Annotated in this window: 191 protein-coding genes, 7 tRNA genes, 1 other RNA gene and 2 pseudogenes (2 of these 201 cut by a window edge); 61 read left to right on the top strand and 140 right to left on the bottom strand. The window is 60.2% G+C overall.

The window, feature by feature from the left end; translation table 11 throughout:
* The 3 genes from P0N66_RS02045 to P0N66_RS02035 form a co-directional block, all read left to right on the top strand.
* Positions 1–388, top strand: partial view of a cell division protein FtsX gene (locus P0N66_RS02045; RefSeq protein WP_275802282.1) — the 3' portion only. Its footprint begins 521 nt before the window's first position; 388 of the gene's 909 nt are visible here — the last part of the coding sequence; its start codon lies off the left edge, out of view; its stop codon occupies positions 386–388.
* A 5-nt stretch (positions 389–393) separates the two neighbouring features.
* On the top strand, positions 394–1,605 hold the full coding sequence (locus tag P0N66_RS02040) for a murein hydrolase activator EnvC family protein (RefSeq protein WP_275802281.1): 1,212 nt from the start codon (positions 394–396) through the stop codon (positions 1,603–1,605).
* A gap of 176 nt (positions 1,606–1,781) precedes the next feature.
* Positions 1,782–3,128, top strand: a complete 1,347-nt coding sequence (locus P0N66_RS02035) for a S41 family peptidase (RefSeq protein ID WP_275802280.1) — start codon at positions 1,782–1,784, stop codon at positions 3,126–3,128.
* Here the strand turns inward: P0N66_RS02035 and P0N66_RS02030 are convergent.
* The 13 genes from P0N66_RS02030 to P0N66_RS01970 all read right to left on the bottom strand — a co-directional run bounded on the left by P0N66_RS02030 (position 3,103) and on the right by P0N66_RS01970 (position 13,531).
* Complete coding sequence (locus tag P0N66_RS02030) at positions 3,103–3,687, bottom strand: FumA C-terminus/TtdB family hydratase beta subunit (protein ID WP_431189984.1); 585 nt, start codon at positions 3,685–3,687, stop codon at positions 3,103–3,105. The genes P0N66_RS02035 and P0N66_RS02030 overlap by 26 nt on opposite strands.
* Positions 3,688–3,813: 126 nt before the next feature.
* Complete coding sequence (locus tag P0N66_RS02025) at positions 3,814–4,650, bottom strand: fumarate hydratase (RefSeq protein WP_431189992.1); 837 nt, start codon at positions 4,648–4,650, stop codon at positions 3,814–3,816.
* Positions 4,650–5,243 carry a PilZ domain-containing protein gene (locus P0N66_RS02020; RefSeq protein WP_275802277.1) on the bottom strand — a complete coding sequence of 198 codons (594 nt, stop codon included), beginning with the start codon at positions 5,241–5,243 and terminating at the stop codon, positions 4,650–4,652. Before P0N66_RS02020 ends, P0N66_RS02025 begins: the two co-directional genes overlap by 1 nt.
* 55 nt (positions 5,244–5,298) lie before the next feature.
* Complete coding sequence (locus P0N66_RS02015; RefSeq protein WP_275802276.1) at positions 5,299–6,054, bottom strand: OmpA family protein; 756 nt, start codon at positions 6,052–6,054, stop codon at positions 5,299–5,301.
* Between the two features lie 6 nt (positions 6,055–6,060).
* The gene (locus P0N66_RS02010; RefSeq protein WP_275802275.1) at positions 6,061–6,825 is read right to left on the bottom strand and encodes a MotA/TolQ/ExbB proton channel family protein; all 765 of its coding nucleotides are present in this window, start codon (positions 6,823–6,825) and stop codon (positions 6,061–6,063) included.
* A 79-nt stretch (positions 6,826–6,904) separates the two neighbouring features.
* Positions 6,905–7,753 carry a 3-methyl-2-oxobutanoate hydroxymethyltransferase gene (gene panB, locus P0N66_RS02005; protein ID WP_275802274.1) on the bottom strand — a complete coding sequence of 283 codons (849 nt, stop codon included), beginning with the start codon at positions 7,751–7,753 and terminating at the stop codon, positions 6,905–6,907.
* Between the two features lie 5 nt (positions 7,754–7,758).
* The gene (gene ruvB, locus P0N66_RS02000) at positions 7,759–8,853 is read right to left on the bottom strand and encodes a Holliday junction branch migration DNA helicase RuvB (protein ID WP_431189991.1); all 1,095 of its coding nucleotides are present in this window, start codon (positions 8,851–8,853) and stop codon (positions 7,759–7,761) included.
* On the bottom strand, positions 8,853–9,497 hold the full coding sequence (gene ruvA, locus P0N66_RS01995) for a Holliday junction branch migration protein RuvA (protein ID WP_275802272.1): 645 nt from the start codon (positions 9,495–9,497) through the stop codon (positions 8,853–8,855). Before ruvA ends, ruvB begins: the two co-directional genes overlap by 1 nt.
* Before the next feature lie 176 nt (positions 9,498–9,673).
* Positions 9,674–10,180: a crossover junction endodeoxyribonuclease RuvC gene (gene ruvC / locus P0N66_RS01990; RefSeq protein ID WP_431189990.1), complete on the bottom strand. Its 507-nt coding sequence runs from the start codon at positions 10,178–10,180 to the stop codon at positions 9,674–9,676.
* Positions 10,177–10,926, bottom strand: coding sequence for a YebC/PmpR family DNA-binding transcriptional regulator (locus P0N66_RS01985; RefSeq protein WP_275802271.1), 750 nt, complete (start codon positions 10,924–10,926; stop codon positions 10,177–10,179). Before P0N66_RS01985 ends, ruvC begins: the two co-directional genes overlap by 4 nt.
* Before the next feature lie 204 nt (positions 10,927–11,130).
* Positions 11,131–11,724, bottom strand: coding sequence for an RlmE family RNA methyltransferase (locus P0N66_RS01980; protein ID WP_275802270.1), 594 nt, complete (start codon positions 11,722–11,724; stop codon positions 11,131–11,133).
* Between the two features lie 111 nt (positions 11,725–11,835).
* Positions 11,836–12,693, bottom strand: a complete 858-nt coding sequence (gene rsmI / locus P0N66_RS01975) for a 16S rRNA (cytidine(1402)-2'-O)-methyltransferase (protein WP_275802269.1) — start codon at positions 12,691–12,693, stop codon at positions 11,836–11,838.
* A complete protein-coding gene (locus P0N66_RS01970; RefSeq protein ID WP_275802268.1) occupies positions 12,686–13,531 on the bottom strand; it encodes a sensor histidine kinase in 846 nt (281 codons plus the stop codon). Before P0N66_RS01970 ends, rsmI begins: the two co-directional genes overlap by 8 nt.
* A gap of 280 nt (positions 13,532–13,811) precedes the next feature.
* On the opposite strand from P0N66_RS01970, the gene P0N66_RS01965 reads away from it, so the two are divergent.
* From P0N66_RS01965 to cmoB, 4 genes are all read left to right on the top strand, one after another.
* Positions 13,812–15,011, top strand: coding sequence for a TraB/GumN family protein (locus P0N66_RS01965; protein WP_275802267.1), 1,200 nt, complete (start codon positions 13,812–13,814; stop codon positions 15,009–15,011).
* Positions 15,012–15,116: 105 nt separating this feature from the next.
* A complete protein-coding gene (gene yhbY, locus P0N66_RS01960; RefSeq protein ID WP_275802266.1) occupies positions 15,117–15,554 on the top strand; it encodes a ribosome assembly RNA-binding protein YhbY in 438 nt (145 codons plus the stop codon).
* A gap of 19 nt (positions 15,555–15,573) precedes the next feature.
* A complete protein-coding gene (cmoA, locus tag P0N66_RS01955) occupies positions 15,574–16,296 on the top strand; it encodes a carboxy-S-adenosyl-L-methionine synthase CmoA (RefSeq protein WP_275802265.1) in 723 nt (240 codons plus the stop codon).
* 81 nt (positions 16,297–16,377) lie between these two features.
* Positions 16,378–17,343, top strand: coding sequence for a tRNA 5-methoxyuridine(34)/uridine 5-oxyacetic acid(34) synthase CmoB (gene cmoB / locus P0N66_RS01950; protein WP_275802264.1), 966 nt, complete (start codon positions 16,378–16,380; stop codon positions 17,341–17,343).
* A 141-nt stretch (positions 17,344–17,484) separates the two neighbouring features.
* Here cmoB and P0N66_RS01945 read toward each other — a convergent pair whose 3' ends face one another.
* Positions 17,485–19,212 carry a Na/Pi cotransporter family protein gene (locus tag P0N66_RS01945; RefSeq protein ID WP_275802263.1) on the bottom strand — a complete coding sequence of 576 codons (1,728 nt, stop codon included), beginning with the start codon at positions 19,210–19,212 and terminating at the stop codon, positions 17,485–17,487.
* 185 nt (positions 19,213–19,397) lie between these two features.
* Complete coding sequence (locus P0N66_RS01940; RefSeq protein WP_275802262.1) at positions 19,398–20,021, bottom strand: nitrite reductase; 624 nt, start codon at positions 20,019–20,021, stop codon at positions 19,398–19,400.
* 367 nt (positions 20,022–20,388) lie between these two features.
* On the opposite strand from P0N66_RS01940, the gene P0N66_RS01935 reads away from it, so the two are divergent.
* Positions 20,389–20,808, top strand: coding sequence for a M41 family metallopeptidase (locus tag P0N66_RS01935; RefSeq protein ID WP_275802261.1), 420 nt, complete (start codon positions 20,389–20,391; stop codon positions 20,806–20,808).
* 6 nt (positions 20,809–20,814) lie between these two features.
* Here P0N66_RS01935 and speA read toward each other — a convergent pair whose 3' ends face one another.
* The gene (gene speA, locus P0N66_RS01930) at positions 20,815–22,746 is read right to left on the bottom strand and encodes a biosynthetic arginine decarboxylase (RefSeq protein WP_275802260.1); all 1,932 of its coding nucleotides are present in this window, start codon (positions 22,744–22,746) and stop codon (positions 20,815–20,817) included.
* Between the two features lie 221 nt (positions 22,747–22,967).
* On the opposite strand from speA, the gene rhlB reads away from it, so the two are divergent.
* Positions 22,968–24,584 (top strand): ATP-dependent RNA helicase RhlB, encoded by a 1,617-nt coding sequence (gene rhlB, locus P0N66_RS01925; RefSeq protein WP_275802259.1) that lies wholly within the window; start codon positions 22,968–22,970, stop codon positions 24,582–24,584.
* A 117-nt stretch (positions 24,585–24,701) separates the two neighbouring features.
* Here rhlB and P0N66_RS01920 read toward each other — a convergent pair whose 3' ends face one another.
* Both P0N66_RS01920 and P0N66_RS01915 read right to left on the bottom strand, forming a co-directional pair.
* On the bottom strand, positions 24,702–25,232 hold the full coding sequence (locus tag P0N66_RS01920) for a hydrogenase maturation protease (RefSeq protein WP_275802258.1): 531 nt from the start codon (positions 25,230–25,232) through the stop codon (positions 24,702–24,704).
* 49 nt (positions 25,233–25,281) lie between these two features.
* Complete coding sequence (locus tag P0N66_RS01915) at positions 25,282–25,920, bottom strand: phosphoesterase (protein ID WP_275802257.1); 639 nt, start codon at positions 25,918–25,920, stop codon at positions 25,282–25,284.
* A 296-nt stretch (positions 25,921–26,216) separates the two neighbouring features.
* Between P0N66_RS01915 and P0N66_RS01910 the strand changes: the two genes are divergently transcribed.
* The 4 genes from P0N66_RS01910 (at position 26,217) to amrS (ending at position 33,718) form a co-directional block, all read left to right on the top strand.
* The gene (locus tag P0N66_RS01910; protein ID WP_275802256.1) at positions 26,217–27,449 is read left to right on the top strand and encodes an exonuclease SbcCD subunit D C-terminal domain-containing protein; all 1,233 of its coding nucleotides are present in this window, start codon (positions 26,217–26,219) and stop codon (positions 27,447–27,449) included.
* A 727-nt stretch (positions 27,450–28,176) separates the two neighbouring features.
* The gene (locus P0N66_RS01905; RefSeq protein WP_275802255.1) at positions 28,177–31,437 is read left to right on the top strand and encodes an AAA family ATPase; all 3,261 of its coding nucleotides are present in this window, start codon (positions 28,177–28,179) and stop codon (positions 31,435–31,437) included.
* Positions 31,438–31,708: 271 nt separating this feature from the next.
* The gene (locus P0N66_RS01900; RefSeq protein ID WP_275802254.1) at positions 31,709–32,584 is read left to right on the top strand and encodes a deoxyribonuclease IV; all 876 of its coding nucleotides are present in this window, start codon (positions 31,709–31,711) and stop codon (positions 32,582–32,584) included.
* A gap of 120 nt (positions 32,585–32,704) precedes the next feature.
* Entirely contained in the window at positions 32,705–33,718 is a 1,014-nt protein-coding gene (amrS, locus tag P0N66_RS01895; RefSeq protein WP_275802253.1) for an AmmeMemoRadiSam system radical SAM enzyme, read from the top strand.
* 139 nt (positions 33,719–33,857) lie between these two features.
* On the opposite strand, the gene P0N66_RS01890 is transcribed toward amrS, so the two are convergent.
* The 12 genes from P0N66_RS01890 to gnd form a co-directional block, all read right to left on the bottom strand.
* Positions 33,858–34,166, bottom strand: coding sequence for a hypothetical protein (locus P0N66_RS01890; protein WP_275802252.1), 309 nt, complete (start codon positions 34,164–34,166; stop codon positions 33,858–33,860).
* 76 nt (positions 34,167–34,242) lie between these two features.
* Complete coding sequence (locus P0N66_RS01885) at positions 34,243–35,007, bottom strand: hypothetical protein (RefSeq protein WP_275802251.1); 765 nt, start codon at positions 35,005–35,007, stop codon at positions 34,243–34,245.
* On the bottom strand, positions 34,983–35,759 hold the full coding sequence (locus P0N66_RS01880; protein WP_275802250.1) for a hypothetical protein: 777 nt from the start codon (positions 35,757–35,759) through the stop codon (positions 34,983–34,985). Before P0N66_RS01880 ends, P0N66_RS01885 begins: the two co-directional genes overlap by 25 nt.
* A 450-nt stretch (positions 35,760–36,209) precedes the next feature.
* Positions 36,210–37,082, bottom strand: a complete 873-nt coding sequence (locus P0N66_RS01875; protein WP_275802249.1) for a hypothetical protein — start codon at positions 37,080–37,082, stop codon at positions 36,210–36,212.
* Positions 37,079–40,198: a transglutaminase domain-containing protein gene (locus P0N66_RS01870; protein ID WP_275802248.1), complete on the bottom strand. Its 3,120-nt coding sequence runs from the start codon at positions 40,196–40,198 to the stop codon at positions 37,079–37,081. The genes P0N66_RS01875 and P0N66_RS01870 overlap by 4 nt, the downstream gene beginning before the upstream one ends.
* A gap of 28 nt (positions 40,199–40,226) precedes the next feature.
* On the bottom strand, positions 40,227–44,432 hold the full coding sequence (locus P0N66_RS01865; protein ID WP_275802247.1) for a hypothetical protein: 4,206 nt from the start codon (positions 44,430–44,432) through the stop codon (positions 40,227–40,229).
* Complete coding sequence (locus P0N66_RS01860; protein WP_275802246.1) at positions 44,429–47,161, bottom strand: carboxypeptidase regulatory-like domain-containing protein; 2,733 nt, start codon at positions 47,159–47,161, stop codon at positions 44,429–44,431. Before P0N66_RS01860 ends, P0N66_RS01865 begins: the two co-directional genes overlap by 4 nt.
* A gap of 269 nt (positions 47,162–47,430) precedes the next feature.
* Positions 47,431–50,412, bottom strand: a complete 2,982-nt coding sequence (locus P0N66_RS01855) for an ATP-binding protein (protein ID WP_275802245.1) — start codon at positions 50,410–50,412, stop codon at positions 47,431–47,433.
* 36 nt (positions 50,413–50,448) lie between these two features.
* Complete coding sequence (locus tag P0N66_RS01850; RefSeq protein WP_275802244.1) at positions 50,449–52,854, bottom strand: nitric oxide reductase activation protein NorD; 2,406 nt, start codon at positions 52,852–52,854, stop codon at positions 50,449–50,451.
* Positions 52,855–52,893: 39 nt separating this feature from the next.
* Positions 52,894–53,706, bottom strand: a complete 813-nt coding sequence (locus tag P0N66_RS01845; protein WP_275802243.1) for a CbbQ/NirQ/NorQ/GpvN family protein — start codon at positions 53,704–53,706, stop codon at positions 52,894–52,896.
* Positions 53,707–53,741: 35 nt separating this feature from the next.
* Complete coding sequence (locus tag P0N66_RS01840; protein WP_275802241.1) at positions 53,742–54,188, bottom strand: hypothetical protein; 447 nt, start codon at positions 54,186–54,188, stop codon at positions 53,742–53,744.
* Positions 54,189–54,209: 21 nt separating this feature from the next.
* Complete coding sequence (gene gnd / locus P0N66_RS01835) at positions 54,210–55,658, bottom strand: decarboxylating NADP(+)-dependent phosphogluconate dehydrogenase (protein ID WP_275802240.1); 1,449 nt, start codon at positions 55,656–55,658, stop codon at positions 54,210–54,212.
* 345 nt (positions 55,659–56,003) lie between these two features.
* Between gnd and P0N66_RS01830 the strand changes: the two genes are divergently transcribed.
* Positions 56,004–58,238 carry an NADP-dependent isocitrate dehydrogenase gene (locus P0N66_RS01830; RefSeq protein WP_275802239.1) on the top strand — a complete coding sequence of 745 codons (2,235 nt, stop codon included), beginning with the start codon at positions 56,004–56,006 and terminating at the stop codon, positions 58,236–58,238.
* Between the two features lie 132 nt (positions 58,239–58,370).
* A complete protein-coding gene (locus P0N66_RS01825; RefSeq protein ID WP_338140536.1) occupies positions 58,371–58,598 on the top strand; it encodes a rubredoxin in 228 nt (75 codons plus the stop codon).
* A gap of 34 nt (positions 58,599–58,632) precedes the next feature.
* On the opposite strand, the pseudogene P0N66_RS01820 reads toward P0N66_RS01825, so the two are convergent.
* The 3 genes and pseudogenes from P0N66_RS01820 to P0N66_RS01810 all read right to left on the bottom strand — a co-directional run bounded on the left by P0N66_RS01820 (position 58,633) and on the right by P0N66_RS01810 (position 61,642).
* Positions 58,633–58,788: pseudogene (locus P0N66_RS01820) on the bottom strand (rubredoxin).
* A gap of 56 nt (positions 58,789–58,844) precedes the next feature.
* Entirely contained in the window at positions 58,845–61,040 is a 2,196-nt protein-coding gene (gene katG, locus P0N66_RS01815) for a catalase/peroxidase HPI (RefSeq protein ID WP_275802238.1), read from the bottom strand.
* A gap of 137 nt (positions 61,041–61,177) precedes the next feature.
* Entirely contained in the window at positions 61,178–61,642 is a 465-nt protein-coding gene (locus P0N66_RS01810) for a Fur family transcriptional regulator (protein ID WP_275802237.1), read from the bottom strand.
* A 155-nt stretch (positions 61,643–61,797) separates the two neighbouring features.
* Between P0N66_RS01810 and P0N66_RS01805 the strand changes: the two genes are divergently transcribed.
* Positions 61,798–65,073: a response regulator gene (locus P0N66_RS01805; RefSeq protein WP_275802236.1), complete on the top strand. Its 3,276-nt coding sequence runs from the start codon at positions 61,798–61,800 to the stop codon at positions 65,071–65,073.
* Positions 65,074–65,217: 144 nt separating this feature from the next.
* On the opposite strand, the gene P0N66_RS01800 is transcribed toward P0N66_RS01805, so the two are convergent.
* The 5 genes from P0N66_RS01800 to P0N66_RS01780 are packed head-to-tail and all read right to left on the bottom strand — an operon-like array spanning position 65,218 to position 71,969.
* Positions 65,218–69,627 (bottom strand): PAS domain S-box protein, encoded by a 4,410-nt coding sequence (locus tag P0N66_RS01800; protein ID WP_275802235.1) that lies wholly within the window; start codon positions 69,625–69,627, stop codon positions 65,218–65,220.
* A gap of 22 nt (positions 69,628–69,649) precedes the next feature.
* On the bottom strand, positions 69,650–70,132 hold the full coding sequence (locus P0N66_RS01795; RefSeq protein ID WP_275802234.1) for a ferritin family protein: 483 nt from the start codon (positions 70,130–70,132) through the stop codon (positions 69,650–69,652).
* A 26-nt stretch (positions 70,133–70,158) separates the two neighbouring features.
* Positions 70,159–70,980, bottom strand: a complete 822-nt coding sequence (locus tag P0N66_RS01790; protein ID WP_275802233.1) for an oxygen-binding di-iron domain-containing protein — start codon at positions 70,978–70,980, stop codon at positions 70,159–70,161.
* Positions 70,981–71,805, bottom strand: a complete 825-nt coding sequence (locus P0N66_RS01785; RefSeq protein ID WP_275802232.1) for an adenylate/guanylate cyclase domain-containing protein — start codon at positions 71,803–71,805, stop codon at positions 70,981–70,983.
* On the bottom strand, positions 71,802–71,969 hold the full coding sequence (locus P0N66_RS01780; protein ID WP_275802231.1) for an AbrB/MazE/SpoVT family DNA-binding domain-containing protein: 168 nt from the start codon (positions 71,967–71,969) through the stop codon (positions 71,802–71,804). Before P0N66_RS01780 ends, P0N66_RS01785 begins: the two co-directional genes overlap by 4 nt.
* Positions 71,970–72,310: 341 nt before the next feature.
* Here P0N66_RS01780 and P0N66_RS01775 point away from each other — a divergent pair, with 341 nt between their 5' ends.
* On the top strand, positions 72,311–73,219 hold the full coding sequence (locus P0N66_RS01775; RefSeq protein WP_275802230.1) for a PleD family two-component system response regulator: 909 nt from the start codon (positions 72,311–72,313) through the stop codon (positions 73,217–73,219).
* Positions 73,220–73,265: 46 nt separating this feature from the next.
* Positions 73,266–75,626 carry an ATP-binding protein gene (locus tag P0N66_RS01770; RefSeq protein ID WP_275802229.1) on the top strand — a complete coding sequence of 787 codons (2,361 nt, stop codon included), beginning with the start codon at positions 73,266–73,268 and terminating at the stop codon, positions 75,624–75,626.
* 256 nt (positions 75,627–75,882) lie between these two features.
* Here P0N66_RS01770 and P0N66_RS12830 read toward each other — a convergent pair.
* From P0N66_RS12830 to P0N66_RS01670, 21 genes and pseudogenes are all read right to left on the bottom strand, one after another.
* Positions 75,883–75,975: pseudogene (locus P0N66_RS12830) on the bottom strand (type II toxin-antitoxin system RelE/ParE family toxin); the annotation flags it as partial.
* A gap of 10 nt (positions 75,976–75,985) precedes the next feature.
* Complete coding sequence (locus P0N66_RS01765) at positions 75,986–76,387, bottom strand: pyridoxamine 5'-phosphate oxidase family protein (RefSeq protein WP_275802228.1); 402 nt, start codon at positions 76,385–76,387, stop codon at positions 75,986–75,988.
* A gap of 100 nt (positions 76,388–76,487) precedes the next feature.
* Positions 76,488–79,001, bottom strand: coding sequence for a hybrid sensor histidine kinase/response regulator (locus P0N66_RS01760; protein WP_275802227.1), 2,514 nt, complete (start codon positions 78,999–79,001; stop codon positions 76,488–76,490).
* 2 nt (positions 79,002–79,003) lie between these two features.
* Positions 79,004–79,888, bottom strand: a complete 885-nt coding sequence (locus P0N66_RS01755) for a phosphate/phosphite/phosphonate ABC transporter substrate-binding protein (protein WP_275802226.1) — start codon at positions 79,886–79,888, stop codon at positions 79,004–79,006.
* Positions 79,889–80,023: 135 nt separating this feature from the next.
* Positions 80,024–81,829: a sensor histidine kinase gene (locus tag P0N66_RS01750; protein WP_275802225.1), complete on the bottom strand. Its 1,806-nt coding sequence runs from the start codon at positions 81,827–81,829 to the stop codon at positions 80,024–80,026.
* Between the two features lie 212 nt (positions 81,830–82,041).
* Positions 82,042–82,118 (bottom strand) — tRNA-Pro (locus P0N66_RS01745).
* 77 nt (positions 82,119–82,195) lie between these two features.
* Positions 82,196–82,627: a MerR family transcriptional regulator gene (locus P0N66_RS01740; RefSeq protein WP_275802224.1), complete on the bottom strand. Its 432-nt coding sequence runs from the start codon at positions 82,625–82,627 to the stop codon at positions 82,196–82,198.
* A 27-nt stretch (positions 82,628–82,654) separates the two neighbouring features.
* Positions 82,655–82,951 carry an integration host factor subunit alpha gene (locus P0N66_RS01735; RefSeq protein ID WP_275802223.1) on the bottom strand — a complete coding sequence of 99 codons (297 nt, stop codon included), beginning with the start codon at positions 82,949–82,951 and terminating at the stop codon, positions 82,655–82,657.
* A gap of 3 nt (positions 82,952–82,954) precedes the next feature.
* Positions 82,955–85,414: a phenylalanine--tRNA ligase subunit beta gene (gene pheT, locus P0N66_RS01730; RefSeq protein WP_275802222.1), complete on the bottom strand. Its 2,460-nt coding sequence runs from the start codon at positions 85,412–85,414 to the stop codon at positions 82,955–82,957.
* 78 nt (positions 85,415–85,492) lie between these two features.
* Positions 85,493–86,500, bottom strand: a complete 1,008-nt coding sequence (gene pheS / locus P0N66_RS01725; protein WP_275802221.1) for a phenylalanine--tRNA ligase subunit alpha — start codon at positions 86,498–86,500, stop codon at positions 85,493–85,495.
* A gap of 41 nt (positions 86,501–86,541) precedes the next feature.
* Entirely contained in the window at positions 86,542–86,892 is a 351-nt protein-coding gene (gene rplT / locus P0N66_RS01720) for a 50S ribosomal protein L20 (RefSeq protein WP_275802220.1), read from the bottom strand.
* 11 nt (positions 86,893–86,903) lie between these two features.
* Entirely contained in the window at positions 86,904–87,101 is a 198-nt protein-coding gene (gene rpmI, locus P0N66_RS01715; protein WP_013163468.1) for a 50S ribosomal protein L35, read from the bottom strand.
* Positions 87,102–87,155: 54 nt separating this feature from the next.
* Complete coding sequence (infC, locus tag P0N66_RS01710) at positions 87,156–87,698, bottom strand: translation initiation factor IF-3 (protein WP_275802288.1); 543 nt, start codon at positions 87,696–87,698, stop codon at positions 87,156–87,158.
* Between the two features lie 288 nt (positions 87,699–87,986).
* Positions 87,987–89,912 carry a threonine--tRNA ligase gene (gene thrS, locus P0N66_RS01705; protein ID WP_275802219.1) on the bottom strand — a complete coding sequence of 642 codons (1,926 nt, stop codon included), beginning with the start codon at positions 89,910–89,912 and terminating at the stop codon, positions 87,987–87,989.
* Between the two features lie 117 nt (positions 89,913–90,029).
* Positions 90,030–90,104: transfer RNA gene (locus P0N66_RS01700), tRNA-Val, on the bottom strand.
* Between the two features lie 118 nt (positions 90,105–90,222).
* Positions 90,223–90,825 (bottom strand): recombination mediator RecR, encoded by a 603-nt coding sequence (gene recR, locus P0N66_RS01695; protein WP_275802218.1) that lies wholly within the window; start codon positions 90,823–90,825, stop codon positions 90,223–90,225.
* 42 nt (positions 90,826–90,867) lie between these two features.
* Positions 90,868–91,176, bottom strand: coding sequence for a YbaB/EbfC family nucleoid-associated protein (locus P0N66_RS01690; RefSeq protein WP_275802217.1), 309 nt, complete (start codon positions 91,174–91,176; stop codon positions 90,868–90,870).
* Between the two features lie 12 nt (positions 91,177–91,188).
* Entirely contained in the window at positions 91,189–93,243 is a 2,055-nt protein-coding gene (gene dnaX / locus P0N66_RS01685) for a DNA polymerase III subunit gamma/tau (protein ID WP_275802216.1), read from the bottom strand.
* Between the two features lie 218 nt (positions 93,244–93,461).
* An RNA gene (ffs, locus tag P0N66_RS01680) (signal recognition particle sRNA small type) lies at positions 93,462–93,560 on the bottom strand.
* Positions 93,561–93,616: 56 nt separating this feature from the next.
* Positions 93,617–93,704, bottom strand: a tRNA-Ser gene (locus P0N66_RS01675).
* 171 nt (positions 93,705–93,875) lie between these two features.
* On the bottom strand, positions 93,876–94,685 hold the full coding sequence (locus P0N66_RS01670; protein ID WP_275802215.1) for a flagellin: 810 nt from the start codon (positions 94,683–94,685) through the stop codon (positions 93,876–93,878).
* 437 nt (positions 94,686–95,122) lie between these two features.
* Between P0N66_RS01670 and P0N66_RS01665 the strand changes: the two genes are divergently transcribed.
* The 11 genes from P0N66_RS01665 to P0N66_RS01620 all read left to right on the top strand — a co-directional run bounded on the left by P0N66_RS01665 (position 95,123) and on the right by P0N66_RS01620 (position 102,317).
* Complete coding sequence (locus tag P0N66_RS01665; protein WP_275802214.1) at positions 95,123–96,355, top strand: tyrosine-type recombinase/integrase; 1,233 nt, start codon at positions 95,123–95,125, stop codon at positions 96,353–96,355.
* On the top strand, positions 96,352–96,870 hold the full coding sequence (locus P0N66_RS01660; protein WP_275802213.1) for a hypothetical protein: 519 nt from the start codon (positions 96,352–96,354) through the stop codon (positions 96,868–96,870). Before P0N66_RS01665 ends, P0N66_RS01660 begins: the two co-directional genes overlap by 4 nt.
* A gap of 100 nt (positions 96,871–96,970) precedes the next feature.
* Complete coding sequence (locus P0N66_RS12825) at positions 96,971–97,171, top strand: helix-turn-helix domain-containing protein (protein ID WP_431189983.1); 201 nt, start codon at positions 96,971–96,973, stop codon at positions 97,169–97,171.
* Positions 97,172–97,268: 97 nt separating this feature from the next.
* Entirely contained in the window at positions 97,269–97,565 is a 297-nt protein-coding gene (locus P0N66_RS01655; RefSeq protein ID WP_275802212.1) for a helix-turn-helix domain-containing protein, read from the top strand.
* Complete coding sequence (locus P0N66_RS01650; protein WP_275802211.1) at positions 97,565–99,742, top strand: AAA family ATPase; 2,178 nt, start codon at positions 97,565–97,567, stop codon at positions 99,740–99,742. The genes P0N66_RS01655 and P0N66_RS01650 overlap by 1 nt, the downstream gene beginning before the upstream one ends.
* 170 nt (positions 99,743–99,912) lie before the next feature.
* Positions 99,913–100,134 carry a hypothetical protein gene (locus P0N66_RS01645; RefSeq protein WP_275802210.1) on the top strand — a complete coding sequence of 74 codons (222 nt, stop codon included), beginning with the start codon at positions 99,913–99,915 and terminating at the stop codon, positions 100,132–100,134.
* Positions 100,127–100,582 carry a DUF5681 domain-containing protein gene (locus P0N66_RS01640; protein ID WP_275802209.1) on the top strand — a complete coding sequence of 152 codons (456 nt, stop codon included), beginning with the start codon at positions 100,127–100,129 and terminating at the stop codon, positions 100,580–100,582. The genes P0N66_RS01645 and P0N66_RS01640 overlap by 8 nt, the downstream gene beginning before the upstream one ends.
* On the top strand, positions 100,579–100,737 hold the full coding sequence (locus tag P0N66_RS01635; RefSeq protein WP_275802208.1) for a hypothetical protein: 159 nt from the start codon (positions 100,579–100,581) through the stop codon (positions 100,735–100,737). The genes P0N66_RS01640 and P0N66_RS01635 overlap by 4 nt, the downstream gene beginning before the upstream one ends.
* The gene (locus P0N66_RS01630) at positions 100,734–101,018 is read left to right on the top strand and encodes a hypothetical protein (protein WP_275802207.1); all 285 of its coding nucleotides are present in this window, start codon (positions 100,734–100,736) and stop codon (positions 101,016–101,018) included. The genes P0N66_RS01635 and P0N66_RS01630 overlap by 4 nt, the downstream gene beginning before the upstream one ends.
* Positions 101,019–101,145: 127 nt before the next feature.
* Positions 101,146–101,787 carry a hypothetical protein gene (locus P0N66_RS01625; RefSeq protein ID WP_275802206.1) on the top strand — a complete coding sequence of 214 codons (642 nt, stop codon included), beginning with the start codon at positions 101,146–101,148 and terminating at the stop codon, positions 101,785–101,787.
* Positions 101,788–101,960: 173 nt separating this feature from the next.
* Positions 101,961–102,317, top strand: a complete 357-nt coding sequence (locus P0N66_RS01620) for a hypothetical protein (protein ID WP_275802205.1) — start codon at positions 101,961–101,963, stop codon at positions 102,315–102,317.
* Between the two features lie 166 nt (positions 102,318–102,483).
* On the opposite strand, the gene P0N66_RS01615 is transcribed toward P0N66_RS01620, so the two are convergent.
* The 3 genes from P0N66_RS01615 to P0N66_RS01605 form a co-directional block, all read right to left on the bottom strand.
* Positions 102,484–102,570: transfer RNA gene (locus tag P0N66_RS01615), tRNA-Leu, on the bottom strand.
* Between the two features lie 124 nt (positions 102,571–102,694).
* Positions 102,695–103,297 (bottom strand): AmmeMemoRadiSam system protein A, encoded by a 603-nt coding sequence (amrA, locus tag P0N66_RS01610; protein ID WP_275802204.1) that lies wholly within the window; start codon positions 103,295–103,297, stop codon positions 102,695–102,697.
* Between the two features lie 114 nt (positions 103,298–103,411).
* Complete coding sequence (locus P0N66_RS01605; protein ID WP_275802203.1) at positions 103,412–103,750, bottom strand: IscA/HesB family protein; 339 nt, start codon at positions 103,748–103,750, stop codon at positions 103,412–103,414.
* A gap of 248 nt (positions 103,751–103,998) precedes the next feature.
* On the opposite strand from P0N66_RS01605, the gene P0N66_RS01600 reads away from it, so the two are divergent.
* Positions 103,999–105,096 (top strand): 6-phosphofructokinase, encoded by a 1,098-nt coding sequence (locus P0N66_RS01600; protein ID WP_275802202.1) that lies wholly within the window; start codon positions 103,999–104,001, stop codon positions 105,094–105,096.
* 3 nt (positions 105,097–105,099) lie between these two features.
* Positions 105,100–108,291 carry an EAL domain-containing protein gene (locus tag P0N66_RS01595; protein WP_275802201.1) on the top strand — a complete coding sequence of 1,064 codons (3,192 nt, stop codon included), beginning with the start codon at positions 105,100–105,102 and terminating at the stop codon, positions 108,289–108,291.
* On the opposite strand, the gene P0N66_RS01590 is transcribed toward P0N66_RS01595, so the two are convergent.
* The 3 genes from P0N66_RS01590 to P0N66_RS01580 form a co-directional block, all read right to left on the bottom strand.
* Positions 108,282–108,569 carry an HNH endonuclease gene (locus P0N66_RS01590; protein ID WP_431189989.1) on the bottom strand — a complete coding sequence of 96 codons (288 nt, stop codon included), beginning with the start codon at positions 108,567–108,569 and terminating at the stop codon, positions 108,282–108,284. The genes P0N66_RS01595 and P0N66_RS01590 overlap by 10 nt on opposite strands.
* Before the next feature lie 16 nt (positions 108,570–108,585).
* Positions 108,586–109,956 (bottom strand): bifunctional folylpolyglutamate synthase/dihydrofolate synthase, encoded by a 1,371-nt coding sequence (locus P0N66_RS01585; RefSeq protein ID WP_275802199.1) that lies wholly within the window; start codon positions 109,954–109,956, stop codon positions 108,586–108,588.
* Positions 109,957–110,022: 66 nt separating this feature from the next.
* Positions 110,023–112,326, bottom strand: a complete 2,304-nt coding sequence (locus P0N66_RS01580) for an ATP-dependent helicase (RefSeq protein ID WP_275802198.1) — start codon at positions 112,324–112,326, stop codon at positions 110,023–110,025.
* A 144-nt stretch (positions 112,327–112,470) separates the two neighbouring features.
* On the opposite strand from P0N66_RS01580, the gene P0N66_RS01575 reads away from it, so the two are divergent.
* Positions 112,471–112,875, top strand: a complete 405-nt coding sequence (locus P0N66_RS01575) for a pancreas/duodenum homeobox protein 1 (protein ID WP_275802197.1) — start codon at positions 112,471–112,473, stop codon at positions 112,873–112,875.
* Here the strand turns inward: P0N66_RS01575 and P0N66_RS01570 are convergent.
* The 36 genes from P0N66_RS01570 to P0N66_RS01395 form a co-directional block, all read right to left on the bottom strand.
* A complete protein-coding gene (locus P0N66_RS01570) occupies positions 112,865–113,647 on the bottom strand; it encodes a histidinol-phosphatase HisJ family protein (RefSeq protein ID WP_275802196.1) in 783 nt (260 codons plus the stop codon). The two genes, P0N66_RS01575 and P0N66_RS01570, sit on opposite strands and share 11 nt — an antisense overlap.
* Positions 113,648–113,801: 154 nt before the next feature.
* Positions 113,802–113,993 carry a hypothetical protein gene (locus P0N66_RS01565; RefSeq protein WP_275802195.1) on the bottom strand — a complete coding sequence of 64 codons (192 nt, stop codon included), beginning with the start codon at positions 113,991–113,993 and terminating at the stop codon, positions 113,802–113,804.
* 154 nt (positions 113,994–114,147) lie between these two features.
* Positions 114,148–116,439: an FtsK/SpoIIIE family DNA translocase gene (locus P0N66_RS01560; RefSeq protein WP_275802194.1), complete on the bottom strand. Its 2,292-nt coding sequence runs from the start codon at positions 116,437–116,439 to the stop codon at positions 114,148–114,150.
* Positions 116,440–116,496: 57 nt separating this feature from the next.
* On the bottom strand, positions 116,497–116,904 hold the full coding sequence (nusB, locus tag P0N66_RS01555) for a transcription antitermination factor NusB (protein ID WP_275802193.1): 408 nt from the start codon (positions 116,902–116,904) through the stop codon (positions 116,497–116,499).
* 6 nt (positions 116,905–116,910) lie between these two features.
* Positions 116,911–117,378, bottom strand: a complete 468-nt coding sequence (gene ribH, locus P0N66_RS01550; protein ID WP_275802192.1) for a 6,7-dimethyl-8-ribityllumazine synthase — start codon at positions 117,376–117,378, stop codon at positions 116,911–116,913.
* Positions 117,379–117,460: 82 nt separating this feature from the next.
* Positions 117,461–118,702 (bottom strand): bifunctional 3,4-dihydroxy-2-butanone-4-phosphate synthase/GTP cyclohydrolase II, encoded by a 1,242-nt coding sequence (locus tag P0N66_RS01545; protein WP_275802191.1) that lies wholly within the window; start codon positions 118,700–118,702, stop codon positions 117,461–117,463.
* A 111-nt stretch (positions 118,703–118,813) separates the two neighbouring features.
* Positions 118,814–119,482 (bottom strand): riboflavin synthase, encoded by a 669-nt coding sequence (locus tag P0N66_RS01540; RefSeq protein WP_275802190.1) that lies wholly within the window; start codon positions 119,480–119,482, stop codon positions 118,814–118,816.
* A gap of 2 nt (positions 119,483–119,484) precedes the next feature.
* Entirely contained in the window at positions 119,485–120,612 is a 1,128-nt protein-coding gene (ribD, locus tag P0N66_RS01535; RefSeq protein ID WP_275802189.1) for a bifunctional diaminohydroxyphosphoribosylaminopyrimidine deaminase/5-amino-6-(5-phosphoribosylamino)uracil reductase RibD, read from the bottom strand.
* Between the two features lie 61 nt (positions 120,613–120,673).
* The gene (gene nrdR / locus P0N66_RS01530) at positions 120,674–121,141 is read right to left on the bottom strand and encodes a transcriptional regulator NrdR (RefSeq protein ID WP_275802188.1); all 468 of its coding nucleotides are present in this window, start codon (positions 121,139–121,141) and stop codon (positions 120,674–120,676) included.
* Positions 121,138–121,608 carry a deoxycytidylate deaminase gene (locus P0N66_RS01525; protein WP_275802187.1) on the bottom strand — a complete coding sequence of 157 codons (471 nt, stop codon included), beginning with the start codon at positions 121,606–121,608 and terminating at the stop codon, positions 121,138–121,140. The genes nrdR and P0N66_RS01525 overlap by 4 nt, the downstream gene beginning before the upstream one ends.
* A gap of 19 nt (positions 121,609–121,627) precedes the next feature.
* Positions 121,628–122,899: a serine hydroxymethyltransferase gene (gene glyA, locus P0N66_RS01520; protein ID WP_275802186.1), complete on the bottom strand. Its 1,272-nt coding sequence runs from the start codon at positions 122,897–122,899 to the stop codon at positions 121,628–121,630.
* A 140-nt stretch (positions 122,900–123,039) separates the two neighbouring features.
* Complete coding sequence (gene rpiB / locus P0N66_RS01515; RefSeq protein WP_275802185.1) at positions 123,040–123,468, bottom strand: ribose 5-phosphate isomerase B; 429 nt, start codon at positions 123,466–123,468, stop codon at positions 123,040–123,042.
* The gene (gene fabF, locus P0N66_RS01510; protein WP_275802184.1) at positions 123,465–124,709 is read right to left on the bottom strand and encodes a beta-ketoacyl-ACP synthase II; all 1,245 of its coding nucleotides are present in this window, start codon (positions 124,707–124,709) and stop codon (positions 123,465–123,467) included. The genes rpiB and fabF overlap by 4 nt, the downstream gene beginning before the upstream one ends.
* 27 nt (positions 124,710–124,736) lie before the next feature.
* Positions 124,737–124,967 carry an acyl carrier protein gene (gene acpP / locus P0N66_RS01505; protein WP_275802183.1) on the bottom strand — a complete coding sequence of 77 codons (231 nt, stop codon included), beginning with the start codon at positions 124,965–124,967 and terminating at the stop codon, positions 124,737–124,739.
* A gap of 125 nt (positions 124,968–125,092) precedes the next feature.
* A complete protein-coding gene (gene fabG / locus P0N66_RS01500; protein WP_275802182.1) occupies positions 125,093–125,839 on the bottom strand; it encodes a 3-oxoacyl-[acyl-carrier-protein] reductase in 747 nt (248 codons plus the stop codon).
* The gene (locus tag P0N66_RS01495) at positions 125,836–127,053 is read right to left on the bottom strand and encodes an electron transfer flavoprotein subunit alpha (protein WP_275802181.1); all 1,218 of its coding nucleotides are present in this window, start codon (positions 127,051–127,053) and stop codon (positions 125,836–125,838) included. Before P0N66_RS01495 ends, fabG begins: the two co-directional genes overlap by 4 nt.
* A 71-nt stretch (positions 127,054–127,124) precedes the next feature.
* Positions 127,125–127,904 carry an electron transfer flavoprotein subunit beta/FixA family protein gene (locus P0N66_RS01490; protein WP_275802180.1) on the bottom strand — a complete coding sequence of 260 codons (780 nt, stop codon included), beginning with the start codon at positions 127,902–127,904 and terminating at the stop codon, positions 127,125–127,127.
* Positions 127,901–129,052 (bottom strand): acyl-CoA dehydrogenase family protein, encoded by a 1,152-nt coding sequence (locus tag P0N66_RS01485; RefSeq protein ID WP_275802179.1) that lies wholly within the window; start codon positions 129,050–129,052, stop codon positions 127,901–127,903. The genes P0N66_RS01490 and P0N66_RS01485 overlap by 4 nt, the downstream gene beginning before the upstream one ends.
* 151 nt (positions 129,053–129,203) lie before the next feature.
* Complete coding sequence (locus tag P0N66_RS01480) at positions 129,204–130,181, bottom strand: beta-ketoacyl-ACP synthase III (RefSeq protein ID WP_275802178.1); 978 nt, start codon at positions 130,179–130,181, stop codon at positions 129,204–129,206.
* Positions 130,181–131,248, bottom strand: a complete 1,068-nt coding sequence (plsX, locus tag P0N66_RS01475; protein WP_275802176.1) for a phosphate acyltransferase PlsX — start codon at positions 131,246–131,248, stop codon at positions 130,181–130,183. Before plsX ends, P0N66_RS01480 begins: the two co-directional genes overlap by 1 nt.
* 10 nt (positions 131,249–131,258) lie before the next feature.
* Entirely contained in the window at positions 131,259–131,441 is a 183-nt protein-coding gene (rpmF, locus tag P0N66_RS01470) for a 50S ribosomal protein L32 (RefSeq protein WP_275802175.1), read from the bottom strand.
* A gap of 61 nt (positions 131,442–131,502) precedes the next feature.
* Entirely contained in the window at positions 131,503–132,024 is a 522-nt protein-coding gene (locus P0N66_RS01465; RefSeq protein ID WP_275802174.1) for a YceD family protein, read from the bottom strand.
* Positions 132,025–132,091: 67 nt separating this feature from the next.
* Positions 132,092–132,595, bottom strand: a complete 504-nt coding sequence (locus tag P0N66_RS01460) for a hypothetical protein (RefSeq protein WP_275802173.1) — start codon at positions 132,593–132,595, stop codon at positions 132,092–132,094.
* Positions 132,583–133,095: a Crp/Fnr family transcriptional regulator gene (locus P0N66_RS01455; protein WP_275802172.1), complete on the bottom strand. Its 513-nt coding sequence runs from the start codon at positions 133,093–133,095 to the stop codon at positions 132,583–132,585. The genes P0N66_RS01460 and P0N66_RS01455 overlap by 13 nt, the downstream gene beginning before the upstream one ends.
* Positions 133,092–133,736 carry an MlaC/ttg2D family ABC transporter substrate-binding protein gene (locus tag P0N66_RS01450; protein ID WP_275802171.1) on the bottom strand — a complete coding sequence of 215 codons (645 nt, stop codon included), beginning with the start codon at positions 133,734–133,736 and terminating at the stop codon, positions 133,092–133,094. Before P0N66_RS01450 ends, P0N66_RS01455 begins: the two co-directional genes overlap by 4 nt.
* Before the next feature lie 24 nt (positions 133,737–133,760).
* Positions 133,761–134,762 (bottom strand): MlaA family lipoprotein, encoded by a 1,002-nt coding sequence (locus tag P0N66_RS01445; RefSeq protein WP_275802170.1) that lies wholly within the window; start codon positions 134,760–134,762, stop codon positions 133,761–133,763.
* A gap of 44 nt (positions 134,763–134,806) precedes the next feature.
* Positions 134,807–135,253, bottom strand: coding sequence for an outer membrane lipid asymmetry maintenance protein MlaD (gene mlaD, locus P0N66_RS01440; RefSeq protein WP_275802169.1), 447 nt, complete (start codon positions 135,251–135,253; stop codon positions 134,807–134,809).
* A complete protein-coding gene (locus P0N66_RS01435) occupies positions 135,234–136,025 on the bottom strand; it encodes an ABC transporter ATP-binding protein (RefSeq protein WP_275802168.1) in 792 nt (263 codons plus the stop codon). Before P0N66_RS01435 ends, mlaD begins: the two co-directional genes overlap by 20 nt.
* Positions 136,022–136,816: an MlaE family ABC transporter permease gene (locus P0N66_RS01430; protein WP_431189988.1), complete on the bottom strand. Its 795-nt coding sequence runs from the start codon at positions 136,814–136,816 to the stop codon at positions 136,022–136,024. Before P0N66_RS01430 ends, P0N66_RS01435 begins: the two co-directional genes overlap by 4 nt.
* Positions 136,817–136,990: 174 nt before the next feature.
* Positions 136,991–137,067, bottom strand: a tRNA-Asp gene (locus tag P0N66_RS01425).
* A gap of 9 nt (positions 137,068–137,076) precedes the next feature.
* Positions 137,077–137,152, bottom strand: a tRNA-Val gene (locus P0N66_RS01420).
* Positions 137,153–137,271: 119 nt separating this feature from the next.
* Complete coding sequence (lon, locus tag P0N66_RS01415) at positions 137,272–139,692, bottom strand: endopeptidase La (RefSeq protein WP_275802166.1); 2,421 nt, start codon at positions 139,690–139,692, stop codon at positions 137,272–137,274.
* Between the two features lie 3 nt (positions 139,693–139,695).
* Positions 139,696–140,955, bottom strand: coding sequence for an ATP-dependent Clp protease ATP-binding subunit ClpX (gene clpX, locus P0N66_RS01410; protein ID WP_275802165.1), 1,260 nt, complete (start codon positions 140,953–140,955; stop codon positions 139,696–139,698).
* Between the two features lie 2 nt (positions 140,956–140,957).
* Positions 140,958–141,560 (bottom strand): ATP-dependent Clp endopeptidase proteolytic subunit ClpP, encoded by a 603-nt coding sequence (clpP, locus tag P0N66_RS01405; RefSeq protein WP_275802164.1) that lies wholly within the window; start codon positions 141,558–141,560, stop codon positions 140,958–140,960.
* The gene (gene tig, locus P0N66_RS01400; protein WP_275802163.1) at positions 141,560–142,900 is read right to left on the bottom strand and encodes a trigger factor; all 1,341 of its coding nucleotides are present in this window, start codon (positions 142,898–142,900) and stop codon (positions 141,560–141,562) included. The genes clpP and tig overlap by 1 nt, the downstream gene beginning before the upstream one ends.
* A gap of 69 nt (positions 142,901–142,969) precedes the next feature.
* Positions 142,970–143,052: transfer RNA gene (locus tag P0N66_RS01395), tRNA-Leu, on the bottom strand.
* Positions 143,053–143,484: 432 nt separating this feature from the next.
* Between P0N66_RS01395 and P0N66_RS01390 the strand changes: the two genes are divergently transcribed.
* From P0N66_RS01390 to recO, 9 genes are all read left to right on the top strand, one after another.
* Positions 143,485–144,567, top strand: a complete 1,083-nt coding sequence (locus tag P0N66_RS01390; protein ID WP_275802162.1) for a uroporphyrinogen decarboxylase/cobalamine-independent methonine synthase family protein — start codon at positions 143,485–143,487, stop codon at positions 144,565–144,567.
* 285 nt (positions 144,568–144,852) lie between these two features.
* A complete protein-coding gene (gene lysS / locus P0N66_RS01385; protein WP_275802161.1) occupies positions 144,853–146,331 on the top strand; it encodes a lysine--tRNA ligase in 1,479 nt (492 codons plus the stop codon).
* Positions 146,332–146,354: 23 nt separating this feature from the next.
* Positions 146,355–147,584, top strand: coding sequence for a lipoprotein-releasing ABC transporter permease subunit (locus tag P0N66_RS01380; RefSeq protein ID WP_275802160.1), 1,230 nt, complete (start codon positions 146,355–146,357; stop codon positions 147,582–147,584).
* Positions 147,585–147,733: 149 nt separating this feature from the next.
* Positions 147,734–148,492: an ABC transporter ATP-binding protein gene (locus P0N66_RS01375; protein ID WP_275802159.1), complete on the top strand. Its 759-nt coding sequence runs from the start codon at positions 147,734–147,736 to the stop codon at positions 148,490–148,492.
* A gap of 296 nt (positions 148,493–148,788) precedes the next feature.
* On the top strand, positions 148,789–151,377 hold the full coding sequence (gene bamA, locus P0N66_RS01370) for an outer membrane protein assembly factor BamA (RefSeq protein WP_275802158.1): 2,589 nt from the start codon (positions 148,789–148,791) through the stop codon (positions 151,375–151,377).
* Positions 151,378–151,383: 6 nt separating this feature from the next.
* Entirely contained in the window at positions 151,384–154,914 is a 3,531-nt protein-coding gene (gene mfd / locus P0N66_RS01365) for a transcription-repair coupling factor (protein WP_275802157.1), read from the top strand.
* A 34-nt stretch (positions 154,915–154,948) separates the two neighbouring features.
* On the top strand, positions 154,949–155,941 hold the full coding sequence (locus P0N66_RS01360) for a peptidylprolyl isomerase (RefSeq protein WP_275802156.1): 993 nt from the start codon (positions 154,949–154,951) through the stop codon (positions 155,939–155,941).
* The gene (locus tag P0N66_RS01355; protein WP_275802155.1) at positions 155,931–156,860 is read left to right on the top strand and encodes a helix-turn-helix domain-containing protein; all 930 of its coding nucleotides are present in this window, start codon (positions 155,931–155,933) and stop codon (positions 156,858–156,860) included. The genes P0N66_RS01360 and P0N66_RS01355 overlap by 11 nt, the downstream gene beginning before the upstream one ends.
* A gap of 63 nt (positions 156,861–156,923) precedes the next feature.
* On the top strand, positions 156,924–157,736 hold the full coding sequence (gene recO / locus P0N66_RS01350) for a DNA repair protein RecO (RefSeq protein ID WP_275802154.1): 813 nt from the start codon (positions 156,924–156,926) through the stop codon (positions 157,734–157,736).
* Positions 157,737–157,769: 33 nt separating this feature from the next.
* Here the strand turns inward: recO and P0N66_RS01345 are convergent, their stop codons facing one another.
* The 6 genes from P0N66_RS01345 to P0N66_RS01320 form a co-directional block, all read right to left on the bottom strand.
* On the bottom strand, positions 157,770–158,342 hold the full coding sequence (locus tag P0N66_RS01345; RefSeq protein ID WP_275802153.1) for a flavodoxin family protein: 573 nt from the start codon (positions 158,340–158,342) through the stop codon (positions 157,770–157,772).
* Positions 158,343–158,477: 135 nt separating this feature from the next.
* Positions 158,478–161,006, bottom strand: coding sequence for a glycogen/starch/alpha-glucan phosphorylase (locus P0N66_RS01340; protein ID WP_275802152.1), 2,529 nt, complete (start codon positions 161,004–161,006; stop codon positions 158,478–158,480).
* A gap of 181 nt (positions 161,007–161,187) precedes the next feature.
* On the bottom strand, positions 161,188–162,726 hold the full coding sequence (locus P0N66_RS01335; protein WP_275802151.1) for a CCA tRNA nucleotidyltransferase: 1,539 nt from the start codon (positions 162,724–162,726) through the stop codon (positions 161,188–161,190).
* Between the two features lie 8 nt (positions 162,727–162,734).
* Positions 162,735–163,730 carry a GTP cyclohydrolase I FolE2 gene (locus tag P0N66_RS01330; protein WP_275802150.1) on the bottom strand — a complete coding sequence of 332 codons (996 nt, stop codon included), beginning with the start codon at positions 163,728–163,730 and terminating at the stop codon, positions 162,735–162,737.
* A gap of 8 nt (positions 163,731–163,738) precedes the next feature.
* A complete protein-coding gene (locus P0N66_RS01325) occupies positions 163,739–164,323 on the bottom strand; it encodes a hypothetical protein (RefSeq protein ID WP_275802149.1) in 585 nt (194 codons plus the stop codon).
* A gap of 70 nt (positions 164,324–164,393) precedes the next feature.
* Positions 164,394–164,618, bottom strand: coding sequence for a hypothetical protein (locus P0N66_RS01320; protein WP_275802148.1), 225 nt, complete (start codon positions 164,616–164,618; stop codon positions 164,394–164,396).
* Between the two features lie 161 nt (positions 164,619–164,779).
* Here P0N66_RS01320 and P0N66_RS01315 point away from each other — a divergent pair, with 161 nt between their 5' ends.
* Positions 164,780–165,700, top strand: a complete 921-nt coding sequence (locus tag P0N66_RS01315) for a hypothetical protein (protein WP_275802147.1) — start codon at positions 164,780–164,782, stop codon at positions 165,698–165,700.
* A 28-nt stretch (positions 165,701–165,728) separates the two neighbouring features.
* Here the strand turns inward: P0N66_RS01315 and P0N66_RS01310 are convergent, their stop codons facing one another.
* Complete coding sequence (locus tag P0N66_RS01310; RefSeq protein ID WP_275802146.1) at positions 165,729–166,136, bottom strand: bacteriohemerythrin; 408 nt, start codon at positions 166,134–166,136, stop codon at positions 165,729–165,731.
* 486 nt (positions 166,137–166,622) lie between these two features.
* Between P0N66_RS01310 and P0N66_RS01305 the strand changes: the two genes are divergently transcribed.
* The 3 genes from P0N66_RS01305 to P0N66_RS01295 all read left to right on the top strand — a co-directional run bounded on the left by P0N66_RS01305 (position 166,623) and on the right by P0N66_RS01295 (position 173,084).
* On the top strand, positions 166,623–170,534 hold the full coding sequence (locus P0N66_RS01305; protein WP_275802145.1) for a DEAD/DEAH box helicase: 3,912 nt from the start codon (positions 166,623–166,625) through the stop codon (positions 170,532–170,534).
* A gap of 74 nt (positions 170,535–170,608) precedes the next feature.
* Positions 170,609–172,243: a sensor histidine kinase gene (locus P0N66_RS01300; RefSeq protein ID WP_275802144.1), complete on the top strand. Its 1,635-nt coding sequence runs from the start codon at positions 170,609–170,611 to the stop codon at positions 172,241–172,243.
* A gap of 139 nt (positions 172,244–172,382) precedes the next feature.
* Positions 172,383–173,084, top strand: a complete 702-nt coding sequence (locus P0N66_RS01295; RefSeq protein WP_275802143.1) for a response regulator transcription factor — start codon at positions 172,383–172,385, stop codon at positions 173,082–173,084.
* 6 nt (positions 173,085–173,090) lie between these two features.
* On the opposite strand, the gene lptC is transcribed toward P0N66_RS01295, so the two are convergent.
* The 4 genes from lptC to pyrG are packed head-to-tail and all read right to left on the bottom strand — an operon-like array spanning position 173,091 to position 176,870.
* Positions 173,091–173,654 carry an LPS export ABC transporter periplasmic protein LptC gene (lptC, locus tag P0N66_RS01290; protein ID WP_275802142.1) on the bottom strand — a complete coding sequence of 188 codons (564 nt, stop codon included), beginning with the start codon at positions 173,652–173,654 and terminating at the stop codon, positions 173,091–173,093.
* A 58-nt stretch (positions 173,655–173,712) separates the two neighbouring features.
* Positions 173,713–174,345, bottom strand: a complete 633-nt coding sequence (locus P0N66_RS01285; RefSeq protein ID WP_275802141.1) for a KdsC family phosphatase — start codon at positions 174,343–174,345, stop codon at positions 173,713–173,715.
* Positions 174,332–175,195 (bottom strand): 3-deoxy-8-phosphooctulonate synthase, encoded by an 864-nt coding sequence (gene kdsA / locus P0N66_RS01280; RefSeq protein ID WP_275802140.1) that lies wholly within the window; start codon positions 175,193–175,195, stop codon positions 174,332–174,334. Before kdsA ends, P0N66_RS01285 begins: the two co-directional genes overlap by 14 nt.
* Positions 175,188–176,870, bottom strand: a complete 1,683-nt coding sequence (gene pyrG, locus P0N66_RS01275; RefSeq protein ID WP_275802139.1) for a CTP synthase — start codon at positions 176,868–176,870, stop codon at positions 175,188–175,190. The genes kdsA and pyrG overlap by 8 nt, the downstream gene beginning before the upstream one ends.
* A 395-nt stretch (positions 176,871–177,265) precedes the next feature.
* Here pyrG and P0N66_RS01270 point away from each other — a divergent pair, with 395 nt between their 5' ends.
* Together P0N66_RS01270 and P0N66_RS01265 are read left to right on the top strand one after the other, a co-directional pair.
* Positions 177,266–178,114 (top strand): septal ring lytic transglycosylase RlpA family protein, encoded by an 849-nt coding sequence (locus tag P0N66_RS01270; protein WP_275802138.1) that lies wholly within the window; start codon positions 177,266–177,268, stop codon positions 178,112–178,114.
* Between the two features lie 233 nt (positions 178,115–178,347).
* Complete coding sequence (locus P0N66_RS01265) at positions 178,348–179,310, top strand: DnaJ C-terminal domain-containing protein (protein WP_275802137.1); 963 nt, start codon at positions 178,348–178,350, stop codon at positions 179,308–179,310.
* A gap of 28 nt (positions 179,311–179,338) precedes the next feature.
* On the opposite strand, the gene P0N66_RS01260 is transcribed toward P0N66_RS01265, so the two are convergent.
* From P0N66_RS01260 to P0N66_RS01210, 11 genes are all read right to left on the bottom strand, one after another.
* Positions 179,339–180,427: a diguanylate cyclase domain-containing protein gene (locus tag P0N66_RS01260; protein ID WP_275802136.1), complete on the bottom strand. Its 1,089-nt coding sequence runs from the start codon at positions 180,425–180,427 to the stop codon at positions 179,339–179,341.
* Positions 180,428–180,530: 103 nt separating this feature from the next.
* The gene (locus P0N66_RS01255) at positions 180,531–181,100 is read right to left on the bottom strand and encodes a chemotaxis protein CheB (RefSeq protein WP_275802135.1); all 570 of its coding nucleotides are present in this window, start codon (positions 181,098–181,100) and stop codon (positions 180,531–180,533) included.
* Positions 181,101–181,187: 87 nt separating this feature from the next.
* The gene (locus P0N66_RS01250) at positions 181,188–182,042 is read right to left on the bottom strand and encodes a CheR family methyltransferase (RefSeq protein ID WP_275802134.1); all 855 of its coding nucleotides are present in this window, start codon (positions 182,040–182,042) and stop codon (positions 181,188–181,190) included.
* Positions 182,039–182,368 carry a response regulator gene (locus P0N66_RS01245; protein WP_275802287.1) on the bottom strand — a complete coding sequence of 110 codons (330 nt, stop codon included), beginning with the start codon at positions 182,366–182,368 and terminating at the stop codon, positions 182,039–182,041. Before P0N66_RS01245 ends, P0N66_RS01250 begins: the two co-directional genes overlap by 4 nt.
* On the bottom strand, positions 182,254–185,883 hold the full coding sequence (locus tag P0N66_RS01240; RefSeq protein WP_275802133.1) for a response regulator: 3,630 nt from the start codon (positions 185,881–185,883) through the stop codon (positions 182,254–182,256). Before P0N66_RS01240 ends, P0N66_RS01245 begins: the two co-directional genes overlap by 115 nt.
* Positions 185,884–186,124: 241 nt before the next feature.
* Entirely contained in the window at positions 186,125–187,009 is an 885-nt protein-coding gene (locus P0N66_RS01235) for a phosphoribosylaminoimidazolesuccinocarboxamide synthase (RefSeq protein WP_275802132.1), read from the bottom strand.
* Between the two features lie 192 nt (positions 187,010–187,201).
* Complete coding sequence (locus P0N66_RS01230) at positions 187,202–188,248, bottom strand: PfkB family carbohydrate kinase (RefSeq protein WP_275802131.1); 1,047 nt, start codon at positions 188,246–188,248, stop codon at positions 187,202–187,204.
* Between the two features lie 68 nt (positions 188,249–188,316).
* Positions 188,317–190,713, bottom strand: coding sequence for a sucrose synthase (locus tag P0N66_RS01225; RefSeq protein ID WP_275802130.1), 2,397 nt, complete (start codon positions 190,711–190,713; stop codon positions 188,317–188,319).
* Positions 190,713–192,929, bottom strand: a complete 2,217-nt coding sequence (locus P0N66_RS01220; protein ID WP_275802129.1) for an HAD-IIB family hydrolase — start codon at positions 192,927–192,929, stop codon at positions 190,713–190,715. Before P0N66_RS01220 ends, P0N66_RS01225 begins: the two co-directional genes overlap by 1 nt.
* A gap of 79 nt (positions 192,930–193,008) precedes the next feature.
* On the bottom strand, positions 193,009–195,069 hold the full coding sequence (gene mutL, locus P0N66_RS01215) for a DNA mismatch repair endonuclease MutL (protein ID WP_275802286.1): 2,061 nt from the start codon (positions 195,067–195,069) through the stop codon (positions 193,009–193,011).
* Positions 195,070–195,079: 10 nt separating this feature from the next.
* Complete coding sequence (locus tag P0N66_RS01210) at positions 195,080–196,456, bottom strand: M23 family metallopeptidase (protein WP_275802128.1); 1,377 nt, start codon at positions 196,454–196,456, stop codon at positions 195,080–195,082.
* A gap of 340 nt (positions 196,457–196,796) precedes the next feature.
* On the opposite strand from P0N66_RS01210, the gene P0N66_RS01205 reads away from it, so the two are divergent.
* The 3 genes from P0N66_RS01205 to tsaE all read left to right on the top strand — a co-directional run bounded on the left by P0N66_RS01205 (position 196,797) and on the right by tsaE (position 198,643).
* Positions 196,797–197,852, top strand: a complete 1,056-nt coding sequence (locus P0N66_RS01205; protein WP_275802127.1) for an NAD(P)/FAD-dependent oxidoreductase — start codon at positions 196,797–196,799, stop codon at positions 197,850–197,852.
* A gap of 63 nt (positions 197,853–197,915) precedes the next feature.
* A complete protein-coding gene (locus P0N66_RS01200) occupies positions 197,916–198,188 on the top strand; it encodes a hypothetical protein (RefSeq protein ID WP_275802126.1) in 273 nt (90 codons plus the stop codon).
* Positions 198,185–198,643: a tRNA (adenosine(37)-N6)-threonylcarbamoyltransferase complex ATPase subunit type 1 TsaE gene (gene tsaE, locus P0N66_RS01195; RefSeq protein WP_275802125.1), complete on the top strand. Its 459-nt coding sequence runs from the start codon at positions 198,185–198,187 to the stop codon at positions 198,641–198,643. Before P0N66_RS01200 ends, tsaE begins: the two co-directional genes overlap by 4 nt.
* Here tsaE and P0N66_RS01190 read toward each other — a convergent pair.
* The 5 genes from P0N66_RS01190 to purD form a co-directional block, all read right to left on the bottom strand.
* On the bottom strand, positions 198,618–200,402 hold the full coding sequence (locus tag P0N66_RS01190; RefSeq protein WP_275802124.1) for an ATP-binding protein: 1,785 nt from the start codon (positions 200,400–200,402) through the stop codon (positions 198,618–198,620). The two genes, tsaE and P0N66_RS01190, sit on opposite strands and share 26 nt — an antisense overlap.
* The gene (locus P0N66_RS01185) at positions 200,395–201,240 is read right to left on the bottom strand and encodes an HDOD domain-containing protein (protein ID WP_275802123.1); all 846 of its coding nucleotides are present in this window, start codon (positions 201,238–201,240) and stop codon (positions 200,395–200,397) included. Before P0N66_RS01185 ends, P0N66_RS01190 begins: the two co-directional genes overlap by 8 nt.
* Before the next feature lie 148 nt (positions 201,241–201,388).
* Complete coding sequence (locus P0N66_RS01180) at positions 201,389–201,718, bottom strand: Hpt domain-containing protein (protein WP_275802122.1); 330 nt, start codon at positions 201,716–201,718, stop codon at positions 201,389–201,391.
* Positions 201,715–202,380, bottom strand: coding sequence for an L-threonylcarbamoyladenylate synthase (locus P0N66_RS01175; protein WP_275802121.1), 666 nt, complete (start codon positions 202,378–202,380; stop codon positions 201,715–201,717). The genes P0N66_RS01180 and P0N66_RS01175 overlap by 4 nt, the downstream gene beginning before the upstream one ends.
* Before the next feature lie 44 nt (positions 202,381–202,424).
* On the bottom strand, positions 202,425–203,705 hold the full coding sequence (purD, locus tag P0N66_RS01170; RefSeq protein ID WP_275802120.1) for a phosphoribosylamine--glycine ligase: 1,281 nt from the start codon (positions 203,703–203,705) through the stop codon (positions 202,425–202,427).
* 437 nt (positions 203,706–204,142) lie between these two features.
* On the opposite strand from purD, the gene P0N66_RS01165 reads away from it, so the two are divergent.
* Complete coding sequence (locus P0N66_RS01165) at positions 204,143–204,745, top strand: TetR/AcrR family transcriptional regulator (RefSeq protein ID WP_275802119.1); 603 nt, start codon at positions 204,143–204,145, stop codon at positions 204,743–204,745.
* Between the two features lie 84 nt (positions 204,746–204,829).
* On the opposite strand, the gene greA is transcribed toward P0N66_RS01165, so the two are convergent.
* The 4 genes from greA to P0N66_RS01145 form a co-directional block, all read right to left on the bottom strand.
* Positions 204,830–205,312: a transcription elongation factor GreA gene (gene greA / locus P0N66_RS01160; protein ID WP_275802118.1), complete on the bottom strand. Its 483-nt coding sequence runs from the start codon at positions 205,310–205,312 to the stop codon at positions 204,830–204,832.
* 272 nt (positions 205,313–205,584) lie between these two features.
* Complete coding sequence (locus tag P0N66_RS01155; RefSeq protein WP_275802117.1) at positions 205,585–209,625, bottom strand: tetratricopeptide repeat protein; 4,041 nt, start codon at positions 209,623–209,625, stop codon at positions 205,585–205,587.
* Positions 209,622–210,926, bottom strand: coding sequence for a DegT/DnrJ/EryC1/StrS family aminotransferase (locus tag P0N66_RS01150; RefSeq protein WP_275802116.1), 1,305 nt, complete (start codon positions 210,924–210,926; stop codon positions 209,622–209,624). Before P0N66_RS01150 ends, P0N66_RS01155 begins: the two co-directional genes overlap by 4 nt.
* A 170-nt stretch (positions 210,927–211,096) precedes the next feature.
* Positions 211,097–212,104 (bottom strand): sigma-70 family RNA polymerase sigma factor, encoded by a 1,008-nt coding sequence (locus P0N66_RS01145; protein WP_275802115.1) that lies wholly within the window; start codon positions 212,102–212,104, stop codon positions 211,097–211,099.
* A gap of 316 nt (positions 212,105–212,420) precedes the next feature.
* On the opposite strand from P0N66_RS01145, the gene lepA reads away from it, so the two are divergent.
* Complete coding sequence (gene lepA, locus P0N66_RS01140) at positions 212,421–214,217, top strand: translation elongation factor 4 (protein WP_275802114.1); 1,797 nt, start codon at positions 212,421–212,423, stop codon at positions 214,215–214,217.
* A 27-nt stretch (positions 214,218–214,244) separates the two neighbouring features.
* On the opposite strand, the gene yihA is transcribed toward lepA, so the two are convergent.
* From yihA to P0N66_RS01120, 4 genes are all read right to left on the bottom strand, one after another.
* A complete protein-coding gene (gene yihA, locus P0N66_RS01135) occupies positions 214,245–214,826 on the bottom strand; it encodes a ribosome biogenesis GTP-binding protein YihA/YsxC (RefSeq protein ID WP_275802113.1) in 582 nt (193 codons plus the stop codon).
* A 77-nt stretch (positions 214,827–214,903) separates the two neighbouring features.
* Positions 214,904–215,776: an ATP phosphoribosyltransferase gene (hisG, locus tag P0N66_RS01130; RefSeq protein WP_275802112.1), complete on the bottom strand. Its 873-nt coding sequence runs from the start codon at positions 215,774–215,776 to the stop codon at positions 214,904–214,906.
* On the bottom strand, positions 215,773–216,153 hold the full coding sequence (hisI, locus tag P0N66_RS01125) for a phosphoribosyl-AMP cyclohydrolase (RefSeq protein WP_275802111.1): 381 nt from the start codon (positions 216,151–216,153) through the stop codon (positions 215,773–215,775). Before hisI ends, hisG begins: the two co-directional genes overlap by 4 nt.
* Positions 216,146–216,364: an RNA polymerase II-associated protein gene (locus P0N66_RS01120; protein WP_275802110.1), complete on the bottom strand. Its 219-nt coding sequence runs from the start codon at positions 216,362–216,364 to the stop codon at positions 216,146–216,148. The genes hisI and P0N66_RS01120 overlap by 8 nt, the downstream gene beginning before the upstream one ends.
* A 208-nt stretch (positions 216,365–216,572) precedes the next feature.
* On the opposite strand from P0N66_RS01120, the gene P0N66_RS01115 reads away from it, so the two are divergent.
* From P0N66_RS01115 to trpA, 9 genes are all read left to right on the top strand, one after another.
* Positions 216,573–217,973 (top strand): hypothetical protein, encoded by a 1,401-nt coding sequence (locus P0N66_RS01115; protein WP_275802109.1) that lies wholly within the window; start codon positions 216,573–216,575, stop codon positions 217,971–217,973.
* Positions 217,974–218,133: 160 nt separating this feature from the next.
* Positions 218,134–218,589, top strand: a complete 456-nt coding sequence (locus P0N66_RS01110) for an FKBP-type peptidyl-prolyl cis-trans isomerase (protein WP_275802108.1) — start codon at positions 218,134–218,136, stop codon at positions 218,587–218,589.
* 79 nt (positions 218,590–218,668) lie between these two features.
* On the top strand, positions 218,669–220,270 hold the full coding sequence (locus P0N66_RS01105; protein WP_275802107.1) for an HIT family protein: 1,602 nt from the start codon (positions 218,669–218,671) through the stop codon (positions 220,268–220,270).
* Between the two features lie 96 nt (positions 220,271–220,366).
* Positions 220,367–221,272, top strand: coding sequence for a phosphate/phosphite/phosphonate ABC transporter substrate-binding protein (gene phnD, locus P0N66_RS01100; RefSeq protein WP_275802106.1), 906 nt, complete (start codon positions 220,367–220,369; stop codon positions 221,270–221,272).
* Positions 221,262–222,551 (top strand): sensor histidine kinase, encoded by a 1,290-nt coding sequence (locus P0N66_RS01095; RefSeq protein WP_275802105.1) that lies wholly within the window; start codon positions 221,262–221,264, stop codon positions 222,549–222,551. Before phnD ends, P0N66_RS01095 begins: the two co-directional genes overlap by 11 nt.
* Positions 222,548–222,994 (top strand): response regulator, encoded by a 447-nt coding sequence (locus P0N66_RS01090; RefSeq protein WP_275802104.1) that lies wholly within the window; start codon positions 222,548–222,550, stop codon positions 222,992–222,994. The genes P0N66_RS01095 and P0N66_RS01090 overlap by 4 nt, the downstream gene beginning before the upstream one ends.
* A 2-nt stretch (positions 222,995–222,996) precedes the next feature.
* On the top strand, positions 222,997–224,559 hold the full coding sequence (locus tag P0N66_RS01085) for a hybrid sensor histidine kinase/response regulator (protein WP_275802103.1): 1,563 nt from the start codon (positions 222,997–222,999) through the stop codon (positions 224,557–224,559).
* A gap of 145 nt (positions 224,560–224,704) precedes the next feature.
* Positions 224,705–225,961, top strand: coding sequence for a tryptophan synthase subunit beta (gene trpB / locus P0N66_RS01080; RefSeq protein WP_275802102.1), 1,257 nt, complete (start codon positions 224,705–224,707; stop codon positions 225,959–225,961).
* Entirely contained in the window at positions 225,958–226,722 is a 765-nt protein-coding gene (gene trpA / locus P0N66_RS01075) for a tryptophan synthase subunit alpha (RefSeq protein ID WP_275802101.1), read from the top strand. The genes trpB and trpA overlap by 4 nt, the downstream gene beginning before the upstream one ends.
* On the opposite strand, the gene P0N66_RS01070 is transcribed toward trpA, so the two are convergent.
* The 4 genes from P0N66_RS01070 to msbA form a co-directional block, all read right to left on the bottom strand.
* Positions 226,719–227,993 (bottom strand): glucose-1-phosphate adenylyltransferase family protein, encoded by a 1,275-nt coding sequence (locus P0N66_RS01070; protein ID WP_275802100.1) that lies wholly within the window; start codon positions 227,991–227,993, stop codon positions 226,719–226,721. The two genes, trpA and P0N66_RS01070, sit on opposite strands and share 4 nt — an antisense overlap.
* A complete protein-coding gene (locus P0N66_RS01065; RefSeq protein WP_275802099.1) occupies positions 227,990–229,255 on the bottom strand; it encodes a glucose-1-phosphate adenylyltransferase family protein in 1,266 nt (421 codons plus the stop codon). The genes P0N66_RS01070 and P0N66_RS01065 overlap by 4 nt, the downstream gene beginning before the upstream one ends.
* 14 nt (positions 229,256–229,269) lie before the next feature.
* Complete coding sequence (locus P0N66_RS01060; protein WP_275802098.1) at positions 229,270–230,316, bottom strand: DHH family phosphoesterase; 1,047 nt, start codon at positions 230,314–230,316, stop codon at positions 229,270–229,272.
* Positions 230,317–230,423: 107 nt separating this feature from the next.
* A protein-coding gene (msbA, locus tag P0N66_RS01055; RefSeq protein ID WP_275802097.1) for a lipid A export permease/ATP-binding protein MsbA crosses the window boundary here: on the bottom strand, positions 230,424–230,686 show its 3' end. It continues 1,459 nt past the right edge of the window; only the last 263 of its 1,722 coding nucleotides appear in the window; its start codon lies beyond the right edge, outside the window; its stop codon occupies positions 230,424–230,426.

The following is a 230,686-nucleotide window of genomic DNA, read 5'->3' as shown; positions in this document are numbered from 1 at the left end:
CCGCCTGCTGCGGATAGTGGTGCTGGTCAGCGCCGCCCTGCTGACCCTTAACATGATTTTCACCGTTTCCCGCACCATCCAGCTCACCTTGGCCGCCCGCCGGGAGGAACTGGAAATCCTTCGCCTGTTGGGCGCCGACCGGGCCTTCGTCGGCACTCCATTTCTGGCTGAGGGGCTGCTGCAAGGCGGGTTGGGTTCCATGTTGGGCCTGGGCTCTCTGTATCTGATCTTTCAATGGACCACCAATCAACTCGCCGGAGCCGGCATCCTCGGTCTTTTCACCCCGGTCTTTCTGCCGACCTGGCTGCTGGGGCTGATCATCGGCGCCAGTGCGCTGCTCTGTCTGTTCAGCAGCCTGGCAGCCATTAATAAATCCCTGCAGGTTTAATTATTATGTTCCTGCTTCGTTTTGTCATTCTGCTGCTGCTTTTGGGCTGGCCGGGGACCGCCATGGCCACGTCCGAAGAGACGGCTGCCGAGGAACAGCGGAAGCTTGAGCTGTTGCGCCACAACCTGGCGGAGCAGGAAACCAGCCTGTCCGATGCCCAGACCAAGGCCGAGAAACTGCTGACTGAACTGGCCAAACTGGACAGGCTGATCGAAAGGCAACAGGCAGAATTGGTCGCCCTCAATCAACAACTGGCCGAACATCGGCTGACCAGGGCGCAAAAGCAGGAACAACTGGAACAGCTCCAGGCCGACCGCGACCAGGCCCGGATCAAGGTGCAGCACCGTCTTACGGCGGCTTACCAAACCGGCGAAGTAGCGATCCTCAACATCCTTTTCAGCGCCGAAAGCCTGCCTGACCTGCTGGAACTACAGGATTATTTTCATTTTTTGCGGGAGCACGATCAGGCTCTCATCACCGGCTACCGCGACCAGATCACCGCCCTGCAGGAGGCCCGGGGGCATCTGGCCAGGCTGGAAGAGGAGTTAATGGCCGACAAGGCCACGATCAATCGCCGGGAGGAGCAACTGCAGGTCACCCGCCAGGAACGACAAGAACTCCTGCACCGGGTGCAAAACCAGAAGCGGCTCCACCAGCAGGCCCAGGAAGAAATCCGCCAGGCCGTCGATCTGTTGGCCATCGCCCTCACCGCCACTCTGGCCGAACAGTCAAAACGGGTGCCGGGGAGCGACGATTCCGCCACCGCCTCCACAAGCCTTCCCACCCACCCCGGGGCGAAGGACTTTGTCAGCCTGCAAGGTATCCTTATCTGGCCAGCGGACGGGGTCGTGATAACCAAATTCGGGCAAAGCATCAGAGGACCGCTGGGTGGTGCCGGTGAAAGCCGCGGCATTACTCTCAAGACCGCCAAAGGGGCGCCGGTAAAAGCCCTGGCGGCCGGCAACGTCGCCCACGTCGGGGAAATGCCCGGCTACGGCAAAATGGTCATCGTCGACCACGGACAACGGTATTTCAGCCTGCTGGCCGGCCTGGCCGAAATCAATACCCGACCGGGAGCAATGGTTCGAGCGGGGCAGATCCTGGGCGCCACCGCCGCGGCAAGCGGGGCGACAACCGAAGAAGGGCGGCTTTATCTTGAAATCCGCCAGGGAGTGCAGACCCTGGATCCCCTGGCGTGGCTGCAGGACAACCGCTGAACAACTTTAAATCCCGACACGGCACCGCCCGACTACCACAAATGACCAAACCGAACCACCAGCAATGGACAATAAATCTTGTCTATCTGGCCGGAAAATGATACCATCGCAGAGATGAAGCAAGTCGTTTGGGACGGCTTGCCGGATTATTTATTTTACCTTGCTGAGATTTGACGATGAAAATTACCCGTAAAATGTTGACCCGCCTGACGCTGCCCGCCCTGGGCGCCGCTTTTTTCGTTTTTCTGGCCTTTTCCCACCTGCCGGACGGCCAGGCGGCGAAATCCCAGGACACGTACCAGCACCTGGAAACTTTCACCAATGTACTGCATATCATTCAACAGAGTTACGTGGAGGAAGTGGATCCCGAGGAGGCCATTGAAGGCGCCATCCGGGGCATGCTAAACTCCCTGGACCCCCATTCATCATTTTTGCGGGCAGACGACTTCAAGGAACTTCAAATGGAAACCAAAGGTTCCTTTTCCGGCATCGGCATTGAAATCAGTATGCGCGACGGCATGCTGACCGTGGTCTCGCCCATCGAAGGCACACCCGCCCACAAAAAAGGCTTGCGGGCCGCCGACCGGATTGTCGGCATCGACGGTGAGTCCACCAAAGGTATTTCCCTGATGGAAGCTGTGAAGAAGTTGCGCGGCCCAGAAGGCACCGAGGTCACCGTCACCATTCACCGAGAAGGATGGTCGGAATTCCGGGATATTACCATTGTCCGCGGTGTTATCCCCATCCACAGCGTCCGGACCGAACTGCTGGAACCGGGCTATGCCCATATCCGGGTAAGCAACTTCCAGGCTAAAACCACCAATGATTTTAGGGATGCGCTGAACGAGTTTCAGCAACAGGAAGAACTCAAAGGGCTGATTCTGGACCTGCGCAACAATCCCGGCGGGCTGCTGGACCAGGCTGTGCAACTCACCGACGTCTTCCTGGATGAAGGGGTGATTGTATCCACCAAAGGCCGGATCCGGGAACAGAACATGGTTTTTGAAGCCCGGAAAACCAGCGGCAGCGAGAGCTACCGTTTTCCCATGGTGGTGCTGGTCAACGAGGGTAGCGCCAGCGCCTCGGAAATCGTGGCCGGGGCCCTGCAGGATCATAAGCGGGCCGTTATTCTCGGTACCTCCACCTTCGGCAAGGGCTCGGTGCAGACCATTATCCCGCTTAACGGCGGAGCCGGGCTGCGCCTGACCACCGCCCGTTACTACACACCCAGCGGAATTTCCATCCAGGCCAAGGGTATTGTCCCCGACATCGAGGTGCACAACGAACCGCCAAGCAACGCCATCGAAGATAACGACCGCCAGCCACCCCATGCAATTTTCCGGGAACGGGACCTGCTTCATCACCTGGACAGCGAACAACGGGAACCGGTCGAACCGATGACCGAAGAGGAAGAGGACAACGGGGAATTGCGTGAGAAGCTGGCCCGTGACCGGCAACTGCAAACGGCCCTGACGCTGCTGAAAGGGCTGCAGGTGTTCAACCAGCAGCGGAGCAGGCCGTAAGCCGGTAAAAATCGTTACCGGCCAGGTCATTGATTACCACCGCCGGGAAACCCTCCACCTCGAAACGGAACATGGCTTCGGCCCCGGCATCGGCAAAGGCCACCAGTTCGCTTTTGCAGATACAATTTGCGAGCAGAGCGCCGGCCCCGCCGATGGTGGCCAGATAAACGGCCCGGTGGGCCAACATGGCCTGCCGCACCTCTGCCGAGCGGGGCCCTTTCCCCATGCTTGCCGTCAGCCCCAGTTCCAGCAACCGAGGGGTGTAGGGATCCATCCGGTAGCTGGTTGTCGGCCCCGCCGCCCCGATGACTCGTCCCGGCGGTGGTGGAGTCGGCCCCACGTAATAAAGTAACTGTCCCCGCAAATCGACCGGTAGCTCCTTGCCCTCGTCCAGCAGGGCGCAAAGGCGGCGATGGGTCTGATCCCGGCCGGTGTAAATCACCCCATTCAAGCTCACCAGTTCCCCGGCCTTAAGCCCGGCCACCACCTCGGGGTTGAACGGCACCTCCACCTGGCGCAACTGCTGCAAAAACCGGGAACCTGGCGACATCTTAGGCATCACAACACCCCACAGCATAAACAAAATTAGCACAGTTTGGCCAGGTAAGCGCTCACCACCCCAGAGAGGCAACCCCACTCACCCGGGCCACAAAAGGATAAACTACGGCCATAATAAGCAGTTTACTCAGAGAGAAATTTCTTTGTGGCGGTGGGCATGACACTGAATATTCACCGCCACCGGCAAACTGGCGATATGGGAGGGAAACAGCTCAAGGTGTACCGCCAGGGCCGTATTGTTGCCCCCCAGGCCGTGCACCCCCGCTCCTTTCTCATTAATCCCGGCCAATATTTCGGCCTCCAGCTCGGCGGCATCCGGTCGGGCATGGGGTTGCCCCAAGGGCCGGCAAAGGGATTTTTTGGCCAGGTAAGCGCTCTTCTCAAAACTTCCCCCGACTCCCACGCCGACAACCACCGGCGGACAGGGGTTGGAACCAGCAGCCACTACCTGCTCCACCACATAACTGATAATACCCGACTTGCCGGCCGACGGCGGCAGCATGGTCAGCGCACTCATATTTTCACTGCCGCATCCTTTGGGCAGCAGCCGCAGGGTCAGGCCGTCGCCGGCCACCGGCTCAAGGTGGATTACCGCCGGGGTGTTGTCGTTGGTATTAATCCGGGTTAGCGGATCGCATACCGAGCTGCGCAGATAACCGTCCCGATAGCCGCGACGCACCCCTTCTTCAATGGCGACCGACAGATCGCCATCCACTCTGGCCTCGCGCCCCAACTCGACAAAAACCACCGCGATTCCCGTATCCTGGCAAACCGGCAGCCGCTCCCGACTGGCAATGTCGGCGTTTTCCAGCAACAGCTCAAGCACATTGCGGGACAACTCCGACGACTCCCGGTCCCGGGCCTGCAGCAAGGCTTCCAAAATATCCGGCTCCAGATCACAGGCCGCCGAAATGGCCAGACGCCGCACCGCCGCCGTAACTTCCTCGCCACTAAAAACTCGCATCATTCATCTTCTCCCTGCCGGCGGCTGCGCAGGGCCATGCTCTGCTGCTTAAAGCTGTGCTGCACCAGTTTGTCGCGATCTTCTTCCATCAGCAGGGCAAACTCGGAGCCTACCCGGTAAATGGTTTTTCCCTGGTGCTCACCTTCGCTATCGCATTTAACCACCCGGACAAAGAAGTAGAGGAAGGTGTAAGCCGGCAACAGGGCCAGATGAACCTCGACGATTTCACCGGGCTGGAAGGCCTCAAAGGCATAAAAGGCCAGCCCCTTGGCGCTGAGATTGACCTTTTGCATCTTGAGGGCGTCAAAAACGCCGCGCTCTCCCTTGACTCTTTTGAGCAGCAGGTTAACCTTGTTGTCCAGATGTTTGAGGAAATCGGCCATATCCGGATCTTTGAGCCGCATGCGATCCAGCGCGGCCTGGGCCCCGACATACATCTGGATATCGGCCAGCCCTTCCTGGGTATAGATCGAGATCCCCTGCCGATAATCCTCGGTAATATCTTCAAATTTCTCCGGTGAGACCTTTTTATAGGCCAGCAGGACCCGATCCGTGGCCCGTACCGCCCCTCTTCGGTTCCGTCCGTTGCTCATAACCGCTCCTGTTCGTAATGGTCAAAGCAATCCAACCTGTCCAGCGCGCGGCAACTCACTGCTGGTCCAAATCGATAAAATCATCAAACCCCTCAAAGACCCGCAAATCCTCGCCGGGCTTGATCCTGAACTCCACCCGCCGATTGGTCGCCCTGCCCTCCGCCGTATCGTTGGGCACCACCGGCCGGCTGTCAGCGTAGGCCTCAGCGGCCAGGCGATCCCGGGGGACGCCATGCCGTTCCACCAGGTATTCCACCACCGCCACCGAACGGGCGGCCGACAGGGCCCAGTTGGAGGAAAACGGCGCCCCGGGCCGCATAGGCACGTTGTCGGTATGCCCTTCCACCACCATAGTGGCCTGACTTGCCACCAAGGTCTCACCCAACTGATCGAGCAACTCCCTGAATTCTTCCCTCAGTTGCGCTTGGCCAAAGGCAAAGGCCACCGAATCCCGGATCCGCACCGTCACTTCCCCGGCTTCATCATCCTCAACCGTAACCAGACCGGCATCTTCCAGCTCCTTGAACAGCTGCTGGATCGGTTCCCGCACCTCAAAAGGCACGGTTTCAAATACCGTGGCAATAATTCTTTCCGCCCGGGGAATATCATGGGCCGGAGTGATCGCCTGCACCCCGAAAGCCCGCTTGATGGAACCGGTAACCTTGAGAAAACTCGGCTCATCCAGAGTCGAAAAAGAGAGAATCAGCACCAGAAAGCACAACAACAAAATGGCGATATCGGCAAAGGTCGCCATCCACAGCGGAGCCCCCGGGGTCGGCGGTTTCTGTCTTCTGGCTTTTTTCTTAGCCATTGCTGCTTACCGGCCGGCCATGGCGTTTTTGCGATCCTTGGGCGGCAGAAAGGTTTCCAGGAATTCCTCCATTACCCGGGGGTTGAGACCCTTGAGGATGCCCAGCACCCCCTCAATGATCAACTGCCGGTTCTGCTCCTCTTCCTGGCTGCGCAGGGCCAGTTTGTCGGCAATGGGAATAAAGAGGAAGTTGGCCAGCACCGCGCCGTAAAGGGTGGTCAACAGGGCCACCGCCATGCCGGGGCCGATGGACGCCGGGTCATCCATCACCGACAGCATCTGCACCAGCCCCACCAGGGTGCCGATCATCCCGAAGGCCGGGGCCGAAGTTCCCATGCCGTTGAATACCTGCTGCCCCACCTGATGGCGGGTGATAGTAAGATCCACCTCTTTTTGCAGCACCTCTTCGATGAAGTCCGCCTCATGCCCATCCACGCAGTACATGATCGCTTTTTTCAAAAAGGGATCGGTGATGGGCTGCTGCTCCAGCACGATCAGGCCGTTTTTACGGGCTACATGGGCCAGGTTGACGATCTCGGCAATCACCTCCTGGGGGTTATTGCCCCGCATGGTGAAAGCATTCATGGCGATCTTGGCGGAATTGATGACATCGGCCATACTGAACCGGATCATGGCCGTGGCCAGGGTGCCGCCGAAAACGATGAGCACCGAGGGCGGGTTAAAAAAAATCCCCGGCGCATCACCCAGCAAAATGGCTCCCATCAACAGTACGGAGCCCAGGACCACCCCTATTAAGGTTGCTAAATCCATTCCTTAAACCTTTTTACAACATGTTTGGCCACGAGAAAATGTGTTCCCCCTCTCCCGGTTACCGAAGAGGAGGCCGAGCTTACGCCTTCTTATCGGCCGGTGCCTCTTTTTCTTCAACCAGAGACCCGAAAGAATGCTCGGCGGCGGGAAATTCTCCGCTATTCACCTCCCGCCGGAAGGCCGCCAGAGCCTGATCGGCCTGATCGGCCAGCAGGGCGTACTGCTTGGCAAACTTGGGGGTAAACCCCCGGAAAAGCCCCAGCAGGTCGTGGCTAACCAGCACCTGACCATCGCAGTACGGTCCAGCCCCGATGCCGATGGTGGGAATTTTCATTTCAGCACTGATCCGTTTGGCCAGCAGAGCCGGGACGCATTCCAGCACCAGCGCCGAGGCTCCGGCCGCCTCCAGGGCCCGGGCATCATGCTCCAGCTTGGCCGCCGACTCGGCGTCCTTGCCCTGGACCTTATAACCGCCCAGTTGACCGGCTGTTTGGGGGGTTAAGCCGATGTGCCCCAGTACCGGAATGCCGGCCCGCACCACGGCCGCCACCAGCGGCGCCACCTCGGCCCCGCCTTCCAGCTTCACCGCCGCGCAGCCGGCTTCCTTGAGGAAACGGCCAGCGTTGATAATGGCATCCCACTCCCCGACCTGATAGGACAGAAAAGGCATATCACCAACCAGCAGAGCCTCCTTTACCCCACGGCGCACCGCCCTGGCATGGTGGATCATCTCGTCCATGGTCACCGGCACGGTGGAGTCATACCCCAGGGCCACCATCCCCAACGAATCCCCCACCAGCACCAGGTCGACCCCGGCCCGGTCGACCAGGGCCCCGAAGGCGGCGTCATGGGCGGTGAGCATGGTAATTTTTTCGCCGGCGGCCTTTTTAGCCGCCAGGTCACAAACGGTTTTAACCGCTGGGCTCATGGCATTTATTCCTTATTTTTTTTGGCCGCCGCCGCTTTCCGGACCGTCAGCGACGGGGCATCGGCAAAAAGTTCCGGAGTTTCGGTGGGCGCCGAACCGCCGGGACGGAAGCTGCGGCCGAAATGTTCATAGGCGGCCCGGGTGGCCATCCGCCCACGGGGGGTCCGGACCAAAAAACCGGCCTGGATCAGAAAAGGCTCGTAAACATCTTCCAGGGTATTTTTTTCCTCGCAGACCATGGTGGCCAGGGTGTCCAGGCCAATGGGGCCGCCCTGAAAACGGTCGATCAGGGCCAACAGGATGCGGCGATCCATTTCGTCAAAACCCAGCAGGTCGACCCCCAACATGCTGAGAGCGGCGTCGGCGATCTGGGCGGTGATCCGACCCCGGCCCTTGACCTCGGCAAAATCCCGCAGGCGGCGCAACAGGCGGTTGGCGATCCGGGGCGTGCCCCGGGAACGGCGACCGATCTCCAAAGCCCCGGCTTCGTCAATGGGTACCCCCAGCAAATTCGCCGATCGCTTGACAATGGCCACCAGTTCCTCGGGGGCATAAAAGTCCAGCCGCAGGGAAAGACCGAAACGATCCCGCAAGGGCGGAGTCAGCAGGCCGGTGCGGGTGGTGGCCCCCACCAGGGTGAAGCGGGGCAAAGACATCTTCACGCTGCGAGCCCCCGGCCCCTGGCCAATCACCAGGTCCAGCTCAAAGTCCTCCATGGCCGGGTAGAGAATCTCTTCCACCACGTGGTTGAGGCGATGAATTTCGTCGATGAACAGCACATCTCCTTCCTGGAGACTGGTGAGGATGGCGGCAAGATCACCGGGCCGCTCGATGACCGGCCCCGAGGTAACCCGGATGCCGGCGGCCATCTCGTTGGCAATCACATAAGCCAGGGTGGTCTTACCCAGCCCGGGAAAACCGTGAAACAGGGTATGATCCAGGGCCTCACTCCGCCCTTTGGCGGCGGCAATGGCAATCGCCAGGTTCTCCTTGACTTGCTCCTGGCCGATATACTGGCTCAGCAGCTTTGGTCGCAGGGCAACCTCGCAGAGATCATCGGTAACCGCATCGGGGCTGACGAGCCGCTCTTCCTGGTTCATCATGCAAGAGACCTCAAAGCCTGCCGCAGCAGCTCTTCCACCGGCAGTTCAAGGGAGGAATCGGAGGCCGCCCGCAAACCTTCCAAAGCGGCCCGGGCCTGGGAAGCCGGGTATCCCAGGTTAACCAGAGCGGAAAAGGCGTCTTGAAAGGACTGTTCGCTGAAATCGAGCCCGGCGGGGGACTCCAACGAGGCGGCCGGTCCGCCGCCGGCCACTCCGGCCACCCCGTCGGCGGCGGGAAAAAACTCCATCCGGTCACCCAGTTCCAGGCACAGGCGTTCGGCGGTTTTTTTGCCCACGCCAGGCAGTTTTTTCAGAAAAACAATATCGTCGCCAATGATGGCGCGGCTCAGGGCGGCGGGTTCGGCGGCGGCCAGAATATTCATGGCCAGCCGCGGCCCTACGCCGGAAACCCCCAGCAGGAGTTGAAACATTCTTTTCTCGCGGCCGTCGGGAAAGCCGTAGAGATTGAAGGAATCCTCCCGAACCACGGTCTGGATATACAGAAAAAGCTCCTCGCCGATGGCCGGCAAGCGCTCATGCCGGGCGGCAGGCAGAAACACCTCATAACCCACGCCACCGACCTCGATGACCAGACTGTCGTGGTCTTTGTGGACCAGTTTTCCCTGCAAGGAAGCAATCACTTTCCGTCGGTCCTGTTCATCTCACTTTTTACCTGTTCTTCAGGCCCGGCAACCCGCTGCCTTAAATGGCGTTAACGTGCAGCATTGCCGCAGGTCGCGGCAGTGTTGAACATCTACTGATGATGAAGTCACAAAAAGTCCGTCCATGGGCGCGATGATGACTTCTTACGAAGTCATCACTGATGCAAGAGCTGCCAACAGTCGGCGCTGCGGTGGTTGGCGCCGCATACCGCCACCGCCAGGGCATCGGCGGCATCTTCCGACGGGCTGGCTGACAAATTCAACAGGGCCCGGACCATCCGCTGCACCTGCTCCTTGGAGGCCCGTCCGTAACCGGCCACCGCCTGCTTGACCATCATCGGTGTGAACTCCGCCAGCGGCAGTCCGTGCTGCATGGCGGCCAGCAGAATCACCCCCCGGGCGTGGCCAAGCTTCAAAGCCGCCTTGGGGTTGCCGGCCACAAACACATCCTCCACCGCCATTTTCCCGGGCCGATGGGTCATGATCACCTCACCCAAGCCCTGGTGGACCCGGTAGATCCGCTCCGCCAGGGAGCCGTAACGCTCCACCCGCAGGACCCCGCAACTGATGAAACGCAGTCGCGGTCCGTCCTGTTCGATGACCCCGTAACCGGTGATCCGGGAGCCGGGGTCCACCCCCAAAATTCGCTCGACCCCACTCAGGAGAGAGCCTCCATCACCGCATCGGGAATGTCGAAGTTGGCATGCACATGCTGGACGTCATCGTTATCTTCCAGGTTGTCCAGCAGCTTCATGAGCTGCCGGGCCGTTTGTTCATCCCCCACCTCCACGGTGTTTTTAGGGACCATGGCAATGGCGGCCTCCACAAAAGCAATTCCCTTGCTCTGCAGTGCCTCGCTGACCGCAGCAAAGTCGTCCGGGTCGGTAAGCACCTGGTAAGTGCCTTCTTCCGTGACCACATCTTCAGCCCCGGCCTCAATGGCGGCCTCCATCAACTCGTCTTCGGAGATCACCTCCCGATCCACCAGGATTTGACCCTTGCGGTCAAACATCCAGGAAACACAGTTGCTCTCACCCAGGTTGCCACCGGCTTTACTGAACATGAAGCGGACATCGGCCACGGTACGCACCCGGTTGTCGGTCATGCATTCCACCATCACCGCCACTCCGCCGGGGCCGTATCCTTCATAGGTGATCTCCTCGTAGGAAACCCCTTCCAGCTCGCCGGAACCCTTCTTGATGGCCCGTTCGATGTTCTCCTTGGGCATGTTTTCCGCTTTGGCGGCCGCCACCGCGGTGCGCAACCGGGGGTTGCCGTCAATGTCGCCACCGCCCAGCCGGGCGGCCACAATAATTTCCTTGATCAGCCTGGTAAAGACCTTGCCCCGCTTGGCGTCCGCCGCCCCTTTGCGGTGCTTGATGTTGGCCCATTTGGAATGTCCTGCCATACTCTCCTCTTCAAGTTACGATGATGTCGCAAAAAGTCCGTCCATGGACTTTTTGCTCCCCGGAAAGCGAAAACGCGGTTTCCGTTTTCCTTACAAATCAATGGTTTACACAGCAAGCTATTGATTTGCGCGCCCATCCATGGGCGCGTTGATGACTTCTTGCGAAGTCATCAGTTATCGCAATCTGCAAATAAAGGGCAAAAATCAGCCCTGATGGTTCATGGCCAGCAAAAAAACTTCCCGGCTTTCGGCCCGGGAGCTTTTGGGTTTGAACACCTTGACCCTGCTGAATGATCGACGGGCGGTGGCCACCAGTTCCTGGAAATCCTCGCCCTCGAAGACCTTGCAGTAAAGATGACCGCCGGGCTGCAACCAGTCTGCCGCCAGTTCCAGCACCGTCTCCGCCAGGCGCAAGGACTGCTGCTGATCGGCCCAGCGATTACCGGTGGTCCGGGGGGCCATGTCGCTGATGAGCACCTGGTAGCGGGGGCAGATGCTTTTGACCTTCTCCTGCACCGACTCTTTGGTGATATCGCCCAGCACAAAATGAAAGGGCGCCCCGCCCCGGGTTTTGATGGGGCCGGCGGTGATATCCACCCCCACCACCAACCCCCGGACCCCGACCACCCGGGCGGCGTACATGGACCAGCTGCCAGGCTGACAGCCCAGATCCAGCACCTTGTCGCCGGGCCGCAGCAGGGAAAACTTCCGCTGGGCCTCCTCCAGCTTGTAAACCGAACGGGCGGGATAACCCTCTTTACGGGCCTTGAGAAAATAAAAATCCTGAACCTGCTTCATTAATAAAACGCCCCGGCCCCAGACAACCCTTCATCTTTAAGGAAAATGTTGCAATTTAGTCGGAAAATGGCCGCTTGACAAGCATAAAGCCGCTCTGCTGAACAGGCCCCACTACCAGAAATCCAGTAGACGGCGATAGACCTTGCTGCGGGGCAGATCCAAGTCAACAGCCAGGCGGCGGGCCGCGTCTTTCAAGGAAAAACCCGCCTGGTCGCGATACCAGGCGGCCAGTTGCGCAAAATCATCACCGGAGGGGCGGTCCATCGCCGGGGCCGACACTGGTTCCGCCCCGGCCAGCAACACGACAAACTCACCCTTGATCACCGGCCGTTCCTGCAGGCGGCCAAGCAGTTGCGCCAGCGAACCAGTCAGCACTTCTTCATGGATCTTGGTCAGTTCCCGGCCCAGCACCACCGGGCGGTCCCCCAGAACGGCCAGGGCATCAGCCAGGCTTTTCAACAGGCGATGGGGCGATTCATAAAAAACAAGGGGATGGGGTTCGGCGACCAGGCTTTGCAGCAGCTTGCGCCGCTCTCCGGCCCGGCCCGGCAAAAAGCCGAGAAACAGATGGCTGGCCCCGGTCTGTCCGGCCACACTCAAAAAAGCCGCCAGGGCCGAAGCGCCGGGCAGCGGCACCACCGGCAGCCCCGCCTCCCGGGCTCGATTAACCAGGCGGGCGCCGGGATCGGCAATTCCCGGCGTGCCGGCATCGGAGACCAGGGCCACCGACTGCCCGGCCAGCATTCGGGTGAGAATCTCTTCGGCCCGCCGGGCCTCATTTTCTCGATAATAGCTGAGGCACGGGGTTTTGAGGGCAAAATGATTGAGCAATTTTCTGGTCCGCCGGGTGTCCTCGGCGGCAATTAGATCCACCTCACCCAACACCCGCAATGCCCGCAGCGTGAGATCCTCGAGATTGCCGATGGGGGTGGCCACAACGTATAACATGCCGGCCGGCGCTTCACTCATCTTTCACCTGCCGCGCAGTGTCCCCGGTAACGGGCAACCGCAGTTGAAAGGTGCCACCGGGACCATCCACACACGCCAACTCACCACCGCACTTCCGGACCAGCTTGCGGGCCAGATACAGCCCCAGGCCCTGATGTTTACTGCGGGTGGTAAAAAAGGGGGCGAAAATCTGTTCACGCTGCTCCGCCGGCACCCCTGGGCCATTGTCCCGGACCACCAGTTCGACCTCATCCCCCACCGCCTGGCTAAACATCACCAGCGTCGCGTCACTCTGTTCACGCACCGCCTCCAGCGCGTTATCCAGCAGGATGTGCACAACCTCATGCATCACCACCGCGTCTCCGGTCACGGCGGGCAACTCCGGGGCCAGTTCCAGTTTGCGCGCCAGTTTATGTTTGTAAAAAGGATCGGCACTTAGAAATTCGTCTTCACACGCCACCACTTCATTGAGGCTCCAGCTCTGCTGCTGTTCATCGGCTTTCAAGGCGGGCAACATCAAGGTCCGGCGCAGAATTTCCGAGCCCTGGCCCAACCTTTCCTTAAACTGGCCCAGCCCTTTTTGCTGTTCCTCCACTACCACCGCCAGTTCCCGCAAGGCCTCGGCGGCCTGTTCCGGAGCACCGGCCTCCTGGGCCCGAGCCAGCAATTCGGCCGCTTTTCCCAGAGCCAGACGCGACATATCGCCATGGAACGAAGCTACCTGTAACACCCCGTTAAGATTATGGATGATCCCCCGGAACAAACGCCCCACCGCCGCATCATACGAGCGGGCCAAATAGGCTTGCTCCCAGCGCTGGAGGAGTTTGGCGCATTCTGAACTATGGGTTGACGCATCCATCGGCGGAGTCTCCTTTTTAAAGATGTGGGGCTGGGCGACGACAACACCGGCAACAGCTCTTTAACCATAGCGGGAAAGCTCCTGCTTGACAAGGAACCTTCAGGTTTCTCGCCCCGTCCGACATCGCGGCACGCCACAGGCGACGGGCGACGGCCTGGTTGCCACCGACTGGCAATTGCACCCGACCAAGCTTTCCTCCGACGAAAATAGATTGCTCAAAAGGCCGATTTTCGGTAAAAGGACATGTCTCCACTTCTTCTACCCAAAGCAGGAAAACCACGTGCCACACCCCCCTACCAACCCCCCCGACAGCCCCCAGCACCAGGACGTGCACCTGGTCACCCTGGCCGGCCGGCAAATTTTCCTCATCGGCACCGCCCATGTTTCCCGGGAGTCAGCCGACCTGGTGCGCCAGGTAATCACCGAGTTACGGCCCGATGCGGTCTGCCTGGAGTTGGACGAAAAACGTTACCAATCCCTGGCTCATCGAAAAAAATGGGAGCTGCTGGACCTCAAGGAGATTATGCGGCGCCGCCAACTGGCCACCCTGCTGATCAACCTCCTGCTGGCCTCCTACCAGAAAAAGCTGGGCGACAAACTGGGGGTGCAGCCCGGCACCGAGTTGATCACCGCCGCCCGCCAGGCCGAAGAGCTGAATATCCCGGTGACCCTCTGTGACCGGGACGTGCGGGTTACCATGCGCCGGGCCTGGCGCGCCACCCCCTGGTATCGCAAGATGATGCTGCTGGCCACCCTGCTGGCCGGGATGTTCGACCGGAGTGAAATCAGCGAGGCCGACCTGCGGGAGTTGCGCAACACCGACCTGCTTTCCGAGCTGATGGCCCAGTTGGGCCGGGACCTGCCGGAACTTAAGGAAGTGCTCATCGATGAGCGCGACACCTTCCTGGCTGAAAAGATCAAGGAAACCCCTGGCGACAAACTGGTGGCGGTGGTGGGCGCCGGCCATGTGGCCGGGCTGAAAAAAGCCCTGAGCCAGGACCGGCGGCACCAGATGGCGACCATCAGCCAGATTCCGCCGGCCGCCAAAGCCTGGAAAGGGCTGGCCTGGGCCGTACCGGCGGTCATTTTGGGTGCCCTGGCCTATATCGCCATCAGCAAGGGCATGGCGGTGGCTGGGCAGAACCTGCTTTACTGGATCCTGGCCAACGGCATTCCCGCCGCCCTGGGGGCGGCCCTGGCCCTGGCCCATCCGCTGACCATCGCCGGCGCCTTTGCCGCCGCCCCGGTGACCAGCCTGACCCCGGTGATCGGGGCCGGTTACGTCACCGCCTTTCTCCAGGCCAATTTCCGCCCCCCCACGGTGGTGGAGTTTGAACGTGTATTGGACGACATGAACAGCCTGGGCGGCTGGTGGCGCAATCGCTTGCTGCGAATCTTTCTGGCCTTTATACTGCCGGCCATCGGCAGTATGATCGGAACCTGGATCGGCGGCTACGAGATCATCTCCAACGTCTTTTAGTAAACGTATATGGCCTGTTAAATCAACAGGTTCTCGAACTTGACGAACGGTTCCCCTTTTTCAATTGATATTTTTTTGCACCCTTATCCCTAGGAGATAAATCAGATGCAAGACAGCGACAAGCTTTACATGCGCGGCCCGGCGGCCCGCGAACTGCGCGCCCAGGGTCATCATCTCCAACCCAAGGTGATGGTCGGCCGGGAAGGTTCGGCGCCGGCAGTGGTTGCGGCCCTGGAGGCGGTGCTTGCCGCCCATGAACTGGTAAAAGTTAAAATACAGGAGGGTTGCCCGGAGGATAAAACCACCGTCGCCCAACAACTGGCCGCCGGCAGCAACAGCCGGATCGTGCAGATCATCGGTCGGACCATCCTGCTGTACCGCCCGCCACCGACCGCCGACCACCAACCGAAAAAACCCCGCTGCGCCGCCGGTAAAGCCGGCGCCTGCCGAAACCGGCCCCGAGCCGGACAGCGCGGCCGTAAACCGGCGACCGGCGCCGGTGCAAAAACCGGCAAAATCCGCTCCCTGGCTAAGCGCCGCTGAACAACTTTCCCGGCACCCCATGCGTAAAGATCAACTTTTCAACCACGGCAAGATCGCCAGCGATTTTCGGTTCACCGCCGAGGTGGCCGAGGTCTTCGACGACATGCTGCTCCGCTCGGTCCCCAATTACGAGCAGGTCATCGAAATGAGCGTCCGACTGCTGGAGCGCTTTCTGGCTCCCGGCGACCGGCTGTATGACCTTGGTTGCTCCACCGGCAACACCTTGCTGCATCTGGCCCGCCGGCTGCAAACCCCCGATTTGCGCCTGATCGGGGTGGACAACTCGGCGGCAATGCTCGACAAGGCCCGGCGCAAGGCGGCGGGTTATGCCCCCGGCGGGGCCATCAAGTTTATCGAGGCGGACATCGAAACCTTTAACTGCCAAAACGCCGGGGCGATCATCCTCAACTACACCATGCAGTTTATCCGTCCCCTGCGGCGGCCGGCCTTTACCGCCGCCCTGTACCGGGCCCTGCGCCCAAGTGGCATCCTGATCCTGAGCGAAAAGATCATCTCCCACGATCCTGAACTGAACCGTCATTTCATTGATTTTTATCTCGAATTCAAGCGGGCTAGGGGCTACTCGGAAATCGAGATCAGCAAGAAGCGGGAAGCCCTGGAAAACGTGCTGATCCCCTTTTCTCTGGCGGAAAACCGCCAAATGCTGGAACAGGCCGGCTTCAAGCGGGTGGAAAGTTTTTTTCAGTGGTTTAATTTCGCTTCCCTGGTGGCGGTCAAGTAACTGAACACCGCGGCGCGGTGTTGTCTTAAACCACTGAATAACCACCTGTTTTTATTTTGTTACGGGAAAAAGAGGCAAGATTTGGCAGATTATCTGGAATTGATGCCCGGGGCCAACAAGAGCGCCGTCCGGCAATGGCGAGCCGAAAACGAGGCCCGGCTGGCCCGGCCCAAAAAAGGTTTTTTGCGCTTTCAGGAGCCATGGCGGCGAACCTGTACCCTGCCGGCGGCGGAGTACTGCGATTTCACCGGCGACACCGTACTGATTGGCCGGCACGGAGAGCTGACCGGTGACCAAGCCAGGGCCCTGCATGAATCCATGCGGGCCTTCATGCCCTGGCGCAAAGGCCCATTTTCCTTGTACGGTCTTGAAATCGACGCCGAATGGCGGAGTTGGCGCAAATGGGACCGCCTCGCCCCGGGCCTGCCGGAGTTGAAAAACAAGGTGGTGGCGGATATCGGCTGCAACAACGGTTACTACATGTTCCGCATGCTGCCCCGCCAACCCGCCGCCGTGGTCGGCTTTGAGCCCATGCTGCAGCACTATTACTGTTGCAAAAGCCTGCAGCACCTGGCAGGGCAAGCCGCCGACCGGCTCTCGATCGAAGCCATGGGGGTGGAGCAGATCGGGTTTTATCCCGGCTCATTTGATGTGATCTTCCTGATGGGCATCATCTATCACCGGCGGGAACCGTTGACCATGCTGGCCCAACTGAAAGAAGCCCTGCGGCCTGGCGGCACATTGATCGTGGAGTCCCAGGCGATTCCCGGCCGCGAAAGCCTGGCCCTGTTCCCGGAGCACACCTACGCCAAGGCCCCGGGCGTGTACTTCGTACCCACCGCCGCCTGCCTGCACAACTGGCTGAACCGCAGCGGCTTCAAGGAGGTGCAACTGATCAGCCAGGTGCCCACCAGCCCCGAGGAGCAGCGCCGCACCGCCTGGATGACCTTCGAATCCTACGCCGACTTCCTGGACCCGGAAAATCCGCAACAAACCATCGAAGGCTACCCTTCCCCCGACCGCGTAATTTTCTCCGCCAAAATTTAAAAACAAAAAACGTAACTATCCAGCTCATTCTGGCACGTAACTGTTCAGCAGTGCCCCAGGTTGCGGTAAGCCAAGTCGGCGTAGCGTACATCAGGTACTCAAGCCGAACTGATCGCCGCAAGGTGCGGTGCCCGCGGCCGTTTACAGGCTGCTGACGGTTTGCATCTTGCCACCGGCCAGGGACTCGTTAACGTTGATAATATGATCGCCGACTTTTTCCAGGCGATTCAGCAGATCAAGATACATCACTCCGATCCGGGGCGAATAGACTCCCTGCTCAAGGCGGCCGTAATGACGGTTACGCAGGCAGTCCCGCAGGTTGTTGATTCCCTGCTCCAACTCGACGGCCTTCTGCATATCCACTCGGGCGGTGACATCCCGCAGGTTCTGGGTCATGAAAACCAGGGCCTCATGCACCGCCCGCAGCATTTCATGGAGTTCATCCATCACGTCCTCGGGCACATCCAGGCCGTCTTCCAGGATCCTTTCATAGGTTCTGGACATCTCGTAATAGATATCACCCATCCGCTCCAGATCGTGCAGCATGTTCTGCATGTGCCTGATCTGGTTAATTGAGGCCAGGGAAAGCGAAGCGTTTTCCTGGATATGCACCAGGTACTCGGCAATTTCCAACTCCAGTTGATCGGTGATTTGCTCCCGTTTTTCAATCTTTTCCAGAAACCCCTTTTGCTTCTCACGGTCCTTGAACAAAAGACCGGTAAAAGACAGATGCATCTTGATGATCAGGGCGGCAAATTGCTGAATTTCCCGCTGGGCCTGCTCCAAAGAGAGCTCCGCCGAAGACATCAGCCCGGTGTGAATATAGCGCAACTGAAAACCTTCCCGCTCGCCGGCTTTCTCGGGCTGAATATACACCACCAGCCGCACCAGCAGGGGCACCAGGCCAAACAACAGCAACACGTTGAGAATGTTGAAGGAGGTGTGAAACAGCGCCAACGCCAGGGTGGCGTTGGTACGGGCCGCCGGATCGTCGGTAAGTACCGAGATTCCCGGGGCGGAAAAGTTCTGCATTACCCAGTCAATGCCCAGCAGGAAAGGGGTCATCACCAGCAGCATCCAGCAGACCCCGATGACGTTGAAGAAGAAATGAAACCGCGCCGCCCGTTTAGCCTGCACATTACCCACCAGGGCGGCGATGTTGGCGGTAACGGTGGTGCCGACATTTTCCCCCAGAATCATGGCGGCGGCGATGGGGAAGGATATCCATCCCTGGGCCAGCATGACCAGGGTGATGGCGGTGGCGGCCGAAGAAGACTGGGTCAGCAGGGTGAGAATGGTGCCTACCGCGACAAAAAGCAGGGTGGAGGCAAAACCGAAATCGGTGAAGCTCTGGAGAAAAGCAAACATCTCCGGGTTTTCATCGATACCGGGCACCGCCCCTTTGATGAAATCCAGCCCGATAAACAGGATACCGAAGCCGATCATCGCCTCGGCCATGTTGCGCAGCTTTTCGTTTTTAACAAACAGAAAGGGGAAGAACAGCCCGATCATGCTGATGGCAATGGGAGTGATCTGAAATTTGAAGCCAAAAACCGAAACCATCCAGGCGGTAACCGTGGTCCCGATATTGGCCCCCATGATCACCCCAGTTGATTCCACGAAGGTTATCAGCCCGGCATTGACAAAACCCACCACCATCACCGTGGTGGTGGTGGAAGACTGGGTAATGGCAGTGGTGCCGAAACCGGTGGCAATCCCCATGACGCGGTTGCGGGTCATGCCTTTGAGAATGGCCCGCAACCGGTTGCCAGCCACCTTCTGCAGGCCGTCACTGAAGACTTTCATCCCAAAGATGAAAACCCCCAGGGAACCGATCAACTGGAGAAAATCGAAGAATGTATACGACATGGACCCTCGCGGGGAACTGCGCCCGCCAGCGGCCACGGCGGGATTTTTTTGAGCGGAGTTGCCAACCGGCAATTTAACCAAACACTAACAGTTCGCCCGCTTTTACTATAAGAGGAACACGCAGGTCAACCGAAAACATACTCTCACGATTCACCGCCTCTGGCGGCACCACGGGATACAAAAAACTACACCTCGGGGAAGGGAAAATCAGGTTCGCCAAGCAGGCGGGCCAGCCGCTGTTTTTTGGGGGTCTTGACGTCGTGATAGGACAGCAGGGTCTCGACGGTTCTGATCACCTGGGCGGCATCGGCCTCGCGGACGATGCGACGGCCGACCACCGGGTTGGGGCCGCCCTTACCGCCAGCGTAAATATCGTACCCTTTTTTGGTGCCCATGATACCGATGTCGGTGGTCTTGACCCCGGAACAGCAGAAGGGGCAGCCGGAAATGGCGATCTTGATTTTAGGCTTAAAGGGCCCCCGATCCTGAAAATAAGCCAGTAACTGGCGGGAAAGTTCCTCGGGCTCCTGCACCCCGGCGCTACAATCCCGCTTGCCGATGCATACCCGGGGGACGGGGAATTTACCCGGTCCCTTGAAGTCCACCCCCAGCGGCGCCAGTTCGGCCCTGGCCTGGGCCAGTTGCTCTTCATCCAGGCCCATCAAACGCAGGTTCTGCAGGGTGGACAGATAAACCTCCAGCCCGTAGCGCTCGGCCAGTTCGTATGCTTTGGCCATCACCGGCAAGGGCAGGCGCCCGGCCGGCAGGAGAATGGTTAGTCGGTTCTGTTTACTGGCGTCACTGTTCATCGGCAACCTCATCCGTGGAAAATTATTGGCATGGCAAAAAGTTGTCGGTGGCGCAAACAGCGGCGCCGACGGGGCACGTTTCGTTACTGCTCGTTTTCGCTTTACCGACCAACATTTTTAGCTGGTTTTTGCAAGGCCATCAAAGTGAATAATTTATTTTTTATATTCTTGTATTGTAAGCCGCCCACCGGGAAAAAATCAAGAAAACCATTATTTTCGCTTTCTCTTTCAACGCTTTTCCAGTATCTATTTCAAGAGTAGCGTAAACGATGCCCGCTCTCCTCAAGCTCTTGACGGATCAAGGGTAACCACGACCTCCGGGCGGGAGAACCGGGCAAAACGAACCCAGCACAAACAGGGAAAAACAATGGGCAGTCAGACCAGACCTTTCAACGATAAAACCGCCGGCGCCATCGATCGTAAGCGGGAGCGGGAACGGCAGCAGATGCTGCAGAATCTCTATCGCCATGCCCCGGAGCTGGCCACCAAACTGGTTCAGCGCCTGCTGGACAAACACATTATCGAGACCAACTCCGCCGAGGCCATCCGCGAGGTTTTTACCAATCTCTTTCAGCGGCTGCCGGATATGGAGGAGTTCGATATCCAGTACAAAACCGCCCCCCTGCGCGGGCTGGTTAACAACCCCAATTTCATCAGCCTCTACGTAACCCAGTACACCGCCGAGGACCTGCTGGAGCACGACAAGATCCAGGATGTCTACGGTGACGACCTGGAGATTTACCAGGCGGTGGATTCGGTACTGGGCTCTTTACGTCCGCCCTCTTAACCACTACTATTCCAGCCGCAAATAGGTATAGCCTTTGAGGCCACGGTTGTATTCGTTAAGCAGCCGCATGGCCTCGTTGGGGCGCAGGCGGTCTTCCCGGATGGCCCGGTCGAACTGGCGTTTCAGTTTACGCCCCAGGTCCTCTTCACTGTACTGCACCAGGGCCAGCACCTTCTCCATGGTGGTGCCGGGAATGGTCTCCTCAATGTAGTAACCGTTTTCCTCATCCTCATCGAGATAGACATGGGCCTCGTTGACCCGACCGAAAAGGTTGTGCAGATCCCCCATGATATCCTGATAGGCCCCGGTAAGAAAAATCCCCAGATAATATGGTTTGCCGTTCAACTCGTGCAGCGGCAGAGTGTCCACCCCCTCTTGGTAGAGGTTGATGAACTTGGACACCACCCCGTCGGAGTCACAGGTTATATCGGCCAGGGTGCCGCGCCGCTGGGGCTCTTCATCAAGTCGGTGCAGAGGCATGATGGGAAAAAGCTGGCCAAAGCCCCAGTGGTCCAACAAGGACTGAAAAACGCTGAAGTTACACAGATACTGATCACTGTACTTGCTTTCCAGCTCAACGATCTCGTCGGGTACATATTCGGCGCCGCGGAAAAATTTCAGCACCTCCACCCCCACCAGCCAAAAAATCCGTTCCACCTCGGCCTTGACCTCCAGGTCCAGCAGCCCCAGTTCAAACCGGGTCTGGGCCTCGCTCTTGTACTGCTGGGCGTCGTGGTAGGCCTCCAGGGGGTTCTTGTCACTGATATTCTGGTAGGCGTACCAGGCGTCGTCGATGAGTTTGTGCTCGATGGTGGGGGCCACCGGCTCTTCTTCCACCTGGGCTTTCTTGATATTGCCGAAGGTTTCCACCACCAGCAGGGAATGGTGGGCCACTAAAGCCCGACCCGATTCGCTGATCACCACCGGATGGGCCACCTCCTCGGCATCACAGACGTCCATGATGTTGTAGATCACGTCCCGGGCGTACTCGTTGAGCGAATAGTTGATGGAAGAGTGGAAAGTGGTGCGGCTGCCGTCATAATCCACCCCCAGGCCGCCGCCCACATCGAGATACTCCAGTTCCGGGTGGGCCAGTTTGCTGAGCTTGGCGAAAAACATCGCCCCTTCCCGCACCGCCTTTTTGATGGTCAGGATATCCGGCACCTGGGAACCGATATGAAAATGCACCAGCTTGAGGCAATGGGCCAGCCCGGCCTCCTGGAGCAGTCGCGAGGCCCGCATGATATCCATGGTGGAAAGACCGAACTTGGCGTTCTCGCCGCCGCTTTTTTCCCACTTGCCTTTGCCGCCGCTCATCAGCCGCACCCGTAAACCGATCAGCGGCTCGACCTTCATCTTCTTGACCATGGCTATGATCTGGCGAATCTCCTCCACCTTCTCCACCACCAGGATCACCTTCTTGCCCAGCTTACGGCCGATCAATGCCACCCGAACATAATCTTCGTCCTTGTAGCCGTTACAGACAATCAGGCTCTCGGGATCTTCATGCAGGGCCAGAGCGGCGTGCAACTCCGGCTTGGACCCCACCTCCAGGCCATGGTGAAAATCGCGCCCGGCATCCAGAATCTCTTCCACCACCTCCCGCAACTGGTTGACCTTGATCGGATAGACTCCCAGATATTGGTTATGGTACTCGGCCTCGGCAATGGCCTCGGAAAAGGCCCGGTTGATGCGGGCCACCCGGTTGCGCAGCAGATCGTGAAAACGGATCAGCATGGGGAAGTGCAGCCCTTGCTCCCGCGCCTCCCGGGCCACCTCGATGATGGGGATGCTGATCCCCTCGTCTTTCACGGGGGCAACGGTGACACGCCCCTGGTCATTAATATCAAAATAACGCAGCCCCCAGCGGTTAATCCCGTACAGCTCCCGGGCCCGCTCAATGTCCCACTGCTCTTCAGGTAATTTTTCGGTGCTCATCTTCTTAACTCCCGGGAAAAGTGCAAAACCACCACAATAACGAATTATCCCGAAAATTCAACATTTCAATAATCAACTCTTCTTTTTTTCCTTAAAATCGTCTAAAGTGGCGCCCGAGTTCCCTCGACCAAACAGCTTACCCGGCAGCGCTTGTTTTCAGGCTAAAAAATGCGCCACCGCTTAGAACGTCGGTAACAATCAAGTGAAACAAAGAGGTTATTTTGATCAACAAACTCTTCAACCGCATCCGTCGCCACCTGGGCGCCCAAAAAGCTGAACCGCTCCCCGGTGACAATTCGACCGCCAAACCTGACGCCGCGACCGACATCGAAGATCAAGCTCCGGGCAACAACGCTGCCACCGATGCCCTGCCGACAACCGGCGAATCCCCGCCCAAAAAACGCCGGCGGCGGCGTAAACGCAACCCAAGCCAGGCAACAGCAGCCGCCGATAGCCCCACGGCCCAGGCCCTCCAAGACACCGCCCCCTGGAGCCCGGAGAATTTTCAGGTTCCCCCCGCCGAGGGCAAGAGCCGCTTCCACGATCTCGACCTGCCCCCGGAACTGATGCGGGCCATCCACGCCCTGGGCTTCCAGTACTGCACCCCCATCCAGGCGGAGATCCTGCCCCCCACCCTGGCCGGCCACGACGCCTTCGGCAAGGCCCAGACCGGTACCGGCAAGAGCGCGGCCTTTCTGATCAGCATCATTACCCGCCTGCTGCGCCAGCCCGACACCGCGCCCCGCGAACTGGCCCGCCCCAAGGCCCTTATTTTAGCCCCCACCCGGGAGCTGGCCATCCAGATTCACCGGGACGCCGAGGACCTGACCCGCTTTTCCGAACTCAACTGCGTGGCGGTTTTCGGCGGCACCGATTACGATAAACAGCGCCGGATGTTCGAGCAGGCGCCGGTGGATCTGCTGATCGCCACCCCGGGGAGGTTGCTGGATTTCGCCCGACAAAAGGTGGTGCTGTTGGGCGAGGTGCAGGTGCTGGTCGTCGACGAGGCCGACCGCCTGCTGGACATGGGCTTTATCCCCGACGTACGGCGGATCATCCAGCAAACGCCGGAGAAAAGCCGCCGTCAGACCCTGTTTTTCTCCGCCACCCTGACCTCCCAGATCGCCAACCTTTCGGCCCAGTGGACCAAGGACCCGGTGACCGTGGAGATCGAGCCGGAACAGGTGGCCTCGGAAAGTGTCGAGCAGTTGGTGTACATGGTCACCGCCAAGGAAAAGATGACGGTCCTCTACAACCTGATCACCGGCAAGCAGTTGGAACGGGTGATTGTCTTCTGTAACCGCCGGGATGTCACCCGCCGGGTGCGGGAGCGGCTCTACCGCCACGATATATCCTGCGCCATGCTCTCCGGCGAGGTCAGCCAGCAGCAGCGGATGAAGACCCTCGACAACTTCAAGGAGGGCAAGATCCGGGTGCTGGTGGCCACCGACGTGGCCGGGCGGGGGCTGCATATCGAGGGCATCAGCCACGTGATCAACTACAACCTGCCGGAGGACGCCGAGGATTACGTGCACCGCATCGGCCGCACCGGCCGGGCCGGAGCCAGCGGTATTTCGGTGAGTTTCGCCGACGAAGAGGAATCTTTCTACCTGCCGGCCATCGAGGAATACATGGGGCGCAAGCTCTCCTGCGTCTACCCCGACGACGAGCTGCTCATCACCTTGCCGCCGCCGGTGCACAAGGCGCCGCCGGTGGACAAGAGTTTGAGCGGCGGCAAGGGCGGCGGCCGACCGAGCAGGTCCGGCGGCCGGGGCGGCCCCCCTCGCCGGGGCGGCGCGGGACGGCGCCCATCGAGCCCGCCCCGCCGCCGCTCGTAAACATCCAGCAGCACCGCAATCTGCGGAACTGCTGGATGTTTACGGCAAAAATGATCAAGTTGCGCCGCGATCAACTTGGTCAGCTTGCCGGACTGTCAATCTGTCCCTGATCGCGCTTCATACCCCCAGCTCCTTAAGCAGCGTCGCCACCAACCTGGGAACCGCCGCCGCCACCGGCAGGCTCAGGGTTTCGCTGAAACCTTCGGTGGCGGCCGCTTCCACCCCCCACACCCGCAAATATTCCGGCACCACCAGCCCCAGTTGCCCGGCCCGGGCCAGGGCCACGGCCGGTTCGCCGCCGTGGCCGCCGGTCGCCAAACCTTCGCGGGGAAAAGCCGCGGCCAGTTGTTCCGGGGTAAACACCTTGATGGTGCCGGAGGGCCAACGGCCGCTGCGCATGGCATCCACCAGCAGCACCCGCCGGTAAGCGGTAAAAACCTCCAGCAGCGGCACTCCGCCGATCAGCAGGGCCGGCGGAGTGGGAAGTTTGCCGCGCCTACCCGCGACCGCCAGCCGCTGCTCCAAGGCGGCGACCACCCGCGGCCCCACCCCGTCATCCCCCCGCAACGTGCTGCCCAGGCCCACCACCACCGTATCGGCCGACAGGCAACCGTCAGCGGCGACCGGCTTTGCTCCGTTACCTTTCACTGCGGCGGATCTCCTCGTAACCGTTCATCAAATCAAACAATCTGCTGTCTTAACGGAGCTGGCCGGCGGCAGCCAGGGCGATGGCATACAGGGCCCATTGCTCAAAACGGTCTTCCTGTTCCCGAATCTCGGCCAGCGACCACCAGCCCAAAGGATGAATATCCTCGCCATGGGTTCTGATACTCAAGGCGTCGCAGGCCGCCTCATCATCCAGCCGCCCCAGGTGCACGGCCCCCAAGTGCACCCGGCCCACCGGTGAGGCGTCGTCGTTGATCCAGCCGACAAAGCGGCTGGTTATCCCCTCGCTGTTGACCAGTTCCTCCCGCCGTTCCCGCAGCAGGGCCTGCTGGTAGGCCACCGCCGTCAAGCGGCCGTCGGATTCGGCATCTTCCCGGTTGATATGGCCGCCGATGCCCACCGACAGCCGCCCAGCCAGCCGCCCTTCCCCCACCCCGCCGCCGCGCCGGTAAACAAAAAAACGCTCCTTAAAGGCAAAAAGCTGGTAGGGAATCAGCTGCTTGAAGCTGGGGTCCTCCTCGCAGTTGCCACGGGCAATGAAGTGCTGGGAAAGTTCCAGCAGCAGCTCCGGCGCCGGGCCGATAAAACCGCCCTGGGGCAACCCGCCGCCGAAAAGCTGTTCCAGCTCCCGGCGCGGTAAACAAAAAACCTCTTCCGCCATTTTTGTCATTCCGGCACTCTCCCATGGGTTGTCTTTTCGGCCCCAACATAATCGCCGAAGGGCTGCCGGGTCAATGACGTAACGGTCCGGCAGCGCCCCCGAAAGAGGCTATCCGGTTACCATGGGCGGTGACCGTGACAGTTGCCTGGTTAACTTGATAACCTCGCAAAAACCCGCCAAGCTGGTTGGTCGACAACGTGAAAACAATCAGTTACCAAGTGTGCCCAGTAGGCGGTGCCGCTTTTAACGACGCCGACAACTTTACTCTCCCCGCCGGCTCCAGGCTGTGCTATTTTGGCCATACCATGAAAATTCTCCACACCTCAGACTGGCACTTGGGCCGCACCCTGTACGGCCGACGACGCTACCCCGAATTCACCGCCCTGCTGGACTGGCTGATCAGCGTCATCGAACACCAACAGGTGGACACCCTGCTGGTGGCCGGCGACATCTTCGACACCACCGCCCCCGGCAACCGCGCCCAGGAACTTTATTACCGCTTCCTCGGCCGGGTGGCCGCCGTCGGCTGCCGCCACGTGGTGATAATCGCCGGCAACCACGACTCCCCCACTTTTTTGAACGCTCCCCGGGAATTACTGCGGGCCATGGATGTCCACGTGGTGGGCGCGGCCACTGCCGACCCGGCCGACGTGGTGCTGCTGCTCACCGACCAGCACCAGCAACCGGAACTGCTGGTGGCCGCCGTGCCCTACCTGCGGGACCGTGATCTGCGCCTGGCCGAACCCGGCGAAAGCCTGGCGGACAAGGAACGCAAGCTGCTCGCCGGCCTGCGGGAACATTACGCCCGGGTTGCCGCCATCATCGAGGAAAGACGACAAACCATGGCCCGGCCGGTGCCCGCCGTGGCCATGGGCCACCTGTTCACCGCCGGCGGCCAAACTGTGGAGGGCGACGGGGTGCGGGAGCTCTATGTCGGCTCCCTGGCCCACGTGCCCGCCGGCCAGTTACCAGACAACTTCGACTACCTGGCCCTGGGCCACCTCCACGTCCCCCAGCGGGTTGGCGGGACGGAAAACCGCCGCTACAGCGGCTCGCCGCTGCCCCTGAGCTTTGGCGAGGCGGGCCAACAGAAAAGCATCTGCCTGGTGGAACTGCAGGCCGGACAACCGGCCGCCGTCACCACTCTGCCGGTGCCGGTTTTTCAACCCATGGAGAGAATCCGGGGCAACTGGGACGAGATAGACCGGCGGCTGGTGGACCTGGCCGCCGGGGACTGCCCCTGCTGGCTGGAGATCGTTTACGAAGGCGAGGAGGTAATCCCAGAGCTGCGGCAGCGCCTGGAGGAAAAAATCGCCGGCAGCGAAGTCGAGATCCTGCGGATCATCAACCAGCGGCTCAGCCGCCGCCTCCTGGAGCAGACCAAACCATCGGAAACCCTGGACGACCTGGACCCCTACCAGGTGTTCCAGCGCTGCCTGGAAGCCCACGCCATCCCCCCCGAGCAGCAGCCTCCCCTGCTCCAGGCCTACCGCGAAACGGTAACGGCGCTACTGGAAGAAGACCACCGGGCGGAATAAACACCGTTTAAATCGGCCGACAAATCGCTTCCGCCTTGAGACGGGCAGCCTGCCTGGTTTTCTCAAGCCCCCGGTCGATTACTGAATCACCCAACTTCGGGACGCGTTCGTCAATGTCTGCCAGGGCCTTTTCGATGGTCTGGTAAGAAATCTCGGACAGCTTGGCCGCCCCAAATCTTTTCCGCCTCCTTGAAGCCTCGCAGGATCCCTTCCCGACCGGCCTCCACCGTCATTGGCAATCACATCTATCACGAATTCATGGCCTGCCAGGGCATTTTTGGGTACTATCAGTCCGTTGAAAAAGCCATCCCTGGCTTTTTCAACTAACGGTTGGCCAAAGATGGCTTTGGCCAACCTCACGAATTCATTGCCACTTTCAGTGCCACTGAATTCGGCGGCCCATCCATGGGCCGCTACCAGCCCGTTTTTCAACGGGCTGCTATGGATGCGTAACCGTTCTCCAGGGGTACTAACCTGCTAATTTAACGGGCTGTAAACGTTCAGCAGTGCCCCAGATTCGGCCAAGCAAGCGCCGCGTACCCGTCGTAAGCTTGGCTGATCGCCCGCGCGGGATAAAGCTTGCCAACCCCGCATGTTTAGCGACGGTACTTGGCAGCAAAGAGTATCGGAGCTTGACCAGTCGGGCGCCAGCCGCCGACAAGGTGGGGTGCGGCTATTCGTTTACGTGAGCGCCGCACAAGCAAGATGAAAAAGCAGACGGCAAGACATGCAAATTCAGCAACTGCGGTTCAAAAACCTTAATTCGCTGGCGGGCCAATGGGAGATCGACCTGACCCATCCCGACTATGCCTCCAGTGGAATCTTTGCCATTACCGGGCCCACCGGGGCCGGCAAGAGCACCATTCTCGACGCGCTGTGCCTGGCTCTGTACGGCTGCACGCCGCGGCTGGGCAAGATTACCATGGCCAGCAACGAGATCATGAGCCGGCAGACCGGCGAGTGTTTTGCCGAAGCGAGCTTTACCACCGCCGCCGGCCGCTTTCGCTGCCACTGGAGTCAGCACCGGGCCCGACGCCGGCCCGACGGCAAGCTGCAGGCCCCCAAACATGAAATCGCCGACGCCGACAGTGGCCGAATCTTTGAAAGCAAGCAGCGGGGAGTGGCCGAGCAGATCGAAACCGTCACCGGCATGGATTTCGACCGCTTCACTCGCTCCATGCTGCTGGCCCAAGGCGGGTTTGCCGCCTTCCTGCAGGCGGACCCCGACGAACGGGCGCCGATTTTAGAGCAGATCACCGGCACCGGCATCTACAGCCTGATCTCGATCAAGGTCCATCAGCGCCGTGGCACCGAACACCGGCAACTGGAAGCCCTGGAGGCCCAACTGGCCGGCATCCGGCTGCTGGCCCCGGAAGAGGAAGAGCAGTTGCAGCAGGAACTGGCCGCCGGGCTTAAACGGGAAAAGGAGCTGACCGCCCAGCTCGGCGAGCTCAACCGGGCCGTGGGTTGGCTGGATAACCTGACCCGTCTGGAGCAGGAGTTGGCCCAAAACGCCCGCCGGCAGGAAGAGTTGCAGCAGCGCCGGCAGGCCTTCGCCCCCCAATTAACCAAACTGGAGCACGCCAACCGGGCCCTGGAACTGGCCGGCGCCCACGCCTCACTGGCCGCCATGCGCCAGGCCCGGCAAACCGACCAGGACAACCTGGCCGGCTGCCGCCAGGCCCTGCCCGCTCTGGAAGCCAACTGCCAACAGGCACAAAAGGCCTTGGAACAGGCGGAACAAAAGCGTCGGGAGCAGAAAAACCGCTGGCAAGAGGCCCAACCCCGGCTGCGTCAGGCGCGGGAGTTGGACCTGCAACTGCGGGAACAGGAAAAGCCCCGACAGGCCACGGCCACGAGCATCAAGCAGTTGCAAAGCCGGCTGGCCGAACTGGACGCCGCCCGACAAAAGACTGGCCAGGCGCGGCAAACAGCCGAAGACCAGCGGCAAAAACTCAACCAGGAACTGGCGGCCACGGCGGCGGACCAACAGCTGGTGGAACACCTGGCCGCCATCGAGGAACGGTTCAACGGTTTTGCCGAGCTTGGCGGCCAACTGCAGGAGCGGCAGCGTCAACTGGCCACGGCCCAAAAGCAGCGGCAGACGGCGGAGCAGACCTGGCAGCAACAGGAGCAGCAGGCAAAAAAAGCCCGCCAGGGCTTGGCGCAGGCCGCCGGGGAGTTGGAGCGCAAAGGGGAAAAACTGCAACAACTGCTGGCCGGCAAGGAACTGGCCGCCTGGCGCCAGGAGCTGTTGACCAGACGAGAAGCCGCCATCCGGCGGGAGAGATTCCTGGAAGCCACCCATTCCCTGGAGCAGACCCGGCAGCAATTGCGCCCCCAGCAGCCCTGCCCTCTCTGCGGCTCCCGCGACCACCCCTTCGCCGGTGGCGACATTCCGGACCCGGACCCGGAAGCCACCGCCGCCTGTGAGCAAGTGGCCAAACTGGTGGCCAGCGCCGAAAAACTGGAAAAGGAGCTGCAGCAAGAGCGCGAAGCCCAGGCCGCCCAGCGCGAGGAGCTGAACCGGCGGGAGCGGGACAGCCAAAGCGCCCAACACCAGCGGGACAACGCCGAACAAACGGTAAAACGTTTACAAGAGGAGCTAAGCGGCCTGGAAACCCGCCTGCAGCAGCAGCGCGACGAGCTGCTGGCCCGCATCGCACCCTACGGCATCAAGGAGCTGACCCCCGCCACCCGCGACCAGGCCCGGCAGCAGCTGACCCAGCGGCGGGACCGCTGGCAGGCCCGGCAACAGGAAAAAAACGAGCTTGAACAGCAACTGGCCAACCTGCAACTGCGCGGCGAACACCTGGAGGAACAGCATCGTCAGACCGCCACCGAACTGCAACAACAGCAGGCCAACCAGGAGCAACTGCAGCAGCAGCGGCAACAGTTGCTTAAAAAGCGGCAAGACCTGCTGGGCGACCAGGACCCGGAGCAAGAAGAACAGCGCCTGACCACCGCCCTGGAAGCGGCCGAAAAACTGGTGGAGCAAGCCCGCCAGGCCATGACCGAAGCTCAACAGGCCCGGGAAAAGCTGCATAACCGCCGCCAGGAACTGGAACAGGCCTTGGCCGGGCGGGCCCAACCCCTGGCCCAAGCCGAGGAAGAATTCAAAAAACGCCTGGCCGCCGCCGAATTTACCACCGAAAAGGAATATCTCGCCGCCTGCCTGCCGGAAGACCAGCGCCGCGGGCTGCAGCGCCAGGCCCAGCAACTGGCCGACCAGGAAGCGGCACTTACCGCCACCCGCCGGGACAAAACCCGCCAACTTCAGGAACTGCAGGAGCAGCAACTCACCACCACCGGCAAGGAGGAGTTGCAACAGCAACTGACCACTCGGGAAGAGCAGCGCCGAGCGGTGCAGGAGCAAATCGGGGCGGTCAAGCAAAAATTGGAAGACAACCGGCAACTGCGGCAACAGCAGGAAAACCAGGCCCGCTTACTGGACGCCCAGCGGCGGGAATGCGCCCGCTGGGACCTGCTCCATGAACTGATCGGCGCTAGCGACGGCAAGAAGTTCCGCAACTTTGCCCAGGGGCTGACCTTTGAAATGATGGTCAACCAGGCCAACCGCCAACTGCGGCGGATGACCGACCGCTACCTGCTGCTGCGCGATCCCCTCCGCCCCCTTGAACTCAACGTGGTGGACAACTACCAGGCCGGCGAGATCCGCACCACTAAGAACCTCTCCGGCGGTGAGGCCTTCCTGGTCAGCCTGGCCCTGGCCCTGGGACTGTCCCGCCTGGCCAGCCGCAACGTGCGGGTGGATTCCTTGTTTTTGGACGAAGGATTCGGTACCCTGGACGACGAGGCCCTGGACACCGCCCTGGAAACCCTGGCCGGGCTGCAGCAGGACGGCAAGCTGATCGGCATCATCTCGCATGTGCCGGCCCTGAAGGAACGGATCGCCACCCGCATCCGGGTAGTACCGCAAACCGGCGGCCGCAGTCACTTGAGCGGCCCGGGCATCACCCTTAAGTAAACGTCCAGCAGCACCGCATCTGCGGGCGATCAGCCAGACTTGCGTACAGAGGGTACGCGGCGCCTGGCTGCTTGCCCGCACCTGCGGCACTGCTGAACGTTTACGGGACAAACCCGGTAATTGGTTTCACATGAAAATTTAAAGCAAACGCGTAACTGTTCAGCAGTGCCCAGGTTGCGGCAAGCGGACCGGCGCCGCGTACATCAGGTACGCAAGCCGGGCCGATCGCCGCTTTCGGGGTTGCTGCTGGACAGTTACCAAGGAGAACAACATGCCCCTGTTGGGAGCGCACATGTCGGTGGCCGGCGGTTTGCACCATGCCTTTGAGCATATCCGCCAGGTGGGGGGCGAGGCCCTGCAGATCTTCACCCGCAACCAGCGCCAGTGGCGCGCCGCCCCGGTGAGCCCCGAAGAGGCGGAAACCTTCCTGCGGGCCTGGCGGGAAATCGGCCCCACCGCCGGCGGCGGCACAAAAATGCCGGTGGCCGCCCATGACTCTTACCTGATCAACCTGGCCGGCAACAAGCCGGAGACCGAACAGCGTTCCATCCAGGCCCTCACCGAGGAACTGGTCCGCTGCCAAACCCTGCAGATCCCATGGCTGATCATGCACCCCGGCTCCCACCTGGGCCAGGGCACCGAAGCGGGGCTGAAACGCTGCAGCCGAAATCTGGACACCGCTTTAGCGCAGGCCGGCGACGACAACCGGGTGACCATTCTACTTGAAAACACCGCCGGCCAGGGCACCAACCTGGGCCACCGCTTCGAGGAACTGGCGGTCATCATCGAAGCCTCCAAGCACCCGGAGCGCTTCGGCATCTGCTTCGACACCTGCCACGCCTTCGCCGCCGGCTACGACCTGCGCACCCCCGAGGCCTACGACCAGACCTTCAGCACCTTGGACCAAATCATCGGCTTTAAGCGCCTGCATTTCTTCCACCTGAATGACGCCACCAAACCTCTGGGCAGCCGGGTGGACCGCCACACCCATATCGGCCAGGGCGAGATCGGCCTGGAAGGCTTCCGCCTGCTGATGAACGACCCCCGCTTCAAAAACCACCCCATGGTGCTGGAAACCGACAAAGGCCCGGACCTGACCGAAGACATCGAAAACCTCAAAGTCCTGCGCGGGCTGATCAGCAAGTAAAGCAGGCCTACGCGCTGGGGGTCATCGTAGGACTCGGCAGGCAAGCGTTATTTGACAACCATCTCTGCCCTGTGCTGTAATAAAAGGCGTTCAGCAAAACAGATAACGGAGAGACACGCCATGCGGGAAGCGATGTTTTACCAGGTGGAAAAGGGCGCCACCGTGGTCTGCGGGTTGTGCAGCCACCACTGTCGGATTAAAGATGGTCGGCGGGGCTTGTGCGGGGTGCGGGAAAACCGGGCGGGCAAGCTCTACAGCCTGGTTTACGGGCGGCTGGTGGCGGAGAATTTCGACCCCATCGAAAAAAAGCCGCTCTTTCATTTTTTGCCGGGCAGCCGCTCCTACTCCATCTCCACCGTAGGCTGCAATTTCCGCTGCCAGCATTGCCAGAACTACCATATCTCCCAGTACCCCCACCTGCACCGGGGCGAAATCGCCGGACAGGAGCGGACGGCGGCCGAAGTGGTGGCGGCGGCGGCGGCCGGCGGTTGCCAAAGCATCAGCTACACCTACGTGGAGCCCACCATCTTCTATGAATTCGCCTACGATTGCGCCGTGCTGGCCCAAAAGCGGGGCATCAAAAACGTCTTTGTCAGCAACGGTTACATGACCAAAGAGGTCAGCCGGCAGCTGGCCGGGGTGCTGGATGGAATCAACATCGACCTGAAGGCCTACAGCGATCAGTTTTACCGCCAGGTCTGCCAGGCCCGACTGCAGCCGGTGCTGGACAACATCCGCCGGCTGCACCAGCTGGGGGTCTGGGTGGAGCTGACCACCCTGCTCATCCCCGGCCTTAACGACAGCGACCAAGAGCTGCAAAATATCGCCCGGTTCATCAAGGAGACCGACCCCGGCATCCCCTGGCACGTCACCGCCTTCTACCCCACCCACGAGATGCTGGACCGGCCGCCGACCCCCACCGCCAGCCTGGAGAGGGCCCGGGAAATCGGCCTTGCAACCGGATTGCGCTTTGTCTATGAAGGCAACATCCCCGGCAGCGGCGGCGAAAACACTTACTGCCCGGCCTGTGGAACGTTGCTGATCAAACGACACGGCTTCCGTATCGACGACAACCTCCTGGCCGCCGACACCTGCCCCGCCTGCGGCGAGAAAATCGAAGGGGTATGGAAATAATTGCACATCAAGAGGAGGATTCGGTTATCCAGGACAGGGAAGCTTCCTCTCGCTGGTAAGACCATCAAGCAGTGCCTTGTCTGCGGCCTGCAGCAGGTCCCGGGTCTGCTCGATCCTTGTCTTGACCTCTTCCCGTAAGCTACCCCGCCACACTGCCGCCGATCACCGCCACCGCAAGATAAAAGCCCGCCACCACCTTATGGGGATAATGGCGGCTGCCATAGCCCGGTTCGCTGATACGGTAGAAAAAGTCCAGTTCCTCGCCCAGGCCCATGGGGCTGCCGGTCAGCACCGTCTCGCCCTCCACGCTTAGCTCCGGGATGACCTGGATCAGGTAGGCCGGAATGCTGGTGGGCAACTGGCTGAGATCGGTGATCTCGCCCTCGGGCAGCAGCGCCAGCAACGCCTCTTCATCCGCATCGGTGGCCGGCCGGAAGGAAAGCGTCACCTTGCGGTTGTTGAGTTGGGCCCAAGGTATGGTCCCGGTGCCCAGCTCTGCTTCATTCGCACATGGGTGGACCTTGCTAATTGGTCTCCAGGTGTCCTATGGAAGCCAAATCGTCAGCCATCTGGTGCATTAACTCAATTCCCTTGCGTACCTTGCCCGCAAAGGTGGTCCCCTCCCAGGTGCCACTTCTGATCAGGGCCGAAAGGCGGTTTTGCTCCAGTTCTAACTCCCAGTCGCCCGGCTCATTGCCAAAAGATTCCTCGAAAGCATGCCGCCATTGGCCGGTTACCGCGAGGGTATCATCGATAATCTCGTTTTCGGAATTCCCCGGACAGAGTCGCACACGACGGGACAGGGGCTTTTCGAGGTCGACCCGCAATCTGATCTCGGACAGCCTTCGCATGTATTTGGGATTATATCCACCTATTTGCACATCAACTCCCCGTGGGTGAGGCCAATAGTCGAAGAATGGCCTATCGAAACGAATTTCATACCCAACCTTCCCGACCAGTCCCTTGGCGAGCCGCTTTTCGGCAAGAAAGGTACCTCCCATGGCCATCACTACTCGCTTAATATCTGGCTTCAGACATAAAGGTAGGCGCCAGAACAATATGAAAGCTAAAGAAAAAGCTATCACAAGAACGGCTTCATGAAATGGTCCATTTGGTGCGTGAACAGGAAAAAAGAAAAAGTGTTTAAGAAATTCTCCCACCGACACTATGGCAATGCCACCCATTCCAAACCAATAAAGAAAGTAGGAGATGGCCAGGATATACGGCGGCATGTCCCAACGGCATCTAATTGGATTTTGAACAGTTAACCAATACTTTGCGGTAGCCATAGTCCCATCTGCCAATTGTAATAATGCCGCGCAAACCTAGCTCCAACGGTGTTCCTCGTTAGGAAATAAGTCTCCATTATCAGTGTTTTGATCCTGGAGACTACAAAGGCGACGCTAAGCACGACGAAAACTGAAGCCAGGACAGGAGAAACAGATGTGACCAGCAGGCCAAACATCGCTTTCGCCGCCAAACTCGCAAGAACAGTGAGCATTAAATCTATCGCAAAAGCCCCCACTCCCTTCAGGTGGGAATCAGTAGCATGATAAATCAATAAACCGGTTAGTACAGCACTGACTCCTGCGATGACCTTGCTGACATCTTCAAGAGCAGTCATATACACCGCCAGGGCAACCCCGGCTTTGGCCAAAAAGCTGGCGATGTCGGTGATTACACTCAATAGCGTAAGACCCGCATCCGCAATTTCCGCTTCGGTAAACGAGCCATTGGCCCCTCCGCCGATCTTCCAGGCCCCGGCGCCGGTGTAAGGATCGGTGATCACGTAGCCCGCGCCCTGCCAGCCCGGGACGCTGACCGGGTCGGTGTGGACGATCACCTCCTTGCCCACCGCCAGGGCAGTGCGGATCTCGTCCATGGTTTGGGCGCCCTGGTGGATGTTGGGCAGGGCTTCGGCCTGGTTTTCTTTGGTGATATGGTAGATCCGCTGGCCCTGGGCCGCCGCTTTCTGCAGGGCCTTGACCGCCGAGATCGCCTCACCCTGGCTCTCTTGGGTTACAAACATCTGTTCCGGCACCGCGTGCTCCAGGGCCGAGGAGAGGGAGCCGAGCTGGAAGTTGAAATTTTTCCACTGCTCGCTGAACTACTGGCCCATCTCGTACCATGTCAATGATATGGCGCCACTACCGATCTTGTGTAATCTGACCCAAAAACCTAAAAGCATATATAGCTGTATATACGTACGAAAACACCGCCAAACCGTAACCCGAAACAGTAAGAATTTTTCGAGTGCCTTGAAAATTGTCGAAAAAAGGTAGAGAAAGAATCAGGAAATAAATATTCCAAATCCCATAATTAACAACGACAACAATAAATACTGTTAAAGGAATTAACTGCAATTTGGATGTTGTTGCATTTTTGTTTTTTTTCTGTCTCATAGCCCTAGTGGTTGCCGCCGCTTGAGGCCATTAAATGGCCCAGGGCCGGGTACTGGGCGAAATAACCCAGCAGGCCGGAATGACTCACTTCATGCGTTTTTTCGCCTCGGTACTACATATAACTCTCGCTCCGGCATGTCAGGAGGATCGCGTAATCCTCTAAAAAAATTTTTCTGTTCCACTTCCCAATTATCAGCGTCTAAAAAAGAAAATATGCCGACCAGTTGCCCTGTTAAGATTTGAGAAAATTTCATAGCTTGCTCAATTTTATGCATAAAACGTGCACCCAGCCAGACTCCACCATCCACTTCCACCAAGAGCCATTGTGAACGAACCTCAACACGCAAAGTGATATTTTCATCATCCAATGACTGTGCGGCGCTCTTTATTGCACGGTCCAAGGCCGGAACACCCGTCTCAGCAGGACTAATTTCTTCCTGGCCGATAACGGTGATATCAATCTGCGGCAGTTGATCAAAATCACCCGGTTGCACAAAGCTGACCCGTGCTCCTTCAAACATGAACTCCGGAAACCCTCGTGATAATTTGCGCCAGAACTCGTAACTATGCAACATTGGATCAGCATCGAGAATTGGTGAATTGAGCGTCGCCAGCAACCACATTGATCCCAGCCTTCCCCGAACCAGCACCCCTCTGTATGAGCTTTGTTGACGGATATCGGTTCCACCATGTTGCGTTATGAGCCACCGTAAATCAACAGGTAAAAACCAGTATCTTCGCCAAAAAGCAATAATCACCAAACATGCTGAAACGGTAACCAGAAATATAACGATACTATCAAACAAATTCACCTTTGTTATTCGTATGCCTAAAAGCAGGTCAAATATGACCAGCAACGACCCTGCAGCACTAAAAAAAGATATAATATATATGAACAACAGCGCGATATGAACGTAATTATCTGCATATCGCAACGTTCTTCTTTTTTTTGTTGTTTTCATATCGTTACGCTCAATGCTATCGGTCTTGACTTCGGCACGCGGTAACCACTGAAACAATCAGGAATTAACCATTGAACATTTGCTGCATACATGCGTTTTCTGATTACAGGTAAGATATACGAGACAAGATAGTCAATCAAAAGTGTTAGAATTAGCGAAGTTATCGCAGTTACTACGAAAAGAAAAAATACGGCTGCTACTACCGAGGTGCCGAGCGTAACTGACCAAGCCAACGCTGAAGCTGTGAGACCGACATAAACGGCAGTTACTGCCGAGAGCAAAACGCCTGTAAGGGCTTTTAAAGGAGAGTCGGTCTCATCCAGAATATACCACCATGTGAATGCAACACCTACCCCCGCAAGTAATCTGCCAAAACTAGTCAACAAAGGAGATTTAATGTTCTCGCCAATAAGCGCAAGTGATCCCACCGATGCCAAAAACCCACCTATTGTAGCCAATATGTTAATATCATTGAGAAAACTACCATTGGCCCCACCCCCGATCTTCCAGGCCCCGGCGCCGGTGTGCGGATCGGTGATCACGTAGCCCGCGCCCTGCCAGCCCGGGACGCTGACCGGGTTGGTGTGGACGATCACCTCCTTGCCCACCGCCAGGGCGGTGCGGATCTCGTCCATGGTTTGGGTGTCGTGGCGGATGTTGGGCAGGGCTGCGGCCTGGTTTTCTCTGGTGATATGGTATATCCGCTGGCCCTGGGCCGCCGCTTTCTGCAGGGCCTTGACCGCCGAGATCGCCTCACCCTGGCTCTCTTGGGTTACAAACATCTGTTCCGGCACCGCGTGCTCCAGGGCCGAGGAGAGGGAGCCCAGCTGGAAGTTGAAGTTCTTCCAGGCTTCATCCCCCTTGCCGTCCACGCTGCTGACGTGCATCACCCGGTCCAGATCCATCACCATGCCGCCGACGGCGATGGTGCGGGGTACCCCGAAGAAATAGGTTACCCGCGGCACATAGCCGAAGGTGCCGGCCGAGGTGGCAAGCTGGAAATGGTTTTGCCCGCTCAAGGCCGCCAGCTTGCCCAGGGCCTGGTATTGGGCGAAGTAGCCCAGCAGTCCGGCGTGGAAGATATCACCCAGCAGATCCTCGCGGCTCAGGCCCGCCGGCAGGCCCTCGTCGGCGGCCTCCAGCAGGTTCCGGGTCTGTTCGATCTTGGTCTTGACCTCATCCAGGCTACCCACCGCCACACTGCCGCCGATCACCGCCACCGCAAGATAAGAGCCCGCCACCACCTTATGGGGATAATGGCGGCTGCCATAGCCCGGTTCGCTGATACGGTAGAAAAAGTCCAGTTCCTCGCCCAGGCCCATGGGGCTGCCGGTCAGCACCGTCTCGCCCTCCACGCTTAGCTCCGGGATGACCTGGATCAGGTAGGCCGGAATGCTGGTGGGCAACTGGCTGAGATCGGTGATCTCGCCCTCGGGCAGCAGCGCCAGCAGCGCCTCCTCATCCGCCTCGGTGGCCGGCCGGAAGGAAAGCGTCACCTTGCGGTTGTTGAGCTGGGCCCAAGGGAAGCTCTCTTGCACCTGGGGGTCGCCGAAGAGATCCGCTCCCATGCCGAAGGTGATCCGCGGCTGCAGGGCCTGGGGCAGATAGGCATAGCGGGCGCCTTCCACCACCCGCTGATAGGGCAATCCCGAGGGCAGCACCGCTTCCTCCTGCAGGATCACCTTGCCGCCGCCGACCACCTCGCCCACCGTGGGGTCGGTCATGGTCTCGATATGGGCTTCCAGGGCCTGGCGTGCCTGCTCCTGGGCCGCCTCCACCACCGTCGGGTCGAGGCCCTGCACCCAGCCCTGCTCCTCGTTGACCGTACCACTGTCGATAAATTGCTGCACCAAGGCCTCGCCGTCGATAGCGGTGATGGCGGCCAGATCGAGCCCTTCAAGATATTCATACTGCTTGAAGGCCGCGTCCAGGCCAAGCCAGGTGTCGGCCTGGCGCATCACCGCCGCCCGGGAGGGGAGGAAATCCACCGCCGCTTCCACCCAAACGTGTTCCATCCGCACATGGGAGACCTTACCGCCGGCCACTAGGCCGGTCAAGGGAATGCCCCCTGAACGGGCGTAATTCATCGCTTCTTCGATCTGCTCGAAACCGCCCGCCCAGTTGCGGAAACGATCCTCCGGCACCTCGACGGCGCCATGCACATAGCGGGCCGGAACCCCCGAGGCACGCAGAAGCGATACCAGCAGGCCGGCGATATCCATAGCGTTGCCCCGGCGGCTGGTGAGGGTGACATCGGCATCCTGCACCGCGCCCCAGGAGGGCAGCCATTCAACATGGTTGCGCACCCAGTGGTAAATGGCCACCGGTTGATGCTCCAACTCCGCGGCCTTGGCCAGGATGGCGGGGCTGAGGCGCACCTCCACACTCTCGGCCAGATAGGCCGGGTCATCGGCTCCAGGCAGGGTGTCGAAGCGGAAACCCTCCAGGGCGGCTAACCGTAGCGGGGGCGTGTTATATAGCCCGCTGACCGGAAAATCCTCGCCGCGCTCCCGGGGATGGTTGTCCGGTGCCGGCAGCCTGGGGCCGTGGGGCAGCACGGCGGGGTCGAACGGGCGGGGCGAGCGTTCAAGCTGGTGGCCGCCAAGACGCCGCCCGGCGCGCACCACCCTCGCCCGCAATTCTTCAGCAGTAATCCCGGGCTCTTCCACCGCGGCAAGCTCTTCATTAAACGCCCCGAATTCCTGCCGGTAGGCGGTCACGGTCTCGCGGTGGCGCTCCAGGATCACCTCCGGCACGCCGCGTTCCCGCAACATGGCCTCCACCGCGTCGAACTCCGCCAGTACTTCCCGGTCCAGGCCCGCCAACTGGCGGCGAAGATCCGCCAGGGCCCTGCGCTCATGGGCAACAGCCAGACCCCGGCGCAACCCTGATTCCGCGGCCTGCAAAGTGTCCCCGGTTTCGCGCAGCAGCTTGGCCAGCTGTTCATTATGGTCGGGCTTGCGGACCTGCCGGTCCTGGCCGGACGGAGTTCCGGGCTGAAAGGCCAACACCACCGGCTGGGTAATCTGCATGACAAAGGCCACCAGCACCGCCACGGCGGTGAATTTCAGAAACAGAGTGCCAGGGCGCGGCATCAGGGCCAGGGGTGCGCTCATGGGTATCGCTCCTTCACGGTTATTTGCATCATATCTCTTTGGCAATACGAACAATCAGCCAGGCCATGGAGTCGCGGACCTCCTCCGCCTGCTCCCCATCCATGCCCCCCAGGATTTCAGCGGCTTTGAGCAGATGGAAGACGGCCTGTTCGGGCCGCCCCCGGCCGTGAAAGCCTTCGGCCTGCTCAACTTCACGCAGAACCCGGCCATAGTCGCGATCCCGGGCAGCCAGCCAGATGAGCACCGTGCGCAGCTCCTCGAAGGTCGGCAGGGGTTCCACCGGGAAGACATGGCTGGTGATGCCGTACTCCTCCCACCAGCCACCGTCACGCAACTCGATCCGGGCGGTGACCACGGCAGACTGCGGCTCGTCCGGCAGTTGCCACCAGAATCCGACCTCGGCCGAGCCGTCGGCGGGCAGATCCAGGTCAAAGGAGAGGCATTGATAGCCCGCCGGGTTACCCTGGCCGGGATCGACGATCCTCCCGCCGGCAACCTCGAGGTGCAGCCGGACAGCGACGGCTTTACCCCGGTTGTCGAGCCGCCAGTACACCGGCACCGCCATGCCGGCCCGGTTGATGGCCGGCTCGGGATGAACGTGCGTCAAGGCCTGCGGAAGCAGCTCGGCAAAACCACTCTCCGCCCCAGCGGCATGGGCCTGGCTCAGAAGGTCAAAACCGGCGGTCACGGCCAGCCCCTGACCATACTCATGCCAGGCCACTGACGTGCGATCACCGGGCCGACCCCGGTCAATGAGATACTCGGCCAGCGGGACCGCTCCAGCCAGGCGCAGGGCCTGCGGCAATTCCTCTTGGACGAAGGCCAGATCAGGCACCGCCAAAGGTACGGAAGGCAGCGAAACAATCCCGTCGGCATGGGAATGAACCCCCACCACCTCGACTCCGGAGGCGGCCAGCAGGTGATGATTGCGTTGATCATGGATACCGGCCATGACCAGACCCCGGCCGGCAAAAATCGCCTCCCGCAACTCGCGGCTTACCTGGTTGTCCAGCTTGACGCGGGAGGAGAGCAGCAGGAAGGCGCTGTAGCCGCCCTGGCGCAGCTCCCGGGCGAAAGCGGAACCATCGGTAACCACCGTATGGGACCAGCCATGGGCCGTGAGCAGTTCTTCCAGGAAGGCACGGCGTTGTCGGCTTGATCCGTCCCCGTGGATATCGGCATCGGTTAAAATAAAATCACCGAACGCGGTGCCGGGCTGCGGTAGATCGGCGCAGCCGGCCGGCAGGAGACCGGAATCCAGTGAATGGGTCCGGTCTTGCTGATACAGGGTGGCGACCAACCGATGGGAACCTTCCGTGAACGTGCCGCCTTCCGGGGCCCTGATTTCGACGGCCACGCCGTGGGTGGAGATCTCCCGCAGCACCAGGTTGGCGCCGCTGCCGGGGCTGAGGTCCATGGGCAGAAGCTCGTCCGCCATCGCGGTTTCCACATCCAGCAGCCGGCCGTTTTCATCGAGAAGTTCCACCCGCACCACTTCTCCGCCGGCCAGGGGCTGGGACGTCTCGAGATGCAGATTGAGGGCCGTCACCCCCCGGCACTCACTGGGGGAAACATCGTCCAGCAACACCAGCACCCGCCCGCGTTCGCCAATATTCGGAGTGGAGAGGAATTTGTCCTCGACCCGCACCGGAGCGCTGGCCAGGGTGCGGATCTCACCGCCAATTTCCGCCCGCAGCACGGCCAGTAGTACCGTGTCGGCGGCCACTTCTGCGTTCCAGTCAGCCGAGAAGCCGTGACCGGCTCCTTGTTCCAGGTTGATAGTTTCACTCCAGCCCGCCAACTCTTGCTGAGCGGCGGGATCAACCAGGGTAAGGGTGACCGGTAGACCCATGAGGGCTGCGTTGCCGTAATTAGCCACTTGGGCGGAAAGCAGGAGCGGCTCGAAGCGATACACGGGGTTGGGGGCGGCAAACAACCGGCCGCTCAGGCCGGCGCCGGTCTCGGCGGTGGAGAGTACCTGGAACCCGGTTTCGGCCAGGGCCCGCAAGGCGCCTCCGACGTCATGGGCGGTTAGTACAACCTGGTAGCCGCCCGGAGACGCCGCGCCCAAGGGCATGGACCACGCCAACTCCTGATGGCCGCCGGCAGCCAGGGTGGACAACGGATTTTCATCCCGCCACAACTCCCCGCCGCCGGGCTCGTACACGGCAACCGTTACGGTATGGCCTTCGATCTGGGCGCCGACGGCGGTATTGCGCAATCGGCCGCTGATCGTCACCGACTGCTGCGGCTCATAGGTATCCCGGTCGGTGGCTACCGCCGCCGTCAGCCCGACGCCGGCGGGCTGATCCACCCGGAAGTCGGCCACGGCGGAGAGCTCAAGCTGTCCGTACTGATCCAGCACCCGGGCGTAAACCTGGTAATCACCGGTGTAAATCCCGGTGGTGTCGAACAGCTCCGGGGCCGGATCAACCCGCTGCCCGGCGCCGACGGCCAGCGCTTCACTGCCGGGCAGCAGCGCGACAAAATTACCGGTTCCATCCCGAACCTCAAGCGTCAGCGCCACCATACCGTCAACCGCGCCCATATTGGTGATGCCGGGCTGAACAAGCGCGGATTCGCCCAAGGTATAAACCGCTTTGTCCAGGGCCAGATCAAGACGGTAAACCGACGGCAGCACGGTCACCAGCTGTTCCCCCAGCGTGCGGCGATGCTCGTTGCCGTTGAGATCCTCGTAGATAAGCTCCAGGCTGTGACTTACCAGGCGCTGCTCTCCGGGCACGGCATCGCGCAGGGTAAGATCGAAGTCGAGATCCTGCACCTGGCCGATGGCAAATTGCGGGAAATTCCATTCGATCTCGAGGCGGTCTGGGTGCTGTTCGATCCGCTCCGGCGGCAGCAGGAAAGAGTCCGCTTCCAGATCGATTCCGCCGGTGGCGATGGTGCTGATAACACGTACATTACGATAGTCGCCGTGAATGGGGTTGATCACTTCCATCGCCCCGCCGCCGGCATAGCCGTAAGAATCATAGGAAGCAAACCCGTAAACATAGATGCCGAAGGGCTGTCCCGCTGCGATGGCATGGGAACCGGCCTGAAGCGGCACCTGAGCGCCGCTGAAGCCGCTGTCGCCGATGGGATGAAACAGCTCCGGGTCCAGGGGTTCGCCATCCAGCAGCAGGGTTTCGACGGCCGGCGTCGGGATCACAATATTGACGAAATTATTGAAACCACTGGTGGGAGTGGCAAAAACATAGTGGTCAAGAAACTGCTCGCTGGGCGGCACCAGCATCATAAAAGGGTCGGAGGGCACCCGGTCATAACTCTGCCCCACCGAATATTGAGCCAGCAGCATTGGAGCGTTGGCCTCGACCCGGGCCGGCGCGGTCAGTATCTGGTCATAATAGCCCCCGGCATTGAGGGTAGCAACCGGCTCGCCGTCGATCCTTACCTCGGTTCCATCTTGAGAGGCCAGAACCCGGAAGAGATCACCCCGCAGCCGGGTTGCCAGGGGATAGGTGAGGAAGGATTTTCCCCAGGCCGTAAGCGGGGGCATCATGTCGACAATGTGATCGCAGGCGTATACTCCCCGGGGCACATTGGCGCACTCCTCACCGCCCATTACCGCCACCGGTGCGCTGGCGGCAATGGAGGTTCCGGTAAGGTCGGCACTACCCCTGAGCCGAAAGGTCTGCAGACGGTTTAAGGTGATGGTGAACGGTTCCCCCGCCGGGCGACCGGGCACGGATGCGGCCGGAACGATGGTCACCTCGGTATTGTCTTCAACTCCGATCACCGCAAACTGCGATCCCATCGCCCCGAAATAGCTCATCACCAGGTAATCCATGTCCAGTCCATGGGTCGGAAGTCCCAGAAAGGCATCGGTGGTATATTGCCGGCGGTTTAGTCCGTAAACATGGACCGGGGCGTCGGCCGCCACCCGCACACCAAGGTTGGACACCTGGTTACTGGGCAAATTCTGGGCATTGCCGGGAACCGTGACCGTCGTCACCTGGCCGGCCTCAACGGTGAAATAGGTAAAGAATCCGAGCCCCGGAATTTCAACGGTACCCTGGGTATCTTCCCGGGAGGCGATAAACAGATTCAAGGTGCTGCCACCAGTATAGTTGAACAGAAAAGAGAAGATAAACTCGGTACCCGAGGTATCCTTCAACTCACGCTCCTGCGCCTGGGCGTTGTTGAACAGCGCCAGCCAACAACAAAGCGTCACCGCCAGCAACCTGAGACCTTGCGCGATTAATTTCGTCCTCATGGCGCTTGCCCCCCCTCGATTCGAATCCTCATGCGCAGCCGCTGATCGCCTTGGGGCAGAACTTGCTCCGGTTCCAGATTCTGCCGGGGTTCGATGCGGATATCCGGCGCCACTTCCACCGTGCCTGCCTCCATGGTCGCTGCCTCGACCCCTTCAATACCGATAAGCTTGAAGGGGTAACTGCCAGCCCGGGCAAAATTCCATTCCAGGGAGGCGAGGGGCAGGGTGGCGGAGATCGTCCGGGGATCGATCTCCACCACGGCGGTATCGGCATGCAGGAGCATCCCTTCGGGATCGCGCCACTCGTAGGTAACGCTCGGCGTCAACGAAACATTGGACCGGTTGCGCAGCGAGAGCAGAATCCGCACCGCTTCGGATGCTCCCTGATTGGCCTGGTGAGGGTCGGCGGCCAGTCGCACATATTCCAGCCACCTGGTCTCTTCCACCACTACCCGGGCAGTCCGCTCGGCCAGCAGTTCCGCGGAGGCGGCATCATGAACCTGGAGCCAGACCGTATAGGTATCCGGCGGGTAGTGCCGGTTATACCAACTGATCGCCGCCTCCCTGACCGTTCCGGGGGCAAGGCTGAAGGCAGCAAGTCCACCCGCCGCCTCGGGCGTCACTCCAAACTCATCAATCAGACCGCCTTGGGAATCCATCACCCGCAGGTGCAGCCGTACCAAACGTTCGCTGTCGGCCCTGCTTTCCAGGGCGGCATTCAGGAGAACCTGACTGTAAGCCGGGTATGCCGGGCGTTCGGCGGTCAGGGAGGTGATGGCTATCCCGCCGTATGATGCCGGTTGCAATACCACGGCCAACTCGGCGCGACCGTGTTCGGCAAATTCCACCGCGTAACGCCTTGCATGGTAACCGGGCGCGGCGGCAGCCAGTTCGAAATTCAGGCTCTTGATGCCTTCGATCACAAAGCGTCCCGCATCGTCGCTTTCGGCCGATTCACCGGCAACCGTCAACAGCGCGCCGGCAATCGGTTCGCCACTGTCGGCCGCGTGTACCGTCCCGCGAATGGTGCTGGTTTCGGGAAGCTCTATCCGGGCCAGGCGCAAGCCCCCAAGATCAAACAAGCCGCCTTGGTCCGCCAGCAGCGAGAGGGATACGCCCAGATATCCATCCGCCTGGATTGCAAGGATGAGTTCCGCCGGGACAAGCTCCTCAAGCAGAAATGCGCCATCGTTGCCGGTGAGAGTCTCGACCGGCCCGGGTGAGGTGACCAGGGCGCCGGCAATCGGAGTCCCATCAAAGGAATCCAGCACCCTGCCCCGAAGAGTCAGGGTGCTTTCGGGTTCTGTGCCTGCCGGCAGCAAGGCCGGTGAGAAGTTGAGAACCGCCCCGGCAACCACCGTTGCATTGACGGTTACCGGTTCATAGCCATCGGCGGTGACCGTAATCGATACTTCCCCCACCCTAAGTTCCAATTGATAACCGCCATCGGCGCCGGTCATGGTCGAGATCTGTTCCTCACCCACCGCCGCCACCAAGGCACCGGGCACCAGGGCGCCACTGACGCCATCGGTTACAACACCCCGCAACAACCCGGAATCGAGCAACGGGTGAAGCAAAACGATGCCCATATCCAGATGTCTGCCGGCTTCCACCCGCACTTGGCGGAAAACCGAATCATAACCGGCATAACCGAACTCAACCGTGTGCTCTCCCGGAGGCAGCTCGCCCAACTCAAAGCCGCCATTGTCGCGGATCAAAGCCTCAAAGTCCGTGTCCGGCAAAGTGACACGCCCGCCGGCCAAAGGCAGGCCGGTCGCCGCATCCTGAACCCTGCCTGTAATGCTTCCCGTTTCCGGTTCAACGACCGGCGCTTCCCGTTGCTCCGCCAAATAGATTGCCCGCAGACCTAAAGCGGTGGCGTAAACGCTGCCATCCCATGAACCGGATGCATTCTGACGCTCGCGCAAGGCGGCAACCGAATCGTCATAGCGAGTCGCATCGGTGACGGCGGGGATCAAGGCCAGCAGCGCCTGGGCGCTTTCCCATGGTTCTCCCCACAAGATGCCGGCCTGGTGTTGTTGCAGGAGAAAATCCGCACCCCCTTGCAGCGGACCGGAAAGGTTGTAATCAAAAAGCTGACTTTGCAGCACAAGCAGCGTTCGAGAGGTAAGGTATACAGAAGACGGGCTGGACGGGGTGATGGAAAAGCTGCCGTCGGCGTGTTGGCGCTGAAGCAGATAGTTGAGGGCCGGTTGCACCACCGCAGCTTCCCGCATGCCTGCCACGCTAAGGGCCTCCAATGCCTCAATGGTGTCAAGTAGACTACTTCCCCAGCCCGGTCGTGAACTGAAGCCCCCGTCAGGATTCTGGTACCGGGCTAGTTCACTCAGCAAACCATCGACGTTTTCTCTCTGCAGCGCGGCTGCCTTTAGCCGTCTAACCAGAAATGAAAGCTCGCTGGAGGCGTCTGACACCAGATATTGAAGAGCTTCCTGGAACGCGGAGCCGGAGTCATGCCCCAGCAGATGAAGAGTGAGAAATGATTCAAAGGTGGCGTGGTGAGCGATGACTTCATCGGCGGCAGCAATGCGACCATCATCCTGCTGCTGCTCCAGCAGCCAGGCAATCCCGGTCTCGCTCGACGCCTGGACCGGTGAACCCCCTCCACCCCACAAGGTGCAAAACAGGCCCATCGCCAACACCATCAAAAGCCGGCCGAAGCCGGTTTTTTTCGACTTTCTTCTTGTCATGGTAAAACTTGTTTTCATCACATCACCCTTCGGCCCGTCCAGACCCTGGCCAGCTACAAGCATCCAATGAAAACGTGTCTCGTTGCCGACAAAACGAGACAAGCCGGACAAGACAAGTCAGACGGGGAAAGGTACGATTAAGAAACCGGACAAGGTACCGTGAGAACAAGAATATTAGACAGGAATATGCCGCGCCGCTCCCCCTCTGCTTAAACGCGATAAGAACTTCATTATTAAGTCAGGAAGGAACTGTCAAGAAAAAATTGGGAATAAAAAAGTATCCCCCTTCACGGCAAAAGTTTGTTGAGCACCCGGGCAAACTCCTTCAGATCGAAGGGCTTGGCCAGGGCGGCGCTGAAGCCGTAATCGGCGTAATTGGCCATGACCGGGTCGTGGGAATAACCGCTGACCACCACCACCTTGGCCGCCGGCTCCAGAGTGAGAATTTCCTTCACCGCCTCCGCCCCTCCCATACCGCCGGGAACGGTCAGGTCCATGATCACCAGCGCAAAAGGCCTGCCTTGCTCCATGGCTTCGCGGTACCTGGTCACCGCCTCCGTACCGTCCGCCGCCAACTCCACCTCATACCCCATTCTGGTCAGCACGATGTGGCCGACCTGACGGATCAGATCTTCATCATCCATCACCAGCACCCGGGCCTTTTTGGCGCCGCCAGACCAGGGCTCGGTTTCCTCGCCGGTTGCCCCCGACTCTACGGCCACCGGTAGATAGACCTCGAAAGTAGTGCCGTATCCAGGGGTGGAATGCACCGTAATCCGGCCATCGTGCTTGCTGACGATGGAATGGCAGATGGCCAGCCCCAAACCGTTGCCCAACTGTTTGGTTGTATAATAGGGATCAAAAATCCGTTCGATGACGTTGACGGGAATCCCCACCCCCCGGTCCATGACACTCATCTTCACATAATCACCCTGACTGGGCAGGGCCACGGCCGCCGCCTGGCCGGTGGTCAGGTTTTCGCAGGTCACCTCGATGATGCCGCCGTCGGGCATGGCCTGGCTGGCGTTTAAGATCAGGTTCTGCACCACCTGGCTGATCTGGCCTTTGTCGATATCCACCAGCCATAGATCTTCGGGAATGGCATAACGGCAGGCCGTTTTGCTGCCGCGCAGCACAAAGTCGGCGGAGTCGCGGATCACCTCGGCCAACGAGGCCGCTTCCCGGATGGGTTCCCCGCCTTTGGCGAAGGTGAGTAACTGTTGGGTCAGTTGCCGGGCCCGCAGCGAGGCCTTGACCGCCTCCTGCAGCAGCCCCTTTGATTCTGTCGACAACTGGGAGTCATACAGCGCAAGCTGGATGTTGCCCAGGATGGCGGTAAGGATGTTGTTGAAATCGTGGGCCAGGCCGCCGGCCAGCACCCCGATGGATTCAAGTTTTTTAACCTTCATCAGCTCCTGCTCGGTGCGAAGCTGCTCGGTGATATCCCGAAACACCAGCACCACGCCGATGATGGCTCCCTCCTGGTCTTTGATGGGGGCGGCGCTGTCGGCGATTCTTAGTTCCCGCCCATCTTTGGTGCGCAAAGTCGCCTGCTGCTCCAGGCCGACGATCCGCCCCGAGGCCAGCACCTGGGCCACCGGATTCCGGCCGGGCTCACCGGTGGCTTCATCGACCAGCGCAAAAACCTCCGCCAGCGGCCTCCCGGCTGCCTCTTCGGCCCGCCAGCCGGTTAGTTTTTCCGCCACCGGATTAACCATGGTCACCAGGCTTTCGGTATCGGTGGTGATCACCCCGTCGCCGATACTTTTCAGGGTCACCGCCAGTCGCTCGCTTTCTGTCGCCAGCCGGCTTTCCGCCTGTTTGCGCGAGGTGATATCGGTGGCCACCTCCAGGCGCACGATGCGGCCGTCCACCCAGGTGATGGCCCGGTCCCGCAGATAGAGCCATTGGCCGGTGATGGTGTTTTCCATTTCCCAGGCATAAGTGCCGGTAGGCTGGCCCTGTTCATCCAGCAAAAATTTGTTGGTGCAGAATGAACAGGGTCCGTCCTGACCCTTGTGCAGGCTTTGCCAGCACAGCTTGCCGGTTACCTCACCAAACTGCCGCTTGCCGGTTTCATTGATAAACAGGATTTCGTAGGTTTCCATGTCGGCCACGTAAACCACCGCATCCAGGCTGTTCATCAGCAGGCGGAAACGGGCTTCGTTGTCCCGCAACACCTGCTGGCCGGCCGCCAGCCCGGCAGCCATGTCATGAAAGGCCTGGGTCAGGGTTTCGATTTCAGCGGGCAGGTCGGACTTGTCCAGCCGGGTGCCCAACCGGCCGGCGGCAAACTCACGGCTGAGATTGACCAGGCTGGTAATGGGCAAGACCAGCTTTTGCCGGCCCAGCAGCCAGGCCACGCTCAGCGACATGGCGGCAGCCAGCCCCAGCAGCAGCAGATTGCGGAGCAGCACCGCGTTGGCCGGCTGCAGGATATGCTCTTCCGGAATCCCCGCCCAGACGTAGGCGTAGGGGGACTCTACTTCGGTCAGTTGCACGGGATTAAAGGCGAAGATCCGGCGGATACCGTCGGATCCTTCGCCCATAAAGATTCCCGACTCGGTGGAGCCCCGGGCGATCTCCCAGGAGTCCCTGGCAATGGGCTGCCCCACGGGATTGGTCTCCTCCCGGGGCGGATGGAAAAACAGGCGAAGCCCCTGATGATCGGTAATGGCCACAAAAGACCCGGCCGGCAGAGAGGAGGAATTGTGGAAACGGGCAAAGCGATTTAAGGAAATGGCAGCGGTGAGTACCGCCACCGGCCCATCGTCCAAACCCAAAACCGGGTGGGCAAAGGCAAAGGCCGGGGTGGTGGAACCGACTCGGGAAATAATGAATTCCCCCACGGCAAAACCCTGGCGGGCCAGGGCTTCTCGGAAATGTTTGCGATCGGCCAGGTTGGCCGGGGAGAAGGCGCCGCCGGAAACCAGCACCTCACCGTCCAAATCGGTTAAGGTGATGTTTTGGAAATCCGGGTTTTGCGCCAGCACGGCGGTCAGAATTTCATTGCTCATCTCCAGATTGACCTGCCGGATGTCCGGCAGCAGCGAGAGGGTGGAGAGGATTTGCCGGGCTGCGTTGGCCAGGTCCTTTTGGACCTCGGCCATGCCGGCGGCCAGCATCAGGACATCATGGGTGGCGTTTTCGATGGAATTGCGCCGCTGCTCAAAGCCAGTGTACAGCAGAATAGCCAGGGCCGGCAGGACGGCCGCCAGCACCAGTAAGGCGAGATTCTTGCCGATGGAACCGGTTTTGCTGAAGATCATCCGTCAACCTCGCAGGTTACCCCCGCGCCAAGGGGGTTAAGTGGTCAGGGTACGGTATATACCGGGCAGCCGCAGGGGCAGTTTTCTGACGTCATCGATGAAACAGTAACTCACCGCCCCGTAAAGGTGGGGAATATAGTCCTGGGCCTGGCGGTCGATGGTAATGGCAAAGGGATGCACCCCCGCCGCCCGGGCCTCAATGAGGGCGTGGCGGGTGTCTTCAATGGCGTAATCCCCTTTGTAATCATCATAATCCTCGGGCTTGCCGTCGGAGAGGGTGATCAGCAATCGAACCCGGGCATCGACGGCGGTGAGCAGTTTGGTTACGTGGCGGATGGGCGGGCCCATGCGGGTATATTCCCGGGGGTTGATGGCGGCAAGCCGCCCCCGGACCAGGTCGCTGTAAGGTTCATCCAAGTGCTTGACGTGGTAGAACTCGGAACGCTGACGGCGCATGCCGGAAAAGCCGTATATGGCATAGCGGTCCCCCAGCACCTCCAGGGCCTCGCACATCAGGGCCAGAGCCTCCTTGAGGGAAAGACTGACCCAACCTTCGGTGGAGGAGGACATGTCCACCAGGAAGACGGCGGCGATGTTGCGTTCATCCCGGTCCAGGCGGATGAAGAGTTTTTCCGTCGGCGAGACCCCGGCTTGGGCGTCGGCCAGGGATTCCACCACGGCATCGAAGTCAATCTCATCACCGTCCCGCTGGCGTCTGAGGTGACGCTGTTGCAAGCGCATCATCTCAAACTGCCTTTTGAGTTGGTGTAAGGAGCCTCGATAACGGGCCAGGGTGGAGGAGACAAAGGTGCTCTGCACCGGGGCCAGTTCCTTGGGCAGCAGCTTGCACCAGTCTTTGCGAAAACCCTGCCGGCGGTAATCCCATTCATCGTAGACCAGCGGGCCGACCAAAGACTCTTCCCCGTCCGAGCCGGCCGCCGGCCCCGGCCCCCGGATCGCCGAACCGCCGGCCTGGCCCACGGCGGCGCTGAGATAACGCGGCGGCACCCGGCCCAGATCGTTTTGGATTTCCCGGGCCAGGGCTTGAATCTCTTCCGGCAGCTTAAACTCCCGGCCGCCGATGACCAGGTACTCCGGGGCGCCCTCCGCCGCCGGCGGTTCCCGCTCTTCGTCCCCCTCGCCCGACCTGCCGATCAGCATGGCCAGTCCCTCACTGTCCGGCGGCGGCGGCGCCCCGCCGGTTACCGGGCCGGCCTCTTCGTCAGTGGTCGCGGAAGTGGCAGCCTCCGGGGGTAAAAAGGCGCCCAGGGCCTCGACAAAGCGCTGGCGGCGTTCTTCACGACGCCGCAAACGGACAGCCTGGACAGCGGCGGGACGTAAAATGCCCAGCAAAGGCTCAATCCTTTCATAATCCCCGGACAACTCCGCCAGCAGTTGGTACAACCCGGCGGTAAGCTCCAGGCTCTGCCCCACGCCGCCTTCCTGCTGCCCTGCCCCGCCGCCCTGAACGGGAGCAGCAGCATCTTCGCCAGGTTCCCCGGCGGCGGCCAGCAGCAACAATCCCTGCCGGTAAAGCTTCTTTTCCTCCGGCCCCAGCCCCTCACCGGCTTCACCTTCGCCGGTCAGCACCCACCGGCTCCATGCTTCCAGCACGCGGGACGGGCCACGCAAGGAAGCCGGGGCGGGCCGCCGGCTTTGCAGCCGTCGGCAGACCGGCAGGCTGTCGCGCATCAAACCCGGCAATTGCTGCTGCAAATAGCGCAACACCCGCTGGCTTTCCAGCAACATGAGAAGATCGGCGGCCTGGCGGGGGGCAGGAAAAAGCGAACAGAAATCGGCGGGAAATGGTTCCTCGCCGGCCGGCTGCCTACCATAACGGTTAATAAGCTCCTTCGCCAGGCCGGGGAACATGGCAAGGTCACCGGTCAGGGTGCCGAGCTTGAGCAGCCCCCACTGGAAAGTGGCCAGCAGCTTGTAAACAGTGAAATTGGCAACACTTTGTTTAAAAAGCGAGATTTCCGGGGGCAGGAAGATGGTTTCGCCATCGGTCCAGCTTACCGGCGCCGGCGCCAGGGCCAGCTCGCCGCCGGCCAGGCCCCGCAGATAGGGAAGCAGCCGCGAAGTGGCGGCCGTCAGGCTCAACCCGTGCTCCCCCCGCAACCGGCAGAGAAAGTTATCCTCCACCTCGGCCAGATAGCGGGTGGCGGCCTGCAGCCCTTCCCGCTCGTAAACATCCAAGGTGGCCTTGACCCACTCGGCCAGTTGCTCCGGCGCCAGGCAGGACAACCCTTTGTCCACCTGATCCAGAAAATTGTAACCCAGGGCGTAGCTCACCGGCCAGATGGCCGCCGCCAGGCGCAACACCTCCTCCCGCACCGGTTCGGGATAAGCCGCCAGGCGCTCCAGATAATCATCCTTGCCCCAATAGGCCAACTCTTCAAGCAGCGCCTGGCCGGCGGTGGTGGCGGATTTCCAGGTCACTTTCTCGTCCCGGTTTAAAGTTGTCGGCATCGCAAAAAGCTAAAAAACCGAGCTGACGATTTCTTCCAGCGCCGCCAGCATCTCGGGTTCATCGCTCAGTGGGGCGCAGACGGCCACCCGACAGGCGGTGCGCGGAGCAATGCCGCCCTTGATCAGCTTGCCGGCATGGATCAGCAGCCGGGTGCTGGCCCCCTCCTGGAGCCCGGAATCCTTGAGCCCCCGGGTCATGGTGGCCACTTTTACCAGGTTCCGGGCAGTACCCTCATCCAGGCCCGCCTCGCGGGCCACGATCTCGGTTTCAAATTCGGCGGCGGGATAATCAAACTCCAGGGCCACAAATCGTTGGCGGGTGGACTGTTTGAGATCCTTAAGGACGCTCTGGTAACCGGGGTTGTAAGAAACCGCCAGCATGAACTCCGGCGGTGCGGTGAGCAGTTCACCGAGCTTTTCCACCGGCAACTCCCGGCGGTCGTCGGCCAGGGGATGGATCACCACCGTGGTGTCCTTGCGAGCCTCGACGATTTCATCGAGATAACAGATGGCCCCGGCCCTCACCGCCAGGGAGAGTGGCCCGTCCATCCAGACCGCCTCTCCGCCCCGGATCAGGTAGCGGCCCACCAGATCACCGGTGGTGAGATCATCATGGCAGGACACGGTGACCAGGGGGCGTTCAAGCTCCCAGGCCAGGTACTCCATGAAACGGGTCTTGCCGCAGCCGGTGGGGCCCTTCAACAGCAGGGGCAGCCGGTGGGCATAAACCATCCGGGCGATCTCCAGCTCTTCACCCCGGGGCAGATAGTAGGGTTCGGCGGTAATCCGGTGTTCTTCGATTCTTTCCTGCTGGACCGGCATAAGTAACCTCTGGCCAAGGGAACGGGGCGGTTCCATTAATCGGTTCCGGGATCTTCCGGCGGCAGTTCTTCTTCGGCAAAAGGCATGACCCCAAGTTGCAACATCACCTGTTCAAAGTCTCGCAGGATGGCCGCCCCGTCAAGATCGGCGGAATCACCCTCCAGGGCCAGATCCAGGGCTTGCGCAAAGGCGTCGAAATCAAAGGCGCCATCAAGCACTCCGGCCCGGACCAGGGCCTGATATCTGGCGAAATCATCCGGCAGTTTTTCGGCGGCCGGAAGCGCCAGCCTCTCACGCCGATCGGGAACAGCGAAGTACCATCGTAATGCCGAATTCAACGCATCGGCCAGCACGGCGACGGCCCCGGCGGTTTTGCCCTGACGCAACCGGCGGCGGCCGCTGCGGATATGCAATCTCGCCCGCAACAGCGGCCCTGCCACCGGACCCAGTGCTTCTTCGTCAATCAAACCAAAATGAGGCATCGCAACCTCCTTGTTGGGACCCTAAACATTATAGGTGCCGGAAGCAACTTTGCCGCCCCGGCCGGTCCAGTCGGTGTGAAAAAATTCCCCACGGGGACGATCCACCCGTTCGTAGGTATGCGCCCCAAAGTAGTCCCGCTGGGCCTGGAGCAGGTTGGCCGGCAGCCGGTGGCTGCGGTAACCATCATAGAAAGCCAGGGCCGACGAGAGAGCCGGCGCCGGCAACCCCAGTTCTGCACATTTGGCCACCACCCGGCGCCATCCCATCTGGGCCTTGGCCAGCGCGCCGGCAAAGAAGTCCGCCAGCAAGAGGTTTTCCAGGTCCGGATCGGCGCTATAGGCCTGGGAGATGTTGTCCAGAAAAACGCTGCGGATAATGCAGCCGCCGCGCCACATGCGAGCGATTCCGCCGTAGTTGAGGTGCCAGCCGTACTCGCCGGCCGCCGCCCGCATCAGCAGGTAACCCTGGGCATAGGAGACGATTTTGGCGGCATAAAGGGCGTCGTGCAGGGCCTGGACGTATTCCTGCACCTCACCGGCAAAAATCGTGTCCGGGCCGGGCAGGACGGCCGCGGCCCGCTGCCGTTCCTCATGCATGGCCGAGATAAAGCGGGCGAAAACCGCTTCGCTGATTAAACTCAGCGGCACCCCCAGTTCCAGGGCGTTGATGCCGGTCCACTTGCCGGTGCCTTTCTGGCCGGCGGCATCAAGAATCTTATCCACCAGAGGGGTGCCGTCGGCCTCCTGGTAGGTCAGGATTTCACTGGAAATTTCCATCAAGTAGGACTCCAGCGACCCCCGGTTCCACTCATCAAAGATGGCGGCAATCTCCGGCACCGACAACCCAAGCCCTCGGCGCAGGAAGTCGTAGGCCTCGCAAATCAGCTGCATATCGCCGTATTCAATGCCGTTGTGGACCATTTTCACGAAATGGCCCGCCCCTTCCTCGCCAACCCAGTCGCAACAGGGCTCACCGTTGACTTTAGCGGCAATATCCTGAAAAATCTGTTGCACCTGAGGCCAGGCTGCGGGGTTGCCGCCCGGCATGATGGACGGCCCCCGGCGGGCTCCTTCCTCGCCGCCGGAAACGCCGCTGCCGATGAACAAAATACCCTTGGCGGCCAACTCCCGGGTGCGGCGATTGCTGTCGGTGTAAAGCGAATTGCCGCCGTCGATGATGATATCCCCCGCTTCCAGGTGGGGCAAAAGCTGTTCGATAAAGGCGTCCACCACCTCTCCGGCCTTGACCATCAGCATCACCTTGCGCGGTTTTTTCAACACCACGCTCAGCTCTTCCAGGGAATGGGTGCCGATGATGCCGGTATCGGCCGCCGGACCGGCCAGAAATTCATCCACCCGGGCGGTGGTCCGGTTGTACACTGCCACCTTGTAACCGTGATCATGCATATTGAGCACCAGATTCTGGCCCATGACGGCCAGGCCGATCAGGCCGATATCCGCTTTTTGCATCGTTGCCTCGCTATGGTTCTGGATTATTTTCAAATCGAATCTATTCTCAGTATAGCCATTGCCGAAACGATCACAAGCCGTTTCTGTCGCCTTTACAGCAAAACCCGGGGCCATTGGTCACCTTCTTCTGCATTCCACGGCGGCGGTTCACGCGCCATGCACCGCCTACAGGATTGCATGTCGCTGCTGATCAGCCACGGCCAAGCCCGAGTGCAACCTGACACTGGCCGGAAGCCTGCCGCAAAATCAAAGGGCAATTGCAATTTACGCCGGTATATGCTAGCGTTTCTTGTTGTCATGCGGCCCACTGGCCGCCTTAACAGAGCATAAAGCAACGAGGAAAAAATGAGCGATCAGAAAATTATCTATACCGAAGTCGATGAAGCCCCGGCCCTGGCCACCTATTCCCTGCTGCCCATCCTGCGAGCCTACACCCGGAAGTCCGGGGTGAGCCTGGAGTCCAGGGACATCTCCCTGGCCGGCCGCATTATCGCCACCTTTCCGGAGCGCTTGAGCGAGGCGCAGCGCCAGCCCGACGACCTGGCGGAACTGGGCCGGCTCTGCCAGCTGCCCCAAACCAACATCATCAAGCTGCCCAACATCAGCGCCTCCCTGCCCCAGCTCAAGGACGCCATCAAGGAACTGCAAGGCCAGGGCTACCAGCTGCCGGATTATCCCGACACACCGCAAACCGACGAGCAACGGGAGATTAAGCAGCGCTACGCGACGGTGCTGGGCAGTGCCGTCAACCCGGTACTGCGGGAAGGCAACTCGGACCGGCGGGCGCCGGCGGCGGTGAAACGGTTCGGCCAGAAAAACCCCCACCGGCTGATGAAGCCCTGGCCCGACAACTCCAGGTCACGGGTGGCGCACATGAGCGACGGCGATTTCTACGGCAGCGAGCAGTCCGTCACCATGACCGCCGACAGCCGGGCTCGGATCGAGTTTGTCGGCGAGGATGGCAAAATCACGGTGCTCAAGGAAGAGCTGCCGCTGCTGGCCGGTGAGGTGGTGGACGCGGCGGTGATGAAGGTCAGTGAGCTGCGTGATTTTTTCAAGCAACAGATCGCCGCCGCCAGAGAGGAGGGAATACTGCTGTCGCTGCATCTCAAGGCCACCATGATGAAGGTTTCCGACCCCATCATGTTCGGCCACTGCGTGAGAGTGTTCTATCGTGAGGTCTTTGAAAAGCACGGCGAGTTGATCAAAAAACTGGGGGTCAACCCCGACAACGGCATCGCCGACCTGGAATCACGGCTGGAGCAGTTGCCGGCCGAACAGCAGGCGGCCGTCAAGGCGGACATCGCGGCCTGTTACAAGCAAAACTGTGAGCTGGCGATGGTGGATTCCAACCGGGGGATCACCAACCTGCACGTGCCCAACAACATCATCGTCGACGCCTCCATGCCGGTCTTCATCCGTGACGGCGGCCGCATGTGGGGGCCCGACGACGCCCTGCACGACACCATCGCCATGATCCCGGATCGCAGCTACGCCACCATTTACCAGGAGGTGGTGACCGATTGCCAGCGCCACGGGGCCTTTGACCCGGCCACCATGGGTAGTGTGGCCAACGTCGGCCTGATGGCTCAAAAGGCCGAAGAGTACGGCTCCCACGACAAGACCTTCACCGCCCCGGCCGCCGGCAGCATCCGGCTGGTGGACAAGGACGGCCAGGTGCTGCTTACCCAGCAGGTCAAGCCCGGCGACATCTTCCGCAGTTGCCAGACCAAGGACGCGGCCATCCGCGACTGGGTCAAGCTGGCGGTTTCCCGAGCCCGGGATTCCGGCACCCCGGCCATTTTCTGGCTGGACCGGCAGCGGGCCCACGATGCCCAGCTAATCGCCAAGGTGGAAAAATATCTGCCGGAACATGACACCAGCGGCCTTGATATCAGCATCATGACCCCGGTGGCGGCCATGCAGCGGTCGCTGGAGCGGATCAGGAAAGGCCAAGACACCATTGCGGTGACCGGCAACGTGCTGCGCGATTACCTCACCGATCTCTTTCCCATCCTGGAGATCGGCACCAGCGCCAAGATGCTCTCCGTCGTACCGCTGATGAACGGCGGCGGCCTGTTCGAGACCGGCGCCGGCGGCTCGGCCCCCAAGCACGTGCAGCAGTTCCTCAAAGAGGGCCACCTGCGCTGGGACTCGCTGGGCGAATTCTGCGCCCTGGTGCCGTCATTCGAGCATATTCACAAGACCTTCAACAACAACGAGGCGGCGGTGATCGCCAAAACCCTGGACCAGGCCATCGGCAAGTTCCTGGCACAGGGCAAGTCCCCCTCCCGCAAGGTGGGCGAGCTGGACACCCGGGGCAGCCACTTCTACCTGGCCCTCTACTGGGCCGAAAGCCTGGCGGCCCAGCAGGAAGACGCCAAACTGGCGGCCGGTTTTGCCGCCATCGCCCGGGAACTGACGGCCAACGAGCAAAAGATCATCGACGAGCTGAACGCCGCCCAGGGCCGCCCCCAGGATATCGGCGGCTACTTCCACCCGGACCAGGAGAAAGCCACCCGGGCCATGCGCCCCAGCGCCACGCTCAACGCCATTATTGACTCCATCGGCAATAATTAGCAGCCCGTTGAAAAACGGACTGCCGACGGCTAAGCAAGCCGTTGTTCGCCCGACGGGGAAAGTCGGCGCAAAGGAAGGGTGAAACAGAAGATGGTCCCCTGGCCCTCACTGTAATTCAAGGAGAATCAAATCATGGCTAAGCCCGAAGAGATGTATCAGTGTCAAACCTCAAACTGCGGCTACGTTTACGACCCCGACCGGGGTGACCGTAAGGGCAAAATCCCTCCGGGGACCAAGTTTGAAGACTTGCCCGAGGAATGGCGTTGCCCGATTTGCGGGGGCACCAAAAAGTGCTTTCGTCCCTTGGCCGGGCCCGGTTCGACCAAGGAAGCCAAGTGTGAGTTACCCACCGAAAGCTGACCGTCCCGGGCCTGACCATGGCCGCTTACTACGGCTAAATCTTGTAAAAATGTTCCTTTTCCGCCTGACACTTGGGGCAGACCCAGTCATCGGGCAAGTCGGCAAAGGCGGTGCCTTATTCAATACCGCTATCGGAGTCTCCTTCCGCCGGGTCATACACATAGCCGCAGGGGCACTCATACTTGTCCATGGTCTTGTTCTCCTTTTTTAGTTAATGGTTCATCTCCGGCGCAGCTCCGCCGGGTATCAGGCCAGGTCGAAGCGGTCCAGGTTCATCACCTTGGTCCAGGCGGCGACGAAGTCGTTTACGAACTTTTCCTTGGCGTCATCCTGGGCATAGACCTCGGCCAGGGCCCGCAGGCGGGAGTCGGCGCCGAAGATCAGGTCCACCCGGGTGGCGGTCCATTTGATCTCACCGCTCCGGCGATCCCGGCCCTCGAAGGTTTCCCGGTTCTCCGAGGTGGGCTGCCAGACGGTGCCCATGTCCAGCAGGTTGACAAAGAAGTCGTTGGTCAGCGTGCCGGGCCGGGTGGTGAAGACCCCGTGCCCGGCATCCCGGTAGTTGGCGCCCAGCACCCGCAGGCCGCCCAGCAGCACCGTCATTTCCGGGGCGCTCAGGGTCAGCAGCTGGGCCCGGTCCACCAACATCTCTTCGGCCGAGACGGCGTAGGTCTGCTTCTGGTAATTACGAAAGCCGTCGGCCTCGGGTTCCATGACGGCGAAGGATTTTATGTGGGTTTGATCTTGGGAGGCATCGGTGCGACCCGGAGTGAAGGGCACCTCCACCGGATGGCCGGCCGCCTTGGCTGCCGCTTCCACCGCCACGCCGCCGGCCAGGACGATAAGATCGGCTAGCGTAACCTTTTTGCCGCCGGCCCCGGCAGCGTTGAACTCCTGCTGGATGCCTTCCAAAATAGCCAACACCTTGGCCAGTCGCTCGGGCTGGTTGACCTCCCAGTCCTTTTGCGGCGTCAGTCGCAGGCGGGCGCCGTTGGCCCCGCCCCGCTTGTCCGAGCCCCGGAAGGTGGCGGCCGAGGCCCAGGCGGTGCTGATCAGTTCGGAACCACTGAGGCCCGAGGCCAGCACCTTGGCCTTGAGCTGGGCGATATCGTCGGCGTCGATCAAAGGATGATCAACGGCCGGCAGCTGATCCTGCCAGATGAAATTCTCGGTCGGCACTTCCGGTCCCAGGTAGCGGGCCTTGGGGCCCATGTCGCGGTGGGTCAGTTTGAACCAGGCCTTGGCGAAGGCGTCGGCAAATTCCGCCGGATTTTTATGAAAGCGCTCGGAGATGGGCCGATAGATGGGGTCCATCCGCAACGACATGTCCGCCGTGGTCATGATGGTGGCGACTTTTTTAGCGGGATTATGGGCCGCCGGTGCCAGGCTTTTCTCATCGGGGTTGACCGGCGTCCACTGCCAGGCCCCGGCGGGGCTTTTGACCAGATCCCAGTCGTAACCAAACAGCATGTCGAAATAGCCCATATCCCATTTGGTGGGGTTGGGGGTCCAGGCCCCTTCGATGCCGCTGGTGATGGTATCATCACCCTTGCCGCTGCCGTGCCGGCTGAGCCAGCCCAGGCCCTGCTGTTCAAGGGGGGCGGCTTCAGGCTCCGGGCCCACCAGGGCGGCATCGCCGGCGCCGTGGCATTTGCCGAAGGTGTGGCCGCCGGCGGTGAGCGCCACCGTTTCCTCGTCGTTCATCCCCATCCGGGCAAAGGTTTCCCGCACGTCGCGGCCGGAGGCCAGCACCGTGGGCTGGCCTCCCGGGCCTTCCGGGTTGACGTAGATCAGGCCCATCTGCACCGCGGCCAAGGGGTTTTCCAACTGGCGATCATTGCTGTAGCGCTTGTCGCCCAGCCACTCGGCCTCGGCTCCCCAGTAGATGTCCTCTTCCGGCTGCCAGATATCCTCGCGGCCACCGCCAAACCCCAGGGTCTTGAAACCCATGGATTCCAGCGCGCAGTTGCCGGCTAAAATCATCAGGTCGGCCCAGGAGATCTGGTTGCCGTATTTTTGCTTGATGGGCCAGAGCAGGCGGCGGGCCTTGTCCAGGTTGGCGTTGTCCGGCCAACTGTTGACGGGAGCGAAACGCTGATTGCCGGTGCCGCCGCCGCCCCGGCCATCCCCGGTCCGATAGGTGCCGGCGCTGTGCCAGGCCATGCGGATAAAGAGACCGCCATAGTGGCCGTAATCGGCCGGCCACCACTCCTGGGAGTCGGTCATCAGGGCGACCAGATCCTTCTTCAGGGCCTGATAGTCGAGCTTCTTAAACTCCTCGGCATAGTTGAAATCAGTCCCCAGGGGGTTGGCGGCCGGGGCATGCTGGTGAAGGATGTCCAGGTTAAGCTGATTGGGCCACCAGTCACGGTTGGTGACACCACGGGTAACGGTGGCGCTGCCGGTCTTGCCGGTTACCGGACATTTGGCTTGTTCGCTCATTTCAGTTCTCCTTGTTTGATTCGGGTTAATAATGACCAGGGAGTTTTCTGCCAAGATCTGCAACGCGGTTCTTGATTTTTTATACTATTTAGGAAATATTCTGATTAAGCAACAGGAAAACGACGGGCCGGGGCAAATTATTTCTCTCCGCCCTGTTCACGGCAATGGCGGCAAATGCCGGTGAAGACCACGCTTCTACCCACACTTTCCCCCCAGTGATCAACCGCCGGGGGCGGGGGCATGGTGTCGAACGACTCCCAGACGAAATCTTTAATTCGGTGGCATTTTTTGCAGACAAGATGATGGTGGCTAACCCCGTGGTCCGCTTCGTAGCGTACCACGCCCTCGGTGGTATCAACACGGTTGATCATCCCGGCCTCTTCCAGGGTGGCCAGGGTCCGATAAACGGTGTCGATGGAAATGGTGGAAATATGGCGGCGCACCCGCTGAAAAAGGGTCTCCACCGCAGGGTGGTCCCTAGAGGAGAGCAGCTCACGATAGACAGTGAGCCGCTGATGGGTCATTTTCAAACCATTTTCCCGGCAACGCTTTTCAAAATCGACTAGCCGCTCTTGCAGCAAGTGCTGATCCAGTTCATGCACGGCAAAACACCTCGTTTGAGTAAATCCCGGTACCCCTAGGGAAAAACATGGTAGCATTATAGCATAACGGCTTAGCGAGCGCCGCCCCGGCTTGTCAACGACAATTTTACAATTATCCGGCAGCACCACTGCCCGAGGCCCATCGGTGAACCGGCATGGAACATCAGAATTACAGAAAGAAGAGGACGGTAATTGAATGGCTGCTGCTTGGCGGCCTGCTGCTGCTCCTGGCCGTCATTCCCCTTTATGAACTGGTCAACGAGCGCCGGGAAATCGAAGAGCGGGAGAGAGAACGTCTGGCCAAACAGGCCGAGGTGGTCCACGATCTTATCGTCCACCACCTCTATGGGGTGGATCTAACCCTGCGGGTGCTGCTGGCCGAGCTGCCGCAGTGGCAGGCCCGGCCGGAGGGACCGGCGGCCGGGGTTCCCCTGCTCCAGGCTTTTGTCGGGGCCCTGCCCGGGATTCGCACCCTGCTGATCCTCGATGGGGAGGGGACCACCAAGGCCATCAACCACCAGCAGCTCATCGGTCGCAACTTCGCCCATCGCGATTATTTCCAGGCCCCCCGGCGCAACCCCGATCCCGATACCCTCTATCTGGGGCAACCGTTTGAAACCTCTCTCGCCGTTTACGGAATGAACCTGAGCCGGGTGGTAGCCGGACCGGGCGGCGAATTTGCCGGTATCGTCAGCGCCACCCTGGACCCGGAAGCATTCAAAATCATCCTTGATTCGGTTCGCTACACCCCGGATATGTGGTGCGCCATCGCCCACGGCGACGGCCTCCAGTTTTTGATGGTTCCCCATCGGGAAGGCCAGGCCGGGCTGAACCTGGCCCAACCCGGCTCCTTTTTCACCCGTCATAAGGAGAGCGGCCGCAAGGCCAACGTCCTGACCGGGGTGGTCCACGCCACAGGCGAACAACGGATGATGGCCCTGCACACCATCCAGCCGGCCCGACTGCACCTGGACAAGCCCATGGTGGTGGCGGTCGGCCGCGACATCCGGAAGTTGTACGCCGCCTGGCGCCAGGAGGTTGCCTTTTACGCCATGCTCTTCGGCCTGGTGGCCCTGGCCCTTGGAGGCGGCCTGTGGTTCTACCAGCACCGGCGACGTCTCACGGATCGGCAACTGGAGCTGATCAATCGGCAACTGCAGCAGCGCACCGCGGAAGCGGAAGCCGCCAACTTGGCCAAAAGCTATTTCCTGGCCAACATGAGCCATGAAATCAGGACCCCGATGAATGCGGTGATGGGTTTGCTGGAGCTGCTTGAGCATACCGAACTGACGGCCAAACAGCAGGATTACACCCAAAAGGCCCACGGGGCGGCCCGCTCCCTGCTGGGAATCATCAACGATATCCTCGATTTTTCCAAGGTGGAGGCCGGCCGCCTGGAGCTGGAAAACAAGCCTTTCCGGCTCGACCACCTCCTGCGCGATCTGGCCGGAGTCCTGGCCACCCTGAGCCGGGACAAGGAGCTGGAAATCCTCTTCGACCTGGACCCGGAGACCCCCCGCGACCTGGTGGGAGATCCTCTGCGACTGCGTCAGGTGCTGCTAAATCTAGCCGGCAACGCGGTCAAGTTCACCCCGGCCGGCACCGTGGTGATCAGCCTGCGGATCTTGCATGTCACCCCGGAGAGCGCCCGGATCGAATTTGCCGTCCGGGATAGCGGAATCGGCATCGCCCCCGAGCAGCATAAGAAAATTTTCAGCGGTTTCAGCCAGGCCGATGCCTCCACCAGTCGGAGCTACGGCGGTTCGGGCCTGGGGCTGGCCATCAGCAAAAGGCTGGTTGGTCTGATGGGGGGAGAACTGACGGTGCAAAGCGAGCCCGGAGTCGGCAGTCGCTTCGCCTTTATTCTCGAATTTCCCCGGCAACTCGCGACGGGCAAGGAGTGGCAACAGCGGAAGACCGCCGGACCCATGCGGGTGCTGATCGTGGACGACAACGCCCAGGCCCGGGAAATTCTGACCAACATGGCGGAGATGCTGGGCTGGCAGGCGGACACCGCCAACGGGGGCCGGGAGGCCCTGACCCGCTTGCAGCTCCAAGATGAGCAACCGTGCCCCTACCGGGTGATCTTTGTCGACTGGAAGATGCCGGATCTTGACGGCTGGGAGACCGCCCGCCGGATTCGGGAATTGTGCGCCCATTGCCAGGCGCCCATCATCGTGATGGTCACCGCCCACGGCCTGGATGCCCTGACCCGGAAAATGCGCTCCGGCGGGGAAAATATTCTGGACGGGTTTCTAGTTAAACCGGTTACCCCCTCCATGCTCTTTGATGCCGTGGCCGAGGCCAGCGGCGGCGATTCGGTGACCAGCCGACAGGCGACGGAGCGGCCGGAGAGTAGCCAACGCCTGGCCGGTCTGCGTTTGCTGGTGGTGGAAGACAACCCCACCAACCAGCAGGTGGCCAGGGAACTGCTGCTCCACCAGGGCGCCCAGGTGGAGACCGCCGACAACGGTCGCCAGGGAGTGGACCGGGTGCGGGGAGCCGAACAGCCCTTTGATGCCGTCCTGATGGATATCCAGATGCCGGAAATGGATGGTTATGAAGCGACCCGCCAACTGCGCCGTGAGCCGCGCTGGGCCGAGTTGCCCATCATCGCCATGACCGCCAACGCCATGCCCGCCGACCGGGAAGCGGCTCTGGCCATCGGGATGAACGACCATGTGGCCAAGCCCATCGACCTGGAAATCCTGGTGAGCACCCTGTTGCGCCACTGCCGGACCACCGACCCGGCTCAACCAGAGGCCCCGGCAACGGCCGGGCCAGCTTTCGGGGCCACTTCCGAAGCCGTCCCCGCCTCTGCTCCGCCTCCCTCTGCCGCAACCGGTCTTGAGCTGGAGGCGGCCATCCAACGGCTGGGGGGCGACCACGCTCTCTTTGTCAGCCTGGCTCGGAGATTCCGCCGGGAACACCTGAAGTCCATAATCCAGTTAAAACAGCAATCGGCGCAAGGCGACCAGGCCGGAGCCGAACGCACCCTGCACACCATGAAAGGTACCGCCGCCACCCTGGGCGCCACGGCCCTGTCCCGCCGAGCCGCCGCCGGCCAAGTCCTGGTTCGGGACCAGGGGCTTCCCCTGGCGGATGACTCTTTGCTTGCCGACCTGGAGCAACTGATCCGGCAGAGCGCCGAAGCACTGGACCAGGCCATCGCCACTTGGGAACCGCCCTCCACCCGACCCGGCCCCCAAAACAAGGCCGACACCCCGGACACCCCCGGAATTTTGATCGCCCGCCTGGAACTCATAGCCCAACTCCTGCGGGAGCACAACCTCACGGCCACGGAAGAGTACAGCCGCCTGCTGGAGGAGAGTGATGAGCTTCAGCAGGAACAATTGGCCCCATTGGGCCGGGCCATCGCCAGGCTGGACATCAAAGCCGCCCTGGCGGAAATAGCCAGGTTTAACCACTAACGCCCATACGGTTCATTGCCCCTCAATACCAGGTGTGATTTCGCTGCTGATAATCCGCCTCCGTTGATGACGGCAGTAAACGACCGGGCCAGCAGGCCCGATTGCGGCTCAGCCGTCATCGTCTTGTTTGGTTGGCTAATCACATCAGTCTGTTTCCTTGAGTCTAAGTTCGGTAATGGTGGCCAGGGCCGCCCGGCGGTCCAGCCGTTCCAGTTCCCTAAGCAGCCGGATGAGCAACTGGCGCTGGTTACCATCGAGCACCCCCTGTTTTTCCCCGGTCTGGCGGAGTTTGGCCAGCACCTCTTCCGAGGGCAACTCGTGGTTGGCCAGACGGGAATTCAAGTCCTGCAAGGTGGCCTGGAATTGCGCACGATCGGGGCCCGGATCAGGCGACCCCGCCTGGCCTGCGGTTCGGTCGGAGCGGGCGGCCGGGTCGCCAGCCAGGCGGGCCGACAACTGCTCTCGAGTTTGGGCCAGGGCGGCGAAAAACTCCTCCTGGCCGGGCAGCGGCCCGGTTGCGCCTGCCAGCTCGAAAGCCGGCCCGGCGGGTGTTGCTTTCCGGGTGTCGGATGCCCTTTTCAACTCCGCTTCCAGCTTGCCAGCCGCCGCCGCCAGTGCCACCGCGCCCAAATTGGCCGCTTCCCCTTTGAGGGCGTGAAGCTGCTCCCGGGCCGTGGTCAACTCTCCTGCTCGCAGATGCCGAACCAGGGTGTTTTGGACCGGGGCCAGGCGCTGGGCAAAATCGGCCAGCAGGCGCGACAGCAGGGCCCGGTTGCCGACCAGGCGCTCAAGGGCGCCGACCATATCGAAACCCGGCAGGGGGGCTAACAGATCCGGCCCGATGATCCCGTCCGGCCCGGCGGCATCGACCGATCCGGTGGCCCCGACCGAACTCGTGGCATCAACCAAACCGGTAACCCCAATCACCCCGGCTGGCGCTTCGGTGGCAGACTGACCGGCTGGCGCCTGATCATCGGCCGACCGGGATGGTTCCTCATCACCGGTTGGCCGAGACGCCGGTACTCTGCCAGCCGGCATCTCGGCCTGGTCGGCGGGCAGCCAGCGGCTGAGGACGGCCACCAGTTCGGCGGGATCGATGGGTTTGGCCACGAAGTCCACCATCCCTGCCGCCCGGCTACGCTCCCGGTCTTCGGCCATCACCGCTGCGGTCATGGCGATAACCGGCGGGTGGTCGGGCAGCTCGCCGATCCGGCGGGCGGCCTCATAGCCGTCCATCACCGGCATGTGTAAATCCATCAGGACCAGGTCGAACTTTTCCTTCGCCAGGGCCACCAGGGCCTCGCCGCCGTGGTTGGCCACCCGAACCTGCAAGCCCCGCTGGCGCAGAAATTCGGCGGCCACCAACTGGTTGGTGAGATTATCCTCCACCAGCAGGGCCCGGGCCCCAAGGAACTGCCGGGCTACCGGCGGAATCGCCTTTGCCTTGATCGGCCGTTTGCCACCACCCCCGTCGACCAGGGCGTCGAACAGCACCGAAGGGGTTACCGGCTTGGCCAGGACCGCGTCCAGGCGCAGCGAGGCGGCCTCGGCCAGCAGGTTCTCGCGGTCATAGGCGGTGACCATGATCACCACTGCCGGGTGGGCAAGCTCGCCGTTTTGCACGCTCTGTTCCAGGCGCCGGGCCACCTCCAGGCCATCCATTCCCGGCATCCGCCAATCCAGCAAAATGAAATCGTAGGGCCGCCCGGCCCGTCCGGCTTCTAGAACCTTGGCCACCGCCTCTTCGCCGTCAGCGGCGGTGGCGGTAGCCAGGCCCCAGCGTGCCAGAATCTGCACCAAAATGGTGCGGGCGGTTTTTTGATCATCCACCACCAGCACCCGGCGGCCGGCCAGGTGCTGCAGATCTTCTATTTTAGATTCTTTTTCCGCCACCTCCGCCGGGATGGTGAAGCTGAAGGTGGACCCCTGCCCCTCCCGGCTGGAGACGGTGATTTCGCCGCCCAACAGTTCCACCAGCCGGCGGCTAATGGAAAGCCCCAGGCCGGTGCCGCCGTACTTGCGGCTGATGGAGCCGTCGGCTTGGGTAAAAGCCTGGAAAAGCCGCTCCACCTGCTGGGCAGATAGACCGATACCGGTATCGCGCACCGAAATACGCAACCTGGTTTCCCGGTCGTCGTCGCCGAGGAGCTCCACCCGGATATGGATCTCCCCGCTTTCGGTGAATTTAACCGCGTTGCCGAGCAGGTTGTTGATCACCTGGCTTAAGCGCAGGGGGTCGATCAGCACCGCCGCCGGCACCTCCGGGTCGATTTCTAAAAACAGCTCCAGCCCCTTTTCCTCAACCCGGGCGGCAAAAAGATCGGCCACCTCCTGCAGGATCTCCTCCACCCGCACCGGCTCCCGGGAGATTTCCAGATGGCCGGCTTCGATTTTGGAGTAATCGAGGATATCGTTGAGAATCCCCAGCAGGGCCTTGGCCGAGGTATGGGCCTTGCGGAGAAAGTTTTCCTGGCGGGGGGGCAGTTCGGAATCCAGCACCAGTTGGGTCAGGCCGAGAATGGCATTCATCGGGGTGCGGATCTCGTGGCTCATGTTGGCCAGGAATTCCCCTTTGGCCCGGTTGGCCCGCTCCGCCTGCTGGCGGGCCAACTCGGATTCCTGCTGGGCCTGCTTGGTTTCGGTGAGGTCGTCGTAAACCGCGACCACCTCACCTGAGGAGAGCCGGAAGACCCGGTTTTCGCGCCAACTGATGATCCGGTCATCGTTGTACCGGGAGATGGGCAGTCGTTCCGGCTGGCCGGTCCGGGCCACCCGTTGGAGGGCCTCCAGCAGGCCCGTCTCGCGGACGGTGGGGAAGCACTCGGTCAGTCGGCGACCGATCACCGTCTCCCGCGCGGCCGTTTCCAACTGCTCCGCCGCCGGGTTGAAATCGACGAACTCGAAGTCCTCGCCGTCATCCAAGGGGCGATAAACCGCCACTCCACTGCCGGTCTGTTCGAAGATGCCGCCGAAGCGCTCCTTGGCCTCGAGCAAGGCCTGTTCGGCGGCCTTTTGCTCCGAGATATTCTGAATGATCGACCAGATGACCTCGCGACCCTCCGGCGTGGTGGTCTTGAAGCCGTGGAGCAGAACCGGATAACGGGAGCCGTCCTTGCGGATATACTCCTTCTCGAATGGGCCGTAGCGGCCGGTTCGTTGCAGCGATTCGAGCTGGGCCTGCTCCTGGGGCATGTACTCTTCCGGGGTGAGATCGAAGTAGCTCAGCGTCTTGAACTCCTCCCGGGTGTAGCCGGCGGGTTCGTTGATGGCGACGTTGAAGTCCAGGAACTCACCGGTGGTGAAGTCGTTCATGGCGATGCCGACGGGGGAGAGCTCGAACAGACCACGGAATTTGGCCTCCTCGGCGGCGAGCTGTTGCCGATTCTCTTCCTCCTTGGTGATGTCGCGATTAACCCCGACAACCCGCATGGCCGCGCCGGCACTATCCCGAATGACCTGGGCCTGACCGTGCAGGGTACGGACCTCCCCGTCATCGGCACGGCGAATGGCGATCCGGATATCGAAGGCCTCATCGGCCGCGACGGCGGCCTGGAAGGCGGCCACGGCCGCCTCCCGGGATTCCGGCATCAGGGCTTCGGCCCAGTCCTCGAAAGCATGTCCAAAGTCGGCGGGGTCGATGCCGTAGAGGCGGAACATCCCGTCGTCCCATTCAAGATGGCCGCTGGCCATGTCATAGTCCCAGATGCCGAGCTCGGCCGCCGAGGTCGCCAGGTGCAGGCGTTCCGTCAGCGCCTTCCGGGCCTGTTCCGCTGCCTTCTCGGCCGTTATGTCCCGACCGGTACCGCGGAAGCCAAGCAGCTCGCCGTTCTCGTCGAGGATGGGCAGGCCGCTTACGCGCTGATGGACCAGAGTGCCATCGGGACGCACCGAAACATGTTCAAGACCCTGCCAGGAGCTCTTGTTGGCGGCCCACTCGGCAAGCAGACCCTGGACGCGCTCGGCCTCTTCCTTCGGCATGAAGTCAAAAGGAGAACGACCGATGATCTCTTCCACCGAATACCCCAGGAGGGGCTCCACCGGTGACGTCACAATGCTGTAGCGACCCTCGGGGTCGATCTCCCAGATGTATTCACCCGCCGCCATGGAGACATCCATGAAGCGTTTATCGCTCTGCTCGAGGTCCCTCAGGACCTGCTTCTGCTCGGTGATGTCACGGAACACGGCCAGAAACAGGGTGCGCTCTTCCAGAGAGAGCAGGACCACCGAGACCCGGACATCAATGACGCTGCCGTCCTTGCAGCGATGCTGGGTCTCGAAGTCGTCCTGTCCCTGATCAAGGATGTTCCGGATGTGCGCGCCGGTCTCTTCCGGTGTTTCCTTCGCCTCGTAATCGGGGATGCGCAGCCGGGCGAACTCCTCGGCGGTATAGCCCAGCTGCTCGTGGGCCAGACGGTTGAACTGCACCGGCAGGCCGCTCTCCGGGTCGATGAGCAGGGTGGCATCGGGGTAGAGCTCGAACAGGGTGCGGAAACGGCTCTCCTGCTCCTCATGCTGGCCCCGGGCCTGATGAGGTAGCCAGGTATTATCGGACATAATCGCAACCTTGTTTGCTGGTTCAGGGTTTTTGTCCCTGGAGGTATAATTGATGCGCCAAATCCTGATGCTTGTTAGTTTCCTGGGCAAGAAATTTCATTACCCCCCGGGCCTTTTCCGTCAGACCGGTAAAGCGAGTAAACAGTTCCTTTTCAATCAGGGCCCGCTCCAAGTCAACGGTATAACTGAGGGCCTGACGTTCATCGAACTCCCCGGCTTTGGCCCGCTCGAGATTTTCCTCCAGACCCTTGAGCATGGTTTCCATGGTGTAGGTCTTGAGCTTGCCCTCACTAAAGAGGACCACCTTGTTCCGGCTGGCATCGTACAGCTGCTGCAGCCAGCCGGCATGTTTTTCCTCATCGCGGGCCAGGTTGTTCCAGAACTCGGCATGCTGGGGAAATTGCGCGGCAAAAACCCGGTATAGCTCGGCCAGCATGGTTTCCTGGCGCAGCATCAAATTGATGATCTTTTCCTGGTACGGTTTGAGCGCTTTTTCGTCGGTCACCGTCTCCCTCCTGGTTTCTGTCCTGCTTAACAAAGATTGTCGATTCCCACCCGGTCGAGTTTCTCCAGGAGTTCGACCAGAGCGTAAATGCGGCTCCGCTCTCTCACAATGCTGCCATGTTGAGGGGCCAGCAACTCAATGTCCAGCTTTTTGATTATCCCCATGGCATGGGCCAGGGCCTTACCGCCGGGCATAATGGTGCGGTGAAAGGAGATAATCCCGCTTAAGGGGCAAAAAGTTCTGCCCTTGGGACAGTGTTGGTGGTTGCTGCAGGTAAAGCAGTCATCACCCAGGTCGAGGTAAAGATCCCACTCCTTGGTAAAGCTGCCGAACAGGTCGCTGGTAAAAAGGGTTTTGGTCTGCTCATCGTAGGTAACGAAGCTGCCTGCGGTGTGGCAGTACGGGGTTTCAATAAAACGCAGGCGGCGGTCGCTGATACTGAGGGTGCCGCCATCGCGATGGGTCGAGATAAAGCGGCGAAAGTGCTGGGGGCCGCTGTAGTAGCGCAGGAAAATATTGTTGGCCGGATGCGAAACCACGCTGAGGTTGTCCGCGTCGCACATGTCGACAAAATGGGGCAGAGAGCCGCAGAGATCCGGGTCATAATGCTGATAGATGAGAAAGTTGATCAGGTCCGGGTCCTGGCCGGTCTGGAGAATTTTGGTCATCACCACGGCAAAGTCCGGCCGGCTGCCGCCGTCGATCACCGCCGCCTCACCGCCGGGGGTGGTGATCAGGTAGGGATTGCAGTTAAGATCGTAGCCCAGCTCGTGAAATCCCACCCAGAAAATCCCCTCGGCAATTTGGATGGGCCGGTTATACTGTTTTTCTTGCTTGAGCTGTACCATTCAATCCTCCTGTAATCCTGGGTCGGCGGAGAGCTCCCTGACAAAATAGGCCCGCATCGCCTTTTTGTGCTTCAGGGCCACCTCGCCCCGGTCTTCGCAAACCAATTCGGGGGGTAAACGCCGCCGGGTTGCTGCGGAGATGTTGACCCGGCCGGGCTCACCGGCGGTTTCAAAACGGGCGGCGATATTAACATGGTCGCCGAAAACGTCAAATTGCATCCGGTCCTCGCCCACCACCCCGGCGGTTACCGGCCCGCTGTGAATGCCGATCCGGCAACGGACGTACTTTTCCGTCGCGGCGCCGTAACGTTGCCGGTTGAGTTCGGCCAGCACCTCCTGCATGGCCAGGGCGGCCCGCACCGCCCGGACCGGATGCTCTTCATCGACCGTAGGCGCCCCGAAAACCACCATGTAGGCATCACCTATGGTCTTGATCTTGGTCCCGTTAAACCGCCGCACCACCCTGTCAAAGGCCCGGAAAACATCATCGATGACGGCCACCAGCGTGGCGGAGGAAAGCTCTTCGGCCAGGCGGGTGAAGCCGGTGACATCGCTGAAAAGGATGGTGCAGTTGTACTGGCGGGGGGCGAAGGTGCCCAGGTAACGAATCTCTTCCGCCACCCCCGGCGGCAGGGTGTTTTTGAGCAGATCATCCACCTGCTTTTCCAGGGCCACAAATTTATCGACCACTAGGGCCAGCAGTTCCCGGTGAATATCCTGATCGCGCACCCGCGAGGCAGATTCCAGGTAGGCCGTCAAAAGCGGTAGGTAGTCGGCCCCCTCCTTGGTCAAAGCCCGGAGATCGGCATTCGGTCGGTCCGTCAACTTGCGGCTCCTTTGCCGGCGTCGGCGAAGTTGCGGATCTGCACCACCCCGTCAGCACTTTTTTCCCAGGTAATCAAGTCTCCAGGTTTGACGTGGAGGGTTTCCCGGATTTCCCGAGGTATGTTGGTCTGTCCCTTGGCGGTTACTTTGGCGATGGCGGCCATGGCGATCCTCCCGGTTGCAATTATCGCTTCCTTACAATAATGCCACCGTGCCCGACCAGCAAGAAAAAGCGGAACCAAACTAAGCTGGCCAGGTATTATCGATCATGATGACAACCTTGTTTTCTGGTTCAGATTGTAACTGCCCGGTGTGAGCTGGATAGTTACATTCTGTCAAGACAAAAGCTCCCAGCCGGTCCCGATTTCACTGGTGACCAGGAGCGAACGGACGGGGATCGCCGTCTTCAAGCGACAACAATTTTACTGCGCCGCCCGCCGGGTTTGTATTATGGTGGGTGGGTGAAACTTGATAAAATTGAGCACCACTTGAAGGGAGATAGTTTATGACTGACAATCAGGACCAGGCGACCATCCTCGCGGTGGATGATTCGCCGATGAACATCCAGATCCTCCATGAGATCCTCCACCCCACCCACCGGGTGCTCTTTGCCACCAACGGGGCCGATGCCCTGGAGGTGGCGGCGGAGTCGCTGCCCGATCTGATCCTGCTGGACATCATGATGCCGGAGATGGATGGCTACGAAGTCTGCCGCCGTCTGAAAGAGGACCCCCGCACCCGGCGGATCCCGGTGATCTTCGTCACCGCCCTGAGCGAAAACGAGGATGAAGCCAAGGGGCTGGATCTGGGGGCCATCGACTATCTCACCAAGCCGGTGAACCGGGCGGTGGTCCTGGCTCGGGTCATGAACCACCTGGAGTTGAAAAGATACCAGGACTTCCTGCAGAACATGGCCATGCTGGACGGGCTCACCGGAATCGCCAACCGCCGCAATTTCGACCAGGCCCTGGAGCGGGAGTGGAAACGGGCCCAGCGCCACGCCCAACCCCTCTCCCTGCTGATGTTGGATGTCGATTTTTTCAAACCTTACAACGACAACTACGGTCACGCCCAGGGCGATGAATGCCTGCGCCAATTGGCCCAAGCCATGAGTGCCGCCACCACTCGCCCCACCGACCTGACCGCCCGCTACGGCGGCGAGGAGTTTGTCTGCCTGCTGCCGGAAACCGACCGTAAAGGCGCTCTGGCTCTGGGCGAAAAAATCCGCGCCGCGGTGGCCGACCTCAACCTGCCCCATGCTTACTCAAAAGCGGCCGAACATATAACGATCAGCGTGGGGGCGGCCAGCCTGACCCCCTCCGCCGATACCACCCCGGAGCAACTGCAAAAGACTGCCGATCAAGCCCTCTACCGGGCCAAGGAGCAGGGCCGCAACCGGGTGGAAGCCGCCTGAGCCGGACAACAACCCCATTTTTCCACCCATCGGGAACCACCCAGCCATGAGTTCAGCCGACCTGCAACACCTGATCGACCTGATCAAAAACTTGCCGGACCATGACCCCCCGCCCCCGGAGGCCTTAGCCGCCCTGAAATCCCTGCCCGACACCTTGGACCGATGGACGGCGGAGCAGCACCGTATTTGTGATGCCCGAGCACAAAAGGCGCTCCAGGATCTGGAGGAGCGGGAGAACCGGCTGGCCATCATCCTCGACGGCACGGTGGACGGCTTTATCACCATCAACGAGGCACGGCAAATAACCTCCTTCAACCGGGCGGCGGAAAAGATTTTTGGCTATAAAGCCCAAGAGGTGCTGGGGCAAAACGTCAAGATGCTGATGCCCGAGCCTTACCACTCCCACCATGACCGCTACGTGCAGAACTATCTGACCGGCGGGGTCAAAAAAATCATCGGCATCGGCCGGGAGGTTGTGGGCCGGCGCAAATCGGGGGCCACCTTTCCCCTGCTGCTGGGGGTCAGCGAAGCGGTGGCGGGAGATGAACGGATCTTTGTCGGCTGCATCCAGGATATCAGCCAACGCAAGGAGCAGGAGCTGGCCCTGCGCAAAGCCAAAGACCTGGCCGAGGCGGCCAGTCGCAGTAAAAGCGAATTTCTGGCCAACATGAGCCATGAAATTCGCACCCCGATGAACGCCATCATGGGCCTGAGCCAGTTGGCCCTTAACGGCGAGATGAGCCCCAAACTCCGGGACTATCTGGGAAAAATATCCGATTCGGCCAAATCCCTGCTGGGAATTATCAACGACATCCTCGACTTCTCCAAAATCGAAGCCGGCAAATTGACTCTCGATGAACGGCCCTTCGATTTAATTGAAATCCTCACTGAGGTCGGCAACATCCTCTCGGTGCGGGCCCGGGAAAAGGAGGTGGAACTACTCTTTGCCGTTGACTCCTCGGTGCCCCGCCTACTGTTGGGAGATTCGCTGCGCCTGGGTCAGGTGCTAACCAACTTGGCCGGCAACGCCATCAAATTTACCGAACGGGGGGAGGTCACCATTGCCGTGAACGTAGCTGACCCCACCAGCGACCCGCTGGAACTGATCATCAAGGTCAAGGACAACGGCATTGGGATGAGCCCCGAACAGATAGAAAAAATTTTCCAGCCCTTCACCCAGGCCGACGGCTCCTTCAGTCGCAAATACGGTGGCACCGGCCTGGGCCTGAGTATCGTCGATCGGCTGGTCAAACTAATGGGCGGACGCATGGAGGTAGCAAGCGAACCGGCAAAGGGCAGCATATTCACCGTCATCTGTCCCTTGGGCCGTCAAGCCCGAGCCACAGCCGATTACCTGCTGCCCGCTTCGGACCTGCAAGGGCTGAGGGTGCCGGTGACGGAGGAGCAAACCGCTCCCGCTGCGGAACCGTCACCGGGGGTTCAAAAAAGCGGCTCAAGGCAGGCTGCGTTGCCCGCCCTGTCGGGCATCAATAGCCGGGCCGCCCTGGACCGCCTCAACCATGATCAGGGGTTATTTTTCAGACTGCTGGGCAGCTTCATCGACGATTACCGCCAGGGGCCGACGGCCCTGAAGAGCGCCTTGGAGCAGCTCGACTATGCCCAGGCCCGGCTCCAGGCCCACACCCTGAAAGGGGCGGCCGCCACCGTCGGGGCGGAAAAAACCGCCGCCCTGACCCAAGAGCTGGAACAACTACTGGCCAATTCTACCAGCCGGGCCAAAATCAGGATCAAATTGAACCGTTTTACCAAAGAGCTGGATAAATTCCTCCAAGCCGTAGCCCAAGCCGACAAGAGGGGCGAACTGCCCGCCCCACCGTTACTGGACCGGAACCTGGCCCTCTCCCGCCTCAACAACGATCAGAAATTTCTGGCCTCCCTGCTGGTAGATTTTTGCCACGAATACCAAGGTCTGGCTCCCAAACTGATCACCCAGGAAATCGCCGGGGAGTATCGGCAACTAAGCGGACTGCTGTTCACCCTGCGGGGAACCGCCGACAGCCTGGGCGCCACCCCCTTAACCAAAGCAGCGTGGGAGCTGGAAGAGTTGCTTCGGACCGCACCGGATCGGGAAAAAATCGATCGTCTGCTGGCGAAAATTGAAGATGATCTGAGCCGTATCGTACAGGCGGAAGCCCTACTGCCGGCCGCCGCCACCCCACCCCCGGAAGACGAGGCCGACCGGGAAGAGCTGAAGGCCATGATTACCGACTTGCCCCCCCTGCTGCGCAGTCGCGACCTCACCGCCCTGACCCGTTTTGCCGAGTTGAAAAAATCCCTGGGCCCCCAGGCCGCCTCGCCGCTGGTGGTTGAGCTGGAACGCCAGATCAAGAAGCTGGATTTCAATAATGCGGCAACCACTCTGGAAAAACTTAACCGAGAGCTATGAGCAAACAATCTCTACGAGGACACCATGAACAGCACCGCCAGCGCACAACCGGAACCCAAAGCAGTTGCCGCCAGGCCCAGGACCGCCGCCGACTCCGGCTGGAAGAGAAAAAACAGGAAAAAGCCTGCCGTAGCCCCGAAGGCTGCCCCCTTCCGTGAGGCGGCAATAAACCAACCCCGGAGCTCGCCGTCATCGACCTTCGCGCAACAGCTCGCCGGGGCGCGGATGTTTTTTAAGCATGGATTTATCCTCCATCTTAATAATAATCGAGGTAATCGACCACTTCCACGTCAGTTCCGGTAAATCGAAAGGTAACGCGCCAGTTGCCGCTTACCAAGACCGACCAGAAATTGCCATATTCAACTGATTGGCAAACTGTCCGGATCTGCGCCCACCAGGGGCAGAATTTTTTCCACCGCTAAGAAGACCAGAAAAGTCTGCCCCAGCGCCTGGTCTTCCGCCGGGGTAAGATGTCGGCGTTTGAGCCCCTTGATCTTTTCGGGATCGTTTTCTTCCCTGGTTTTTTTGAGATACAGGCGGACCCCCCGGCCCGCAGAACCTTCTTCGATAAAGAGAAAAGTGGCGTAGGGGTTCTCCTGGAGATTGCGATGGGTAAGCCGATCGCGCATAACAAAAGCCACGCTGCCCTCTTCCAGAAAATGGGGACTGCTGTAAACTGCGGCGTTGACCTTGCCGTCGGCGGCAGCAGTGGCCAGAACACCCCGGCCACTGGTGGTTGCAAAATATTCTTGTAGTTTCATGTTTTCGTTTTCCTTGACGTTACAATGTTAACAAACTAGAGCAATGGTACCACCGAGACGTTACCATCAGCGAAAAACTTAAACTCAAAGCGGCGGCCGCTCATAAATTCTCTCCGGGTTCCAGCAGAGTCTGGACAACCCGATCCAGTTCTTCCAGCAGGACCGGTTTGCTCAGGCGGGCGGCAAAACCGTAATCCCGGTGGTGGGCCATGATTCGGTCATCGGCATAGCCGCTGGCGACCACCACCCGGGCGGCGGGGTCAAGCTGCCGCAACTTGCCCACCGCCTCCTGCCCGCCCATGCCGCCGGGAACGGTCAAGTCCATGATAACCAAGTCAAAGGGGGCGGACAAGCCCATGGCCTCCCGGTAAACCTTCAGGGCTTCAGCGCCATCGGCCACCGTTACCACCTCGTGGCCCAGGGCCGTCAGGGAACTGGCCATAACCTGGCGCACCATGGTTTCATCGTCCATCACCAGGATTTTTGCCCGCCGCCGCACGGTTATCGGTGCCTTTTCCCGGACCTCCGCGGCACTTTGTCGACTGGCGGGCAGGGTAATGGTAAAGGTCGTTCCCGCCGCCGGGCGGGAGTCCACGGTGATTTTGCCGTCATGCTTGTCCACGATGGAATGGCAGATGGTCAGCCCCAGGCCGCTGCCTTCCTTTTTCGTGGTAAAATAGGGGTCGAAGATCTTTTCCAGAACCGCCGGCTCAACACCGGGGCCATCATCGCTGATGGTGATCGCCACCTCGTCGCCCTTCCCCCGGGCCTGGTCGGCGGCATCGGCGGGCCGGTTGCGGCCGGTGATGGTGATCCGGCCGCCCTCGGCCATGGCCTGGCGGGCGTTGAGGACGATATTTTGAATCACCTGGCTGATCTGGCCCTGGTCAATCTCCACCAGCCAAAGGTCGGGCGGGATATCATAATCGCAGGTCACCTTGCTGCCCCGCAGAACAAACCGGGAGGAGTCCCGAATCACGGCCTCCAAGGAGGCCACCTGACGGACGGGATCACCGCCCCGGGCAAAGGTCAACAGCTGCTGGGTCAGCCCCCGGGCCCGCAACCCGGCCTTTTTGGCCTCCTGCAGCAGATTGACGATGGGGGGCTGTTCCTTGGCCAGGTAGCGGGCCAAGTCCACGTTGCCCAGGATGGCGGTGAGCAGGTTGTTGAAATCATGGGCAATACCGGCAGCCAAGACCCCCACCGACTCCAGTTTCTTGATCTTCAGCAACTCCCGTTCGGTGCGCTCCTGCTCGGTCATGTCTCGAAAGACCAGCACCACCCCGATGATTTCCCCCTCCCGGTTGCGGATGGGCGCGCCGCTGTCGGCGATGGGTTTTCTGCTGCCGTTGCGGGCAATCAGGACGGTATGGTTTTCCAAGGTCACGATTTTGCCCTCGGCCAGCACTTTTTCCACCGGGTTTTTTGCCGGCTCGCCGGTCCGCTCGTTAATGATGGCAAAAACCTCGGGCAGCGGGCGGCCGGCGGCCTCCGCCGCTGACCAGCCGGTCAGTTCGGCGGCCAGTTTATTGAGCATCAGCACCCGCCCCTGGCGGTCGGTGGTGATCACCCCGTCGCCGATGCTTTGCAGGGTGGTGGCCAGCCATTCCTTTTCTTCTTCCAGAGCCTGCTCCGCCAGTTTGCGGTCGTTGATATTGCGATTCACGCCAATGATGAAGTCCCGGTCGCCAATCCGGTCCAGGCGCAGCGAAATCTCCCCCCAGAACAGCTCGCCGTCGCGCCGGCGGCAAAGCCACTCAAAACGTTGCGAGCCCTGCTGCCTGGCGGCATTGAGCAGTTTTTCCGCCTCGGCCCGGGTATAGGGGGGAACATTGGCGCTGATCTCGCCGACACCGAGTTGCAGCGCCGACTGATAATCAAAGCCGTACATTACCAGCATGGCCCGGTTGACATCGACGATCCTGCCGCTGTCGGCCTCATGAACAAAGATGGCATCATCGGGGGCGTTGAAGATGGTCCGGTAGCGCTCCTCCCCTTCCCGCATCTCTTTGAGCTGACGATCAACCCTGCCGGCCAGACGATAACCGCCCCAGGCCAGCAGCACAAAAGCCAGGGGCAGGGTAACGGCGACAATCAGCAGGCTCTGGCGGATCATGTTATCCCGCAAACCAACCAGGCCGGCCAGCGAGAGGCCGAAACGCACCACCCCCACCTCGACATCAGCCCCCAGGGAGAGGGGCTTCCGGACGTGGTAAATCAGCCCCTGCTCCAGGGCGGTCAGCACCGATGAACTGGGTTGTGCGGCGTCCGCCATGGCCCCCGCCCGGGCGATAACCTCTCCTCGGGTGGTAGCCACCTCGATGTATAAAATATCGGCATCCGGGGTTTGCACCAGTTCTGCGGTAATACTGCGGAGCTCACTATGATCCCGCTGAAAGACCCGACCGGCCAGGGCGGCATTGAGCAGCGGGGACAGGGAATCCAGCCGGGCCTGGGTCTGCACCTCCAGGGCGTTGGTGGTCAATCGATGACCGTTGGCCAGCAAAACCCCCATCACCGCCAGGGTGACCAGCAGCACGGCCGCCACCACCCGAAACTGCAGGGAGCGGTACCAAGTGGAATTCAAGGCTGAGCTGGCTTGCACCTGCGCCATGGTTACTCCTCTGGTTTGCCGGCCGGCCGGGAAGCTCCGGAAGATTTGGAGGTTTCGGAGGGTCCGGAAGATTCAGGCAGCAGTACGTAGACAAAGGGATCGGCCAGGGCCATGGCCTCCTCGCTGGGCAGTTGAAAGGACTCGAAGTTGCTCTCCTGAAAAAACGCCTGCCCGGCCGGGTCCCGGTGGAAGGCAAGCAAACTGCCGCGCAGGTGGTCGATGGTTGCCTGGTCGGCGGCGGCCGGCATCATCAGCAAAAAGGAGTGGGGGTTGGGCGGTGGCGCCCGAAAAAGCTCCCGGATCCGGCGCTTCTCTTCCGGGTATACATGGGACCACTGATCCCACAACAGGGTGGGAGTGGCACCGGCCACCGCTTCCCCGGCCAGGATGGCCGCCACCACGTTGGAAAAGGTCGCGGTCTCCAACACCTGCACATCATCACCCAGCTCCAGCCCGGCCGCGTTCAGGGCCCGGGCCGCCAGCAGGTAAGTAACGGAACGCCAGTTGCCCACCGCCAGCCGCCGCCCCTTAAGCTGTTCCAGTCGGGTAATATCGGCATCTGCCCGGACCAGAATCACGGTGGCGGTCTGTTGGCTGGAGATCACCACCGGTTGCCAGCCATCCCTTTGCTGCGCCAGTCGCCCCATGTGCGGGGCGGTGATCACCAGGTCGTAGTGGCCGGCGGCTTGGCGTTCGACGAAGGTCATGAAATCCGGCGCCGACAGCATTTCCACCTCCCGCTCCAACGCCGTCGCCAGCCGCTGGCGCAGGGGGCTGAGCTGCTCCACCATCTGGGCCGGCGAAATATAGGGAAAAACCCCCAGCCGCAAGGGCTCGGCGGCGACGGAAGAGGAAAAAAACAGCCCTCCCAGAACAGTCAGTAGCATTGAAAGAATAATTTTCAAAACATCGTGCTCCGGGTTACAGAAATTAATCTTTGGAAACAGTTTCCCAGCCCACCATCATTAAAATGGTGCTGGAAACGGTTCTGATTTTAGATTACATAAATTTCCTTGTAAAGCTTACAATTTTGCCGGCAATTCGAAAATCACCGCCACGCCGCCAAGCTCGCTGTCGGCCAGCCTGATTTGACCGCCATTTTTTTCCACCAGGCGGCGGGCAATGGCCAAGCCCAGGCCGGTGCCGGAATTTACGTTATTAACTCTTTCAAAAAGGTTGAAAACCTTTTCCCGGTACTGCGGAGCAACACCGAGGCCATTGTCAGCCAGTCGGTAACGAACCAGGGTGTTTGCGATTTCGCCGTCGATCCTGATCAGGGGGCTACGATCCGGATCGGCATGGCTGATGGCATTTTGGAGGATAATCTTGAACAGCATTCGGGTGTTGTTCTGGTCTATGGGCAGATCTGGCAACAAACCGGTTTCAACCCGAAAATCCGAACTTCCAGACTCCATCCGCAACTGTCGGCAAACCTCTTCGATTACCATACCGGCATCACTGTCACCCTTGCCGGCCTCGACCGAGTCCACCGCCAGATATTTTTGGGCGTCATTAATTAAATTTTTAAGCCGAGCGGCTTCATTTTCGATGAACTCCCAAAACCGGCCAACCTCGGGCCCCGCCTCCCCGATTTTGTCTCCGGCCTCCCGCTTCAGCAACTGGGCGAAAATGGCCACCCGCCGGGCCGGCTCCTGGAGATGGTGAGCCATGACCTCGTTGAGTCTTTTGTTTTCACGAAGAGCAATTTCTTGTTCCAACAACAACCGTTCCGTTTTGAGCAATGCCTCATTACGCTCCATTTCCCGCTGGGCGATGGTGGCCGCCATCTGGTCAAAAGATTGGGCCAACTGACCGAATTCATCTTGGCCGTGGAACAGTTGACTCCGAGCCGCAAGATCGCCGCTCCCCAGACTCCGGGCCGCGGCAACCAGTTTGCCCAGGGGATAAAGCAGCAGCCGGCCACTCATCAGCCCGGCGATCAGCAGCGTTGCCAGTATCGCTCCGCCCATCAGGGCCAGGCTGAGCAGTAAAACCCGGCGGCTCTCCGCCAAGGCCTCCGCCTGCAGGACGGCCACGTGGAAAACCATATAGGACGGAGACTGCTCGCTCAAACGAAGTTGTTGGAAGGCAAAAAGGCGGGGGCGACCATCGCCGCCACCGGCCAACAGAGTGCCTTGCCGGTCGGCCCCGTAAAAGTGGGTCAGCAGATGCGCCGGCGCCAAGTCTCCGGCCGGAAATTCCTCGGTGGGGGGAAAGCGGTACAGGCGCCGCCCTTGATGATCAAGAATCCCCAAAACGGTTTGGGGCGGCAACCCGGCCCGGCTGAAGGTTTCATTGAATACATCCAGCACGAAACCGGCCTGCAGCACGCCCAGCAGCCGATTTTCTTCATCCCGAACGGGGAAGGCAAACTGGAAGCTGGGCTGGCCACTGATCCGGCCGATCGTGAACTCGCCGGTAGCCATCTCACCAGTGGCCACCGCTTCCCGGAACTGTCGGCTACCGGCATTGTTAAAAGGCTTTACCGGTCGGCCGACGGCCACCACATCCCCCCGAGGATCAAACAGGCCGATATTAACGAGATAGGGGATGTCTTGCAGCAGTTTGCCAAACAGCAGGTCACAGGCTGGCTGATCCAGGCTGCGCACCTGAGGGAGTTGCGCCATGGTCTGAAACATGGCGCGGATCGATTCGGTAATCAGCAACTGCTGGGTGGCCAGGTTATCCACCAGAAAGAACGCATCACGATGGGTTTTGGCCTGGGCCGCCCGGCTACTCTCCAGCCCTTTATAGGCGATGACCAGCAGGGACGGCACCAGAGCCACCAGCAAAAGAAACAGCAGCTTGGTGCGAATTGAAACTTGCAAAGGTCTAACCGTGGTCACCATTGGCAATCTTGAATGTAACCGCAAACAAAGTCAATATTTTTTCCGAAGAGAATGTCGAAGTATCCCGTGTCCCACTTGGTGGGTTTGGGAATCCAGGCGCCTTCGTTCGATGACGCTGGTGACGGTGGCAACATGTCACTAAAAACCACAAAAAAAAAGGCCCACGGATTTATCCGTAAGCCTTTGATTTCTGGTCGGGATGAGAGGATTTGAACCTCCGGCCCCTTGAACCCCATTCAAGTGCGCTACCAGGCTGCGCTACATCCCGAAAACCGGTCAAAATTGAAACGGCTAAAATACCGGCCCGATGGCCGGCTGTCAAGGACAGAATACGTCCCGGCGCGATTATCGTTCGAGGATCTTTTTCAGGCTCAACAGCTCTTCCTTGATGCCGCTGAAGATCTCGGCCGAGTTCTGCGGGGCATCGGCTGCCCCGGTGCCACCGGCTGGTGGGGGTGGCGATGGTTGCTGCCCTTGGAGTTGGCCTTCCGGCTCCTTGGCAGCGCCACGTTTTCGTTCCCGGGCCAGTAACTTCTTGGCCCCGCTGATGGTAAATCCTTCTTCCTTAAGCAGCCGCTTGATCCGCAGGATATTTTCCACATCGCTGCGCCGGTACAAGCGCTGACGGGAATTGGCCCGCTGGGGAGCCAGCATGCGAAACTCGGACTCCCAGTAGCGCAGCACGTGCTGCTTTACCCCGGTGATCTCGCAGACCTCACCGATTTTGAAATAGAGCTTATCCGGAATCCGGGGCTCATGCTGCTCAGCGGCACTCAAAATCAGGCCTCACGACCGATCCGCCGCTCAGGAACGACGATTGATCCGCTCCCGCACGCTCTTGCTGGGACGGAAGGAAATCATGCTGCGTTTGCAGATTTCCATGGGATCACCGGTCCGCGGATTGCGCCCCTGTCGGGGAGATTTGCGGCGCACGTTAAAGGTTCCGAACTGGACCAGCTTGATGGGTTCTTCGGCCAGTAGGGTCGCCTTCAAACGATCAAATACAATATCCACCAGGTCGGCGGCACTGCGCTGGGAAAAGCCCATCTTCTCGTTGATGGCCTTTGCCAGGTCCTTGCGGGTCAGATTTGCACGATTCATTTTTCAGGCCTCTCTTAGTTGACCGTGGAAACGCTGTTCCAGCATTTTAATAATCTTGCCGTGAACCACTCCCACTTTTTTATCATTCAGGGTCTGCTCAGCGTCGCGATAGTGAATGGCAAAAGCCACGCTTTTACGCCCCGGTTCTATATGTTTACCGCGGTACACATCGAAAATTTCAACCTGCTCCAGCAGCTTGCCGCCGGTTTTACGAATGGCCGCCAACATCTCGCCGGCTTCCACCTCTTCCGGCACCAGCATGGCCAGATCCCACTTGACGGCTGGAAACCTGGGCAGAGCGGCAAAGCCGGCGGACGTCGACCGGCAACGGCTAAGCTCGGTCAGATTCAGTTCAAGATAAAAGACTTCCTGCTTGATGCCAAATGCTTTTAGAACCGCAGGCTGAATTTTTCCCGCCTCGCCCAGCAGCTCTCCTTCCGGTCCGTCGGTGATGATCAGCTGAAAACTGGCCATCGCGTAGGAAGGCGTCGTCGCCGCCGGGACCAGCTGCAAGTCGGCCAAAGCCAACCCGGTCAGCAACTCCTCCATCACCCCTTTGACATCATAGATATCCACCGGCTCTTCGCCGGTCCAGAGCATTGGCGCCCGAGGGGAACGGCGACCACTGAACACCGCCGCCAAATGCTCTTCTTCCCGTGGAAGATCCTGCCTTTCTTCCACGAAAAAGACCTTGCCCAGTTCAAAAAGACGCAGATCCGGACTCTGGTGGTTGATATTATGACGGGCGTTATCCAGCAGCCCTGGCAGCAGCGAGGTGCGCATCACGGCCTGCTCTTCGCTCAAAGGGTTAAGCAGGGGCAGTGCCTGGCGGCGCGGATCATCAGCGGGCAGCTGCAGGGTGTCGGCGTGGGCCGGGTTGACAAAGCTGTAGTTGATGGCCTCATGGCAGCCGGCGGCCTGCATCAGGCTGCGCAAGCGTCGGCGGCGTTCGGCGACAGGATCGACAGCTGGCAGTTCCATGGCCACCTTCGGCATGGCGGCGGGAATGCGGTCATAACCCACCAGGCGAGCCACCTCTTCGATCAGGTCCACTTCCCGCTCCAGATCCACCCGGAAAGACGGCGGGGTGATCCGCAAAGTCTGGTCATCAGCCCGCTCCCCGGTAATCTCAATCCCCGCCAACACCTTTTCCACGGTGTCAATATCCAGGGCGGTGCCCAGCAGGTCATTAACCCGGCGCAGTCGCAGGATCAGTTCCGACGAAGGCTGGACGCCGGCCCGGTAATCAATCCCGCCCGGCACCGCCTCACCGCCGGCCAGTTCCAGAATCAGTGCCACCGCCCGTTCCAGGGCCAAGGGCGCTACCTGGGGATCGACCCCGCGTTCAAAACGGTAGGAAGAATCGGTGGCCAGCTTGAGAGCGGCGGCGGTGGTGCGCACGCTTTTGGCTTCAAAACAGGCACTTTCCAGCAGAATATTGACCGAATCAGGGCCAACCTCGGAACTGGCACCGCCCATGATCCCAGCCACCGCCACCGGCTGATCGGAATCGGCGATCACCAGCATGGCAGGGGTCAGTTCCCGCGCCACGCCGTCGAGGGTGGTGATTTTTTCCTGCTGCGCCGCCCGCCGCACCCGGATCCGACCACCGGCCAGGCGATCGAAGTCAAAGGCGTGCATTGGTTGCCCGTATTCCAGCATCACCAGATTGGTGACATCGACTATGTTGTTAATGGGGCGCAACCCCACCGCCTGCAGACGCTGCTGCAACCAAGGGGGCGAGGGGGCGATGCGCAGGTTGCGCAACAGCCGGGCGGCATAACGGTGACATTCCGCCGCTTCAACGGCCACCGTAAAAGGCAGGTCTGAACCCGCCTGTTCCGGGGTGGGTAATAGCGGGGCCTGCTCCACCGGCCGCCTGAGCGGCAGACCGGTAAAGCCGGCAACCTCGCGGGCCAAGCCGATCACCCCGGTACAGTCGGGCCGGTTGGGGGTAAGATCCACCTCGAACAGGGTATCGGCCAGCCCCAAGGCCGTCCGCAAGGGCAGCCCCGGCTCAAGGCTTGGAATTGCAGCAGGATCGAGGTCCATGATGCCGGTGGCGGCCTCAGCGTCGGCCGCCAGGCCCAATTCCTGGGCGGAACAAAGCATCCCTTCCGAACGTTCGCCGCGGATTTTGCTGGCCTTGATCTTCAGGCCACCGGGAAGCACCGCGCCGGGCGTTACCAGGGCCGAGTACATTCCGGCCCGGACGTTGGGGGCGCCGCAGACCACCCGCCGCATCTGCGCCTCTCCATCCTCGACATCGCAGAGGGTCAACCGGTCGGCATTGGGATGGGGATGCACCGCCGCCACCCGGGCCACCCTCACCGGCGCCAGTTCGGCATACAACGGCTCCACCGCATCAACTTCCAGACCAAGCAGGGTAAGCCGGGCGGCGATCTCTTCGGGACCGAGTTCCACGGCCACATATTCCCGCAACCAGTTGTAAGTAAATTTCATACCCAAAAACCCTGGTAAAAAGCGAAAGGTCCGCCGTTCAGGTTGGCCTGCCCTCTGAACATCAAGACCGGCAAATAATTAAAACTGTCGCAAAAAGCGCAGATCGTTTTCGTAGAAAAGACGAATATCGTTGATGCCGTAACGGAGCATGGCGATCCGCTCCACTCCCAGCCCGAAAGCGAAACCGCTGTATTCTTCCGGGTCGTAACCAACCTTGGCAAAAACCTCCGGGTCGATCATGCCGGCCCCCAGGATCTCCAGCCAGCCGGTCTGCTTGCAAACCCGGCAGCCTTTGCCGCCGCAGATCACACAACCGATATCCACTTCGGCGCTAGGCTCGGTGAAGGGGAAAAAACTGGGGCGGAAACGGATGGGGGTTTCGGCGTCAAATATCCGGGCGATGAAGGCCGACAGCACCCCCTTGAGGTCGGCAAAGGAAACCTTGTCATCCACCAGGAAGCCTTCCACCTGGTGAAACATGGGGGTATGGGTAATATCGGAATCACAGCGGTAGACCTTACCCGGAGCGATCATCCGCAGCGGCGGCCTGGCCTGTTCCATGGCCCTGATCTGCATGGGCGAGGTGTGGGTGCGCAGCAGACGACCGGCATCAACGTAAAAGGTGTCGTGCATGGCCCGGGCCGGATGATGGGGAGGAATATTGAGGGCCTCGAAGTTGTAGAAATCGGTTTCCACGTCGGGCCCTTCGGACACGGCAAAGCCCATGCCGGCAAAGACGTCGCAGATTTCCGCCATCACTTGGGTTACCGGATGCAAACGTCCGGCGGGATAGCGCCTCCCCGGCAGGGTCAGATCGGGCCGCTGGGCCGGCGAAGGGGCGGCGGCCGCCAGTTCATCCCGCCGTACATTGAAAGCGGCCTCAAGAACAGTCCGGCTTTCGTTGGCCAGCTTGCCCAACCTGGGTCGGTCTTCAGCCGGGGCCTGCCCCAGACTGCGCATCAGGGCGGTAAAACGCCCCTTGCGGCCAAGATATTCGACCCGGAAGGGCTCAAGCTCTTCCGGGTCGGTAATCTGCGCTAGTTTCGCTTCAGCCTCGGCACGCAGCCGCTGGAGTTCTTCTTCCATTGCTTTCACAGCTTCGACAAAATAGGGGCCCGTGCCGCGGCCTAGTTGGTCCGGGAGGTTTGTACCACAGCGGCAAACCCGGCCGGGTCCATGATGGCCAGGTTAGCCAGCGCCTTACGGTCCAGATCAACTCCGGCCTTTTTCAAGCCGCCCATCAAGCGACTGTAAGTGGTGCCGTGCTCGTGGGCCGCCGCGCCGATGCGGACGATCCACAGGCTGCGGAAATCACGTTTTTTCTGCCGCCGGTCACGATAGGCATAGTTAAGGGCGCGATCCACCGCTTCAGTGGCGCTGCGGTAAAGACGATGACGACCGCCGACATAACCTCCGGCCTGTTTGAGAACTTTTTTCCGGCGCTGACGCGCCTTGAATCCACGGGTTACTCTGGGCATGACTGCTCTCCTTAAAGGTACGGAAGAATACGCTTGATACCGGCCGCGTTGGTGGCATCGACAATGGCCCCCTGGCGCAGCCCGCGCTTCCTCTTGGTGGTTTTCTTGGTGAGAATATGGTTGGCAAAGGCCTTGCGCCGGGCCACCTTGCCGGTGCCGGTGCATTTGAAGCGCTTGGCCGCTCCCCGGTTGGTTTTCATCTTAGGCATTGCTTGCTCCTTACGGTACAGTTTCTTATGTTTAAACTTTAAATTAAAAAGAGGTTACTTATTTGGCCCTACCAACATGGTCATCTGCCGCCCTTCCATTTGAGGTGGCTGCAGCACGGTGGCCACTTCCGTCAACTCCTGGGCGATCCGGTTCAGAACCTCCACCCCCAAAGTGTCGGCGTAAACAATCTCCCGGCCCCGGAAGCGCAGGGTCACCTTGACCTTGTTGTTCTGGTCGAGAAATTTTTTGATATTTTTAATTTTAAAATCCAGGTCGTGTTTTTCGGTCTTGGGTCGCAATTTGATTTCCTTGACCTCGACCACCGCCTGTTTTTTCTTGGCGTCCTGCTGTTTTTTGCTCAACTCATAGCGGTATTTGCCGTAATCCATGATCCGACAAACCGGGGGTTTGGCGGTGGGGGAAACCTCCACCAGGTCCAACCCGCTTTCTTCCGCCTTCATCAGGGCCTCCCGGGGCGTCATAAGCCCCAGCTGAGCGCCGTCCTCATCAATCAGCCGCACCTCATCACAACGGATCTGCTGATTGGTTCTGGCCCGAACTTCCTTTTTTTCCGGCTCTTTGCGTCTTCCCTTAATGGTACCCGTCCTCCCGTTTCAGATAACAGCGACAGCCCCACTTTGACAGCCTCGTAAAAAACTGCCAACGTGTTGACCGGCAAGGCAAAAAAGATCGACAGTGCGTGCCCATCCGGCAACACACCAGCGAGGTCAACAACTTTTCACCCCGCCAGGCGCGGCAAACTTCTTCCGGCACAACCGGAAGCTACGTAAACGGGGATATATAACACATTCACCTAAGGTTGTGCCAATAAAATCGTAACCGCTGTGAGCAGCGCCTCTGCCCGGTGATCGCCCCGGTGTTGTTTAGAGCTGGCCCTTACGCGCACATTCGGCCGCCACCAGGGCGGCAAAGTCGCTCACCGGCATGGGCGGCAGGTTTTTGCCGTCCCGCTGCCGCACGGTTACCGTTTTTTCGGCCGCTTCCTTATCGCCGACTATGAGCATGTAAGGAATTTTCTGTAGCTGGGCTTCACGGATCTTGTAGTTGAGCTTCTCGTTGCGCAGATCCTTTTCCACCCGCACGCCGGCCCGGCGCAAGGCGGCATAGACCTCTTCCCCGTAGTCAAGCTGGGCATCAGTGATGTTGCAGATGCGGGCCTGCACCGGCGCCAGCCACAACGGAAAAGCGCCGGCATAGTGCTCGATGAGCACCCCAAAAAAACGCTCCAGGGAACCCATCAGGGCCCGATGGATCATGATGGGCCGGTGCTCGTGGCCGTCCTCGCCGGTGTAACCCAACTCGAAACGCTCCGGCAGGTTGAAATCCACCTGGATGGTGGAACACTGCCAGGACCGGCCCAGCACATCCTTGATCTTGATGTCGATCTTGGGGCCGTAGAAGACCCCCTCGCCGGGGTCCAGGCTGTAGTTCAGGCCCTTTTTCTCCAATGCCGTCTGCAGCGCGGCGGTGGAACGGTCCCAGTGTTCGTCGCTGCCGACGTACTTGTCCGGGCGGGTGGACAGATAGATATCGTAATCGCTGAAACCGAAGGCCTGCAGGATATTGAGATTGAGATCGAGAATGCGGAAGATCTCATCTTCCAGGTGATCGGGCCGGCAGAAGATATGGGCGTCATCCTGGGTAAAGCCCCGCACCCGCATCAACCCGTGCAGGGCGCCGGTCTTTTCAAAGCGGTAGACGGTGCCCAACTCGCACCAGCGCAGGGGAAACTCCCGGTAGCTGCGCTTGCGGGTTTTATAGATGGCGATATGGAAGGGACAGTTCATGGGCTTAAGCTGATACTGCACCTCCTCGACCTCCATGGGCGCGTACATGTTCTCGCTGTAGAAATCGAGATGACCACTGGTCTGCCACAACTCGCGGCGGGCGATATGGGGGGTGGAGAGCAGTTCGTAGTCGTGGCGGTAGTGCTCATCACGCCAGTAGTCTTCAATCAGTCGCCGCAGCAGGGCCCCCTTGGGCTGCCACAAAATCAGCCCCGGGCCGATCTGGTCATTGATGGTGAACAGCTCCAGCTCCTTGCCCAGCTTGCGGTGATCCCGCTTCTTGGCCTCTTCCAGGCGCTCGAGATGGGCGCGCAGCTCTTTTTTGTCAAAAAAGGCGGTGCCGTAAATGCGCTGCAGCATCTTGTTTTTTTCTTCACCGCGCCAGTAGGCCCCGGCCAGGCGGGTCAGCTTGAAGGCTTTCAACCAGCCGGTGGAGGGCAGATGCGGCCCCCGGCACAGATCAACGAAGTTACCCTGGCTGTACAGGCTTACCTGGTCGGCCTCGATCTCGTCGAGCAGTTCCACCTTGTAACGCTGCCCCTGCCGACGGAACATTTCCAGGGCCTCGGCCCGGCTCAGCTCCCGGCGCTCAAAGGGGCGGTCGGTGGCGGCGATCTCGGCCATCAATTCTTCAATTTTTTCGAGATCATTCGGGGTAAAGGGTTGCTCGCGATCAAAATCGTAGTAAAAACCGTCGGCGGTGGCCGGCCCGATGGCGACCTGGACATCATCACCGAACAGCTCCAGCACCGCCTCGGCCATTACGTGGGCGGCACTGTGCCGCAGGATCTCCAGGGCCTCGGGGCTTTCCGGGGTGATGGCCGCCACCTCACCGCCGGCCACCAGGGGGGCGGCCAGATCGACCAGGCGGTCACCCACCCGCAGGGCCAGGGCCCGTTTGCGTACCTTGTTGGAGAACATCTCCTTGAGCACTTCGGCAGCGGTGGTGCCGACGGGAAAATTCCGACTCTGGTCGGCGGTGGTCAGGGTGATTTCAGTCATGGGCAGTCCAACTCGGACGTCTCTGCGAGACGTCATGGGCAAATGGGCAAAAAACGAAGCTCCGCCAGGATTAATCCAGCCGGGACTGGAAACCCTCACGGAGCCCCGGTGTTGTACTGGTAGGCGCGGGCGGGATTGAACCGCCGACTTCTACCATGTCAAGGTAGCGCTCTCCCACTGAGCTACGCGCCTGCGTTGGGTCCGAAGCGGAAAGGAATTACCAAGTACCCGGGCTGCTGTCAAGTTTAAATCACCGGTAACTGTTCAGCGGCACTCCGCCGTGCGGCGATCGGGTGCAATCAACGGTAATTTACTGATCCTGACGGGCGGCGATGGCCCGGGCCAGGGTCAGTTCATCAGCATACTTTATATCCATTCCCATGGGAATACCGCAGGCCAGCCGGGTAATTCTTACCTGGCTGTTTTCCTGCAGATGCCGGATCAGGTAAGCGGCGGTGGCCTCTCCCGGCACCGTGGAACTGGTGGCGATCAACACTTCGCGCACCCGATCGCGGCGGATCCTGGCCAGCAACTGGTCTATTTTCAGTTCGCCGGGCCCGATGCCGTCCGCCGGCGAAAGCACGCCGTGGAGAATGTGGTATTTGCCCTTGAAAGAAGAGGTCTTTTCAATGGCAATCAGGTCACCGGACTCCTCCACCACACACACCAGGCCCTCGTCGCGGGCGGGGTTGCGACAGATCTCGCAGGGATCCTCTTCAGAAAAAGCGCAGCAGGTTGAGCACATGGTAATCAACTGATGGAGTTCGGTTAAGCTTTTGGCCAGAGCCAAAGCCTCCACCGGTGACCGGCGCAAAAGATGCATGGCCAAACGGCTGGCGGTCTTGCGGCCGACCCCTGGCAGACGCCCGAAATCAGCGATCAGCCGGGCCAGCGCGGGAGGGATTACGTTCATAACAAAGGTAGCCGGGGTAACGGGAGGAACATGATGAAAAAATTAAAAAAGACCAGGGATATTCATACCGCCAGTGAGTTTGCCCATTTCCGCCTGAATCATCTCTTGGGCTTTGGCCATGGCGTCGTTAACCGCCGCCACCACCAGATCCCGGAGCATCTCCGGATCCTCGGGGTTGATCACTGCCGGCTCAATCTTCAGTTCCACCAGTTGATGACGGCCGTTGACCGTGACCTGCACCATGCCACCGCCGACACTGGAAGTCACCGTCCGTTCAGCCAGTTCGGCCTGAAGGCCGGCCATTTTCTGCTGAAACTGCTGGGCCTGCTGCATAATCTGCTGCATATCCATAACAAAATCCTCCTAACTGCGGCCGGTCCGTACCCCGGCCACATCACCGTTAAAAATCTCCACCACTGTCCGCACCAGGGGGTCATTGGCCAGCGCCCGGCGCTCTTCCCGGGGCATCTCGCCCCCGCCTACCTCCATCGTGCTGCTGCCCCGGATACGCAAACGCACGGTGAGTTCACGCTGAAAATAATCTTGGGCGAACTCGGTGAGCAAGCGATTGTTTTCCGGCTCTTCCAAAAGTTTGCAGTCGGCCAGATCATCGTAGCGGATCAGCAGCTGACCGTCTTCCTCCCGGGCGCCGGCGGCCATATCCAGTACCGGGGACATCCAGACCTTGCGCTGCCGCACGTAGGCGACAAAGCCATCCCAGTCCGGCCGCAGATCACGACCGCCCCCGGACGACAGCTCCGCCTGACTTTTTTCCACCGGCCCCATCTTGGCTGCCGGCCCGGCTGGCGGCGCCCCATTCACTTCGACGGGTGCCGCCGCACTGACCGTCGGCGCTTCAGCCAACAACGCCGCCTCGCCTAAAGGCGGAATCGCCCTCGCAGCATTCCCCGAAACATCGTGCGCAGGGCCATCCGCACCAGCAATCGCAGGATCATTTGCATCATGTTCACCTCTTTCCACTTTTTTGGGGCCGTCGTCAACCGCCGTTTTTTGTTGCTCCAGCTCTCGCCTGCCAGCCACCGCCGGAGAAGCGTTCCCGGCGGGCAACTCCGGGGCTGGTTCGGCAAGGCGCGGGACATCGGGAGCTGCGGCCTTATCCGTAAATTGCCGCTCCCCGACCGCGATGGCGTCAGTCCCGTCTCCCGACGCCGCTGGTTGTTGGTCACTAGCCTGCCGTGCACCTTTTTCACGACTGGCGGCAACACCCCCGTTCGCCGGCCCGGCGGCTCCATCGGTCGGCGGGAAAGCGGGCAAGCCGGCCAGCAACTGCTCCAGCCGCCCCAGCACCTCGCCGGTGGAAACGATATCACCGGCCTGGGCGGCCCGCACAAAGGTCATCTCCAGCACCAGCTTGGGCCGGGTGGCATACTGCATTTCCTCCACCCCTTTCAGCAGCAGGTTAAAGCAGTACAGCAGGGTCTCGGGACTGTGGGCGGCAGCGATTTCCTCCAGGGCGGCCAGTTCCCGGTCGGCCAGGTCCAGCAGGCCGGCGGCTCTGCCGGCCTGGCGGCAGACCACCAGATTACGGAAATAGTTGAGCAGATCGCCGGCAAAGCGTTTGAGATCCAGGCCGGCCCGGTAACACTGATCAAACAGCTCCAGGCAGCGGGCCAGGTCGGGGGCCAGCAAGGCCCGGGCCAGGTGTTCAAAGGTCTGGCGATCCACCAGACCCAGCATCTGGCGAACATCTTCATCGGTTACCTGCCGACCGCCAAAGGAAAAAACCTGATCCAGCAGACTAAGACCGTCCCGCACACTGCCGTCGGCCTCGCGGACGATCATCTCCAAGGCCGAGTCGGGAACCGCCACCTCTTCGGCCGCCGCTACCCGCCGAAAGAAGTCCAGCAATTCGGCAAATGGTACCCGGGTCAACTCATAACGCTGGCACCGGGAGAGGATGGTGACGGGGATTTTGTGCAGTTCGGTGGTGGCAAACATGAAGTAGACATGGGCCGGCGGTTCCTCCAGGGTCTTCAACAGGGCGTTGAAGGCCTCGGTGGTGAGCATGTGCACTTCATCGATGATGACAATCTTGTACTTGCCGACAACCGGCATGAAGCGGATATTTTCCTTGAGCTCGCGGATCTCCTGGATGCCACGATTACTGGCACCGTCGATCTCATGCAGTTCGATGGCACTGCCGGCATTAAAGACCCGACAGGAATCACACTGGTTGCATGGGCGTTGCTCAGCCTCCGTCGCCAGGCAATTCAGAGCCTTGGCCATGAGCCGGGCCAGGGTGGTCTTGCCCACTCCCCGCACGCCGGAAAACAGCATGGCATGAGCCACCCGCTCCAGCCGCAAGGCGTTCTGCAGGGTTCGCACCACCGGCCGCTGCCCCACCACCTCACCAAAGGTCCGGGGCCGCCACTTCCTGGCAAGTACAAGATAAGACATGCCACCCCTGAATCAAAAGGTAAACACTCAGCAGATTATTAACCCTGGTAAACGGATACCAAAATCAAAGAAACAAAACCAAGAGAAAACCACTGCGCCGTCAGCGTTCAGCAGTGCCGCAGGTTGCGGCAAGCGGCCTGGCGCCGCGTACACCAGTACGCAAGCCGGGCCGATCGCTGCAAGATGCGGTGCTGCTGAACGCTGACGTAAAAAAAAATGATAGCCAGGCACCCCCGCGGCACACAGATAAACTCGCTACCGCTGCTTCCTCCCGGATCTGACGGGGTTTGCAAGCCTCTGTTGCGCGGGACCCGGCTATCAAACTGAAAAACTCGCTTTGAACAGCGCGCTGGTCTTTAAAAGAGCACGCCAATGGCGGAGAGGGTGGGATTCGAACCCACGGTACGTTGCCGTACACACGCGTTCCAGGCGTGCACCTTCAACCGCTCGGTCACCTCTCCGGGCACTCATTTGGTATACGTACGGTCAACCCGGTTTGGATTCCGCACGAATCCGGGCAGTCTACAATGATTTATCATTTTTTAAAAGGACAAAATCAGAAATTGGCGCCGGACAGACAAAAGACAGCCAACAAGCCGGCCACGGCCGTCAACAAAGAGACCGGGCGGGGGCTAAGACTTGCCCTGAAGCAGGTCCATGATCCTGGTCTGGCCGAGGTTCATGCTTTGGGTTAAGGCAAACAGGCCGCTTTGGCGCAGCATGTTAATTCGGGCCAGGATCATGGATTCTTCGGCCAGGTCGGCATCAGCCATCTGGGACTGGGCCGACCAGATATTGATGGCGGCGGTGGCAAGGCCGGCCATTTCCGAAACCAGTTGATTCTGCGTGGCCCCGAATTCCCCCCGCATGGCGCTTAGCCGCCCCAGGGCCTGGTCGATGGCCCCCACCGCCACCTCGGCCCCTTCCCGGGTGGTGACATCGATCCCACCGGAAATCAGCCCGCCAGGTGACTCTTCGGCGCCATCGACGGATTCGCTGGCAGGCACCGCGATTCTCACCTCTTCGCTCAGCACTCGTTGGCCGGCAAAGGTGGTGGTCCCGGCGATCTCATTGTAAACCCCAAGCCTACGGTTGACATCTGCCTGAATGGCCTGCCGAGACTCCGCCGACTGGCTGGCGTTAGCGGCCTGCAAAGCCTTTTCCCGGATGCTCATCAGAATTTGACTGCCCTGCCCCAAAGCACTTTCGGCAATCTGGGTCATGGCAATGCTGTCGGCGGCATTGCGCAGGCTCTGCCCGGCCCCCAGCGCCTGACTCTTCAGCAGGTTGGCAATCCGCATACCGGCGGCGTCATCGGCGGCGCCGGTGAGCCGCTGGCCCGACGAAATCCTGGCCAGGGCCGACGCCTGCCCCTGCTGGATTTTCTGCAGGCTACCCAAGGCAAACATACTGCTGATATCGGAATTAATCCCCAGGCTCATATTCTTTCCTCCGCCACCAAAGGCCCATTGATGATGACTCATTTTAGGACTTTCAAAGAGCGGTCGTCAAATCAAATAAGGGCTTCCCGAAAAAACCTGGGAACCCTCAATACACCTGCTTTACAGCCAATTGAGAGAGCCATGGCCTCCGCCCTGCCCGGCTAAAGAAAAGCCCTGATGTATCAGGGCTTTCTGGACTCCAGCGCATCACGCTGGACTATGAATTGGTGCCCGGAGCGAGAATCGAACTCGCACAGCCTTACGGCCGAGGGATTTTAAGTCCTATGTAGTCCTGTTTTACCATCCTTTACCCTGTTTTTGTAAGCAGCATTTTCCTTGACATATCAACAGTCTTGCCCTAGATTAAATCCCATGTAGTTTAATGGTTTTTTACCTAGTCTGCTTACATAGTGCTTACAGAAAAACAGGGGGCGAAAATGAAACTTACCAAGACTGGCGTGGAAAAACTGGCCTTACCCGATGCCGGACAAGTGCTAATCTGGGATGATTATACACGCGGCTTTGGCCTTCGGATGACACCAGGGGGCAAAACTTACATTATCCAAGGCCGGGTAAATGGCCGAACCCGCCGCGTTTCTCTTGGCCGTCACGGGGTGATAACCACCGACGAAGCCCGCCGGAAGGCAAAGCAAGCCCTGGCCGCCCTAGGTGAAGGCAAAGACCCCACCGCCGAAAAGCAAAAAGCACGGGCGCTTTCTGTCACCCTGGCCGAAGTGGCCGAGGCTTACATATCAGACCGCCGCGACCTTAAACAGGCCAGCGTGGACAATATACGCCGCCATATCAAGACCACCTTTAAAGCATGGGCCAACAAGCCGGCGGCAGCCATTACCCGCGATAAAGTAGCCACCCGGTTTAGGCAGAAAACAGCCGAAAGCCCCGCCCAAGCAAACCAAAGTTTCCGCGTCTTGCGGGCGCTTTTGAATTACGCGCGGGCCACCTACCGGCCAGACGATGCCCCCCTGTTACCGGAAAACCCCTGCACCATCCTTTCTGATGCCAAGTTGTGGAACAACATCAAGCCCCGTTCCCGGACCATTCAGCTTGAGAGATTGGGCGACACCTGGAACCAGCTTCAAGCCTTGCGGGAAGCCCCGGAACAAACCACGATCAGCCGCACAACCGCCGATATTGTGGCCTTCCTGCTACTGACTGGAACCCGGTGGAGTGAAGCGGCAACCCTGACCTGGGAGCTTGTAGACCTGGAAGAAGGCTTTTTCAGGCTGCTAGACCCCAAGAACCGGAACCCCGTCACCCTGCCCCTTTCTGGCCCCGCCCTGGCTATCCTGGAGGCCCGCCCCCGGACAAGTGAATATGTTTTCCCGTCCAGGACCCAAAGCGGCCACCTGAAAGACCCTAGAGGCGTTTTCAGTAAGCTTGAGACGGCAGCCGGGGGGCATGTGTCACCCCATGACCTGCGGCGGTGCTTCCGGGCCATTGCTGGCGCGGCCGCCGTGGAGTATTGGAAAACCAAGCTTTTGATGAACCACAAGCCCGGAAACGATGTAACCATTAAGCATTACACGGAAACTTCCGACTTGCGATATTTGAAGCCGGAAGCCGATCTTATAGCCGCCTGGATATTGCGACAGGCCAAGCTTGCCGCCGCCAAAGTTGTTGACCTTGAAACCCGGAGGGCCACGGCATGAAAAAGGAATGGAAGAGACTCAAAGGCACCCCCATCATGATTGAAATGTGTACCCCCACCATGCAGACCCTCAACGGTGTCTATCAATGGGTGCGGGCACATTCACCAGAGGGCCGGATTGACCGCTTGCGGCAATGGTCGGCAATGGTGGGCGGGGAAGCAGCGGACCTTATAGACGAAGCCGAGGCCCTGCTTGAAGGTGACGCGGGATTACCTACCGAATTGCGGGACCGGTTCGCCCTGCTGGAAGAGAAAGCCGAAAGCCTAATCATCCTGGAGGCCAGCGAGCGGAACGTAAAGCGGGACCTGGGCCGTCAAGGCGGCTGCTCCGATGGCGGCAAAAAGGGCGGCGCGGCGAAACGAGAAACGGCGATCAACCGGGATGAGGTGGCAAAAATCGCCCTTAATCTGCTTGAAAATGGCAAGCCAAGGCGAGAAATAGCCGGAATCATAGCGGGAAGGAAAGGCGTATCATCCCGTTATATCAGTAAAATTTTAAATGATGCAGGACTGTAAAGCCCACCACAAACAAAAGCGGAACTGGAAGTAAGCACCGTTCCGCCCCCCGCCCTATGATGGCCACATGAGTTAAACAAACACTTATGGAGGCCATACCATGGAACACCCCACCGCACCACCCCTGACCACTGAACAAGCCGCACCGATTCTTGGAGTCAAACCCGGAACGCTCGAAGTTTGGCGCGTTCAAGGCCGAGGCCCTGCTTTCCTGAAAATCGGCCGTGCCGTGCGATACCGTGCCGAGGACCTGGACCGGTTCCTTGCTGGCTGTTCGCGCAACTCCACCGCAAAGGATTAGTAATCCTGCGGAAAATGCACGGAACTACCTGTTTTAGCGTGAAAATGCCTGGAGAAATCCAGGGCTGAAAGCACCCTGAAAGCAAAGAGGTGAAAAAATGAGCCAGAACCAAAGCGCCCCCACCAATGGCGGCAACCACGGGCAGGGGCAAAACAACAAACGGCAAAACAACTATAGCGGGGCAGCGGCCCAACGTCAAGCGATGCTTAACCACCTGGCAAGCCACAGCCTGACGACAATTTACAGCCGTGACCATCTCGGAGTTTTACACCCCGGCGGCCGTGTCTGCGAGCTGCGGAAGATGGGCTACAAAATACTGACCCATTGGGTTTGGGAACCAGGTGCAAGCGGCAAAATGCACAGGGTGGCCAAGTACACCCTGGAGCGTGAATAATGACGGCCAGCACCCAACAGGCGGCGCTTGACTTCCTGGCGGCCGGTTTCTCGGTTATTCCAGTGAACGCCGACAAGACCCCGCGGGGGCGGTGGCAAGACTACCAGGGCCAGCCCATGACCCCGGAAACAGCCCGGCAGAAATTCAGCAACGGCGCACGGCTGGCCGTGGTTGCGGGCAAGGTTTCCGGCGGCCTTGAGTTGTTAGATTTTGACGACCCCAAAGCCTTTCAGCCGTTCCTTGAAACGCTGGAGCAGATGGCCCCCGGCCTGGCTGACCGTTTACCCCGTTTCCAAACACCAAGCGGCGGTTATCACCTGGCGTATCGGTGCAATGACCCGGTTAAGGGCAACCAAAAACTGGCCGTTTCGTCTGACAAGAAACAGGTACGGATTGAGACACGCGGCGAGGGTGGCTATTTCCTGACCGCTCCCAGCCCCGGTTATACCCCGCTTGCCGGGAGTCTGACCGACTGCCCCACCTTGTCGGCCGATGAGGTGGCAACCCTTCACCGGGCGGCCAAAGCCTTTGACTTGCGGCCCGCCCCGGACCTGACCGCGAAAAGCGATCTTTTATCTTCACTCCCGCTGACCCCGCCCACCACAGACAACCCCGGCGACATCTACAACCGCAACCACAGCGCGGCCGAGCTACTGGCGGCCCACGGCTGGAAGCCTGGCGACCGCACCACGGCCGGGGAAGCATGGACCCGCCCCGGTAAAGGTGAAGGTTGTTCCGGTGTCCTGCTGGACAAAACAGGCAATTTCTATTGCTGGAGCAGCAACGCGGGACCGCTTGAGCCTGAGCGATCTTATACCGCTTTCGGATTGTTCACCGCCTACGAACACGGCGGGGACTTCCGGGCGGCAGCACGGGCGCTTGCGAATGAAACCAGGGCGACAGAAACAGCCGGGAGCAACAAAGAGACCGGCCCCCGCTTTAAGCTGCTGACCGGTGCCGACCTTGAGGCCCTGCCCCCGGTGGAATGGGTAATCAAGGGCGTTTTGCCTAGCCGTGGCCTTGGTCAAACATTCGGGCCAAGCAAAGAGGGTAAATCGTTCCTTGTATGGGACATGGTTTGTCACGTTGCCGAGGGCCGGGACTGGTTCGGCTATCGCGTCAAACAGCGGCCGGTGGTTTACCTGGCCCTTGAGGGTGAAGCCGGTTTCAAGTTGCGGGCCGAAGCCTGGAAGAAGGCAAACGGCCGGGATAGCCTGCCCCGTGATTTTTTCATGGTCATGCAGCCATTCCGCATTAACCAGCCGCAAGACGTGGCCGACCTGGCCACCGTGTCGCCCAAAGGTGCCATAGTGGTTATCGACACGCAGGCTTGCGCCGCCCCTGATGCTGACGAAAATTCAGGCAAGGACATGGGCCAAATTATCGACGGGGCCAAGACCCTGGCCGCAACTATTGAAGGTTTCGCCCTTTTGATAGCCCATACCGGCAAAGACGCAACAAAGGGCGCACGGGGCCATTCTAGCCAGCTTCCGGCCCTTGATGCTTCCATAGAGGTGAAGCGCCGAGGGCAGCAACGACTATGGCGGGCCGACAAGGTGAAAGAGGGCTTAGACGGCACGGAACACCCCTTTTCCCTTGAGGTGGTCAACCTGGGCATTGACGATGATGGCGACCCCATCACCAGTTGCGCGATCAAAGTTGACAGCCGGGACAGCCTGAAACGGGCAAAGATCATGACCGAAAGCCAACGGCAGGGCGTGGCCTCTTTCTGGTGCGCCGCCGAAAAGGCCCCCACCCTAAACGATGACGGATCTTTTCTGGGCTTGCACCTGGAGGACTGGCGGCCGGTTTTCTACGAGATCAGCACCGCCGATAATGCGCCAGCAAAAAAAATGGCCTTCCAGCGGTTGAGAAAGGCCCTTACCGCTGACGGCATGGCAACCGCGAAAAATGACCTTTACCGGATGACCACCCCCGATGCAGGACTTCGGGAGCGGGAGATTGAAAAGGCTTTTTCCGGCGACCGGGACAGCGGAACAGCGGAACATTTGCCCCCAGCGGAACACCAGGCTGACAACGGGGCAGAAATGGACCAGGGGAACATTGATTTTATGACCGGTGAAATCCTGGAAAACCCCGTCAATACAGGGATTAACGATGAAGCGGAACAGCGGAACACAAGCGGAACATTAAGGGAACATGTTCCACGGGTCTAAGCGGAACACACGGAACAGCACCCTAGGGGGTTGTTCCATGTTCCGTACCCCCACCAAAAAGCAAGGGACACCCTATCCCTTGTTGGCAAGAAAAAAAGCGGCCAGCGGCAAGACCTTACAAAACAGCCCGGCCAGAATGTAAGCACCTTGTAAGCACGGAGGCAAAAACGATGAACGCAAAACAGAGACTGAAGAGGCTTGAGGGCCAAGACGGGACCACAAACTATATCGCCCTTGCCCTGGCCGGTCTGGACCATGAAGGCCCGGAGCAGGAAGAGGCGGCCCGTGACCTGGCAAACAAGCACCCCCTCCCCGAATTGCTGGCCCTGCTAATAGGGCGCTTGCATGATCGAGGCGTTCCAATGCCCACCAAAGAGGCCCCCCATGACTGACAAAGCAGAATCAGAAACAGCCCCGCACCTGTTCAAGCCGGGGCAAAGCGGGAACCCCAAAGGAAGGCCCAAAGGAAGCCGAAACAAAGCCACCCTGGCGGCCCTGGAGTTGCTAGAGGGGGAACTAGAGGGCTTGACCCGAAAAGCCGTAGAACTGGCCTTAAACGGCGATATTCAAGCCTTGCGCCTTTGCATTGAAAGGCTGGTGCCGGTTGCCAAGGAAAAAGCCGTCAAGCTGCGGTTGCCCAAGATCACCGCCAGCCGCGAATTGTCGGAACTTACCGGGGCAATACTGGAAGCCGTTTCAATCGGGGATCTGATGCCCGGCGAGGCGGCAACCCTGGCCCGCGTGGTGTCCGATCATGCCAAAGTGCTTGAATTAACAGAGATTGAAGCCAGATTAACAGAGATCGAAAACAGACAGGAGCAAGGAAAATGCAACCGATGAAACGACGAATTGAAGCCCTTGAGAAGCTGAACCAGCCACCGCCACCGCCCCTTTCGTTTCTATTCACGGTGGAACCGGCGAAAGGGCCGATCAAGATCACTTTGCCCGGCGGAAAATTCCGCACCATTCAGCCGGGGGAGGTGCTGAAACCATGAGCGATCTACAGAAACGCCTTGCCCGCCTGGAGGCCCAACACCTGACCACCGGCCCGGAGTGCGTCAAAATCGTAACAGTCAAACCAGGGCCAGACGGCGGCCCCGCCATTGATGAGGTCGGCGGCTGGGAGCTGACCACCGGCCGCCAGATTATGCGCGACCCTGGAGAGTCTGACCCGGCCCTGACGGCCCGAGCCATTGCAGCAGCCAAAGAAGAGAACCCCGGCGCTTTGCCGATTCTATGGTCGATCCCGGCCGAAACCATCACCGAAGAGGTATAAAATGACGAAAAAACCGGAGTATAACGTAGGATTGCCGCCCCTGAATTTGCCCTCCCCGCTGACGGCCGCTGATGGCTGGCACAAGAGCTTTAACGGCGACACCGCCGACAGCGCGATCCGGGAGGCCTTGGCCGCCCAACGCCACGCCGCTACCGCTTGGGAAGCCCTGGACGGAGTCAGGCGGCACAAAGACCCGAAATCCACGGCCGCCGCTCATTTGGGCCGCGTCGAGGCGCTGACCACAAAAACGCTCAACACCGTCGTCAGCCGGGCCAGGTCCGCTTTTGACCGGCTCAAGCTCAGGGAAGGTGAACTGAACCGAAAAATTTCCGAGCAACTGCTGACCCCTACCCAAGATGCCGGGGAAATTCGGGCAGTGTTGAGGGCTATGAACCCCGCTGACCGGTCGGCGGCCGTGTCCCGCGCCATTCAAGAGGGCGACAGTGCGGTGGTTAGCGCCGTATTGGGCGGCCAACCCCTGACCGTAAGTTTTGAAGCCAGGGAGCTGGCAGCGTTTCGCAAAATGGCGGAAAACAAAATGACACCTGACCTTGTGGCGCAACGGGCCGAAATCCAGAGGGCAAAAAAGCTGACTGCTGATGTCCTGGATAGCAGCGTTGAAATTTCCATCGAAGCCCAAGGCTCACCAGCGGCCCGCAAGCAGTTTCAGGAAGATTCGCACAGAGCCTCCGAGGCCGAGCAGAAATTGGCCGGGATCGTGAACCGCACCGACATGACCGGCGGCTGGGATAGCTTACAGCAGGGTTAGCCGCCCTGGGGGTCAGCCATTCCCCAATCGGCCGGGCAACTGTGCGGAGTGCCCTAAAACCCCACAGAGCCAGCGGCGGACACTCGCCCCGCACGGCTGGCCGCCCCCCTGGGCGAGATCAGGGGCTAACCCCCCGCAAGGGAAACTTTCAATTCTATTTTTTGAGGTGCAACATGTTGAAAAAAAACGTTCTGAACCCCACCGAAAAGGCTCTGACTCAGGGCAACGGCAACCCGTTTGACGGCACCAATGCCGACGAGCAGCAGGAGCTTTTCATCTCGCGGCTCGGTGATGAATCAAAGCTCCATTTCGCGGAGATCATGCGGGAACACGCGATCACCGACCGCGCACGGATGTTGCTGGTTATCGACGCGCTTGAGTCTCGGGATCAAGCCCGGTCGGCAAGGGTCTTGATCGACCGTGTTGGTGAGCTGGCCCTTGGCGAAGCCTTCCCCTTGTGGGAGGTTGAGCGGCACAGCCGGGAGCGGTACGCCGCTATTTTTGAGGCGCTTGGTTTTAACCGCGTGTAAACCTGGCCCCCTTCGGCACCGGCCCGCTTTCCCTTCGAGGGAGGCGGGCTTTTTTTTGTTTGATCGAGAAAAAAGTTTTTTGCTCATACTGCTTACATAGTGCTTACTTCCGCGTAAGCAAAGAAAAAGGGCTTACAGGAAAAAACCCGTAACCCCTTGTTTTTACTGGTGCCCGGAGCGAGAATCGAACTCGCACAGCCTAACGGCCGAGGGATTTTAAGTCCCTTGCGTCTACCTGTTCCGCCATCCGGGCTTTTTGCACGGTCGTTGATGAAAAAACCCCGGCCAACGGCAGGGGCGATCTTGCGGGATGTACCACAGGGCCTGCAAAAAAGCAAGATTACGACGACCAACCCCTGGGATAACCAAAAAGGGCCTCACCTCTGTTCGACAAAAGACTGAACCTGGTAAGTCTCCACCCGCAGTCGCCCTTCCCGCCAGGCCGCCGCCGGCAGGCCGGCTTTTAGGCAGAGCTGCCCTAAAAAATGCTCCGGCTGAGGCAGCTGCTCCCAAACCTGGGGCAAAAAAGTGGCGGACAGGCCGCCCTGTTCAATCAGCACCCCGTCGCGACCGGGCCGCAGACGCGCTACCAGATCGTCGGAGCCATGGTAGGACAGGGGCGACAGTGGGGTCAGCACACTGACCTCGATTTGCACCGCCGGCAATTCCTCGACGCTCAACCCGGGGAAACGGGGATCACCAAAGGCGGCTTTCAGTGCATTGTCTTGTACTCCTTCCACAATACTGCCCACCGGCTGCAGGCTACCGATGCACCCCCTCAGGCGGCCGTTGCTCTTCAGAGTCACAAAGACCCCACGCCGCTCCTGCAGTCGCGGCGCCGCCAGGGTTTGGGCAACATTGGCCGGAACGTCAACGGCCCGATCAAGACGACGGGCAATAGCCTGCCGGGCCAGTTCCAGCAGAGCTCCCCCTTCCTCCACCGTAAGCATGCCGGCCGCCGTCGATACATCTGAAGCCATGGCTGCTAACCTCCTTAACGCTGATTGCAATGGCAATGCCCAAAAGCCAACAAAAAACCCCCGGTGTCACAGACACCGAGGGTTTGAACCTGCCAAAAAGCATAACGGTCGAGCTTAGCAGCCGCAGGAACCGCCTGCCGTGCTGCAGGAACTGCCACAACCACTGCCACCCAAGGGGTTGGCCGGGGTGATGGAAAAACCGGAGCGAGCCCCGGCGTCGATGAAGTCGATCTTCACCGAACCGCACTGCTGGCTCAAGCCGTTGTCAATCAGGTACTTGACGCCGTCCTGAGTGTGGGTGGTGTCGTTTTCTTTTGGCTCATCCAGAGCCAATCCCAGCGAGGGACCGGCTCAACCGCCCTGCATCAAGGCAACGCGCACCGGAGATTCGATACTGTTGTCCGCCAGATAGGCCTTCAGTTTTTTACTTGCCAAATCAGTTACTTCCAGCATAAGATGCCTCCTTGAAACCTTAAGGTTGTTAAAAGGTTGGTTAAATTCACCGCAACCATTATAAACTTTAGAGAAAACTTAAGCTATTCCCTGCGATAAGTCAAGGGGCTGGGTGGATAATCTTAAAGAAAAAGGCGCGGCACCCGCTTACCACGGCGGGGTATTGACCTTATCAGCAAACCTTACTATGAATCACCAAAGTACGTTCATGTCCGCCAGGTGGCGGCAACCAAGGGAGGCCTTACACCATGAAAAAAATTGTTATTTCCACCGGCGGCGGTGATGCTCCCGGCCTTAACGCCGTAATTTACGCGGTGACCAAGTCGGCCTATCAGCGGGGCTGGGAGATTTACGGCAGTAAAAGCGGCTACCGGGGGCTGCTGGACCCCGATGAACTGATCCGCCTGACCCCGGAAAAAGTGGAAGACATCATGCCCTTGGGGGGCACCATCCTGGGCTCCACCAACAAGGGTAATCCTTTTGCCATGCCGGTGGAAAACCTGGCCGGCGAGATTCAGACCCTGGATCTTTCCGACCGGATCATGCGGAACTTCCGCCGACTTGGCTTTTTCTGCCACATCGCGGTGGGTGGTGACGGCAGCCTGGAAATCGCCCATAGGTTCGCCACGGAAAAGGGGATGCCGGTGATAGGGGTGCCCAAAACCATCGACAACGACCTGGAAGCCACCCAGCGCACCTTCGGTTTCGATACCGCTGTCTCCACCGCCACCGAAGCCCTGGACAAACTCCACTCCACCGCCAAATCCCACGACCGGGTTATGGTGGTGGAGGTCATGGGCCGCGATTCCGGTTGGATTGCCTTGAATGCCGGTATTTCCGGCGGGGCCGATGTTATTTTAATCCCCGAGATCCCCTTTGACATCGATGTGGTCTGCCGGAAAATCAACGACAACGAACTGCGGGACAAGAATTACGCCATCGTGGTGGTGGCCGAGGGCGCCAAGGCCCAGGGCATGAAAAAGGCGGTATGCAAAAAAAGCAGCGAACTGGGCCGGGACAGCGAACTGTTGGGGGGAATCGGCGAATGGGTGGCGGAACATATCCGCAAGCTCACGGGCAAAGATACCCGCTCGCTGACCCTGGGGCATCTGCAGCGGGGCGGTTCCCCCACCACCTTCGACCGCCTGCTTGCCCTGCGTTTTGGCGGGGCCGCAGTCCGCATGGCGGAACTTGAGCTTTTCGATCATATGGTGGCCCTCAAAACACCGGATATGGCAGCGATTCCCTTGGCCGAGGCGGTCAAGGGGCGCAAAAAGGTGGAGGTCAACAGCGATAAACTGCTCACCGCCCGGGAGATCGGCATCTGTTTCGGGGACAGCAATTAAGCCATGCCACCATCCACCGCGTTACATTTTAAAACCTGGCCTTGGCTGCTGGGCTTTGTTACCCTGCAGGCGACCGGAGTGGCGGTGCTGTTCAGTTTCACCGACCTTTCTTTGACCGACCTGGAACTGCGGGGCCTTTACAGTTGGCTGACGGTCGCCGCTCTGGTTACCAACCTGATCCTCTGGCTCATCCTGCGCCAGACCAGCATGCTGCGTCGGGCTCGGAATGAACTGCAACTGAGTAAGAACCGGCTGGAGGAATCTCAGCGGATCGCCCAGATCGGCCACTGGGAATGGGACATCAGTAGTCAGCATCTGTTCTGGTCTTCGGAACTGTACCGGATCTTTGAGCGTCACCCAGAACAGTTTCCGGTCAGTTACCAGGCCTTCCTGGCCACCATTCCCCCCGATGACCGGGAGCGGGTCCAGGAGGCGGTCGACCGCACCCTGGAAGATCATTTACCCTATAGTGTCGAACACCGCATCATGCTGCCGGGAGGGGAGGAAAAGATTCTGCGCGAAACCGGCGAACTGCTTTTCGACCAACACGGCAAGCCGCATAGAATGCTGGGCACGGCCCAAGATATTACAGCCCAGAAAACCGCAGAACAGGAACTGCATTATCGCATGCAGATGCTGACCTTAACCGCTGAAACCGGCATGATGCTGACCCGCAACAACCCCCTGGAAACCACCATCCAGGATTGCTGCGAGGCCATGGTCAAACACCTGGACGCCGCCCTGGCCCGGATCTGGCTAATTCCGGAACCGGAACGCACCTTGGTCCTGACCGCCAGCGCCGGCCTGCACACCCGGATAAACGGCGAATTCTCCCGGGTGCCCATCGACCCCCGGACTAAAATCGGCGACATTGCCCTGCACCGCCGAGCCAAGGTCTCCAACCAACTGCTCAACGACCCCCAGATCAAGAACCCCCAATGGGTGGAAGAAAACCGGCTGCGGGCCATGGCCGGGCACCCCCTGATCATCGACGGCAAAGTAGTTGGAGTCATGGCCTTTTTTACCCGCCACCACCTGCCCCAGTCCATCATCGAGTCCCTGACCACGGTGGCCGATATCATCGCCCTGGGCCTGGAACGCAAACAGGCGGAAGAACGACTGCAGATCAGAGCCAGGATCATCGAGGAACTCCACGACGCCATCATCACCACCACCCCCGACGGCCTGATCAGCAACTGGAACCGGGGGGCCGAGCGGCTGTTTGGCTACACCGCCGCCGAAGCCCGGAAAAACCCATTACCCTTTTTCCTGCCCCCCCATGAGCTTGATTTCTTCCAGACCGAAATTCTGCCGCAGGTGCTGGAAAAGGGCAATCACCAGTTTGAAATTGAAATTCGGACCAAAAGCGGCCTGCAACGACATGCCGACTTTTCACTTTCGCTACTCAACGACGACGGCGCCGGCGGCCCAACCAGCAGCGGGATGACCAGCAGCGGGATGATTTGTTACGCCCGGGACATCACCCAACGCAAGCAAAGCGAAGAGAAAATCCGCCTTTCCCACCAATTCCTGGAAGAAACCAGTGAGGCGGTGGTGATCACCGATGCCGACGCCAGGATCATCGAAGTCAACCGCGCCTTTGAAAAAGTCACCGGATACCACCGGGAGGAAGTGATCGGCGACAACCCGCGCATTCTCAAATCCGGCCATCATGGCGAGGAGTTTTACCGGCAGATGTGGCATCAGTTGACCACCACCGGACACTGGGAAGGTGAGATCTGGAGCCGCCGTAAAAACAGCGAAGTTCACCCCAAATGGCTGTCGATCAGCGCCGTCACCGACCGCCGGGGGCGCACCACCCATTACGTGGGGATTTCCAGCGACCTGACGGCCATCAAGCAGACCCAGGATCAGTTGGAAAACCTGGCCCACTTTGATCAGCTTACCGGCCTGCCCAATCGCCTGCTTTTCCACGAGCGCCTGCAACAGGCCCTCACCCGGGCCCGGCGCGGTAATCATCAGTCCGCCCTGCTGATGTTCGACCTGGACCGTTTTAAGGAGGTCAACGACACTTTAGGCCACAGCGCCGGCGATTTTATCCTCGGAGAAGTGGCCGAACGCCTGACCCGGATCAAGGACGACGCCGACAGCATCTGCCGCCTGGGTGGCGACGAATTCTGCCTGCTGCTCACCAGGGTGGACAACCTCGACGAAGTAGCCCAGGCCGCCCAGGTAATTCTCGGTCTTTTTACCCAGCCCTTCCAATTCGGCGGCCACGATCTGCACCTGACCCCCAGTATCGGCATCTCGCTTTTTCCCGACGACGCCGACGACACCGAAACGCTGATCAAAAACGCCGACACCGCCATGTATCACACCAAGAAAAACGGCGGTAACAACTTCCATTTTTTCCAGGCCTCGATGTTTGAAACGGTGCTGGCCCGCATGACCCTGAAAAACCGCCTGCGGCAGGCCCTGGAATTCGAGGAGTTCGAGCTTTATTATCAGCCCAAAATCGACGCCAACGACCTGACGGTCCGGGGAGTTGAGGCCCTGATCCGCTGGGTCCAGCCAGAGCGCGGACCGATCAGCCCGGCGGAGTTTATCCCCCTGGCGGAAGAAACCGGGCTGATCGTACCCATCGGCGAATGGGTGCTGCGCCAGGCATGCAAACAGAGCCGGCAGTGGCAAAAAGAAGGACTACCGCCCCTGCGGATTGCGGTCAACCTCTCGGCGGTACAGTTTCAGCAACCGCAACTTGCCGCTTCCATCGCCGGCATCATCCGGGAAAGCGGCTTAATCCCCGATTTTCTGGAGCTGGAGATCACTGAAAGCATCATCATGGAAAACCTGGATACCACCGTGGCCACCCTGCGACAGCTGCAGGAAATGGGCATTACCCTGGCCCTGGATGACTTCGGCACCGGCTATTCTTCTCTGGGCTATCTGAAGAGCTTCCCCATCAACAGCCTCAAGATCGATCGGACTTTCGTCAACGACATCACCACCCACGACGATGACCGGGCGGTGGTGATCACCATCATCACCCTGGCCCACAGCCTCAAGATGGAGGTAGTGGCGGAAGGAGTGGAAACCGCCGACCAGGCGGCCTTTCTGCGGGAAAAAGGCTGCGACACCTTTCAGGGCTACCATTTCAGCCGCCCCCTGCCGGCGGCGGAAATTACTCGCTTTCTGCACGAACGTTTACCTCCCTCCAACCATGGTCAGCCGTAGCCTTCCCATTCCTGGAGTAAGCGGCTTTTTTTATCGGTGTTACAGGTCTTGCAGCAGGGTACCAGGTTGTTTTTTCGGCTTAGGCCACCCCGGGCCAGCGGTACCACGTGATCCATGGTCAACTCTTCGGGAGCGAACCTGCCGCCACAGTAATGACAGACCCCATGGGCCAGCTTCTGCTGCCACCAGCGGGACTTGCGCAGCTCCCGGGCCCTGGCCTTCTCTCGCCGGACAACGGCCCCATCCACCCCGTCCAGACCATTACAATATTCGTCCATCATGTTTTACCTGCGCTTATTCAGGCGGTTCATCTCTCACCAGTTCACCGGCCAGCAGTCGCCGGGCCGCCCCCACCAGGTAAAGTGAGCCGGCCACCACCACCAGATCCTCGGGCCGAGTCAACCGCCAGGCCTGTTCCAGGGCCATGGCGGTATCATCAACCTCCCGGGCTTTTCCCCGCGCGGCCACTGGCAGCATTTGCCGCATGGCCGCCGGGGTGGCGGAACGCTCACTCTCCGGCCGGGTCAGTATCAGCTCATCGGCAAGAGGTGCGATCTGCCCCAGGCCGGCGGCCACATCCTTGTCCACCATGCTGGCCCAGACCACGACCAACCGCCAGCCGGAAAAGTCATCTTTAAGCGCGGCCACCAGGGCGGCAATTCCAGCCGGGTTATGGGCGCCATCCAGCAGCACCCGCCGCGGCCCATCAACTTCCGACGGATGGACCTCCAGGTATTCCAGCCGCCCCGGCCAGCTTACCTCGCCGATTCCAGCCCGGATATCGTCGACCGTCACCGGTAAAACCGGCGTCAGCAGTTCCAGCGTCGCCAATGCCAGGCTGAGGTTGTCCTGCTGATGCCGCCCCCGCAGCCGGCAGCGCAGCCCGCCGATTTCATCATGCAAGCCCCGATAGTTCCAGGCAGCGCCCGCCGCCGCCCCGGCCTCGGCGGCAGACGACTCATCGCCCGGTGCCACCGTCGCGTCCTTGTCGTCAGGATACCAGGCAAAATCCCGTCCCAGCAGATACAGCGGTGCGGACAGTTCCCGGCAACGCCGCGCAACCACCGCCCGGGATTCATCGGCTGCCACCCCGGAGACCAGAGGCACTCCTGGTTTAATGATCCCGGCCTTTTCCGCCGCCACCTCGGCTAAAGTATTGCCGAGGTAGGCCTGGTGATCCATGGACACGTTGGTGATCACCCCCACCTGGGGAGTGATCACGTTGGTGGCATCCAGCCGCCCGCCCAAACCCACCTCCAGGATGGCCACATCAACCTGGCGGGTGGCAAACCAGAGCAGGGCCAAGGCGGTGGTAAATTCAAAATAGGTGATCTGGTCGCCGCCCAGCACGTCATGGATGGCCGTGGCCTGGCGGGCAAAATCATCACGACTGATAAACTCATCGTTGATCCGGAACCGCTCCCGCACACAGCTCAAGTGAGGCGAGGTGTACAAACCCGCCCGGTAGCCGGCCCGGGAAAGCACGGCCAGCAAGGCCGAGGCCACCGATCCTTTCCCGTTGGTGCCGGCCACATGAATGAAGCGCAACTGCCGTTGGGGCTCTCCCAGCCGCCCCAGAAAGCGCTCCATGCTGTCCAGCCCCAGCTTGATTTTAAAAAACTGCAGACGATCGAGATAATCCCAGGCCTGCTGGTAGTCCATCATGGTGTTTTGGTCCTGTCAACGTAGGCAATCAGTAAAGTTATCGGTGAATTGAGCATTGTCCACGCTTTACAGCGATTCAAGCTTGGCGTAGTCCAAGTGCAAAGTCTTAAAACCGTGACGGTCAAAGCGGACATCCACCGTACGGGGAGCCACCATTTTCACCACCACTCCCGGACCGAAGAAAGGATGTCGGACCCGGGCGCCCACCGCCAGGGGCTGCCCTGCGGCGGCCGAGGGGGCGACGGCGTCATCTCCGCCGCCGGTGGTGGTGCCGACATTCCGAGGACGGAAAAGCTCTCTTTCCTGGTAATCGGCGGCACTTGCTACCGGCCGGGCGGAACCGGCCAGCTCCAGCAGGCGGGACGGCACCTCCGCCAGGAAGGGCGAAGGATGACAAAGCGCCGGCCGCCGGTCCATGCCAGTCACCTCTCGGGGATAAAGAAGGTAGAGGTTGCGTTTGGCCCGGGTGGCGGCAACATAAAAGAGCCGCCGCTCCTCCTCGTACTGGTCGTCGTCTTCCGCCTGACCAGCGGGAAACTTGCCCTCGGCCAAGTGGATAATGAACACACTGTCCCACTCCAACCCCTTGGCGGAATGGACGGTGGAAAGCACCAGCCGGGGCGGCAGACCTTCGGCCTCGCCGGCGTTGGGAGTCGGCGGATCAAGAGCGGTATCGGCCAGAAAATCGCGAATATCCTGATAACCGGCCAGCAACGGCCGTAGCTGCTCCAGATCGCGCTGCCGCCGTGGGTAATCATCGGGATAGAGGCGCTGAAAAATCGGCTGATAATAAGCCAGGACCAGTTCCAGCAGGGTCAGCGGGGGAGAGCCGGCCGCCTGGAGATCGTCCAGCAGCTCACGCAACCTGCCCAACCCATCACGCCAGCCTTTACCGGCAGGGTAATCGGCCAGCACCTGCAGATGAGCAGCCAGCGGTTGGCTGGTTTCCTCGGCCTCGGCCGATGCTCCCTCTTCGCCGTCCGCCGTCGCCGCCACCGCCGGGAAACGATCAATGATATTACCGGCGGTTTTGGGTCCGATCTTATCGATTAACAGCAGCAGCCGGTGCCAGGAAAGCCGGTCGACGGGATTGCAAAGCACCCGAAAATGGGCCAGCACATCTTTAATATGGGCCGATTCGGTAAGTTTGAGCCCGCCGCGCTTTTCAAAATCGATACCGGCGGCGGTAAGCTCCAGTTCCAGCTTGTAGGAGTGAAAACCGGAACGAAAAAGGACGGCGATTTCTTCTTCCGGCAGACCGGAGACCTGCAGTTCCCTGATTTTTTCCACCACAAAACGGGCCTGGGCCCCTTCGTTGCGGGCCGCGCACAGCACCGGCCGGCCACCGCCGGCCAGCTGGCTGAAAAGGTTTTTGCGGTACTGCTCCGGGGCCGGGGCGATGATGGCGTTACTGACCTGCAGAATCTCCGGGGTGGACCGATAGTTTTCCTCCAGGCGGATCACCCGGGTGCCGGGAAACTGCCTGGGAAATTCCATGATATTGCGGAAATCCGCCCCCCGGAAGCTGTAAATGGACTGGGCGTCATCACCCACCGCCATCACGTCGTTGCGCGGTGCGGCCAGCAGGCGAACAATTTCCGCCTGCACCGGGTTGGTATCCTGGTACTCATCCACCAGCAGCACCTGAAAGCGGCGGGCCAGCTCGGCCCGCACGTCCTGATTTTCCCGCAACAACCTACGCCAGTGGACCAGCAGGTCATCATAATCCATCAGCCCGTGGGAGAGCTTGAACTGCTGATAGTGCTCGGCAATCAGCAGGATATCATCAAGGAACTCCAGCAGGTGCAGGTATTGAGACTCCACCAGATCAGCGATACCGGTCTCGGTATTCACCGCTTTGCTGATGATGCCCAGCAACAGGCGGCGACTGGGAAAACGCCGCCCGGCGCCGCCCAACCCCAGGGAGGACTTGAGCAGGTTGACGATCCCCTCGGCGTCACTCTGGTCAAGAATAGTGAAGTTGGCGCGGTAACCGATATGGGCCGCATAACGGCGCAGAATCAGGTTGGCGGTGGCATGGAAGGTGCCGCCGGTAATCTGCCGGCAGGAAGCATGGGCCAGCAGCCGGCCGGCCCGGACGATCATTTCCTGGGCGGCCTTGCGGGTAAAGGTCAGCAACAGCAGGTTTTCCGGCGGAAGCCCCTGTTCCACCAGATAGGCCAAACGGTGCACAAGTGTCCGGGTCTTGCCGCTGCCGGCGCCGGCAATCACCAGAATCGGTCCGGCCGGGGCGCAGACCGCCTCCCGCTGGGCCGGATTCAAGCCGGCCAGAGCTCCGGCACTGGCGGCAGCGTCGGGAGCAGGAGGAGTATCAGCTGAGCTTTCAGGGTTGAAAAGGGAGCGTTGCATGGCCGTCGAATGTAACATAGAAGCCCGGCCGGGCGGAGAAAAAAGTTGAACTTCTGCGTCGCGCTGCTAAAATGCAGCGGTGCATTTTATCGGGGTGCTTCCTGCCCACAACCAGATTAACCAAGAGCGCGCGGAGCAACCATCATGGACCAGAACGACATCCAGCAACTGTTCACCGAGGAAAAACTGACCGAACTGCTGCCCCCGGGCCGAGCCGATGAATTTTTCGAAGCTCTGCTGGGCGATGCCGCCGAAGGCTCCTATGACATCAAGTTGGGTCATCCACAGTACAACCCCAAAGAACAAACCCTGCAACTGACCTTGGAACTCCACGAGCGGCCCGGCAAATGCCTGGCCTGCAACCTTACCTACGGCCTGCCGGAAGTTTTTTCCCGGCATCCCATAATCAATCTCAACGGCCTGGTGGCCGAAATCGACAAACTGCTGGGGGACCGGGCGAACTGCCAGGAATGGCGCCTGGGCGCCACCCGGCAGGCCTCCAAGTCTTTGCACATGATGCCCCTGATCATCAAACTTTCTACTGCATAAAGTTGAAATAACGGCCGACCTCCGCCGGGGCGTGGGCATCGGAGCCGATCGCCAAGGGGAGATGGTGGGCGGCGGCCCGGGCCAGCAGGGCGGGGGCGGGATAGGCCTGACGGCGGTGGTGGGCAAAGCCTGAGGTGTTGATTTCCAAAGCCATCTTTTTGGCCGCTAGAAGCTTGAAGATGCGCTCCAGCACCGGAGATTGAGTTTGTGCGGCCAGGGCCGGAGCAATCTCCGGATGATGGCGTAGTGCCGCGTCCAGATGACAAAGCACCGTGCCCGGCAGTTGCTCCACCGCTTGGGCCAGCAGGGCAAAATATTCGGCCAGGGCCCGGTCCACCCCGTAGGTGCTGAAAGCCGCCAGGGTCTGTTCATTGCGGCTCAGCAGATTGTAATGACGGCCGGCGATCTCCAGAAAGTGGCAGGAAATCCCCACCCGGTCCCAGGCGTGATCCCGCAGAAAGACCAAGGTGGCCTCGACCTCCCGGGGGTTGTAACCAACCTCCACCCCCAGGCCGATTTCAATTCGGCCGGCGTAACGCTGCTGCAAACGCGCCCCTTCCCGGCGATAGATCTCGAAATCATCGGGCGTCAGCCAGGTCCGACGGGGCGAGTTAATCCCAGCCTCGAAATGCTCCAGAAAAACCAGCCGCCGCAACCCCTTGGCCAGCGCCGCCTCCACGTACTCCTCCATATTCCCGGCAGCGTGCAGACAAAGAGAAGTATGGACATGGCCGTCGGTGGTCAAATCAAGCGTGGGCATTACACTAATCATAACCGTTCACCTGGCCCGGTAATCAGTCGATATAACGGGCCGCAATCGTTCAGCAGTGACGTAGATTCGGGCAAGCATCCTGGCGCCACGTACCTCGCTTACGTAGACCCGGCTGATCGCCCGAAGATGGGTGCTGCTGAACGATTACCACGAATCAGGCGTTGCCTCGGGGAAAGAAATGAACAAAACCGTCCACCTCCGAGGTGTCGCAGACCTTACCCACACCAAGCTCAAAAAATTGTTCGAAGTTTTCAATGGGGATGGCAAAACTGTCGCCGTCGGGCAAATGGTAAACCACCGCCCGCACCTTGGAGAGATCAATGGTACTGCTGGTTATTTTATGCATATCTTAAACCTCGCGGGTCAGGATCGGGAAAAATTGTCGCCACATGCGACTCAGTACTCTAATCATCGTATCGGCATTGACAAGCCCCGTCCTTAAAGAAGGCGTCATACCGCCACCGACGGTTGATAAGGGGCGAAAGACAAGCACTCAAGGCTCAATAGCTTTTCCGCACCAGCACCTCCCGGGGCTTGGCGCCGTCGGCCGGGCCGATGATTCCTTCCTTCTCCATGGTTTCGATCATCCGGGCGGCCCGGTTGTACCCCACCCGCAGGCGGCGCTGAACCATGGAGATTGATGCCTGGCCGGTTTCGGTGACCAGGGCCACCGCCCGGTCATAATGTTCATCCATGGTGCCGTCTTCCCCGTCGCCGTTGCCCTCCTCCGGCTCTTCGGCGATCTCCAGCACCGAGGGGTCATATTCCGCCGCCCCCTGCGCTTTGAGGAAAGCAACAATCCGCTGGCTCTCCTGCTCGGAGATGTAGGCCCCGTGAATCCGCTGCAGTTTGGCGGCCCCCGGCGGCAAAAATAGCATATCACCGGCCCCCAGCAGATGTTCCGCCCCGCTGCCGTCCAAAATGGTACGGGAATCAATCTTGGACGACACCTTGAACGACATCCTGGTGGGGAAGTTGGCCTTGATCAGGCCGGTGAGCACATCCACCGAGGGGCGCTGGGTGGCAAGAATCAGGTGCATGCCGGCGGCCCGGGCCATCTGGGCCAGACGAGCCACGGCGTCTTCCACCTCTCGGGAGGAGACCATCATCAGGTCGGCCAGCTCGTCGATGATGATCACGATCAAGGGCAGCTTTTCTTCGGCCTCCTGGTTGTAGCCCGCCAGGCTCTTGACCCGGGCCTCTTCCATCAGCTGATAGCGCCGCTCCATCTCCCGCACCGCCCACTGCAGAGCCCGGCTGGCCAGTTTGGGGTCCACCACCACCGGATGCAGCAGGTGGGGAATCGCCTCATAACCGGAAAGCTCGATCCGTTTGGGATCCACCAGCAGCAGACGTACCTGATCGGGGGTGGCATTATAGAGAATGCTGCAGATGATGGTGTTGACCGCCACACTCTTGCCGGAACCGGTTGCCCCGGCAATGAGCAGATGCGGCATCTTGGCCAGGTCCGCCACCACCGGATTGCCCACCACATCCATCCCCAGGCCGATGGTCAGTCGGGAAGAGGCTTTCTGAAAGCTCTCATGGGCGAAAATATCGCGAATGGGCACGGTCTGGCGCTCGGGATTGGGAATTTCAATCCCGATCGCACCCTTGCCGGGCAGGGAACCGGCGATCCGCACGCTTTCCACTCTCAACCCCAGGGCCAGGTCTTCGGCCAGAGAGACGATACGGTTAATCTTGACCCCCGGAGCCGGAGCGAACTCGTAAGTGGTAATCACCGGGCCCGGCGAGATACCCACCACTTTGCCAACCACGTTGAAGTCGGCCAGCTTTTCTTCCAGTTGACGGCTGACCTCGAAATAATACTCCTTATCCAGGTTAAGTTCGCGGCTGGCTGGCCGATCCAGCAGGTCTAGGGTCGGCAGGCGATACTCATTGGGGGTATCAGGGGGGAGCAGCTGGAAATCCCTGTCAAGATCCCACGCCTCATTCTTCGAGCCGTCTTGGGGTTCAGCACTGTTCCCCGGCGGGGGCAGCTCCAGCGTGAAAGGCTCTGGCTCAAACAAATTAAACGACGGTAATTCCGTCTTACTTTCGGCAGGACTCTCCTGCCGGCGCTCTTCGCCCCTTTTGCCCGGTTGGCCGGCTCGAACTCCCGGCCTCCCGGCCCGCCGGCGGACCAACACCCCAAGCCACCCCCGCAGCGAGTCACTGGACCCCCAAAGGCGCACCACCACCGCCCGGCCGCCGGAAACGACCCGGCGGACAAACAGATAGGGGGAAAACTCCAGGGTAAGCATCAGGGAAACCACAAAAAGGGCCAGAAAGAAAAGCAGCGAACCGGGACCGCCCAGGATCCGCTGACCCAGGTCGGCCAACAGGCCGCCCAAATAGCCGGCCTGGGGATAAAGATTGCCGAACAGGTGCAGGGCATTACCGCCCCCGAGCCCGGCCAGTGAACTGCCGGCCAGCAACAGACCGCTGGCCCCCAGCAGCACCACGGGGAGACGACGAAGGGAAAAAACGGGGGAAAAGGACTGCAGGGCAACGGCCAGGATCAGCAGCGGCAGCAAAAAGGCGCTGATGCCCAGGAAATTCATCACCAGCCCGGCGATGACCTGGCCCACCACCCCGCCCCAGTTGATGGCAGCCGTTTCGCCAAGTGGCACGGCCACCTCACCGCCGGAGCGCAGCAACTCGGCGCCGCCGACCGAGGTGGGCAGCGAATAACTGCCAAAGCAGATGAAAAGAAAAAGGGCCAGAAAAATACCGGCCACCGAAGCGATTTCCCGCCCCAGCCCGGGAGCTTGTCCGTTGCTGGATGCCATAAAGTCAAACCGATCCCGCTGGAAAAACACCCCCAAAACGACCCGCAACCGCCGGCCTTAACGGTTCAGGGTTTTACGAATGGCGTCCAGCACTCCGTTGATAAAGGCCGGCGAATCTTCGGCGCCGAAACGCTTGGCCAATTCAATGGCCTCGTTGATCGCCACTCCAGCCGGCACGTCTTCCCTGATATTGAACTCATAAACGGCGATCCGGATAATGTTGCGGTCGATGCACGACATCCGGGAAACCCGCCAGTGGGCGGAACCCGCCTCAATCACCCGGTCGATGGCCGCCTGGTTGCCCACCACCCCGTCCACCAGTTCCCGACCGTAAGGCAAAGCCTTACGGCTGACCTCGAAATTTTCACACAACATCGGCAGGGTGTCAAGGGCGGAGAGCGAACTCATATCCGCCTGGTAGAGGGCCTGCAAAGCCAGTTCACGTGATTTGCGCCGTGCACCCATGGGTGCTCAGGCCAACTGCTGAAGCAGGTCGACCATTTCCACTGCCGCCGCGGCGCACTCCGAGCCCTTGTTGCCGGCCTTGGAGCCGGCCCGTTCAATGGCCTGCTCGATGGTGTCGGTGGTCAACACGCCGAAAATCACCGGTAAACCGGTCTCCATCCCCACTTGGGCAATCCCTTTGGCCGCCTCATTGGCCACGAAATCAAAGTGCGGGGTGGCGCCGCGGATAATCACTCCCAGGCAGATCACCGCGTCATAACGGCCGTTTTTCGCCATTTTTCCGGCCACCATGGGGATCTCGTAAGCCCCCGGCACCCGTGCCACTTCAATATCATCGGCAGCGGCGCCGGAACGGGTCAGGGTATCAAGGGCCCCTTCCAACAGCCGCTCGGCGATAAAAGAGTTGAAACGGGAAACAATAATCCCGAATTTCTTGCCCTCGGCCCGCAAACTACCGTCAATATATTTAACCATCACTCCCATCTCCCCGTTTACAGGTTCATTATGCAGATTGGCAAATCATTGGAACAATCGGGACAACAGCCCCACGGAACGCTTATGGTTCATTTCTGGACAACTGATTAAGCGCCTTACTGTAAGCCAACCGCTCCAGCATATGGCCCATTTTGTCCTTTTTGGTTTTGAGATACTGCACGTTTTCAGGCTCGGCCTCCATTTCAATGGGCAGCCGATCGGTCACCTTCAGGTCATAACCCTCCAGGCCGATGATTTTCTTGGGGTTGTTGGTCAGCAGCCGCATCTTGCGCACCCCCAGGTCACGCAGAATCTGGGCGCCGATCCCATAATCCCGCAGATCGGGCTTGAACCCCAGTTCCAGGTTGGCCTCCACTGTATCCATCCCCTGGTCCTGCAGGGCGTAGGCCTTGAGCTTGTTGACCAGCCCGATGCCGCGGCCTTCCTGCATCATGTACAGCAGTACCCCGGAACCCTCACGGTCGATCATCCGCAAAGCGTTATGCAGTTGACCGCCGCAGTCGCAGCGTTTGGAAGCAAAGACATCGCCGGTAAGGCAGGCGGAATGGACCCGCACCATGATATCCTGTTCCGAATCGATTTTCCCCTTAACCAGAGCCACATGTTCCAGGTTGTCCACATCGTTCTGGTAGACGATGGCCTGAAACTCGCCATGCATGGTGGGCAGCACCACCTCGGCGGCCCGGTGAACCAGCTTGTCCTTGCGGACTCGATAGGCAACCAGATCGGCGATGGTGGCGATCTTCAGGTCGTGCTGCCGGGCAAATTCTTGCAGATCCGGCATCCGGGCCATGGTGCCGTCGTCTTTCATGATCTCGCAGATCACCCCGGATGGGTTGCATCCGGCCAGGCGGGCCAGGTCCACCGAGCCTTCGGTCTGGCCGGTGCGCACCAGTACGCCGCCGGGTTTGGCCCGCAGGGGGAAAATATGGCCCGGACTGACCAGATCCTCCGGCCTGGCTTCGGGGTTGGCCGCCACCTCAATGGTGCGAGCCCGGTCGGCGGCTGAGATGCCGGTGGTGACCCCGGTCCGCGCCTCGATGCTGACGGTGAAAGCAGTTTCATAAGGCGAGCGGTTGTTCTGCACCATCATGGGCAACTGCAGCCGGTCCAACTGCTCGGGGGTCAGGGTCAGGCAGATCAGCCCCCGACCGTGGGTGGCCATGAAGTTGATGGCCTCCGGGGTGACCATCTCCGCCGCCATGAAGAGATCGCCTTCGTTTTCCCGGTCTTCGTCATCCACCAGGATGATCATCTTACCGGCTTTAATATCCTCAATGACATCTTCTATGGGGCTGATCATTTTTGCAAATTCTCCCTTGCCCGTGAACCACCAGCGGCCGGCAAGCCACGGTCCGGCGTCGCTGAATGTTTACGGCTAACTGATTATCAATAAATAAACCAAGTGGCCATACTACCTTAAAAAGCCGTGTTTGGCCAGAAAAGCCTGGTCCAGGCCGGAACTCCCGGCGTCCAGAGGGGAGCCGGGAGGATCATTGGGGGAAAGCAGTTTTTCTACATATTTACCGATCATATCCACCTCCAGATTAACCCCGTCGCCCACCGCCAATGCACCCAGGGTGGTAATTTCCAGGGTGTGGGGGATGATGGAAATCGAAAAACGTTCGTCATCGACCTGGTTGACGGTGAGGCTGATGCCGTCCAGAGCCACCGAGCCTTTGCCGATGATGTACTTGCCCAGGCCTGGAGGCACGGCAAAATCAAAGAGGGTAAAATTGCCCAGCGGGCGGCGGGCCAGGACCTTGGTAACGGCATCAACATGGCCGCTGACCATGTGCCCCCCCAGCCGGTCGCTGAGTCGCAAGGCCCGCTCCAGATTGACCAGGTTTCCCACCCCCAGTCGGCCCAAGTTGGTCCGGGCCAGGCTTTCCGGAGAAACATCGGCGAGAAAACGCTGACCGCGAATGTCCCGGGCGGTCAGACAGACCCCGTTGACCGCGATACTCTCCCCTTCTACCGGATCCGGCAGCGGGAAGTCGGTTTCAAGCTCAAAGATCATGCCGCCGCCGGCCGGTCTTTTGGCGATGATCTTTCCTTTGCCCAGAATAATACCGGTAAACATCTTCAGCTCCCTTGCCCGGTGAGCGGCCGCAACAGTCCGCGGATCAGGAAATCTTCCCCGCAGCGGCGGCGCTCAATTTCGTGGAGCCGCGGCGCCCGACCAAGATCGGTCAGCCCCAGTTCCCCTACCACGGCCATGCCATCACCGCCGATCAGTAAAGGCGCGATAAAAAAGGCCACCTCATCGGCCAGTTCCAGCCGCAGAAAAGACCCATGCACCCGACCGCCGCCTTCCACCAGCAACGTGGTGATTCCAGCCTGGCCCAACTGATCCAGCACCTCGCCCAACCGCAAGGTACCGTCGGCCTCCAACCCCACCCGGCGGATCTCCACCCCCGGTCGCTGCAGCCGCTGCTCCTTGTCTGCCTCGGCCTCCGGGCCGCAGAAGATCCAGGTGGCAGCCGGGGAATTATGTGCCACCACTTTGGCGGCGGGCGGGGTCGTCAGGTGGCGGTCAAGAATAACCCGCAGGGGATCTCGCCCGACGCCTCCCGGTAACCGGGTGGTCAGGGAGGGATCATCGGCCAGCACAGTACCGGAACCCACTAAAATGGCATCATTCCGATCACGCAGTCGATGCACCAGGTGACGGGCCTGCTCGCCGGTAATCCATTTGCTGCGACCGGACGCCGTGGCAATCCGGCCATCCAGGCTGACGGCGGCCTTAAGTAAAACCCAGGGACGACCGGTGTTCACTCTTTTACTGAAAGACAGATTAAGCCGCCGGCAATCATCAGCCAGTACCCCGGCCACCACTTCCAGACCGCCGCCGGCCAGGCAGGCGCCACCGCCGCCGGCCATCGGGTTGGGATCGGCCATGCCGTAAACCACCCGGCTGATGCCGGCGGCCAGGATGGCTTTGCTGCAGGGAGGAGTGCGGCCATGGTGGTTACAGGGCTCCAGGGTCACGTAAATGGTACCCCCCCGGGCCAGTTCACCGGCCGCCGACAGGGCATTGATTTCCGCATGGGGTTCTCCGGCCCGCCGATGCCAGCCCTTACCCACCACCTGGCCGCCCTTAACCACCACCGCTCCCACGCAGGGATTGGGCGAAGTCCGGCCCAGGCCCCTGCGGGCCAGCCCCAGGGCCATTTTCATATATGCCTGATCAGTTGACAAGTCCACGGCCATATGCGATCAAAGGAGCAACCAGGAGTAAACGGTCATGGATACCACCGGGCAACTCCGGTTGTTATTCCTGCTCCGGCGGAGTGGTGAGCATGCTTTTCAACTCGTGCATGAACTCGTTAAGATCCTTGAACTGGCGGTAAACGGAGGCAAAGCGTACATAGGCCACCCCATCGAGGCGGCGCAGGCCGTCCATCACCCGTTCCCCAACCCGGCCGACGGGAATTTCCCGCTCACCCAGGTCCTGCAACTCCTTTTCCAGTTCGTCGGCGAATTCCTCGATCTGCTCAATGCTCACCGGCCGCTTTTCGCAGGCCTTTTTGATCCCATCCACCACCTTGTGCCGATCCCAGGCCTCACGCCGGCCATCTTTCTTGATCAGCATCGGCATGGTGACTTCCAGCCGCTCGTAAGTCGTGAAACGCCGCTGGCAAGCTTCGCACATCCGTCGCCGGCGGGTAATGGTAAAGTCCTTGTTGAGCCGGGAATCCACCACCCGGTTTTCCAGGTGGCCACAGTAGGGGCATTTCATGGCTTGCCTGACCCGGTAAGCTTAAGCAGGGGTACTCCGGCCTCAGCCAGCATCTCCGCCGCCATGGTATCGGCATAACCTTCGCGGTAATAAATTTTGGTGATGCCGGCGTTTATCAACATCTTGCTGCAGATGGAACAGGGCATGTTGGTGCAGAACAGCATGGAGCTCTGAAGACTGACCCCGTGCAAGGCGGCCTGGATGATGGCATTTTGTTCGGCATGCAGGCCACGGCACAGTTCATGCCGCTCCCCAGAGGGCACAGCCAACTCGTCCCGCAGACAACCGACTTCCAGGCAGTGCCGAATGCCGCTGGGGGCTCCGTTGTAGCCGGTGGCGACAATCCGCCGATCACGCACCAGAATAGCCCCCACCTTGCGCCGCACACAGGTGGCCCGCTGGGCCACCAGGTCGGTAATCGCCATGAAATACTCTTCCCAGGAGGGTCTTTCCAGCTCTTTGGCCATCTTGAATTAAGCCGGCGGCTCAGCCGGCCTCAACTTCCGGCTGCATATCAGGATAAATGGGAAACCGGTCACAAAGGCGCCTCACCTCCCGACGAATTTCCGCCAAAACCGCCTGGTCAGGCGACTCGCCGGCGGCAGCCAGGGCCCGGTCCATCCAGTCAGCGATCTGCCCCATCTCCGGCTCCTTGAGCCCACGAGTGGTGACCGCCGGGGTACCGATCCGAATACCGCTGGTGACGAAACGTTTTTCGGCATCAAAGGGAATGGCGTTCTTGTTGACGGTGATGCTGGCGGCTTCGAGAAGCTCTTCAGCGGCCTTGCCGGTGATCTTTTTCGGCGTCAGGTCCACCAACAGCAGATGGTTGTCGGTTCCGCCGGAGACCAGACGGAACCCGCGGGCAACCAGGGCCTGCCCCAGAACCTGGGCGTTTTTGACCACCTGAACCATGTTCCGGCGAAACTCCTCACTCATGGCCTCTTTAAACACCACCGCCTTGGCGGCAATCACGTGGACCAGGGGACCGCCCTGAATGCCGGGAAAGATCTTGCTGTCCAACTTTTTGCCAAACTCTTCTTTGGCCAGAATCAACCCGCCGCGGGGGCCGCGCAGAGTTTTGTGGGTGGTGGTAGTAACGAAATCGGCATGGGGCACCGGCGAAGGATGAACACCAGCGGCTACCAGTCCGGCGATATGCGCCATATCCACCATGAGCAGCGCCCCGACCTCATCGGCAATCCGGCGAAAAGCGGCAAAATCGATCACCCTGGGATAGGCGCTGGCCCCGGCGACGATCATTTTAGGACGATGCTCCAGAGCCAGGCGCCGCACCTCATCCATATCCAGCCGTTCCGTCTCCCGCGACACCCCATAGGAGATAAAGTTATACAGCTGGCCAGAAAAATTGACCGCGCTGCCGTGGCTGAGATGGCCGCCGTGGGCCAAATCCATGCCCAACACCGTATCACCGGGCTTGAGGCAGGCAAAGTAAACCGCCATGTTGGCCTGGCTGCCGGAATGGGCCTGGACGTTGGCATACTCAGCGCCGAACAGCTCCCGGGCCCGACTGATCGCCAGCGCCTCAACCTGGTCGGCATACTCGCAACCGCCGTAGTAGCGCCGACCGGGATAGCCCTCGGCATACTTGTTGGTAAAAATCGACCCCTGGGCCTCCAGCACGGCAGGGCTGACGATATTCTCCGAAGCGATCATCTCCAGCTGATTGTACTGGCGCTTCAGCTCCCCGCGAATGGCACGGTGAATTTCCGGATCACTGCTGGCTAAATAAGACACTGGTATTTTCCCGAAGTTGTTTTTTGGGGTATCTGCTGCGCATGCCTGGGGTAGCTGTGCAACCGCACCTTATTTCTGGCTGCAAACGGCGGGGGCGGTTCAGTGGAACCGAGCCCATTGTCGCTTGAAATACGGAGCCGTTACTGCTGAAACATCTGGATACGGCGCAGGTGCCGGCCGCCGGCAAACTCCGCGTCCAGCCAGATCCGGACAATTTCTTCCGCCTGACCGGGACCGATGGTTCTTCCCCCCAGGCACAGTACGTTGGCATCATTATGCTCCCGGCTCATTCGGGCAGAGAAAGCCTCGGCACAGAGAGCCGCCCGAATGGCAGGATTACGGTTGGCAGCCATGGAAATGCCGATGCCGGTTCCGCAGATCAGAATCCCCCGCTCACATTCTCCTTTAGCCACCAACTCACAAACGGCGACGGCAATATCCGGGTAATCAACGGCCTGGCCATCCAAGGTGCCGCAGTCCCGGATTTCATGCCCCAGTTGCTGCAGCACGGTCAACACCGTTTCTTTCAGCCCGAAACCGCCGTGATCACATCCCAAGGCAATCTTCATGGTTCATATCTCTTCATGATCATTACCGCATTGGTGCCGCCAAAACCAAAGGAGTTGGACATGGCCGCCCGGATTTCCATGGCCCGGGCCTGACCGGGCACGTAGTCAAGGTCACATTCCGGTCCCGGCTGCTCCAGGTTGATGGTTGGAGGCGCCATCTGGTGCTTAAGCGCCAGGGCGGTGATCACCGCCTCAATGCCTCCAGCCCCGCCCAGCAGATGACCGGTCATGGACTTGGTGGAACTTACCGCCAGCCGGGCTGCCTGCTCGCCGAACACCTTTTTAATGGCCCGGGTTTCAATTTCGTCATTCAGGGGCGTCGAAGTACCATGGGCGTTGATGTAGTCAATATCGCCGGGGCCCATCCCGGCATCCGCCAGGGCGTTTCCCATACACAGGATCGCACCGCCGCCATCCTCGGGCGGGGCAGCGATATGGTAGGCATCTCCGGACATACCGTAACCGGCCATTTCCGCGTATATCTTGGCCCCCCTGGCCTTGGCGTGCTCCAACTCTTCCAGCAGCAGAACGCCGCCGCCTTCACCGATGATAAAACCGTCCCGGTCCCGGTCAAACGGCCGCGAGGCCTTTTCCGGTTCATCATTACGGGTGGAGAGAGCCTTCATGGCATGGAAACCGGCGAAGGCCATGGGGCAGATCACCCCTTCACTGCCGCCGGTAAAGGCCAGATCGCAATCCCCGGTACTGATGGCCCGGAAGGCCTCGCCCACAGCGTGGGTGCCGGCGGCACAGGCGGTGGTCAGCGAAAGATTCGGCCCTTTGGTACCCAAAAAGATCGACACCTGACCGGCGCCCATATTGGGAATCGCCATGGGAATAAAGAAGGGCGTAATCCGTCGCTCGCCTTTCGTGTGCAAAACCTGAACATATTTTTCGATAACGGGAAGCCCCCCCATGCCGCAGCCGATAATACTGCCGACCCGGGGGGCGTTTTCCGGGGTAATCTGAAAGCCGGAATCCTTCAGCGCCTCACGAGCCGCCACCACCGCGTATTGGACAAACAGTTCAAGGTGGCGAGCCTGTTTGGGCTCGAAATGCTCATCGGAGTTATAATCCTTGACCTCGGCAGCGATCCGCACCGCCTGGCCGGAGGCATCGTAACGGGTAATGTGACCGATCCCGCTCCGGCCGGCGCAAAGGGCTTCCCAGCTCCGCTCAACCCCGGTTCCCACCGGAGAAACCAGCCCGATTCCGGTTACCACGACTCGTCTCTTCACCATGAAGCTCCCGCAGCTCGCTTAAGTTTTTCAGGAAATTTTATTGATATGATCAATGGCGTCCTGAACGGTAACGATCTTCTCGGCGACCTCATCAGCGATCTCAATATCAAAAGCCTCTTCCATGGCCATGATCAACTCCACCAGGTCCAGAGAATCGGCCCCGAGATCATCAATAAAAGAAGCGCCGGGAACCACTTTGGCCTTATCAACGCTCAACTGGTCCGCAATGATATCAATCAGTTTTTCCTCAACCGCCATGTTCTTTCTCCTTACAAATGTTGGTTAACTTAACAGACAAAGATTAAGCTTTTCAGCCCTAACACCAAACACCACAAATCCGCAACAAATTTTTTTCGTAAACGGCCAGCACTACTGCTGCCCGTTTACCCCATGTACATGCCGCCGTTTACGTGGATAAACTGCCCGGTAACATAACGGGCCTCATCGGAAACCAGGTAGGCAACCGCCGCCGCCACGTCCTCGGCCTCGCCCAGCACTCCCAGGGGAATCTCTGCCCGGATCCGATCATTGATCTCCTCGGACAGATCTTTGGTCATATCGGTGACAATGTAGCCCGGCGCCACTCCGTTGACGGTAATATTACGCGGCGCCAGTTCCCGGGCCACCGAGCGAGTCAGGCCAACCAGGCCGGCCTTGGCGGCGGCGTAGTTACTCTGACCGGCATTACCGGCAAAGCCGATCACCGAGGAGATATTGACGATCCGGCCCCAGCGCTGTTTCATCATCGCCCGGCTCACCGCCTTGGTGCAGGTAAAGGCTCCCTTGAGATTGGTGGCCAGCACTTCGTCCCACTGGGCCTCCTTCATCTTCATCAGCAGGCCGTCGCGGGTAATGCCAGCGTTGTTGACCAGAATATCAAGCCGACCGTGAGCGTCCAGAATTTTTTTAATGGCCGCTTCACTCTCGGCGGTATCGGCCACGTTAAAAGGACAGATTTCCGCCCGGCCGCCGGCCTGGGTAATCTCATCGGCCACGGCTTGCGCCGCCTCGGGCCGACTGACATAATTGATAATGGTCAGCGCCCCCATGGCCGCCAGCCGCAGCGCCACGGCCCGGCCGATCCCCCGGCTGCCGCCGGTAACCAGTGCGATTTTATCCTGCAGACTCACGAGTCACTCCTCCGTTGCAACTGTTCGATCAGTTTGGGGACCACTTCAAAGACATCACCGACAATCCCGTAAGTGGCCACATTGAAAATCGGCGCTTCGGGGTCACGGTTGATGGCGATGATGGTCTCCGCCGACTGCATCCCCACCAGATGCTGAATGGCACCGGAAATGCCGCAGGCAATATAGACCTTGGGGGCCACCGTCTTGCCGGTCTGACCGACCTGGTGGGGGTAAGGAATCCAGCCCGAATCAACGGCGGCCCGGGAGGCCGCCATCGCTCCACCCAAGGTGTCGGCCAGTTGCCTGATCATGGCAAAGCCCTCGGCATTTTCCAGCCCCCGGCCGCCGGCCACTACAATATCGGCCTCGGCCAGATTAACCTGATCAAGCGCGGCGGTAACGCTCTCCAGCACCTTGGTGCGGGAACTCAGCCAGGCAGCGGCCGGCTCGATGCGGACAATTTCACCTTTCCGGCTTTCATCCCGGGCCAACGGCTTCATCACCATGGGCCGAACGGTGGCCATCTGGGGACGGGTGCGGGGACAAACGATGGTGGCCATGATGTTGCCGCCAAAGGCCGGCCGGGTCTGCAGCAGAGCCCCATCCTCCGCGCGCACATCAAGCTCGGTGCAATCGGCGGTCAAGCCGGCGGCCAGCATGGTGGCCACCCGGGGAATAAAGGAACGGCCAATGGCAGTGGCCCCGGCCAGAACAATTTCCGGCCGGTACTGCCGGACCAGTTCGGCCAGGATGTTGCCGTAGGCGTCGTCGGAAAAATCGGCCAGGCCGGAGTCATCGGCCAGATAAACCCGATCGGCGCCATGGGCGATCAGTTCCCTGGCTGCCGCCTCCAGACCGCCTTCATCGGCGGCCTGCAAGCCGGAACCCAGCAGCACGGCGGCCACTTCCACGCTACGTTTATCGGCCAGTCGGCGGCCGGCCCCAAGCAGTTCCAGAGCCACCGGCGCCAGTCGGCCCCGGCGGTATTCGGCATAAACCCATACCCCGGACCAGGAGGAAAGATCCGCCGGCGCTTCTCCTTCCTGCCGGGGGATGCTCAAAGCGCCCTCTTCACAAACCTCGACACAGGCTCCGCACAGAGTGCAATTGTCGCCCACCACCGCCAGGCCATCTTCCACCCGGATGGCGGCGAAGGTACAGGCATCTTCACAGAGCCCACATCCGATACAGGCCTCGGCATCAATTTTCAGCATATTCCGACTCTTTTCAACTCTGGATTAATCAGGAAGGTTTGGCCAACCGCCCCCAAAGACCCCGCTGCAGTTCAAATAATCTGCTGCAGTTCCCGGGCCAGTTGCGCCACTTGCTCGTCGACACTGCCCTGGAAGATTGTCCGCTCACCCCGGGCCTGGGGTGAAAACACCCGCACCACCTGGGTAGGAGAGCCAGGCAGGCCGATCTGGGCCGGGTCGGCATCGATATCGGCGGCGCTCAGGGTCTTGATGGCCAGCTTCTTGGCCTTCATCTTGCCCTTAAGCGAGGGCAGCCGCGGCTCGTTGATCTCTTTGACCACGGTGAGCAGGGCCGGCAACTGCACCGCCATGGTGTCGTAACCGTCATCCATCAGGCGCTGCACCTGCATGACGCCGTCGGTACAACTGAGCACTTTTTTGACGCAAGTGGCGTAAGGGAAGCCCAACCGTTCAGCCAGCCCCGGCCCCACCTGGGCGGTATCGCCGTCGATGGCCTGCTTGCCGCAGAGCACCAGGTCGGCGCCGCCGATGGTCCTGATGGCCTGGGCCAGGGTGTGGGTGGTGGCCCAGGTATCGGCCCCGGCAAATGCCCGATCGGAAACCAGCACCGCCTCATCGGCCCCGCAGGCCACCGCCTCGCGCAGCACTTCCTGGGCCTGGGGCGGTCCCATGCTGAGCACCGTCACTGTGCCGCCCTGCTCGCCGGCCAAGCGCACTCCTTCTTCCAGGGCGTGGCGGTCATAGGGGTTCATGATGGACTGCACCCCTTCCCGGGCCAGGGTGTTGGTTTGGGGATCCAGTCGGACATCCTTGGCGTCCGGTACCTGCTTGATGCAGATAACAATTTTCACTTGGTATACTCCTTATTCAGCTCCTGACCGATCACATTGCGCTGGATCTGGTTGGTACCCTCGTAGATTTGCAGGATCTTGGCGTCACGCATCATCTTCTCCACCGGATATTCGCGCATGAAACCGTATCCGCCCAGCACCTGCACCGCATCGACGGTGACCTTCATCGCCATGTCGGTGGCAAAGGTTTTGCAGACGGAGGAGGGCTTGGAAGCTTTGTCGGGATGAGCATCCACGTGGCGGGCGGCGGCATAAACCAGGGCCCGGGCGGCTTCCACCTGGATGGCCATGTCGGCCAGCATATGGCTCACCGCCTGGAACGAAATGATGGGTTTACCAAACTGCACCCGCTGCTTAGCGTAACGCACCGCTTCATCCAAGGCCGCCTGCCCTAGCCCCACTCCCAGGATGGCGATTCCGGGCCGGGAAAGATCCAGGGTTTTCATCACGGTGATAAACCCCAGCCCTTGCCGACCAATGACCCGATCAGCGGGAATCCGGCAGTCTTTTAAAATAACCTCGCGGGTGGAGGAACAGCGAATCCCCATCTTCTTTTCCTTGGGACCGACGGAAAAGCCGGGATCGGTATCTTCCACCACGAACATGGTGGCCCCACGGGCGCCGCGTTTGCGGTCGGTGATGGCGATGACGGTATAGATACCCGCCTCACCGGCATTGGTGATCCACTGCTTGGTGCCGTTCAACACCCAATGATCGCCATCCTGGACGGCGGTGGTCTGAATGCCGGAGGCATCGCTGCCAGCCCCGGATTCGGTGAGGGCAAAGGCGGCAAAACGCTTGCCAGCTGCAATATCAGGCAGGTACTTCTCCTTCATCTCCTCGCTGCCGGAGACCAGGATGGGATAGGCCCCCAGACCGCTGGCGGCAAAGGCGGTGGCCACTCCGGTGCAGCCTCGGGCCACCTGTTCCAGGGCCAGAGCCATCTCAAAGGCACCGCCGCCGAAACCACCGTACTCTTCAGGTATGTAAAGGCCGTAAAGGTCGGCTTGGGCCATGGCGTTGAGAATCTCCCGGGGATACTCCTCGGTTTCGTCCAGGTGGGCCCGCTGCGGGACGATCATTTCATCACAGATCCGCCGAGCCACATCGACAATCATCTCCTGCTCTTCAGTAAGAAAATAATCCAAGACTCCCCCTTTCCGGTGCGGCTCTCCGCCCGACAGCTTTTTATTTATACCCAACAGTGATGAATCCGCAAAAAATCCGTCCATATGGCGCGTTAATGACTTCTTACGAATTCATTAACAGTATTGCGAAGTAATCGCACATCAACGATTATTACCAGCGAATCAGCGACGCGCCCCAGGTAAAACCGCCACCAAACGAACAGAGCAGCAACAGGTCCCCTTTGCTCAGTCTTCCCTGGCGGTTGGCTTCATCCAAGGCGATGGGGATGGTAGCCGCCGACGTATTACCATATTTGTCCACATTAACATAGACATTTTCCATGGGCAGGGCCAGGTGATCGGCTAAACTACGGATAATCCGGATATTGGCCTGGTGGGGAATCACCAGGCTGAGCTCCGCCGGCGCCACCCCCTGGTCGGCCAGGACCTGGCCGACCGCATCGGCCATGGCCCTGACCGCATACCGAAAAACTTCACGACCGTACATCCTGATGCTGGGATCTTCATACTCATTGGCCCGCAGATCCGGATTGTGCCCCGGCGCCCCTTCCAGGTGCAGCAGTTGCCAAAGATTGCCATCGGCGAACAGGCGGCCGGCCAGATAGCCGCCGACTCCTTCCCGCCCGGTAACCACACAGGCTCCGGCCCCGTCACCGAACAGCACACAGGTGTTGCGGTCCTGCCAGTCGACTCGGCTGGAAAGGGTCTCGGCCCCGATTACCAGGATATTCATGGCAGGATCGCTGCGGATATACTTGTCGGCCACATCCAGGGCGTAAAGAAAACCGGAACAGGCGGCATTAAGGTCCATGGCAAATGCGCGCCGGGCCTTAAGCTCCTTCTGCACCAAACAGGCGCAGGAGGGCATGGTCATATCGGGAGTTATGGTACCGACCAGAATCAGGTCCAGGTCATCCGGCTCCAACTCCGCCATGGCCAGCGCCCGACCGGCGGCCCCGGCCGCCAGCCGGGAGGTTTCCTCGCCCGGTCCGGCAATCCGGCGGGTTTTGATCCCGGTACGGGTGGTAATCCATTCATCGGAGGTCTCCACCATCCCTTCGAGATCGGTATTGCTAAGCACCCGGTGGGGAAGCAGCGAACCGGTACCGGTGATCACCGTCCGCTTCATCAATCGGCCTCGGGAAGCTGTTCGCTTTCGGCGGCCTCAGCCTTCTTCGCCAGAAAATCGTCGGCCGCCAGCAGGCTTATGATGTGATCGTTGACCCGGTTGCGCACCATCTCGGAGGCTACCCGGATGGCGTTTTTGATGGCCACGTCACTGGAGCGGCCATGGCAGATCACCCCGGTGCCCTGCAATCCCAACAGGGGCGCCCCGCCATACTCGGCATAATCCACTCGGCGGCGAAAGGCGGCAAAAGCATCCCTGGCCAGCAGGTAGCCGACTTTAGACAGAAAGCGTTTCCTGATCTCATCGCCCAGCATGGAGACCACCACCTCAGCCAGCCCCTCGCTGAGCTTAAGGCAGACATTGCCGACAAAGCCGTCACAGACTATAACGTCGATATCGCCCTGGAAGGTTTGCTGACCCTCCACGTTGCCAATGTAATTGAGGGAACTTTGCTGAAAGAGATAATGGGTATGGCGGACCAGCAGGTTACCCTTGCCGCCTTCCTCGCCGATGTTGAGCAAGCCGATCCGGGGGCGTTCAATCCCGGACAGCACCCGAGCAAAGGCAGCGGCCATTACCCCGAATTCGAAAAGATGGCGCGGCCGACAGTCGACATTGGCCCCGACATCCATCATCACCACCGGCCCTTTCATGGTGGGAAAGGAGTTGGCAATCCCGGGGCGGGAAATATTCTCCAGCCGGCCAAGATACTTCAAACCGGCGGCCATGGTGGCTCCGGAGTTTCCGGCACTGACCACGGCATCAACCTTGCCCTCCTTGTGGAGAGCAAAGGCGCGCATGATGGAGGAGTCCTTCTTGCGGCGAATCGCCTCAAAGGGCGATTCATCCATCCCCACCACCTGAGTAGTGGGGACCACATCCAGGCGACGAGCCACCTCGGCCGGCAAATTGCAGTCAGCGATGGCCGTCTCAATCCGGGCCTGATCGCCCAACAGGGTCACGGACAGATCATCCTGGCGAGCCGCCAGAACTGCCCCGGCCACCATCTCTTCCGGTCCCCGGTCACCACCCATGGCGTCCAGGGCAATGCGCAACTTGCCGGACATGTAGGCTCAGTTACTCGGCATCAAGCTTGATAACCGTGCGCCCTTTATAGGAACCGCAGCCGGGGCACAGGCGATGGGGCAGCTTGGGTTCGCCGCACTGGGCACAGTTGGCCACGGACGGACCGGACAGGGCGTCATGGGCCCGACGGGTTCTGGTCCGGGAATGTGATTTACGCTTTTTCGGCAGGGCCATTTTATATACCTCCAGGTGTTATTCGGAGTAACTAGGGGATCTGAAACAAATGCAACAAAACTCAACTGTTCTTCATAGCCCGCAGGGCGGTAAAAGGCGAATTATCCCCTTCAGCAGCGCAGCCACAGTCGCCCTGATTAAGATCAGCCCCGCAGCGGGAGCATAACCCGCGGCAGTCGGCCCGACACAGGCTTTTGGCCGGCAGGTTAAGGTAAAACTGCTGACTGAGCAGGTCGAGCACATCCACCAGTTCTTCATCCAGAAAGACGGTATCCATCTCTTCCGGGCGGCAACTGTGCTCCCGCTCGTCGGCAACCGCCAGTGGATCTGGCGCGGAACGTTCCAGGTGCAGGCGAAAGTCAGCTTCCAGCCAGTGACGATAACATTCCAGACAGCGATCACAGGTCAGAGTGAAGGCCGTCTCCAGCCGGCCGGCGAAGACAACTCGCTCCCCATCGCGGCTCAGGGTTACCGTCGCCCGTGCCACACCGTGACGCTCCAGTTCATGGGCTGGAAACCACGACTGGTCCGCAATCTCCAGGGTCATACCCTGGGGAGGAATTTCAGCAAATCTGATCTGCATGGGCGACCAATAGGTAATGCGGACAAAAATACCAAAACGGGGGAGTATAGAATATTTAACCGTTCTGTCAAGGAGTTTCCTGCCTTCTGGTTTTGGCCAGCCAAAAACGCAACCACCCCAGCACAGCTCCGCCCCACTGGCGTCGAGTATCAAGCCACGACCACAAACCCAGCAACAGAACAAAGTTAATGCTGTAAAGCTTAAAATCTAGCGCCGGCGCCTTGGCCGCTTCTCCGGCGACCATGATCAATCCCAGGGGATAGGCCACCATGGCGACAAAAAGGATGATATAGCCAAGCAGATAACTGAAAAAAAGCAAAAAACGAGCGACCACGGCCGGCACCCGCCGCCGAAGAAGGGCGGCGGCGGTTTGCAGCAGGCGGTCCAACGCCGACGCCGCCAGCCCGAACAGCCCTCCCAGCGGCAGGGAAAGCAGCAGCACCAGCAGGGTGACGGACCAGCTTACCCCCCGGGAAAACAGAAAATAAGCACTGAGCAGGAAGACCAGCAGCGCGCAGGGTAAGGCCCGGCGGACCAAAGAGGAGGGCCCCAGGGAGATTAAAGAATCCACGCCAACCGCTCTCCGGCCCCGCGCAAACGCCGACGCAAGATCTGGATAATCCGGACAAACAATTTCTGCCCCAGCACCCGGTCCTCGGCCAACAACTGCTGCAAACGTTCCCGGGGCAGCACCAACAGGCGAGATGCCGCCGCCGTCTCCACCACGGTGCCGCCGCCATCAAGTTCTCCTTGGGGCACCACCGCCCCCTCACCCACCATGCCGCCACACTCAATCTCAGCCAGCAAGACATAACGACCGGGGAAAGTGGAAGCTTTTTTTATCGCCAGTTTGCCGGCCAGCACAACGGCCAGAAATCCCGCCGGTTGCCGATCCCCCATAACCACCTGGCCGGTCTCCCAGCGGCGCACTTCCCCGGCCGCAGCCAAACGCGAAATCTCGTCGGGCTCCAGGAAAGGCAGCACCTTGGCGACCTCGGCGGTATTTACCGCCAATTCGAACTCACCGCTGGCCTCGTCGCCAGCGCCGACAACATCTTCATTGACGGTCATGACTGGCTATCCAACTCTCGCCCGCTGGCAATGCTTTCTTCCATCCGTCGGATCAGTTCGTCAAAGGAATAGGGCTCAAACTGGCTGCGAAAATTGCGCACCAGGCTGACTCCTTCAATATCCACATCATAGACCACCCAGCGGCCCTTTTTCTCCCGCATCCGGTAATTAACCGGCACCGCCTGATCATTCATCACGAAATCGGTGGCCACCCGGGCAAAAAGGTTACCCCGGCGATCTTCACGGATCTCCTGGTCACCCACCACCACCTGTTCCCCGGAGTAAGAATCAACTTGGTCGACGTAATTACGTTCCAGGTATTGCTTGAACAAACCGATAAAAAGTTGTCGCTTCTCAGTGTCCAGTTCCCGCCAGCGCGGCCCCAGGGTGCGCATGGAGATCTCTTCGAAGTCAAAAAAATTCTCCACCAGCACCACCACCCTACCATACCGCGCCTCACGATTTTCCTCGCCGGCCAGTTTTGGGTCGGTAAGCACGCCGATGATCTCATCCACCGCCAGGGCCACAGTTTCTCGAGGGTCCGCCGCTACTGCCAGGGTCGGGCCAACACCCGCTGCCAGCAGCCAGCAAAACGCCGCCGCCAGCAGGGCCGGGTAACAAAAGGCAAACCTTGCCGGCAAGAAAGTTTTTCCTCTCCACACTTTTTAATCCTCCTGGCTTATATTGTCCCGCCGCACATCTTCTTCAACAGACAACGCTCCAGCCCTGTCCTGCCTGACATCTGCCGCCGCCGGCTCCTCCTCGCGGAGGTCACTCCAACCGTCGCCGGTTGCCTCTCGAAACAGCTTGGGCGCTTCCCGTGCTTTTCCCCGATCCAAAATCTGCTGGCGCCGATATTGCCAATAAGCATCCCGCACCGCGATATAAGGGTCGAAAGCAGCCTTGGTCAACCGCTCATATTCACCCACATGGAAAGAGGCGGCATTGACGCTCCGACCGGCGTAAACCGCGCCGCCGGTCCGCGGATCATCCAGCAGCAACCGGGAAGCAGGATTAACCAGCGAGTCTCCCGCCATCCCCACCGAGTCGCGCAGGGTTGAAGGCCCCAGAAAAGGCCAGTTAATATAAAAACCGGCGCCAAAACCGTAAACCCCCAAGGTTTGCCCGAAGTCGGCGTGCCGCTGCCGGATCCCAAAGCTGTCGGCGGCGGGATCGGCCAAACCGGCAATCCCGATGGTGGTGTTAATGGTAAAGCGCAGCAACTCCGTGCCGCTGTCGCGCACCCGGCCTTGAAGCAAATGATTCACCACCCGCACAGGCGCCGTCAGGTTACGAAAAAAACGCCGAAAACAAAGCCTGATATCCTCCGGCAAGGTGGCGGCATAACCCCGGGCTACCGGATCCAGCACCCGGACGTAGAAGCGGTCGTTGAACCTAAAAACCACCCGATTAACCGGCTCAAAAGGATCGGCCAGGCGGGCAGCGGCCAAGGCATCGGTGGCCCATGGGTCGTCATCCCAAAGGTCATCATCCCAAGGATCGTAAGACTCCTCGCTCCCAAACCCAAGTTCCGCCGCATCTCCGGCATCATCACCGGCTGCCATCGAGGCCGGCAACAGCAGACAACCCAACAGCACCAGCAGCACCGGCCATGCGGGCTTCCCACGCCACGGCTGCCGATGCTCTTTCTCATCCCGACTGACCATCCTTCTCCATCCCCGACAGTGCGAAACGCTTACAAGCTTGCTGGTCAAACGCCGCCGAAAATATATTTGCTTACCAGTTCTTCCAGGTCAAGGGCCGACTCGGTCTCCAGTAGCCAGTCCCCATCGGCCAGCAGCAGATCAGAGCCACCGGGACTGATAGTGATATATTTCTCGCCGATAATCCCCTGGGTTTTCACCGAGGCGATGGAATCTTCACTCAACTCCACCGACCGGTCAATATACATGGTAACCAGGGCCCGTTGTCGATCACTTAACCCGATGGCGCCAACCCGACCCACCCCGACACCGGCTATTTCCACCACCGCCCCCTGGCGCAACCCGGAAATATTACCAAACTCGGCCTGCAGTTGGTACTGCTGCCGCTTGCTCAGCGGAGCAAAATCCCCCAGCTGCACCGACAGGTAGACAAAAGCGAAAAAGCCGGCCAGTACAAAGAGCCCCACCACCAGATCAAGTTTTACTCTGTTCATAATCGTTTTCCATGGTTTTACTCAGATAAATTTCGCCCATGGTGATCCGGACGAATTCACGGATCTCCGGGTCACTACTGCGCTGAATATCTTCCGGGGTGGCAAAACTCTTGGCCCCGCCCTGCCCCATGATGATCACCTGGTCGGCCAGATTGAAGATCTTGGGAATATCATGGCTGACAATAACCGCAGTGTAGCCGAATTTTTGTTGGGTTTCGAGAAAGAGCCGGTAAATCTCCAGGGCTTTTTCGGGATCCAGACCGGTTGTCGGTTCATCAAAAAGCATGATTTCCGGCTGCAGCATCAGGGCCCGGGCCAGGCCAACCCGTTTTTTCATGCCGCCAGAGAGCTGGGCCGGAAATTTATCCTCGTGCCCTTCCAGGCCAAGCTGCGCCAGGGTTTCCAGCACCCGCCGGCGAATCTCTGCAGCCCCCAGGTCGGTGCGCTCCTCCAGGGGCAACGCCACATTGTCAAAAACGGTGAGCGAATCAAGCAGCGCCGCCCCCTGAAACAGCACCCCAAAATTGGCTCGAATCTCTTTAAGCTCCCGACTTCGGAGCCGAGCTATATCTCGCCCCTGCACCAGCACCCGGCCCGAATCCGGCCGCAGCAGCCCCAGGATAAGCTTCAGGGTCACACTCTTGCCCTGGCCGCTGGCCCCGGCAATCACCGTGGTGCGACCACCGCCAATGGCAAAATCCACCCCGTCCAACACCCGTTGCCGGCCAAAGGACTTGCTGACCTGTTGGAATTGAATAATCGGACTGCTCATAACAGAATGGCCGTCAACAGATAGTTCCAAAGCAGCACCGAAATGGAGGCAACCACCACCGCCTGGGTGGTGGCCCGGCTAACCCCTTCGGCCCCGAAACCGGCCCCCCGGAGCTGGTGCACAAAATACCCCCGGCCGCTGCAGATCCAAACCACCAGCAGGGCAAAGACAAAGGATTTGATGATTCCCATATTGATATCCTGAGCCAGTACGCTCTGCTCCGTAGCGGCAAAGTAGGAGCCGGCGTTGACCCCCAGCAGCACCACTCCGGCCAGGTAGCCGCCAAAAATTCCTACCACGTTGAAGATCATGGTCAGCAGCGGGATGGAGATGACGGTGGCAAGAAATTTAGGGGCGATCAGGTAACGGAAGGGATCGACGGCCATACATTCCAGGGCGTCAATCTGTTCGGAGTTGCGCATGATGCCGATCTCGGCGCACATGGCCGAACCGGCCCGGCCGATAACCATCAGAGCGGTGAGCACCGGCCCCAATTCCCGCACCAGGGAAAGAGACACCATGGTACCCAGGGCCCCTTCGGCGCCGAACTTGCGCAAGGTGTAATAGCCCTGCAACCCCAGAACCATGCCGGTGAAGGCGGCGGTAAAGAAAATAACCGGCAGGGAATTGGCGCCGATGATGCGAATCTGGCGAATCACCTCGGCAAACCTGAACGGCCGCTTAAACAGTCCGGCCAGGGCACGGACCAGGAAAACCCCCATCCGCCCAAGATCCCCGACCACGTACAGGGTCCGTTCCCCCACCTTTTCAATGTAAGCCAGCAGCGCCAAGGAATGAAACCTCACCCGAATTATACCCCCCACCGACCCAAAGAAATGGTGAGACCAACAAAGGTGAACAAACTAGCCGTCACCAGCCGAAGTTGTCAAGCAAATCCTCCCCCCGGAGCCTGAAAAACAAAAAGGGAAACCAGGCACATAAACCTGATTTCCCTCTGTATTTCCTGGCGGGGTTGACGGGACTCGAACCCGCGACCTCTGGCGTGACAGGCCAGCACTCTAACCAACTGAGCTACAACCCCGGGATGGGATGGTGGGCGAAACAGGGCTCGAACCTGTGACCCTCGGCTTGTAAGGCCGATGCTCTCCCAGCTGAGCTATTCGCCCTCCCGTTGAGGCCCACTATTAACCACGGGGCCGAATTTTCGTCAAGCAAAAAAGGAGGTTTCAGGAGTTGAATACAGAATAAATGGCCTTGGCTCAACTCCCGCCGCTGGCCATTAAACTCAGCAGTGCGGCCGGGGATACTCCAGATCCAGGCCGGGCAACACCGAATGCGCATGCTCCCCGCCCCCATCCTCGTCTTCCTTAAACAGCATTTCTCCCTCCGGCAGCGCCAGAGCCAACTGCAACACCTCATCAGCACTGGCCACCGGTTCGATCCGCAGCCCCTTAAGAATCTTGGCCGGAATCTCCGCCAGATTGCGCTCATTTTCCTTAGGAATCAAAATCTGCTTGATATTGCCCCTTTTGGCCGCCAGCAGTTTCTCCGACAGGCCGCCGATGGGCAGCACCCGGCCACGGAGGGTGATCTCACCGGTCATGGCCACCTCCCGGCGCACCGGGATCTTGAGCAGAGCCGAGACCAGGGAGGTGGCCATGGTAATCCCCGCCGACGGGCCGTCCTTGGGGATGGCCCCTTCCGGCACATGGACGTGGATGTCGAGCTTCTGGTAAAAATCCGGCGCCAGATTCAAACACCGGGCCCGGGTACGCACATAGCTTAAGGCGGCCTGAGCCGACTCCTGCATCACGTCACCCAGCTTGCCGGTGACGGTGAGCTTGCCCTTGCCTGGCATCAGAGCCGTTTCAATCTGCAGCAGCTCGCCACCCGCTTCGGTCCAGGCCAAACCGGTGGCCAGCCCCACCCGATCCTCATCCTCAGCCAGACCATAACGGTGCTTGGGCACCCCCAGAAAACGGGCCGCCGCCGCCGGGGTCAGGCGATACTGTTTCCGGCTGTCCCGTTTAAGGCGATCCCGGGCCACCTTGCGGCAGATGGAGGCAATGACCCGATCCAGATTACGCACCCCTGCCTCCCGGGTATAACGGCGAATGATTTCACGCAGGCCGGCCTCGGTAAAGACAATATCGCCACGGGCAAAACCGTTGGCCTCAAGTTGCTTCGGAACCAAGAAGCCGCGGGCGATGTTGACCTTGTCTTCCTCGGTGTAACCGTTGATCCGGATAATCTCCATGCGGTCCTGGAGCGGGGCGGGAATGGCGGCCAGGTTATTGGCGGTGGTGATAAAAAAGACATCGGAGAGATCGTACTCCAGGTCCAGGTAGTGATCACTGAAACTGTGGTTCTGCTCCGGGTCCAGCACCTCCAGCAGGGCGGAGGCCGGATCGCCCCGGAAATCCATGCTCATCTTGTCGACTTCATCCAGACAGAGCACCGGATTGGCCACCTTTGCCTCCTGCATGGCCCGCAGGATCTTGCCCGGCATGGCCCCGATATAGGTGCGGCGATGCCCCCGTATTTCGGCCTCATCCCGCACCCCGCCTAACGAAAGACGCTCAAAACGGCGATCCATGGAGCGGGCCACCGATTTGCAGATGGAGGTCTTGCCCACCCCCGGCGGGCCCACCAGGCAGAGGATCGGTCCCTTCAGTTTGTCCACCTGGCTTTTGACCGCCAGGTACTCCAGGATCCGCTCCTTGGGCTTGCTCAGACCGTAATGATCCTCTTCCAGCACCTGTTCCGCCAGCCTCAGGTCAAGCCGGCTGTCGCTCTTTTCCTGCCAGGGCAGGCCCAGGATGCACTCCACGTAGTTACGCACCACCGTGGCCTCGGCACTCATGGCCGGCATCATTTTCAGCTTTTTGAGTTCCTGCTCAACCTTCTCCCGGGCACTGTCGGGCATCTTTTTGGCTTTGAGCTGTATTTCCAGCTCGGCCAGGTCGGAGGAGGGGTCATCCCGTCCCATCTCCTTCTGGATCACCCGCATCTGCTCGGCCAGGTAATAATCCTTCTGGGTTTTATCAAGCTTCTTCTTGACTCGACCGCGGATGTTCTCTTCCAGTCTGGCGACCTGTATTTCCTGGTGCAGCAGGTTCAAAACCAGTTCAAAACGCGCCGCCAATTCCAGCGTAGCCAGCACCTGCTGTTTTTTGTCGCTGTCCACCGGCAGATGCACCACCAGGACATCCACGTATTTGGCCGGATCACTGATTAGCCCCAGAGATTTCACCACTTCGGCCGGCACTTTCTTGTAATGCTTGATGTATTCCTGGAAAGCCAGGCGCAACTCCCGCATGAAAGCAACGAGTTCCGCCGGTGAGGTGGTGGGATCCGGCAACTCCTCCACCGCCGCCATGAACATCTCGGCATGGGGCAGGTGGCGGTTCACCCGGGCCCGGCGTTTGCCCTCCACCAGGGCCTTGATGGTGCCGTCGGGCAGGCGCAGTAGTTGCATCACCGAAGCGACGGTGCCGATTTCGTGCACCCCGTCGGCTTCCGGCTCATCTTCGGTGGGGTCTTTCTGGGCCGCTAGAAAAATCTCGGAACGGGAGGCCATGGCCTCTTCCAGGGCCTTGATGGAGCGCTCCCGCCCCACCACCAGCGGCGCCACCATGTAGGGGAAAAGGACAATGTCCCGCAGCGGCATCAGAGGGTAAATCTTATGGTTGCCGGAATCGTGCATGGCTTAAGCGCTTTTCTTTTCTTCTTGGTCGTAGAGTACCACCGGATAATCGCGATTGGTGATCACCTGTTCGCTGATCACACACTCCCGGACATTTTCCCGGGAGGGCAGGTCATACATGATATCCAGCATGGCCGATTCCATCACCGACCGCAGCCCCCGTGCCCCGGCCTTGCGCTGGATGGCCTCGCGGGCGATGGCCGCCAGCGCCCCCTCGGTGAAACGCAGGCGAATATTGTCGAAGGCAAAAAGCTTTTCGTACTGGCGGGTCAGGGCGTTCTTGGGTTCACGCAGGATCCTGATCAGATCACCCTCCTCCAGTTCATCCATGGTGGCGGTTACCGGCAGCCGGCCCACCAGTTCCGGAATCAGGCCGTAACGCAGAAAATCCTCCGAGGCCACCTGGGCTAAAATCTCGCCGGTTTTCTTTCTGCTTTTACCCACCACCTTGGCTCCGAACCCCAACGACTTGGCCCCCACCCGCTGACTGATCACCTGATCCAGGCCGACAAAAGCCCCGCCGCAGATAAACAGGATATTGGAGGTGTCAAGCTTGATATACTCCTGCTGGGGGTGCTTGCGACCACCTTTGGGCGGGATACTGGCCACGGTGCCTTCGATGATCTTGAGCAGGGCCTGCTGCACCCCCTCCCCGGAAACATCGCGGGTCAGCGAGGCGCTGTCGGATTTGCGGGCGATCTTGTCAATTTCGTCGATATAGACAATGCCCCGGCTGGCCCGGGCCACGTCGTTATCGGCAGCCTGCAGCAGGCTGACCAGGATATTCTCCACATCTTCACCCACATAGCCGGCTTCGGTGAGGGTGGTGGCGTCGGCAATGGTAAAAGGCACATTAAGGATCCGGGCCAGGGTCTGGGCCAGCAGGGTCTTGCCGCTGCCGGTGGGGCCGACCAGCAGGATGTTGCTCTTCTGCAACTCCACATCCTGGTAATCCCCTTCCAGAGCTCCCTCCACCCGCTTGTAATGGTTGTGCACCGCCACCGCCAGAGTTCGCTTGGCCCGTAACTGGCCAACCACATACTCATCCAGCAGTTCTTTGATCTCAGTGGGCTTGAGCAACGGCACCCGGGCTTCACCACCCTCATCCTGCCGCAACTCTTCGTTGACGATCTCGTTGCAGAGATCGATGCACTCATTGCAGATATAGACGGTGGGACCGGCGATCAGCTTGCGCACCTCGCTCTGGGGTTTACCGCAGAATGAGCAGGAGATCTCCGTTTCGTTGTCCTTTTTCCTGGCCATATTCAGCCTTCCTCGCTGGTTTTGGTCCTTTCGTACAAGACCTTGTCGATGATCCCGTAGGTCTTGGACTCTTCGGCGCTCATAAAATAATCACGCTCGGTGTCCTTCTGGATTTTTTTCAGGGTCTGACCGGTATGGGACGCCAGGATCCGGTTCAGATCCTGGCGCATCCGCAGGATCTCCCTGGCATGGATATCGATATCAGACGCCTGCCCCTGATAACCGCCCATGGGCTGATGGATCAGGATCCGGGAGTTAGGCAGGGCGTAGCGTTTGCCTTCGGTGCCGGCGGCCAGCAGCACCGCTCCCATGCTGGCCGCCTGCCCCAAACACAAGGTGGCTACATCACACTTAATATAACGCATGGTGTCGTAAATGGCCAGGCCGGCGGTCACCACCCCGCCGGGAGAGTTTATATAAAAAGTAATGTCCTTGTCCGGGTCATCGGCCTCCAGAAAAAGCATCTGGGCGATGATCACGTTGGCCACTTCATCGTTGACACCGGTACCCAAAAAAATGATCCGCTCTTTCAGCAGGCGGGAATAAATATCATAAGAGCGCTCCCCTCTGGGGGTTTGCTCAATAACAAACGGTATCAGGCTCATTATGCCTCCTTTTCAGCGTTGGCAGCGGTTTCGGAGGCGGCCTCCGCACTTTCAGCCGGCACCGTTTTGATGCTGGCCTGCTCCACCAGGAAATCGAGAATCTTTTCGGTCAGCAATTCGTGGATAAAAGGCATCAGCTCGTTACGGCTGTGAAAATACTTTTTAACTTCATCCATCGGCATATTGTACTGATCGGCGATGCGCTGAAAACCCTTACTGATATCCTCATCGGCCACCTTGATTTCTTCCACCTCGGCGATTTTCTTCAGGATAAAATCGCCCCGGACCCGCTTTTCGGCCCCTTCCTTATATTTCTCGATCAGCGAATCGCGATTGACCCCCGCTTCTTCCAGGCTCAGCCCGCGATTCTGCAGATTGCTCTCCAGCTCTTTGATCATGGCATCGACTTCGTGGGCCACCAACCGGGGGGGCACCTCAAAATCGTGATTTTCCAGAATCACCTTCATCACCCGGTCCACCAGATCACCTCTCCGGGCGGCTTCCATATCCTGTCGGCGTTTTTCCCGAATCTTGTCCCGCAACTCGTCCAGGGTGGCCAGATTGGCATCAATGTCTTTGGCGAACTCATCATCAAGCTCAGGAAGCACCCGTTCCTTGACATCTTTGACTTTGACGGCAAACTCGATGGATTTGCCGGCCAGCAGCATATTCGGGAAGTTAGCCGGGAAATCCACCGTAAATTTTGACTCCTCGCCAGCCTTGAGCCCTTTTAACTGCTCCTCGAACTCCGGACCGATCTGGCCGCTGCCCACATCAACGGTAAAATCGTGACCGCCGACGTGTTTCATCTCCTCACCCTGGTCAAAGGCGGTAAAGTCGATCACCGCCAGGTCACCATCGACAATCGCCCGGTCGTCAACCGACCTCAGCGGCGCCGACTCCCGACGAAGTTTTTCCAGTTCGGCATCAACATCCTGGTCGCTGACCAGCAGTTCGGGCTGCTCCACCGCAACCTCTTTGTACTCACCCAGGGTAAAGTCGGGGCGAACATCAATCTCGGCCTGATAGAAAAAAGTGCCGTCCTCCTCGAAACGATGCTCCCGCACCTCGGGATGAACCACGGCATCAAGCCCGGCCTTTTCCAGGGCGTCGAAATAACTCTCCTGCACCAGGCGATCGGCAACGTCGTACTCCACCCTGGGGCCGTAATTTTTCTCCAGTACCTTGCGCGGCACCTTACCCTTGCGAAAACCCTTGAGATTAACCTCACCCTTGAGTTTATCGTAGGCGGCATTCAATTCTCCAGCCACCATCTCCTGGGGCAGGATAACGTCCAGTCTCCGGGTGAGCGTACTTACTTCTTCCACGCGAACCTGCATTTTGCCTTCCTTATAAAGTTGGTATAGTTAATAAGATCAGTATGCTAAAACCGACATCCACGGCCTTGCTGGTGCGAGAGGGGGGAGTCGAACCCCCACGGTTGCCCGCTGGATCCTAAGTCCAGTGCGTCTACCAGTTCCGCCACCCTCGCTGCATCAAAACCATATGCATCAAACTTTTTTTTACCACCCCGTCCACCGGGCCCGGGAATGAAAAAAACCACGTAAGAGTACTCAACTTTTAAGTGAGCGTCAAGGATGATGGGCATGCAGCAGCACCGCATCCAAGTCGCATGACCCAACCCCATGCCCAGGGCAACGGCTTTGGCAAAAGCCCTGCCGCCCCTCGCCTTCACCTTGAATTCCATTGACTTTTCATCATAATACTGCTAGCTAACCAGCAGTCAGTATACTTGTCGACCGCGCCCAAAACGCGCTGACGACCTGGCACGCGCTGCAGCTCTTTGCTTTTGCGTTGCCGCTCAACCCTGGTTGAACGGGTTTTGGCGAAGCTATCGGTAACCTGAGCGACGGCATCGTTTTTGACCTGCTCCAACTCAAACTTACAGGCAAGCGGATTTATCATGAGCAACCCCTCTCAGTTTAAACCCGCCGGCAGCGCCACCCTGATCGGCAGCCTGCCGGTAAAAGATTACGATCAGGCTTTAGAACTGATCCTCAACCATACCCCGGAAATCCCCCTTTGGCCTCAGCTGCCCGGCAGCCCCACCGAGGGCATGCTGCAGCAGTTCACCGTCGGCTTCCCCGGTTTTTGCGAAGAGGAGGGACGCGCCTTTTTTCGTACCAGCGACCCCGATTTCGCCGATCAGCAGCTGGCCTTTTTTGAAGCGTACCTGGCCGCCGCCGAAGACCTGGCCGGGCTGGAGAATTCCCCGTTTGTCAGCAGTGAAGACCGGGTGCCCGGGCTCTACCGGTTCCGCCAGCGCCTGCAGGAGAACCCGCCGGCCGGCCTGCGGGCGGTGAAAGGACAAATAACCGGGCCCTTCACCCTGCTTACCGGCCTCAAAGATGAGCAGCAGCGGGACGCCTGGTTTGACCCCACCATCAACGAAATCGTAATCAAGGGCCTGGCCCTGCGGGCGGCCTGGCAGGTGCGGTTCCTGGCCGCCGCCGAAAAACCGGTACTGCTTTTCCTGGACGAACCGGCCCTGGCCGGACTGGGCTCCTCGGCCTATATCAGCGTTTCCCTTGAGGCCATCGGTCAGAGCCTGGACGAGGTGCTGACCTCGATCCGGGAGGCTGGCGGCCTGGCCGGAATCCATGTTTGCGCCAACACCGACTGGGATTTCCTGCTTGACCGCCAACTCGACGTGCTCAGTTTTGACGCCTACGGTTTTTTTGACCGGCTGGCCGGCAACAAAAAAGGTCTTTACCGTTTCCTGGAACGCGGCGGAATCCTGGCCTGGGGGCTGGTTCCCACCGGAGAGCCCAAGGCGATCATGGCGGAAACTGCCGAAGCTTTGGCCCAGCGTTGGGAACAACAGGCCGAACAGATTGTCAATGAAGACTGGGATCGGGCCAAAATCCTGCAGCAAACCCTGATCACCCCCAGCTGCGGTACCGGCTCGTTAACCATCGAGGAGGCCATGCGGGTTCTGGAACTGACCCGCGACCTCTCGGCCATTCTACGCCAACGATATCTTTAAAAAAAGAAGACCTCGCCGGGCCCCGCACGATGGCCGCCGCCCGCATGCGTTTACCGCCGTTCTTCAGCCCGGACGTTTATGCGATCCCACCGAGGCCCGGCCAGCCATTAACGAATAATCATTGTGACTGTTCAGCAGCACCCCATCTTGCGGCGATCAGGTCGGCTTGAGTACCTGGACTTGGCTTACCGCAACCTGGGGAACGGCTGTCCAGTTACGTGCCAGAATGAGCTTGATAGTTACTAATTATTTACCAGTACCAGCAAATAGAGGATCCGCCACCCCATGGATGAAAGCAATCAGATTATCGCCCAACGCCGGCAGAAGGCGAAGGAACTGGACGACCTGGGCGTCAACCTTTATGCCAACGATTTCAAGCCCGGTCATCGTATCGGCGACTTGCTGCCGGCCGACAACGACTCCGAAGCACCTCTCCACGCCGGCATCATGGCGGTAGCCGGCCGGGTCATGGCCCTGCGCAAATTCGGCAAAGCCGCCTTTTTGCACATCCAGGATGAAAGCGGTCGCATTCAGGTGCATATCAAGCGCGATGAAGTTGGCGATGAGGCCTACGCGATATTTAAGAAAATCGATATCGGCGATATCGCCGCTTTCACCGGTCCGCTGTTTCGCACCAAAACCGGTGAGGTAACCATTCAGGCCCTGTCGCTGCGGCTGTTGACCAAATCGCTACGACCGCTGCCGGAAAAATTTCATGGTCTGACCGATATCGAAACCCGCTACCGCCAGCGCTACGTGGACCTGATGGTCAATCCCGAGGTCCGCGACACCTTTCGCAAACGGGTGGAAATAATCCGGCTGATCCGCGATTTTTTAAGCAACCGGGGCTTTCTGGAAGTTGAAACCCCGATGATGCAGGCCATTGCTGGCGGGGCTACGGCCAAACCGTTCAAGACCCACCATAATGCCCTGGGGTTGGACCTTTACCTGCGCATCGCCCCGGAGTTGTATCTCAAGCGCCTGCTGGTGGGCGGCCTGGAAAGGGTTTTCGAGATTAACCGTAATTTCCGCAACGAAGGGCTGTCAACCCGCCACAACCCCGAATTCACCATGCTGGAATTTTACCAGGCCTATGCCACTTATGACGAGCTGATGGAACTCACCGAAGAGATGATCTCCTGGGTGGCGATGGAGGTTTGCGGCTCCATGCAGATCAGTTATCAAGGGCAAGCGGTGGACCTGGCCCCACCCTGGCGGCGTTACACCATGGACGAGGCCCTGCAGCAGATCGGCGGGTTGAGCCCGGAGACACTCACCGATTTTAACGCCCTGAAAGCACTGGCCGATCGCCACGGCATCGCCCTGCAGCCCCAGGCCGGCATCGGCAAGGTTAAAACCGAGTTGTTCGAGTGTTTAGTAGAAGAAAAACTCATCGACCCCACCTTCATCACCGCCTACCCCACTGAGGTCTCGCCATTGGCCCGTAAAAACGAGGAAAACCATGAAATTACGGACCGTTTTGAGCTGTTTATCACCGGCCGGGAGATAGCCAACGCCTTCAGCGAACTCAACGACCCCGATGACCAGCGCCGGCGGCTGATGAAACAGATTGAAGAGCGGGGTGAGGATGAAGAGATTTTTCCGGTTCTGGACGAAGACTACCTCCGGGCCCTGGAATACGGCATGCCACCGGCCGCCGGCGAAGGAATCGGGATTGACCGGCTGGCCATGCTGCTCACCGACTCCCCATCGATCCGCGATGTCATCCTGTTCCCCCACCTGCGGCCAGAAAAACAATCGTAAACCAAGGAAGCAACAGCCAGCCAATGAATTTTGCATGGTTTGTCAGCCGGCGCTATCTCCAGGCCAAGCGCCGGAAAGGCTTCATTTCCCTGATCTCGCTGATCTCGGTGGCCGGCGTCATGGTAGGGGTAGCGGCCCTGATCGTGGTCCTGGCGGTGATGACCGGATTTACCGCCGAGTTCCGCGACAAGATCCTGGGAATCAACTCCCATATCATCGTCCAGCAGCCCGGCTACGAAATCGACAACTACCACGAGCAGGCCCGGCGAATTGCCGCGATTCCCGGCGTGACCGGGGTTACCCCCTATATTTACGGGCAGGCCATGATCACCGGCGGGGAGGGGGGCACCGGCGCCATTGTCCGGGGTATTGACCCGGATACCGTTAACCAGGTACTGCAACTTGAGGATTACCTTGAGGCCGGCGAACTGTCCGGCCTGGCTCCCACAAGCAACGGGCGCGAAGCGCCGGGGGCGATTCTCGGCAAAGATCTGGCGAGAAATCTGGGGGTGGGGCTTAATGACCGGATCAAGCTGATCTCCGCCTCCGGCCCACTTACCCCCATGGGAGTGATTCCGCAGATCAAAACCTTCCGGGTGGCAGGTCTCTTTGCTTCCGGTATGTACGAATACGACTCTTCCCTGGTATATCTCAGCCTGGCCTCGGCCCGGGATTTTATGGATCTCGGCGACCGGGTCCACGGCCTGGAAGTACGGGTGCAGGACATTAACCGGGCCGACCGGATCGCCATGGCCATCAACGAGGAGTTGGGACCGGCCTATAACGCCCGGGACTGGATGAATATGAACCGCCAGATCTTCTCTGCTCTGGCCCTGGAAAAAGCTGCCCTGTCGGTGATCATGACCCTGGTGGTGATGGTGGCGGCTTTTAACATCGTCAGCACCCTGATCATGGTGGTCATGGAAAAAACCAGGGATATCGCCATACTCAAGGCCATGGGCGCCACCGACCGCAGCATCATGCGCATTTTTATGTATGAAGGCCTGGTGATCGGCGCGCTGGGCACCGGCCTGGGAGTAACGGTGGGGTTGGGGCTGTGTGAAATTCTCAGCCGTTACCGCTTCATCGACTTGCCGGACGTCTACCCGATTTCCACCCTGCCGGTGCAGGTGCTGCCCCAGGATGTGACCCTGATCTCGCTGGCAGCGGTGCTGATCACCTTCTTGGCCACCATATATCCATCCTGGCGCGCGGCCAAGGTCGACCCGGCGGTGGCCCTGCGTTACGAGTAAAATTGGGGTAATCGTTCAGCAGCACCCCATCTTCGGGCGATCAGCCGGGCTTACGTACACGGGGTACGCGGCGCCCGGCTGCTTGCCCGAACCTGCGGCACTGCTGAACGATTGCCACCGGAGAAGACGGAAGATGGATGAAACCTAACATGACGGATACTGAACTCCAGGGCCAGTCGGCGGCCAGCGGTTACCGAGGGCCGCTGGTGGAACTACGCCAAGTCAGCAAGAGTTTTCCCGACCCCAAACCGCTTACTATTCTGCGGGGGGTGGACCTGGCCATCGGGGCCGGCGAAACCGTGGCCGTGGTGGGTAGTTCCGGCAGCGGCAAAACCACCCTGCTTCACTTGCTCGGGGCCCTGGACCGGCCTTCGGCGGGGCAGGTGCTTTACCGGGGCGAGGATCTGTTCAGCCGCCCGGCCGACCGGCTGGCGCAGTTCCGCAACCGCCAGATCGGCTTTATCTTCCAATTTCACCACCTGTTGCCGGAATTTTCCGCCCGGGAAAATATCATGCTGCCGGGTTTCATCGCCGGCCGGGAAAAGCCGGAGGTGGAGCAGCGCGCCGCCGAGTTGCTGGCCCAGATCGGCCTGACGGACCGGGCCGAGCACCGGGTGGGAGAGCTTTCGGGCGGCGAACAGCAACGGGTGGCCATCGCCCGCGCCCTGATCATGGAACCAGACCTGCTGCTGGCCGACGAACCTACGGGCAACCTGGACCCGCAAACCGGCGAGGCGATTTTCGAACTGCTGTGCCGGCTCAACACTTCACTGGGACTGGCCATGGTCATGGTTACCCACAACTACCAGCTGGCCGCCCGGCTGGACCGGGTGCTGCGCCTCGGCGACGGCACCCTGCGGGAAATTGCCCCGGACCAACTGGCGCAACTGGCCAGTATTGCCCCTTGACACCGATGCCCGGGGCTGCTAATCAACGCTGATTTTATGCACCGGCTTTGGCCGGCGGTAATCCTTACCTTATGCCAATTCCAACTTTTCAGGTACACATGAAACTACAACCCGTTTTCAGGGTTTTATCCTTGCCCATCGACAAATTTGACGCCGGCTTTTTGGGCCGCCCGCTGACCGCAGCCGGGCCGGGGTTACGCCTACTGCTCCTGGCCTTGCTTGGCTGGGCTCTGCTCACGGGTACTGCAACGGCCACGCCGCCCCCAGCAACCACGGCGTTTTTGCCATTCCAGGCTATGGGCACAACCGCCCCGTCGGAACTGCAGCGCCAAACCGACCAAATGCTGGCGGAACTGGCCGGCGAACAAGGTTTTCTGCTGCTGGCGCGGGAACAACTGCCGGCGGAGCTGGCCGCTCCCGGCGCCTGGCCCCCGGCGATCGATGAGCTGGCGGCACTGAGCCTGCCCCCCGGGGTCCGCTACCTGGTTGCCGGCAGCCTGAGCGCTTTCGGCCAACAAATCAGCGTCGACGCCCAGGTGTTCGACCTCGAAAGTCAGGATCCACCCCGCCATTTCACCGGGCCGTCCAGCTACCGGGATCAATTAGCCGCAGCACTTACCGAACTGGGGGGCCAGATCATGGCCTTCACCGAACCGGCCTCGAGAATCAGCGCCATTCACATCGAAGGTAACCGGAACACCGGCTCCGGCGCCATTCTGCGCCGGGTTTCCAGCCGGGCCGGAGAGCCGCTCAATCAGGAGCAGTTGCGGGAGGATCTGCGCGCCATATTTGCCATGGGTTTTTTTGATGATGTCCGGATTGTCGCCGAAGAAACCGCGACCGGAACCAGGCTTACCTTTGTGGTGCAGGAAAAACCGGTGATCGACCAGGTGATCATCAACGGCAACGACCGGCTCCGAGACCGGGAAATCCGGGAAAACATCACCGTGGTACCAAACACCATCGTCAACACCAGCCTGATCCAGGAAGCGGCGGAGAGCATTCGCCAACTGTACAAGGAAAAAGGCTACCACAACTCCCAGGTTAGCCCCGAGATTGACGAAGTCGATGATAACCGGGTTGATGTCCGGTTTGAGATAGAGGAGGGTGATCGGGTTTATATCCGCCGGGTCAACTTCACCGGCAACGACAGTTTTCGCCCGCGCCCTCTGCGTAAGGTGATGAACACCAAAAAACGTGGGCTGTTCTCATGGCTGACCGGTTCGGGCCGCCTGCAGCCGGATATGCTGGAACAGGACCGGGCTCGAATCGCCGCCTTTTACCATAATCAAGGCTTCATCGATGCCCGGGTGGGAGAGCCCGAGGTGGAGCAGGTCGGCAAGCGCTTTATCATCAACTTCCATATCGAGGAAGGAGAACGCTACCGGGTGGGTGAGGTCAAGCTAAGCGGGGAGTTTATCACCGCGCAAGAGGAACTGCAGCAACTGCTGCAACTGCCCCGGCAGGAATATTTCAGCCGCGATGTCCTGCGGGCCGATCTCACCCGCCTAAGCGACCGTTACGCCGAGGAAGGCTACGCCTTTGCCGACGTCGAGCCCATCGTCAGCCGCGACGACGACCGGCGGCAGATGGACATCACCATCAACCTGCAAAAAAACACCCTGGTCCACATCAACCGCATCGTTATCCGCGGCAACACCCGCACCCGGGACAACGTCATCCGCCGTGAGATGCAGGTGCGGGAAGGCGATATCATGGACACCGGGGCCATCCGCCGCAGCATGGAACGACTGCAGCGGCTCGACTTTTTCGAGGAAGTCAACATCCAGCCCGAACCGGCGTTGATGCGCGACGACCTGATGGATATCGAGATCGAGGTCAAGGAAAAACCCACCGGCACCTTCAGTATCGGGGCCGGCTACAGTTCCATGGATCAGTTGATGTTCATGGGCCAGATCAGCCAGGAAAACTTCCGGGGCAAAGGACAGCGCCTGGCCCTGCAGGCCGACATCAGCTCCAAGGCAACCCATTATAACCTCAGTTTCACTGATCCCCGGCTTTACGACACCCGGCTGCTGTTCGGCATCGACCTCTACAACTGGCGCCGGGAGTACATCGATTACACCAAGGAATCCACCGGCGGCGCAGTGCGCTTTGGTTACCCGATATGGGAACACTGGCGGGCCTACTGGGGTTACGGCCATGAGTCCAACAAACTCACCGACGTCCGAGACACCGCCTCCAGCTGGATCATCGACTCCATGGACTTGAAACGCAACCGCTACGTGCGCCTGGGGTTCAACCGCGACACCCGGGACAACCGGCTGGACCCCACCCGGGGCTCTTTCCACGACATCGGCCTGAAGCATGCCGGCGGCTGGCTGGGCGGCGACACCGCCTTTACCAGGGTGGAGGCCTCCAGCACCAAGTTCTTCCCCTGGGAAGGCATCCCCCTGCTGCGGGAAAGCCGCAATAACTGGCTCAACGACACTACCTTCCGGCTTAAGGGTGCCGCCGGCTATATCAAGGAAAACGAAACCGACCGGCTGCCGATTTATGAAAAATTCTTCCTCGGCGGCCTGCGCACCATGCGCGGCTTTGAAACCGCCACCATCAGCCCCCGGGATCCCGACCCGGACAACGACGACCGGATCGGCGGCGAGATGATGTGGTACATGAACTCGGAATGGATATTCCCCATTGTCCGCGACATCAATTTGAAAGGGCTGATTTTCTACGATGTCGGCAATGTCTACACCAAATACCAGGGCTGGGATGTCCACGACCTCAAGTCCAGTGTCGGTTTCGGCTTCCGCTGGCTCTCCCCTCTGGGGCCGCTGCGCTTGGAATGGGGCTACAATCTTGATCCCGAGCCCGATGAACGCCGCAACGTCTGGGATTTCAGCATCGGCGGCGTCTTTTAAAGTGGCATGAACCAGATTCGCGATGCAGTTGAGCGCAACTCAACCCCCATTGAGGTTTTCGGGCTGCGGGGCGGGGCGGCAGCCTGGTTGACCGGCCGGATCAGTGAGCTGAACCGGCCGCTGCTCTGCCTTTGCCCCGATGAAGAAGAAAGCCAGCGGCTGGCCGGCGATCTCGAGCTGTTCAGTGACCGGCCGGTGATCCATTTTCCGGAACTGGAGGTTCCCCCTTACGCCCCCTTGCAACCCGACCCGGCGGTCACCGCCGCCCGGATGGCGGCCCTCTACCAGGTGCTAAGCGCCGAAAAACCCTTTATCCTGATCGCCTCAGGCCCGTCTCTGCTCCCAAAAACCATCCCGGCGGCAAAACTGGGCCATTTGGCCGAACTGTTGCTCAGCGGTGAGGAAACCGACTCCCGCCAGCTGCTGGAACGGCTGGCCGCCGGCGGCTACGAGGCGGTGGCCCAGGTCCGGGAAGTTGGCGAGTACAGCGTGCGCGGCGGCATCATCGACATTTTTCCGCCAGGGCGGGAGTTCCCCCTGCGGCTGGATTTTTTCGGTGACACGGTTGAATCCCTCCGCTATTTCGACCCCGCCACCCAGCGCTCGCTGGGCCAGGTCGAAGAGGCCGTTTTACTTCCCGCCGGCGAGATCTTTTATCCGCCGGCGGACTCACCGGCCCATCGCGCCATGTTGCAGCGATTCCGGCAACAGACGGAGGAACTGCAATGGCACCAGGCGGAAAGCCGGCGCCTTGAAGATTGCCTGCAAAGCCGGCGCCCTTTTGCCGGCAGTGTTTTTTTTCTGCCGCTGTTTCAACCCGAAGCTGTTTCCCCCATAAGCTGTCTACCCGCCGACAGTGTGGTTCTGTGCCTGGATTACCCCCGCCTGCGCCAGGGCCTGGAGTTGCAGGAAGCCAGGATCGAGGCCAATTACCAAGAACTGCTGACCGCCACCAAGCCGGCTTTAGCACCGACGGAACTCTTTTTGCGGTCAGCCGATCTGCTGGCACAGATCAAGACCTTTCCCGGAGCCAGATTTTACCCCCTGCCCCCGGCGGAGGCCGACCAACAGCAAAGTTTTACCGTGACAGCCGGCAACCATGTCCTGCTCAAGCAGGAACTTGACCTGCAGCGCCGTGCCGAAGGCTTGCTGGCCCCGCTGGTCCGCCGAATCCGACAGTGGCAGGAACAGGGAGAAGCGGTCCGCCTGGCCTGCCGTTCGGAGCGCCATGCCCGGCAGATGGCTGAAATGCTCTCCACCCACGGGCTGGAATGCCGGCTTATCGCCCCGCCTTGCAACGAATCGACCCTGAACGAACCAGGACTGTTGCTCACCCCCGTCCCGCTGAGCGGCGGTTTCGATCTGCCCAGTGAAAAACTGCACTGGTTGTCGGAGGCGGAGCTGTTCGGCGAACAGCGGCTGGGGAGCCGCCGCCGGGAACGGTCGGCAACCGCCAAAACAGGAGATTTCGATGAGCTCAACCCCGGCGACCTGGTGGTCCATCGCCGACACGGGATCGGGATTTATAAGGGACTGCAGCCCATCGAGCTCAACGGGATCACCAACGATTATCTGACCATTCACTATCGCGGGGATGACAAACTCTTCATCCCGGTTGACCAGATCAACAGTGTCGGCAAATACAAGGGAATCGCTGAGCAGCAGCCGACCCTGGACAAGCTGGGAGACAAAACCTGGCTTAATACCCGCAACCGGATTAAAAAAGCGGTCTGGCAGGTGGCCCAGGATCTGCTCAAACTTTACGCCAAACGCCAACTGGCCCCGGGCACCAGCTTTTCCACCCCCGGAGAACTCTATCACGAGCTGGAAGAATCTTTCCCCTATGACGAAACCCCCGGCCAGCTCAAGGCCATCGACGAGGTGCTCACCGACCTGCAGGCCGACAAACCCATGGATCGGCTGGTCTGTGGCGACGTCGGTTACGGCAAAACTGAAGTGGCGGTGCGGGCCGCCTTCAAGGTGGTGGAGGACGGCGCCCAGGTGGCCATCCTGGTACCCACCACGGTACTGGCCGAACAGCACGCCGCCACCTTCCGGGAGCGGCTGGCTGGTTTTCCCCTGCGGGTGGAGAGCCTCAACCGCTTCCGCACCCCCGCCGAACAGAAGAAGATCGTGGCCGAGCTGGCCAGCGGCGGCATCGACATCATCATCGGCACCCATCGGCTGCTCTCCGCCGATGTCAAATTCCGCAAGCTGGGGCTGCTGATCATCGACGAAGAGCACCGCTTCGGGGTCAGCCACAAGGAAAAACTTAAAAAACTGCGCAGCGGGGTGGATGTTCTCACCCTCACCGCCACCCCGATTCCCCGCACCCTGCAGCTTTCCCTGCTGGGAGTGCGGGATCTTTCGGTGATCAGCTCACCCCCCAACCTGCGGCGCACGGTGAAAACCTTCGTCGCCCGCCATGATGATCTGGTGATTAAAGAGGCCATTCACCGGGAGATGGGCCGTGACGGCCAGGTTTTCATGGTTCACAACCGGGTCAGCAGTATCCACGAGGTGGCGGCCAAGGTCCAGAAACTGGCACCCGAGGCCCGGGTGGCGGTGGCCCATGGCCAGATGCCGGGCAAGCAGCTGGAAGAAATCATGGTCCGCTTTGTCCGCCGGGAGATCAACGTCCTGGTCTGCACTACGATCATTGAGTCCGGCCTGGATATCCCCAGCGCCAACACCATCATTATCACCCGGGCCGACCGCCTGGGGCTGGCGGAAATTTACCAGTTGCGAGGGCGGGTGGGACGCAGCAGCCAGCAGGCCTACGCCTATCTGCTGGTGCCGGCTCTGGACGATCTGGCCGGCGAGGCCCGACGGCGACTGCAGGCCCTGATGGACTACAATGAGCTGGGAGGCGGCTTTAAGCTGGCCCTAAGTGATCTGCAGATCCGGGGCGGCGGCAATATCCTGGGAGAGTCACAAAGCGGCAATATTGCCGCCGTGGGCTATGATCTCTACCTCGACCTGCTGCAAAAAACGGTCCTGGAACTGAAACAGAAGGCCGTCCGTGGCCCGGCGGAAGGCGCCGACACCACCTTGAGTGAAGAGGAACTGGCCGCCGACGAGATTGACCCGGAAATCAAACTGCAGGTTCCGGCCCTGCTGCCCGCCGATTACATCAGAGATGTCAACCAGCGTTACCTGGCCTACCGCAAAATCACCAGCGCCGGCGACGACGAGGCCCTGACCGATCTAAAGGACGAGTTTGCCGATCGCTTCGGCCCACTGCCCCGGGAGGCGGAAAACCTGTTTGACGTCATCGCTCTGAAAAACCGGCTGGCCACTCTGGGGATCAATAAAATTGAGCAGGGCCCGGCGGCCTTGGTTCTTAGCTTTGCCCCGGCCACCCCGGTACCGCCGGAGCGGATTTTGGCCTTGGTCAATAAAGGCCCCAAAGGCACGCGCTTCACCCCCCAGGGCCGGCTGGTCAGCCCACTGCCGGCCAAGCCCAGCACCGCCATGCTCTTCAGTGAAATCAAAAAGTTGTTGCACCCACTCCAGGGGAATGATATCTCTCATTAGAGTTTTTTCTTAAAATCAAGTAGATTGGAACGATATGTACAAAAGCTTTAAACAACACTGGTTGCCCCTTGGGGGACTGTTTACGATCCTGAGTTTGTTCCTGCTCCCGGTTGCCGCCGCGACGATGGTCATCGATCGGGTGGTGGCCGAAGTGAATGGCGAGATCATCACCCTTTCCGAACTGGAAGAGGAAATGGCCGCCATCGGCGAGGATCACCTGCGCGAAGTGCCGGCCAGGGAACGCCCCCAAGCCCGCCAGGAAGTACGCAATCAGATTCTTTCCGGCATGATCGACCAAATCCTGGTAGAACAGCAAGCCAACCGTCGGGGCATTTTCGTCGGTGACCGTGAGGTAGAAGCGGCCATGACCCAGATCATGGAGGACAACCGGCTCAGCAAAGAGGAGCTTGTTCGGGAACTGGCAAAGGGCGGCACCACCCTGGAGCAATATCGGCAGACGCTGCGCGCCCAGATTTTGCAGTCGCGATTGCTGAACATAGAAGTTCGGGAGCGGATCGTGATCCCGGAAAGTCGTATGCGCAGCTATTATGAAGAGCATTATGCCGATGGCGGCCAAACGCAAGGCTACCACCTGCTGCAGATGGGGTTCACCTGGAACAGCGGCGATGACCAGGCCCGTGAAACCGCCAGGCAGCGAGCCATTGAGGCCAGAGAACAGGTACTGGCCGGGAGCAGTTTCCGGCAACTTGCCCGGGAGCTTTCCGATCTGCCCTCGGCCACCGCCGGCGGCGACCTGGGAGTCTTTGAACAAGATGAAATGACCGGGGAGTTACAGCAACCCATTCTAGCGCTGACCCCGGGTGAGTTGACCCCGATCATGGAAATCGGCGGTGCCTACCAGTTTTTCAAGCTGCTTGCCGGAGGAGGCGTTGCCCGCCCTTACGCGGACATGCGGGAAGAAATCCGGGAAACACTTTATCAGCAGGCCCTGGAAAAACGTTTTGACCAATGGGTTCACAGCCTGCGCGAAGATGCCTATATCAGGGTGATGCTCAATGAGTTCTGAACAAACCAGGCGGCACACCGCCAAGGAGCCCTCCCCCGCGCCGGATGAAGGTCTGCCGCTGGGGGAAAAACTGCGCCGCGCCCGCACCGAAAAAGGGGTCTCTCTGGAGGAAGCGGCGGAGGCAACCCGCATCCACACCAGCACCCTCAGGGCACTGGAGGAGAACGACCAGACAGCCTTGCCGGCCAGCACTTTCACCCGGGGATTTGTACGTATTTACGCCAATTACCTGGGACTGGACCAGGAAACGGCACTGCGCCAGCACATCAAGGAGCTGGGCCTGCCGGACGCCGCCACCACCGAGAAGATAAATATCAACGAAATCCTGGCTGGAGAAAGTATGGCGGAGCCCTTACGGGCCTTCACCGGCAGTCGCCTGGCCCTGGTGCTGGTCGCCCTGGTTCTGGTATTGGCCGTCTACTGGGGTTATACCAGCTACCTCCGGCCCATGGCGCCACCGGCGTCTTTCCCCCCGGACAATGTCTTTCAGCAGACACAACCGGAAGCCCCGCCACCAGCGGCGACGGCCACCGCCCCGGAACCGTTACCCGCCCCGCCGGCGCCGAAAGCTTTCCCCGAGCTGCAAGCAGAGTTCACACCGGATCCCGCCGCAACGGATGACCAGCCGGCGCCGGAAGCCGCCAGCGCCCCCTCCTTGGACTCCCTGGAAGCCTTGAACAATGAGGCTTCCCATATCCTTGAGGCTCGTTTCACCGAGGACACCTGGGTGCGGATACAAATCGACCATGGCCCTTCCCGGCAGCTTTTTTTTCAGCCCGGCGACAACCGCACCTGGCGGGCGGCCGAACAGGTGGAGTTGCGGATCGGCAACGCCGGCGGCGTCGAACTGTCATACAACGGTGAACCTTTACCGCCGCTGGGCCGAAGCGGGCAGGTCACCGATCTTAGTTTTCCGTAAAAATTCAACGGGTTGTCGGGTCTTACGAAGGGTTGCGGATGCCCCGATGACCAGGTTTCTTCCATGACCCTGCAACACACAAAGGCCGTGATCCTGGCGGCGAGTAGTCATGGCGAAGCTGACAAAATCGTCACCTTCTACGGCCGGGAAACCGGCAAGCGCAAGGGCATTGCCAAAGGCGCCCAGCGCAGCCGGATCCGGTTTGTCAACAAGCTGGAGCTCTTCTCTTTGCTGGAGTTGAGCTACGAAGAGAGCCGCACCGGCAGCCTGGTGCGCATCGACCAGGCCGAACTGCTCCAACCCTTTGCCGCCATCCGCAGCGATTATCACAAATACACCGCCGCCTGCCTGCTCGGCGAATTGCTGCTGGCATGGCTGGAAGAAGCCGCCCCCGATCCGCCGCTTTTCTCCCTGTTGCTCTGGTCGCTGCAGGCCATTGCCAACGACGGCGCCCAGCAGATGGGCGCTAAGCTCAACGGCCAGCAAAACACCCTGAGCACCATGGCGACGGTGGTTTTTTTCGAATTGAAGCTGCTGGATCTGCTGGGTTACCGCCCAGCTCTGGACAGCTGCCAGCTTTGCCGCCGCCCCGCGCCGGCCGGTTACCCTTACCACTTCAGCCTGGCGGCCGGCGGCCTGCTCTGCCCGACCTGCAACCGGCCCAGCGAAAGCCGCCTTAGCCTGATTCCACTCTCCCTGGCCACCGCGAAAATTCTCGCCAAGGCCCAGGACACGGCCAACGATAAACTCTCCCGGCTGCGGCTGCCGGCCACCAGCGGCCGGGAGGCCATGAACTTTCTGCACCATTACAGCCGCCATCTGCTGCAGCGCGATATCCACTCCCGCTCCTGCCTGCAGAACCTGCTGGCGATTTAGTAACTGTTCACCAGGGCCAACAAAGATGTTGATTTAACGGATCTTGTCCATCAGCCAGGCCATGTTCCGGCCCAGATCGGTCATGGTCTTCATTCCCTCGGGGTCATTTTTTACTTCGCCGGGATCCTTGCCAATACCCATGTTCCAGTAAGAAGAACCCACCACAATCATCTGACCGATAAGAAAAAAGGCATTCAGGGAACTGAACACATGGTAGGCACCGCCCCGGCGCACCGCTACCACACCGGCTCCGGCCTTGCGCTTGAAAATATCGTTGTTGGCCCGGGACACCATCCCGCAGCGTTCAATCAGTGCCTTCATAGAGGCTGAAACATCGGCGAAGTAAGTGGGAGAGCCCAAAATGATGCCGTCGGCGGCTTCCATTTTGGCAATACAGTCGTTGATGATATCATTGTCCACCGCGCAGCGGCGGTCTTTTTTCTTGAAACACTGATAACAGGCGATACAACCTGAAATCGGCTGCCCGGCCAGTTCCACCATTTCAGTTTCAACCCCGGCCGTCTGCAGCTCCGCCAGAGCCGCGTTGAGCATGGTTGCCGTATTGCCGCCCTTGCGGGCACTGCCGCTGAATGCCACTACTTTCATGTTTTTCTCCCTGCTGGTTGGTTAATCTTGCTGGCCTTGAATCGTAAGCAATTACCTAAAATCTTGTTCGCGGCGCCCCAAAAAGCTGCCCGCCGAAGGAGTACGCCCTGCCGGGCACGATTCTGCTGTTGCCGGTCAACGTGTTGAGCTGACTTTGGCATGATCAAGCTGCAGGCCCCAGATATCTTTGGCATACTCACGAATGGTCCGGTCGGTGGAGAACTTACCCATCCGGGCTACATTAAAGATCGATTTCTCCGCCCACGTGGCCCCATTGTGGTAGGCTCGTCCCACCTCTTCCTGGCAGCGCAGGTAATCCGGCAAATCCAGCAAGGTCAGGTAGGGATCATCCGGGCTCAACAGGCTTTCCACCAAGGGGCGGAAGATGGCGGAATCCCCCCGGCTGAAGAAACCGGCAGCCAGGGCATCCACCGCTGCCCGGATTTCTTCATGCTCCCGGTAAACCAGCTCCGGCGACCGGGACGGATCCCGACGGGCCGCCTCGACCTCATCGGCGGTCATGCCAAAAATAAACATGTTTTCCTGGCCGATCTCCTCGCACATTTCAATATTAGCCCCATCCATAGTGCCGATGGTCAGCGCCCCGTTGACCGCGAACTTCATATTGCCGGTGCCCGATGCCTCGGTGCCGGCGGTGGATATCTGCTCGGAAAGATCGGCGGCGGGAATAATTTTTTCCGCCAGCGACACGCCGTAGTTGGGCATAAAAATCACTTTGAGACGGTCGTTGACCCGCGGATCACGGTTAACCGTCTCGGCCACCGAATTGATCAGCTTGATAATCAATTTGGCCCGTTCATAAGAAGGGGCCGCCTTGCCGGCAAAAATCACCACCCGGGGCGGGGCCTCCATCGACCGCCTTCCCGCCAGTCGGTGATAATGGACGATCACATGCAGCACGTTGAGCAACTGCCGCTTGTATTCATGAATCCTTTTCACGTGTACATCAAAGAGAGCCGCCGGATCCACCAAAACTCCGCAGCGCTGCTCCACCAGAGCCGCCAGCCGCCGTTTGTTGTCGTGCTTTACCGCCAGCCAGCGCTGCCTAAACTCCTCCTCGGCGGCCAGGGGTTCCAGGTCGCGCAACCGGTAAAGATCGGTGACCCAGTCGCCACCGATCTTTTCGGTGATCAGGGAGGCCAGGCCGGGGTTGCTTTTCAGCAGCCAACGGCGCTGGGTAATACCGTTGGTCTTGTTGTTGAACCGTTGGGGGTAAAGGTCGTAAAAATCTTTGAAAATTCTGGTTTTCTGCAGGTGGGTATGCAGTTCGGCCACTCCATTGGTGGAATGACTGCCGATGATCGCCAAGTGCGCCATTCGCACCTTGGGTTCATCCTCTTCAGCAATCAGCGACATGCGGCGCAGACGGTCCTGGTCGCCGGGAAAACGAGCCTCCACTTCGGCCAGAAAGCGGCGGTTGATTTCGTAGACGATTTCCAGATGACGAGGCAAAATCCGCCCGAACAGGTCCACCGACCAAGTTTCCAGGGCCTCGGGCAACAGGGTATGATTGGTGTAACCGAAGGTCCCGACGCCGATCTCCCAGGCTTCTTCCCACCCCAGTCCTTCTTCATCCAGCAGCAGCCGCATCAGTTCAGGAATGGCGATGGCCGGATGAGTGTCGTTGAGCTGGACCGCCACTTCTTCAGTGAAGCTCTTGAAATCAGTGTGCTTTTTACGATAACGCCGAAGAATGTCCTGGAAGGTGGCGGCCACAAAGAAGTACTGCTGCTTGAAGCGCAGCTCCTGTCCTTCCCGAATGTCATCGGAAGGATAAAGGACTTTGGAAATATTTTCCGAATCAACCACCTCCCGCACCGCCTGCACATAGTCTCCCCGATGAAAGGAAACCAGGTCCATATCGCGAGGTGCCTTGGCACTCCATAGCCGCATGTTGATCACCGAGTCGTTGTTGAAGCCCGGCACCAGCACATCATGGGCCATGGCCATGACCTCGTCAGCATCCACCCACTCGTAGCGGAGCCGCCCCTGTTGATCCTGGTAACTGTATACCCGACCGCCAAACTTCACCGGGTAGAGGTTCCACGGACGCTCAAACTCCCAGGGAGAGCCGTATCGAAGCCAGTTGTCCGGGGTTTCCATTTGAAAACCGTCCAGCAGACGCTGGTAAAAAAGGCCGTACTCATAGCGGATGCCATAACCATAGGCGGGAATGCCCAGCGTTGCCATGGAGTCCAGAAAACAGGCGGCCAGGCGGCCCAGGCCACCATTGCCCAGGGCCGCGTCTTCTTCTTCCTCCCTGACCTCTGCCAGACTGTAGCCCATTGCTTTAATGGTCTCCGACACCCGATCCAACAGCCCGAGGTTAACCAGACTGTTGCCCAGGGAGCGGCCGACCAGAAACTCCAAGGAGAGGTAGTACACCCGCTTGCGGTTACGGGCGTAGAATTCTTTCTGGGTTTTGATCCAGCGCTCAATAAGGAAGTCGCGCACGGTGTAGGACAGGGCTTTATAGAGTTCCCGGTTGCCGGCCCGCTGCGGGTCCCGCCCGAGAAAGCTCAACAGATGATGACTGATGGTTTCCGCCAATTTCTCGTTGCTCAGATGACCGCCGAAGCTGCAATATGGCCCCGCCGGGGCGGCGGCGGAGCGCAGCAGGTTGTTGCTTTCCGTGCTCGGCATTTTTATCTCCTTAAAAGACTGCGGCGGCGGTGGCCGTACTGTAAACACAGACCCGTGGCCCGGCTGTACGCCGGTAACTGACGCCGCCGGTTACCCTGACCCTGGTCAATGATTACCAATCGTTTGCCAGCGTAACTTGTTGTCACCGGGCGGGTCAATTTTTTTGTTAACATTTCGCCGGTTATTGCCTCTGGTTCGGGGTTGCTCGGGTGGCAAGAAAATTGCGCACCCAGGCCAGGGCCTCCCCCCGGGTGACCACCGCCCCATCCACCCGAGCCTGTTCCAGGCCATCAAGGATTTCCTTGAAACATGGCCCGGGCGTCAAGCCCAACTCCTCACGCAAATCATGACCATTGAGCAGCGGCGGTCGGCGCAGCACCGGCGCCAGGTGTTCCTCGGCCACCCGCATCACTTCGGCATGCAGGGCCGCCAGTTCCGCTTCCATGGCCGGCGGCTTGCCCGGCCCCCGGCCGGCCAGACTGTCGGCCATGGCCAAAAGGAATAGGGCCGGCAGGTCATCTCCCATAGCCCGCACCAGGCGCAGACAGGCCCGGGGTTTAATTCCGGTTCGGCGGCGGGCGTTGTTGAGGTGAAAAGGCCACATGTGATGCCGCACCAGCAACTGCAGCAGGTTGCGGCGCGACCGGCTGAACCGCAGGCGGCGAGCCAGCCGGTCGCAAAGTTCGGCCCCAACCCGATCATGATGGTAGAAAGTAAGCCTGCCACCCCGGCGGCTCCCGGTGGCGGGCTTGCCCACATCATGAAGCAGGGCCGCCCAGCGCAAGGCGAGTTCACGGTGGGAATGCCCGGGATCGTCGCAGTAAGCGACCAAATGGTAATGGGAGTCGGGGAAAAATCGGGCCGGAGCGGCCAGCACCGCCATCAATTGCGCCAGGGTTTCCAGCGAGTGCCCGGCCACATCAAGATGATGGCTGTCCGGCTGGGCCAGCCCGCAACCGGCGGCCAATTCCGGCAGCACCCGCGAAAGCAGCCCGGATGCCGCCATGGCCGTAAGGGCCCGGACGCCGGCGGGGGCCGCCATAATCTCGTCCAATTCGGCCCGAATACGTTCAACGGCCACGGTGTCGATCCCGGCCGCGCAACTCCCGAGCAAGCCCTCCGTTTCAGGTTCGAGGTCAAAACCCAAAACGGCCTGAAAGCGATAGGCACGCAGCAGCCGCAACGGGTCGGCCCGGAAAGCTTCCGGACCGGTAACCCGGATCAGCCCGGTCGCCAGATCAACCCGGCCGTTGCAGGGGTCCAGCAGACGGCCGGAGGGGGCGTTCCCTGGGGAGGCGCCCATGGTCAACGTCAGCGCCTCACCGGCCGGATTGAGCCACCAGGCCATGGCGTTGATGGTAAAATCACGACGGGCCAGGTCTTCTTCGATGCTCCCGGCACCTTCGCGAAAGGCGGCAAAGTCCAGTTCCCGGCCCCGCCAAACCACCCGGGCCACATCGTGTTGCCGGTCCAGCACCACCAGGGTGCCGCCCAGTTCAAAGGACAGCTCCCGGGCAAAGGCCACCGCTCCGGCCGGCAGGGTAAAGTCCAGATCCCGGCTCAACCCGAAATCCTCTTCCGGGGACCGAGAACCGCCACCCAGCCGGTCGCGCACCGCTCCCCCGGCCAGGTAGAGCGGCGGTTGGCCCCGGCGGTGCAAAACCGCCTGCAGGGCGGACTCCAGGCGGCACTGATCGGAGTCACGGCCGGCTGGTGCCATGGTTCGCCTTACCCGGACAGCGCGGCCAAAGTGGTTTCCAGCCGGCAATGGACATCATGGCTGTGGATACTCTCCAGGCCCACCGTGTTAATCAGCAGCCGCGAGGCCGGCGGCAGCACCGGACCGAGAAGCCGGCCCGCCGCCTGGGCCGTCTCCCGCACCGTATCTTCAGCAAACTGCGGATGACGGTGGGAGGCATAGACCAGCTCCGCCTCGTCGGGGCGCTTCAACAGATCCTGGCTCAAGTGGAGGGCGGCGGCCAGGCACTGCAGTAGCTGTTCCTGGGACGGCGTGGCCGCCTCGGGCACCTTCTCGGCTTCGGTCTCATGGGTCGCCACCACCATCAGCGTAGTATGGGAACGCTGGGAATGGGTGGGCTGCAGGATGGGGCTGGAGTCCGCCACCGGATTTTCGCCGGCGGTGCTCAGCAGCAGCTGATTATAGGCCTGAGTGCAAGGACAGGCGGTGATATGATGAACCCCCACCCCCACCCCCATCCGCCAGCGCCACGTTACTTCGGCACCATCCAGGTCCACCTCCACCCGCAGGTCATAAGCATCCAGGGAATGGCGGCCACTGACCCCGGTACGGCTTATGCGGGGCAACCGACCGCGCAACTCCACCCGTCCCCGGCGGGATTCCTGGCCTGGCACCGCCAGGCGGGCCAATTCCAGGGCATACTGCCCCGCCTGGGCGAACTCCACCTCATGCAGAGCACTGATCGCCTCTTCCAGGCGTGACATGTGAATCCCTCGCCGATGGGCCGCCAGATCGACCTCCAAACGCAGATCAAAAGGTAACCGGCCTTGGGGCAGCCTGATCCAGACGGTCTTGGCGCTGATCCCCACGGCATCCAGGGGGATGGCCACCGTCGGCAACTGGCCGGGCACATCGAGGCAATCCGCAAGCACCTGCCGGTGTCGATGGGCGGGAAAAAAGGAAGCGGGAGCGCTTGCCTCCTCCGAGGCCGCCGTCCTCCCTGATTCAACTTGCCGGTTATACATTATTTTTCCTAAAACAAAGATTGCAGCGCTTCCAGATCCTTGAGATCAATATCTCCCCTGGCCTTGGCTTTGGGATAAAGGGCGCTGAGCAGTTTTTCATCTTCCAACAATTCCAGAAAGCGGCGATGGGTTTCATCGAAGTCCAGCGGCGCCCGGCCGCTTACCCGCAGCTTGGCCGCCGCCGGGGCAAAGAGATGAGGGGCCCGGGAATAAACGGCATAAAAAAGGCGATCGCGGACCAGGCGCGGGTGCTGTTCGTAAGGCGGCGCCTCTTTCCCCAAGGCTGTCATCACCTGCTCCACCGTGCAGTCGGGCAAGATGGAAAAGAGTTTGGGGGTGTCATAGATGTCGGCCGCCTCCACCAGACGTTCGATCATCCAATAATCCAACTCCTGCAGAGACGCCCGGATCCGACTCCTGATCCCGGAATCTTCGCTCTCCAGCAACAGTCTGATATACGGCGTGATCTCATTACTGGCCAGTACCTGACGGCGTAACGCCTGGGCCAGCCACTCCACCTGCATTTCCGGGCTGCGAGCAATGAAAGGCATGTAACGCTCCAGCCACTTTTTCTTTTTTCTAACCTCTTCCATCACTTCCCCGCCCGCTTTGGGATATTGGCCTGCCGCCAATGGTTTTCGCCGCCCCGTCGATGTATGATGGTTACCTTTTTCCCCAGCTTTGACAACCTGTATTTTTCTGAACCAGCAGGGGGGCCACACCGGCTGCCCCAATGACCACTAACAGTCCGTTGAAAAAGCCATCCCTGGCTTTTTCAACTAACGGTTGGCCAAAGATGGCTTTGGCCAACCTCACGAATTCATTGCCACTTTCAGTGCCACTAAATTCGGCGGCCCATCCATGGGCCGCTACCAGCCCGTTTTCCAACGGGCTGCTAACTCGTCACCTGCCAGATCGTCATTTTTCATTGACCGGTATTTCCGCCCCGGCTATTATCCTAGGATATTGATCCACAGTTAAACTGATTGGTCGCCCCCTTGACGGCCAATCAGCACCATCTGCGCCCGCTTGCGGGAGGTCTTGGTCCCATGCCAGATACCAAGAAACGTGCCGCCCCCCGGCAGAAATCCCTGCTGCCGATTGCCCTGCTGATCCTGATAATGATCATCGGCCTTGGCCTGTTGCTGTGGTTTTTCGCCCTGACGCCGCGCCAGCCGGCGGTACACTACGAACCGCCAGGTGCTGAACGACCGGACACTCCCGCGCTGATCACCCCGGAACCGACCGGACCCGAACGACGGCCCGCTGCGCCGCTGCCCCTTCCCGCCGAAGAACCGGATGAATGCCAACAGGTCAGCGACCAGATCCAAGAATTTTTCGCCCACTTGGACCGGCGGGGCTACATCGGGCAAAGGGAATTGCCCACAGACAGCCTGACCCACTTCAAGCACCTGACGGAACGGCTGTTGGCCAACCCTCCGGCGGTCAGTGGCGAAACCGACGATATTTACACGGTACTCAGCAACACCGCCCATTTGTACCGGATGCTGGGCCTGAAAGATCTCTGGCTGCTCAAGGAGGTCATACAAGAAGAGAGGGCAGACCTGGAAAATATTCTAGCCCTGCTGTACCGCTGGTCCATAATCGCCGAAGAGTGCCAAAACAGCAGCCTGCAGTTGGCCTTGCCCCTGCCGGCCCTTTACGAATACGCCGGTTTTTTTCTTAACACCCTGGGCGGGAGATCCTACCTTTTCCGCCGTGACACCCGCATACGGCTGCTGACCACCTATTATTCGGTGTTGATTCTGGACCGGGCCAACGAGGAGGGCATCAACCGCCACGGGCTGGACATCCGCCCAGCCATAGGCAGCCTGCTGGCGGAACTCCCGGCCGCCGAAACCCTCCGACAGCGAGAAGAATACCTGGGCCGGCTGCTTGAGCTGCAGAACAAATACCGGAGAAAATACGGCGCCAGCGGTCACGGGGCGCCGTATCTTGCGGCGAGGTAAGCACTAAAGGGAAAACAAACCCGTTTTCCTAGTTAACCCCTTTGCTGTTGAGATGTGCTGCGTATTTTTTGTCGGTGCCCAGGATGTGTTTATCCAGCCAGTCTTTGAGAAATTGCGACACTTCGACGGTGAGATTGACCTTGCCGGACTTGAGGTCATTCTGCAGGGCCATCACCTTGGCCGTCATCTTTTCGTGCTTGGCTTTGTGGGAGGCGTACTCCGGGTAACCGTGGGTTTGCATCAGCCGCTCTTCGACGGCAAAGTGATTGGCGCAGTATGAAACCAGCTTGTTGAGCAAACCACCCAGTACATCTTTGGCCCGCTGCTGCATCATCGCCTCGTGCAACTCGTTGATCATGGCCACCAGTTGCCTATGCTGCTCGTCAATCTCCCGGATATTGACACTGTACTCGTCCTTCCACTCAAACATCGCCATGGTTGCTACCTCCAAAAAAAATTATTGATTGGTAACTGTCCAGCAGCACCCCATCTTGCGCCGATCAGGTCGGCTTGAATACCTGATGTCTGATACGCCGACTTGGCTTATCGCAACCCGGGGCACTGCTGAACAGTTACGTGCCAGAATGAGCTGAATAGTTACATTGATTGTTGACAAGGGAACGGCCGCTCCCAGTCGCCATCAGTTATAACTAACGACAGAAACCTTATCGCCGCCGTAACGGCAACGATTACCGAGGATCAGGTTCTGCCGCCGCTGCCGAGGAGTCAACGACCGCTACAATTTGCCAGCCCCACCGACGACATTGTCAATATTAGGCACTCATCCAACAGCATGCAAGAAGAATAATTATCAAACGATAAAAAAATTGATCGCCCCTTTGCCGCAAGTCGAATACAATATAGTTTTTTCCGATGCATAAGTCAGTCACCACCTCTCCTGCAATGCTACTCCGAGGTACCAATGCAACAACCTGACCGGGCGCCGACCATGGCGACAAGTCCGCCGCCAGCCGCGGAATACCGGCAGATTAGCGAGCGGCTTAAAGAGGCCCTGCAGGGGAATGATCTGGATGGCTTCCAAGACGCCATGCTGCAGTGGTTCAACTTCAAGCAGCGGGCTGATTTTCCCAATCCCGTACTCACCCTCTGCGCCCAGCCTTTTGAGCCGGCACGCTTTGCCGCCTTGCCGGCCCAGGTCAGGCTTTATGCGTTGCAGGAAATTTTCCGGGACCATATTGCCCGCCTCATCGACCTGCAACCGCAGATCGACTTCCTGCGGCAACCGGCAGCTTTGGCCGGGCTGACCCGAGAATTTCAGCAACCTTTTCTTTATCTGCTGATGGCCGCCCTGCTTTTACGGGGAGAAACCGGCCCGGCGACGGATTTTTTTCGGCGACACCGGCACAAGCTCAGCGCCTGCGGCCTGCGGGGATGGCTTTACTTCCTGGTCGGCGATTTTCCGGCTGCCATCCGCTCATTCAAAGGCGATCTGAGTCGGCTACGTCGCCGGGAGGGTAATCCGAGCGCCTTTTTTACCGGCTTTGAAGGAATCATCATGCTCCTGAGCCTGCTGGCCGAAGATAACCACCGCCACCTGGCCCTGATCAGCAAAACCACCATCGAACTGACCAGAGTTCAACCCCACAATCCTCTGCTGCCGGTGTATCGCCTCCTCCACGGCGTGACCACTCGGCTGGACAACCAGGTCAGCAGTGACCAACTGCTGTGCCCGGCTTTGCCGACGGCCGCCGCCGGCGCCACCAATGATGCCGCCGGTAATGGCATTATCACTCTTTTTTCCGGCCTGGCTGATCTATGGCTTACCGGCCACATCCTCGACGGCATGCACCCCACGCTGCGAAAGCTTGACCGCCGCGCCAGGAAAAGCGGCTACCGTTGGCTGGCCGCCGGCTTCCAAAGCCTGTTGCCGACAGATGGCCGAAGGCAGCCGGATGCCTTTCCAGTAAGCTGGCACCTTGGCGCCCTGGTTAAAACCACCGAACCCTGGCGCCGCGCCGTAATGGCGTTGCACCACGACCACCCCCCCATACCGCCCGACCGGGCAGACTCCCGCCGCCTGGCATGGCTGCTGCGCTACCGGGAAGAGCAGGACCATTACGGACTCAGGCCGGTGCTGCAGCAACGCCGCCAGGACGGCACCTGGAGCCGGGGCCGGCCGGTGGCGCTCCACCGGCTGATCAAACTGGCCGACGGCCCGTCCGATAAGCACCGGAGCCAACCGCCGCCCGACGCGCTACTGCCGTTAACCCCGCAAGACCAGGCCATCTGCCGCTGCCTGGCACATCAGCCCCAAAGCCGGGGCGGCGGTTTTACATCGACGCCGCAACTGAATTTGCAACTGCTGGTTGGCCACCCTCATCTTTTTCTCGCCGATGATCCGCGCCAGCGCCTGCAGGTGGAACACGGCCAACCAACCCTGCTCATCGAACCCGAACCACCAAAGCAGGTGCGCCTGCGACTGCACCCCTTTCCGCCTCCGGCCGGCCAGGTGCTGTTCCGTCGGGATGAAACCGCTTTCCAGGTTATCTCCTACACGCCGGCCCTGCTGGAGCTGGCCGCCAGACTGGGCCCGGAGGGAACAACCCGGCCGCTGGACAACCCCGCCGCGCTGGGCGAAATGCTGACGGAGCTGCCGCCGGACTTGGCCGTATTTTCATGCCTGGACCTGCAGCTGCCGGACTGTGAACCAATCAGGCCGGACAACCGCATCATCATCCAGTTTTTCCCCACCGCTTCGGGGTTGCGGCTGCGCCTGCGAGTGCGTCCATTGGGGCAGCACGGCCCGGATCTCTGTCCCGGTGACGGACCGCCGCTGCTCTGGGCCAAAATCAGCGACCACCGCTACCGCCTGCACCGTGACCTGACCGCAGAAACCAGCCAGGCCCGGGAACTGGCAACACGCTGCAACCTGGAATGGCCCCCGGAGCCGAAAAGCCAAGGAGTCGACCACGACCCCTCCACCTGGACCCTCTCCACCCCCCAGGTTTGCCTTGATTTTTTAACCCGCTTGCAGGAACAGACCCCCCCAGTGCCCCAGGAGTGGCCGGCGGGACGGGGTTTTTCGGTGAGCCCCACCATTGAACTGCAGCGACTGCAGCTCAAGATCAGCAAAAAAAACGACTGGTTCGGGTTAAGCGGTACGCTCCAACTGGACGACGGCCTGGTAATGGAACTGGACTCTTTACTGCGTGCCGCCCGCCGGGGCAAAGGTCGCTTTATTCCTTTGGGGAACGGTCGTTTCCTCAGCTTAAGCAATGAGCTCAAACGCAAAATTGACGAAATTGAGGCCTTTGCCGAAATTCGCCAGGGCGAGGTAAAGCTGCACCCTCTGGCCGTTCGGCTGCTGCTGGACAGCAACGCCAACCAGGAGCCCCGGGAGCGATTACAGGTAACCACCGATCAGCACTGGCAGAAGTTTTTGGCCCGGCTGCAACAGAACCGTGAGCAACAGGCCCCGCCACCGGCCGGCCTGCAAACCCGGCTGCGCCATTACCAGCTCACCGGCTACCGCTGGCTACGCCAGATGGCCGACCTGCAACTTGGGGCCTGTCTGGCCGACGACATGGGCCTGGGTAAAACCATTCAGGCCCTGGCCCTGCTCCTGGCCCGTTCCGCTCAAGGCCCCGGCCTGGTGGTGGCCCCAACCTCCCTGTGCCTCAACTGGCAGGAAGAGGCCCGCCGTTTTGCCCCGGCACTCAAGGTGATCCATTACGCTGGCCGGCAGCGCAGCCAACTGCTCGACCACCTTGGGGCCGGCGATCTGGTGGTCTGCAGCTACGGCATGCTGCAGCGTGACGCCGGCCTGCTGGCCGCCGTCCACTGGCACACCATCGTGCTGGACGAGGCGCAGGCCATAAAAAACTTTTTGGCCAAACGCTCCCGGGCGGCCATGAGACTGCAGTCCAACTGCAAGTTGATCACCACCGGCACCCCGCTGGAAAACCATCTCACCGAACTGTGGACCCTGTTTCGCTTCATCAATCCCGGCCTGCTGGGCAGCCTGGAGCAATTCAGCAAAAAATTCATCGTGCCCATCGAACAGCATGATGACCAGACGGCCCGGCAACGCTTGAAAAAACTGCTTACACCTTTCATTTTGCGCCGACTCAAGGACGAAGTGCTGCCGGAATTGCCGCCGCGGACCGATATCACTCTGCAGGTCACCATGCACCGGGAAGAAGCCGCCATGTATGAGGCCCTGCGCCGGCAAGCGCGGGCAACCCTGAAAAACGGCGACGGCACCCACCGTCCCGGCGCCCCGCTCCAGGTACTGGCGGAAATCATGAAACTACGCCGGGCCTGCTGTCATCCCCGGCTGGTGTTACCGGACAGCACCCTGTCCGGAGCAAAACTGGATCTTTTTGCCAAAGTGGTCACGGAGTTGCTGGAAAACCGGCACCGCATCCTGGTGTTCAGTCAGTTTGTCGACCATCTGGCGATTATTCGGCAATATCTGAACGAGCAGCAGATCAGCTACCAGTACTTCGACGGGGCCACCCCAGCTCGCATCCGTCAGCAGCGCGTACAGGCATTCCAGGCCGGTGAGGGACAGCTGTTTTTGATCAGCCTGCGGGCCGGTGGGATGGGGCTCAACCTCACCGCCGCCGACTATGTCATCCACCTGGACCCCTGGTGGAATCCGGCGGTGGAGGAACAGGCTTCCGACCGGGCCCACCGGATCGGCCAGAAGAAACCGGTCACCATTTACCGCCTGATTACCACCGGTACTATTGAAGAAAAGATCCGCGAGCTGCACCGGCGCAAAAGCCGCCTGGCCACCGAACTCCTCGACACCAACCGCTCCGGCCCGCCCCGCAGCTACGATGAACTGCTGGCCCTGCTGGAAAAATAATATTTCGGCCGCCACCCTACGATGGCTTTGCCGGCCACAGCAAAAAAAGGGAAACCATGCGCGGAAAGCTGAAAATGAGCCTGAGCTACAAGTTGATCATCGGCTGTGTACTGACACTGCTGGTTACCATGAGCGTCACCTTTTACCTGATCAGCCTCCGGCAGGATCGGCTCATCGTGCAGCAGGCGGAAAATGAAGCCCGGACCATCTTTCGCCAGATCATCATCACCCGCAAATGGGTGGCCGATCATGGCGGCATTTTTGTCCGCGAGCCACCCGATCAACCATGGGTCAAGCCCTCCCCTTTCATGCTCGACGCCGCCATCACCGACCAGCAGGAGCGGCGTTATCTGCGACAGACCCCGGCCATGGTCACCAAGGCCCTGGCCGATTACGCCAAGGAGCAAGAAACTTACTGGTTCCACATCACCAGCCTCAATCCGGTAAACCCCGCCAACCGGCCCGACGACTTGGAGCGTCAGGCCCTGGAGGCTTTCGCCCGTGAAGAAATGGAAGAATTCATGACCATGGAAACCATCAACCGAGATGTGTACCTGCGCTACATCTCACCGCTTTATACGGAAACGGTTTGCCTGGACTGCCACGGCAATTATCGAATTAATGACGTCCGCGGCGCCATCAGCGTTACCCTGCCGCTCAGTGAGACCTTCGCCGAGGCGGCCCGCAACCGACGCCTGCTGTTTGCCGCCATGGGCCTGGTGGTAATGGTTTTAAGCGGCTCGCTGCTGCTGATGATCCGCCACCTGGTGCTGACCCCCATGCAGACCCTGGCCATGGCCATAACCCGGTACTCCCGCAGCGGCCACCGGGAAGATGCGGTGATCCTGCAGACCGGCGATGAATTCGAGGAACTCTCCCGCTCCTTCGCCCGCATGGCCGGCAAGCTCAGCGACTATCATCACAACCTTGAAGACAAGATCCAAATCGCTACCCGTGATCTTGAACAGAGCAATCGGCAACTGCTGGCGGCCAATCGGCTGCTGGCCGCCACCAACGTCAAAAAATCCGATTTTATCGCCCGGGCCTCCCATGAACTGCGCACCCCGCTGACCTCGGTCAAGGGCGGCATGGAGTATCTTACCGCCCGGCTGACCAGTCTGGATCCGGACACCGGCCGAGCCTGCAGCCGTGACGAGCTGCTGGATTTTCTCGAACTGATCCGCAACAACACCGACCGCCTGATCCGCATGGTCAACATCATGCTTGATATCGAACGCATCGAAATGGGCACCATGTCCTCCCTGAACACTCAGGATTTCGACCTGGCCCTGCTCGTCTGGGAAAGCCGGGAAGAGCTGGCCTTGACCGCCGCCGCCAAAAATATTGCGATCACCACCCGGGGGCCCCAGGCTCTGACGGTACGGGCCGACGAAGACCGTATCCGGCAGGTGCTGACCAACCTGTTGGCCAATGCCGTCAAGTTCGCACCGCAGAATTCGGAAGTGCAGCTCCGGTTCAGCCAGGAAGAGGAGATAGCAGTGGTGGAGGTAGAAGACCAGGGAGCGGGGATCGAGCCCGGCCAGGAAGAGAAGATCTTTGAGAAATTTTACCGCCTGGGCGACAAGGAGGGTAGCGGACTGGGGCTGGCCATCTGCCGCAGCATCATCGAGGCCCACGGCGGCCGGATCGGCGCCGAAAACCGCCCCGAGGGCGGAGCCCGCTTCTACTTTCACCTGCCCACCCGATGACCAGGGCTGTCTTCGGCTACCCCTACCACAAAAAGAAACCGGCTTTACACTATTTTAGCAATTTCGGGCAAAATATGTTTAAATTCGGTTAACTTATAACCCCTTCCTTAAATATTGCCGCCAATGAGAACCGCAAGCCATGGACGATAGCGCCCCAACCACAACCCTGCTGGCCATCGACGACGATCATGATATCCTTAAAGTGCTCCAAGCCAACCTGGAACTGCACGGATTCAAGCTGCTCACCGCCGCTTCCCTGGCCGAAGCCCGACAGATTTTGGAGACTCTTCAGCCGGATCTGATCATTCTTGACCTGATGCTGCCCGACGGCGACGGCCTGGAGTTCTGCTGTTCCCTGAAGTCGATCCACCCCCAACTGCCGGTAATCATGCTTACCGCCCGGGATAAGGTCTCCGACAAAGTGGTAGGGCTGGAACTGGGGGCCGATGACTACGTGGTCAAGCCCTTTGAAACCAGCGAGCTGCTGGCCAGGATCAAGGCGCGGCTGAGGGCCAGCCCGGGGGGGACGCCCAACCCCGTTATCCGGGCCGGCGACCTTGAGGTCGACCTGCGCAACCAGACGGTCAGCGTCGCTGGCCGGGAGGTCTACCTGACCGCCAAGGAGTTCCAGTTGCTGGCCTGCCTGGTGGAAAATCGCAATAATCTGGTAACCCGGGATGAAATTCGCAAAAGGCTGTGGCGAGACTCCAAAATATACTCCTGGAGCCGGGTAATCGATGTGCACATTCAGCACTTGCGGCAGAAAATCGAAAAAAACCCTTCCCGGCCCCGCTTTATCATCACGGTGCCGGGCCGGGGCTATCGATTTGCCGAAGAGTAGTCGGTCTTAAGGCGATGATGTTATGAATTCGACCTCGCCGGTGAGTTCATAACGGCCGTCGGCCAGGAAGTAATCCAGGTGACGGCCCCTGGCCTGCAGGTCTTCACCGGCAATTTCCACCCCCACCCGACTGGCCACCCGTCCCTCCCGCTCGAAATAACTCAGGGCCTGGGTCAGGAGGGAAAAACCGTCGGCATCCAACAGTCGGACATCATCCTCCAGCTCCAGCACTTCGCCGGCCAGATCATAACGGCCGCGGTCGGCATCAATCCAGACCTGCTCAGCCCCGTCGCGATAAAAAACGGCATGCACTCCGGTCAGAAAAAATTCATCTTCGCTCTCGCCGGTACGCAACCTCCGACTGTCCGCCCGCCACCCCAGTTCGCCGTCGATCTCCTGGAAAAATCGGACCTGCTCCATGGTGAAACGCTGCGCCGCCGGCGACTGCCGCTCTTGCCCTGCTTCGTGGTCGGGCAGCGCCGGCGGCGCCAGAAGGGCGCTCAGCCGCTCTCCGTAAAGCGGCCAGCCCAGCGCCAGCAGCAATGGCAGCAGCCAAAACAAGTTGCGCATCCCGTGCATCATTAGATCAATTAATCCAGGTTGTTATGTTATTTGCGCAACCGTTCACTTAGCGGGCGTAGGTAGCCAGCAGTTTTTCCCGCATTCCCTGGGCGGCGATGATCAGCTCACAGACTTCCCGCACCGCTCCCCGGCCCCCGGCAGCCTGGGTGACATAGTGGGCCACCTGCCGCACTTCGGCCACCGCATCCGCCACCGCCACCGCCAAACCGGCCCGCAGCAGCAGGGGCAGATCGAGCCAGTCATCGCCAACGTAGGCCACCTGCTCGGGACCCAACTTTTCCTCCGCCAGAATCTGCTGCCAGACCTGGATCTTCTCTCCCTGACCCTGGTAGACATGCCGCAAATGCAGATCTTCAGCCCGGCGGCGCACGGTCTCGGAAGTACGGGCGGTGATCAGCCCGGTTTCCACGCCAGCCTCCCGCAACAGCCTGATACCAAGTCCGTCGCGGGTGGAAAAAGACTTCATCTCATAGCCTTCCGGCCCGTACACAATGGTGGAATCAGTCAGCACCCCATCGACATCCAGCAGCAACAGTTTGATCCCGGCGGCCCGGGGGACACAGTTTTTCCAGGCATAGCTTGGCGCCGGTTCAGTAGCCCGGGCCAGCGCCCGTTGCCGCAGCCCCTGGGTAATCTCGCAGTCGGAAGGATAATTGCTGGCCCCGTCAGACCCCGCCATGGCCGCCTCCGGCAATGTCAGCCCTGGTCAGTTGGTGGATGGCCAGAACTTGACGCAAGAGTTCTTCCACCTGGCCCAGGGGCCAGGAGTTGGGGCCATCGCACAGGGCCCGATCCGGGTCGGGATGCACCTCCATGAACAGGCCGTCGATCCCGACCGCCGCCGCCGCCCGCGCCAGGGTCGGTACAAAGCGGCGCTGACCGCCGGAGGTGCCACCGGCACCACCGGGCAACTGGACACTGTGGGTGGCGTCAAAGATAACCGGACAGCCCAACTCCCGCATCAGCGGCAGAGAACGCATATCCACCACCAGGTTGTTGTATCCGAAGCTGCTGCCCCGTTCGGTGAGCAGCAGCCCACCGGCGCCAGCAGCGCGAATCTTGGCCGTAGCGTGGGCCATATCCCAGGGAGCAGCGAATTGGCCCTTTTTCAGGTTCACCGGCTTACCGCTTTGCGCCGCCGCCACCAGGAGATCGGTCTGGCGGCAGAGAAAAGCGGGAATCTGCAGCACATCAAGCACGGCCGCCGCCGCCGCCACCTGCCCACTTTCATGGACATCGGACACCAGGGGGAGTTCGAATTCACGGCCAATGGCCGCCAGCAGGGCCAGCCCCTCGCCTGCCCCCGGCCCCCGGTAGGATTCCAGTGAGGTCCGGTTGGCCTTGTCGAACGAGGCCTTGAAAATCAGGTTGATACCCAGGCCGGAGCAGATTTCCTTAAGGCAACCGGCCGTTTGGCGCATGACCGGCTCGGACTCAATGACGCATGGCCCGGCCAGCAGACAGAGCGGTTGCCCGGGCCCGACCTGGAAGCGTCCGGCAATCTCCACTGGTTGCATCGTCTCAGTCATACGGTCCGGCGGCGGCTTGCTGATGGTTCATGGCGGCTTTAATAAAAGCGGTAAACAGCGGATGCGGCTGCATGGGTCGGGACTTGAACTCAGGGTGGAACTGACACCCCAAAAACCATGGATGATCAGCCAGTTCCACAATTTCCACCAGCTTGTCATCCGGGGAGGTGCCACTGATTACCAACCCTTTTTCGGTCAGCGGTCGGCGGTACTCGTTATTGAACTCGTAGCGATGCCGGTGCCGTTCATTGATCAGCTCCTCGCCGTAGGCTTCCATGGCGTTGGTACCGGGCTGCAACCGGCAGGGATAACTCCCCAGCCGCAGGGTGCCCCCAAGATCGGTGGCCTCATCCCGGACCTGCACCTGGCTGGTACGATAATCGTACCACTCCTTGATAAAGTAAATCACCGGGTGCGGCGTTTTGGCGTTGAACTCGGTACTGTCGGCCTCCTTAAGACCGGCCACATGGCGGGCAAACTCGACGGTGGCCAACTGCATCCCCAGACAGATCCCGAAAAAGGGCACCTTCTGCTCCCGGGCATAACGAATAGCCATGAGTTTTCCCGCCACCCCGCGACCGCCAAAACCGCCGGGGACCAGGATGCCGTGGCAACCGGCCAGCAGCGTGGCCGCCCCTTCCAGGCCATGAACTTCGATATCCTCGGCACTGACATAACGCAATACCACCCGGTTGTCATTGGCCACGCCGCCATGTACCAGGGCCTCATGCAGGCTTTTGTATGATTCCTTCAGCTCCACATATTTGCCGATGATGGCGATACTGACTTCCCCGGCGGGGTTTTTGATCTTCTCCACCAGTTCGCTCCAAGGCTCCAGGCGAGGGGAACCGGTCCAGACGTTGAGCAGCTTGAGGATTTTGTCGTCCAGCCCTTCCTTGTGGAACCACAGGGGCACTTCATAAATATTGTCGACATCGCGGGCGGTGATCACCGCGTCCCGATCGACATTACAGAACAGGCTGATCTTGGCCTTCAACTCGTCGCTCAGCGTCGATTCGGTGCGACAAAGCAGGATATCGGGCTGAATGCCGATGGCCCGCAGTTCCTTGACGCTGTGCTGGGTGGGTTTGGTCTTGACCTCGCCGGCGGTCTTGATAAAAGGCACCAGGGTAACATGCAGATACAAAGTGTTTTCCCGCCCAAGATCACTGCGCAGTTGCCGAATGGCCTCGAGAAAGGGCAGCGATTCAATGTCGCCGATGGTGCCGCCGATTTCAATGATGGCCACATCCACCTCACCTTCCAGCTGCCGCACGGCGGCCTTGATTTCGTCGGTGACATGGGGAATCACCTGCACCGTCCCGCCCAGATATTCACCCCGGCGCTCTTTGCTGATCACCGTATGGTAAATGCGCCCCGAGGTATAGTTGTTGCGCTGACTCAGGCTCACCGAGGTGTAACGCTCATAATGCCCCAGATCCAGGTCGGTTTCGGCCCCGTCGTCGGTCACATAAACCTCGCCGTGCTGAAAGGGGTTCATGGTGCCGGGGTCCACATTGATGTAAGGGTCCAGCTTCTGAAAAGTGATGGTCAGGCCCCGGCTTTCCAGCAGCGCGCCGATGGCGGCGGCGGCCAGGCCCTTGCCCAGCGAAGAGAGAACTCCGCCGGTGATGAAAATAAACTTGGTTCGCGTGGTCCGTTCGGAAGATTTCATGGATCCCGGTTCTGCAACAAATTGGTCTGGTGCGGGTCGACACTGCTGCATGCGCCGACCATCGTGCCGTGGTGATAATGACAGTGAGAGGTTGACAGGCGCGGCCTTTTTTCCCTGGCCGACCTTTATCGGGCCGAATATAGCACCAACTTGTCTTGAGGAAAAGTAAAAAGCCGGGACTTTTTGAGCCGGGACGGATAAAGTGAGCCCGGTTCAACGTTTACGGGCCACCACCAACGGCTCCCTTGGCCATAACCCCAACACTGACAACCTCGCAAAAACCCGCCAATCGTGTTGGTCGGTAACGCGAAAGCAAGTAGTCACAAAGCGTGCCCAGTCGGCGTCGCGGCTTTTTGCGGCGCTGACAATATTGCGGGGGCGATTGGGAAAACACCATGAACAGATCAAATAACCAGCGACTCGCCACGGCATACCACCTTCACCGCAGCCACCGACTGCTGGGCGCCTTGCTGCTGCTCTTGCTGGCGCTCAGCGCCTGCGGCAAACCGCCGATAATCTCCAGCCCCACCGGCAAAAGCCGGGTGGAGGCGCCGCCGTATTCTCCGGCCCAGCCGCCGGCCGGCAGAATTCCGCCCACTCAGCGGCCCTACCAGATCCAGGGGATCACCTACTATCCCATCCCTTCAGCCCACGGCTACTCGGAAACCGGGATTGCCTCCTGGTATGGCCGCAAATTTCATGGCCGCCGCACCTCCAACGGCGAAATATACGACATGCATGCTATGACCGCCGCCCACAAAACCCTGCCCATGGACACTCACCTGCTGGTGGAAAACCTGGAAAACGGCAAGGAAATCACCGTCCGGATCAACGACCGGGGGCCTTTCGTCAGGGGGCGAATAATCGATCTTTCATACCGCGCCGCGCAAGAGCTGGGCATGGCCGACCAGGGGCTGGCCCAGGTAAGGATCACCGCCCTGGGGGCCACCGAACACTATCTGGAGGACGGCCGGGTACGCCAGCGTTTCGCCGCAACCCCGGATTTTGAACACGGTGAATTTTACGTTCAGGTCGGCGCCTTCACGGTGCGGGAAAACGCCGTCCGCCTGCGTGATCAGTTGCAGGAATGGGGCCGAACGGCGGTTATCCGGGAATACGACCACGGGGGCCGGTTGTTTTACCGGGTCCAGGTGGCGGCCGGCGACACCTTAAGCGGTGCCATGCGCTTTGAGCGGGTGATGATTGAGGCCGGGTTTACCGACGCCTTCGTCGTGGCCCACTGAAAAACATTCGGCAGCGCCGCATCTTCGGGCGATCAGCCAGGCTTACGTACCTGGGGTACGCTGCGCCTGGCTGCTTGCCCGAACCTGCGACACTGCCGAATGTTTTTGTTTTTTGCAGACGGCTTGCCAAACGGGTGGGGGATAATTATAGTCCCTCCGAGTTGTTTTTCTCGTTTATGACTTTTTTTTATGCTTGATTCAGGCTTTTACCAGGACAAGGACGACCATCGGCAATGGATTATTACAAAGCTTTAGGGGTTGAGCGCAACGCCAGCCCGGCAGAGATCAAGAAGGCCTATCGCAAGCTGGCCCTGAAATATCACCCGGACCGCAACCAGGGTAACAAGGAGGCGGAAAGCCGCTTCAAGGAAATCAGTGAGGCCTATGCCGTGCTGAGTGACCCGGAAAAGCGCAAGCAGTATGACACCTTCGGCTCGGACGGGTTCCAGCAACGCTACTCCCAGGAAGATATCTTCCGCAACGCCAACATCAACGACATCTTGCGGGAGTTCGGTATCAATCTGGGCGGCGGCCGAGCTACTTTTCACCGCGGTATGGGCGGCGGGCCAAGCTTTTTCGACGAACTGTTCGGGGTCGACGGCATGAGCGGCATGGGCGGCCAAGGCCAGGATTTCCGCCAGTTTCAACAGGACCCACGCCGTCGGCAAATGGTTAAGGGCAACGATTTAAGCCTGGAAATGCCGGTAACCCTGGAAGAGGTGCTGCACGGCAGCGAAAAGACCATTTCCCTGGGGCGGGGCGGCCAGGCCGACAAGGTAACGGTTAAGATCCCCACCGGCATTGAAGACGGCAAAAAGCTGCGAGTCAGCGGCAAGGGCGCCCCATCGCCCATGGCCGGCCCGCCGGGTGACTTGCTGTTGCTGGTCCGGGTAAAACCTCACCCGGTGTTCATCCGGGAGGGTCGTAACCTGGTGGTGGACCAGGAAATTCCCCTGAGCGGCGCCCTGCTGGGAACCGACATCGCCGTGCCCACCTTGGAGGGGCGCCGGCTCAAAGTCAAGGTGCCCCCCGGCAGCAAGCCCGGCGCCAAGCTGCGCCTGAAAGGCCAGGGGCTGCCGGGTACCGGCGGCAGCGCACGGGGCGACCTGCTGGTCCGCATCAATCTGAAAATGCCCGGCAAGCTTACGGCAGAACAGCGCGATCTGGTGCAAAAAATGGCGGCCACCGGGCTTTAGAAGGAGCTTGCCGGCAAACCGCAAACCGCTATTCAGCCCCCCCCTCATCACCGGAGATATACCCAGTCTGGCCGAGGGTGCCCAGCAGCGCCTCCGGCCCCTGGATCTGCACCCGGTTACGCCCGCTTTCCTTGGCCACATAAAGGGCCTTGTCGGCGGCGCAAACCAGATCCTGCTCGGAGATATCCGGCCGCGGCACCACCGATGATACCCCGAAGCTCATGGTCAACTGGAGCCCGGTGGCCGATTCCGGGTGAGAAATCCTCATCTTCTCCACTTCCCGGCGGATGGTCTCGGCCAGATGTCGCCCGCCTTCCAGGTCGGTTTCCGGCAACAAAATCACAAACTCCTCCCCGCCGAAACGGGCAACCAGATCGGAGGGTCGCATCAGGGGACTGCGGATCACCTCGGCGATCCTGACCAGGCACTCATCACCAACCAGATGTCCAAAGTTGTCGTTAAACTGCTTGAACGAGTCGATATCACCCAGCAGCAGGGTCAGCGGATGCCGGTTGCGCATGGCCCGCCGCCATTCGGCCTGAATGGTTTCCTGGAAACAGCGACGGTTACTGAGACCGGTCAACGCGTCGGTGAGAGATAGTTCGTTGAGCCGGGCGTTGGCCTCTTCCAACTGGGCCTTAACCCCCAACAGTTCCCGCACCTTGAGGTCCAACTCGACGCTTTTTTTAGCCAGCAGGCGCTGCTGATGGTCGAGTTGCAAAAAGATCTCCACCTTGCTGCGCAGGATATAAGGATTGATGGGCTTAAAGAGATAGTCCACGGCGCCGGCCTGATAGGCCTTAAAGACATGCTCGTCCTCTTTGCTGATGGCGGTGACGAAGATGATCGGCAAGTGTTTGGTCTGCTTGCGCCCCCGCAGCAGGCTGGCGGTTTCAAATCCATCCATGCCGGGCATCTGCACATCCAGCAGAATCAGGGCAAAGTCGTGCTCCAGCAGCAGGGACAGGGCCTGCTCACCGGAGGTGGCGGTAATCAGCATCGCCCCCACCCCTTCAAGCAGGCTTTCCATCACCAGCAGGTTGGCCGGCTGGTCATCGACAATCAGGATTTTCGGCATCCCCGGCATAATTTTGATGGCCTCGCAAAAACCCGTCAAAAGTGCTGATCACCGCCACCGGCACAAAAAACGGTGGTTGGTAATCAGTCGGCGGCGCCCCAGCAGCGCCGACAATTTTAATTTATTGCCAAAACCAAAACCCTCAGGCCGGTCGGTAAAGATTGGCCAGAAAACGGCCGATGGCCGGCAACGGCAGAACAAAATCCACCTGAGTGGCCTGGATGGCGGCCCGCGGCATGACGGGAAACTCAGCCCCCGCCGGGTCCTGCACCACCGCCAGGCCGCCTGAGCGTTTCATCGCCGCCAGACCTCGGCTGCCGTCATCATTGGCCCCGGTCAGCACCACGGCAATCAGCCCTTTGCCGTAGGCCTCGGCAGCGCTTTCAAACAGCAGATCGATGCTGGGCCGGGAAAAGTTAACCCAGTCCTCCAGGGACAGGGCCAGCGAGCCGTCGTCCTCCATCAGCAGATGGTAATTGGCCGGCGCCAGGTAAGCGGTGCCGGGCGCCGCCGGCTCCTTGTCCTCAGCCTCTTTGACCTTGATTGCGCAACGCTGATCCAGCCAGCGAGCCAGAAAATCATCGGAGTCAACCCCCAGGTGCTGGACCACCAGCAGCGGCAGCGGAAAATCCGCCGGCAAACAGCTTAACACTTCCCGCAGGGCCTCCAGCCCTCCGGCTGACACGCCGATCACCACGGCCCGGTAGGGCAAATCTTGGGAGCCTGCAGGCTGCTTTGATCTTTGGTTGGCCATGGCTGATGATTATTCGACCGCCTTAACTTAACCCCGGCGGCGGAATTATTGCAAATTTTTCTTGAAAATTTTCTCTTCGCCGTAAAGCTCTCTGAATTTTTCCCCAATCTGCAGGAGTTTCAGCGATTCTTTGGCTCCCAGCCAGAGAAAACCACCGGGGCAGAGACTCTGGTAAAAGGTGTTGAAAATCCGCTCCTGGAGATCCCGATTGAAATAAATTACCACATTGCGACAGACCACCAGTTGCATCTCGCTGAACACCCCGTCGGTAACCAGGTTGTGGTCGGCAAAGACCACCTGTTGGCGCAGCCAGTTCTTCAGCAGCATGGACTCATTGTCGGTGCGGTAGTAGTCCACCAGGGAGGCCCGGCCGCCGCTTTTCTGGTAATTGCTGCTGTACTGGCGGACCCGCTCCAGAGAATAAACCCCTTCCCGGGCCTTTTGCAGGGCCACCCGGTTAAAATCGGTGGCATAGATCCGGCTGCGCTCCAGCAAGCCCTCTTCGTGCAGCAAAATGGCCATGGAATAGACCTCTTCCCCGGTGGCACAACCGGCATGCCAGATCTTGACAAAGGGGTAAGTCTTGAGCAGCGGCACGACGTCTTCACGGATCCGCCGGTAAGCCGCCGGATCGCGGAACATCTCGGTAACATTGATGGACAGATCCCGCAACAGCAGCTCAAAAAAATCGCGGTCACTAAGTACCCGGTGCTGCATAGCTCCCAGGTCGGCCAACCCCGCGAGTTCCAGCCGGTGGCGCAGCCGACGGCGCAGATGAGCCCGGGCGTAATCACGGAAGTCATAGCCGTAGCGCCGGAAAATCGCCTCCAGCAGCAGGCTGATCTCCAGATCCTCGATCTCTTTGGCCTCACCGGCCGGTTCCTCGCGCGCCGGGCTCATTGGTACAGCCAAACCCGCAGCAGGGAAAGCAGTCGTTCCGGATCCACCGGCTTGGCCAGGTAATCGTTGGCCCCGGCGGCCAGACATTTGTCCTTGTCACCCCGCATGGCCTTGGCGGTGAGCGCAATGATGGGCAATTTGGCCTTGGCCGGATCACGGCGGATCCGGCCCATGGCCTCATAACCGTCCATCTCCGGCATCATGATGTCCATCAGCACCAGATCGACCTCCGGGTGTTCGGCAAGTTTCTGCAGGGCTTCCCGGCCGTCGCGGGCCACCACGATCTCCAGACCGGCCTCTTCCAGCACGCTGGAGAGGGCGAAGATGTTGCGCATGTCGTCATCCACCAGCAACACCGTCCGGTCGGCAAAGGTCGACTCCCGGTTGTGCAGGGTTTTAAGCACCTCCTGTTGCCGGCTGGGCAGGCTCTTTTCCACTCGGTGGAGAAAGAGGGTGGTTTCATCGAGCAGGCGTCCGGCGAGCGGGCCCCCTTGATAATGATGGAATCGGCATATTGCTGCAACCGCTCCTCCTCATCGGGGCTGATCTCCCGGCCGGTGTAGATCACCACCGGCACCTGGCAAATACTGGGGTCGTCCTTGATTTTAGTCATCAAATCAAAGCCGCTCATATCGCCCAGCCCCAGATCCAAAATCACGCAATCGAAATTTTCTTCGGTTAATAAACGGTGGGCTTCTTCGCCATTGGCGGCCTCCACCACCTCGATGTCGCCGCCCTCGCCCACCATGGCCCGGATCGCCCGGCGCTGCACCAGATCGTCTTCCACCACCAGCAGCCTTTTCACCGGGCTTTCCGCCAGTTTTTCAATGCGACTGAAGACCAGATCCAGCTTATCCACACTCACCGGCTTGGTGAGAAAGCCCACCGCCCCCAACTGCATCACCTCAGTGGAAGGGTCGCTGGCGGAAATGACATGAACCGGAATGTGCCGGGTTTCCGGATTTTTCTTCAGCCGCTCCATGACCTCCCGACCACTTATACCCGGCAGGCCCATATCGAGGATAATGCCGCTGGGCCGGTAATAATCGGCCAGATGCAGCCCGGTTTCCCCATCTTCGGCCACCAGCCCTCTGTAGCCCTTCTCCCGGGCCAACTCCAGTAACAGCGAGGCAAAGGAACTGTCGTCCTCAATGATCAGCAGGCTTTTGTCTTCCCGGCTGATGATGCGGCGATCATCCCGCACCAAGGCGTCGGGGGCCTGAGGCAGCGGCTGGCCGGCGGCAGCAAGACCATGGTCCGCCGGGGCCGCGGCAGCGGCTGAGGGGCTGGTGGCAACCGGCGTCTCCGGCGGGCTGGTCTGCTTGGCGGCGTGAGCCGACACCTCCGGCGCCGCCAATTCGCCCCCGGCCGCTCCGGCTGATCTCGCTGGTCCCGGCAACGGGGCGATATCTCTCCTCTTTTCCAGGCGCTCGGGCAGCCAAAGGGTAAAGGTGCTGCCCTCCCCTTCCCGGCTGGCGGCGGTCAATTCGCCCCCCAGCAGGCGGGCCAGCTGCCGGGAAATGGACAACCCCAGGCCGGTGCCGCCGAACTTGCGGCTGGTGGTGCCGTCAGCCTGCTTAAAAGCCTCGAACACCACCTCCAGCTTGTCGGCGGCAATCCCGATACCGGAATCGCTGACCTGAAAAAACAGGACCCGGGCTGGGTCCAGGTTGAGGCCGACCGGCAACTCACCGCCAGCGGGGCGGCCGACGGCAACCATGATCTCTCCCTGGCGGGTGAATTTCAGGGCATTGGCAAGCAGGTTTTTGAGAATCTGGCGCAATCTGCTTTCGTCGGAAAAAATGGTTACCGGCAGGTCCTCGGCCAGCTCACCGGCAAGAGCCAGCTGCCTCTCCTCGGCCATGGGCCGGAAGGGATCCAGCAGGCTGTCGAGCAGGGCCTTGAGGTTGATTGTTTCCGGGTGGATGTCCATCCGGCCGGCCTCGATCTTAGAGAGATCCAACACCTCGTTGATCAGGTTCAACAGATCGGAACCGGAGTTGTGAATGGTGGTGGCGTATTCCAGTTGGCGGGGCAGCAGGTTGCCATCTTTATTGGCGGCCAGCATCTGGGAGAGAATCAGGATGCTGTTAAGCGGGGTGCGCAATTCATGGCTCATGTTGGCCAGAAATTCCGATTTGTAACGCCCGGACACCTCCAGCGCCCCGGCCTTTTCCTCCAGTTCCTGACGTGCCTTCAGCAGTTCCCGGTTCTTTTCGGCCAGAGTGCGGGAGCGCTCCTCCAGCTCCTCATTGGAAACCCGCAGTTCCTCCTGCTGCACCTGGAGCCGCTCTTCGGAAGCGGCCAGGTACTTGGCCTGCTCCTGCAGCTCGGAGTTGGTCTGGCGCAGTTCCTCCTGCTGCACCTGGAGTTTTTCCGCCTGCTCCTGCGTGGTTTCCAGCAGGCGGGCCAGTTCGTGCCGAACCTCGGCGGTATGCACAGCCACCCCGATATTTTCCGTCACCCGGCGCAGCAATTCCTCTTCTCGCGGGGAAAAAGCACGATGGGTGCCCAGTTCGATCACACAGCGCAGTTCATTTTCAAAATAAACCGGCAGTACCGCCACGGCGGCCGCTGCCACCTCACCCAGCCCGGAGGAAATTTTCAAGTAACCCGGCGGCAGATCGTTGATCACCAGCAACCGGCCTTCCTGCAGGGCCCGACCCACCAGGCCCTCATTACGGTGCACTGCGGTCCGGGCTTCAATTTCAGCGGTGCCACCATAGGTCTTGATCAGCCGCAGGGTCTCTTCGTCCTGGGCCAGATAGAAGGCGGCCACCTGGACATCCATGACATCGACCAGGGCTTCCAGCACGTTATGAGCCAGGCTGAGTTGATCATGCTCACCATGCAAGCGGTCGCTCACCGCCGCCACCCCTTCATTGAGCCAGCGGCTTTCCTCCTGGGAGGACTCCAGTTCCTGCAAGGTGGCCGCCATGCGGTTCAGGGCATGGCTTAAGCGGTCATCGTCGGAGCGCGGGGTGATGCTGATACTGTAATCCCCTTGGGCGATGGCCTCGGCCATCGCCACCACCCGCATCTCGTCGCGGATATCAACAATATACTCCACCGCGCCGATCACTCGGCCATGCTCATCCTTAAGCGGCGCGGCGGTGTAACGGTAAGGGGCTTCACCGCGGGCGGTGATGGAGACATTCTCTCCGGTCAGGGTCCGGTTCTGGATCATCGCCCGGACCACTTTGCAGCGATCGGAGTTACAGTCCCGGGTGCGAAAGATCTCGTGACATTTTTTGCCGATGCACTGCCCCACCGCCAAGCGGGCCGCCCGGGCCCCGGCCTGGTTGATGAAACGAATGTTCAGGTCACGGTCAACCACCTGTACCGGGGTGGGAATAGCGTGCAGATAACTGATCGCCTCGGCATAACCGAGGTTGGCCTGGTGCAATTCATCCAGCAGGCCGTTAAAGGCGGGGGTCAACTGATCCTGGTCGCTGCGCGACGGTAAGCGACGGGCCGGCTTACCCTCCCGGGCCGCCCAGCAGATTTCCAGGATCTCCTGCTGCCAGGCCATCATTTTTTGGAATTGATGCAACGGCTGGGCACAATCGGCCAGGCCCACCGCAGGAGGTTCGCGCCGGATGTCGCCACGGCCCACAAAATCGGCCAGCCAGACCGACAGTTTTCCCAGTTCTTGCCTGATCCCGGCACTGAACAGCCAGGCCGTACCGGCCGCCGCCACCGCCACCGTCAGCAGGACCACCGCCCACACCACCAGAGCCGGGGCGGCGGGGTAATAAATCGCCAGCACGGTCAGCAGCACGGTCAGCAAAGCTGATACCAGGGAAGCCAGAAAAAACCGGCCAAAAAGGGAGTTGAGCATCAATCACCCGGGAATAATGTTTTTTAACAACAGTAGCAGCGTGGTCCCTGCCAGGAAAACTGTTTTCGGCAATTTTGTCAAATAAGTTTGATGACCTCGCCAAAACCAATCAAACTTATTGGTCGGGTTTTGGTCAAACAAGAGCGGCAATAATGGCTTAGTCGGCGGGCACCAGCAATGCCGACAAGTTTGATGATCTTGCTAAAATCAGTCCAAAATGAGGAGGGGGGGGGCGCCCGTCCTAGGCGGTCAGCTGCTGCAGGGCCTCCCGGTAGCGGGCCGCCGTTTTTTCAATGATTTCCGACGGCAGCGGCGGGGGCGGGGGGGACTTGGGCCAATCCAGGCCGGAGAGATAATCCCGCAGAAACTGTTTGTCGAAGCTGGGCTGGGGGCCGCCGGGCTGATACCGATCCGCCGGCCAGAAACGGGAAGAATCGGGGGTCAGAGCCTCATCAATGAGGATCAGTTGGTCGTTTTCATCCAGGCCCAACTCAAACTTGGTGTCGGCAATGATAATCCCCCGCGACTGAGCGTAATCCGCCGCCTTGCGGTACAGCTCCAGGCTCACCTCCTGTACCCGGCCGCTGAGTCCGCTCCCCAACAGTTTCTCCATCTGCGCCAGGGAAATATTTTCGTCGTGCGCCCCCAGAGCTGCTTTGGTGGAAGGGGTAAAAATGGGTTCCGGCAACTTATCCGACTCCCGCAGCCCGGTCGGCAGCGCAAAGCCGCAAACCGTTGGATTACGCCGGTAAGCCGCCCAGAAAGAGCCCGAAAGATAACCCCGGACAATGCACTCCACCGGCAGCGGGCGGGCTTTTTTGACCAGCATGCTGCGCCCCTTGAGTTGTGCCTGGTATGGTTTGCAGGAAGCGGGATAATGCGCGGGGTCGGCGGTCAGCAGGTGATTGGGCAAAATATCCTGCAGATAATCAAACCAGAACAGCGACATGGCGGTCAAAATAACCCCTTTGCCGGGAATCGGCTCATTCATCACCACATCGTAAGCGGAAATCCGGTCTGAGGCCACCATCAGCAGATAATCATCCACCCGGTACAGATCGCGCACCTTACCCCGGTGCAAAAGTTCAAGGCCGGAAAAATCGGTTTGGTAGAGGGGCTCGCTCATCTTGTTCTGGTCTCATGGTTGAAGTTGATATCCTTGCAAAAAACTGCCAAAGTTGTTGGTCGGCAACGCGAAAAAAACAGTTCAAAGTGTGCCCAGTCGGCGGCGCGGTTTTTTTGCAAGGTAAGTGATCGCTTACAGATCAAGTTGCCGCTAAATGCCGCTCCGGCCGACGGTTGTTAATTGCCGCCGTTATTACAAAGCGGCGGGCATCTCCGGGGTTGCCCCGGCCTGGCCGGCGACGTACGCGCCTCGCCGGTTGGCCCGGCCCAGGATCTCCGGCCAGGGCAGCTTTTGCTGGTAAGCGACAATCAATGCGGCAAAGAAGGCGTCACCGGCCCCCACCGTATCGGCCACCGGCACCGGTTCGCCGGCGGCGGCCCAGGTTTGGGCCGCCGTCCGCACCCAGGCTCCCGCCGCGCCTTCGGTTACCACCAGGGCCTCCAACTGGTAGCGTTCCCGGATGGCGGCGGCCATCTGCTCCCGCTGCGGATCGACCAGCGACTGGGCGCCTTCCCCGGCAGCCGCTGCCCCAGCGGCCGCAGCGGCCGGCAATTCCAGCCAGGCGGCCAACTGCCCCAACTCCTCACCATTGACTTTGACCACGTCGGCCAAAGCCAGTGACTCAAGGACCAGTTCCCGGGTGGTGGAGGGCGGACGCAGGTTGACATCATAATAGCGGCGGCCGGCCGCCGCCGCCAACCGCCGCACCGCCTGCCGGGAGCGAGGGTCGCGCTGGGCCAGGGTGCCGAAAATCAGACCGAAATCCTCCCCGTCCCCGTCGATCTCCCGCTGCGCCAACCCCGCGCGGCGGGGCTCGCCGCCCCCCGGGGGAGCTTGCCGCTCACCATCCCGGACCGCGCGCAACGCCTGTTCCGGATCAATATTATCCCAGGCCGCCGGCGCGACAATATCATAACCGGGCTCGCCGTCGGCACCAAATTCCACCCGCACCTGCCCGGTGGGCAGCTCGGGATCGCGCTGCACCCCGGTCAGCGGCAAGCCCAGCTCGGCCAGGCGGGCCAGGGTGAGATCACCAAGAGTATCGCTGCCCACCCGGGTGATCACCCGCACCGGCAGTCCCAGCACCGCCAGGTGGTAGGCGACATTGATCGGCGCCCCCCCCAGCACTTGCCGATCCGGAAAGATATCCCAGACCACCTCGCCGATGGCGACAAATTTGTCGGCGCCGCAAAAAACAGCGCCACCACCTGGACACGCTTTACAACTGCCTGTTGCCATATTACCGACCATCACGTATGACGGGTTCTTGTAAAGCTATCATAGTTCACGTCAATCTCTTTCCCGGGTTACCTGATCTGCTCGGCGCGGTCCTTGTAAAAAAGGTGGTAAAGCGCCTCGCTGTACTGGTTGAGCCGCATCTTGGCCTGCTGCGAGGTGGAATAGCGCCAGAAGCCGTAAACCTTGGTCAGCCGGGTCAACTCCCGACAGTGCCGCCGCCAGGTGAAGCGCTCCCGGGCCCGCTCCAGGGCCCGCTGGGAAAACCCCTGCCAGTAGCGGGGATCGGCTTCGCAATGCTGGAAAAACTCTCGCAACCGGGCGGTCATCGCCGGTTGATCGGTGGGATTGATCAGGAAGCCCGACTTCTCATGCTCAATGATCTCCAGCGGTCCGCCGAACTGGGTGGCAAAAACCGGCAGCCCCGAATGCATGGCCTCCAGGATGGTCAAGCCAAAAGCCTCGAACAGGGCCGGCTGGACAAACACCCCGCGCCGGTCGGCCATGATCCGGTAAGCCTCACCGGTCTCGGCCTTGCCCAGGAATTTGCCGATCCAGCGGACCTGCCCCCACAGTCCGTACTGCTCAATGACGCCGTGCATCTTGCGAATCTCCGCCGCCTCCTCGGCATCTTTGGAAAGTTCGGGATTGGTGACGCTGGCCACCATGATCAGGTTCACCCGCCGCCGCAACTCTTCATCCTGGCCATAGGCCTCCACCAGGCCGGTGAGGTTCTTGATCCGGTCCAGACGGGCAATGGTAAACAGCGGCGGCAGTTCCGGATCATCAAGCCGCCCCAGACAATTGGCATCCTCCTGCTCAAAAAGCAGCCGGTTAACCTCCCGGCGCATTTTCACTTTGCGCCCTCGCTTGCGGTTGTATGGAAAATAAACCTCCTGGTTGACCCCCGGAGGAATCACATTGAAGCGGGGGTGAAAGAGATTGATGCCGCTGATCACGTTGAGCAGCCCCGGCATGGTGAAAAACTGGTAGGACTCATACTGGCCGATGCTATTGTCGGTACCGGTGATCTCCTGGGCAGTGCTGGTGATGATGAAGTTAGCCTGGTTCATGGCCAGCAGATCGGCCATGAACTGGATGGAGAAGTTGTAATCCGGTTCAAACTCATCCCAGTACAGATCACTAAAAAGGTATTTCGATTTTTCCAAGGCATGGGCGATATTGCACTGGATCACCCCCATGTTCTTGGAAAGCCGGGTGGCCACCAGGTTGCCGTCGGAGTAGTTGCCCACCAGCAGATCGGGCCGACCCATGAGCTCCCGCCGAATATCCTCTTCGGCATCCACCGCAAACTGATCCAGGTAGGGCCAGATCCTGAAACGAGACAGCCAGTGGGGCACCACCGAGTTGTCGGGATAGCGGAAGGGCACCCGCAGAATCCAGACATTGTCGGTGTCGTACACCTTTTCCAACCGCTGATCGGCGGTGGTACCCTCATTTTCCGGAATCAGGCGGGTGACGATGAGAATCTTGGGGGCAATCTCCAAACCGGCATCCCGCAGATCCTGGGCCAGAAAATCCTCCAGGGCCTTGGCCTGGTCCAGCACATAAACCACCTGGCCGCCGGTATCCGGCCGCCCCAGCACATTTTCCTGGCCGAACCAGCCATGGGGGCTGATCAGCGCCACACTGGAAACCATGGGGATACGCGAGAGAAATTCTTCAAGGTTGGCCTCGTCGGGCTGCTCCAGGATATCCTGCAGCATGTGCATGGTTTCCAACATCCGGGGCAGGCTGTTACCCCAGCCGTCGAGAAAGCCGAGCCGTCCCAGGCGCTGCTTGATCTTCGCCAGGTCATCGGGGTAGCGGCAACGTTCCAGAAAGTCCATGGCAGCGCTCAGCGCCTCTTCCAGTTCCTCGGGGCTGCGCACCAGGTTGCCATCCAGCAGCAGCTGGGTACCGTGCAGCTGGTGCAGCTTGAGAAACTCGTAGAGTGAACGGTTCCATTTCTCGGGATGGTTGGCCAGGTTGCCGGACATATGTCGGTTTAAAAACTTGATCCCCTGGCCGATGGTTTTGGGATCCTTCAGGGCCGGGCCATAGTCATAAAAGGGGGCCAGGTTGATGGCCAGGGTGCGCTGCTGGGGCGGCAGGTTGGGCCGGATCAGCCGCTCCTTCAAGGCCAGAAAGTCGATGAGAGTAATGGGGATCAGCCGGTCGTCATCCTCGCTCAAGGCAAAAATCCGACAACTGGCCCGGCGGTGCCGGTAGAGAATAATCAACAGATCATCGGCCAGCAGTACCTCCTGTACCTTGCGCAGAAACCGCCAGGCCCCGGCCAGATCACCTTCGAACGAGGGGCGCTGATCAACAAAATGCTGGAAGGCCAGCAGGATATCGTTGCGCAGCAGCAGCGGCGGCTCCGGCCGAGCCAGCGACAGGAGAAAATCCCGCAGCGGCGCGATATCCTGGTCATCGACGAAACTTCCCAGATCACTTTCCATCATCAATCCTTCGGTGCCTGGCGCTCGCCGGCATTAAGAAATTTGTAGTACCGGATTCCATCCAGAATCCCGGCGGCGTATTCTTTCTTGCTGAAAAAGAGTTTACGCTGCCCCCGCAGGGGTTCCAGTTCCCGGGAATAGTTGCCCACCACCACCCCGCAGGTCTCCCCCCGTAGCATCTGGGCGTCACTGCCGGAGTCCCCGCAGATCATGATACGGTTTAAGGGAATGTTCCATTTGTAACTGAGATAACGCAGAGCCTTGCCCTTCCCGGCCCGGTAGGGCAGGATATCGAGAAAACTGCCGTGGGAAAACTCCAGGGTGTAATGCAGCTTTTGCTCCTGCAGGGCAAAATGGACCCGGGCCAGGTTATCCACCTCGTCGGCCATGAAATAACTAACCTTAAAGGGATGCTGGTCACTCTCCTCCTGGCGCTTTAAAAAATCCAGCCCGGCCAGCGCCTTGCGGATGGCGGCCGGTTTCCAGTGATAACGCAGATGCTGCCGCCAACCGTTATCCAGGCTGAAATCGGGCCCATAATATATCTCCGTACCCACGGCGGCAATGATGATATCCGGCGCCGGAATCCCTTGTTGGGCCAGCACCTCCCGGGTAACCTCCAGGCTGCGGCCGGTGGCCACCCCCCAGGCCACCTGGTGGCGATGCTGATCGAGCAATTCCAGCAATTCCTGCATTGCCCGTTGATCCCCCACCAGAGTGTTGTCGATGTCGGTGATCAGCAATCGGTCGACGCCAGCCAAACGCTTGCCGATGGCTCGGGGTTTTTTGTCGACCGCCGGTTCGGGTTTGGGCACGGCGGCCTGGGCCTGGGCATACATTTCAATGGTGGAAGCACAGTGGGACTCCCAGGAATAATGGTTGCGCACCCCGATGATGCCATTACGGGAGTACTTGTCCCACAGCTCCCGGTCCACCAGGATGGATTTACAGGCGGCGGCAATCTGGCGGCTGTCGGTGGGGTCTATCAGGATTCCGTTTTCACAGTTGGCGATAATATCCGCCGGGCCGCCATCCTCGGTGGCGACAATGGGCAGCCCGCAGGAAGCCGCCTCCACCAGGGTCAGCCCAAAAGGCTCCACCAAGGCGGGATTGACGAACACCCCGCGGCTGTCGGCGCAAAGCCGGTAAAGCTCGGGCACCTCCAGGGTGAAGTCATGTTTTTTGGGAATGGCCAACTTGCCGTAGAGGTCATAGCTGTCCATCAGCAACAGCATCTCGGTGAGGACATGACGCTCATTTTCCTCCATGCTGGCGATATCCTTGCGGATGCCGGCAAAAATGGCCAGGTTGGCAATGGCCTGCAGGTCTTTATCCTCGCCGTAGGCCTTGATCAGGCCGGCAATATTTTTGCGCTGGTCGGGCCGGCACAGGGCCAGAACAAAAGGCTTGTGGGTGGAACCCCAGAACCGTTCCAGTTCGGTCAGCAGCACCACCCGGGTCTGCCGGGCCAGTTCCTCATCAACATTGTGTTCGAACTGGTTCTGGTAATAGGGGTAAAAAATGTCGATATCAATCCCCGGCGGCACCACATTGAAATGCCCGGCGGCGAAATTCTCATAAAGACTGTATTGGCGCTCGATCTCATGCCGGGTGCTGACCACGATCTGTTCGGCATCGCGGATAATCCGCTCCTCTACTCCGATGCGGTGATCGATATGATAGCGCCGGTTAATCTCTTCCTCGCTGAGTCCGTCGGCCAGCAGCTTGCCTTTTTTGTGCGCCCCCATGGAGTGCCCGGTGAAAACAAAAGGTACTCCGAAAAAAGCGGCCAGTTCCCGGGCCACATAGCCGCCGTCGGCATAATGACCATGAAAAACATCGGGAATCCGCCCCTTTTTCTTGAGGTGTTTAACCGTTTTGTCCACCATCTCGTCGAGGTGGGGCCAGAGCAGCTCTTTTCTGATGTACTTGCGGCCGCCACACTGGATCCGGACAATCCGGGCCTCGGGGCTCAACAGCTCCACCGCCTGGGCATAATCCTTGGCCACCGCCTTGTCGGCAATCAGGCGGGTGACCAGTTCCACCCGCTCCACTTCTGGCCGCCGTCCCAGGGCCCGGGCCAGTTCCAGCACATATTTGACCTGCCCGCCGGTGTCGGCATCACGTCCCAGCTCCGGCGCTTCACCCCGCACCAGACCGTGAATGCTGAACATCTGCACATAAAGGTTTTCGAGATCTTTGCCCTTGCCTTTACCCATCCGTAACCTGCCCCGTAGTAATACTCACCAAAGCCCCCGGCCACCGCTTACCCCGTGTGCCCCGTGATCAGTCCCCCCGTTATCGCTTGAACCACCTGGCCATTTCATTGGCGGTGAAATGCCGGGCCACCGGCCGACCGTGGGGGCAACGGGAAAAAATCCCCGCCGCCTGCATCTCCCGCAGCAAAGCTTCCATCTCGACGGCGTCCAAGGCCTGGCCGGCCTTGACCGCCGCCTTGCAGGCCATCCCGGCCAGCACTGCTTCCAGGCGGTCTGCTCCGCCCCGCCCCGCCCCATCGTCCAGGTAGCGGGCAAGCACCCCGGCCAGAATATCCGTCGGTTCGCGGCTGGCCAACAGGGCCGGCACCGCCTTGATCACGTAACTGTTACCGCCGAAGGGTTCCACCGTCAACCCCAGGCGACTGATCTCCCGACCACGGCTTTCCAGCACCGCTGCTTCAGCCGGTGAGCATTCCAGCATGGCCGGAAACAGCAGGGCCTGGCGGGCCAGCCCCTGCTTATTGTACTGAGCCAGCAGCCGTTCGTAAAGCAGCCTTTCGTGGGCGGCGTGCTGATCAACCGCCAGCAGGCCTTCACTGGTGGCGCAGATGATGTAGGATTGCAGCACCTGGCCCAACAGCTTTGGGGCGGCCTGGGGCCGGAGGGCTTCGGGCTGACAGATTGGTGATGATGAGGCTTCGGCGGCCGCAGATTGCTCTTCCGGTACTAAGGGTGGCAATTCAGCGTTTATGTGACTACTTCCCGCCTCCGAGGCGCCTGCGGCCGCTAACGCGTCCATGCGCTCGGCCGCAGGCTTTCCCGCCGCTACCGGGCGCCACACCCCACGTCCCAGCGCTGTATGACTTTGCCCCTCCCAAGGGTGATCCCCGTTGCCTGCACCCCCCTTGTTGTCAATGGCCGTCCTGTCTGTAGCCATCTTATTCATAACCGGTGAAGTTTGGTAACCTTTGCCTGCGGACGCCGGCTCGTTGACTGCAAACAACTGACCGGGCTGTGGTGCCGGCCGGGATTCGGTGGGTGTCGCGGGCGAACCGGGGCCAGCCGCCTCGTTGGTTGCTGTTGTTAGGGGTGGCGGGGCCGGTTTGGTGGTGGCCGGGGCGGGGCCGAATATGGTACTCTTTTTTTGCCTTTCGTGGCGGGCCAGGGCTTCCCCTACCGCCTCGCGAACGGCATCGTGGATGCGATCCGGGCGCTGAAAGCGGATCTCCTGCTTGGTGGGATGAACGTTGACATCCACCGTGGCGGGGTCGATTTGCAGGTAGAGCACCCCCGCCGGCAGGCGCCCGCGCAACAGCTGGTGGTGCAATCCCTCGGCCACGGCATGGCTCAGCATCCGATCCCGAACCGGACGGCCGTTGACGAAAAGCCGCAGCCGGGCCCCGGTGGCCGGGGTTTCTTCCGGAGCCAGCAGCAGCCCCGAAACTTCCGGCTCCCGGCCCGTGGCCCCAGCCACCGAAATCAGTTCGGCCTCCCCCTTTTTTCCCAGCAAACGCCGGACCCTCCCCACCGCATCATCGACGCCGGCGGGCCACTGTAGTACCGTACGACCGTCAACCTGGTAATGCACCCCCAGGCCGGGAAAGGCCAGGCCGCAGTTTTTCACACATTCTTCCACATGGTAGAGTTCGGTGCGGGGACTTTTCAGGAATTTACGCCGAGCCGGCACATTGGCAAACAGATCCCGGACCTCCACCACCGTCCCCCGGGCCGCCCCGGTTTCCTGAACCCGGCGGACGGCACCAAAGCGTACTTCCACCAAGGCTCCCAGGTCGGCTTCAGCCGGACGGGAGCTCAGCAGCAGACGGGAGACTGAGGCGATACTGGGCAGGGCCTCACCGCGGAAACCCAGGGTGCCGATGGCGGCCAGCCCCTGGGCGTCAACAACTTTGCTGGTGGCGTGACGCTCCAGCGCCAGCAGCAAGTCGTCGCCATCCATGCCGGCCCCGTCGTCGCTGACCCGCAACAGCCCCACCGCCCTGCCTTCCACCTGCACGCTGATATTGCGCGCACCGGCATCCACCGCGTTTTCCAGCAGTTCCTTGATCACCGAGGCAGGCCGCTCCACCACCTCACCGGCGGCAATCTGATTGGCCAGGTTCTCAGGCAGGACCCTGATCACCGACAAGGCTTCAGGGCTCCACGGTAAGCTGGGTTTCCACCCAGTTGCGATCCCACCACTCGACGGGATTGACGAAAATCCCGTTGACCAGCATACTGAAATGCAGATGATCACCGCCGGCCATCCCAGTCACCCCGCTGTAACCCAGCTTGTCGCCCCGGCTTACCCGCTCGCCCTCGGCGGTGGTGATCCGGCTTAAGTGGGAGTAGAGGCTGAAAATTCCCTGACCGTGATCGATGATCACCGTATTGCCGTAGATTCCCAGGTACTCAGCCAAAACCACGATACCATGGTTGGCCGCCTCAATCTCCGCCTGCCGTACCGAGGCCAGGTCGATACCGAGATGGGTCTGATCATCGATTTTACGACCATCATAAAAATAGCTCCGGCGATCACCAAAGCCGGCCTGCTGACTGCTCCGGGCCATGCGCAGGAATCGGCCCTCCCAGAGCCGCTCTGGGTGCGAATTGCGACAGATCTCCATGATCCGCCGATCATTCATCTCCCGCACTTTCCGATTGACATAGAGGTACTGTTCCAGGTGACTGCCGGCCATTTCCGGGTAGTGGGTGGCAAATTCCGGCAATTTGCTGCGCAGAAAGCTGTCGGAAACATTGATCCGGCCAACAGGATAATCCACCTGCCGCAGGTTGATGGCCAGCCCCGCCCGGGCCCGGTTACCAGCCTGGTCCACCGCCACCACCTGGACCTGATCCAGGGCATCGGTGTCATGGGGCAGCCCGATATAGGCCAGGTAATCGCCGGGCCGGTCCTCGGCCAGGGGGAAACCGGGATGGAAAAAACCGTTGATTTCCACCCCGTGATTAGCCACTTCCTCATCAATGGTATAAAGCACCAGCCCGGCTCCGCCGGCCCGGACGTAACGGGTGGCGGAGCCAACATTGATCACCGGCGGCCGGGTATCAATGACCAGGGGCAAGACCTCCTCCCGATAGTTACCGCTACCCCAGTTGCGCCAGGAATAATCCCCTGCCTTGAGCACCAACTCCGCTGCTCCGTCCCGCAACCCCAGTTCACGCCCGGCCACTTCGATATTCTCACGAAACTCCTCGGGTCCGGCCCGAAAAAAGGCGCTGGCCCGGGGAAATTCGCGCTTCATCAGGCGCACTTCCTGCCCGCCCTGGCGCAGCAGCACCTCCACCGAGCGCAAACCGCTGCGCTCATCGGCGGCCAGCACCGCAAACTCGCTGTGCTGGCCAATCCAGGCCACTTCCTGGTCGAGGCCCAAACGGGGCGGGGTTCCCTCGTGCAGGCGAACCAGGATGACCAGCGACGGAACCAGGACAACCACGGCAATCACGAGCAACCACAAACGCCAGGAAAAAGAGTTTTTCTTTTCCCTTTTCTGAATAGGATCAAGACTCATAAAAATTCTCCGGTAATTATATTGGCACAGAAATCATAGAATTTCCCACGGAAAACGGCGACCAAACGTTGATGAAACAGACCTCGGCCGGGGATGCCCCCGCAAACTGCAGGCACGGAATTTTACCACAGGCTGCTGGAAAAAGGTAGAGCAGGGGGAAAATTCCTTTTGCTTCAGTGGCTGAATTATGTAATTGATGAACCAGGCAACCGGCCATTACTGACCACTACCATTGATCTTTGTTTAAGGTAAGTACTCCCCGGTTATTTGCCGCCGACGGCCACCGGATGCCCCACTCCGGTGAGTCACCGGCGATCTTCGCCCCACAGCCGTGTTAATCATGTCCATCTCTTCCGCCCATACCATCATTATTGGAGCCGGCCCGGCTGGCCTGGCCTGTGCCACCGTGCTGGCAGCGGCCGGCAGGGAAGTGCTGGTCCTTGAGCGGCTGCCTGGTCCCGGCCCCAAACCCTGCGCCGGCGGAGTGCCGACCGGGGCCCTGGAGCCGGAGATGCCGCCGGAACTGCTGGAGCGCAGCTTCCATCGCCAACGAATCGTCACCGCCCTGCAGGATTTTCAACTGCAGGGGCATGAACCGATTATTCATACCGTCAACCGGGAAAAACTGGGGCACTGGATGAAGCAGCAGGCCGAGGCCGCCGGCGCCGTGGTATTTGGCGGCACCCGGGCCCTGCGGATCAATAACCAGGTACTGATCACCGACCGGGGCGAGTTCCGATTCCAGTATCTGGTAGGCGCCGACGGCAGCAACTCCCTGGTGCGCCGCCACCTCGGACTGCCTCTGGCGCTGGCCGGGATCGGAATCACCTATCAGGTGCCCGGCCACTTCCCGGAAATGGAGTGGCACCTGGACCCGGCGCTTTTCGGCAGCGGCTACGCCTGGATTTTTCCCCATCGCGACAGCGCCTCGGTGGGGGTTTATGCCTTTCGCCGCCGGTTGCGTTCGCACCTGCTGCACGACCGGCTGCACCTCTGGGCCCGGCGGCGAGGAGTGCAACTTGATGAGGCCAGACCCCGAGCCTCCCTGGTCAGTTTTGACTACCGAGGCAGCCGTTTCGGCCAGTTCTTTCTGGCTGGCGATGCCGCCGGCCTGGCCTCCGGTCTTACCGGCGAGGGAATCGCCGCCGCTCTTTATTCCGGCCGGGCCGTCGCCGAGACCATCCTGGCCGACCACGGCCAGGCTCCCGACCTGGCCGCCCTGCTGACCCGGCACCACCAGCACAGCCGCCTGGTCAGGCTCACCGCCCGCCTGCCACCGGCCGGCCGACTGATACTCGAAACCCTGGCCCTGGCTCTGCGCCTGGGGCTGCTGCAACCGGACAGTTTAGAAATCCGCCGCCGCGGCAAAGCGGCGGCAAAAGCGGCGGCGTGGTAGCAAGCTACCCCGCCATTTGTCATGTTTTTGTGAGCTTATCAATAATAAACGAGGAAACAATCAATGACCACCACCCTCCCCAAACGTAAAACGCTGCTGCTCAATATTGTGTTCGTTGTTGTCGTACTTGGTCTGCTGCTTTTTCTATGGAACGCCCCACCGGAAACCACACCTCGAATGCCGCCGGACGAAAACCACCAGCGTTTTTTCGCCATGGACCGTAAAGAGGCGGAGAGTTTCTGCGAAACCTGCCATCAGCCGGACGGCATCAGCCCACTGTCGGAGGATCACCCGCCGACTTTCCGCTGCCTCTTTTGCCATAAACTACCGGAATGACGCCCGCCAACCCCAGCGAATTGATCCTCCCTGATCTCCCGGCTTTGGAAGCTTTCGGCCGCCTACTGGGCCGGCAGGCCGCCGCCGGGGACATTATCTGCCTTTACGGTCCCCTGGGGGCCGGCAAGACCACCCTGACCCAGGCCATTGCCGCCGGCCTGGAAGTTCCGGTCGACCAGCCGGTAACCAGCCCCACCTTCGCCCTGGTTCATGAGCACCGGGGGCGGTTGCCGCTGTTTCATCTTGACCTGTATCGCTTGGGCGACGATGAGGATGAACTGCTGGAACTGGGAATTGAGGACTACCTGCACGGAGAAGGGGTTTGCATCATCGAGTGGCCGGAGCGGCTGGGAGCTTTACTGCCGGCCAGGCATCTGGAAATCCGGCTGGCTTTCCCCGCCCCGCCGGCGCCGACGACGGGCAGAGTGATCAGGCTTTACCACCGGGGTCGGTGAGCACCGCCACCAACCGTTCCCTGACAATGGGTTTACTCAGGAAAGCATCCATGCCAGCGGCATAACAGGCCTGCTCATCTTCACTACGGGCATGGGCGGTCAACCCGACAACGGGAATCGGCTCGCTGCGCCCGGCCAGCGAGGCGTACTCGCCACGCCGCCCGGGATCGCTTTCAATCGCCCGGATTTCACGGGTGGCGGCCAGGCCATCCATACGGGGCATCTGGACATCCATTAACACCAGATCAAACTCTTCTTCCCGCAAGCGCTCCAGGGCCTCCAACCCGTCGGCCGCCACCACCGGGTCACAACCCTGTTTGCTGGTCATCAGGGAGGCCAGACGCTGATTGACCGGGTTATCCTCCACCAGCAGCACCCGCCGACCACCCACCACCGGCCCGGCCCGGCCGGTCGCGGTTGTTGTCGCTGGGGCTGGAGCCGCCGCCTCGGCCACCGGCAGACTGACGCTAAAACTGAAGGTACTGCCCTGCCCTTCACCGCTCTCCACGCTGATCTGCCCTCCCATCAGCGCCACCAGTTGCCGACAGATGGCCAGCCCCAACCCGGTCCCCCCAAAGCGCCGGGTGGTGGAACCGTCCGCCTGGGTGAATTTTTCGAAGATGGCCTCCAGTCGATGGGCGGGAATCCCAATCCCGCTGTCCCGGACCATAAAACGCAGCAGTCGCTCCTGACCCGTCGCTGCCGGCGGCGACACAGGTTCCACCAGCAGTTCCACCGCACCGCGGTCGGTAAATTTGACGGCATTACCCACCAGATTGGTGAGCACCTGGCGCAACCGGTGGCTGTCCCCCCGAAAAAAATCCGGCAGGGCCGGATCACGCCGCACCTGCAGGGTGATCCCCTTGTCGCGAACGGCAAGCTTAAACATCGCCGCCACACTCTCCAGCAACTCGTCCAGGCTAAAGCTGACAATCTCCAGTTCCAGGCGTCCGGCTTCAATCTTGGCCAGATCAAGGATGTCGTTGATCAGCGCCAGCAGCGTCGCCGACGACTGGCGAATGGTACGGCAGTATTCCTGTTGGGAAGCATCCAGAGTGGTGTCCGCCAGCAACTCGGCGAAACCGATGATGGCATTCATCGGGGTTCGCAACTCATGGCTCATATTGGCCAGAAATTCACTTTTCAGGCGGCTGCCCTCTTCCAGCCGGACGTTAGCTTCCCGGAGTTCTGCGGTCTGGCGGGCAATTTCACTCTCCAGGGTACGGGCGTATTCCTGCTCTTTTTCCCGATTGATCCGGTACTGCCGGTAATTATCCTCAATCAGCCGGCCGTGCTGCTGTTTCAACACCTCAATCTGGCGCCGGAATTGCGCTTCCTGGGCGGCCGTTTCCCGCCTTTCCTGCTCGCCCAAAGCATAAAGCAGGGTGTTCCGCAGCAGGGCCTCTCCGGCCGGCTCGGAGGTCATGTCCGTGCCGCCGGGGATCATCCAGAACAGTACTCCGGCCAAGCGTTCCATGGTCAGGGCATACACCCAGCCAGACCCCAAACGTTGTGCCACCGGTGCCACCAGAGGGGAGGATGGGGGGGCGTCCAGCGGCGGCAGAGCCGCCCGCAGCGCCTCTTCCGTAGCCGCCGGCAACACCAAAGGGATCCCCGCCTGCAGCCGGGTCCCGTCCTCGACCACCAGCAGCAGCCCGCTGCCGGGCACCAGTTCAGCCAACACTCCGAGCAAGTCCTCTTCGGTCTCGTGCTCGGCGAGCAGTTCGCCAAAAATTTCCGTAAAGTCCGAATCAATCATCGGTGCGGTAAAGCTCCCTGGCCTTTTCCATTTCCGCCGGCAGATCCCGAACGATAATCTTGTAATTGGCCATCATGCTCTTGACGTGCCTGGCCAGCACTGGAGGGAGAGAAGGCACCGGCGCCCCCGGCACCGGGTTGTACTGCATTTTGAAGGCCATGAAATCGGCCAGCACAATGATGGCGGGAACGCTGGGCAGGGTAAAGGTTTTGCGGTCGTCATGGTGATACCTGATGGCCTTGAACACCTGGTCGGAGAGCTTCCACTCCTTGGCCAGCAGGGCGCCGGTCTCACAGTGATCGGTACCCAGATAACGCCGTTCACACTCCAGCAGCAACCCCTCACCCCGGCGCATGGCATCGGCGGCCAGCCGCAATTCCTCCCCGGCCACCTGATCTTCCGCCACCAGACCGACATCATGAATAATACCGGCCAGAAAAACATCCTCGCCGTCCAGGCCGAAAATCCGTTTGGCAATCATCTCCGCCAAAATGGCCACGGTGGCCGAATGCAGCCACAGCTTTTCCCGGGAGAAGCGCTCCCCGTCCCCCTTGAACATCCCCCGCAGAGCTTCCACCGTCACCAGGTTACGCAACTGCTTAAGACCACAGAATACCACGGCTTTGGAAATGGATTCCACTTTCTGGACCAGCCCAAAATAAGGACTGTTGACCAATCGCAGCAGGCGGGTAACCAGTACCGGGTCCAGTTTGATGACCTCTTCGAAGTCATGCATGGTGGCCTGATCATCCTTAACCAACTGGTTGACCCTGAACGCAACGTGTGGCAATGTTTTAATATCGCTGAATTTACGAACGATCTGCTGGGCGTCGTACATGAATCGGTCATCCTGTGTGATGAGGCTGCCACCCTTAACTCTCTAGCCAGTTCAGCCCGAAACCGCCAGAATAGGCGAGACGAAAGCCAGGCCTGCGCGGAGTCCACCAGCTTCTGTGGCCTCAACCACAGGGTGGGGTCGGCAGAACTTATTTGACCGCTTTTAACTGACCAAGCATCGCCTCGAGGGTGTCAAGCTTGGCCGCGGCTGCGGCCATCTCCCCCGAGCGACCAACCTGCTCCAGCTCGGAGGCAACCCGTCGCAGCTTTTCCATCCCCAGGCTGGCGGCCGCCCCTTTTATGTTATGGGCCGCGTTGGCCAAGGCCCGGCCGTCACCGGCATGCATCGCCTCCTTCATCCGCCGCAGGTCATCGCCGGCAGACTGGCGCAGGATGGCCAGCAGTTCGGCCAGCAACGCCTCGTCGTCGCCGGCCTGTTCCAAGGCAAAACTGCGATCCCACTGTAAATCAGAAATCATGCCGACTCCTCACGGGCATCCACGACAAAGTGTGGAGTTAAAACATCATTTAGTTGTTGAAGTGTGACCACCCCGGCCCGGCGCAGCACCAGCTGCTCATTGTCCAGGCCGACCAGGGTGGACCCGGTACCGCCGGGCGTATCACCACCATCAAGAATCAAATCCACGTCGGGACCCAACTGGGTTCCCACCTCAACGGCGCTCGCCGCCGCCGGGTGCCCGGAAAAATTGGCACTGGTGGCGGATATGGGCCCGCCATAAGCCTTTGCCAACCAAGCCGCCACCGGGTGCGAGGAAACCCTGACGCCAATGGTGCCGCTGTAACCGGTAAGACTGACCGGCACCTCTTCCCGGGCGTCGAAAATCAAGGTTAGCGGCCCGGGCCAGAAGGCCTCCATAAGGGTTTCATAGCAGGTGGGGATCGTGCGAATCAGGGAAAACAAATGCTCCCGATCGGGTACCAGACAAAGAATCGGTTTGTCGGGCGCGCGCCTTTTAACGGCAAAGAGACGGGAAACCGCCTCCCGGTTAAAGGGGTCAACCGCCAGCCCGTAATAGGTTTCCGTGGGAAAAGCGACGATTCCGCCGCGGCGGATGATCGCCACCGCCTGTTCCAGATCGGCGGGGGTAACCACGGCCTCGGCATGGGTTGAAGGTTGCAAGCCGGCTGAGTCTCCAGATATTAAATGGTATTATACTAAGGTGGCTAACGAGGGCGCAAGGCCTTCTGACCGATGTCCCGCCGGTAGTAACAGTCGGACCAGGAAATCAGCGCCACCGCCCGATACGCCTGTTCAATAGCCGCCGGCAGATCGTCGGCCAGGGTGGTAACCCCCAGAACCCGACCACCGGCGGTTACTATGTCGCCATTCTCGCGACGCGTACCGGCATGAAAAACCTCGACGCCGGCCAGCTTCCCCGCCTCATCCAGGCCCTTGATTGCCCGGCCGGAGGCATAAGCGCCGGGATATCCCCCGGCCGCCATGACCACGCAAACGGCGGGCCGGGGATCAATGTCCAGGGTTACCTCGGCCAACCGCTGATCGATCACCGCGTCCATTACTTCGGTCAGATCACTGCGCAGCCGCATCAACAGGGGCTGCGCCTCGGGATCACCGAAGCGGCAGTTAAACTCCAGCACCTTGGCCTCGCCCTGGCTGATCATCAGCCCGGCGTACAGCATTCCCCGGTAAGGACGTCCCTCCGCCGCCATGGCGGCGACAGTGGGATACATGATCTTTTCCATCACCTGTTGCTCCAGCTCGGGCGTCAGCACCGGCGCCGGCGAATAGGCCCCCATGCCGCCGGTGTTGGGCCCCTGGTCACCGTCGTAAACCGCCTTGTGGTCCTGGGAACTCGGCAGGGGCAGCACCGTTTTGCCGTCGGTAAAGGCGATAAAGGATGCTTCTTCGCCGGCCAGAAATTCTTCAATCACCACCTGACTGCCGGCCTCGCCAAAGGCTTTTTCGGCCATGATCAGCTCCAAAGCCGCCACCGCCTGATCCCGGTCGGCGGCGATGATCACCCCTTTACCGGCGGCCAGCCCATCGGCCTTAACCACCACCGGGTAATTAAGCTCGCCACTATCGAGATAAGACACCGCCCGGGCCTGATCGGCAAAAACCGCGTAGGCGGCGGAGGGAATCCGGTATTTGGCCAGCAGGTTCTTCATAAATACCTTGCTGCCTTCAAGAGCTGCCGCCGGCCGGCTGGGGCCGAAGATGCGCAAGCCGGCATCGAAGAAATCATCGACAATACCACGACTTAAATTGACTTCGGGACCCACCACGGTCAAGTCAATTCCTTCGGCCCGGGCAAAGGCGATCAGCGCCGCGTGATCCGTGGTGTCCAGATCGACCGTGGTTGCCACGGTCGCAATACCGGCATTGCCGGGCGCACAATAGACCCTGTCAACCCGGGGGGACCGGGCAAAACTCCAGGCCAGAGCATGTTCACGGCCACCGGAGCCGATTACCAGAATCTTCATGTGACTATCTCTTCCTTTCCGGCCACCGCCGGTATACAATTCTCGCCAACATTAAACAACAGGTCATGGGCGCTGGTGAACGATCACCAATTATCAGTTTGGTTGCCCGGAAAAATAACGCTACCGAAGTACTTTTGTCAAGCCACACAAGACCGAACACCGCAATAATCAATATTAAGCGCCCGGCCCGTCGACAGTGGCATCATGACAACGTGCTATCTGGTCGGCACCGACGACACCGGCAACATTATCCTTGACAGGCCAAGACCATCATGCATAAATATAGTATTTTTCGGACACAATGTGAATGATGGCTCACCCATTATTGGGTAACAATACCCTGCAAGTAACCACCACGGTCGGACCTTCGGTCCCACCAACCGACTGATGACCGCCGCCACGATCCCTAATTTACCGAACCGGGGCTCAGCCTTGCCATGATACGTACCGCCGACAAACATGCAAAAATTATTGAGGCCGCCATCAGGGTCTTTTCCCGCAAGGGTTTTTTTCATGCCAGGATTGCCGATATTGCCAAGGAAGCCCAGGTGGCCGACGGTACCATCTATCTATACTTCAACAACAAATATGACATCCTGATCTCCCTGTTTGAAGAGGAAATAGGCAAGATCATCCTGGAAGTGAAACTGCTGCTGGAGTCTGAAGCCGGCGACGATCCCCGCCGGATGCTGCGGGTCTTTGCCCTCCACCACCTGCAACTGATGGATGATCGCCGGGAACTGGCGGAAGTGCTGCAGATGGAACTTCGCCAGAGCAACAAGTTCATGCGTGAATACCGGCTCACCAAGTTCAGTGAATACCTGGATATAATTTCGGGAATTGTCAAGCAGGGCCAAGGGCAGGGAATTTTCCGACCGGAAGTGTTACCGGGCGTTTTCAAGCGAGCCTTTTTTGGGGCTCTGGATGAAACCGCCCGGCTATGGGTGCTCTCCCCCGACCACCCATACTCCATTGAAGAGACCGCCAACCAGATCACCGACGTCTTCATCGAAGGCATCATCGCCGCCGATCAGACCTGAACGCGATGGGGCAAGGGCCAGCATCCACCTGGCGACGGCGACTGGACCGCTGACTGACAGCCCTGGCGGTTGCCGACAGGGCCGTTACTCCTGGGGCGGCGAGATTTCCATCACCTCAAACTGCCGGACCCCGCCGGGGGTCTTGACCACCACCTCGTCCCCCACCGACTTACCGATCATCGCCCGCCCCAGGGGAGAAAGCACCGAAATGCTGCCCTCTTCCACGCTGGCCTCCTCCGGTCCCAGCAGTTGATAGCGAACCTCACCATCGGTATCAAGATCCACCAGGGTGACCACCACCCCGAACACCACCCGTTCGCAATCCAGGGCATCGCAGTCAATCACCTCAGAGCGGCTGAGCTTGTCCTTCAGCTCCATTATGCGCCCCTCAACATGACTCTGACGCTCTTTGGCCGCATGGTATTCGGCGTTTTCTTTCAAATCGCCATGTTCCCGGGCCGTCTCGATAGCCTGGATGATCCGGGGGCGCTCCACGCGCTGCAGATGATTCAACTCCTGACGCAGCTTTTCGTGGCCTTTTCGGGTCATGGGGATACGTTCAACCATGGGCCTGCTTCCTCCAAGCAAGAAATTTGACAATCTCGTAAAAAATCACGCCGTCCCATCCACGGCACATGGCCCGGACGAAACGGCGCAAACTGGAGCACCAAAATAAAACGGACGGCAACCCCTGCTGGATAGAAGCGGGGGCGCCGACCGCATTAAGACTTACCACAACCATTTCCCGATTGCAAGCAACTCACTGCCGAACGACGGAAGCCGTCAAAGTCATCGATTTGGGCACGGGGGTGGAGGCCGCAAAGCCCGGTAGCGGCAAACTACCAGCGGTAGGTAAGGGAGGTGTCCAGCCGGCGCCGACGATATTCGGAGCCGGTGACCACTTCAATCCCGGCCTGCCAGATCAACCCGGCCTTGAGTTCAAGAAAAAATCCCCCCTCCAGGGTCTGTTGTCCGTAGCCCGACGAATCATAGCTGGTGGCATAACCAAGGGTATAATAGCGGGGCCGATCCCGCATAAAAGGATCATCACTCAACTGGTGTCGAAAATTAACGGCAAAGGTCTTGCGCCAGAAGTTCAGCGGCGCCCAGTAAGGGTGGTCATCGGCACTGAAGCCGTCATCCATGCCTCCCCCGCCACCCTGCGCTCCTTCCCGGGAATCCAGGTATTCATAAAGATAACCAAAAGTCAGCCGCGTGGGATCAGGCAGCAGGCTGTAAGTCGCCCACAGATCATAACCATGGGTCTGGTTGTGGTCGGAATAGTAACGAAAGCTGTAGGCGGAACCGGCCTCCAGGCGAGCCAGCAGGTCCACCGCTCCTTCCAGCGCGATGGTATCCGCCCTGATCCCCCGCCGCAGAGCAGCCAGGGTATCTTCCACCGGCTCTCGCCGGTAGGCGATCCGCCCCCGGACACGATCCCCCAGGTCACCGGCGATTTCAGCCCGGCCCAGGGCAGAGTTTCGCCCCTCCCCAGAGTCCCCCGCCGTCAACCAGGCCCCGACCCCCAGCAACAAATCCACCCCGGCAAAGGCATCACGGCGATAAAGCAGTTCGGCCTGATTGGCGCTGAGGGTGCCCGGGCCTTCAGTGTTGCGATACCGGATACGGCTGTAGGTGAAATCCATTTCGTGCCCCAGCAGCGGAGCCCACCAATGGGCGGCGGTTAATGCCTCCCGGCCCACGGCTTTATAACCGTCACGACCGGTCTCCCGCCGGTATTCATAGCCCAGGGTCGAACGCTGGCGCCGTTTAAGGTCACTGCGCTGACGGGCTTCCGGCAGACCGGGATAATGCAGATCAGCCGCCTGCAGCCGCCGGTAAATGGCGGCTTCCGCCTCCCAGCGCTGAAAACGGCTGTAGAGCCCCGCCAGATCGAACAGCGCCGGCCCCTCCCCGGGATAATTCCGTTCCAACTGTTCATACCCCCGGGTGGCGGCAAAAAAATCCCGCCGTTCCACCGCCGCCCGGGCCCGCAGTTCCAGAGCAAAGCGCTGCTGCCAGCGATACTCGGCATAAAGCGGCGCCGCCACCCGGCGCAAGCGATCATCGCCGACGATGATCCCGGCGGCGTAGGCCGGGCTCATCACTTGGTCGGTCAACTCCACCAGCGGACTGGCGGCCCCGATGATTTTACCCCATAACCCGGACGATTCCCCCGACGGCATCTCCAAACTCAACTCTTGCGCGTCGGCGGCCAACAACCGGCTGGCTTCCGGGGTCAACCGGTACTCCAGCTCGGCCAGGGCGGGACGCCAATGCCGCTGCATCCACAAAACATGTACCCGGACCAGAGCCAGGTCGGACGCACTCCAGGGATAAGCGGCCATCAGCTCATCACCCAAGGCCAGCGCCGCCGGCAAACGCCCCAGGCGCAGCAGCAGTTCCAACTCCTGCCGACGCACCTGGTACAACTTCGCCCCGGCCGCCGGCAAATTCTGCAGAACCTGCCAGGCGGCCTGGTTATCCGGCACGGCGGCCAGGGATTGCGCCTGCAACAGCCAGGCCCGGATTGAACCGGGCAACTCCGCCGCCGCCTGTTCGGCCAGCACCGCCGCCCGGTCGTGCAATTCATAGCGCTGCAGGATTGCAATTAATTGCAGCTGCCGGCCCGGATCCTGTTGCGCCCATTCCTCCAGCCGATTGATAAAGGCGCGGCCGGCGGCCCGGCGGCCGCGCCGTTCACTGACCAAGTAAGCCAGCACCAGGGCTTCCGGAGCAACGGCATCCTGCTCCAGCAATTCCCTGATCTGCTGCTCCGCCGACCAAAGGGCATCGGCGGCCCAGAAAAACCTGGCCGCCTGCAGTCGAAGATCAACGGCGGGCTTATTTTCAGGCACACGGGCCGGCAACAGGCGCAAGACCGCCCGGTGGTCACCACGAGCCGACAGCAAGCGCAACTGCATCATGGCCACCGGATCATCTTCGGCCGTTAACTGCAGCGGCGCGGCCAGGGCTGCCGCCGGCCGTTGCCGGGCAAAAGCACTCAACCAGACCTCGGCCTCGTCGTAACGACCACCAGCCAGGGCCAGGTCAAAAAGGGTTCGATACAACGCCGGCTGCCTTGTTTCCAGCAACAGGGCCTCCCGCAGCACCTGTTCGGCCTCGTAAGGCAAGCCGGCCAGCCGGTAGGCATCAGCCTGGACCAGCGCCAGTTCCACCTGCCGATCAGCCTCGGGAAACGCTGCCGCCAGGCGGTCAAGATCGCGCAAAGTCCCGGCAATGTCTCCAACTTCAAGCTTGGCCCGAACCAATTCCAGTTGCCGGCTGAAACTCGGCTCGGCCGCCAGATAAGGCAAGTGCGCCTTCATCTGCGCCAGCAAACCCAACTCGGCCGCCAGGTGCAACGCCCGGCGCCGGACCTCGATTCTGGCCGGTTGCTGCCGAAGAATCTCTTCATAATCCCGCAGCGCCGCCAGCGGCTGATTGCGGCTTTCCAGCCAGGCCGCCCGAACCCTCATCATCTCTGGGTCATCAGGCACCATCGCCGCCAGCCGCGCAAGCACCCCCTCGCCGGCTTCCAGGTCGCCCTGTTCCAGGTAAGCGTAGACCAGAGCAATCATCACCTTCTGGTCAGCCGGCTCCAAAACATGCCAGGCGGCCAAGATTTCGGCGTTCAAAGGCCGCCACCCCGGGCTGCGCAACAGCATCCCAACCTCGGTTTCCCGCCCCAACAGGGTCAGCAGGCGCAATTTTTCCGCCATGACCACCGGGTCGTCCGGGTAATAAGTCATGATCCGGGGATAGAGTTCCAACGCCCGGGCATAATCCCCGCGTTCATGGTACAGGTGAGCGGCCTGCCGCAGTTTTTCCGGCGAAGCCGCACCTTCCAGGGCCAGTAAGTGTTCCAGGAGCAACAGCGACTCCGCCCGCTGCCCCAAAGCATCGTGGGCTGCCAAGGCCAGTTGCAGCACTTCCCGGTCAGCCGGCTGGCTCTCCAGGGCGCGCTCCAGATAGGGCAAAGCCTGTTCCGGCTGCTCAAGCTCAAGGTGCACTTGCCCCAGGCGCCGCAACAGTCGGGGGTTGTCGGGATCGGCGGCGTGGGCCGACTGCAGATAGCTCAAGGCCTCCTCGCCTTCCCCTGCCGCCAGCATAAAGGCCTCCACCCGGGCCCGGGCTTGTTGATCCGCGGGCGCCACCGTCAGCAATCGCCGCCAGTACTCCACGGCCTGCCGCCGCTGCCCAAGATCATCGTGGACCTCGGCCGCCAAGCGCAAGCGCGCAGAGGAAGCCCCGGCCGGTCCGGCCAGCCGGACCACCAGCGGCCGGGCCCGCTGGGGTTGGCCCAATTGCCGGTAAAGCCGCGCCAACTTTTCGCCGGCGGCACCGTCGGCGCCCAGCAATGCCACCAGGCGTTCCTGGTAAGCCAGAGCCTCGGCCTCCCGCTGTTGCTCGATCAGAGCCGTCGCCAGGCCGTCCAGAATGTCAGGATCATCGGGGAATTGGGGCAACAGCCCCTGAAAGAGTTCGGCTGCCCGGGCGCTTCTCCCGGTGGCCAGCAGGGCTTCAGCCAGACCACGGCGAAATTGGTAGTCATGGGGCGCCGCTTCCCGCAGCAGTTCAAAATGGACCAAAGCCCGCTCTGCCGCTCCCAGGTGCAGCCACAGCCGGGCCAGTTCCCAGCGGGCCTCCCTCAGGTCTTCGCGTTGGGCCAGCAGCTCCTCATAAATTGGCGCCGCTGCCTGATAGCTGCCGCGGCGCACCAACGCCCGGGCCTGTCGCCACTGCTCCAGCCAGAGCGGCGCCGGGCTGGCCTGCTGAACGATCTCCCGGGGCGGCACCAAATCGCCAGCAATTTCCCCCAGGGCCGGAACGGCGCCCCCCAATAAAAGCACCAGCATAATCCCCAGTCGACGAATCATCTCCCCTGCACTGCACCTTGGCGGTAGAATGAATTTATCGCCGCCGCCACTTCCTGCTGCATCGCGGCGGTGAGCTCGGGATAAATGGGAAGGGCCAGGGTTTCCCGAGCGGCCCGTTCGGTTTCCGGGAACACCTCGGCATGACATTCCAGATGGGCGACACAGCCCTGCCGGTGCAAAGGAACCGGATAATAGATCTCACAACCGATACCGGCCTGCTGGAGATGCGCCATCAGCTCATCCCGCCTACGGGCCCGGATGACAAACTGATTGTAGATGTGAAAATCATTCACCCCGTCAACTTCCGCCGCCGGCCGATAAACCGCCGCCGGCAGAACCACGCTACCGTCTTCCACCAGGCCGGCCTCCTGGAAAAGCTGCCGGTAACGATCGGCGTTGACGCGCCGGGCGGCATGCCAGGCGGGTAAATACCGCAGCTTGATCTCCAGCACCACCGCCTGGATGGGGTCCAGCCGGAAGTTACCCCCCACCAAACCATGGTGATACTTGGGGGCGCCGCCGTGCACCCGCAGAATCCGGATTTTCTCTGCCAGGGCCTCGTCACGGCACAACACCAGGCCGCCGTCACCGATCCCTCCCAGGTTTTTGCTGGGAAAAAAAGAAAAACATCCGGCCACTCCCATGCTGCCGGCCCGGCGCCACAGAGCCACGGCATCCCGATCATCGGCGACCTTTTGGGCCCCGGGCGCCACCAGACCGGCGGCAGTCGCTGCGCCCCCGTCCAGTGGGACGGCGGTGCCGATGGCTTGAGCCGCATCTTCGACCACCGGAATGCCGTGCGCGGCACACAGGCGCAACACCGCGCTCATGTCCGCCGCCTGGCCGTACAGGTGCACCGGAATACAGGCCTTGACCCGAGCCGCCTCGGCCGGTCGGGTGTGAAAAAATTCCTCCATGGCGGTTGGCGCGAGGTTGTAGGTTACCGGGTCAATATCGACAAAAACCGGTTGGGCGCCAAGCCGGAGGATGCAGCCCATGGTGGCAAAAAAACTGTAGGGGGTGGTCAGGACCAGGTCACCTGGCCCAACCTCCAGGGCCATGAGCGCCACCAGCAAAGCGTCGGTGCCGCTGCTGACCCCGATGGCCTGCAACCCATTCGCGTCCTGGGCCGGGGGCTCGCACGGAGAGGTGGCGCAATAGGACGCCACCGCGTCCTCCAGGCTGGCCACCCGGGGTCCTAAAATATAGCCGGTGGAGTCGATCACCTCTCCCACGGCCGCCATTATTTCCTCCCGCAGGGGAGCCATTTGTGGTTGTAAATCCAGTAACGGTACGGGCATTGCGTCATTTATCCTTATGGTTTTTTGATTGATGACTTCGCAAGCAATCATCAACGCGCCCTTGGGTGGTCGCGCAAATCGATAGCTTGCTTGGTAAGCTATCGATTTGTGAGGAGCAAAAAGCCCATGGACGGACTTTTTGCGACTTCATTATTGACGATTCGGCGAAATCAGCCCGTAGGGCCGAAGAATTCGTCCAGGAACTCTTTGATATCAGGGACTTCGTTCTCCAGGTAAAGCCGCATTTTCTTAAGCAGATTGGCCTCAATTTGACGCACCCGTTCACGGGAAATGGCAAAACGGTCGGCGATATCCTGCAGAGTCGAGGGTTCATCGCTGAGCAACCGTTCGCTTAAGATCACCAGCTCTTTTTCATTGAGGGTCCGGCGCATTTTATCGAGGATCCCGGCCATCCATTCCCGCACCTCGTCGGTGGCCACCCGTTCCTCGACACTGGGGCCGGTCGTGGGCAGGAAATCCTTGCGTTCATCGCCGGAGTCTTCCCGCACCGGGCTTTCCAGCGACATGTCCCAGTTGTCCATGCGCTGGCTCATCTCAATGACCTCGCTCTCCTTGACGTTGAGGCGCTGGGCCAGCAGCTTGGGTTCGGGTTTGAACCCCTGTGATTCCAGCAGCTTTTTCTCCTTGTTAAGGCTGAAGAAAAGCTTGCGCTGGGCCTGGGTGGTGCCGATCTTGACCAGGCGCCAGTTATCCATGATGAACTTTAAGATATAGGCCCGGATCCAGTAGGCGGCGTAATAGGAAAACTTGACCTGTCGGTAGGGGTCGAATTTTTTCACCGCCTGGACCAGCCCGATGTTGCCCTCCTGGATCAGATCGAGAAAGTTCTGCATCCAGTACTTCTGAAAATCCATGGCCACCTTGACCACCAGACGCAGATTGGCGGTGACCAGTTTATAGGCCGCCTCCGGGTCGCCGGTCTCTTTGAAATGGCGCGCCAGCTCGTCGGTCTCTTCCCGACTGAGCAGCCGGTACTGGTTGATCTCCTGCAGGTAACGGTGCAGCGCGGCATTACCAACCACCGGCAGGTTGGCCGAGTCATCCAGGCTGACCAGAGGGTGGAACTCCGGCTCACTTGCCTCAGAGCCGGCCTCTGGGGCGAGTAGCTCAATCTCCTCGGCCTCCGGCGCCAGAATTTCGGGGTCGTCTTTGGTCATAAGCAAAACCGGCACCCGCCACCGGGTTGACCCCGGCGGCGGGTGCAAATGATTTTTGGAATCGGGTTCATATCTTTGTAGCCTATTGTCGGTAATTCTACCACGAATACCTGTATAACGCACCCCCATCGACAAGCTCGATACGGGTAACATCAAAACCAGGTCGCGCCTGGAAGGGGTAGAATCAGATTGTCATCCGGCCTTATTTATGTTAAGAGTGCGCGATTTTACGGCCTTGCCCCAATCATTGTCAACGACGGCGCTCGGCGCCCACCCTACCAGGAACCACTTCCCCCCGACAGACTCGACGGATCACATGAAAAACATCAGAAATTTCAGCATTATCGCTCATATCGACCACGGCAAATCCACCCTGGCCGATCGTTTTATCCAACTCTGCGGCTCGGTCAGCGACCGGGAATTCAAAGACCAGTTGCTGGACAACATGGATATCGAGCGGGAACGGGGGATCACCATCAAAAGCCAGACCATCTGCCTGCCCTATCAGGCCGCCGACGGCCGCGAGTACGTGCTCAACCTGGTGGACACCCCCGGGCACGTGGACTTCAGCTACGAGGTGTCGCGCGCTTTGGCGGCCTGCGAAGGCGCCCTGTTGCTGGTGGACGCGGCCCAGGGCATCGAAGCCCAAACCCTGGCCAACCTCTACCTGGCCATGGAAAACGACCTGGAAGTAATCCCGGTCATCAACAAGATCGACCTGCCCGCCGCCGAACCGGAAAAGGTAGCCCTGGAAATTGAGGAAGACCTGGGGCTGGAAGCCGAACGTATCCAGCTCTGCTCGGCCAAAACCGGCAAGGGGGTACCGGAATTACTGGAGGCCATCGTCAAGTTCCTGCCGCCGCCTGAAGGCGACCCGGACCAGCCGTTGCAGGCCATGATTTTCGACGCCCAGTATGACTCATTTCGCGGCACCATCATCTCCTGCAAGGTGGCCAACGGCCAGGTCAAGGCCGGCGACCAGATCACCTTCTACTCCAACGGCATCAGCCACAAGGTGGAGGAGGTGGGCCATTTTCGCTTTAAAAAGGAGCCGGCCAAGGCGCTGGCAGCCGGTGAAGTGGGCTACATCATCGCCGGCATCAAAAATATCGCCGACGCCCAGGTGGGTGACACCATCACCCTCAAAGACAATCCCTGCGCCAAGCCCCTGCCCGGCTACCAGCCGGCCAAACAGGTGGTCTTCTCCTCCATTTATCCGGTTTCCACCGAGGACTATGAAGACCTGGCGAGGGCCATGGAAAAGCTGACCTTAAACGACGCCTCCCTGACCTTCCAGAAAGACTCCTCCTCAGCCCTGGGTTTCGGTTTTCGCTGCGGCTTTCTGGGACTGTTACACCTGGAGGTGGTCCAAGAGCGACTGGAGCGGGAGTTCGGGCTGTCGCTGATCCTCACCGTACCCTCGGTAAACTACCATGTCTACCTCAACGACAGCACCATGGTTGAGGTGGACAACCCCGCCTACTACCCGGACCCGGGCAGCATCCAGCGGGTGGAAGAGCCTTACATCAAGGCCACCATCATGATTCCCGAGCGCTACATGGGGGCGGTGATGAACCTCTGCATGGAACGCCGGGGGGTCAACAGCAACCATCACTACCCCATGCCCGGCCGCATCGAGTACACCTGCGAACTGCCGCTGAGTGAGGTGATCTACGACTTTTACGATCGCCTCAAATCGCTGACCCAGGGTTACGGTTCCTTTGACTACGAGATACTGGACTACCGGGCCGGCGACCTGGTCAAGATGGATCTGCTGGTCAACGGCGAACGGGTGGACGCCCTGTCGCAACTGGTACACCGGGACAACGCCCGGGCCAGGGGGCTTTCCGCCTGCGAAAAACTGAAAGACGAGATCCCCCGCCACATGTTCAAGATCGCCATCCAGGCGGGCATCGGCGGCAACATCGTGGCCCGCACCACCGTCTCCGCCATGCGCAAGGACGTACTGGCCAAATGCTACGGCGGGGATATCACCCGCAAGCGCAAGCTGCTGGAAAAGCAAAAGGCGGGCAAGAAGAAGATGAAGACGGTGGGCAACGTGGAGATTCCCCAAAGCGCCTTCCTGGCGGTCTTAAAATCGGACGAGAAATAAGGTAAAAGGTAAACGGTTACCCAGGAACTACAGAAAGGATTCCAGGCGCTCCAGGAGTTCCTGGCGGCCCTCTCCGCTGAGGGCGGAAAAAAGGAGGCGGTCCTTGGGGCTGATGCCCAGGGCGGCGTCCAGCAGGCGCGCCTGGCGCTGCTGATGGTGACGCGAAAGCTTGTCTTTTTTGGTGTAGACCGGCAGCCAGGGGGTCCCCTGGGCCTGCAGCCAGCCGGCCAGCATCCGATCCAGTTCCTTGAGTGGGTGGCGCAGGTCGATGATCAGCACCACACAGCGCAGGTTGTCCCGGGTTTCCAGATAGGCGGTAATCAACTCCTGCCACTTGGCCTGCAGCCTTTTATCCACCCGGGCAAACCCGTAGCCGGGCAGGTCCACTAAGTGCAATTCCTCGCCCACCAGGTAAAAGTTGAGGCTCTGGGTCTTGCCGGGCCGGGCGCTGACCTTGACCAGGTTTTTTCGCCGCAGCAGGCAGTTGAGCAGGCTGGATTTACCCACGTTGGAGCGCCCGGCAAAGGCGATTTCCGGCAGATCACCGGCCGGCAACCGCTCCAGGCTGAAAACGCTATCGACAAAACTTACCTGCTCAACCTGGATCATAACACTCCCCGCGCCACGGCATTCGCCGGCGGCAGCCACCGCGTTTTAAAGTACGGGCCGACCCCGGCCGACACCACCTAAATAACCTTGTTCAACGAGTACTCAATGATCCCCTCGGCACCGCTTTTCAGCAGGCGAGGGATGAGATCACGCACCTCGTGCTCGGAGATCACCGTCTCCACCGAAAACCACTCCTGCTGATAAAGCGGCGAGATGGTAGGCCCCCGGAGACTGGGCAGCAAACCCACCACTGTCTCGAGCTGCTCCTTGGACACGTTCATCTTCAATCCCACAATGCGATCGGCCCGCAGGGCTCCTTTGAGCAGCAAGGCGATGTTTTCGATCTTCTCCCGCTTCCAGGGATCGGCCCAGGCGCTTTTACTGGCAATGAGCTGGGTGTTGGAACTCATCAGTTCTTCCACTACCCGCAGACCATGAGCCCGGATGGTGCTTTCGGTTTCGGTGACCTCAACGATGGCGTCGGCCAGGCCGGAAACCACCTTGGCCTCGGTGGCGCCCCAGGAAAAGGCAATATCGACGTTGATTTTACGCGAGGCAAAATATTCTCTGGTGAAGTTGACCAGTTCGGTGGCAATCTTCTTGCCTTCCAGGTCTTCGGGCCGCCGCACCGGCGAATCACCGGGCACCGCCAGCACCCAGCGGGTGGGCTTGCGGCTGACCTTGGAGTAAACCAGGTCGGCCACCACCACCACGTCGGAACGGTTCTCCAGCGTCCAGTCCTTGCCGGTAATGCCGGCGTCCAGCACCTCCTTTTCGATGTATATGGACATCTCCTGGGGGCGACAGATGGAACAGCTGAGTTCCGGATCATCAATTTCGGGAAAATAATTGCGGGACGAGAGCTTGATCTGCCAGCCCGACTTGGCGAAAAGCTCGATGGTGGCCTTTTCCAGGCTACCTTTGGGAATACCCAGCTTCAACTGATTCATTTCTTATAGACCTCCGCGGGATCAAAAACCGGGTTTTCGGTGACCTCCAACTCCTGACCATCGGCGCTCAAGCGCCGGTAAAAGCAACTGCGATGCCCCGTATGGCAGGCCGCCGCCCCCAACTGTTCAACCTTGAACACCACCGTGTCGGCATCGCAGTCCACCCGGACCTCCCGAACCAGCTGGACGTGCCCCGAACTCTCGCCTTTAAGCCAGATCTTGTTGCGCGACCGGCTCCAGTAATGGGCCTTGCCGGTGGCAACGGTCAGCCGCCAGGCTTCTTCATTAATATAGGCCAGCATCAGCACCTCGCCACTGGCCTGATCCTGGACGATGGCCGGCAGCAGGCCTTGCTCTCCCTTGTTGAAATCAAGCATTATTTTTCCTCGGCGCACGGTTTTCGGAGTCGCTGGTGGCGCTTTCTTCCCTGTTGGCCCCGCCCTCCGGCCGACGACGCTGACGCCCTCGTTCCTGACCAGCAAAATGGATGATGCAGGCGGACCTGAACTTGCAGTATTCCCCGGGACGCTTACAGTAAGCCTCTTCCTCGGCCATCTTCTCCCGATATTTTTCACAAAAGAGTTCCATCGCCACCCCAAGCCGCAAGCAAGGCAAACAAAAACCAGCAGAATATGCCTATCGCCCCGTGATGTCAAGAAATAAACCCCAAGCCGAGCCGCGCGAAAAATTATTTTTTCCTATTTAAGGCGGCAACCACGGCAAAATCTGGTATATCTGGTCACACAAAAAAATCAACGGCAATCCCCGCCTTCAAAGGTCAAACTAGACGGATAAGATGGAAAATCTGGATCACCTGAACCCGGAACTGGAGCAGATCCAGCAACTGCTGAAAGCCGTACGCGCCGCCGTCGAACCCCTGTCGCACGATCGCCGCCTTGGCCAGTGGCAAAGGATTAACTTTGACCGCCACGACCTGCTGTTCAAGGAGTACGGCCTGCAGGGCAACTACAAAAAAGCCAGAAATGCTTCTGTTACCGGCATTCGCACCATTCTCCACGAACTGGCCCGGCTGGAAAATGAATACGGCGATCTGGCCATCGACATCCGCCGCCGGAGCATCACCGACCAGGCGGCCATGGCCGCTGCGGTCAATATCAAAAACCAGGCCGAGTTGCTGGAACCCCTGCTGCGGGATCTGGACGCCAGTTGCCGAGTGCTGTTTCAGGGACAGGAGCAGCTTTATCGGCTCTACTCCCTGGCCGGCCTGTTGCCCCACGCCAAGAAAAACAGCAAAATTGAACCGGAAGAACTTGATCAGGGGCTGCGCTTTTTCCTGTTCATCACCCGAGATGACGCCAATTCCGGGGCTTCCTCCCTGGCCCGCAGCCTGGCCCGGGCCACGGCGCTGGAATTCGCCGACCTGCCCCCCATGGTCGGCAACCTGCTTGAACAGCACCGCCTGCTCGGTCTTGCCGCCGCCGACCGGCTCAAGGCATACATTGAACATCTTCGCCGGCAGCCGCCCCGGGAGGTCAGCACCCTGATGGAATTTCGTGACCAGTTGAAAGAGTTGCGGCGTCAGGAGGCCGTCAAACTGCTGACCGAACTGCCCCGGCTGAGCACCCGCTACGGCTCTATCCTCTTTGACCTGGCCCACCGGGCCCGCAAGCTGCGACCGGTTGCCCTGATTTCTCCTTTTCTGGACAAACTGGAACTGCTGCACAACACCCTGGCCGGCCCACTGCCGGCCAGGGTCAAGGAGCAGCTTACCGCCCCGGATTCCTCAGTTAACCCGGAACAACTCGCCGCTAACCAGGCCGCCGAGTTTTTTCTGGGGCTGCGCGGGGTCATGCTGTCGTTTAAGATGCTGCTGCGTTCCCTGGGCGGCCAGAAAGCCATCACCGCTCTGGAACTGCAGGCCAAAACCGTCGACATCCTCAAACGCTGCCCTGCCCACCACACCCGCACCGACGAGGAAAGAACCAAGCTCAACCTTTTCCTGGAGGAGGCCCTGGCCGACTACACCAAACCCTTCCCCTTTGAGTTACTGGCCAATCACCTGCAAAAATGCGTCGGCCTTTTCGGCCGGAACCTGGAGCGGCTGATCAATCAGTACCCAGTCGGCCAGCCAGGCGCCAGTGAAGCCCGCAGCAACGGCGAAACCGGCAACGATGAGCATACCCTGGGCCAACTCACCGCCAAGCTCGAGATCTGGGGCGACCGCCTGGAAACCTGAATTGACCTGGACGGTTTTGGCCGCTCACTCGATTTTCATTGCAAGGCTCTTGATTCACTTGCTTTTTTTCGGCATAATGGCCCGCATCGATGCCACTGAATCACCCCCGGGCGTTGGCGCTGCAGCCGCCGCCCGACCCTTTAAACCAAGGAATTAAAACATGCGACAGGCACAGGAAAACGACCAGGTAACCATTCATTACGAGGGACGGCTGGCCAACGGAGAGGTATTTGAGTCATCCAGCGACACCGCCCCCATGACCTTCCGGATCGGCGAGCAGATGATCCTGCCCTCTTTGGAACGGGCCATCATCGGCATGAGCGCCGGCCAGACCCGTACCGTCAGCATTCCGCCCGATGAAGGCTACGGGCCGCGGGTGGCGGAGCTGGAAATCGCGGTCAGCCGGGACAGTTTCGGCGACCGGGATATCAAGCCCGGCATGGTAGTGACCATGAACATGGAGCGCGACGGCCAGACCCATAACCTGCCGGCCCTGGTCAAGGAAATCGAACAAGAACAGGTCCGGGTGGACTTCAACCACCCCCTGGCCGGCGAAGAGCTTTTTTACACCATCACCGTCAAAGAGGTGCAGCCGGCCACTGAGGGAGAACTGTAAAACAAAGCGCCGCCGCAACTTTATGCAGGAGAGCGGACACGAGACCGGCCACCCCGACAGCAGGCTGAAGGAGAGCAACATGCAACGCGACTTCCTTGACCAGGACGGCAACTTCCTGGTGCTGACCCATCAGCCAGCTTACCGGGTGCGCAACCTCCGGCGCCATGACCGCCGAACCGCGCTGGGCTGGCCGGCTGACCGCAAGGACACCATCGACAACCGCCGCAACTTCCCACCGACCGATGTGGAAGTCCCCCAGGCCGATCCGGTTTTCGAGGTTCCCAACCCCTTTGCCTTTCGCGGCGTGACCTACATCAATCGCCCCTGGGCCGAAGCCAAGGCCGCCGATCCGGACAGCATCGGCCAGCCCCCCAGGGCTGAAGTTTCCCTGGGGGAAAGCCTGGCGGCGGCCGGCGCCCAAAAACCCGTCGGCTTGACCCCAGCGCAGCTGATCGCCCGACTGCCCCGCCCACTGCAACTGGCCCTGGCAGCCTCCTCAACCGACCCCGCCGACCTTACGGCCCTGGCCGCTTTAAGCTGCGAACTGGTGATGAATCCGGACCAGACTCCGCAGGGCCGGCGTTACCAGCCGGGCGGACGGCGCCCCCTGATCCATGACCACGATCTATACGAAACCGTGGCCAACAACCCCCACCTGCCGGATGCCTACAAGAAAATCATGGTGCTGCAACCCGGCGCCCAAGGCGACAGTGAAATCGTCGGCGAATACGGGGCGCCGGGCGATGCCACCCATATCTACGAGTACCTGCGCCGCAACAGCTACATCCCCTGGGGTCACTATGCCGCCAACATGGCCGAGGATGCCATCCGCTACCGTATCGACGACCTGACCGCTGCCGACATGACCGGCCTGCGCCATCTTTATTACCAGCGCACCTACGTACGCCTGGCGGAGTTGCTCGACCTGCCGGTAAAATGGCGGCGTACCGGGCTCACCGAAGATGATCTGGAGGAACTGCGCTCACAGGTGCAAGACCGCCTGACGGCAACCGACACCGACCGGATGCCCTTCACCGCCACCCTTTGGGGCTGGAACTTCGGCTACGACTGCTCCGGCAGTGGCTTCCGCCTGCACGCCTCCCACCAGCAGATTCATCAGCAATATGCCCTGGTGCCGCCCTGGCCGGCCTTTGCCGCCGGCGACCAGGTGGCCGACTCATGCCGGACCTTCCGCCGGCGACACGGGCGGGGGCTATTTGCCGCCTACCTCCAGGCTATCCGACAAAACCGGAGGCTCGACGGCCGAACCCAGGGTCCGACGGAACTGATCGTGCATGAAGATGAGCATATTGTCCTCTTTGTCCCCAAGGCTCAGGTCTCCCAGTGGGAACTGCAAATCATGACCAAAGAGGAAGTGGGCAACATCGTGGAGGCCGACCCGGCCTGCCGCACCGCCCTGGACCGGACCCTGCTGCTGGCCCAGCGGATCCTGGCCGGTCTTGGCGCCTCTCTGGTCACCAGCCTTGAATACAGCAAGCGGCTGGATGCCACCGACCACGACCAGCGCCTGCTCTACGCCCTGCTGCCCAAGCTGCCATATGCCATGGGCGCCTTTACCGAGGCCCAGCAGCGTTTTATCTGCGGCCACTATCCGGAAGACTTCGCCGCCCGCTGCCGTAACATCGGAGATCAACTCGCCCAAAATGCCGACTGGCCGTAGAAACGGTCACGCTATCCCACAATGTGCAAACGCACGGCAATCGACAAAAACCACTGAAAAGTTGACTTTTGGCTTCTTTTCGGATACTGTGAGACCATGAAAACAATAATCGCCGAGCAACAAGGGCAGCCAAAAAACTTTTCCGCTCCGATCCGCAGCCGGGGATGGTTTCTGCTGTTGTTTTGCCTCTGGCTGATGGCTTTAACCCCGGCCCACACTACCGCCGGCGAGGAGCGAGAACTGATCCTGTGGGTTCATCCCTATCTGCCGGCCACTGAACTGGTGAGCCGCTTCACTCCCCTGGCCGATTACCTGGCCGCCGGACTTGACCGACCGGTAAACATCAGGATCCAGCAGAGCTACCAGAGCCATCTTGATTTTGTCGGCCGCGACCAGGCCGACCTGGCCTTTATGGGCCCGGCGAGCTATGTCACCATGCGCCGCCGGTACGGCGACAAACCGCTGCTGGCCATGCTGGAAGAAGACGGATCGCCGTTTTTTCAGGGGATGATCATTGTCCGTCAGGATTCACCGTTCCGTGAACTCGACGAACTTCAGGGGCAGACCTTTGCCTTTGGCGATCCTCACTCCACCATGAGCTATCTGGTGCCCCGGGCCATGCTGGCCCGAGCCGGAATCTCGCTAACCGACCTGGGCCGCCACGATTTTCTTAACTCCCATCACGACGTGGCCCTGGCCGTGCTGGGCGGCTACTTTGCCGCCGGCGGCGTCAAAGACGAGGTTTTCTTTCACTACCGCCAGCGGGGGCTCAGAGTTTTAGCTGTCAGCCCCCTGATACCCGACCATCTCTTTTTAACCCGCCGCAACCTGGATCCGGTGCTGGTGGCACAACTGCGGGAACTGCTGATGGCCATCAACGAGCACCCCGACCGGCGTTTAATCCTTACAAGCATCAAACCAAGCATCACCGGCCTGCAGCCGGCCGCCCCACAGCACTACAATGAGCTGGCCACCATGACCGAGGGCTTCGATGACCACTGACCAGCCGGACCCGGAAGGCAAGCCGGAAATTTTCTCCTACCAGCGGGTGATTGCCGGAATGCTGGCGGTGCTGCTACTGGTCCTGGGACTGACCAACTATCTGCTGCTGGGCCAGCAGCGCCAGGCCCAACTGCAGGAAGTTGAAACCCAGCTCAACTATCAGTTGCAGGCCGCCACCACCTTCATGATCGAACCACTGCTTAAATATCAGTTTGCCGACGTGGAGCAGTTCATGCAGCAATGGAGCGCCCACCATGAGGACGTGCTGCTGTTTGAAGCCTACAGCCCCACCGGCCATCTGCTCAGCCGGTTTGTCCGGGATTCCGACTCCCCCTTTATCATCACCCAGCAACAGCAGGTAACTTACCAGGATCAGCACCTGCTGACGCTCACTCTGAGCAAGGATTACCGCCAGGCGGAAATTATCCTGCAGGAGATGCGTAACCGGCTGCTTCTCATTTCCCTGGCCATTACCGCGATGCTGGGCCTGATGCTCTGGCTGGTTTTCCGTTACCTGGCCTTTGTTCCCCTGGAACGGGAAATCGATAAACGCCGCCGGGCCGAGCTGGAACTGGGGGCCACCAACCGGGAGCTGGATGCCTTTGCCTATTCCATCTCCCACGACCTGCGCGCCCCCCTCCGGGGCATCGACGGCTTCAGCCAGGCCCTGCTGGAGGATTATCACGACCGCCTGGACGATACCGGCCAGGACTACCTCCAGCGCATCCGAGCGGGCTGCGGGCGGATGGGCAACCTGATCGACGACATGCTGCAGCTCTCCCGGCTATCCCGGGGCGAGATCAACTGGAGCCGGGTGGACTTGAGCGCCATGGCCGAGGAAATCATGGCCGAACTGCAAAAGGACGCTCCGGAACGGAAAGTTAAAGTGGTCATAGAACCCGGCATTCAGGTGCTCGGCGATCCGGTCCTGCTGCGGGCGGTGATGGACAACCTGCTGGGCAATGCCTGGAAGTTCACCGGCAAGACCGTCAACCCCGAAATCTCCCTTGGCACCATCAGGGAGGACCAGCGCACCATCTGTTTTGTCCGCGATAACGGGGCCGGATTCGACATGACTTACGCCGACAAGATCTTCACCGCCTTCCAACGGCTGCACAGCCCCAAGGAGTTTGAAGGCACCGGCATCGGCCTGGCCACCGTGCAGCGGATCATCCACCGCCATGGCGGCCTGATCTGGGCCGAAGCCAAAGAACAACAAGGTGCCACCTTTTATTTTACCCTTGACCGACATGACCCCAAGTGGAGAGCCAAAACATGAATAAAAAAATAATTCTGCTGGTGGAAGACAACCCCGATGATGAAGCCCTGACCCTCCGGGCACTGAAGAAAAACAATATTTTGAACGAAGTGGTGGTAGCCCGGGACGGCGTGGAAGCCCTGGATTACCTCTTCGGCCAGGGGTCTTACGCCGGGCGCGACCCGGAAGTGCTGCCGGAACTGGTGCTGCTGGACATCAACCTGCCCAAGCTCAACGGCCTGGAGGTGCTGGAAAAGATCCGGGCCGACCCGCGCACCGAACTGCTGCCGGTGGTGATGCTCACCACCTCCAACGAGGAGCAGGACCGGATCAGAAGCTACCACCTGCGGGCCAACAGTTTCATCCGCAAACCGGTGGATTTCGTCCAGTTCAGCGAGGCCATCCGCCAGCTCGGCGTCTACTGGCTGGTGCTGAACCAGGGCCCGCCTAAAAAACAGGGCTGAAAATGGAACAAATACTGCGGGTACTGCTGATCGAGGATGCCGATGATGACGCGGCCCTGATCCTCCGCGCCCTCAAAAAAGGAGGTTACAGCCCAGAGCATGAACGGGTGGAAAGCGCCGCCGAACTGCAGCAGGCTCTTACCCGCGGCCCCTGGGAGCTGGCGTTGTCAGACTACGCCATGCCAGGCTTCAGCGGCATGGAGGCCCTGGAGTTGGTTCAGGCCGCCAACCCCGAACTGCCCTTTATTCTAGTCTCCGGCGCGGTGGGAGAGGAGACCGCCACCAAGATCATGCGCCAAGGGGCCCGCGATTACGTCATGAAAGACAAGCTCTCCCGGCTGGTGCCGGCCATCCAGCGTGAGCTGGCGGAAGTGGAAGAGCGAAAGCGCCGCCGACAGCGGGAAAAGCTGCTGCAAACGCAACTCAACCAGGCCCAGAAGATGGAGGCCATCGGCACCCTGGCCGGCGGGGTGGCCCATGATTTCAACAATATCCTCACCGTCATCAAAGGTTATGCCGAACTGGGCCTGATGCACCTTAAAGAGAGCCAGCCAGGCCATGAAGAATTTACCGGAATTCTGGATGCCGCCCGCCGCTCCACCGACCTCACCCGGCAACTGCTGGCCTTTGCCCGCAAACAGACGGTCACTCCGCAGGTACTTAACCTCAATGAAACGGTGGCCGGCATACTGAAAATGCTCCGGCGGCTGATCGGCGAGGAAATCGAATTCAACTGGCAACCGGCGGCCGAACTTTGGCCGGTGAAGATAGACCCCGGCCAGGTGGACCAGGTGCTGGCCAACCTCTGCGTCAACGCCCGGGACGCCATCAGCCATAGGGGCCGAATCAGTATCGAAACCGCCAATGTGGGCCTTGACGGGCAATACTGCGCTACCCATGCCGGCTGCCAGCCCGGCGAATACGTACGGCTGACGGTCAGCGACAACGGTATCGGCATGGACCGGGAAACCCAGGCCCATATTTTTGAACCCTTTTTCACCACCAAGGAAACCGGCCAGGGCACCGGCCTGGGGCTGGCCACCGTCTACGGCATTGCTAAGCAGAACCAAGGCTTTATCAACTTCTACAGTGAACCCGGGCAAGGCTCCACCTTCCGGCTTTACCTGCCCCGGCACCTCACCACCGAAGATGAAGACCGGGCCCCGGCGCCCTCGCCGGCAACCATCGGCGGGGGCAGCGAAACCATTCTCCTGGTGGAGGATGACCCGACCATCCTGGCGGTAACCACCCGAATCCTTCAAGAATTGGGCTACCGGGCGCTGACCGCCGCCACCCCCCGGGAAGCCCTGGCCCTGGCCGAACAGCACCAGGGCGAGCTGGACCTGCTGCTCAGCGATGTGGTGATGCCGGAAATCAACGGGCGGGAACTGGCGGAAAAAATCCGCGCCCGGCAATCCGCCATCCGCTGCCTGTTCATGTCCGGCTACCCCGCCGAGGTGATCGCCCACAACGGCATGCTGGAAAAAGGGATCAATTTTCTGCAGAAACCATTCTCCATGGCCGAGTTGGCCGCCAAGATCCGGAGCACCCTTAGCGGCACCTGACAGTAACCCCGAGGCAACATCAAAGTCTCACCGCGCCTGGACGGGGGCCGTGCAACCCTGGCAATTTACAAAAAGCGCTCTTTGCAGTAGGATGCTCTTTTGCCGTTGAGCACCCAAACAACCCTTTCCACCGTGGAAGAATATTATGAAACCAGGATATTACGGTAACTGGGGCGGGGCTTTTGTGCCGGAGATCCTGCATGAAACCTTCCGGCAGTTAAACGCAGTCTTTGCCGAGGCCCAGGCTGACCCGTCCTTCTGGCAGCAATACGTTGACCTGATGGCCAGTTATTCCTGCCGCCCCACCCCCCTGACCCTGGCGGAAAATCTTACCCGCCGCTTCGGTGGCGCGCAGATTTACATCAAGCGCGAAGATCTCAACCACACCGGGGCGCACAAAGCCAACAACGTCATGGGTCAGGGGCTGCTGGTACGGCGGATGGGAAAAACCCGGGTGATCGCTGAAACCGGAGCCGGTCAGCACGGGGTAGCCACCGCCACCATGGCCGCCAAATTCGGCCTTGCCTGTACCATTTACATGGGCGAAGAAGATGTCCAGCGCCAACGGCCCAACGTCTTCTGGATGGAAAAACTGGGCGCCACCGTGGTGCCGGTAACCTCCGGCAGCCGCACCCTGAAAGACGCCATCAACGAGGCCTTCCGCGACTGGGTGGCCAACATGGACTCAACCCATTACGTGATGGGCACGGTCTGCGGCCCCCACCCCTTTCCGGCCATGGTGGCCTGGTTCCAGAAGATCATCGGCGAAGAAACCCGGCGGCAGATCCTGGCGGCCCACGGCCGTCTGCCGGCCCGGGTGTACGCCTGCGTCGGCGGCGGTTCCAACGCCATGGGCATCTTCCAGGGCTTTATGGCCGATGAGGAGGTGGAACTGGTGGGGGTGGAGGCCGGCGGCAAGGGGCTGACCACCGGCCAGCACGCCGCCCGACTGACGGCGGAGGAAGCCGGCAACCACCCCGCCGGGACACCCGGGGTGGCCCAGGGTTACAAGACCATGTTTTTACAGGACAGCGACGGCCAGATGAAAGATACCCATTCGGTGGCCGCCGGTCTGGATTACATCGGGGTCTCCCCCATGCTGGCCGACCTCTGGGAAGGGGGCCGGGTGCGGATGGCCGCCGCCACCGACGCCGAGGTCATGGAGGCCCTGCAGCTGACCATGGCCAGCGAAGGGATAATCCCGGCACTGGAATCGGCCCATGCCTTTGTCCAGGCCTTCAGGGAGGCCGGGGAACTGCCGCCGGAAGCCGCCATCGTCATTAACCAGTCGGGCCGGGGCGACAAAGATATCTTCACCATCGCCCACGCCTTTAAAGATCCTTCCTGGCAGGCGTTTATCCGTGCCAAGGGAGAAGAATACGCCAAGGAGCCGGCCTCATGACTCTGGCCCAAGAAATTAAACAGGCCCGGCAAGACCGGGAAATCCTGCTGATGACCCACCTGGTGCTGGGCTACCCCTCCTTTGAAGTCAACCGGGAGGTGATCGCCCGGATGGTGGAGGCCGGGGTGGATATCATCGAGCTGCAGATCCCCTTTTCCGAGCCGGTGGCCGACGGGCCGGTGATCCTGCGGGCCAACCAGGAGGCCATCGACCGCGGTGTGAAGGTGAGGCAGTGCCTGGAATTTGCCGCCGAAATGACCGACCGGCACCGGATCCCCTTCCTCTTCATGACCTACTACAACATCCTGTTCAAGTACGGGGTGGAAGCTTTTCTGCAGAAAAGCAAGGAGAGCGGGATCAGGGGCCTGATCATCCCCGATCTGCCGCCCGAGGAAGGCGAGGAATATCTTACCGCCTGCCGCCGCCTGGAGCTGGCGCCGATCCAAATCTTTGCCCCCACCAGCACTGAGGCGCGGATGAAGAAACTGGCCGGCCACGGCGGCGGCTTTATTTACTGCGTGGCCCGCCGGGGCGTTACCGGAACTCAGACCAGTTTCGACCAGGATTTCGACCGCTATATCGACCGCTGCCGCCGAGCCACCGAGTTTCCCCTGGCGGTGGGCTTCGGCATCAGCAATCGCCGGGACGTGGATCTGCTGCGCGGTAAGGCGGACATCGCGGTGATCGGCTCGGCCACCATCCGCCTGGTGGAAGCACAGGGAGCCGCCGCGGTGAGCGAGTTCATCGCCGGCCTGCGTTAAACGCTTTCGCCGCTGGCCACGGTGACACTGCCGAACTCTTCGGCCTGCCGCCAGGGGGAGATAATGCAGTTACGGCCGATGGTTACCCCGGCGGGAATCTGCGCTCCCTTGCCCACCAGAGTAATACCGCTATAAAGATGCTCGGGATGGGCCCGATTGATTCGCTTCTTTTCCTGCGCGTCGCCAACCCCTACCACCGCCGCCGGCCCCACCGCGACCCGCTTGTCGAGAATCGCCAGGTCAACCTCGGCACCGGAGCCTACCAGGCAGTCATGAAAGAGAATAGAGTCACGCACCACCGCTCCGGCCTCCACCCGCACCCCGGGGGAGAGCACCGAATTGATCACCGTACCCTCAATCACACACCCGGCGGCCACCAGGGAATTATGCACCCGCCCGGCTCCCACCAGGCGGGCCGGGCAGCGATCGAAAGACAGCCCCTCAGCCTCGGGATTGGCCCTGATGCCCCAAGCTTGCGGGGTAATGGGAGAATCAGACCGCAACACGTCCATATTGGCTTCCCAGTAGGCCTGAATGGTGCCCACATCGCGCCAGTAGCCCCGGAATGGGTAGGCATAGACCCAGTCGGCGGTGATGGCCCGGGGGATGATGTCCATCCCGAAATCGGTATCTTCCCGGTAAGTCTCCAGCGTTTTGAGCAAATAAGCGGTGCTGACCACGTAAATGCCCATGGAGGCCAGATCGGTACGGGGGTGGACCGGTTTTTCCTCCCACTCCACCACCCGGCCGTCGGCATCGGTGATGGCGGTGCCGAACTGGTGAATCTGCTCCTTGGGCACCACCATGGTGGCCACCGTCATGTCGGCCCCTTTGCGGCGATGGGCCTGCAGCATATCGTCAAGGTCCATGCTGTAGATGTGGTCACCGGAGAGGATGATCACCTCTGGGGTGGGATGAGCCCTGATAAAGTCGATATTCTGGCGCACCGCATCGGCGGTGCCTTTGTACCAGTCGGAATCACGGGAACCGGTGCGCGGCGGCAGGATTTTCACCCCGCGGGTACGGCCGGTGAGATCCCAGGCAGCGCCGTCGCCGATATGGCGCATCAGGGAAAGCGGTTTGTACTGGGTCAGCACCCCCACCTGTGAAAAGCCGGAGTTCATCACATTGCTGAGGCTGAAATCAATGATCCGGTAAATACCGGCGAAGGGCACCGCCGGTTTCGCCCGGCTCTGGACCAGGTTGTTGAGCCGGCTGCCAACCCCGCCGGCCAGCAGCAGTACCAGGGGTTCATTTTTTTGGCGAATCACCGCACCACCTCCCCATCGGCAATCCGGCTGCGAGCCATCTTCTCCGGGCCCAGAGCCGGGTAAAGGGTACAGCCGGCGCCAATCCGCATCCCCGCCGGAATCTGGTTGTTCCAGCCCAGCACGGTGACCCCGCCCTCCCCGTAGGTCTCGCCGCCACCGATCTGCACCTCTTCCCCGACGGTGACATTGACATCACTTACCACCTTGTCAAGCTGGGCCCGCCGCCCCACCACATTATCGAAAAAAAGCACCGAATCGCGCACCACCGCCCCGGGCTTGACCTGTACCCCGGGAAAAAGGATGGAATTTTCCACCGTCCCCTCCACCAGACATCCGTTGTAAATCAGGCTGTTGCTGACCGTCGCTGCGGGGCCGACCTTCAACGGCTGGTAATCCCGAATGCCGCGATGGTCAAGGTTGGTACGCAGACCCCAGCGATCCATGGGCAGGACGGGGTCCGGCCCCAGCAGATCCATGCTGGTCTGCCAGTACTCTTCCACGGTGCGGGTGTAGCCCCAGTAACCCGCGAACTTGTAGCCGTAAATTTTCTTATGGGCGGTCATGGCCCGGGGCAGGATATCACGGCCGAACTCGAATGATTCGTCCTCCCGGGCGTTGGCCTCCAGCAGTTCGTAAAGCACTTTGGGCTTAAAGCAGTAAACAGTCATGGAGGCCCAGGTAAAATCCGGTTTTTCCGGTTTTTCCCGGTATTGCAGCACCCGGCCGCCGACTTCCCCGTCTTCGTCATCGATTTCCGCCACCCCGAAGCGATGAGCCTTGTCCTGCGGCACCTGGACAAAGGCCATGGTGCAATCGGCATCCTTCTGCCGGTGGTACTCAATGATCTTGCGGTAATCCATGTGATAGACATGATCCCCGGAAAGCACCAGAATGGTCTCCGGGGTGTGAAACTGGATAAAATCAAGATTCTGGCGCACCGCATCAGCGGAACCGCGATACCAGCTGCTCTGGCCGAACCCCTGGTAGGGTGGCAGGACAAAAACCCCGCGGTAACGGCCGATCATGTCCCAGGAAGCGCCAATGCCGAGATGGTTAATCAGGGAAAAACTGCGATACTGACTCAACACCGCCACCAGTTCCAGGCCCGACTGCATCAGGTTGCTCAAGGCAAAGTCAATTACCCGGGCAAAACCACCAAAGGGTACGGCGGACTTGGGGCGGTGCGCGGTGAGTACGCTCAACTCATCCACCCGACCGCCGGCCAGGATCACCGCCATCACCTCGGGCTTGAGTCTCCGCATCGCGCTCCTCCTTGTCACATATGTTTGGTTGTGAGACGGATCAGGGTGTTGGTGTTGAGGGAGGCGGCCTCCATTTCCATGTTCTTGAGCGGCACCTCCGCCCGGGCCGCTTCCCGATGGCCGCCGGCACTGCCGCTCCGGCCGAAGATCTTCTCCGCCAGCCGTCCCGCATTCTTTTTGTAGCCGTCACAGCGGAAAATTACCACCAGTTTATCGTGGTGGATACCGGAAACAAAAACCCAGGCCGCTTCATGCACCTGCTTTAAAAAATCGGCAATCAGCACCAGGATGTCGGGGCTGGGCACTTTGCCCACGTGGGCGTACAGCCGCTGTTTGCTCAACTTCATCTCGTTTAAGGCGGCGCGGAAGTAATTTAGTTCCGAGCGCCGCAGCGAGGAAAGTTCGATCTTGCGCACCAGGTTCAGGTTGGCCAGGTTGAACAGATAGCGAAAAGAGATGGCATCGGAAAGGGTGACCCGCTTTTCAAAGTTCTGGGTATCAACCTTGATGGCATAAAACAGGGCGGTGGCCAGCGCCACCGAAGGCCGGGCGCTGGCGGCCCGCAGGTATTCCACCATCATCGAAGCGGTGGCCCCGTATTCTTTGCGGATATCGACAAAGGTGGCCAGCCAGCCCTTGGTGGCCGGATGATGATCGATGACCACATCAAAGTTGATATTTTCAAAACTGGGCAGATGGCTGGGTTGAGAGTCCAGCATCACCTTTTTGGAATAGTCGGCCAGCTTGACCGTATGCAACCGTTCGGCGGGGATTTTAAGTAAATCCAGCATCACCAGGTTGTTGAGCCGGCGGATTTCGTTGGGGTAAGCGATGGTGACGTTTTTCACCCGGTGCCGCAGCAGACGCTTGACGGCAAAGGCGCTGGCCAGGGCGTCGGGGTCGGCATTGATCACCACCAGGACACTGTCTTCTTTGTCGAAAACGCCCCAGAACTCCTGCAGGCGATCCTTGGCCGTCTTTTTGGAGTTGCGCTTGCGGTTGGGGCTGGGGCCAAGCTGGGAATTACCCCGCTTTTTGGCAACGGAACCATTGTTCTTCATGGGCCGTCCTATACCATATTCCCCCGCTATCCGGCAACCCTGCCGTGCGCTTTGACCAAGGAAGCGCAAAGTCTTTGGTTTTGACCACGGGTCGGGGGCCGTAACGATCACTGCATCTGGTGCAGATTGGCGTAAACCCCGTTTTGGGCCAGCAGGCTCTGGTGATTACCCTGTTCGACGATCCGTCCGTTCTGCATGACAATGACCCGATCAGCATTTTTGATGGTCGACAGGCGATGGGCGATGACGAAGGTGGTGCGCCGGGCCATGAGATTTTCCAGGGCTTTCTGCACTTCCCGTTCGGCTTCGGTGTCCAGGGCCGAAGTGGCTTCGTCGAGGATCAGGATCGGGGCGTCCTTGAGCAGGGCCC

Origin of the sequence: Desulfurivibrio dismutans (assembly GCF_029210385.1) — a bacterium.
Lineage (GTDB): Bacteria > Desulfobacterota > Desulfobulbia > Desulfobulbales > Desulfurivibrionaceae > Desulfurivibrio > Desulfurivibrio dismutans.
This window is presented reverse-complemented; position numbering and strand designations above follow the sequence as displayed.

Bases quoted from the DNA above. Each gene is read 5' to 3' on its own strand.
- P0N66_RS02040 (WP_275802281.1), top strand. From the start codon at position 394: ATGTTCCTGCTTCGTTTTGTCATTCTGCTGCTGCTTTTGGGCTGGCCG.
- P0N66_RS02035 (WP_275802280.1), top strand. From the start codon at position 1,782: ATGAAAATTACCCGTAAAATGTTGACCCGCCTGACGCTGCCCGCCCTG.
- P0N66_RS02030 (WP_431189984.1), bottom strand. From the start codon at position 3,687: ATGCCTAAGATGTCGCCAGGTTCCCGGTTTTTGCAGCAGTTGCGCCAG.
- P0N66_RS02025 (WP_431189992.1), bottom strand. From the start codon at position 4,650: ATGCGAGTTTTTAGTGGCGAGGAAGTTACGGCGGCGGTGCGGCGTCTG.
- P0N66_RS02020 (WP_275802277.1), bottom strand. From the start codon at position 5,243: ATGAGCAACGGACGGAACCGAAGAGGGGCGGTACGGGCCACGGATCGG.
- P0N66_RS02015 (WP_275802276.1), bottom strand. From the start codon at position 6,054: ATGGCTAAGAAAAAAGCCAGAAGACAGAAACCGCCGACCCCGGGGGCT.
- P0N66_RS02010 (WP_275802275.1), bottom strand. From the start codon at position 6,825: ATGGATTTAGCAACCTTAATAGGGGTGGTCCTGGGCTCCGTACTGTTG.
- panB (WP_275802274.1), bottom strand. From the start codon at position 7,753: ATGAGCCCAGCGGTTAAAACCGTTTGTGACCTGGCGGCTAAAAAGGCC.
- ruvB (WP_431189991.1), bottom strand. From the start codon at position 8,853: ATGAACCAGGAAGAGCGGCTCGTCAGCCCCGATGCGGTTACCGATGAT.
- P0N66_RS01985 (WP_275802271.1), bottom strand. From the start codon at position 10,926: ATGGCAGGACATTCCAAATGGGCCAACATCAAGCACCGCAAAGGGGCG.
- P0N66_RS01980 (WP_275802270.1), bottom strand. From the start codon at position 11,724: ATGAAGCAGGTTCAGGATTTTTATTTTCTCAAGGCCCGTAAAGAGGGT.
- rsmI (WP_275802269.1), bottom strand. From the start codon at position 12,693: ATGAGTGAAGCGCCGGCCGGCATGTTATACGTTGTGGCCACCCCCATC.
- P0N66_RS01970 (WP_275802268.1), bottom strand. From the start codon at position 13,531: ATGGATGCGTCAACCCATAGTTCAGAATGCGCCAAACTCCTCCAGCGC.
- yhbY (WP_275802266.1), top strand. From the start codon at position 15,117: ATGCAAGACAGCGACAAGCTTTACATGCGCGGCCCGGCGGCCCGCGAA.
- cmoA (WP_275802265.1), top strand. From the start codon at position 15,574: ATGCGTAAAGATCAACTTTTCAACCACGGCAAGATCGCCAGCGATTTT.
- P0N66_RS01945 (WP_275802263.1), bottom strand. From the start codon at position 19,212: ATGTCGTATACATTCTTCGATTTTCTCCAGTTGATCGGTTCCCTGGGG.
- P0N66_RS01940 (WP_275802262.1), bottom strand. From the start codon at position 20,021: ATGAACAGTGACGCCAGTAAACAGAACCGACTAACCATTCTCCTGCCG.
- P0N66_RS01935 (WP_275802261.1), top strand. From the start codon at position 20,389: ATGGGCAGTCAGACCAGACCTTTCAACGATAAAACCGCCGGCGCCATC.
- speA (WP_275802260.1), bottom strand. From the start codon at position 22,746: ATGAGCACCGAAAAATTACCTGAAGAGCAGTGGGACATTGAGCGGGCC.
- P0N66_RS01915 (WP_275802257.1), bottom strand. From the start codon at position 25,920: ATGACAAAAATGGCGGAAGAGGTTTTTTGTTTACCGCGCCGGGAGCTG.
- P0N66_RS01910 (WP_275802256.1), top strand. From the start codon at position 26,217: ATGAAAATTCTCCACACCTCAGACTGGCACTTGGGCCGCACCCTGTAC.
- P0N66_RS01905 (WP_275802255.1), top strand. From the start codon at position 28,177: ATGCAAATTCAGCAACTGCGGTTCAAAAACCTTAATTCGCTGGCGGGC.
- P0N66_RS01900 (WP_275802254.1), top strand. From the start codon at position 31,709: ATGCCCCTGTTGGGAGCGCACATGTCGGTGGCCGGCGGTTTGCACCAT.
- amrS (WP_275802253.1), top strand. From the start codon at position 32,705: ATGCGGGAAGCGATGTTTTACCAGGTGGAAAAGGGCGCCACCGTGGTC.
- P0N66_RS01885 (WP_275802251.1), bottom strand. From the start codon at position 35,007: ATGGCTACCGCAAAGTATTGGTTAACTGTTCAAAATCCAATTAGATGC.
- P0N66_RS01875 (WP_275802249.1), bottom strand. From the start codon at position 37,082: ATGAAAACAACAAAAAAAAGAAGAACGTTGCGATATGCAGATAATTAC.
- P0N66_RS01870 (WP_275802248.1), bottom strand. From the start codon at position 40,198: ATGAGCGCACCCCTGGCCCTGATGCCGCGCCCTGGCACTCTGTTTCTG.
- P0N66_RS01865 (WP_275802247.1), bottom strand. From the start codon at position 44,432: ATGAGGACGAAATTAATCGCGCAAGGTCTCAGGTTGCTGGCGGTGACG.
- P0N66_RS01860 (WP_275802246.1), bottom strand. From the start codon at position 47,161: ATGAAAACAAGTTTTACCATGACAAGAAGAAAGTCGAAAAAAACCGGC.
- P0N66_RS01855 (WP_275802245.1), bottom strand. From the start codon at position 50,412: ATGATCTTCAGCAAAACCGGTTCCATCGGCAAGAATCTCGCCTTACTG.
- P0N66_RS01845 (WP_275802243.1), bottom strand. From the start codon at position 53,706: ATGCCGGTCCAGCAGGAAAGAATCGAAGAACACCGGATTACCGCCGAA.
- P0N66_RS01840 (WP_275802241.1), bottom strand. From the start codon at position 54,188: ATGCCTCATTTTGGTTTGATTGACGAAGAAGCACTGGGTCCGGTGGCA.
- gnd (WP_275802240.1), bottom strand. From the start codon at position 55,658: ATGCAAAAAGCGGATATCGGCCTGATCGGCCTGGCCGTCATGGGCCAG.
- P0N66_RS01830 (WP_275802239.1), top strand. From the start codon at position 56,004: ATGAGCGATCAGAAAATTATCTATACCGAAGTCGATGAAGCCCCGGCC.
- P0N66_RS01825 (WP_338140536.1), top strand. From the start codon at position 58,371: ATGGCTAAGCCCGAAGAGATGTATCAGTGTCAAACCTCAAACTGCGGC.
- katG (WP_275802238.1), bottom strand. From the start codon at position 61,040: ATGAGCGAACAAGCCAAATGTCCGGTAACCGGCAAGACCGGCAGCGCC.
- P0N66_RS01805 (WP_275802236.1), top strand. From the start codon at position 61,798: ATGGAACATCAGAATTACAGAAAGAAGAGGACGGTAATTGAATGGCTG.
- P0N66_RS01800 (WP_275802235.1), bottom strand. From the start codon at position 69,627: ATGTCCGATAATACCTGGCTACCTCATCAGGCCCGGGGCCAGCATGAG.
- P0N66_RS01790 (WP_275802233.1), bottom strand. From the start codon at position 70,980: ATGGTACAGCTCAAGCAAGAAAAACAGTATAACCGGCCCATCCAAATT.
- P0N66_RS01780 (WP_275802231.1), bottom strand. From the start codon at position 71,969: ATGGCCGCCATCGCCAAAGTAACCGCCAAGGGACAGACCAACATACCT.
- P0N66_RS01775 (WP_275802230.1), top strand. From the start codon at position 72,311: ATGACTGACAATCAGGACCAGGCGACCATCCTCGCGGTGGATGATTCG.
- P0N66_RS01770 (WP_275802229.1), top strand. From the start codon at position 73,266: ATGAGTTCAGCCGACCTGCAACACCTGATCGACCTGATCAAAAACTTG.
- P0N66_RS01765 (WP_275802228.1), bottom strand. From the start codon at position 76,387: ATGAAACTACAAGAATATTTTGCAACCACCAGTGGCCGGGGTGTTCTG.
- P0N66_RS01760 (WP_275802227.1), bottom strand. From the start codon at position 79,001: ATGGCGCAGGTGCAAGCCAGCTCAGCCTTGAATTCCACTTGGTACCGC.
- P0N66_RS01755 (WP_275802226.1), bottom strand. From the start codon at position 79,888: ATGCTACTGACTGTTCTGGGAGGGCTGTTTTTTTCCTCTTCCGTCGCC.
- P0N66_RS01735 (WP_275802223.1), bottom strand. From the start codon at position 82,951: ATGAATCGTGCAAATCTGACCCGCAAGGACCTGGCAAAGGCCATCAAC.
- pheT (WP_275802222.1), bottom strand. From the start codon at position 85,414: ATGAAATTTACTTACAACTGGTTGCGGGAATATGTGGCCGTGGAACTC.
- pheS (WP_275802221.1), bottom strand. From the start codon at position 86,500: ATGGAAGAAGAACTCCAGCGGCTGCGTGCCGAGGCTGAAGCGAAACTA.
- rplT (WP_275802220.1), bottom strand. From the start codon at position 86,892: ATGCCCAGAGTAACCCGTGGATTCAAGGCGCGTCAGCGCCGGAAAAAA.
- rpmI (WP_013163468.1), bottom strand. From the start codon at position 87,101: ATGCCTAAGATGAAAACCAACCGGGGAGCGGCCAAGCGCTTCAAATGC.
- thrS (WP_275802219.1), bottom strand. From the start codon at position 89,912: ATGACTGAAATCACCCTGACCACCGCCGACCAGAGTCGGAATTTTCCC.
- recR (WP_275802218.1), bottom strand. From the start codon at position 90,825: ATGAACGTAATCCCTCCCGCGCTGGCCCGGCTGATCGCTGATTTCGGG.
- P0N66_RS01690 (WP_275802217.1), bottom strand. From the start codon at position 91,176: ATGGATATGCAGCAGATTATGCAGCAGGCCCAGCAGTTTCAGCAGAAA.
- dnaX (WP_275802216.1), bottom strand. From the start codon at position 93,243: ATGTCTTATCTTGTACTTGCCAGGAAGTGGCGGCCCCGGACCTTTGGT.
- P0N66_RS01670 (WP_275802215.1), bottom strand. From the start codon at position 94,685: ATGAGCCTGGGGATTAATTCCGATATCAGCAGTATGTTTGCCTTGGGT.
- P0N66_RS01665 (WP_275802214.1), top strand. From the start codon at position 95,123: ATGAAACTTACCAAGACTGGCGTGGAAAAACTGGCCTTACCCGATGCC.
- P0N66_RS01660 (WP_275802213.1), top strand. From the start codon at position 96,352: ATGAAAAAGGAATGGAAGAGACTCAAAGGCACCCCCATCATGATTGAA.
- P0N66_RS12825 (WP_431189983.1), top strand. From the start codon at position 96,971: ATGGAACACCCCACCGCACCACCCCTGACCACTGAACAAGCCGCACCG.
- P0N66_RS01655 (WP_275802212.1), top strand. From the start codon at position 97,269: ATGAGCCAGAACCAAAGCGCCCCCACCAATGGCGGCAACCACGGGCAG.
- P0N66_RS01650 (WP_275802211.1), top strand. From the start codon at position 97,565: ATGACGGCCAGCACCCAACAGGCGGCGCTTGACTTCCTGGCGGCCGGT.
- P0N66_RS01645 (WP_275802210.1), top strand. From the start codon at position 99,913: ATGAACGCAAAACAGAGACTGAAGAGGCTTGAGGGCCAAGACGGGACC.
- P0N66_RS01640 (WP_275802209.1), top strand. From the start codon at position 100,127: ATGACTGACAAAGCAGAATCAGAAACAGCCCCGCACCTGTTCAAGCCG.
- P0N66_RS01635 (WP_275802208.1), top strand. From the start codon at position 100,579: ATGAAACGACGAATTGAAGCCCTTGAGAAGCTGAACCAGCCACCGCCA.
- P0N66_RS01630 (WP_275802207.1), top strand. From the start codon at position 100,734: ATGAGCGATCTACAGAAACGCCTTGCCCGCCTGGAGGCCCAACACCTG.
- P0N66_RS01620 (WP_275802205.1), top strand. From the start codon at position 101,961: ATGTTGAAAAAAAACGTTCTGAACCCCACCGAAAAGGCTCTGACTCAG.
- amrA (WP_275802204.1), bottom strand. From the start codon at position 103,297: ATGGCTTCAGATGTATCGACGGCGGCCGGCATGCTTACGGTGGAGGAA.
- P0N66_RS01600 (WP_275802202.1), top strand. From the start codon at position 103,999: ATGAAAAAAATTGTTATTTCCACCGGCGGCGGTGATGCTCCCGGCCTT.
- P0N66_RS01595 (WP_275802201.1), top strand. From the start codon at position 105,100: ATGCCACCATCCACCGCGTTACATTTTAAAACCTGGCCTTGGCTGCTG.
- P0N66_RS01590 (WP_431189989.1), bottom strand. From the start codon at position 108,569: ATGGACGAATATTGTAATGGTCTGGACGGGGTGGATGGGGCCGTTGTC.
- P0N66_RS01585 (WP_275802199.1), bottom strand. From the start codon at position 109,956: ATGATGGACTACCAGCAGGCCTGGGATTATCTCGATCGTCTGCAGTTT.
- P0N66_RS01580 (WP_275802198.1), bottom strand. From the start codon at position 112,326: ATGCAACGCTCCCTTTTCAACCCTGAAAGCTCAGCTGATACTCCTCCT.
- P0N66_RS01575 (WP_275802197.1), top strand. From the start codon at position 112,471: ATGGACCAGAACGACATCCAGCAACTGTTCACCGAGGAAAAACTGACC.
- P0N66_RS01570 (WP_275802196.1), bottom strand. From the start codon at position 113,647: ATGATTAGTGTAATGCCCACGCTTGATTTGACCACCGACGGCCATGTC.
- P0N66_RS01565 (WP_275802195.1), bottom strand. From the start codon at position 113,993: ATGCATAAAATAACCAGCAGTACCATTGATCTCTCCAAGGTGCGGGCG.
- P0N66_RS01560 (WP_275802194.1), bottom strand. From the start codon at position 116,439: ATGGCATCCAGCAACGGACAAGCTCCCGGGCTGGGGCGGGAAATCGCT.
- nusB (WP_275802193.1), bottom strand. From the start codon at position 116,904: ATGGGTGCACGGCGCAAATCACGTGAACTGGCTTTGCAGGCCCTCTAC.
- ribH (WP_275802192.1), bottom strand. From the start codon at position 117,378: ATGGTTAAATATATTGACGGTAGTTTGCGGGCCGAGGGCAAGAAATTC.
- P0N66_RS01545 (WP_275802191.1), bottom strand. From the start codon at position 118,702: ATGATCAGCCCCATAGAAGATGTCATTGAGGATATTAAAGCCGGTAAG.
- P0N66_RS01540 (WP_275802190.1), bottom strand. From the start codon at position 119,482: ATGTTTACCGGTATTATTCTGGGCAAAGGAAAGATCATCGCCAAAAGA.
- ribD (WP_275802189.1), bottom strand. From the start codon at position 120,612: ATGGCCGTGGACTTGTCAACTGATCAGGCATATATGAAAATGGCCCTG.
- nrdR (WP_275802188.1), bottom strand. From the start codon at position 121,141: ATGAAATGCCCCTACTGTGGCCACCTGGAAAACCGGGTGGTGGATTCC.
- P0N66_RS01525 (WP_275802187.1), bottom strand. From the start codon at position 121,608: ATGGCCAAAGAGCTGGAAAGACCCTCCTGGGAAGAGTATTTCATGGCG.
- rpiB (WP_275802185.1), bottom strand. From the start codon at position 123,468: ATGAAGATTGCCTTGGGATGTGATCACGGCGGTTTCGGGCTGAAAGAA.
- fabF (WP_275802184.1), bottom strand. From the start codon at position 124,709: ATGGTGAAGAGACGAGTCGTGGTAACCGGAATCGGGCTGGTTTCTCCG.
- acpP (WP_275802183.1), bottom strand. From the start codon at position 124,967: ATGGCGGTTGAGGAAAAACTGATTGATATCATTGCGGACCAGTTGAGC.
- P0N66_RS01495 (WP_275802181.1), bottom strand. From the start codon at position 127,053: ATGCTGAAAATTGATGCCGAGGCCTGTATCGGATGTGGGCTCTGTGAA.
- P0N66_RS01480 (WP_275802178.1), bottom strand. From the start codon at position 130,181: ATGAAGCGGACGGTGATCACCGGTACCGGTTCGCTGCTTCCCCACCGG.
- plsX (WP_275802176.1), bottom strand. From the start codon at position 131,248: ATGTCCGGCAAGTTGCGCATTGCCCTGGACGCCATGGGTGGTGACCGG.
- rpmF (WP_275802175.1), bottom strand. From the start codon at position 131,441: ATGGCCCTGCCGAAAAAGCGTAAATCACATTCCCGGACCAGAACCCGT.
- P0N66_RS01465 (WP_275802174.1), bottom strand. From the start codon at position 132,024: ATGCAGATCAGATTTGCTGAAATTCCTCCCCAGGGTATGACCCTGGAG.
- P0N66_RS01455 (WP_275802172.1), bottom strand. From the start codon at position 133,095: ATGACCGTCAATGAAGATGTTGTCGGCGCTGGCGACGAGGCCAGCGGT.
- P0N66_RS01445 (WP_275802170.1), bottom strand. From the start codon at position 134,762: ATGGTCAGTCGGGATGAGAAAGAGCATCGGCAGCCGTGGCGTGGGAAG.
- mlaD (WP_275802169.1), bottom strand. From the start codon at position 135,253: ATGAACAGAGTAAAACTTGATCTGGTGGTGGGGCTCTTTGTACTGGCC.
- P0N66_RS01435 (WP_275802168.1), bottom strand. From the start codon at position 136,025: ATGAGCAGTCCGATTATTCAATTCCAACAGGTCAGCAAGTCCTTTGGC.
- lon (WP_275802166.1), bottom strand. From the start codon at position 139,692: ATGCACGATTCCGGCAACCATAAGATTTACCCTCTGATGCCGCTGCGG.
- clpX (WP_275802165.1), bottom strand. From the start codon at position 140,955: ATGGCCAGGAAAAAGGACAACGAAACGGAGATCTCCTGCTCATTCTGC.
- clpP (WP_275802164.1), bottom strand. From the start codon at position 141,560: ATGAGCCTGATACCGTTTGTTATTGAGCAAACCCCCAGAGGGGAGCGC.
- tig (WP_275802163.1), bottom strand. From the start codon at position 142,900: ATGCAGGTTCGCGTGGAAGAAGTAAGTACGCTCACCCGGAGACTGGAC.
- P0N66_RS01390 (WP_275802162.1), top strand. From the start codon at position 143,485: ATGAGCAACCCCTCTCAGTTTAAACCCGCCGGCAGCGCCACCCTGATC.
- lysS (WP_275802161.1), top strand. From the start codon at position 144,853: ATGGATGAAAGCAATCAGATTATCGCCCAACGCCGGCAGAAGGCGAAG.
- P0N66_RS01380 (WP_275802160.1), top strand. From the start codon at position 146,355: ATGAATTTTGCATGGTTTGTCAGCCGGCGCTATCTCCAGGCCAAGCGC.
- P0N66_RS01375 (WP_275802159.1), top strand. From the start codon at position 147,734: ATGACGGATACTGAACTCCAGGGCCAGTCGGCGGCCAGCGGTTACCGA.
- bamA (WP_275802158.1), top strand. From the start codon at position 148,789: ATGGGCACAACCGCCCCGTCGGAACTGCAGCGCCAAACCGACCAAATG.
- mfd (WP_275802157.1), top strand. From the start codon at position 151,384: ATGAACCAGATTCGCGATGCAGTTGAGCGCAACTCAACCCCCATTGAG.
- P0N66_RS01360 (WP_275802156.1), top strand. From the start codon at position 154,949: ATGTACAAAAGCTTTAAACAACACTGGTTGCCCCTTGGGGGACTGTTT.
- P0N66_RS01355 (WP_275802155.1), top strand. From the start codon at position 155,931: ATGAGTTCTGAACAAACCAGGCGGCACACCGCCAAGGAGCCCTCCCCC.
- recO (WP_275802154.1), top strand. From the start codon at position 156,924: ATGACCCTGCAACACACAAAGGCCGTGATCCTGGCGGCGAGTAGTCAT.
- P0N66_RS01345 (WP_275802153.1), bottom strand. From the start codon at position 158,342: ATGAAAGTAGTGGCATTCAGCGGCAGTGCCCGCAAGGGCGGCAATACG.
- P0N66_RS01340 (WP_275802152.1), bottom strand. From the start codon at position 161,006: ATGCCGAGCACGGAAAGCAACAACCTGCTGCGCTCCGCCGCCGCCCCG.
- P0N66_RS01335 (WP_275802151.1), bottom strand. From the start codon at position 162,726: ATGGCACCAGCCGGCCGTGACTCCGATCAGTGCCGCCTGGAGTCCGCC.
- P0N66_RS01330 (WP_275802150.1), bottom strand. From the start codon at position 163,730: ATGTATAACCGGCAAGTTGAATCAGGGAGGACGGCGGCCTCGGAGGAG.
- P0N66_RS01325 (WP_275802149.1), bottom strand. From the start codon at position 164,323: ATGGAAGAGGTTAGAAAAAAGAAAAAGTGGCTGGAGCGTTACATGCCT.
- P0N66_RS01315 (WP_275802147.1), top strand. From the start codon at position 164,780: ATGCCAGATACCAAGAAACGTGCCGCCCCCCGGCAGAAATCCCTGCTG.
- P0N66_RS01310 (WP_275802146.1), bottom strand. From the start codon at position 166,136: ATGGCGATGTTTGAGTGGAAGGACGAGTACAGTGTCAATATCCGGGAG.
- P0N66_RS01305 (WP_275802145.1), top strand. From the start codon at position 166,623: ATGCAACAACCTGACCGGGCGCCGACCATGGCGACAAGTCCGCCGCCA.
- P0N66_RS01300 (WP_275802144.1), top strand. From the start codon at position 170,609: ATGAGCCTGAGCTACAAGTTGATCATCGGCTGTGTACTGACACTGCTG.
- P0N66_RS01295 (WP_275802143.1), top strand. From the start codon at position 172,383: ATGGACGATAGCGCCCCAACCACAACCCTGCTGGCCATCGACGACGAT.
- lptC (WP_275802142.1), bottom strand. From the start codon at position 173,654: ATGCGCAACTTGTTTTGGCTGCTGCCATTGCTGCTGGCGCTGGGCTGG.
- P0N66_RS01285 (WP_275802141.1), bottom strand. From the start codon at position 174,345: ATGGCGGGGTCTGACGGGGCCAGCAATTATCCTTCCGACTGCGAGATT.
- kdsA (WP_275802140.1), bottom strand. From the start codon at position 175,195: ATGACTGAGACGATGCAACCAGTGGAGATTGCCGGACGCTTCCAGGTC.
- pyrG (WP_275802139.1), bottom strand. From the start codon at position 176,870: ATGAAATCTTCCGAACGGACCACGCGAACCAAGTTTATTTTCATCACC.
- P0N66_RS01270 (WP_275802138.1), top strand. From the start codon at position 177,266: ATGAACAGATCAAATAACCAGCGACTCGCCACGGCATACCACCTTCAC.
- P0N66_RS01265 (WP_275802137.1), top strand. From the start codon at position 178,348: ATGGATTATTACAAAGCTTTAGGGGTTGAGCGCAACGCCAGCCCGGCA.
- P0N66_RS01250 (WP_275802134.1), bottom strand. From the start codon at position 182,042: ATGAGCCCGGCGCGCGAGGAACCGGCCGGTGAGGCCAAAGAGATCGAG.
- P0N66_RS01240 (WP_275802133.1), bottom strand. From the start codon at position 185,883: ATGCTCAACTCCCTTTTTGGCCGGTTTTTTCTGGCTTCCCTGGTATCA.
- P0N66_RS01235 (WP_275802132.1), bottom strand. From the start codon at position 187,009: ATGAGCGAGCCCCTCTACCAAACCGATTTTTCCGGCCTTGAACTTTTG.
- P0N66_RS01230 (WP_275802131.1), bottom strand. From the start codon at position 188,248: ATGGCAACAGGCAGTTGTAAAGCGTGTCCAGGTGGTGGCGCTGTTTTT.
- P0N66_RS01225 (WP_275802130.1), bottom strand. From the start codon at position 190,713: ATGATGGAAAGTGATCTGGGAAGTTTCGTCGATGACCAGGATATCGCG.
- P0N66_RS01220 (WP_275802129.1), bottom strand. From the start codon at position 192,929: ATGGGTAAAGGCAAGGGCAAAGATCTCGAAAACCTTTATGTGCAGATG.
- P0N66_RS01210 (WP_275802128.1), bottom strand. From the start codon at position 196,456: ATGAGTCTTGATCCTATTCAGAAAAGGGAAAAGAAAAACTCTTTTTCC.
- P0N66_RS01205 (WP_275802127.1), top strand. From the start codon at position 196,797: ATGTCCATCTCTTCCGCCCATACCATCATTATTGGAGCCGGCCCGGCT.
- P0N66_RS01200 (WP_275802126.1), top strand. From the start codon at position 197,916: ATGACCACCACCCTCCCCAAACGTAAAACGCTGCTGCTCAATATTGTG.
- tsaE (WP_275802125.1), top strand. From the start codon at position 198,185: ATGACGCCCGCCAACCCCAGCGAATTGATCCTCCCTGATCTCCCGGCT.
- P0N66_RS01190 (WP_275802124.1), bottom strand. From the start codon at position 200,402: ATGATTGATTCGGACTTTACGGAAATTTTTGGCGAACTGCTCGCCGAG.
- P0N66_RS01185 (WP_275802123.1), bottom strand. From the start codon at position 201,240: ATGTACGACGCCCAGCAGATCGTTCGTAAATTCAGCGATATTAAAACA.
- P0N66_RS01180 (WP_275802122.1), bottom strand. From the start codon at position 201,718: ATGATTTCTGATTTACAGTGGGATCGCAGTTTTGCCTTGGAACAGGCC.
- purD (WP_275802120.1), bottom strand. From the start codon at position 203,705: ATGAAGATTCTGGTAATCGGCTCCGGTGGCCGTGAACATGCTCTGGCC.
- P0N66_RS01165 (WP_275802119.1), top strand. From the start codon at position 204,143: ATGATACGTACCGCCGACAAACATGCAAAAATTATTGAGGCCGCCATC.
- greA (WP_275802118.1), bottom strand. From the start codon at position 205,312: ATGGTTGAACGTATCCCCATGACCCGAAAAGGCCACGAAAAGCTGCGT.
- P0N66_RS01155 (WP_275802117.1), bottom strand. From the start codon at position 209,625: ATGATTCGTCGACTGGGGATTATGCTGGTGCTTTTATTGGGGGGCGCC.
- P0N66_RS01150 (WP_275802116.1), bottom strand. From the start codon at position 210,926: ATGCCCGTACCGTTACTGGATTTACAACCACAAATGGCTCCCCTGCGG.
- P0N66_RS01145 (WP_275802115.1), bottom strand. From the start codon at position 212,104: ATGACCAAAGACGACCCCGAAATTCTGGCGCCGGAGGCCGAGGAGATT.
- lepA (WP_275802114.1), top strand. From the start codon at position 212,421: ATGAAAAACATCAGAAATTTCAGCATTATCGCTCATATCGACCACGGC.
- yihA (WP_275802113.1), bottom strand. From the start codon at position 214,826: ATGATCCAGGTTGAGCAGGTAAGTTTTGTCGATAGCGTTTTCAGCCTG.
- hisG (WP_275802112.1), bottom strand. From the start codon at position 215,776: ATGAATCAGTTGAAGCTGGGTATTCCCAAAGGTAGCCTGGAAAAGGCC.
- hisI (WP_275802111.1), bottom strand. From the start codon at position 216,153: ATGCTTGATTTCAACAAGGGAGAGCAAGGCCTGCTGCCGGCCATCGTC.
- P0N66_RS01120 (WP_275802110.1), bottom strand. From the start codon at position 216,364: ATGGAACTCTTTTGTGAAAAATATCGGGAGAAGATGGCCGAGGAAGAG.
- P0N66_RS01115 (WP_275802109.1), top strand. From the start codon at position 216,573: ATGGAAAATCTGGATCACCTGAACCCGGAACTGGAGCAGATCCAGCAA.
- P0N66_RS01110 (WP_275802108.1), top strand. From the start codon at position 218,134: ATGCGACAGGCACAGGAAAACGACCAGGTAACCATTCATTACGAGGGA.
- P0N66_RS01105 (WP_275802107.1), top strand. From the start codon at position 218,669: ATGCAACGCGACTTCCTTGACCAGGACGGCAACTTCCTGGTGCTGACC.
- phnD (WP_275802106.1), top strand. From the start codon at position 220,367: ATGAAAACAATAATCGCCGAGCAACAAGGGCAGCCAAAAAACTTTTCC.
- P0N66_RS01095 (WP_275802105.1), top strand. From the start codon at position 221,262: ATGACCACTGACCAGCCGGACCCGGAAGGCAAGCCGGAAATTTTCTCC.
- P0N66_RS01090 (WP_275802104.1), top strand. From the start codon at position 222,548: ATGAATAAAAAAATAATTCTGCTGGTGGAAGACAACCCCGATGATGAA.
- P0N66_RS01085 (WP_275802103.1), top strand. From the start codon at position 222,997: ATGGAACAAATACTGCGGGTACTGCTGATCGAGGATGCCGATGATGAC.
- trpB (WP_275802102.1), top strand. From the start codon at position 224,705: ATGAAACCAGGATATTACGGTAACTGGGGCGGGGCTTTTGTGCCGGAG.
- trpA (WP_275802101.1), top strand. From the start codon at position 225,958: ATGACTCTGGCCCAAGAAATTAAACAGGCCCGGCAAGACCGGGAAATC.
- P0N66_RS01065 (WP_275802099.1), bottom strand. From the start codon at position 229,255: ATGCGGAGACTCAAGCCCGAGGTGATGGCGGTGATCCTGGCCGGCGGT.
- P0N66_RS01060 (WP_275802098.1), bottom strand. From the start codon at position 230,316: ATGAAGAACAATGGTTCCGTTGCCAAAAAGCGGGGTAATTCCCAGCTT.